Below are 224667 nucleotides of genomic sequence, written 5' to 3' on the forward strand. Positions count from 1 at the left end.
GTTCGGGAGTGGCGATGACCTGCGTGCCGGGCCAAACAGCGACGACGTGATTGGGCTTGTAGGACAAGGCGAGAATTTGAAATTCAGGAGCAACCCAGGACAAGCCGGTGTTGGGGTCAGCCAGCTCCAGGTCGGTGAAGATCGTGTCGAAACGGTTGGGAAATCCGCGAGTCGCGATATCCGCAGCCTCGGCGACCCAGCCATCGGCTTGTCGGTCTGCGACCCATGCCGCAAACGCGCGTTCGGTGGCACTTGACCCGACATACCAATACCCGCCCCACAGGCTTGCCAATACCAAGGCTATCACGATCAATCTGTGCATCACTCTTTCCTCTTGCCGCTTTGCGTGCATATTGGCGTATTTAAAGTGACACGTGGTTAAGAGCGAGTGAAATGAGCACACAGGATCTTTGGGTTTTCGGGTATGGCTCGTTGATGTGGAACCCGGGCTTCGATCACACCGAGGCGGTGGTCGCGACGCTTCCTGGCTATCATCGCAGTTTTTGTATGCGGTCGATCCATCATCGCGGGACCGAGGATGCGCCGGGACTTGTGCTGGCGCTGGACGAAATGGATGGCGCGTGCTGCCAGGGGTTGGCGTTTCGTGCCTGCCCGAAAAGCCACAACAAAACGTTGGCCGAGCTGCGCGAGCGAGAGCTTGTGTCGTCCGCTTATCTGGAAAAGCGGTTGAAAATCGTTCTTCAGGACGGGCGCGAGGTCGAGGCAGTCACATATGTGATCGACCCCGATCATGTTCAATACTGCCAGATCGCGCTTGATGAACAGGCACAGATCATTGCGCGGGCGGTTGGTGGACGGGGGCCGAATACCGAATATCTTTACAACACCGCTGCGCATCTGGCCGATTTGGGCATCGAGGATCAGGACCTGAACTGGCTGTCGCAAACCGTGCGCGCGATGGTGAACCCCTAGCCCGCAGACAAGGCTTGGCACCTGCACCGCTTGCGCCTATCCTGTGCGCAACAACAATGGCGACAAGGAATATCCCGCATGGATCAGCTGGATCGCGGGACGCTGACTGCGCCCAAAAAACGAGGGGCCGAGCCGTCTTTCACCCATCCGATCCGCCAGATCTTCGTGATGCTGGTGGTGCTTGGGCTGGTCGGGTTTGGCGTGTTCATCGCCCTTCCACGTGTGCTGCCCGTCTTTCAGGCGAACTTGTACCTGAACGGCTTTATCCTGTTTGTCTTCGTGATCGGGTTGTTGGCCTGTTTCTGGCAAGTCTGGCAGGTGTTTTCCTCTGTTGGTTGGATAGAAGGCTATGTGCAGGAACGGGATGGGCACGACCCGGATCGCGCGCCGCGTTTGCTGGCGTCCCTTGCAGCGCTTTTTCGGTCGAACCGTGGGACGCATTTGCAGATCGGTGCGGCCTCGGCCCGGTCGATCCTTGACAGTATCGCGACGCGGATTGACGAAGCACGCGACATTACGCGCTATATCGTCAACCTGCTGATTTTCCTTGGCCTTCTTGGCACCTTCTATGGTTTGGCAACCACTGTTCCGGCGGTGGTCGAAACCATCCGCTCGCTTGCGCCGGGCGAAGGGGAGGGCGGGGTTGAAGTGTTCAACCGCCTGATGACCGGGTTGGAAGCGCAGTTGGGCGGCATGGGCACTGCGTTCTCATCCTCGCTTTTGGGACTTGCCGGGTCTCTTGTGGTGGGCCTGCTGGAGCTGTTTGCGGGCCATGGCCAAAACAGGTTTTACCGAGAGCTTGAGGAATGGTTGTCCACCATCACCAAGATCAGCTTCGCCTCTGGTGACGGAGAGGCAGAGGGCGCGGATGCAGGGGTCTATCTTGGCGTTCTGGCTGAGCAGATCGAAGCGATGCAGTCCTTGTTCACACACAGCGATGTGCAACGCACAATGTTGGATGAACGGCTGGGGCAGTTGGCCGAAAAGCTCGAAACGCTTTCGACCCATCTGGGACAGGACAACGGGCAGGGCGAGGCGCTGACCCGACTGGCCGAGGGGCAGGAAAGGTTGATCGTGACCTTGCAGGCGCAGCATGAAGAAGCCGAGGCACAGACCGATGCCGAAAGCCGCATGCGACTTCGGTCCATCGACGTGCAACTTTTGCGCATTCTGGAAGAAATGCAGGCGGGGCGGCAGGAAAGCCTGTCGGATCTGCGAAGCGATATGGCGACGCTGATCCACACCATTCGGATCGCTTCTGGTCAGGACGAGGCCTAAGCCATGGCCCTGACGCGTCGATCGGTTCAAAGGATGAGCAGCTCGATCTGGCCCGGTTTTGTTGACGCGATGACCGCGCTGTTGCTGGTTCTGATGTTCGTCTTGACGATTTTCATGATCGTGCAATTTATTCTTCGCGAAACAATCTCGGGGCAGGCGGATGAGTTGGACGAGCTGTCCAGTCAGGTTGCGGGGTTGGCCGATGCGCTGGGGTTGGAGCGATCGCGCACGGCGGAACTGGAAGGAGAACTGGGCAGTCTGAACGCGACCTTGGCAGAGGCGCGCTCGGTGTCCGAGGCGCAGGCGGCCCTGATCGCGCAACTGACCGCCCAGACCGAAGCACAAGCTGGTGAACTGGCCACCCAATCCGCGAAGATCACCAGTTTCGAAGCGCAGGTGGCCACGTTGTTGGCAGAGCGGGATCAGGCGCTGGCAGAAGGGTCGGCCCTGAGCGCCACGGTCGAGGAGTTGGAAGCCGTGCAGGCCCGAATGATTTCCGAGCAAGAGGCGTTGACGCTGGCGTTGGCCAGGGCGCGGAACGAGGTGGACGCAAGCGCCGAGGCCGCCCGCCTGGCGGCGGCAAAACGCGAGGCGCTGGAAGCCTTGGTGGCCGATCTGGAAGCGAAGACGGATGAGCAAGCCGCCGCGTTGAACGAGGAAGAAGCAGGCCGGCTGGTCGAAGCTGCTGCCGCAGCGGCGTTGCGCGAACGTCTGCGATCCGCGGACGAGGAACTGACGGCCATGACCCTTGCGCTTGAGGCCGAGCGGAAGCAGGCGGAAGAAACTCTGACCCTGTTGGCGGCAGCAAAGGCAGCGGGCGCAGACCTTGAAACCCGTCTGGCGACGGCACTGACGCAACTGGATGAGAGCAAAGAGGACTTGGCCGATCTGCCGGAACTGCGCGCGCAATTGCAAGCGGCGTTGGCCGCGCGACTGGCTGCGGAAAGCGAAGTAGAGGAGACATTGAGCGCGGCGGAAGAACGAGCGCGCCTGCTGGCGGCGGCAAATCTGGAACTGGCTGAAAAAGAGGCCGAAAGCGCCGAAAGCCAGCGCAGGATCGCGCTTTTGAATGAACAGGTTGCAGCACTGCGCACGCAATTGGGCAGCCTTCAGGCAATTCTTGACGAAGGCAACGCCCGAGATGCGGAGGCGCAGGTGCAAATTCAGAAGCTCGGGTCGGAGTTGAACGCGGCCCTTGCCCGCGTCGCGTCAGAGGAGCGCAAACGCGCCGCCTTGGAAGAGGCCGAGCGCAAGCGTTTGGAGGAGGAAGCGAAGGAGCTTGCCGCATATCGGTCCGAATTTTTTGGCAAGCTGAGACAGGTTCTGGCGGATCGTGAAGGGGTTCAGATCGTTGGCGACCGGTTCGTGTTTTCTTCAGAAGTGTTGTTCAGCAGCGCCGAGGCCGCATTGCAACCTGAAGGCAGGGCGCAGGTTGCCAAGGTCGCGGCTCTGTTATCCGAGGTGGCGGGTGAGATCCCGGATGAGATTGATTGGATCATCCGCGTTGATGGGCACACCGACAATGTGCCGCTGTCCGGCACCGGCCGTTATCGCAACAACTGGGAGCTAAGCCAGGCGCGGGCGTTGTCTGTTGTTCAGTATTTGATCAACGATCTGGGCTTTCCCCCTGAGCGGCTGGCCGCAACCGGGTTTGGGGAATATCGTCCGGTCAACACCGCAGACACGCCTGAAGCCCGCGCGCAGAACCGGCGGATCGAATTGAAACTGACCGAGCGATAACCCCCGCGCAGCAATCATGGACATAAGAAAAGGCCGCAGCAATCTGCGGCCTCTTCCTGTTTTATATGGTCCGGCTGGTGTCAGTCAGCAGTCAGCAAGGGCGGGCGCTTGCGCGACCCAAGCTGACGGTTCTTCGGTTTCTCGAACCGAATATCCAGCTTGCCGTTTTTGACGCCGACTTGAACCAACCCGCCTTTGGCCAGCTTGCCAAACAGAAGTTCTTCGGCCAGCGGCTTTTTGATGTGTTCCTGAATGACACGACCCAACGGGCGGGCGCCCATCCGGTCGTCATAGCCCTTGTCGGCAATCCATTCGGCGGCGGCACGGGTCAGTTCAATACTGACACCGCGATCCAGAAGCTGGGCTTCCAGTTGCAGCACGAATTTCTCGACCACTTGCAGGATCACCTCTTTGCCCAATGGCGCGAAGCTGATCACCGCATCCAGACGGTTGCGGAATTCCGGCGTGAATGTGCGTTCGATGGCGGCGGTGTCTTCGCCTTCGCGACGGTCACGCCCGAAGCCGATGGCTGACTTGGCCTGTTCCGCGGCACCCGCGTTCGATGTCATGATCAACACCACATTGCGGAAGCTGACAGTGCGCCCGTTATGGTCGGTCAACTCGCCGTGGTCCATGACCTGCAACAGGATGTTATACACATCCGGGTGCGCTTTCTCGATCTCGTCCAGCAGCAACACGCAGTGGGGGTGCTGATCGACACCATCGGTCAAAAGACCACCTTGGTCGAACCCGACATAACCCGGAGGTGCACCGATCAGGCGTGAGACGGCGTGTTTCTCCATGTATTCCGACATGTCAAAGCGCAGCAGTTCGACACCCAGATTGTCGGCCAATTGCTTTGCCACCTCGGTCTTGCCCACTCCCGTGGGGCCGGCGAACAGGTAGTTGCCGATGGGTTTTTCGGGTTCGCGCAAGCCCGCGCGCGCCAGTTTGATGGCCGAGGCCAGCGATTCAATCGCGTTGTCCTGCCCGAACACAACCCGTTTCAGCGACTTCTCCAGATCGCGGAGTGTTTCCGCGTCATCTTTCGACACGCTTTTCGGCGGGATGCGGGCGATCTTGGCAACAACGGCCTCGATCTCCTTCACGCCAATCGTCTTGCGACGCTTGCTTTGTATCAGAAGATGCTGGGCTGCCCCGGCTTCGTCGATCACGTCGATGGCTTTATCCGGCAATTTGCGGTCGTTGACATAGCGATCTGACAACTCAACCGCGGATTTGATCGCATCCGCAGTGTATTTCACGCCGTGATGTTCTTCAAAATACGGCTTTAACCCTTTCAGGATTTTCACCGCATCATCGACGGTGGGTTCGTTCACGTCGATCTTCTGGAACCGACGGGAAAGTGCTCGGTCCTTCTCGAAATGCTGGCGGAATTCCTTATAGGTGGTCGACCCCATGCAGCGCAGCTTGCCGCCCTGTAGGGCGGGCTTCAGCAGGTTCGAGGCATCCATCGCCCCGCCCGAAGTGGCACCTGCACCGATCACGGTGTGAATCTCGTCGATAAACAAGACGGCGTCAGGGTGATCTTCCAGCTCTTTCATCACCGCTTTCAGACGCTCTTCAAAGTCACCGCGATAGCGGGTGCCTGCCAGCAATGCGCCCATATCGAGTGAATAGATCGTTGTTTTCGACAGGATCTCGGGCGTTTCGCCGCCCACGACCTTGGCGGCCAGACCCTCGGCAATCGCGGTTTTTCCGACGCCTGGATCACCCACCAGAAGCGGGTTATTCTTGCGGCGACGGCAGAGCACCTGAATGCAGCGCTCAACTTCGTGCTCGCGCCCGATCAGCGGGTCAATTTCACCCTCGCGTGCCTTGGCATTCAGATCGACGCAATACTTCGCCAGCGCACTGTCGTTTTCTTCGGCCGGTTGGGCGTCCTGCACGTCTTCTTCGAAGTCAGGCGTCCCGGAAACCGGTCGCGCTTCGCCAAAGTTCGAATCCTTGGCCACGCCGTGGGCAATGTAGTTTACAGCGTCGTAACGGGTCATGTCCTGCTCTTGCAGGAAGAAGGCGGCATTCGATTCGCGTTCGGCGAAAATGGCCACCAGCACGTTGGCGCCGGTGACTTCGGTGCGGCCCGAGCTTTGAACATGGATCGCTGCACGCTGAATCACACGTTGGAAGGCAGCGGTTGGCACGGCCTCGCTGCCTTCGACATCGGTGATCAGGGTTGTCAGTTCTTCATCGACAAACTCGACCAGCACCTTGCGCAGAATGTCCAGATCGACCGAACAGGCCTGCATTACGCGGGCGGCATCGGGTTCGTCCAGCAGCGCGAGAAGCAGGTGTTCCAGCGTTGCCAACTCGTGCTTGCGCTCATTCGCCAGCGCCAGCGCGTGGTGAATGGCTTCTTCGAGCGGTTTTGAAAAGGATGGCACGTTGAACACTCCTCGTAATTGGTGCGGGATCTGCCGCTTGACGGTTCGTCCGCCTTTACTGTCGCCTCATATCTTTAAGGTTCGGTTTTCCGACCGTCTCTTCAAGCCTTTTCTTGTCAATTTTCGCTCTCGGAGGCGTGATTGGCTGAATTTTGGGGTTAGAAACTGTCTTTGCGACGCCGGATTTCGGCGAACACCTCGGCGTCTGGGGCGGTTTCCATATGTAGGGCGGCTTTCACCTCTGACAAGTGGGCGCGTAAAAACGGGTTGGTTTCAAGCTCGTCAGACAGGCGGGACGGCACCGTGGGCTGACCGCTTGCCCGCAGGGCGGCGATGTCATCTGTGCGTCTTTTCAGAGCGCTGTTGTCCGGTTCGATCGTCGCCGCAAAAGCCGCGTTCGCGGTCGTGTATTCATGGCCCGAACAGACCAGCGTTTCAGGTGGCAGTGCCGCAAGGCGCGACAGGCTGTCCCACATCTGTTCAGCTGTACCTTCGAACAGACGGCCACATCCCATCGCCATCAGGCTGTCGCCGGTAAACACTGATCCGGCGTCGGGGACGTGAAAGGCGATATGGCCCGCTGTGTGTCCTGACACATCCATCACATGCACATCGTGCCCGGCGAAGTGAAACTGGTCGTCGTCGCCATAGGCCCGGTCCAGATCGGGCAGGCGGTGGGCGTCAGCTTTTGCGCCCACAACCTTGGCACCGGTCGCCTCGACAAGGTCAGCAACCCCCTGAACGTGGTCCCAATGGTGATGGGTCAGCCAGATTTCCGACAGTGTCCAGTCACGCGCTGCCAGCGCTGCGCTGATGGGGGCTGCTTCGGGTGCATCAATCAGCGCGGTTTGGCCAGATTTCTCGTCATGCAGCAGGAATGCGTAATTGTCGGAAAGGCAGGGTATCGTGACAAGCGTCAACATGTGATTCTCCTGTGTTCATCTCTACTCTTGCCGAAAGGTGTGGAAGGCTCAATACTACCACCATACTGGGGGTTCTGATGGCTGGTGAAAAGCCACATTCGATTGCGGAGACGCGCAACGACGGACGGTTGTCCGCGCCCTCTGCTGCGCGCAACATTTCCCCGATCCTGGACGTCATTGGACCCTATGTGCCATCCGGTGGTGTCGCGCTTGAGATTGCGTCGGGCACCGGTGAACATGCCGTCGCCTTCGCAGATGCGTTTCCCGAAACCATCTGGCAGCCCACGGATATTGATGCCGAGCGTCTGATCAGCATCGACGCGTGGCGCGCCAGGAAAGGGATCTTGAACATGCGAGTCGCGCAGGTTCTGGATGCGACCGCCCCCAGTTGGCGCACCGGCCCGTTCGAGATGGCAGTGACGGTAAACCTGATGCACCTGATCAACGCCAAGGCCGCGCAAGCTGTGGTCAATGGCGTGGCGCGCAATCTTTTGCCCGGTGGGCACTGGTTTCTTTACGGCCCTTTTCGCACGCAGGGTCTGTTCCGGTCCGATAGTGACCAGGCATTCCATGCCGCGCTGACCGAACAGAATCCCGACATCGGCTACAAGGATATCGAGGCGATTGAAGCGTGGGCGACCGAGGCTGGCCTGTCGCGCGCCGCGTTGATCGAGATGCCGGCAAACAATCTGGTGCTGGTTATGCGCCAAACACGAGAGTGAGCGATCTTTTTTCGTGATCCTGACTGGTGTCGCATTTCTTTTTGTGACTGATCCGTTAGTCTTGGCGCAGTGAAAACGGGCAGGTGACAAAAGGCCTCATGCATCTTGATGTGCAGGATCTTCGCAACTTCTATTATCGCAGCATGTTGGGACGTGCGGCGCAAAAGGCGATCCGTGACAAGGTGATAACGACGTGGCCTGCCGCCAAGGCCAAGGGGCAGACCGTGGCCGGGTTCGGCTTTGCGGTGCCTTTATTGCGACCGTATCTTTCATCTGCGCGCCGCGTGATGGGCCTGATGCCCGCCCCCCAAGGGGTTATGCCTTGGCCTGCGGGGATGCAGAATGTCTCGGTCCTGGTCGAAGATACGATGTGGCCGTTGGACACCGGTGTTGTCGACAAACTGGTGGTGATGCACGGGTTGGAAACTTCGGAGACGCCGAGCTTTCTTTTGGACGAAGCCTATCGCGTTCTCGGTCCTGGCGGTCGGGCGCTGTTCATCACGCCCAATCGTGCCGGGCTGTGGGCACGTTCAGATGCCACCCCGTTTGGCTATGGCCGCCCCTATTCGATGAGCCAGCTCGAAGCCCAGTTGGAAGAGCACGGGTTTCGTGTCGAACGCCACTTGTCGGCGCTGTATCAGCCGCCCTCTTCGAAACGTTTCTGGCTCAAGACGGGAAGTTTCTGGGAACGGGCGGGGCTGCAACTGCCGCTGGTGTTGGCGGGGGGGGTTCTGATGGTCGAGGTGTCCAAGCAAATTCCTGCCCCAAAACGGCCGGGACTGGCGCAGGCCGTGAAGCGACCTTTGAAGGTGCTTGAAGGGCTTGGCGTGCCCGAGCCAAGTGCCTCACGAGTGCAGGACGCGAGCCGCTCAGGCCCATTTCGCAGCGGCAGAATCATTCGTTTCGATCTCCGCTGATGTGGCCAGGGTCGCCCGTCCCGCAAAGACGCCACCGGAATCGGCTTTCACGGTATACAAATGTATCCAGAAAACATGTTGCCTAGTGCACACAGGCTACAACCCTTTTTTCCCTTAGGTGAAAGGGTCTGGATGAAATAAGTTCACCAGATCGGCCAAAGGGGGCGAATATGTTGGCGTTAAAACCCCGCAAGCCTGTTGCGAGGTGAGCATATCCCTGCTACATGCAGCGACGATTTAGATGACACGCTTGTACATGCGGCATCTGTAGGCCGCCCCGATTTGCTGACCGGCAGATCACAATGGGGCTAAAGACATCGGAAGGGTGGACGTGTCCGAACCAGTCGCGATCTCAACCGGCATTGCCCAGCGTTATGCCACTGCCGTCTTTGACCTGGCCAAGGAAGGCAAGAACCTGAAAGCAGTCGAGGCGGATGTTGCCGCCCTTGAAGCTGCTCTCGCCGACAGCGAAGACCTTCGCAACCTGATCAGTTCCCCTATCTATAGCCGGGACGAGCAGGGTGCCTCGATCACCGCTATCGCCAAGAAGATGAAACTTTCGTCGATGGTCGCGAACACGCTGGGGCTGATGGCCCAGAAACGGCGTTTGTTCGTGCTGCCTCAGTTCGTGGCCGCCATGCGCGCGCTGATCGCTGAGGACAAGGGCGAGGTGACCGCACAGGTGACCGCCGCCAAATCCATGACCAAGGCTCAACAAGACAAACTTGCCAACGCTTTGAAAGCCACCATTGGCAAGGATGTGAACATCAACCTGGCCGTCGATGAATCGCTCATCGGTGGTCTTGTCGTCCAAGTGGGCTCGCGCATGATCGACACGTCGATCCGAGCGAAGCTCAACGCACTTCAGAATTCCATGAAAGAGGTCGGATAATGGGTATCCAAGCAGCAGAGATTTCTGCGATCCTGAAGGACCAGATCAAGAACTTTGGCCAAGACGCCGAAGTGGCCGAAGTTGGCCGCGTGTTGTCAGTGGGTGATGGTATCGCTCGCGTATATGGTCTTGATAAGGTCCAGGCTGGTGAAATGGTCGAATTCCCCGGTGGCATCCGCGGAATGGCCCTGAACCTTGAAGCCGACAACGTTGGTGTTGTTATCTTCGGTTCGGACCGCGACATTAAAGAAGGCGACACCGTCAAGCGCACGAACTCGATCGTGGACGTGCCAATCGGTGACGAGCTTCTGGGGCGCGTTGTCGACGGTCTGGGCAACCCGATCGATGGCAAAGGTCCGATCAACGCCAAGAAACGCGGCGTGGCCGACGTGAAGGCGCCGGGCATCATCCCGCGTAAATCGGTTCACGAACCGATGGCAACCGGCCTGAAATCGGTTGATGCGATGATCCCGATCGGCCGCGGCCAGCGAGAGCTGATCATTGGCGACCGCCAAACCGGTAAAACCGCCGTGGCGCTGGACGCGATTCTGAACCAGAAATCGTATAACGACGCGGCTGGCGACGACGAAGGCAAGAAACTGTACTGCGTTTATGTTGCCATCGGTCAGAAGCGTTCGACCGTTGCACAACTGGTGAAGAAACTGGAAGAAAGCGGCGCGATCGAGTATTCGATCGTCGTGGCGGCAACCGCATCCGACCCGGCCCCCATGCAGTTCCTGGCACCTTACGCCGCGACCGCTATGGCCGAACATTTCCGCGACAACGGTCGTCACGCCCTGATCATCTATGATGACCTTTCGAAACAGGCCGTATCTTATCGCCAGATGTCACTGCTTCTGCGCCGCCCGCCGGGCCGCGAAGCCTATCCGGGTGACGTTTTCTATCTTCACTCGCGCCTTTTGGAGCGTTCGGCCAAGCTGAACGAAGACTACGGTGCCGGTTCCTTGACCGCGCTGCCGGTGATCGAAACCCAGGGTGGCGACGTGTCCGCATTTATTCCGACCAACGTGATCTCGATCACCGACGGTCAGATCTTCCTGGAAACCGAGCTGTTCTATCAGGGTATCCGTCCCGCTGTGAATACCGGTCTTTCGGTGTCGCGTGTTGGCTCCTCGGCGCAAACCAAGGCGATGTCCTCGGTTGCCGGTCCGGTGAAACTGTCGCTGGCTCAGTATCGCGAGATGGCGGCCTTTGCCCAGTTTGGCTCTGACCTTGATGCCGCAACCCAACAACTTCTGAACCGTGGTGCGCGTCTGACCGAACTGATGAAACAGCCGCAGTATTCGCCGCTGACCAACGCTGAAATCGTGTGCGTGATTTATGCAGGCACCAACGGCTATCTGGACAAGATCGCGGTCAGCGAAGTCGGTCGCTTTGAGGCAGGCCTGCTGAACCACCTGCGTCAGAACAACGCCGATCTGCTTGCCGATATCACCAACAATGACCGCAAGGTCAAAGGTGAGCTTGAGGATAAAGTCAAAGCTGCGCTGGACGCGTTCGCCGCTGACTTCGCTTAAGGGGGCGTTGAACGATGCCCAACCTTAAGGACCTCAAAAATCGGATCGAGAGTGTCAAGAACACTCGGAAGATCACGAAGGCCATGCAGATGGTGGCCGCCGCAAAACTGCGGCGGGCACAAGACGCCGCTGAGTCAGGTCGGCCCTATGCAGAACGGTTCAATGCCGTTTTGGGTGGGTTGGCTGCTGCATCGACCGGTGGGGACAGCGCGCCCAGACTGCTTGCAGGTTCGGGTTCCGATCAGGTCCACCTGCTGGTGGTCATGACGGCCGAACGCGGGCTGTGCGGTGGCTTCAACTCGTCGATCGTGAAATTGGCCCGTGCCAAGGCGGAAGATCTGCTGGCACATGGCAAGACGGTGAAGATTCTGACCGTCGGCAAGAAGGGCCGCGAACAACTGAAGCGTGAGTATGGCGATCACATGATCGGTCATGTGGATCTGTCGGGTGTGCGCAACGTCGGCTATGACAACGCGCAGGCTATTGCAAACGACCTGATCCATCGCTTCAACGAAGATGAGTTCGATGTGGCGACGATCTTCTACAACACGTTCGAAAGCGTGATCACGCAGGTTCCGACCGCGAAACAGGTTATCCCGGCCAGTTTCGACGCCCCGGAAGAGGGTGCAAGCGCGTCGACGGTTTACGACTATGAACCGTCGGAAGAAGGTATTCTGAAAACGCTGCTGCCTTCGGGCGTGGCCACTCAGGTCTTCTCGGCGCTTCTGGAGAATGCTGCGTCCGAGCAAGGTGCGCGGATGGCCGCGATGGACAACGCAACCCGCAACGCTGGCGACATGATCGAGAAGCTGACCATTCAGTATAACCGCTCGCGTCAGGCCGTGATCACCAACGAGCTTATCGAAATTATTTCGGGCGCCGAGGCGCTCTAAGAAACCGGAGAAACAACAATGGCTAACGCTAAAGGTAAGATCACCCAGGTGATTGGCGCCGTTGTGGACGTTCAATTCGGAGATGACCTTCCGGCCATTCTGAACGCCCTGACCACGGACAACAACGGCAACAAACTTGTTCTGGAGGTGGCGCAGCACCTTGGTGAAAACACCGTCCGCTGTATCGCTATGGACGCAACCGAAGGTCTGGTGCGCGGTCAGGATGTGACCGACACAGGAGCCCCGATTGCGGTGCCGGTCGGCAATGCGACCCTGGGCCGTATCCTGAACGTTATCGGCGAACCCGTTGATGAAAAGGGCCCGGTGAAGTCGAAAGACAGCCGCCCGATCCACGGTGATGCGCCCGCGTTTGACGAACAGTCGACGGAAACCGAAATTCTGACCACCGGCATCAAGGTCATCGACCTGCTGGCCCCTTATACCAAGGGTGGTAAAATTGGTCTGTTCGGCGGTGCCGGTGTTGGTAAAACCGTTCTGATCATGGAACTGATCAACAACATCGCAAAAGTGCACTCGGGTGTGTCCGTGTTTGCGGGTGTTGGCGAGCGGACCCGTGAAGGCAACGATCTGTATCACGAGATGATTGAATCGGGCGTTATCGTTCCCGACGATCTGGAAAAGTCGAAAATTGCGCTGGTTTATGGCCAGATGAACGAACCTCCCGGAGCACGTATGCGTGTGGCCCTGTCGGGTCTGACACTGGCAGAACAGTTCCGTGACGACACCGGTTCCGACGTTCTGTTCTTCGTCGATAACATCTTCCGCTTTACCCAAGCTGGTTCGGAAGTTTCGGCCCTTCTTGGCCGTATTCCTTCGGCGGTTGGTTATCAGCCGACGCTGGCCACCGACATGGGTGCCATGCAGGAACGTATTTCGTCGACCAAATCGGGGTCCATTACGTCCGTGCAGGCCGTGTATGTTCCCGCGGATGACTTGACCGACCCCGCACCCGCAACATCGTTTGCCCACCTTGACGCCACGACCGTTCTGGATCGTGCGATTTCGGAAAAAGGCATCTATCCGGCTGTGGACCCGCTGGGTTCGACCTCGCGCCTGCTTGACCCGCTGATCATCGGGGAAGAGCACTATAAGGTTGCAACCGATGTTCAGCAGGTGCTTCAGCGTTACAAGTCGCTGCAAGACATCATCGCCATCCTTGGCATGGACGAACTGTCGGAAGAAGACAAACTGACCGTAGCCCGTGCGCGCAAGATCGAACGCTTCCTGTCGCAGCCCTTCGACGTGGCGAAAGTGTTCACCGGCTCGGACGGTGTTCAGGTGCCGCTGGAAGAAACGATATCATCGTTCAAGGCCGTCGTGGCAGGCGAGTATGATCACCTGCCTGAAGGCGCCTTCTACATGGTTGGCGGTATCGACGAAGTGCTTGCCAAAGCCGAAAAAATGGCGGCTGACGCCGCTTAAGGAGGCCCACTAATGGCTGATACGATGCAATTCGACCTGGTGTCGCCCGAACGAAGCCTTGCTTCGCTTCAGGCGACGGCGGTCCAGCTGCCGGGCACCGATGGCGATATGACGGCGATGCCGAACCACGCACCGACGATCACGACGTTGCGCCCTGGTATCGTTCGCGTCGAAGCGCCGGAAGGCAATGCCGAGTTTGCCGTGACCGGGGGCTTTGCCGAAGTCACCGCAACCGGCACCTCGGTTCTGGCCGAACGCGCTGTTCCGGTGGCCGAGATGACACAAGAGCTGTTGGACGGGTTCGTTTCTGACGCCGCCGCCGCGTCGGAAAATGCGACCACCGAAAACCTGGATGAACTGGCAAAGCGTACGGTAGATATTGCCGCGATGGCCAACGAGTTGGGATTGACGGTGAAAGCCTGATCCCCGCCTTCCCCCAGGAATACGAAAGCCCCGCCCGAAATGGCGGGGCTTTTTACATTTGCACGTGCCAGGCAATAGCGTCACTGATAACCGCATGACTGCCAGCCGCACGACATCCAACCAAGCCGCCATTTGGTTCATTCTGGCCACCATCCTGCTGGATGCGGTTGGCATTGGAATTGTGTTCCCGATCATGCCGGACCTGATGCTGCGTGTCGGGGCCACCGGCACCGCTGACGGAGCGTTCTGGGGCGGGATCCTGATGGCCTCGTATGCGGCGATGCAGTTCCTGTTTGCCCCCGTGATTGGCGGAATCTCGGACAGTCTGGGGCGCCGCCCGGTTCTACTTCTGGCCTTGGTGGCATTGACGATTGACTATGTGGTGATGGCCCTTGCGACGACCTTCTGGTGGTTGCTGATCGGGCGGGTTCTGGCAGGGATCGCGGGGGCGACCTATATCACCGCTACGGCCTACTTGGCTGACATTTCAAAGCCTGATGAGCGGGCTGCGAATTTTGGGCTTATTGGCGCCACTTTCGGCATCGGCTTCGTAATGGGGCCTGCCATCGGTGGTTTCGTGGCCAGCTTGCATCTGACCGCGCCGTTCTGGCTGGCCGCCGCATTTGCCGGGTTGAACGTGCTCTTGGGTCTTTTTGTGCTGCCCGAAAGCCTTGTGCCTGAGAAACGCCGCGTCTTCCGGCGGCGCGACCTGAACCCCTTTGGCTCGATCCTTGATGCGTTCAAGCTGCCGGGGTTGGGATTGCCGCTTGTTCTGATCTTCCTGTTCGAGCTCGCCAATATGGTTTACCCGACCCTGTGGGCTTTCTGGACGCGCGAAATTTTTGGGTGGAGCGCGGCGCTGATCGGTTTAACGCTGGCGGCCTATGGTATCGCGGTCGCGGTTTCGCAGGGCGTCGTCATGCGGTTGTTGATCCCGCGTCTGGGCGAGTTTCGCACACTCATATTTTCGGTCATTTGTGCCATCGCGGCCTTTGCGATCTTCGGCATGACGGCGAGCGTATATGTAATGTTCGCCGCCATCCTGATTGCAGCGCTGGCCGATATGGCACCGCCGACCATGACCGCGATGATGGCCAATATGGTCGCCGAGGATCGCCAGGGGCTGTTGCAGGGGGTTATTGCCAGTCTCGGCTCCATCGCAGCGGTGATTGGACCAATGATGGTAACTTGGATATTCCAGATGTTTGCGGATGCTAAAGGGACGATTTACCTGCCCGGCGCACCCTTCCTGTTTTCCGGGGGCCTGGTCTTGATATTGTTTCCGTTTTTCCTGCGCCTTCGACGTTAGGCATGGCTTGCCAGTTGGGCGCGTTTGGGGTCTGCTGGCACGACGAATATTTAACGGGGCCGTCGTCGATGCGCAGGATCAAGACCCATATGGTCGGGGTGGACCAAGGCAGTATGATACTGTTTTCGGATTTCGAGCATGATGGCGAGATGTGGACCGGCAGCGGCGCACGAAAGCTTGTGACACCGGTCGGATTTTCGGAACACTTCCTAAGTCCACCATCGGTGCATGTCAGCGTGTCGATGTGGGATCTGGACAAACGCACCAACGCGCGGGCGGATATTGCAGCCGATGCGATTACGGAAACCGGCTTTCAGATCATTTTTCGCACATGGGGTGATACACGCGTCGCCCGGATGCGGGTGAATTGGACCGCCATCGGTGAGGTTCGCGGGGATGACGATTGGGACGTTTGACGGACCGTCAGCCACCAAGACCAAAGCCACCGAGGCCCTTTGTCGCGTGCAGCTATGAATACAGGTTCTCGTAAAGCGGTTCCAACGTGTCGTGGTCGAACAGCGATGACACAGATGTGCCACCCCAGATGTTCAAGGTCGCTTGCGCAAACATCGGTGCAGTTGGCACGATGCGAATGTTGGGTGTGTTTTTCACCGCATCGGTCGGCTGGATCGAATCCGTGATCACCAGCGACTTCATGACAGATTTAGATACCCGTTCGACCGCAGGGCCTGACATGACGCCGTGGGTGATATAGGCGTGCACCTCTTGTGCGCCGTTCTCGATCAGCACTTCGGCCGCTTTGCACAGAGTGCCGGCGGTGTCACAGATATCGTCGATGATGATGCAGCGTTTGCCTTCGACATTGCCGATCACCGTCATCTCGGCAATCTCACCGGCTTTTTCACGGCGCTTATCGACAATGGCCAGCGGTGCGTTGATCCGCTTGGCAAGCTCGCGGGCGCGTGCCACGCCGCCCACGTCCGGCGAGATCACCATGACTTCGTCCATGCAATCCTTGAAGTGATGTTTGACGTCCAAAGCGAAGATCGGGCTGGCGTAAAGGTTATCCACCGGGATGTCGAAGAAACCTTGAATCTGTGCTGCGTGCAGGTCCATGGTCAATACCCGTTCGATCCCCGAACCGGCGATCATGTTGGCGACCAGTTTGGCAGAAATCGGTGTGCGAGCTTTGGTGCGACGGTCCTGACGGGCATAGCCGAAATAAGGAATCACGGCGGTGACGCGCGACGCAGAAGATCGTCGCAACGTGTCCGAAATGATCAAAAGCTCCATCAGGTTGTCGTTGGCCGGATTCGAGGTCGACTGGATGATGAACATATCCTCGCCGCGCACGTTCTCAAAAACTTCGACAAAAATCTCGCCATCGTTGAATCGTTCTACGCGGGCATCGACCAAACCGACAGAGGATCCGCGATGCATCGACATGCGCTTGGCAACGGCTTCGGCAAGTGGCCGATTGGAGTTGCCCGAGATAAGTTTCGGTTCGGTGATGGATGGCATGGCAGCTGTTCCCGGCGTGGTCTGTGTGGCAGAATCGTGACGTTGACACCCCTTAACATCGGGATAGATTCCTTGGAACAGTAATGGGGCAACAAGGGCAGGAAAAATGACGCAGATCGACTATTATTTCACAGTGTTGTCGCCATGGGCCTATTTGGCCGGATCGCGGCTGGAAGATATTGCGTCGCGTCATGGGGCGCAAATCACCTATAAGCCGATTGATATCGGGCAGTTGTTCGGCCGCACGGGGGGCACCCCGCCAAAAGACCGCCACCCGTCACGGATGGAATACCGGATGCAAGAGCTGAAGCGCTGGTCCAAGGCGCTGGACATGTCGATGAACCACAGCCCGGCACACTGGCCCACAAATGGTGCGCCTGCGTCCTATGCGATCATCGCAGCGCAGTCAGCGGGTGGAGGGAACATAGGCGCACTGGTTCATGGGATCATGCGGGCCTGCTGGGCGGAAGAAAAGGATATGGCGCAGGATGATGTGATCAAGGCCTGTCTTGCCGATGCCGGGTTTGACCCAAGCCTTGCCGATAGCGGCCTTCTGGCAGGGGCAGAAGCCTATGGCCGCAACCTTGAAGACGCGGTGAGCGCGGGCGTGTTCGGCTCGCCCTTCTATGTTTGTGATGATGACGAGAGGTTCTGGGGCCAAGACAGACTGGATGCGCTGGACACGCATCTTGGTGCCAAACACGGATGACCCTTCAGACACTTGCAGGTCACAAGACCTATTGGCACCGATCTGGCAATGGGTCGCGAGCCGCATTGATGGTGCATTGCTCGCTGGCGCATTCCGGTGCGTGGCGTGGACTTGAAAGACGCCTTTCCAACGAGCTGACCATGGTGGCGCTTGATCTGCCCGGCCATGGGCGCAGCGCAGACTGGGACGGGACAGGGGATTATCAGGACAGGGCGGTCCAGATCGCAGAGGCTCTGCTTGATCAGGAAGTTCCGGGTACCGTTGATCTGATCGGACATAGTTTTGGCGGCACGATTGCCCTGCGATTGGCGCAGTGTCACCCGGACCGGGTGCGCAGCCTGGCCCTTTTTGAACCGGTTCTGTTTGCCGCTGCCAAGGATCATCCGGCCTTCGCCGAGAACCTAGCTTATATGGACGGTCCGTTCATGGCGGCCTTGCAAGCTGGCGATCGGCTAGAGGCCGCGCGCCTGTTTAACATCATGTGGGGCCGAGATGCCGCATGGCGGGCTTTGCCACTGTCGCTGCGCGAGGATATGGCGCAACGCATTCACCTGATCCCGGCTGGAAACCCCGTCACCTACCAAGACGTCCACGATCAGGCTGCCCCCGGCGCGTTGGAAAATCTCGCGATACCGGTCCTGCTGATGGAGGGCGCGCGTTCGCCTGCCCTGGTGGCGGCGGTGCATGATGTGCTGGCGGCACGCCTGCCCAATGTGAAGCGGCACATATTCGAAGGTGCAGGGCACATGGGTCCGATCACCCATCCCGAAGACGTGGGCGATGTTATATCAGGGTTTCTGTCGCAGTCAGCGCCGATCACGCTTTAGCCGCGCACAAGCTCCAAGAACCTGTCGATATTGTCTTCACGTGTTGACCAGTCGGCAACCATGCGCGCGGTCAGCACTTTGTCCGGGTCCGTGCCATCCAGCACCCCTTCCCAGATGTAGTAGGTCGCACCCGAGTCATGCAGGCGCTGGTGGCCGGCACGGGACCAGCCAGCGAAGCTCATGTTGGCGTCAGGTTCATGCAGAAAGGTCACGCCCTCGATCTGCTTCAACCCGCGCACCAGCCGTGCATTGGCCGCGTTGGCCCGCCGGGCGAGGTCCAGCCAAAGGTCATCGGTCAGATAGGCGAGCATCTGGGCGGACAGGTAACGGTGCTTTGAAAACAGATGCGCACCGCGTTTGCGTCGCAACTCAAACTCCCACGCGTGTTTCGGATCAAAGAAGACCACCGCTTCGACTCCCATGCAGCCGTTTTTGGTGCCGCCAAAACTGACCGCGTCAATCCCGGCTTTCCACGTCATTTCCGCCGGCGTGCAGCCAAGTGCGACCAGCGCGTTTGCAAACCGCGCGCCGTCCAGATGGGTGGGCAGGTTGAAAGATTTCGCGACTTTGCACAATTCGGTCAACTCGGCGACGGAATAAATCGTGCCGCGTTCGGTTACGTTTGTGATCGAGACAGGGCCGCGTTGCGGGCCATGCACGCCTCGGCCTTCTTCAGCTTCGATGGCGCGGTGCAAGGCGGGCGGGGTCATCTTGGCGTGCTCAGACGGAACCAGTGTCAGCTTTGCGCCACCCGTGTAAAATTCAGGCGCGTTGCACTCATCTTCCTGGATGTGCGCCTCGGTCGCGCAAAAGATGGTGTCCCAAGGTTGGGACAGGGTGGCCAGGCTGATCGAATTTGCCGCCGTTCCGGTGGCCACCAGATAAACCGCAGCCTCAGGGGCTTCGAATATCTCTCGAATGCGGACGCGAACCTCGTCCATCAGCGCATCGGCGCCATAGGGCATGGCATAGCCTTCATTTGCGTGGACCAGTGCAGCCATCACCAATGGATGGGCCGGACCGGAATTGTCAGAGGCGAAAAACATCAATGTGGCTCCTCGATCAGGTGGTCTTCCCATTCGTCTTCGGGCACTTCGAACTCCGGCACGGTCCAGCCCTGCACACTGCACCCGGCCTTGTGCACGCTGTCGGGGTCGTTCGAGATCAGCGGGTGCCAATCATGAAGCGGTTTCCCTTCGTGGCGCAGGCGATAGGCGCAGGAAGCGGGCATGAAATACGCGGTTTCGCCAATATTCTCGGGCGTCAGGACGATGCATTCCGGCACGAATTGCAGGCGAATATCATATTGTGAACAGCGGCAGGTGTCGCCATCCAGCAATCGGCAGGCCACGCGTGTGAACACAATTTCGCCAGTGTCTTCGTCTTCCAGCTTGTTCAGGCAGCATTTGCCGCATCCATCGCACAGCGCTTCCCATTCTGGCCCGGTCAGGCTGTCCAGTGGACGTTCCCAGAACTTCTTTCGCAATCCCTTGGTCATGCGCTTGCCTCGAAATCCGCTGCGACCCGCAACTCGCGCAAAGGGCGCACGCGCGCGATGGATTGCTGATACAACGGATGCGCCTTATAGGCAGCAAGCTGGTCTTCGTCCGCAAATTCGCCATAAACAACCACATCAGGCGATGGGCCGGGGATCGGGTCCGTCGCGAGATTCACGGCAACCTCAAGGCGCAGGCTGTGCGGGATGTCTTTCAAAAGCTCCAGCCCGGCGCGAATGGTCTCGCGATCTTCGGGGCGTTTGGCAGTAAAAAATACGATGTGGCGGATCATGTTGCGGCCTCATACCTTCGCCAGAATGTCGCGCGCGCGGGCGCAATCTGCATCCATCTGAGAGATCAGGGCATCCAGCCCATCAAACACCTGTTCGGGACGCAGATAGTCGATCAGGGCGACCGAAACCTGCTCGCCATAGATGTCGCCCTTGAAGTCGAAGAGGAAACTTTCAAGGTTGGGGCGGTTTTCGCCGAACATCGGGCGGGTGCCCATCGACGCAGCGCCGCCATAGCTTCCCTTATGCGGTCCGGTCAGAATATCGACCTCGACGACATAGACGCCGAATTTCGGCGGGTGCAGCCCGGCGATGGACATATTCGCGGTGGGATAGCCCAAATCACGCCCGCGTTGGTCGCCGCGAATTACCTCGCCTTCGATCCGGTGCCAGTGGCCCAGCATGCGCGCGGCGTCGCGTGGCCGGCCGTCGGTCAGCGCGTCGCGGATGGCGGTGGAACTCACTTCGCCAACTTCATCCGACATCAAGGGGGCGACGGTCACGCCAAATCCAAGCTGATCACCCAAGGCGACCATGTCGCTTGACTTGCCCGCGCGACCTTTGCCGAAATGGAAGTCCTCGCCTATGACCACGTGGCTCAGGGCCAGCCCATCGACGATCACGCGTTGGGCAAACTCTCCGGGGGCAAGGGCGGACAATGTATCGTTGAAACTGAGTTCATAGAGCCGCTCCACCTTCAGCTTTTCCAACCTGTGGGCGCGGGCATCCGCACTCATCAACCGGAAGGGGGGGCTTTTCGGCGCGAAATACTGGCGCGGATGTGGTTCGAATGTCATGACGCCCAGCGGGGTCTTGCTGGCCTTTGCCTGCGCACGCGCAATGTCGATCACGTATTGATGGCCAAGATGTACGCCGTCAAAATTTCCGATCGCGGCGGACGCCCCGCGATCTGTTTCTTCGACAAACTGGTAATCTCGAATGATCCGCATGTGGTGGCATTATCGCCCCGCGCGAACAGGTGCAAGCCCAGCGGCGCAGCGCGATCGGTTTTCCGGTTTGCGGAGGGGTCAGTCGAACTTGGCCGACGGCGCCAGAACCTTGGCTTCACCTTTCAGAACCGGTTTTCCATCGACAAGGCATTCGGTCTTCAGCGTCACGCGCCGCTTGGCGTGGTCAATGTCCAGCACCGTGACTTCTGCGCGCACGGTGTCGCCGGGGCGCACAGGGGCGAGAAAAGTCAGGCTTTGACCCATATAGATGGTGCCGTGGCCCGGAAGCTGTTCGCCGATCACCGCAGAAATCAGGCCTGCGGTCAGCATGCCATGAGCAATCCGCCCTTCAAAGATCGTGTCATTGGCATAGTCGTCGTCCAGATGCACCGGGTTCCGATCGGTCGAGATTTCGGCGAACATCTCGATATCCCGGTCGGTGACTTCCTTGGTGACATGTCGCGACATGCCGATTTCCAGCTCTTCAATGCAGATCGTGCCGCGCGGGAAATTGTCCAACATCAGGATCCTCCGGGTCATAAAAAGACGATTAATCGTCTGGATTGGCAATAATATTACTTTGCAGTTGCAGAAAATCAAGCGGAAATGTAATCCGGGATGATCGCATCTGTCGGGCTGGATAAATCCAACGCAAAAGAGATCAAGCCCCACCTATGTCGTGAAAGTCCTTTTTCATAAGGTCTTATTGGGTTGGATCCTAACGCAGAAACCCGATCGCATAGGTCGGCGTGACCATTTCTGCCGCGACAAACCGCCCAAGCGCATCCGCGTCCGGTTGCCGGTCTGTCTGTGTTTCGTCCCGTGCCAATCCGCCTGTGATGAACAGAGAATCAATATCTTCGCCCTGCGCGCCCTTGATATCGGTCAAGATGCCATCACCGATGGCAAGGATGCGGGAGTTATCCACCGAACGACCTTCAGCGATCATGCGGCGGCGCGCCAGATCATAGATCGGTGGGTGGGGCTTTCCGAAATAAAGGCTTTCGCCCCCCATCTCGGTGTAAAGCTGGGCGATGGCACCGGCGCACCATTCGCGGGTCTCGCCTCGATCCACCACGATATCCGGGTTGGCACAGAGCAGTTTCAGCCCGTTCTGCTTGGCCAGCAGAAGTTGCGGGCGCAGTGTGTCAGGGTGGGCAAGCGGGTCAAACGGGCCGCAGCAGACAATTCCCTCGGCGTCTTTCAATTCGACCTCTTCAATATCGACCGGGTCGTCGATGATGGCCATCGGGTCAAAAAAGGACCGGTCGTGCGCCTCGCCCATGAACCAGACCTTATTGCCCACCGCGCCCGTGAACATCGCCGCCCGCGCGCTATCGCCCGAGGTGGCAATCGTGTCCCAGCAGTCGCGCGGCACGCCGATCTGGTCCAACTGCCCCTCGACCGATGTCCGGTGCCGCGGTGCGTTGGTGACAAGAACGACAAATCCGCCGTTCGCGCGAACTTCGCGCAATGCCGCGACCGCGTCGTCAAAGGGATGCACCCCGTCGTGCACGCAGCCCCAGAGGTCCACGAAGAAGGCGTCGTAGTTGGCGGAAATCTCGCTGAGGTTTTCGATGATGCGGGTCATGGTGGGTCTCCTGCTTGAAAGGAAGATATGGCAGAGGGGGAGGGAGGTGGCTAGGGGGGAGCATACAAACGAAGTGAGGCTAAGCATGGCTTTTGTGGTCAAGCGCCATTCAGAACGCCGTTAGAAACTTGAAGTATCTACTTTTTTGGTTAGGTTCTACCCTAGATGGTTTCAAGGTTTGGTATGACGATGGAAGATGTGAAGAAAAGACTAACTAAAGCTATTGTGATTTCGATGACGCTGTTCAGCCCTACGTTGGCTTCCAGCCAGAACCTATCAGGTCCGCAAAAGAACGCGGTTCGATCCGCTGAAAGCTATCTGAGCTTTCAGGGGTTTTCGCGGCAAGGGCTAATCGAGCAATTGTCGTCAGATTATGGAGAAGGCTATGAGATCAATGACGCAACAGTCGCTGTCGATAGTCTTTCGGTCGATTGGGGCCAGCAGGCCGTAAGGGTCGCGAAAGACTATCTGAGTTTACAGGGTTTTTCGTGTAAAGGACTCATCGACCAACTTTCTTCAGACGCTGGAGAAAAGTTTACGGAAAGCCAAGCGCAGCGCGGTGCTCAGGAAGCCGGGGCGTGCTGACAACATTAGAGACTACTCATGGCACTATTGTGGACGAACTGACGCAGGCCCGCTAATGGCGCGGGCCTGTTTATAGTTTGACGCAGCCCCAGTTTACACAGCCAAGTGCGGAATTATCTGCTTCTTCCGGCTCATCACACCCGGCAGGACAACCACGTCACCGTCAACCTTCGCGCCGAAGCTCTTTTCAGCCACGGTTTTCACCAGATCGTTGGGGACCAGCAGGGTTGCTTCCTCTTTCAGGATGTCCACGACGAACAGAAGCACCTGATCGACGCCGTCCTCGGCCTCGACGGTTTTGAATGTCTCCATCAGGCTGGCCTTGCGGTTCAGCGGGATTTCCGGCGCGGTGGTTTCCAGAACGCTGACGCGGAATTTCTTGCCGGCGACTTCGTATTCTTTCGAGTCCATGCGGATCAACTCGGCGTCCGAGAACTCCGACACGTCCGACTTGGCGGCGAACATCTCGGCGGCATAGTCGGACACGTTAACGCCAAGATCAGCGGCCAGCGCGGCCACGACTTCGCGGTCGCGGTCGGTGGTGGTGGGCGAGCGGAATTCAAGCGTGTCAGACAGGATGCAGGTCAGGGCCGCCCCTTTGATGTTGTCGGGCATCTTGGCCGCGTCATCGCCCATCAGGTCATACATGATGGTCGCGGTGCAGGCGAGCGGACGGATGGTGATGTCAATCGGGCCTTTGGTTTCCAGGCCGCCGACCAGCTTGTGGTGGTCGATGATTGCCTGCACGTCTGCGCCATTGATGTTGGCAGGCAGTTCGGCCGGGTTGTTGGTGTCGACGATGACGCAGGGCTGGTCGTCAGCCACGTCCTCGATAATATCAAGCATGTCAAAGTCCCAGCGCTTCAACATGAAGGCGGCTTCGGTGTTGGGCTGGCCCAGCAATACTGGCTTGGCGTCCACGCCTCGTACCTCATTCAGATACCAGGCCCAGACCAGCGGCGAGCCGGTCGAGTCGGTGTCGGGCGATTTGTGGCCGAAAACAAGAGTGGTCATTTTGGTTTATCCGTCTTTGATTCAAAGCTGTTTGCGCGACTTATAAGAGCGAGGTAGCGGCTTGTCACGGGTTGTTCGCCCCGGCGTTTTGTCGCTAAGGTTTGCGTATGTCGAAACCTGCCGAAACCGATCTGTATGCGCCTGTGAAAGCTTGGCTGGAAGGGGTGGGTTATGAGGTGAAATCCGAGGTCGGGCCAGCGGATGTGATGGCGATCCGTGATGGCGAGCCGCCGGTGATTGTCGAACTGAAAGCCGGGTTTTCCCTGACTTTGCTGCAACAGGCTGTCGCACGGCAGGCTGTCACCGATCTGGTCTATGTGGCCGTTCCGCGCTGGTCGGGGAAACCTGGATGGCGGTCGTTCAAAGGCAATCTGGGGCTGTGTCGGCGGCTTGGGTTGGGGGTTCTGTCGGTGCGCCTGAAAGAAGGGCTGGTGCAGGTCCATGCTGATCCCGGCCCGTTTCAGCCACGAAAATCCAAGGTCAAGACGGCTCGCTTGCTGTCCGAGTTCGCCCGCCGCGATGGTGATCCCAACATGGGTGGCACAAACGGAAAGCTGGTGACGGCCTATCGGCAGGACGCCGAGAAACTGGCCGCCTGTCTTGCGAAAGAGGGGCCGATGAAAGGGGCTGCTCTTGCCAAGGCAACCGGCGTCACAACTGCGACGCGTATGATGGCAATCAATCACTATGGCTGGTTCGAGCGGGTCGAGCGCGGCATTTACGGTTTGACCGACGAAGGGCGCGCGGCGCTTCAAAATTAATCCGACTTTTTTGATCGGGATCAATTCCCATCCCTCTGATTCTCGATTAACAGCGGATCGGAATGATCAGGAGCTTTGTTCATGCGCGTGTTTCTAACCTTGGTTCTTATGGTCGGGCTGGTGTCACCTGCCGCCGCTTTCGACAGCCTTGAAGACTTGGGCGAAGCGTTGTTTTTCGATGTGAACCTGTCAAAGAACCGGACGCAATCCTGCGCGACGTGCCATGACCCGGAATACGGCTTTGTCGATCCGCGCGAGACAGATGCCGGGCGTGCGGTGTCGTTGGGGGATGACGGTGAAAGCCTTGGCGACCGTTCCGCTCCGACGGCGGCCTATGCAAAGTTCACGCCTGAGTTTGAGCAGTTGGACAAAAAGGCCTGGCGCGGCGGCATGTTCTGGGATGGGCGCGCCGCCGGGCTTGCAGGGCAGGCGGGTGGGCCGCCCCTTAACCCGATCGAGATGGGGATGCCGGACGAGGCATCGGTCGTCGCGCGGCTGTCTGAGAATGCGGATTATGTTACATCGTTCATATCGCTGTTCGGTGACGCGATCTGGGATGATGATAGCGCCGCGTATGACGCCATGACCCAAGCTATCGCGTCGTTTGAACGCACGGATCTCTTTTCGCCGTTCGACAGCAAGTATGATCGTTTTCTGCGCGGTGAGGCGGAATTGACGGATCAAGAGGAACTAGGACGCGTATTGTTCTTTTCCGAGCAGTTCACCAATTGCAACCTGTGTCACCAGTTGCGTCCCTCGCCCATCGCCGAGGATGAGACCTTCACCAACTATGAATACCATAACATCGGGACACCCGTGAACGCCGATGTGCGCGCTGCGAATGGTGTTGAGGGACCGGATCTTGGCTTGTTGGCGAACCCCGCTATCGACACCGCTGATGCGGGTGGGCGCTACAAGGTGCCGACGCTGCGCAATGTCGCAGTTACCGGACCATACATGCACAATGGCGTGTTCAAGGACCTACGCACCGTTGTTCTGTTCTACAACAAGTACAACACGCTGGACAAAGACCGGCAGATCAACCCCGAGACCGGTAAACCTTGGGTGATGCCGGAAATTCCGCAGAATCTGGCGGTGACAGAGTTGATCCATGGACCCGCGCTGGACGACAAACGCATTGATGCGCTGGTCGCGTTTATGAAGACGCTGACAGATGCCCGGTATGAACATTTGCTGGAAGAGTAAGCCAAGTGAAACCGGTCAATTGGTTGCTCATGTCGGCTGACTGTGTAATTGGCTGTGCAATGTCGATCCAAATTTCTGATCCGACTGCTTGACAGCCCGAGGATGACTCCCTAACTCTGCGCCGTTAGCACTCGCATCCGGTGAGTGCTAAGAGAACTGAAACTGAGCTTAGGGAGTCTCAGCAAATGGCATTTACACCACTGCATGACCGCGTGTTGGTCCGCCGCGTCGAAAGCGACGAGAAAACAGCAGGCGGCCTGATCATTCCGGAAAGCGCCAAAGAAAAACCGGCCGAAGGTCTGGTTATTGCCGTAGGCGCTGGCGCCAAAGACGACGACGGTGATCGTATCGCCATGGACGTCAAGGAAGGCGACAAAATCCTTTTCGGCAAATGGTCCGGCACCGAAGTCACCATCGACGGTGAAGAGCTGCTGATCATGAAAGAATCCGACATCATGGGCATCATTGCCTGATCGTCTGACCGATTTACACGTATTTCCAGGAGTAAGCTAAATGGCTGCTAAGGACGTAAAGTTCGACACCGATGCCCGCAACGCAATGCTGCGTGGCGTCAATATCCTCGCTGACGCTGTCAAAGTGACCCTTGGCCCGAAAGGCCGCAACGTGGTTCTTGACAAATCGTTCGGCGCCCCCCGCATCACCAAAGACGGTGTGACGGTCGCCAAAGAAATCGAGCTTGAGGACAAGTTCGAAAACATGGGCGCGCAAATGGTGAAAGAAGTCGCCAGCCGCACAAATGACGAAGCCGGTGACGGCACCACCACGGCCACCGTTCTGACCCAAGCGATTGTTCGCGAAGGTCTGAAGCAGGTTGCCGCTGGTCTGAACCCGATGGACCTGAAGCGCGGTATTGATACTGCTGTTGCCAAGGTTGTTTCGAGCCTGAAAGAGATGGCTCGCGAAGTTAAAGACTCCGACGAAGTGGCACAGGTTGGCACCATCTCGGCCAACGGCGAAGCTGAAATCGGCCGTCAGATCGCAGACGCGATGCAGAAAGTCGGCAACGAAGGCGTGATCACGGTCGAGGAAAACAAAGGCCTCGAAACCGAAACCACAGTTGTTGAAGGTATGCAGTTTGACCGTGGCTACCTGTCGCCCTATTTCGTCACCAACCCTGACAAGATGATCGCCGAGTTGGACGACTGCCTTGTTCTGCTGCACGAAAAGAAACTGTCTTCGCTTCAGCCTATGGTGCCGTTGCTTGAATCGGTCATTCAGTCGCAAAAACCGCTGCTGATCATCGCTGAAGATGTTGAAGGCGAAGCGCTGGCAACCCTGGTCGTCAACAAGCTGCGTGGTGGCCTGAAAATCGCTGCTGTCAAAGCGCCGGGCTTCGGTGATCGCCGCAAGGCCATGCTGCAAGACATCGCGATCCTGACCGGTGGTCAAGTGATCTCGGAAGATCTGGGCATGAAGCTTGAAAGCGTGACCATGGACATGCTGGGTTCGGCCAAGAAAATCCAGATCACCAAAGACGAAACGACCATCGTCGACGGTGCTGGCGAGAAGGCCGAGATCGCAGCGCGTGTCGCTCAGATCCGCACCCAAGCCGAAGAAACCACGTCGGACTACGACCGTGAGAAGCTGCAAGAGCGCGTTGCCAAGCTGGCAGGCGGTGTTGCCGTGATCCGCGTGGGTGGCATGACCGAAGTAGAAGTGAAAGAGCGCAAAGACCGCGTTGACGATGCCCTGAACGCGACCCGTGCGGCCGTGCAAGAAGGCGTGATCGTTGGGGGTGGTGTTGCTCTGGTGCAGGCTGGCAAGACGCTGAAAGGTCTGAAAGGCGAGAACGCCGATCAGGACGCAGGTATCAGCATTGTCCAGCGCGCTTTGGAAGCTCCGCTGCGCCAGATCGCTGAGAACGCGGGAGTTGACGGTGCCGTGGTTGCTGGCAAAGTCCGTGAAAGCGACGATGTGACCTTCGGTTTCAACGCCCAGACCGAGGAATATGGCGACATGTTCAAGTTCGGTGTCATTGACCCGGCCAAAGTCACACGCACCGCGTTGGAAGACGCCGGCTCGATCGCTGGTTTGCTGATCACCACCGAAGCCATGGTGGCCGACAAGCCGCAAAAAGAAGGCCAGGGTGGTGGCGGAATGCCCGACATGGGCGGCATGGGCGGCATGATGTAAATCGAATTCCGCTAGGAATTCGATTGCGACAGGCGATTGGCCGCAAGGCCAATCTGCCGAAAGCTACCCGGCGACAGGTGATTGGCCGCAAGGCCAATCTGTTGAATGCCAACCATGATATTTGAAGGGCGCTCGTTTCGGGCGCCCTTTTCTTTGTGGTGGAATTTTCATGCTGACCCCTTACAAAAGGTTGAAGCACCCTGTATGTTAATGGGTGTAACATAACCATTTGGCGGGGACTGCCATGCTTCGATCCTTCATCCTTCTTTTCGTGACCCTTCTGGCTGTGCCTGCCACCGCGCAAGAGGTTTATCGCTTCGGCAACGACGCCTATATGGCCGGGGACAACGTGACCCTGACAGGTGACGCGGTGGACGACGTGTTCATCGCAGGCAACACGGTTGTGGTGTCCGCACCGATTGAAGGCAGCGCCCATGCCGGTGGCCGCTCGGTGTCAATCTCGGGACCCGTGGGGAACAGTCTTTATGCCGCCGGGATGAACGTAAATGTTTCCGGCGGTGTCGGCGGTGACGCGCACCTGCTGGGCGATACGGTTCTGGTCAATGATGATGTCGCAGGCGACCTGCGCGCCGCCGCCCAACGGATTGAGATCAACGGAGCCGTTGGCGACAGCGCCTTGGTGGCGGCCGAAAACATCCTGTTGACAGGCGTGATTGCTGGTGACGCCAGCTTCTCGGTTGATAACATCAGCTTTGGAGATGATGCCCGGATAGAAGGCACGCTTTACCTGTATTCCGATGATCCGAACGGCATTGAAATCCCAGACAGCGTGGCCCCCGAAGACCGGATCGAGCGGCACAATGTCGACGAGTTTGACGCCAGCGCTGATCCCGAAGGCGGGGCTACGATTGAGAGATCCGGCTCTGGCTGGGGGGCATGGCTGGGTGGCAAGATCACGGCAATCCTGATTCTGACAGCGGTGGTTACTCTGATTGCGGCACTCGCACCGACATTCCTTCTTGCGTTGCGGTTGCGCACTTTGGAAACACCTGCCCGCGCGCTTTGGATGGGCTTTCTGACCATTTCGGCGCTGGCCGGATCCCTGTTCCTGCTTGCCATGACTGGGTTCGGTATCCTGTTGATTCCCGTCTCCATCGTCTTGGCAATCCTCTTGGGCATCGCAGGCTATGTGATTGGCACCTATATTCTTGGCGTTGGGATGTTGGGCGCAGCCAACCGCCCGCTTCCGGAAACACTGGGGGAACGCGCAGTCGCGGCACTTGTGGGCGCGGTGTCGATCACGATCCTGGCTATGATCCCGTTTATCGGTTGGATCGCCGCACTGGCTGTCTCCGTTACCGGGGCCGGGGCGTTAATTATCCGCTGGTTTGCGCCGGGCTTCTATACCGAAGTGCGCTGACCTGATCTGAAACTGACAACGCCCCTGACAGTGCAAGTTGCCGGGGGCGTTTCTTATCTGACAATGGCTTCCAAAGCGTCATAAGATGGAGCGACCTGTGCATCGCCCCAAGCCAGATCAGGCAAGGATAGCGGGCGGACGTGCAGCCCAGCGATCTGATCCCGGCTGACCCATTTTCGGTCCGTCACGATCGCCTCTGGGTCTTGCCATGCAGGATCGAGACGCCCGCATTTTAACTGACAGTGAAAGACAATCTCAACCTGGTGGAAACCGGTGCCGGGGTCATGAAACTCGTTCACCAGCGCGGGGGCGTCGACAGAAATGGTCAGACCGGTTTCCTCATGCACTTCGCGGATCAGGTTGTCTGGCAGGCTCGCACCCGGCTCGACCCCGCCTCCGGGCAGGCACAGCAGGTCTGACACGCCGCCGCCGTAGGCATTGACCATCAACAGGCGGTTCTCATGCAGGATCAGGCCGCGCACAGCCAATCGGGGCGTTTTGAACGAAATCGACATGCGCCAAGATTTGCTTATCCACCTCCCTGTGACAAGCCGCCTCTCGCATCCTGCCGGTGTGATGCGTATTTATCCGATATGATCAGAACATTGACCCTTGCCCTTGGATTTGCCACCGCGCTTGCCGCGCCCGCGCGGGCGGAGTGCGTTATCCTTTTGCACGGTCTCGCGCGAACGCCGTCATCCTTGTGGGTGATGGAAGAAAGCCTGCGCGTTGCGGGCTATGACGTGGTCAATTTGGGCTACCCGTCGACCAAGGCTGAAATTGGGGTGTTGGTCGAAGCCGCTATCCCGCCTGCGTTGGAGGCCTGTGGCGATCAGAAAGTGAATTTCGTGACCCATTCGATGGGTGGTATCCTTGCGCGCGTCTGGTTGCAGGATAATCGCCCTGCCAATATGGGACGTGTGGTGATGATGGCCCCGCCCAATCAGGGGTCGCAACTGGTCGATGCATTTGGAGATCTTGAGCCATTTGAATGGTTGAACGGGCCAGCGGGGTTGCAACTTGGCACCGGCGAGGATTCGGTGCCCAACCGCACCGGCTATGCAGCCTTCGAACTGGGTGTTATCGCAGGCAATCGGTCCCTGAACCCGATCTATTCAGCGGTGATCGACGGCGAAGATGATGGCAAAGTGTCGGTGGACAATACGCGGATCAGCGGCATGAACGACCATATCGTTCTGCCCGTGACACATACGTTCATGATGGTGAACCCTTTGGTGATCGCGCAGGTCACGGAATTCTTGAAGAACGGCAAGTTCGATCACGACCTGACCTTGGCGCAGGTGTTGGATGACATCGCCACCGAAGCGGGATACCGCAACCGCACCCTGCGCAAGGACCGTTAGTGCAGGGCGATCAAACCGCCTGGCTGTGGCCGCTTTCATTCATCTCGTAATCATCGAAATGCCGTGCGATCATGCGGGCGACAGGGCGTGCTTCGGGCCGAATGGAAAGCATGGTTCCGTCAAGGACGGTGGTGCCCGGCATCGCCTGTTCCAATCCATCGACCATGGACAGAAAGTCATCGACAGGGCGGGCAAATTCTTCCGCCAGTTTGGCGAAATTGACGCGGAAATAGCACAGTAGCTCTTCGATTACGCGACCACGGGCAAGGTCATCCTTGGTAAAGACGTGGCCTTTTGCGCCCGCCAAGCGACCGTCACGCACGGCGGCTTGATATTTCGACGTGGCAGGCTCGTTTTGTGCATAACCTTGCGGATAACGCGCGATCGAGCTGGCACCCACACCGATCATCACCTTTGACACATCTTCGGTATAGCCTTGGAAGTTCCGCTTCATGGTTCCGGCCTTATGGGCCTTGGCCAGACCGTCCGAGGGCAGGGCGAAGTGGTCGATGCCAATCTCGTCATAACCGGCGGCAATGAACAGATCGCGGGCGGTGTTGTAAAGCTCTAGCCGTTCTTCGGCGGATGGCAATGCCTCGGTCGGAATAAGGGTCTGACGACGTGCCACCCATGGGACGTGGGCATAGCCGAACAGTGCCACCCGGTCGGGGCCAAGGCTGATCAGCTTTTCGACCGAATCCGTGATACGCGCCGTGTTTTGGTGCGGCAAACCATACAGGATATCCATGTTCAGGCTGTTGATGCCACGCGCGCGCAGGCCGTCCACGGCCTGTTTGGTGATTTCATAGCTTTGTGGGCGGCCGATAACCTCTTGAATCATCGGGTCGAAATCCTGCACCCCGATCGAGGCCCGGTTCATCCCCGCCGCCGCCAGCGCATCCAACCTTGCGTCATCAATCTCGGACGGGTCGATCTCGACCGAGAATTGCGCACCGGGCGCCAGTGGCGCGGTGGTCAGAATCGCATTGGTCAGATCGCTGATCATCTCGGGCTGCAACAGGGTCGGTGTCCCGCCGCCCCAATGCAGATGCTCCAGTTTGATCCCGTCGGCGAGCAGATCTTTGATCGTCGCAAGCTCTTGTTTCAGACTGTTCACATAGGCCGCGACCGGCTCTGCTGTGGTTGTGCCTTGGGTGCGGCAAGCACAGAACCAGCACAGACGCCGGCAGAACGGAACATGCACGTATAGCGATACTGCCTCATTCGCGGGGATTGCGCTGATCCAGTCTGACAGGGTTTCAGCGCCGATTCCCGCCTTGAAATGCGGGGCGGTCGGGTAGCTGGTGTAGCGGGGCACGCGCGCGTCAAAAAGACCGAGGCGTTTGAGTTGCGTAGTGGTCTGCATTCGCATAGGTTTGGATGACAAACGCGCGCCCAACTTTGATCAGGATCAAACAAGACACATCTCTTGTTGAAATAATAATGAACGAACTCCGCTTTAACACCCGTGATTGTGGCAGTTGCCCAATTCGCCACCGCGCCGTGTGCGCGCGGTGCCAACCTGACGAATTGGAGCAGCTTGACGCGATCAAATATTATCGAACCTTCGAAGCGGGTCAGCCGGTGATCTGGTCCGGTGATCCGATGGAGTTCGTGTCCAGCGTTGTCAGTGGTATTGCGACGCTTAGCCAGACCATGGAGGACGGGCGCACGCAGATGGTCGGCCTGTTGCTTCCCTCGGATTTCATCGGGCGGCCGGGTCGTGATGCGGCCCCTTTCGATGTTGTGGCTGTCACGGATCTGACGCTGTGCTGTTTCCGCAAAAAACCGTTTGAAGATATGATGGAGAAGACACCGGCCATTGGCACGCGTCTGTTGCAGATGACGTTGGACGAGTTGGACAGCGCGCGTGAATGGATGCTGGTGCTGGGTCGCAAGACGGCGCGCGAAAAGATTGCCAGTTTGCTGGCCATTCTGGCGCGCAGGGATGCCTCTTTGTATAAGAAGCCGCCGCATGATGGGATGAGCTTTGAATTACCACTGACGCGCGAATCGATGGCGGATTACCTTGGTCTGACTCTGGAAACCGTGAGTCGTCAGGTGTCGGCGTTGAAAAAATCCGGAGTAATCGAGCTTCAGGGCAAGCGCAGGGTCATTATTCCCGATCTACAGGCGCTTATCGCCGAGACTGGCGACGATGTGGATGGTGCCCCGATCACCTGAGACTTGACGCGACGAACAGGTCGAAAACATCAAGGGCGCCGATGCCGGCACCCTTTTCTTTGTCGATGATGTTAGTGGGCGAGGACGATCGGCAGATCGGCCACTTCCAGCATGTGACGTGTCGCACCACCTAAGATCGACTCGCGGAACCGCGAATGCCCATAGGCCCCCATGACGATCATATCCGCATCGCGGTCACGCGCATGTCTGTTCAGGACATCCGAGATGCGTGGCATGGTCTTGGCCAGCACGCAGACCTCGGCCCGCACGCCATGCCGCGCAAGCAATTGGCTGAGTGCCCCGCCGGGATCAGACCGCTCTGGCCCGTGCTGCGGCGGGTCGATGATGGCGATGGAGACCGAGTCGGCCTGACGCAGGAACGGCAGCGCCTGGCGTACCGCCCGCAAGGCTTCCGGACTTTCGTTCCATGCGACTACGACATTGCCGACGGCTTGCGGAAATTCCGCGTTGTCGGGCATCACCAGCACCGGAACATTGCCATCAAACAACGCAGCTTCGACAATGGCTTCGGCGTCGTGACCCCGACCTTCGCCATAAGGCCGCGGCATGACGACGAGATCTGAAAACCGCGTCCGATGTGCGATGGCACCATTCAGTGCCACCATCTGTGCAGTCAGCGCATCACTTGACCAGGGCAAGGGATGAGCGGTCAGTGACCGGCGGGCAAACGTCTCAAGCTCCATGGCGTCTTCGCGGGCTTGCGCCAGATTGTCCTGCACAACCATGGCCGAGGCCCCCGCGTAATAGAAACCCTGTTGGGACCGGTCGATACCAAGACACAGCACCTCAAGATGGGCATCGTGCTGAATGGCGACCGCCTTGGCGGCTTCGAGTGATCCTTTGCAATGGGTGGTGTCAGTGACGATAGTGGTCACGGTTCGGTAATTCATCAGTTTGCCCTCCGATTTGGCCTGATGCGCAGCGTGCCCCTGTCGCGCCTGCGACGCTTTGACATGGGTCAATCAGGGTTTTTCTGCGGTGAGTGGGTTGTTTTGATATGGATCAAAGCAGGCTTGAAGGGATAGGTCCAAACCCACAAAAGTCGAACAGTGCCCCCATCCGGTCGTGGGAGGGGGGTAGGACATAAGACGAAGGGACGCAAAATGTGGGATTATCTCAAATTGGCGATCTACGGCCTCATCGCAGTGTTGGCCGCGATTGCTGCAAGTTATGCCCGCGACATCGCCTATCAGGTACACGCAATCCTGGTAGTGTTGATCGCGGCGGGCCTGTTTGTCTTTTCACTCCGCACGGTGGGTGAAAAGAAGGCGGTCGCAACCGGCTATATGGATGGCCCCGTGCGCGTGGGCGTCGCGTTGACCGCCTTCTGGGGCGCGGTTGGCTTTCTGGTTGGGACGTTTATCGCGTTTCAGTTGGCCTTTCCAAGCCTTAACTTCGGCTGGGCCGAAGGGTATCTGAACTTCGGACGCGTGCGGCCGCTGCATACGTCAGCGGTGATTTTCGCGTTTGGTGGGACAGCCTTGATCACATCGTCGTTTTATGTCGTTCAGCGAACGTCAGGTGCGCGCCTTTGGGGCGGCAATCTGGCGTGGTTTGTGTTCTGGGGATACCAGTTGTTCATCGTGCTGGCGGCCTCCGGATATCTTTTGGGGGCGACCCAATCAAAAGAATATGCGGAACCTGAATGGTATGTTGATATCTGGCTGACAATTGTCTGGGTGAGCTATTTGCTCGTGTTCTTGGGGACGCTGATGAAGCGCAAAGAACCGCATATTTATGTGGCCAACTGGTTCTACCTTGCGTTCATTGTCACCATTGCCCTGTTGCATGTCATGAATAACCTGTCGATCCCGGTGTCGATTTTCGGTGCAAAATCTGTTCAGTTGTTTTCAGGTGTTCAAGACGCCATGGTTCAGTGGTGGTATGGGCACAACGCTGTGGGCTTCCTCCTGACGGCGGGGTTCCTGGGGATGATGTATTATTTCGTGCCGAAACAGGCCGAGCGGCCGGTGTTCAGCTATAAACTGTCGATCATCCACTTCTGGGCGTTGATCTTCCTGTATATCTGGGCGGGTCCGCACCACTTGCACTATACCGCGTTGCCGGATTGGGCATCGACCCTTGGTATGGTGTTCTCGGTTATCCTGTGGATGCCCAGCTGGGGTGGCATGATCAACGGCCTGATGACCTTGTCGGGCGCTTGGGACAAGCTGCGCACCGACCCGGTCATCCGCATGATGGTTGTGTCGATCGGCTTTTACGGCATGTCGACCTTCGAAGGTCCGATGATGTCGATCCGCGCCGTGAACTCGCTGTCACACTACACAGACTGGACCATTGGTCACGTGCACTCTGGCGCGTTGGGCTGGAACGGGATGATCACCTTCGGGATGCTCTATTTCCTGGTCCCCAAACTGTGGAACCGCGCCGGTCTTTACAGCCTGAAATTGGTCAGCTGGCACTTCTGGCTCGCCACCATCGGTATCGTGCTCTACGCCGCGTCGATGTGGGTGACTGGTATCATGGAAGGTCTGATGTGGCGAGAAGTTGACGCACAAGGCTTCCTTGTGAACTCGTTCGCCGACACCGTTGCCGCCAAGTTCCCGATGTATGTGGTGCGCGCGATGGGAGGGGTTCTGTTCCTCTCGGGTTCCCTGATCATGTGCTACAACCTTTGGATGACCGTTAAGCGTTCGCCGGCAGCGGAAACTGCCAGTGACGCTCAAACGGCTCCGGCAGAATAAGGAGGGAAGGACCCATGGGAATTCTCGACAAACACGTCGTTCTGGAAAAGAACGCAACACTTCTTCTGGTCGGTAGCCTTCTGGTTGTCTCCGTGGGTGGTATCGTAGAGATCGCACCGCTTTTCTACCTCGAGAACACGATCGAGGACGTAGAGGGCATGCGCCCCTACTCGCCGCTCGAACTTGAGGGTCGGAACATCTATATCCGCGAAGGCTGCTATGTCTGCCACTCGCAGATGATCCGCCCGATGCGCGACGAAGTAGAGCGTTATGGTAACTACTCGCTGGCTGCTGAAAGTCAGTATGACCACCCGTTCCAGTGGGGATCAAAGCGGACCGGGCCTGATCTTGCGCGCGTCGGCGGCCGTTACTCGGACGAATGGCATGTGGATCACCTGAAAGATCCACAGTCGGTCGTGCCTGAATCGGTCATGCCGAAATATGCCTTCTTGGCCGATCGTTTGATCGAGCCGACATATATCGAGGACCTGATGAGAGCCAATCAGATCGTTGGTGTGCCTTACACCGACGAGCAGATGGAAAACGCCGCAGCCGATTGGCTGGCGCAGGCCGACCCTGACAGCGACTACGATGGCCTTCTGGCACGTTATCCGAAGGCGCAAGTGCGCAACTTCGATGGTGCGCCCGGTGTTTCGGAAATGGACGCCCTGATCGCCTATATGCAAATGTTGGGCACGTTGGTCGATTTCTCGACCTTCACGCCTGACCCGAGCCGGTAAGGAGCTGGGATGATGGACACCTATTCTGTGCTCCGCCAATTCGCTGACAGCTGGGTGCTTTTGGCCATGTTCATCTTTTTCCTTGGTGTTGTTGTCTGGGCGTTTCGTCCAGGCGGCCGCAAGGTTCATCATGATACGGCCAACATCCCCTTCCGCCACGAAGACAAACCTGCCGGTGACCGGGACACATCCGGGAGCTCAGCTCAAAGGGAGTTGCGGCAATGAGTAAAAAACCTGTTGAAAAGAAAGAGGTCGAGACGACCGGCCACGAATGGGACGGTATCCAGGAGTTCAACAACCCACTGCCACGTTGGTGGGTCTGGGTGTTCTATCTGACCATCATCTGGGGTGTTTGGTATACCATCGCCTATCCTGCCTGGCCGCTGATCAAAGGGGCCACCGCGGGTTATCTGGGTTATTCTACGCGTGCGGAAGTCGCAGCCGAAATCGACCGCTTCAAGGCCATGAACAGTGAGTTGGAAACCCAGTTGGCTTCGGTTGACCTGACTACGTTGGAACAAGGCACCGATCTGCACAACTATGCAATTCAGTCCGGTCGAGCGACATTCACAACCTTCTGTTCGCAATGTCACGGCTCGGGTGCTGCCGGCAACGTCGGCTATCCCAACCTGTTGGATAATGACTGGCTTTGGGGTGGCACGATCGAAGATATTCAACTGACCCTTCAGCACGGCATTCGCTCGGAAGATGACGAAGACACCCGGTATTCCGAGATGCCCGCCTTCGGTGACGATTATCTGAGCGATGAAGAAATCACGCAGGTGGTCAACTATGTGATGTCGCTGTCGCCCGTTACCAAGCCCGATGCCGATATGGCACTGGCGGCGGGTGGGGAAACCTTGTTCGCCGACAACTGTTCCGCTTGCCACAAGGACGACGGCACCGGCGATCGCACCCAAGGGGCACCCAACCTGACGGATGCCATCTGGCTGTATGGCGACAGCGAAGAAGCGATTACCGAGGTCGTGGCCACCGGCCCGTTCGGTGTGATGCCTGCCTGGAGCGGCAAGCTGAGTCAAAGTCAGATCAACGCGGTATCCGCGTATGTTCACCAGTTGGGCGGCGGCGAGTAAGCCATCGGCCAACTAAAAGTTCCGGGGCCTCACTCCCCGGTCAACGGCACCGACCCCTGATCCTGTTCGCGCGTTTCTCCGGGGTCGGTGCCACCTTATCGAAAGCCCGGTTGCCTGAAAGCGACCGGGCTTTTTCATGCGTGCGGGATCGTTTCAAAGGCAACGGGCCGCAGCAGGTTGCATTCTGGGTGCGGCCAATTGACCGGCTGCGACGGGATGGCGCTGTGACATTATGGAAACTTGATAATAATCAATGACTAATCACATAACCCATGAACGGCCCGGTCAAAATCTTTGATCCACATCAAGGCTGCAATGTAGAATAGTTCTTAGTTCCAAGATCAACCCGAAAATCAGGATTGGAATCCGTCCATGTCTGACGCCCCCGAACAGCTTTACGCCCCGCGCGAGCCAATTTTCCCAAAGCGGGTGAAGGGCGCGTTTCGCAGTTTGAAATGGTGGATCATGGGGATCACACTGGGTATCTATTACCTGACGCCATGGATACGTTGGGACCGTGGGCCGAACCTGCCTGATCAGGCGGTATTGGTGGATATGGCCAACCGCCGGTTCTATTTCTTCTGGATCGAGATTTGGCCGCACGAGTTCTATTTCATCGCGGGCCTTTTGATCATGGCAGGGCTTGGGTTGTTCCTGTTCACGTCAGCCGCCGGGCGTGTCTGGTGCGGCTACGCCTGTCCGCAAACGGTATGGACCGATCTGTTCATCCTTGTTGAACGCTGGGTCGAAGGCGATCGCAACGCACGCCTGCGCCTGCATCGTCAGAACTGGAACGCCGAGAAAATTCGCAAACGTCTGATCAAGTTCACCCTCTGGATCATGATCGCGGTCGCGACCGGCGGGGCATGGGTGTTCTATTTCGCGGACGCGCCGACGCTTTTGGTCGATCTGGTCTCTGGGAATGCACATCCGTTGGCCTATTCCACGGTGCTGGTGCTGACCCTGACCACGTTTGTTTTCGGCGGTATCGCACGCGAGCAGATTTGCATCTATGCTTGCCCCTGGCCGCGCATTCAGGCGGCGATGATGGACGAGGATACGATCACGATTGCCTATCGCGACTGGCGCGGTGAGCCGCGCGGGAAGGGCAAGGATCGCGAAGATCTGGGCGACTGTATTGATTGCTATGCCTGCGTGAACGTCTGCCCGATGGGCATCGACATCCGCGATGGGCAGCAGATGGAGTGCATCACTTGCGGCCTGTGCATCGATGCTTGTGACGAGATGATGGATAAAGTGGGCAAACCACGCGGCCTGATCGACTATCTGGCCCTGAAAGACGAGGCTTATGAACGTGCCGGGAACGAGAAAATCCCGGTTATCAAACACCTGCTGCGCCCGCGCACGATCCTTTACACCTCGCTTTGGGCACTGGTCGGCATCGCCCTGACCGTGGCGTTGTTCGTTCGCCCGAAAGTGGACGTGACGGTGCGCCCGGTCCGCAATCCGACGTATGTCACGCTGTCCGACGGGGCGATCCGCAACACCTATGACGTGGGTGTGCGCAACCGGCATGGCGAAGAATGGCCATACTACTTCTCGCTTGCCGATGGCAATGATATGGTGATCGAGTTGGAAGGTAGCGACAAACTGGTTCTGGTTGCACCTCCCGACACCGAAGCGAAACAACGGGTCTATGTGGTTGCACCTCCGGGGTCCGAAGCGGCACGCACGGCGCGCACCGAATTGCGCCTTTGGATTGTCGATGGCATCACCGGGGACCGCGTGTCTGTGGACACAGTATTCAACGGCAGGGGGCGCTAGGCGATGGCCAATCCAAAGGACAAGAAAGAGTTCGAACTGACCGGCAAGCATGTTCTGGCCATCGTGGTCTCGGCCTTTGCTGTGATCATTGGTGTGAACCTCTTCATGGCATACTCGGCCATTGCCACCTTTCCGGGGCTGGAGACCAAGAACTCTTACGTCGCCAGCCAGAAATTCGATGTCCAGAAAGCGGCCCAAGAGGCCTTGGGCTGGAACGTGTCAGCCGAAATGGACGGAGAGGTTCTTGTGTTGGATATCAAGGATCGGGCAGGTGACGCTGTCACCGTCAAGTCCGTCTATGGTCTTTTGGGGCGCGCGACGCACGTAAAAGAGGATCGGGAACCAACCTTCGATCAAGGGTCAAGCGGCGCCTATCTGGCGCAGGTTGGTAAGCTGGGCGAGGGCAACTGGAACCTGCGCCTGAACGTGATTGCCGAAGACGGCACCAGCTTTCAACGTCGCATTCCGATCTTTGTCTCGGCCAGATAGGCCCGACTGACTGCGGACAAGGAACTTCACCCATGGCCACCCCGATCTCTGCCTGCCCAGCCTGCGCTGCGGCCCCGCTTGCGGAAGAACAAGCAGGTGAAGGCTATCGCGGCAACGGGAACGAGGCGCAGCGCGTCATGTTGTCTTTGCCACAAATCTATTGTGCAGCCTGTATTGCCGGAGTCGAACGCGGCCTTGTCGCGCAGCCGGGTGTGCGCGCGGCCCGTGTGAACCTGACGCTGAAGCGCGCCACAGTCGATGTCGATTCGGGCGTTGAGGCGCAGTCGCTGGCGGATTATCTGACCGGGATCGGGTTCGAAGCCTATGAACTGGATCCGGGACAATTGACCTCGACCGCGACAGACAAGCAGGGCAAGGACTTGCTGATGCGGCTGGGTGTGGCGGGTTTTGCCATGATGAACGTCATGCTGCTGAGCGTTGCTGTCTGGTCTGGGGCCACCGACGCCACCCGTGACCTGTTCCACTGGATCAGCGCGGCCATTGCGATTCCGACCATCGGTTTTTCCAGCCAGGTCTTTTTTCGTTCGGCGTGGTCGGCGTTGCGGGTGGGGCGTCTGAACATGGACGTGCCGATCTCGCTGGCGATCCTGTTGGCGCTGGGCATGTCTCTGTATGAGACAATGCATTCGGGCGAGCACGCTTATTTCGACGCCGCCCTGTCGCTGACCTTCTTTCTGTTGGCGGGCCGGTATCTGGATTATCGCACCCGTGCGGTTGCACGATCAGCGGCGGAAGAACTGGCCGCCCTTGAAGTGCCACGTGCCGCCCGCGTGGCTAAAGGGCAGGCGGATGAGCAGGTGGCCGTGTCCGATCTGACACCCGGCGACATCGTGCGCGTGGTGCCCGGCGCCCGCGTGCCGGTGGATGGGATCGTCGTGACAGGAGAAAGCGAGCTGGACCGTTCTTTGTTGACCGGGGAAAGCCTGCCGGTTGCAGCCGCGCCTGAAACCATCGTCTCGGCGGGCGAGGTGAACCTGACCGGCCCCCTGACCGTGCGCGTGACAGCGGCCGGCCGTGACAGCTCTTTGCACCGGATGGCCGATCTGGTGGCCATCGCGGAAACCGCGCGCAACAAATATACGTCGCTCGCAGACAAGGCGGCGGCGGTCTATGCGCCCGTCGTGCACCTGCTGGCCTTTGCGGCGTTCCTGTTCTGGTTCTGGTATTCCGGTGACTGGCGCATGGCGATGAACATTGCAGTGGCGACCCTGATCATCACCTGCCCCTGCGCGTTGGGCCTTGCCGTGCCCGCCGTGACCACAGCGGCGTCGGGACGTCTGTTCAAGCAAGGCATGCTGCTGAAATCCGCCACTGCAATGGAACGACTGGCCGAAGTCGATCACGTGGTGTTCGACAAGACCGGCACATTGACCGAGGGCAAGCCTGCATTGGGCGATCTGTCCCGCCACAAGTCCTGCGATCTGGAAATCGCATTGGCGCTTGCCGAAGGGTCCAGCCACCCCTTGGCGCAATCTCTGGTGCAGGCGGTGCGTGCTGCGGGTGTGCAACCCGCCCAGGTGACAGCGATGCAAGAAGTGCCCGGTCGTGGTGTCGAAGGCAATTGGCAGGGTAAAATCGTGCGTCTGGGCCGTGCGGAATGGCTGGGTGCCAACGCGGTTGGGCAGACGGCAACCTACCTGTCCGTCTCGGGCGCGCATCCGGTCGCCTTCACCTTTACCGACGCGTTACGACCGGGGGTGGCTGACGCCATCACCGCCCTGAAAGCCAAGGGGATGGGTATCACACTGATTTCCGGTGACGTGCCTGCTGCCGTTGCCGATATCGCGGGCCGCGTCGGCATCGCAGACTGGAAAGCCGACACATTGCCTGAAGACAAGGCAGAATATGTCGCGCGTCTGGGTAAGGCGGGCAAGAAGGTCCTGATGGTTGGCGACGGGTTGAATGATACCGCTGCACTGGCAGCTGCCCATGTCTCGATCTCGCCAGCCTCGGCGTTGGAAGCGGCGCGCGTGGTGTCGGATATTGTTCTGTTGGGCAAATCGATGGAACCGCTGTCCAGCGCGATCGACATGTCAAAAGCCGCAACGCGCCGGATCAAGGAAAACTTTGCCATCGCGGCGGGTTACAACGCCATTGCGATCCCGATTGCCCTGATCGGGCTGGCAACCCCATTGGCGGCGGCGCTTGCCATGTCAACCTCGTCCGTGACAGTGTCATTGAACGCCCTGCGGCTGAAGAAAGGCTGATCGATGAACGTGCTGGTCTACCTTATCCCTGTCTCGCTTCTGTTGGGCGGCCTGGGGCTGGCTGCGTTTTTCTGGACGTTGAAAAGCGAGCAGTATGAAGACCCGGAGGGCGACAGCCACCGCATTCTAAGCGACCGTTGGGATGACGCACCGCCCGAGGATTAAGGGCGGTTCATACCATTCCGCGATCCCGCGCGATCATTGCTGCATGGGTGCGATTTCGAGCACCGAGTTTTCGGATTACCGACCGCATATGCATTTTCACCGTCACTTCCTGAATGCCGAATGTATGCGCGATTTCCTTGTTCTGCTGACCGTCACATAAAAGCGCCAATATTTGCTCTTCGCGCCGCGACAACAGGTTTTCTTTGTCGGGTTTCAACATGCTACCCTGTGGCAGGACGATCAGATCATTGTGTCCTTTGGCCAAACTCAGGGCCGCTTTCAGGTCTGCATTCGACAAAAAGGCCGGGATGCAGGCGGTCACACCAAGGCGCAATGCCTGCCGTGCAATGGTCAGGGATGGCGTGTGCATCAACAGGACCACCCTCGCATTTGCGCGGGCTTTGATCAGACGGGTAATTGCTTTCAACCCGCCAAGACCCGGCGTGCCAAAATCCACTGCCAGGACTTGCAGGTCAGTGATGCGAGGCAGCAGCGTTTCGGCCTCTTGTATCGTCGTGCAGACGCGCAACGGGACGTCACCGCCCAGTTTCAAAACAGATGTGAACCTGCGCTGGATGGCAAGGTCCTCTGTCACCAACAGGATTGTCACAGCGGCGCTCCGCTTCGCGATTTGTGGCCGTCATGGCCACGACCGGTTTTGGGGCGCAACATTCGCACAGCGAACGGGTGACGAACAGGTGTCACTAGGGATAGGTTTTCGGGCCAAAACCTGTCTGAAAGTGAGGTCTTGCAGACAGCACCGCGCAATGTGCAACAGATCGCGGCTGTGTTGACAGTTGGTCAGGACGCCATGAGACTAGGGCAGAATGTCCAAAACCACCGGTCCCAACGCGTCAACGATCAAGGAAACACCTTGGGCGGTTGGGTGTAACCCATCCTCTTGCAAATATTGAAGCGCGCCATTTGCGGACCCGGCGGCATCGGTCAGACCGGCCAGAAAACTGGGGTACAGCGGAATATCATATTTCTGCGCCAGCCGCTTGAACACCTGTTCGAACTCGGTTTTATACTCCGCGCCGAAATTGGCCGGACCGGGCATGCCGATCAGCAAGCAGGGCAGATCGCGCGCCGACAGCTCGGACAGGATGGCATCGAGATTGGCATAAGTCGTCTGTGGATCGGTCCCCCGCAGCATGTCATTGGCCCCCAACGCCACCAGAACCACGTCGATGTCGTCCGTCAAAACCCATCCCAGCCGCGCCGCGCCGCCTGCCGTGGTGTCGCCGGAAACGCCACCGTTTATGATGGTCGCGTCTGCGCCACGATCGTTCAGCCATGCCTCAAGCTGGGGCACGAACCCGTCTTGCTGGGGCAACCCATATCCGGCGGTCAGACTGTCACCAAACGCAAGGATCGTGACATCACTGGCGCGCGCCGTCCCCGACAGCAACACGATTGCGGCCAAGCACTTGAGAAACCGGGTCAAAACCCCATATCCACGTGATATCACCATGTTTTGCCCCTTACAGGATTTCCAATGCCAGAGCCGATCATTTCCCTGACCGACGCCCGCCTTACGCTTGGCCATAATGCCGGACGGACCGAGATCCTCAAGGGCATAGACATGTCTGTTACCGCGGGCGAGACATTGGGGCTGACGGGTCCGTCGGGGTCGGGCAAATCATCTCTCCTTATGGTGCTGGGCGGGTTGGAGCAGGCCAGCGGCGGCGGGGTAAACGTTCTGGGTCAGAATCTGAGTGCGATGGGCGAGGACGATCTTGCCCGGTTCCGCAGAGATCATATGGGGGTGGTGTTCCAATCTTTCCACCTGATCCCGACAATGACCGCGCTGGAAAACGTGGCGACCCCATTGGAACTGGCCGGTGCGCCGGACGCGTTTGAGCGCGCAACGGAAGAATTGAACGCGGTTGGATTGTCTCACCGGCTGGACCACTACCCAAGCCAGATGTCTGGTGGCGAACAGCAGCGTGTGGCACTGGCCCGCGCTGCCGCCCCGCGCCCCCAAATCCTGTTGGCGGACGAGCCAACAGGAAACCTGGACGGAAAAACCGGCGCGGCGATCATGGATCTGTTGTTTGGCCTGCGGGATCGCCATGGTGCGACGCTGATCCTGGTGACACATGCGCCAGAGCTTGCCGAACGCTGTGACCGCATCCTTCAGATACAAGACGGGGTGCTTGTATGATGCAGACGCTGACCATGGCCTTGCGTCTGGCCCGACGCGAGATGCGTGGCGGGATGCGTGGGTTCCGCATTTTCCTGGCCTGCCTCGTGCTGGGTGTCGCGGCGATTGCCGGTGTGGGCAGCGTGCGCGAAGGACTTCGGGCGGGACTGGCCTCGCAAGGGGCGGTTTTGCTGGGGGGCGATGCGTCGGTGTCGTTCACCTATCGATTTGCCGAGGACACGGAAGCTGCGTTGCTGGCATCAGAAAGCGCTGCAATGACCGTGATGGCCGACTTTCGATCCATGGCGGTTGTGGGGGACGAGCGGGCCCTGACCCAGATCAAAGCGGTCGATGACGCCTATCCGTTGGTTGGATCGGTCGAATTGGACCCTCCGATAGCCTTGTCCGCCGCGCTGGACGGGCAGCGGGGGTTGCCCGGAGCCGTGATGGACAATCTTTTGATCGAACGGCTGGGCTTGTCTTTGGGGGATGCTTTCCAACTTGGCGATGCCGAGTTTGTCTTGACAGCCGAACTGGTCACGGAGCCCGACAATGCCAGTGGCGGTTTTGGTCTTGGCCCGCGCACCATCGTGCGTCGCATCGCATTGGATGGATCGGGTCTGTTGACTGAAGGCACGTTGTTCAACAGCCATTACAAGATGCGCCTAAAGGCAGAGCAAAACCTTGATGGGCTTTACGCCGCCACGATGCCGACGCTGGAATCGAAAGGTGCACGCTGGCAGGATGCGCGCAACGGCGCGCCGGGAATGCGACGGTTGGTGGATCAACTTGGAGCGTTCCTAGTGCTGGTCGGACTTGCCGGGTTAGCGGTTGGCGGGGTCGGTATTTCGGCGGCAGTGCGCGCCTATCTGGACGGTAAAACCAGCACTATTGCGATCTTACGAGCGCTGGGGGCATCCAAATTAACGATCTTTCTGACATATTTCCTACAAATCGGCTTGTTAACCGTAATTGGGCTGTCTTTGGGGCTTCTGCTAGGGGCTGTCGTGCCGTTGGCCTTGGCTCCGGTGATCTCGGCAGTGCTGCCCATCACGGCCGAGATCACGATCTATGCCCGACCTTTGGCCGAGGCTGCATTATACGGTGTTTTGGCCGCATTGTTGTTCACACTGTGGCCACTGGCGCGAACCGAGGATGTGAAGGCGGCGGCGTTGTTTCGGGATGCCGCACTGGGCCGCGCCCGCCTGCCGCGCCCGTTGTTCATCGGGGTGTGTTTGACCATCCTTGCGCTGCTGATCTGGTCTGCCTCGGTCCTGTCCGGGATGCCCCGCCTTGCGATGTGGAGCTTTATTGGATTGGCGGGAGCATTTGCCGCGCTGGTTCTGACCGGGTTGGCGGTGCGCTGGGCGGCCCGATGGGTTGGGCATCGAAAGGCTATGCGTGGCTGGCCGACCCTGCGAATGGCGCTTGGCGCTGTGGGTGGGCCGGGGGGCGAAGCGGGTGCAGTCGTTCTGTCGCTAGGGTTGGGTTTGGCTGTTCTGGCTGCTGTGGGGCAGATCGACAACAACCTGCGCGGTGCGATTGCACGTGACCTGCCAGATGTGGCTCCCAGCTTTTTCGTAGTCGACATCCAACCCGACCAGATTGATGGCGTGAAAGCCCGATTGGAGGGCGACCCGCTGGTCACTCGGATCGATACCGCCCCAATGCTGCGGGGAGTGATTACCAAGATCAACGACCGTCCTGCGCGCGAAGTCGCGGGCGGACATTGGGTTGTGCACGGGGATCGCGGTCTGACCTATTCCGACACGCCCACCCGCTCCACGGTGGTGGACGGGGAATGGTGGCCCGAAGACTATCAAGGCACGCCCCAGATCAGCTTTGCTGCTGAAGAGGCCGAGGAGATGGGGATCGGTATCGGCGACAGCCTGACCGTCAACATTCTGGGTCGTGACATAACCGGCAAAATTACCAGCCTGCGCGAGGTCGATTTCAGCCAAGCCGGGATGGGCTTTGTAATGACCATGAACCCATCGGCGTTGGCGGGCGCACCGCACAGCTATATCGCGACAATCTATTCCCAAGCCGCCGGAGAGGCGGCAATCCTGCGCGACCTTGGCCGGGCGTATCCGAACATCACATTGATCTCGGTGCGCGATGCGATCACGCAGGTGACGGGGATCATGGGGCAGGTGGCTGCCGCGATCACTTATGGGGCGCTGGCCACGTTGCTGACTGGGTTTGTCGTGCTGATGGGTGCCGCCGCGGCGGGCGAACGCGCGCGGACATACGAGGCCGCGGTGATGAAAACCCTTGGGGCAACCCGGCCCGTTATCTTGGCAAACTTCGCGATCCGGTCTGCGGTGTTGGGTGCGGCGGCGGGGGCGGTCGCAGTGCTGGCGGGCGGATTGGCGGGGTGGGCCGTGACGTATTACATCATGGAAGAACGGTTCGTCTTCGATGCCGCCAATGCCATCGCAATTGTTTCGGGCGGCGTGGTTGCCACGGTGCTTGCTGGATTGTTCTATGCTTGGCGACCACTGTCTGCGCGTCCCGCGCGGGTGCTTCGCGCGCGAGAATGAACCTTAACCGTGCGTCGCACGATGCTTCTTGCGAATAACCAGTTTCAGGCCGGACCAGATGTCGTCCACCGCGCAGACTTTTACGTCCACCAGCGTTGTTTGCAGCGCGATTTCCCGGATTACATCCTCGGTCATGTCGGTGGGAACATTTGACGTTTTCTTGGGCCAAGAGACCCAGATCATTCCATCCTTGTCCAGTGTGACGAGCAATTTCGGCAACGCGGTCTCGAACGCTTTGCGGCTGTCTGTAAACATATGGATCACGTCATACGGGCCGCTTAAGGCCTCGGTTGAGACGGCTCGCGCACTCCTAAAGGCGCAGCTGGTGACAAGGTGGTCATGCGCGGCAGGGCGATCCAGCCATGCTACGCGTTGGCCATCCTTCAGGCCGAGCTTCTTCGCCAGAGGTGTATCGGAAGACCTTGTCATAGAGTCAGGATATGTCCGCCCAACCCGAATGCGAAACCCATAATTGCCCCCAGGGGCGGGGACCAATGTCGTTCCACTGGCACTTGCGGGGCGATGTCCTGAAACATCAAGTAAAGAATGCCACCCGCCGAGAACAGCATCAGAACGCCCAGCAGTGCGGGCCATCCGGCGAACATCGTGATGCCCAGAACCGCGGAAAGTGGCCCGGCTGGCACCAAGGCGAGAAACAATAACAGGCGCTTGCTGCGCGGTGTCTTGGACGAGGCTGCCAATTCGCGATCTGCATTGAACCCTTCCGGCAGGTTCTGCGCGCCGATCAGGATGGCCAGCAGCACCGCCAGTCCGGGATCGGCTGTCAGGATTGCGCCCATGGCGATGGCTTCCGGGATGAAATCCATCAGCATCGCCATGAACTGCGCCTTGGAACCTCCTCGATGCGCCATTGCAATATCCGATACCAGTGCCGCAATTGCCCCTGCAAGCAATGGCAGAAGGGCCAACAGGCCGGGCACGCGGTCGATCCCCTCGGGGATCAGAACAAGGGCGACCGCCGACAACAACGCGCCTGCGCCAAACGCCATGATCCAGTGGTTGGCTTCGTTGCGCAGAGGGCCGGGCAGAATGCGGTCGAACCTTGCCAGCCACGCCCCCAAAGGAATGGCCGCCCCGGCGAGGGCGGCCAATAGGGTCGCATAAACGATGGCGCCCATCAGAGCGTGCGTTCGACCATCATCTTCTTGATCGAAGCGATCGCCTTGGCCGGGTTCAGACCTTTCGGGCAGGTCTTGGCGCAATTCATGATGGTGTGGCAGCGATAAAGTTTGAACGGGTCTTCCAACTCGTCCAGACGCTCGCCTGTGGCTTCGTCGCGGCTGTCAATGATCCAGCGATAGGCGTGCAGAAGCGCGGCCGGGCCAAGATACCGATCACCGTTCCACCAATAGCTGGGGCAGGCGGTCGAGCAGCTTGCGCACATGACGCATTCATAGAGACCATCCAGTTTCTTGCGATCTTCGATGGACTGCTTCCACTCTTTCGCGGGGCGGTTGGTCTTGGTTTCCAGCCACGGCATGATCGAAGCATGCTGCGCATAGAAATGCGTCAGATCCGGGATCAGGTCGCGCACCACCGGCATGTGCGGCAAGGGATAGATTTTCACATCGCCCTTGATTTCGTCCATGCCATAGATGCAGGCCAGCGTATTGATCCCGTCGATATTCATCGCGCAGGACCCGCAGATGCCTTCGCGGCAGGACCGGCGGAAGGTCAGTGTCGGGTCAATCTCGTTCTTGATCTTGATCAGCGCGTCCAGAACCATCGGCCCGCATTTGTCCATGTCGACGAAATAGGTATCGACGCTCGGGTTCTGCCCGTCATCCGGTGTCCAGCGATAAATCTGGAACTTGCGGACATTGGTCGCGCCCTCGGGTTTGGGCCAGGTCTTGCCGGTGCGGATGGTCGAGTTCTTCGGAAGTCTGAATTGAACCATATCGTGTCCTCCTTAGAACGTCCGCGCTTTGGGCGCGATTTTCTTGAGACTGATGCCACCTTCGGTCTCGGTGGTCAGCGGATCGGTGATGACAGGACGATAGCTTAGATCGACCTTGTTGCCATCGACGCGGCTGACAGTGTGAACGCGCCACTTCTTGTCGTCGCGCTTGGGGAAGTCCTCGTGGGCGTGGGCGCCACGGCTTTCCTCGCGCGCTTCAGCCCCGTGGATGGTGGCCAGAGCGTTCGGCATCAGGTTGGTCAGTTCCAGCGTTTCCATCAGGTCCGAGTTCCAGACCAGCGAACGGTCGGTAACGGCCAGGTCATCCAGCTTGGCGGCGACATTGGTCATCTTCTTGACACCTTCCTTCAGCGTCTTGGCCGTGCGGAAGACGGCGGCGTCGGCCTGCATGGTCTTCTGCATCTCAAGCCGCAGCTCGGCGGTTGGAACGGAACCATTGGCGTTGCGCAATCCGTCGAAACGGTCAAACGCCTTGTCAACCGAGCCTTGGTTCAGAACCGGATTGGCGCTGTCAGCATCGACAATCTTACCGGCGCGGATCGCGGCGGCACGGCCAAAGACCACCAGGTCAATGAGCGAGTTCGACCCGAGGCGGTTCGCCCCATGCACCGAGGCGCAGCCCGCTTCGCCGACGGCCATCAGGCCTGGCACGACAGCGGTTGGGTCGTCTTTGGTGGGGTTTAGCACTTCGCCCCAATAGTTGGTCGGAATGCCGCCCATGTTATAATGGACCGTGGGCAGAACCGGGATCGGTTCTTTGGTCACATCGACGCCTGCGAAAATCTTTGCGCTTTCGGAAATGCCAGGCAGGCGTTCGGCCAAAGCCTCAGATGGCAGGTGATCGAGGTGCAGATAGATGTGGTCCTTTTCTTCGCCCACACCGCGCCCTTCGCGGATTTCCATGGTCATCGAGCGAGAGACATAATCACGCGGGGCAAGGTCCTTATACTGGGGCGCATAACGCTCCATAAACCGTTCGCCTTCGCTGTTCACCAGATAACCGCCTTCGCCCCGCGCACCTTCAGTGATCAGGCAGCCAGAGCCGTAGATGCCGGTTGGGTGGAACTGGACGAACTCCATGTCCTGCAAAGCCAGCCCCGCGCGCGCCACCATGCCGCCACCGTCGCCCGTACAAGTGTGGGCCGAGGTCGCCGAGAAAAAGGCGCGTCCGTAACCGCCGGTCGCCAGCACAACCATCTTCGCGTTGAAGACATGCATGGTGCCGTCATCGAGCTTCCAGCAGACAACGCCCTGACACTGACCGTCTTCGGACATGATCAGGTCGATGGCGAAATACTCGACATAGAACTCCGCATTGTTTTTCAGAGACTGACCATAGAGTGTGTGCAGGATGGCGTGGCCGGTCCGGTCCGCGGCGGCACAGGTCCGCTGCACGGGGGGGCCGTCACCAAACTCGGTGGTGTGGCCGCCGAAGGGGCGCTGGTAAATCTTGCCTTCCTCGGTGCGCGAGAAAGGAACGCCGTAATGCTCCAACTCATACACCGCTTTGGGCGCTTCACGGGCCAGATATTCCATCGCGTCGGTATCACCCAGCCAGTCCGAGCCTTTCACGGTGTCATACATGTGCCACTGCCAATTGTCCGGGCCCATGTTGGATAGGGACGCGGCGATGCCGCCCTGGGCTGCGACAGTGTGCGAGCGGGTCGGGAAAACTTTGGTTACACAGGCCGTGCGCAGACCTTGTTCGGCCATGCCAAGTGTGGCCCGCAGACCAGCGCCACCGGCACCGACCACGACCACGTCATATTCGTGCGTTTCGTATTCGTAAGCTGCCATTTGGGTTGCTCTCCGGTCTTAAAAGGCGATGCTGCCGAGGCCATAAAGCCCGATCGCGAGTGTTGTGTAGGCAAGTGCCGTGCAGAAGATCACCAGGACCTTCTTGGTCACGCCGCGCGAATAATCCTCGATCACCACCTGGATACCATGACGGAAGTGAACCATGGCGGTCACAAGTGTCATCGCGGCGATGATGGCGGGGAAGGGGCGTTGATAATATGCGATGGCTTCCTCGTAAGGCAGCCCAAGCGCACAGCCGAAAGTCAGCGCGAACAACGGCATCAGGATCAGCAGGCCAACAGCCGAAATAGCCTGACCCCAGAAGTTTTCGGTGCCAGAGCCTGACGCCCCTTTACCCACGGCGCGTTTGCGGTCGGTCAGATAGTGCATGTCCGTCCCCCTTACACGATGATGGCGACGATGATCGCCAGAATAACGGAACCGAAGATGACGCCCAGGCCCATCTTTTCTGCGGTAGGAACATCAAGGCCGATGCCAATGTCCCAGATCAGGTGCCGAAGACCGGACAGCGCGTGGTAGCACAAAGCCCAAAGCGCGAGGAACATGATCACGTCCCCGATGAACGAGGTCATCAGACCGTTTACAAAATCATAATATCCCGGACCCATCGCGGCAGCGATAAACCACCAGACGACCAGAATGGCGGCCCCGATCAGGGCCACGCCGGTGATCCGTGCGAAAATCGAGGTCATGGAGGTCAGCTGCGGGCGGTAAATCTGCAGATGCGGGGATAGTGGGCGATTGCCCCTATTCACGTCGGCCATGGCGGCCTCCTTCTGTCTGTTGCGACTGTTGGGACAGGAATAGCGTCATTTACCGTGCAGAGTCACGCGTTATGGAAGGGGAATTCGGCGGAAATTGCGCTAACAAGGACTAAAATTCGACCTTGTGATCACAGAATTATTTTTTGTGATCACATATATTTAGCCGTTATATCCGACTGAATATATAAGGCAAACTGGTTGATATGCTGCTTCGCGGCGTAATTGGCCCGTAGCGATATGGGGTGCCTCGATGGCTATTTTGGCATCAGCGCCCAATAGTCGAGGTCCAGCATGACATCGGGGTGATACTTGCCATCCGCGCCTTTCAGGGAAAACTCCGGCGCGCCATGTTTTACCGCAACCAGACGCAACCTTATCGCGCCAACACCCGGCGCATCTGTGTCGGCTTTGTCCAAAACCTCGGACCAGGCGCGGATCGTGTCGCCCGCAAAACAGGGGTTGGCATGCGCACCGCCGTTCAGGCCGACGATCATCTGCGCGTTGGCCAGCCCGTTGAACGACAAGGCCCGCGCCACCGAGATCACGTGGCCGCCATAGATCAACCGCTTCCCGTCCGGACGGAATGTGGCGTCGAAATGAACCTTGGCGGTGTTCTGCCACAGACGCGTCGCCAGCATGTGCTCGGCTTCTTCGACGGTCACGCCATCGACATGGTCGATCTTTTCCCCGATCTCATAGTCGCCCCAACGGTGCGGTTCACCGGCCAGATTGAAATCGTAGTCTTCGAGCGATAGTCCGGCAGGGATCACCAGATCCTCGGCGTCCAACGTGGCTTTCAGATCAGGGATAACCGTGTCGGGCGCGGGTGCATCCAGATCGCCTTTGCGCACCATCACCCAGCGCACATATTCCAGCACCGGCTCGTCCATCTGGTTCACACCGCGCGTGCGCACCCAGACCACGCCGGACTTGCCGCTGGAGTTCTGTTTCAGCCCGATCACCTCCGAGGATGAGCGCAGCGTATCGCCGGGATAAACGGGCTTCAGCCAACGCCCTTCGGCATAGCCAAGGTTGGCCACAGCGTTCAGGGAAATGTCGGGCACGGTCTTGCCGAACACGATGTGGAACGCGATCAGGTCATCCAGCGGCGACCCTTCCAGCCCGCAATTGCCCGCAAATTCATCCGAGGAGTAAAGCGCATGCCGGGCAGGATAGAGCGCGTGATAGAGCGCGCGTTCGCCTTCTGCCGCGGTGCGTGGCACCGCATGCCCTATCACTTCGCCCAGCTTGTAATCTTCGAAAAAGCGGCCGGGATTGGTTTTCGCCATCAGTGTTCTCCCAGTTTTGTGTCGGGCGTGTAATCGCCGGGAACCACCTTCACCACCGCTTGCGCACAGCGCATCTTACCGGTGGCGGCGTCATGGGCATAGGCCGGGTCGCCATGCAGTTCCCACCCTTTGTTCAGTGCTGCGGTGACTTTGTGGCAGAAGGCCGACGTGTCTTCTTCGGTCAGCAGGCGATAGAGCTTCATGGCTTACATTCCAAACGGTGAGGGGCCGATCAGCCCGTGGATAACGCCGATGATCACTGTCAGAACCACCGCCGCAGCAAGAAACATGCCGTCCTTGGCAATCGTGCCTTTCGGATGTGGGGTCCATGTCGGCTCGACCCGGTTGATCACGATGATCTCGGCCACAGCCCAGAGTGTCAGGGCACCGAACAGAATGATCGAGGCAATATCCGGGTTCACCACGATATGCGCCACGCTCCAGATGATGAAGCCGGTCAGCATCGGGTGACGCATCCGATAAAACAGCGCGCCTTTCGATGGGCCGGGGCTCATGAAGTAGATCGCGAAGACGATCGCCAGGTTGTTGATGTGTTTCAGGAAGGCCGGATAAGCGATCAGGTCATAGCTGTCCACACTACGATAGCCGATCACCATAAGGACGATGCCCACAAGAAGGATCAGCGCCGAGACAGCTTTCGCCTTGTCCCCTATCGCAGCGTGGCGCGCGGGCAAGGCGCGTTTCCAGAAATGCCCGGCATACCAAAGGGCGATGCCGATAATCAGGATGGTCATGTGTGTTCTCCGCGTTAGCCGGCCATTTTGGTGATAGCGTCCGCCTTGGCCAGAATTCCTTTTGCCGTCACAACATGCAGGTTTTCGACGATCTTACCATCCACAACCGCGACGCCCAGGCCGGAAGCTTTCGCTTTCTCGAACGCCGCGATCTGGCGTTGGGCAAGGTCGATTTCGTCCTTCGACGGGGCGAAAGCCGTGTTGGCGATGTCCAATTGAGCCGGATGGATCAGGGTTTTGCCGTCCATGCCCATGTCACGGCCCTGTTCGCATTCGGCCTTCAACCCCTCGTTATCCTTGAAGGCATTATAGACCCCATCAATGATCACCACACCGTGGGCCTTCGCTGCCAGCAGGCACATATGCAGACCGCCCATCATCGGCAGGCGATCGGCGCGAAAACGGGTGTTGAGCTCCTTGGCAAGGTCATTGGTTCCCATCACGAACCCCTTCAGGCGCGGGTGGGCGGCAATCTCGGCAGCGTTCAGCATGCCCAGCGGGGTTTCCATCATCGCCCAGAGGTCCACGTCCGGGATCAGGGCTGCCAGTTCGTCCAGTTGGGCCGCGCTGTCCACTTTCGGCATCAGGACCGCGTCGATATCCGCCCCAACAAACGCGGCCACATCGTCCTTGCCCCACGCGGTGTCAAAACCGTTGATCCGCACGATTTTCGCGCGATTGCCGTAACCGCCCTTGTCCAGTTCATCCTTCAGAGTTGCACGGGCTTCAATTTTTGCATCGGGGGCGACCGCATCTTCCAGATCGAAGATAATCGCGTCGGCAGAAAGGCTGCGCGCCTTTTCCAACGCGCGCTCTTTCGAGCCGGGGATATAAAGGACGGAACGATAAGGACGAGTCGACATGATTCTGGACCTCCGCAATATTGTTGCGCAAGGGACCACATCTGCGCACCATTTCGCAAGGGGGGATTTGCCGCGTCGCAGAAATTTCTTATTTCCTCAGTGCAGCGTTCGTCAGGTCAGACCTTCCCAAATCAGCTTCGTGCCGGTGATGATCAGGAACAGATAGGTGAAGGCAAAAAAGCCCCGCTCTGACAGGCGGTGGTGCATGTGGACGCCGATCCAGACACCGATCACCGCAAACGGGATCAGGAACAGGTCAGCCCGGGCGGTTTGCCACGTGAAAATTCCCAAAGCGAAGTAGGGGATGAATTTCAAAAGATTGATTGCCCAGAAACTGATCACAGTCGTCGCCTGAAACGTGGTCTTGTCCAACCGCCGCGACAACAGGAACACCGCGGCCGGAGGGCCGCCCGCATGGCTGATGAAGCTGGTAAACCCGGCAATCAGTCCCCAAAACCCGCCCAGACCGGCGGACATCGGGTGGGCCGCGGGCGTAATCAGTCCGCGTGCACGTGCGGCCTGAAACGCGACGAAGCCCACAGCGATCAGACCGATCAACAAGCGGAAGATGTCCGGGTCGGCGATGGAATATAACAATGCGCCAACCGCAACGCCCGGCACCGCGCCCAGAACCAGCGCCTTGGCCGATGGCGTATCCCACTTGCGCCAATAGGGTTTCAGCGCGGTTACATCCATCAGCATCAACAGCGGCAACATCAACCCGATGGCCGCGCCCGGCTCCAGAATCAGCGCCAGCAAAGGTGTTGCCGCAAAAGCCGCGCCAGACCCAAAACCGCCCTTGGAAATGCCTGCAAAGATCACGGCGGGGATCGCAAAGGCAAAGAATGTGAGGTCAAGAACCTCGGGCATGGTGTATCCCCCAAACCGCTGGAAAACGAGTGTTTTAGCGCTATCGCGAATGCTGCACAGGGGCAAGCATCGCTTTATGCCGCAGCGCGGCACCCTTGCACGAACGCCATAATCGGACTACGCATGCGCCCGAAAACAACTGATCGGAGATCAACCCCATGGCCAGACCAAAGATTGCGCTTATCGGTAGCGGCATGATCGGTGGCACCCTTGCCCACCTTGCTGCACTGAAAGAAATGGGCGACGTCGTTCTTTTTGATATTGCCGACGGCATCCCGCAAGGCAAGGCGCTGGATATCGCGGAAAGCGGTCCCGTCGAAGGGTTCGACGCGAGCCTGTCGGGCACCACATCCTATGAAGATATCGCAGGTGCTGACGTGTGCATTGTGACCGCCGGTGTGCCGCGTAAGCCGGGCATGAGCCGTGATGACCTGCTGGGCATCAACCTGAAAGTGATGAAATCGGTCGGTGAAGGCATCAAGGAACATGCCCCGAACGCGTTCGTGATCTGCATCACCAACCCGCTGGACGCCATGGTTTGGGCGCTGCGCGAATTTTCGGGCCTGCCCCACAACAAGGTGGTCGGCATGGCTGGCGTTCTGGACTCGGCTCGCTTCCGCCACTTCCTGTCGGTCGAATTTGACGTGTCGATGCGCGACGTGACGGCGTTTGTTCTGGGCGGCCACGGTGACACCATGGTGCCGCTGACCCGCTATTCGACCGTTGGTGGCATCCCGTTGCCCGATCTGGTCGAGATGGGTTGGACTAGCCAGGAAAAACTGGACGCGATCGTTCAGCGCACCCGCGATGGTGGGGCCGAGATCGTAGGGCTTTTGAAAACCGGGTCGGCTTACTATGCGCCTGCGGCTTCGGCGATTGAGATGGCGCAAGCCTATCTGAACGACCAAAAACGCGTCCTGCCCTGCGCGGCATATGTGGACGGCGCTTATGGCTTGGACGGCTTTTATGTTGGTGTGCCGACCGTCATCGGTGCCAACGGCATCGAGAAGGTGATCGACATCAAGCTCAGCAAAGACGAGCAGGCGATGTTCGACAAATCCGTCGATGCCGTGAAGGGTCTGGTTGAAGCCTGTAAAGGGATCGACAACTCTCTGGCCTGATATCATCAGTCAAACAGAATCGGGGCGTCCCATTCAGGGGCGCCTTTTTTCATGTGACCGAAGCGCCTTTAGAATCACGAGATTTCTGTGTTTCTGCGCAGGTGAAGACTTTTTGTGATCACAGCATTTTCGCGTGTGATCACAAAAAAGCAGGTTTAGCGCAAAAATCCACCAATTCAGCAGAAAGTGTTTTCGACACTTCCGCCAGTTGTGCATGGTGTCCCCGACCAAATGGACCAACTGGATAGGATGACTTCATGAACATTCATGAATACCAGGCGAAGGCCCTTCTGAAATCCTACGGTGCCCCCGTTTCTGACGGGCGCGCTGTTCTGAGAGCAGAAGAAGCCAAGACCGCCGCAGGTGAACTCGACGGCCCCCTTTGGGTGGTGAAAGCACAAATCCACGCAGGTGGCCGTGGCAAGGGTTCGTTCAAGGAAGCTGGCGCTGGCGAAAAGGGCGGTGTCCGCCTGACCAAATCGGTCGAAGAAGCCGCCGAGGAAGCCAAAAAGATGCTGGGCCGCACGTTGGTCACACACCAGACCGGCCCGGCGGGCAAGCAAGTCAACCGCATCTATATCGAGGCCGGTTCCGGTATCGAGCGTGAACTTTACCTCGCTCTGCTGGTTGATCGCCAAACCTCGCGCATTTCGTTCGTATGCTCGACCGAAGGCGGCATGGACATCGAAGAGGTTGCAGCCGCAACCCCCGAAAAGATCCTGAGCTTCTCGGTCGACCCCGCGACAGGCTACCAAGGCTTCCACGGCCGCCGCATCGCGTTTTCGCTGGGCCTTGAAGGCGCGCAGATCAAGCAGTGCGTCAAACTGATGGGCCAGCTTTACCAAGCCTTCGTCGAGAAGGACATGGAGATGCTGGAGATCAACCCGCTGATCGTGTCCGACAGCGGTGATCTGAAAGTGCTGGATGCGAAAGTCAGCTTCGACGGCAACGCGATTTACCGTCACCCGGATGTTGCCGAACTGCGCGACACCACCGAAGAAGACCCGAAAGAGCTGGAAGCGTCGAAATACGACCTGAACTATATCGCTCTGGACGGTGAAATCGGCTGCATGGTGAACGGTGCCGGTCTGGCAATGGCCACGATGGACATCATCAAGCTTTATGGCGCTGAACCGGCCAACTTCCTTGACGTCGGCGGCGGCGCCACCAAAGAGAAAGTGACCGAGGCCTTCAAGATCATCACCTCTGACCCGCAGGTCAAAGGCATCCTGGTCAACATCTTCGGCGGCATCATGCGCTGTGACGTCATCGCCGAAGGCGTAGTTGCAGCTGTGAAAGAGGTCGGTCTGCAAGTTCCGCTGGTCGTGCGTCTGGAAGGCACCAACGTGGATGAGGGCAAAGCCATCATCAACGGTTCCGGTTTGAATGTCATCGCGGCAGACAACCTATCCGACGGCGCAGAGAAAATCGTGAAAGCGGTGAAGGGGTAAGACAATGGCAGTTCTCATCGACGAAAACACCAAGGTCATCTGTCAGGGCTTCACCGGCTCGCAGGGGACCTTTCACTCGGAACAGGCCATTGCGTATGGCACCAAGATGGTCGGCGGTGTGACGCCGGGCAAAGGGGGGCAGACGCATCTGGACCTTCCGGTCTTCAACTCGGTGCACGAGGCTAAGCACGTCACCGAGGCTAACGCTTCTGTGATCTATGTGCCACCGCCCTTCGCAGCGGACTCGATCCTTGAAGCGATCGACGCCGGGATGGAACTGATCGTTTGCATCACCGAAGGCATTCCGGTGCTGGACATGATGCGGGTGCAGCGTGCGCTGGACGGTTCGAAAAGCCGTCTGATCGGGCCGAATTGCCCCGGTGTCATCACGCCCGACGCCTGCAAGATCGGCATCATGCCCGGCCACATCCACAAGCGCGGCTCGGTCGGTGTTGTGTCGCGGTCCGGCACCCTGACCTATGAGGCTGTGAAGCAGACCTCGGATATCGGTTTGGGCCAGTCGACTGCGGTTGGCATCGGTGGCGACCCCATCAAAGGCACCGAGCATATCGACGTTTTGGACATGTTCCTGGATGACGACGAAACGCAGTCGATCATCATGATCGGTGAAATCGGTGGTTCGGCAGAAGAAGAAGCCGCCGAGTTCCTGGCCGAACAGAAGAAGAAAGGCCGCTGGAAGCCGGTTGCGGGCTTCATCGCGGGCCGCACGGCACCTCCGGGTCGTCGGATGGGTCATGCGGGTGCCATCGTCGCTGGCGGCAAAGGTGGCGCCGAAGACAAGATCGAAGCCATGCGTGCCGCTGGCATCGTGGTTGCCGACAGCCCAGCCACGCTGGGCGAGGCCGTGCTGGAAGCGATCGGCAAATAAACATCAAGGCGCGCGCCCCTGGACGCAGGGGCGCGTGTTTTCCAATTTTCAGGTGAACCCATGACGGATCAGAGCCCCAACGACCTTTTTCATGCATCAAGTTTCATGCAAGGTCACAATGCCGAGTATCTTGAACAGCTTTACGCCCAATATGCGCGCGATCCCAACGCGGTGGATGCCGCGTGGCAGGCGTTTTTCACCGAGCTTGGGGATGACGGCGGTGATGTGACAGCCGAGGCGGCGGGACCGTCCTGGGCGCGGGCGGATTGGCCGCCGATGCCGACCGGCGACCGGGTTCACGGGCTGGACGGGCAGTGGCCCGAAGAACCGGTGGTCGAGGTCAAATCCGCAGGCAAGAAGATCGAAGCCAAGGCGGTTGAGAAAGGTGTTCAACTGTCCGACGATCAGGTCAAGCGCGCCGTGCTGGACAGCATTCGCGCCCTGATGATCATCCGCGCCTATCGGATCCGGGGCCACCTGGCCGCCAATCTTGATCCGCTCGGGATGCGCGAGGCGTCGGATCATCCCGAGCTTGATCCGGCCTCCTACGGGTTCACCGAAGCCGATATGGATCGTCCGATCTTCATCGACAATGTGCTTGGGCTGGAAGTCGCCTCGATGCGGCAAATTCTGGCGATTGTGAAAAGCACCTATTGCGGCACGTTCGCGCTGCAATACATGCATATCTCGGACCCGGTTCAATCGGCGTGGCTGAAGGAACGGATCGAAGGGTTTGATCGCGAGATCAAGTTCACCCGCGAGGGCCGCAAAGCCATCCTGAACAAGCTGGTCGAGGCCGAGGGTTTCGAGAAGTTCCTGCATGTCAAATACATGGGCACCAAACGGTTCGGTCTGGACGGTGGCGAAGCACTGATCCCCGCGATGGAGCAGATCATCAAGCGTGGTGGTCAGCTTGGCCTGAAAGACATCGTAGTCGGGATGCCGCACCGTGGTCGCCTATCGGTTTTGGCCAACGTGCTGCAAAAACCCTATCGCGCGATCTTCAACGAATTTCAGGGTGGCAGCTTCAAACCGGAAGAGGTCGATGGCTCGGGCGATGTGAAATACCACCTTGGCGCGAGTTCGGACCGCGAGTTTGATGGCAATATCGTGCACCTGTCGCTGACCGCGAACCCGTCCCACCTTGAGGCCGTGAACCCGGTGGTGCTGGGCAAGGTGCGCGCCAAGCAGGAACAGATGAACGACAAGGACCGCGATCAGGTTCTGCCGATCCTTCTGCACGGCGACGCGGCCTTTGCCGGTCAGGGTGTTGTGGCCGAAGGCTTTGGTCTGTCGGGTCTGGTCGGTCACAAGACCGGCGGCACGATGCATATCGTGGTGAACAACCAGATCGGGTTCACCACCGCGCCGCACTTCAGCCGTTCGTCACCCTATCCGACGGATATCGCGCTGATGGTGGAAGCCCCGATCTTCCACGTGAACGGGGATGACCCCGAAGCCGTGGTGCACGCGGCCCGCGTCGCGATTGAGTTCCGCCAGAAGTTCCACAAGGATGTGGTTCTGGACATTTTCTGCTATCGCCGCTTCGGTCACAACGAAGGCGACGAGCCGATGTTCACCAACCCGCTGATGTACAAGCGGATCAAGAAACACCAGACCACGCTTCAGATCTATACTGATCGTTTGGTGAAAGACGGGTTGATCCCGGCTGGCGAGATTGAAGATATGAAAGCTGCGTTCCAGGCCAAGATGAACGAGGAGTTCGAGGCCGGGAAGGACTACAAACCCAACAAGGCCGATTGGCTGGATGGGCGATGGTCGCATCTGGACAAGGAAAGCGACGAATATCAGCGTGGCAAGACCGAGATTTCGTCGGACACGCTGGCCGAGATCGGCAAGGCGCTGACCACGGTGCCGGAAGGTTTCCCTCTGCACAGAACCGTGGGCCGGTTGCTGGACGCCAAGAAAGAGATGTTCGACAGCGGCAAAGGGTTTGACTGGGCCACTGGCGAGGCGATTGCCTTCGGCTCGCTGGTGACGGAAGGGTTCCCGGTCCGCCTGTCGGGGCAGGACGCCACGCGTGGCACGTTCAGCCAGCGCCATTCCGGCCTGATCAATCAGGACACGGAAGAACGCTATTATCCGCTGAACCACGTGCGCGAAGGTCAGGCACGTTACGAGGTCATCGACTCGATGCTGTCGGAATACGCGGTTCTTGGGTTCGAATATGGTTATTCGCTGGCCGAACCCAACGCGCTGGTGATGTGGGAAGCGCAGTTCGGCGACTTTGCCAACGGCGCGCAGATCATGTTCGACCAGTTCATCTCGTCCGGCGAGTCGAAATGGCTTCGGATGTCCGGCCTGACGGTTCTTCTGCCGCATGGTTATGAAGGGCAGGGGCCGGAACACAGTTCGTCCCGGCTGGAACGCTTCCTGCAAATGTGTGGCGGTGACAACTGGATCGTCGCCAACTGCACCACGCCCGCCAACTATTGTCACATTCTGCGCCGTCAGTTGCATCGCGGCTATCGCAAGCCGCTGATCCTGATGACGCCGAAGTCGCTGCTGCGTCACAAGCTTGCGGTGTCGAACGCGAAAGACTTCACCGAAGGGTCCAGTTTCCACCGCGTGTTGTGGGATGATGGCGACCGTGACAACGGCACAGGTCGGTCCGAGGCCAAGCTTGTCACGGACAAGAAGATCAAGCGCGTCGTGATGTGTTCGGGCAAGGTCTATTACGACCTGCTGGAGGAACGTGACCGTCGCGGCATCGAAGACGTCTATCTGCTGCGCCTTGAGCAGTTCTATCCCTTCCCCGCCATGTCGCTGGTGAAGGAGTTGGAACGTTTCAAAGGGGCGGAAATCGTCTGGTGCCAGGAAGAGCCCAAGAACCAGGGTGCCTGGTTCTTCGTTGAACCGAATATCGAATGGGTGCTGACCCGGATCGGGGCCAAGCACACGCGGCCCGTCTATGCCGGTCGCCCGGCATCGGCATCGCCTGCCACCGGTCTGGCATCTCAGCACAAAGCACAACAAGAGGCGCTCGTGGACGCGGCGCTGAACCTGGAAGGGAAATAAGCCATGAGCATCGAAGTAAGGGTCCCAACATTGGGCGAAAGCGTCACCGAAGCCACGGTCGCCACATGGTTCAAGAAACCCGGTGATGCCGTGGCGGTGGACGAAATGCTCTGCGAGCTTGAAACCGACAAGGTGACGGTCGAAGTGCCGTCGCCCACCGCCGGTGTGATGGGTGAGATTGTCGCCGCCGAAGGTGAAACCGTGGGTGTCGACGCGCTTCTGGCAACCATCAGCGAAGGCGAAGGGGCGGCCCCGGCACCTGCACCCGAGAAGAAAGCCGACACCGCGCCCGCCGCCTCTGGCGATGATGCGCCTGCCGTCGATGTCATGGTGCCCAGCCTTGGCGAAAGCGTGACCGAGGCGACCGTGTCAAGCTGGTTCAAACAGGTTGGCGATACCGTGGCACAGGATGAAATGCTGTGCGAACTGGAAACCGACAAGGTGTCGGTCGAAGTCCCAGCCCCTGCCGGTGGTGTGCTGACCGAAATTCTTGCCGCCGAAGGCACCACCGTCGATGCCTCGGCCAAGCTGGCGGTGATCAGCGGCAGCGCAGATGGGGCTGTCGAACCCGCCCCCAAACCCGCCGCGGCACAGGCATCCACAACGACCGGCAAGGACGTGGAAGATGCCCCATCGGCCAAGAAAGCCATGGCCGAAGCCGGTCTGAAACCGGGCGACGTGCAAGGCACGGGGCGCGATGGTCGCGTGATGAAGCATGACGTCGCTGCCGCCGTGGCCGCTCCGAAAGCTGCCCCTGCGCCTGCTGCCGCGCCCGCCGCACCGCGTGCCGCTGGGGACCCCGCCCGCGAAGAACGCGTGAAAATGACGCGCCTGCGCCAGACCATCGCGCGCCGCCTGAAAGACAGCCAGAACACCGCCGCCATGCTGACCACCTATAACGAGGTCGACATGACCGAGGTGATGGCGCTGCGCAACGAATACAAAGCCGAGTTCGAAAAGAAACACGGCGTGCGCCTGGGCTTCATGTCCTTCTTCACCAAGGCCTGCTGTCACGCGCTGAAAGAGGTGCCCGAGGTGAACGCCGAGATTGACGGCACCGACATTGTTTACAAGAACTACGTGAACATGGGCGTCGCTGCGGGCACGCCCACGGGTCTGGTCGTGCCGGTGATCAATGACGCCGATGCGATGTCCTTCGCCGCGATCGAAAAAGCCATTGCCGAAAAGGGCCGCCGCGCCCGTGATGGCAAGCTGTCGATGGACGAAATGCAGGGCGGCACCTTCACCATCTCGAACGGCGGTGTCTATGGCTCGCTTATGTCTTCGCCCATCCTGAACCCGCCGCAATCGGGCATCCTTGGTATGCACAAAATTCAGGACCGCCCGATGGCGATCAACGGAGAGGTCGTGATCCGCCCGATGATGTATCTGGCACTGTCCTATGACCACCGCATCGTTGACGGCAAGGGTGCCGTGACCTTCCTTGTGCGCGTGAAAGAAGCACTGGAAGATCCGCGTCGGTTGTTGATGGATTTGTAATTATGACCACAACAGAGGGCGGTGCGCGGACCTCGGGGTGGGTGCGAAGCGCCCTCCCCATGGGGGAGGTCCGGGCGCTGCCCGTGCGAGCACGGGCTTAAGAAAATGAACGTTTGGCTGTCACTTTTTACTGCCGCGGGCTTGGGTTCAATTCTTACCAGTCTACTCCAGCATATTTTGAATCATCGAGCAGAAAGAAGGTCGGTCTTGAGAACCGATCGGAAACTAGCCTACGTCGGCCTTCTCAATGCGTGGAAAGAACAAGATCAACTGGGGATCACAAACGAGAATCGGTATGAAGTTGGACATTGGCTCTTTCAGTGCCAGATCGTCGGTTCTGATCAACTGTGTCAAAGCCTTGACCAACGGGAGGCCGCTGAACGAGGTTCACGTGCGAGACACGACGCGTGGAAAGCAGTCAAAGCTGCAATGCGCAGTGACTTAGGTATATAGGAACGCATACATGACCCCCGAACTCACCATCCTCGCCCTCGCAGGCCTGCTGCAAGTGGTCCAGTTCTGCATCTACTCCGTTCTGGCGCAGATGCAGGTGGGGTCGAAATACGCGGCCTCGCCCCGTGACAAGCCGCGGGAGCTGACGGGCATCGCAGGTCGGGCGCAGCGGGCGTTGAACAACCATTTCGAAGGGCTGATCCTGTTCACGGCGGCAGTCGTGGTCGTCACGCTCTCGGGCCGGTCCACCGCGACGACGGCGACATGCGGCTATGTCTATCTGGGCGCTCGGCTGTTGTATCTTCCCGCCTACCTGTTTGGCTGGGCGCCATGGCGCTCGCTGATCTGGTTCGTGGGCTTCCTTGCGACGACCGTGATGTTGATCTCGGCGCTCATATGAATATCACTAGGCAAGAATGCTCCGGGGTGAGCGGGACGATGGCGGACATACGCCACGCCCAGACCCCAAATGAAAGGAACAAGACACATGGCAGACTATGACGTAATCATCATCGGCGGCGGTCCGGGCGGCTATGTCTGCGCGATACGCTGTGCACAGCTTGGCCTGAAAACCGCGTGCGTCGAAGGGCGCGAGACCTTGGGCGGCACCTGCCTGAACGTCGGCTGCATTCCGTCCAAGGCGCTTTTGCACGCATCGCACAGCCTGCACGAGGCCGAACACAACTTCGCCAAGATGGGTCTGAAGGGCAAAAGCCCTTCGGTCGATTGGAAGCAGATGCTGGCCTATAAGGATGACGTCATCGGCCAGAACACAAAGGGCATCGAGTTTCTGTTCAAGAAAAACAAGGTCGACTGGATCAAGGGCTGGGCGTCGATCCCCGCCGCCGGTCAGGTCAAGGTCGGCGACGAAGTCCACAACGCCAAGAACATCGTAATTGCCTCCGGGTCCGAGCCGTCGACCCTGCCCGGGGTCGAGGTGGACGAGAAAATCGTCGTGACCTCGACCGGTGCGCTTGAATTGCCGAAGGTTCCCAAGAAGATGGTTGTGATCGGGGCCGGTGTGATCGGGCTTGAGATGGGGTCGGTTTATGCACGTCTGGGCACCGAGGTTACGGTCGTTGAATTCCTTGACGCCATCACACCAGGGATGGACAGCGATCTGGCCAAGACCTTCCAGCGTGCGCTGAAAAAGCAGGGGCTGAGCTTTGTCATGGGCGCGGCTGTTCAGAATGTGGACGCCAAGAAAACGAAGGCGACTGTGAACTACAAGCTGCGCAAGGATGACAGCGAGCACGCGATTGATGCCGATGTGGTGCTGGTTGCCACAGGCCGCCGTCCTTATGTCGAAGGGTTGGGTCTGGACGCGCTGGGTATGAAAATGACCGAACGCGGGCAGATCGCGACCGATCATTGGAAAACCTCCGTGTCGGGTGTCTGGGCCATTGGCGATGTCATCGAAGGCCCGATGCTGGCTCACAAAGCGGAAGACGAGGGCATTGCGGTGGCCGAGGCGATTGCCGGCCAGGCGGGCCATGTGAACTATGATGTCATTCCGGGCGTCGTCTATACAGCGCCTGAAGTGGCCTCTGTCGGCAAGACCGAGGAACAGTTGAAGGAAGAGGGCCGCGGCTACAAGGTCGGCAAGTTTAGCTTCATGGGCAATGCCCGCGCCAAGGCCGTGTTCCAGGGCGAGGGCTTTGTAAAAATTCTGGCTGACAAGGACACCGACCGCGTTCTGGGCGTCCACATCATGGGCCCAGCGGCGGGCGAATTGATCCACGAGGCTTGCGTGCTGATGGAATTCGGCGGATCAGCCGAAGACCTGGCCCGCACCTGTCACGCCCATCCGACTTTCTCGGAAGCTGTGCGCGAGGCCGCGCTGGCTTGTGGCGATGGCGCGATCCACGCGTAATCCCTCGTAGACACGCATGAAAAAAAGCCACCGGATCGCTCCGGTGGCTTTCGTCTTTTATGACACATCTCTGTGTCCGGTGTCATCTCATTCGAATTTCCGAATCTCGCCCGACTTGAGGCGCGACAGGTAGCTGTCCAACTCGCGCTTCACGACGGGCATCAGGAAATACAGCGCCAGGATGTTCACGACCGCCATGGCAAAGATCGCCGCGTCCGAGAAGTCGATCACCGGACCAAGGTTGGCCGAGGCACCGATCACCACGAAGATGCAGAAGATCACCTTGAAGGTCAGTTCTTTCCTTTGGCCTTCGCCGAACAGGAAAGTCCACGCCTTGAGGCCATAGTAGGACCAGCTGATCATGGTCGAGAAAGCGAACAGGATCACCGCGATGGCGAGGACATATTTGAACCAACCGAACGAGGCCGAGAATGCAGCCGACGTCAGCGCAACCCCCTTGTTGCCGTCAATGGTCTGAATCGTCGCCCCGCCTTCATCCAGCAGATACATACCGGTTGCAGGATCGCTGATCAATTGGCCCGTGATGATGATCACAAGCGCCGTCATGGTGCAGATCACGACGGTATCGATGAACGGCTCAAGCAGGGACACAAAGCCCTCGGTGATCGGTTCCTTGGTGCGCACGGCCGAGTGGGCAATCGCAGCCGACCCAACGCCGGCTTCGTTCGAGAACGCCGCCCGTTTGAAGCCTTGGATCAGTGCACCAACCATACCGCCAGCAACACCAAGACCGGTGAAAGCGCCTGCGAAGATCTGGCCGAACGCCCAGCCGATCATGTCTGCGTTTATCAGCAGGATGATCAAGGCGGTCAACACGTAGAGCACACCCATGAACGGCACAACTTTTTCAGTCACGCTGGCGATGGATTTCAGACCGCCGACGATCACCGCAAAAACGATGCCAGCGAAGATGATACCGGTGATCCAGCCCGGAAAATCTCCGACCACATTTGTGATTTGTGCATGTGCCTGATTGGCCTGGAACATATTCCCGCCGCCCAATGCGCCCAAGATACAGAAGATCGAGAACAAGACTGCCATGAATTTGCCAGCGGGCAGGCCGCGCTCTGCAAAGCCCTTGGTCATGTAATACATCGGGCCACCCGACACGGTGCCATCCTCGTATTCGTTACGGTATTTCACACCCAACGTACATTCGGTAAACTTCGACGCCATGCCCAACAGGCCCGCAAGGATCATCCAGAAGGTGGCACCCGGCCCTCCGATGCCGACCGCGACGGCCACACCTGCGATGTTGCCAAGCCCGACCGTGCCTGAAAGGGCGGTTGCCAAGGCTTGGAAGTGGCTGACCTCACCGGCGTCATTGGGGTCAGAGTAATCGCCTTTCACAAGCGCGATCGAATGCGGGAAGGCCCGGAATTGGATCAAGCCGAAATAGATTGTGAAGACCGTTGCCGCAACAACCAGCCAAGCAACGATCCACGGGAAGGACGTGCCGGGGAAAGGGCTGAAGATGAAGTTGACGAACCAGCCGGTTGAACTGGCAAATATGTCGTTGATTTTCTGGTCCATGGATTGGGCCATCGCGGGCGCTGTCGCCGCCAGCATGGCCGGTGCGGCCCATGCCGCTGCCTTGATTGTGTAATTCATAACTATCCCTGTTCGCATTGTTTTTTTAAGGAACGATGGTGACGGGCACCGGCGAGATCTGCGCCAATGTGCCCGCGACCGAGCCGAAGATGCGTGATGACAGGCCCGAATTGCCGGTGCGGCCAACGATCACTTGCGTGGCACCCTCGGCTTTCACGATGTCGCACAGCGTATCAGCGATGCCGCCGTATTTCAGGGCGGTCGAGACCTTGACCCCGCTGTCGGCCAGACCCTTGACGACGGGCGTCAGCACTGCCTTTTCCGCGCGCTCCAACTCCTCACCGCGCCGTTTGTGACGCTCTTCCAGCTCATTTGGTGTCAGGAATGAATACGGCGACCATTCCAGCACATGCGCAACCACGATGGCCGCGCCCTGCGATTTGGCCAGCCCGATCGCGAAATCCAGCGTCGCTTTCGAACTGTCGCTGCCATCGTATCCGACGACGATCTTATTGGACATTTTCTTCCTCCCTTGGGTGAACGTGTCACGTGTTAAGCAACTGTAGCCTAGCAGCGGTTGATCTGAAAAGGTTCCTTAATTTCTTGCAATGAAGGATTATTTACGTAAAAACTATCGAACATACCTAATTAATCGGAAAATTTACGATGGATAAGCTGGACACAAGAATTCTTTCCATCCTTCAAAAGGACGGCTCGATTTCAATGTCGAAGCTTTCAGACAAGGTGGGTCTGTCGATCTCGGCCTGCCATCGGCGGGTCAAATTGTTGGAGGCGGACGGGTTCATCACCAATTACGCGGCGCGTCTGAACCGCAAGGCCATCGGCTTGGAAATTCAGGTGTTTATCGAGGCGAAGCTGGTCAGTCAGCGGCGTGAGGACATTCAGGCCTTCGAGGCGGCAATTCTTGAAATGCCAGAGGTGCTGGAATGTCATCTGATCTCAGGCGAGTTTGATTACTTGCTGCGAGTCGCGGCCAGAAACACCGAGGATTACGAGAAACTATATCGCGAAAGGCTGACTTCCATTCCGTCGTTCGCGCAGATGAAAACACTGCTCAGCTTGTCGACGGTGAAAGAGTTTCGGGGGTTTCATCTGGGTTGACTGCGGTCCGTGATCAATCGGCCACCAGCATTTTCAAACCTTGCGTCACGTCCGTGCGCACCGCCAGTCGCAGGGCGGGTTCGTCACCGGCTGACAGAGCGGACAAGATCATCCGGTGGTGGCGTTGCAGATCGGTGCGTTGGCGACGCGCATAAAGGGCACGCATGGTCGGGCCGAGTTGCAGCCACACCGTTTCAGCCACAGCAAGGATCGCCGGCGCCTGTGCCCGAAGATAGAGCGTTCGGTGAAATTCCAGATTGGTACGCAGATAGCCGACCGCGTCTTGCTTGGTGACGCATTCCGACACCCGTACGTTGATGGCGCGCAGCCTGTCGATAAGCGCCATATGGGCGCGGGGCAGGGCGCGGGCCGCCAGCTCGGGTTCCAGCAGCGAGCGCAGCGCGGCCAACTCTTCGATCCGTTCGGCGGTTAGGTCGGGTGCTGACACTCGTCCGGAACTGGACAGTGTCAACGCGCCCTCGGCGGCCAGTCTGCGCACCGCTTCGCGGGCAGGGGTCATCGAGACGTCGTATTCCTTGCCGATCCCGCGGATTGTCAGGCTTTGGCCGGGGTCCAGCTCTCCGTGCATGATCCGCGCACGCAGGCTGCGATAGACGCGCTCATGGGCGCTGGACGTATCGGATGGTGAACGGGTTTGAGCCTGCATGTCGTAACTGTGATCACAAATTGGCGTGGCGTCAACACGCCCATGCGTTCAGTCGCGAAAGCGATAGCGATGCAGACCTGCGCCATGGTCGCGCAGCCACTGTCGGGGTGTTTGATAGGCCGGGCAAATGGCTTCAACCTGCGCCCAGAATGCAGCCGAGTGATCCATATGCACCAGATGCGCAACCTCATGCGCCGCGACATAGTCCAACACCGCTTCGGGCGCCATCACCAACCGCCAGGAATACATCAGGTTGCCCGTCGAACTGCAGGATCCCCAGCGCGAGCGCGTGTCGCGCAGCGTCAGGCGACCGAAATTGCGGCCAACCATGTCTGCATAGTGATCACTTGCCTTCGCCAGCCGGTCGCGCGCTTCGCGTTTCAAAAGCGCCTCAAGTCGGGCGGCGGTCTTGCGGGCGTCACCGGGTGGCAGAATGAATTTGCCATCGCGGACGCGTGCGGCCCGTATTGGTGCCTCGGTGATCTGATGAGACTGGCCAAGAAATGGTAGGGTAGAGCCAAGGGCCGGACGCTTTTCTGGCATCGCATCTGCCAGATGCTTGCGAATCCAATCGGCGCGTTCCGAGACAAATCGCACTGCCTCGTGGCGCGACGCCCCGTGTGGGACGGTCAAAGTCACGCGGCCATCCAGTTTGGAAACTCGCAAAGACAATCGCCGCGCCCGCACCGAAGGGCGCAACAAAACAGTAACGTCTGGTGTGCCTGCCAGATCAATGTGTTCAGCTTCGGTCAGCCTGCTTGCCTGTTTTGACCAGAACATATGGTCCCTTTTTTCCTTACAATTGCCACGGTATCCGCCCATAAGGGGAAAAGCCTTTGACACCTCTGCACACATGTGGCAGTTGGCGGCAAATCTCGCACGACTTAGACAGAACGGAAAGGGTTTTACATGCCCAAGGAAGAATGGGGCGTCAAACGCGTCTGCCCGACCACCGGTAAACGCTTTTATGACCTGAATGCCAATCCGGTGGTCAGCCCCTATACGGGTGAGGTTGTGAACCTCGAAACTGGCAAAGCATCGCGCACTATGGTTGCCGACAAAGAAGACAAAGCCGCAATGAAGGACGATCTGGTCGATGACGCAGATGCGGTTCTTGAAGACGATGAAGATGTCGATGTCGATCTGGGCGATGACGTTCTGGAAGACGACGATGAAGATGAAGTCTCGCTGGACGACATCGCCGACGTCGCCGCAGATGACGACGACTAAGCGGCACTGAATTTTTAGCAAAGGCGACTTTTAGGCTTGAACCCTAATGCGCCTTTGCATAAATACCGCGCATTGACGGCGGAAACGCCTTCGGATGGGGCCTTAGCTCAGTTGGTAGAGCGCTTGCATGGCATGCAAGAGGTCAGCGGTTCGACCCCGCTAGGCTCCACCAAATTCTCCATGTGAATGGCCACATAGTTTGACCCCTATGGACAGCACTTTGACCCCTATGGCCACATAGATTGTCTTTTTCTGGCAGCACCACTGACCCTATCTGGTGATAGCGGACCTTCAGTCAGAGCGCGGCGAAAGAGGAAAAAGAGCCCTTGGTGGCAAATGCTGCGCAACGATTGAATCACCGCTCGCGGGAAATACGCAATTCTCAGCTAGAACATGTCCCTCGTGGCGAGACCCACAGGACGGTTAAGTACTTAGAGCCAACGCCGCCTTTAATTCAGCATAGATTTCGACAGCAATTTCTTGGACCTGATCCGCCAAAGAACGTGCCTCGTCCTCTTTGAGCCCCGTCGTTGGAATCGGTGCGCCAAAACGAATAAGTATCTTTCCAGCGCGCGCGCGCATTGAACCAAGCGGCATTACTTGGTGGCCACCGCAGAATACAAGGGGAATTATGGGAACTTGCGCCCGTATTGCGATTAGACTTCCTCCGACCTTGAACCTTCCAACCGCGTCCTGGCCTTGCAGCCGACCCTCACCACCCCAAGCCAGCCGCTCTCCGCGTTTCAGGGCGGCCACTATTTTATGAAGCAAGCGTTCAGTGGCCTGACGATTCCCTCTTGGAACCAATTCGATCCCCGCCTTGCGAGCGGCCGAGCGTCCAAAAGGAAGATAACCGTAGAGTTCCGCTGCCGCCGCGCGATCAATATGGCCCCACAAAGATGAACCATAGGCCATCACGTCGGCGAACGATGTTTCATTGTAGTTCAGAACGCAACCTTTGCCCGGGCTGGGTGGCTCACCATGCATCTCAACGTTAACGCGGCAGGTTGCGAGGAACTTAGCGCATTGACTTGCCATGAGCATGCGCGCCTGTTCCTTGTTCATCGTGGAAAGTGCAATACGCGCGTTCACGATCGGAGCTTCAGACAACCAAACTAGTGAAGCGCGTGTGCCGCGCCAGGTCTCTGCAATCTTATCCATCCGTCTATACTCGGAGAAAGCGGACATTTAGTCTACCTCTGCGAACTAAGGCTTTGTCCGCACCTGAAACATTGAAGTGGTCCCACCTTTTAGGACAGGTTTGCAGCGTTTCTAAGGTGTATCAGGTTTAGATTTCATGCTGCTTTTTGCTCTTCTAAGCCCGCCCAATATGCGTCGTCCGGCGTCTGCCGATCAAGTGCGGAATGGGAGCGCTTGTGATTGTAGAACTCCAACCACTTTCTGATCCCTGCCTTTGCCTCTGATCCGGTTTCCCCGGCATGTAGGTAGACGCATTCATACTTCAGGGATCGCCAGAGCCTTTCGACGAAGATATTATCGGGAAACCGGCCTTTTCCGTCCATGGGGACGCTCACGCCGGATCGCCGCAAACGGTCTGTCCAAGCAAAGGACGTGAACTGGCTGGTTTCGATGATTTCGGCAGGGGCAGAGACAAGCTAGCAGGGGCAGAGACAAGCTAGTTATCAAAAACGGGTCAATCAGGAGCTTCATTCGGTTTTCGAGCGGGTCAAAGGGTGGTCAGCGATCTGCGCGCGCTGTCTCCATTGTGTATGCAGTCGGGTTTCCCCATCTTGTCACCCGAAATGTGATGCACAGATGTTGCGAGCGATGGTGTGCAAGGCTTGGACGCGATAAGAACCTTCTATGACAATACCTGAAGCAATTATTTTCGATCTGGACGGCACCTTGGTCCATTCGGCACCGGATTTGCAGGCCGCAACCAATGTGGTTTTGGCTGCACTAGACCGCGCGCCTCTCGATCTGCAGACCATTATCTCATTCATCGGTGATGGCGTCGAAAAATTGGTTGAACGGAGCTTGAAGGCAACGGGCGAGTTTAACGACAGTCTGCAAGCAGAAGCCTTGACGCTTTTTCTGGAAAACTATGAGCAGAATATGACGACATTGACCCGCCCGTACCCGGGCGTGGTTGAATGTCTTGAACAGTTGTGCGCGTCTGACGTGCCGTTGGGTGTTTGTACGAACAAGCCGACTGAGCCTGCTCGAAGAATTTGCGCAGAACTTGGTCTTACACGGTATTTCAACGTGATCGTGGGTGCCGAACCCAATGTGGCGAAGAAGCCTGACCCAGCGCCATTGCATGGCTGTATCTCTGGTCTTGGGACAACCCCGGATAGATCGGTTTATGTCGGTGACAGTGCTATTGATTTTCAAACTGCGCGAAATGCAGCGGTTCCGTTCCGGCTGTTTTCGGGCGGCTATCTGAATGGAAAGATACTGGATGTTCCGACGGAAAACTGTTTCAGAGATTGGACCGAAGCAGACTTTCTCAACCGTTGATAGCAGTCGAATTATTTCTTGCTTGTTAGCGCTATTCCGCTCTAGCCTCACCGTCTAGGGAGGATATTTTCATGAAAGTAATGACCACACTTCTGTCCGGAGCCGCTTTGGTATTTAGCCTTTCGCTGGCCGGGCCTGCCGCTGCACAAGACTGCCCGCGGGGCACTTTGGACGAAAGGTTTTGTGACGTTGACGGGGATCTGCTGGCAGACACACCCACAGACCCAGCCGAGCAAATTGACCCTGACACCCTGATTTTTGCCTATACGCCCGTTGAAGACCCGGCGGTTTACAAAGAGGCTTGGTCTGATTTCCTGACGCATCTGGAAAATGAAACTGGCAAGCCGGTCATGTTTTTCCCTGTGCAAAGCAACGCCGCACAGATTGAAGCAATGCGGTCAGGACGGCTGCATATTGCAGGGTTCAACACCGGGTCGAACCCCTTGGCTGTGAATTGTGCAGGTTTCAATCCGTTCACTATCATGGCGTCATTGGACGGCAATTTTGGATATGAGATGGAGATCATCACCTATCCTGGCTCTGGTATTGAAAAGGTTGAGGACATCAAGGGCAAGCAATTGGCCTTCACGTCGCCAACTTCGAACTCGGGTTTCAAAGCGCCTTCTGCTATCCTGAAGGGCGATTTCGATATGTTGCCTGATCGCGATTTCGAACCTGTCTTTTCGGGCAAGCACGACAACTCGATCCTTGGTGTGGCCAACAAAGACTATGTGGCGGCCTCCATCGCCAACTCGGTCAAGTCGCGCATGATCAGCCGGGATGTCATCAAAGAAGACGACGTCAAAGTGATCTATAAATCGCAGACGTTTCCAACCACCGGGTTTGGCACGGTCTACAACCTTAAACCTGAGCTGAAGGAAAAGATACGTAACGCGTTCTTTAGCTTCGAATGGGAGGGCACGTCGCTACAGGCTGAGTTTGAGAAATCAAATGAGGGTCAATTCCTGGAAATGACCTACAAGGAATTTTGGGATGTGATCCGCAAGATCGATACAGCCAATGGCGTAAGCTACGCTTGCGAATAAATATCGTTGGGGCGGACCAGAAGGTTCGCCCCATCCAACAACAAGAACTGGGGCGGGGAGGCTTTCATGCTGCGGCTTGAGAAGCTTGTAAAGACGTACAAGACCGGGGATCAGGCGCTGAAAGCGGTCGACCTGGATATCCCAGAAGGTCAGGTTCTGGCGTTGATCGGCCCATCTGGCGCGGGGAAGTCGACGCTAATCCGATGTATCAACAGGTTGGTTGAGCCAACGTCGGGCAAAGTTTACCTGGCTGATACGGAATTGACTGGGTTGTCGGCTGGCGCTCTGCGAAAAGAACGTCGGCGCATGGGAATGATTTTTCAGGAATATGCGCTCGTCGAAAGACTGACGGTGATGGAAAATGTGCTGTCTGGTCGATTGGGTTATGTCGGGTTCTGGCGCAGCTTTATGCGCAAGTTCCCTCAGTCCGACGTGGACGAAGCGTTCCGCCTGCTTGACCGTGTCGGGCTTGCACATATGGCTGACAAACGTGCGGATGAACTGTCGGGCGGGCAACGCCAAAGGGTGGGTATTTGCAGGGCCCTGATCCAAGATCCTGCGCTTCTGCTGGTCGATGAACCGACTGCATCGCTTGATCCAAAAACATCCCGTCAAATCATGCGATTGATCTGCGAGCTTTGCAAAGAACGCGGATTGGCGGCGATTATCAACATCCATGACGTGGCACTGGCGCAGATGTTTGTGCAGCGCGTCATCGGATTGCGCGTCGGCGCTGTCGAATTTGATGGCCCGCCCGAAGGTTTGACGCCCGACGTGCTGACGACGATTTATGGCGAAGAGGACTGGGAAGCCACGATTGAAGCGGTCGATGACGACGAAGAGGCCGTCGGATGAATACGGAACTCGAAACGATCTTGGGCAAGCCGTGGAAGAAAAAGCCGTTCGTTCAACGCGCTTGGTTGCGTTGGCTTTTGCTTATCGGATTTGTGGCATACCTGATTGCCGCCTACATGACGATCGAGATCAACTGGTCTCGGGTATACGAGGGGCTGGAACGTGGCAAGCAGTTCGTGTTGGCCTTCACGAGCCCTGATTTCACGTCGCGATCGGCCGATATTTGGGGCGGGATGATCGAAAGCATCATTATGACGGTCGCATCATCCGTGGTCGGCATCTTGATTTCCATTCCCATTGCGCTTGGTGCGGCCCGCAATGTGGCGCCTTTGCCGATCTATTTCATTTGCCGCGGTATCATCGCAGTGTCGCGCGCCTTGCAAGAAATCATCGTCGCGATCCTGTTGGTCGCGATCTTTGGATTTGGACCGCTTGCCGGATTTCTGACACTTAGCTTCGCGACCATCGGATTCTTGTCAAAACTGCTGGCAGAAGACATCGAAAGCATGGACCGCGTGCAAGCCGAAGCCATCAAGGCGTCTGGTGCGAAATGGATGCAGTGGATCAACTACGGTGTGCAGCCTCAGGTCATGCCCCGCCTTATTGGGCTTTCGATGTATCGCCTCGACATCAATTTTCGTGAAAGTGCCATTCTGGGGTTGGTTGGTGCGGGCGGCATTGGCGCGACTCTTAACACTGCGTTCGATCGGTATGAATACGACACCGCAGCGGCCATTTTAATGATGATCATCATCATTGTCATGGCACTGGAATACCTGTCCGGTTTGATCCGGGCGAGGGTGCAATAATGCCGGTGCGCGAATACAATGAACTGAAGCTTTGGCAACGTCGCACCGGGCGTGAAAGCTTGTTTCATTGGTTGCTTTGGCTGACCGGTGTGGCGATCTTTGCCTATTCGTGGCAGCAGATTTCCGCCGCGACCACATGGTTTTTCGTTTGGGATGCACCCCGGATTGCCAGTGATATCTGGACCCGTGCAACGCCGCCAAGGTGGTCATATATTTCACAACTGGGCAAACCCATCTGGGATACACTTAACATCGCGACACTTGGCACGATTATTGCGCTGATCCTTGCGGTGCCTGTGGCGTTCGCAGCTGCCCGAAACACCACGCCGTCAAAATTGTTTATCAGACCAGTTGCATTGTTGATCATCGTCTCAACGCGTTCGATCAATTCGTTGATCTGGGCATTGTTGCTGATTGCGATTATCGGCCCCGGCGTCTTCGCGGGCGTTGTTGCCATCGCAATTCGCTCAATCGGGTTCTGTGCGAAACTTCTTTACGAAGCGATTGAAGAGATTGACGAAACCCAAGTCGAGGCTATTTCCGCAACGGGCGCCAGCCGCTGGCAAATCATGGCATATGGTATCGTGCCGCAGATCCTGCCTGCTTTTGCCGGCATTGCAGTCTTCCGTTGGGACATCAATATTCGTGAAAGCACCGTGCTGGGGCTGGTGGGCGCGGGTGGAATCGGGCTGCAATTGTCGTCTTCGCTTAATGTGCTGGCGTGGCCGCAAGTCTCGCTGATCCTTTTGGTTATTTTGCTTGCAGTTGTGATTTCCGAATGGGTGTCAGCCAAAGTCAGAGGCGCGATCATTTGAACTTGCCCGAGGCTTTTGCTGCTTACGAAGCGGTTCGACATCGCTTGCCGGCGGTGCGACGCAAAGGGGCAAGCCAACGGTTGCCTGACCTTGATGCGTTAAGCGACACCATCGACACCTTCCTTTTGGACGCATTTGGGGTGCTGAACATCGGCGAGACTGCGATTGAAGGGGTGCCCGAACGCGTGGCGGGCCTGCAAAAGACAGGAAAACGCGTGGTCGTGGTTTCGAATGCAGCTGGATATCCTCACTCAACGCTGATGAAGAAATACAAGCGGCTGGGCTATGACTTCGCGCCAGAGGACGTGATCACAAGCCGAAAGACTGTGCTTCACGCCTTGTCATCCGAACCCGAAAGGCGCTGGGGTGTGATTGCACAGGAGAGCTTTGGGTGCGAAGGCCTGGAGCACCTTGATACGACCTTTCTGGCCGATGACGCATCGGACTATGACGCGGTTGACGGGTTCTTGATGCTCGGCAGTTCTAACTGGACTGAGGAAAGACAAGTGCTTTTGGAAGCCTCACTTGCCCATACTGCGCGCCCGGTATTAGTGGGAAACCCTGATATTGTTGCACCGCGCGAGCATGGTTTTTCCACGGAACCAGGCCATTTTGCCCATCGACTTGCGAACCGGACGGGAACTGAACCTCAGTTCTTCGGCAAACCATTTATGAATATTTTTGAACTGGCGTTTGCGCAGCTTGGTGGATGTGACGCGATCCGCACCGTCATGGTGGGCGACAGTCTGCACACAGACATACTGGGTGCACAGACAGCAGGAATAAAATCGGCTTTGATTTCAGGTTTCGGGTTCTTTGACGGCCACGACCCGCATCGGCTGATCGAGTTGTCGGGCATTGTTCCGGATTTCATTCTGGTACGGCCCTAGGCTTAAGCAAGAGGGTAGCGGTTCGACCTGGCTAGGCTCTCCACCATTTCCCACCCCTGTCAGTGTTACAGAACGCGGCGGGGCGCTTTAGGGGCGTCAGCACTGCGTGGTGTCACTGAAACACCGACAGATCAACAAAGGACCCAATCGCGCTGGCCAGGATCGGCGAGGCGATGGCAAGGATGGATTTGAATGCCTCCATACTTGCGATACGCCTTATGTCGAAGCCTTCAAGCGTGCTGCCCAGCTTGGTTTCTCCGACCGCTTCGCTTGCCTGTTTGAACCGCTCGATCCGCACCTTCAGGATCAGGCTGACCGGCATATAGAATGACAGAATCAGCACCGTATAGGTCACGCCGCGAAACATGGACAAAGAACTGACAACACTGTCATGTGCGTTGCGCAGAATCGGGTCTGCGATCAAGGCACCGGGCCATTTCATCCAGGACAGCACAAGCACCATCCCGGTCGTCAGCAAGACACCGGCACAATAGAGATAACGCTGGGTGCTTTCCTGCGCGTTTTGCAGTGCCGTGGCCTCGGAAATCAGTGCGTTCTTGTTGCTGCGATCAATGCCAACAGGGTCGGCCAGTGACAGAACCATTCCCGCTATGATCGCCGCTGCCGCCAGTGAGGTCAGGATGTTGACGCGATCCAGCAGGTATTTCATCGCAAAGTATGCCCCCATATTCTCGCAAGGCCCTGTTAGTGCGCCGCCGGGGTCGCAGCCGGGCAGATTGCCGATGCCAAGCGCTGTGCGAAACAGGTTTTCGCCCAGCAAGGCTTGCGATTCAAAACTCGCGGGCATCCAGTCCGGCTCAAAAGTTGAAAAGCTGAGCGTCACCATGATGACCCCGACAATGCCGACCAGCGTATAGCAGATCGACTTTTTCGTGTGGCGGGCATAAAGCTCGAATGAAAACATGGCGATAAGGGTGATGGTCACGGCCACGAATAAAAACAGGGCGGCAAGAAACTTGTAACGGCCGTCCAGCTCGATCAGCGGCGCCATCGGCGCAAGTTCGATCCCCTGCACCTGTAACGACGTATCACCGAACGTGCCCAGCAAATATTCTGAAGCAGTCAGCACCGCGACCGGCAAGAGAAGGATCAACAGATAGCGCGGTGCGATCTGTAGCTTTCCCGCAGTGACCGGTCGTGGCAACGGCACGGCGTCACTGTCGAGTGGTGGAGGCGCGTTTTCCTGTGTCATCCGACGTCGATATCCGCAATCAGGGTTTTGCGCGTGTCCGCCAGCTTATCGCGAATGATCTCGCGTATATCGGCGTAGATCGTCGGGCTAAGGACGACTTTCTGCGCGGACAGCCAGTAGTCAAGTTCGTTCTTGCCCCATGACACAAACAGGATGTTCTGCTTTTTGTCTTTGAAATTGAAGTTGAACGCGCCCAAAGCCATCGAGATTACGTCACCCGATGCCTCGGCGCTTCCGATCTGGAAATTGCCACCGGTCGAAGTGGAGGTTTCGAAATCAAACAGCTTGATTTTGCCGTCATCCGCTGCCAGCCCGCGCAGCGCCTCCATCGCGCTTTCGACGATCTTGAACTGGTTGCCGGTCGCGACCTGGGCAAGTGTGGCCAGGACGACCTTATCGAAGCTGCCATTGCCTTTCATCTTCTGGCTGGCCTCGAAAGGCGCGGCCTCGCGGGTCCATCCCATAAGGCTGAGCATATCCATATAGGTTGTGTGCCACAGCTCACGTTCCTTCACCGGGTCGGCCTTTGCGTCCGCCGCCCGCTGGGCAAACAGCGTTGACAAAAGCACGTCCTCTTTCTGGCTGGGGGTCAGGTTCTCGACGAACGAGATCACGCTGGATGCGCTGACCGCTGCTTGTAGCGATTGCTGGTGTGCTGCATTTTCAGACGTTGGGTCGAAATCGTCGCTCGACCGGCTGACCGGGTCCGCGAAGGCCGAACTGCGGGATTTCGCACCCGGTGCCGATCTGGGCTTGGCCAACATAGTTGCAATCAGAATTGCGATCCGTTCCGCAAGATCGCGCGGCTCGCGTTTTTTCAGGGGCGACGAGCCGGACAGCTTCATGTCTCGGAATGCCGGTGGCCATGTGGCGTTGACGCCGCGCGTGTCGATATGGGTGAAGCTGCTATAGCGGCCGATCCCGCCGGTGAAGAACCCCTCTTTGTCACGCAGCCAGCGCAGGGCTTTTGCCGCCTCGGGGGCAGACATTCCAGAGACCTTGAAATCCAAGGCGCAGAACTTCATGTGCTGGCTTTGTTTGGCCCCACCAATACAAGCGTTATACGCCGGGCCACGATACGCGTTGGTGATGGCGATGGGTTTACCGATCCGGTCGCGGAAATGGTCCAGCGCCTGCGCGGTCTTGGCGATATTGGTCCACAAGCCGCGCGGTGGATAGGTGTTCTTGCCCTGACATTTCCCGCCGGGGGTCGAGTGCCCTCCACCCAGGATCAGGAACTCATCCGTGCCGAAATTTTTCAGCCCAAGTGACCGGATAAATCCGTCGAAGTCCGCATAGTCTGGCCACTCAAGCGCCGCCGTGGCGCTGCGGAAGCCCGCCCCACGTGTCTTGGCTGACAGGATCGCATCAAGCTCGGCATCAGGCAGAAGGTCATTTTCGTCTCCTTCATCCTCGGTCATCGGATCGACTGATGCAGAGAATGATTTGGCCGCCACTGTGCCCGTTCCGGATGAAATACCGGCAGGTTGCAAGGTGAAGGGCCGATCAAGAACGAAATTCGGCTGTTTCAGCAACCGTTCAAACAGTTGCGGAGTTTGGCTGTCGCTGCCGATCTCGGCGTCGATTGCGGCACGGAAGGCGCGGTAGTCGCCGGTGAAGCGTCCGCCGTTCCAGACGTTCAGAAGGGCACCGGTGAAGGCCCCGTTTTGCGGCCCGTCCATCGCATATTGCGTATCCTTGCACGCCCCAAGGTTCAGGACAGACGCCTGAATGGGGCTGCTGAGCGGCGCGGTCATGACGCTTTCTTTCATCGCGCTGTAAGACTTCGACGCAGTGCGATAGGCGGCTTCGTTGGCCCGCCAGACTCGATCTTCAACATAAAGCGGCATGGCCCGGATGCGCGGGTCTTGCGGGATGACGCGCCCAAACAACTCGGCCGGGGCGGTGGGACCAAACCGCGCCATCGACCCGGAATGGCAAGTGTCCGGCATGATCAGCACGCGAACCCCATCGCGGAACAGGGTCCAGAGCATATAAAGCTCGTCATCCGCGATCTGGAAATCATACAGGCATAAGGTTTCGTCCATCCGCTGGCTGTCGTCGTCATGGTCTTCGTCCTGATTGAAATCGGGCACCCGCCCGCCATGGCTGGACACGGTAAAAAGGAACATGTCACCCGGGGAAAGGTCTTTTGCAGCGCGCTTTATTTCGTCCACCACGTTCTGGCGGGTGGCGTCACTGGTCAACACAAGCTGCGGTTTGAACCCCTCGCTTTCAGCGATACCCTGCATCGCAAGAGCGTCGGCTTCGCAGGCGGCCAGTTGACCATCCCAGCCGTCATAATGTGTCGGATCCACGGAGTTGATACCGACATGCAAGGACATGCCTTTTGCCGGGCCTCCAGCGATGACCGGGGGCGCTTGCAAGGCGCGTGACAACTCGACGGCCGAGCCAAACGGGCCGCTCACAACAACAGGCGGTCCGCTGCGGGCGTTGGCGATGCGATTGATCTCGAGCTGGAATTTGCGCGCGACATCGCCATAGCCTTCGCCTGTCGGGTGCAGCCCGTCGAACCAACGATTATTGCCCACCACACCCCGGCAATCAATATAGGTGACATTGGGCATCGACCGGGACAGGCGGCGCAGGCGTCGGTTGAACTGGTCCATCATCTCGGCGGCGATGGCCATTTGCAGCGCGCGGTCGCGAATGCCCCGCGATTCCATCGGTTGGCCAAGCCACTTATCCTTGTTGGGCACGGGATAGTCATAGCCGTGGCACAGGATGTTGACATGGGGGAACCTTTGCTGCACCTGCCGGAACATCCGCCCATAATGCCCGAGCGCGTCATCGAGCAGCGCCTGGAAGGATGGCAGCAGGTAATCAGCAGGGGCGAGTTCGGGGTCGAAAGCCTCTAGATGGGAGGCCAGAGCGCCGCCAGCGACCAGATCGTTGCCGCCTCCTGACAGAAGCAATATCTCGGCGCCTGTTTCTTCCAGCGCGCGGATATATTCCTGTTTGTCCGCCATACGTTTCAGCAGATCGCCTGCGGCGCCCAGCGAATAGATCGCATAGCTGGCCATCAAGTGGTCGATCGTGTCGCGCAGGCGGATGGGATACTGAAACCAACTGTCCCCTTCGGACACGATGATCGGGCCGTCATAGCCCTGTGCCAGTTTCTTCTGAAACGCGCTTTTGCGGTTCATCCGTGCAAACCAGTTGGCCGAGTTCATCAACGCCGCCGTGCGTTGGGCGGCGTTGGCGCCGCGAGGGATCTGAACGGTCGCAGGGTTCAGCTTGAACTTGGGGGAGAATGGACCTGATCGTTCCTCATCAAGTATGAAATACTCTGAGAGTTCGGATTCATCGGCGTTCAGATCCGACATTTTCGACATCAGTTGTTCAACAGTGATCTTGGTCAATGGTCTTCTCCTTGATGGCGTTCAGTGTCCCTTTTCCTGAAATCCTCTTATGCATTCGAAAATGCTGTTGGTGATGGTGGGGTCGTCGTTCAGGGCAGACTGCGGGATGCGGTCCAGATTGTGTTTCTGCGCGGCAATACAGTTCAGCCGGAACACCGCATTTTGCACCGGGATTGTGGGATCATCCACGACACCCGACATGCCAAGAAACGGTCGAGGGCGCAGAAGATAGGGGGCCGAGGTGTCGTCGGCGTCTTGTGGCAAGGGGTATCGATCTTCGAATGCGCGCGAGACGAGATGGAGGATGGATTTGCCATAGGCACCGAACTTCACGCGCTCCTCAAGTTCGGGCGTTGGGACGTAAATCCGCGCACGCGGAGGTGTCGTGTATTCCAGGTATTCCTGCACCACCGGCTTGCGCGATGACGACTTGCGTTTCTTTTTGCCCGCAACAGGACCGTTCATTACGTTGATCAGCGGGATCAGGCGTTTCTTGGCGCGTGGCATCCCAATAGCCGGATGGACCAGATGCAGCGTGTCAAACCGGTCCATCCCCCGCGGTTTCAAGGAAGCCGGATCGAACCAGCGTGTCTTGTGCTCCAGCAGCGACAGCATTTCGTGCACCACCAGAGCACCGGCCCCTTCGGCGACGATGTGAAGTTCACAACCCGTTTCTTTTCTTAACTCCAACAGGTCAAACAACAGATCGCCGACAAAGCCGGTCTTGATCTTGTCAAGTTCGTCACTTTCGAAATCTTCATATGGCAGTTCTTCGGTGCCCCGCAGCGCGCGTCGGGCACTCAGTTCGATATCCCGCCAGAAAGCGCGACCCACGCCACGCACGCGGTTTTCGATCAGTTCGTCAAGATGGGCGGCATTTTCCCCAGCTTGTTCTTCGCAACTGTCAAACAGGCTTTGCAGCACCTCAAGTGATTTTTCGACGAAGCCGTTGCACCAGAAAATCGTATAGGGATACAGGCCCAGATCCTTGATCAGGGTCTTACGCCCGACCGCGTCGGCAAAGGCGGGCTTTATTCCCTCAAGACTGCCGGGGATCCAGATCAGGACGCCGCGATACTGGTTGTCCTTATTGGCGGGATCGGCCTTGGGGTCCAGCCGTTCTGAAAGGTATTTGCGGGTTCGTGTCCAGCCATCCTTGAAAGACGGATAAGACCCGGTGGCCACGTGATATCCATCATCCAGGTTCATGTAATGGCCGACAAGTTCAAAACTGGGGGTGGAGCCGGACTGGATGGGGCCGGCGTCGCCCTTGGTGCCTTTTTCGCCAACAGACGCGCCGAAGGCAGAGGGGGCGAACACGCCCAGTCGCAGGACCCAGCTGTCCACCACGTTCTGCGCCCAATCGGTGTAAGACCACAAGCCCACCCCTGCTTGCCCGTTATATCCGCCCCATTTCGGCCCCCAAGAGTTCAGGATGTGAAATCCCATTTCATCATAGCCGATGACAACGAAAGCATGCGTGCCGGTCTTTCCAAGCGCGGGCGGCCAGGTGATCAGACCTCCTTTGTCGGGCAAAGCCTCAAGCCAGCCGTCATGAATATTCGCCGTGGTCAGGATCGCCTCGGCATCGTTCAGCGCCGCGTGAAAATGGTTCAGGATCGAGGCCAGGCGGAAATAGGCGCCAAGCCCGATCTCGCGCGCTTTCTTGGCCTGACCGACCGTGGTGAACTTACGCGCTTTGTCTGGCCCGTCCGCCAAATAGCATTCGCTTTGCCAGCGCCCCTCATCGGTGGTCGGTTCGCCAAAGGGCCAATCGCGACAGACGCCATGATGATAGAAGCCCTTGATCGCAGATCGTAATGTCAGGATCCCTTCTTCTGCCAGCACTTCACCGTTTTCAAGCTCGGGATAGCGGTCATGGAAGGACGCCATGCGATACAGCATGTCTGCACTGACGATATCTTCCTGCACCTTTGACAGATCGGGTTCGGGATGATCGCTAGTGCTGGGCGTACGGCGCAGGGTTTGCAGAAGTCGTTGGATGTCGATCAGATTGGCCAGCGCAAAGCCGACACACCGACCGCTGCTGCCTTGATTGCGCGCACCAAAGACTGGCACCTGCAACCCGGTGGCGGGATCAGGGGTCAAGAGTTTCGGGTTCAGGGAAACCGTGTCACGCAGCACCGCCAGATTGGGGATATAATCCTGATCGCGCAGGTCCACCCAATCGGCGCGCACGCCGGTATCCTTGATCAAGGATCGCGCAAAGCTGGCCATCGAAATAACCGTCCCTTACAAAACAATAGGTATTCAAAATCAACTAATCTGAGAAATAATAGTATTTTACTCTATCAGAAAACTGTCCCGAATACAAAAACACTCTGTTTCTGAGTCAGAGTCCACCCGGTTGAACCTTGGTGAAGACCACCCGGTCGATGCCGGGAGCCGCATTTTTGAATGTTATCCTGGCCGAGATGGCGATAGGTTTTCCTTCGATTGAAACCGCTTGCCGGGGCACATGTGACACAGCGTGATCCAAAACGATGCCCGCCCGATGGCCCGGTCATTTGCTCTGCCGGGGTGGATGGCATCCTTGTCCGTTTCGCCGAAACGCTAAGCGAGGCCGCCAACCGCGCTGCCTTGGCCTTTCGCGCCGCAATAGAAGCCGCCGGGTGGGCGGCAGTCGAGGAGACATCCTCTTCGTTGGTGTCCGTCTATCTGCGCTTCGATCCGCTCCATCTGGATCACGTGACGCTGCGCGGCCAGATCCGGGGGCTGCTCGACAGTCGTGACTGGTATGCGGCAAACCTACCGGATGGGCGGCGTCTTTGGCGTATTCCTGCCGTGTTCGGCACCGATCTTGCCCCACAGCTTGCGCAGGCCGCCACGCAAGCCGGGCTGTCTGAGGACACGGCGATCGCATCCCTGACCTCGACTCGCTTGCGGGTTCAGACCATCGGGTTCGCACCCGGACAGCCCTATCTCGGCACGCTGCCCAAGGCATGGGACATTCCGCGCCAAAGCCAGCTGACCGCGCGGGTGCCGGAAGGGGCCATCGCGGTGGCGATCCGACAACTTGTGCTGTTTTCGGTGCCCACACCGACCGGTTGGCAGCATGTCGGACAGACCGCGATGCGTCTGTTTCAACCCGATGCCGACGAGCCGTTCCTGTTGCGGGCTGGTGACGAGGTGCAGTTTGTGACCACAGAGCCCGACACGCTGGATCGTCTGCGCCGTGACCCGATGGGCGGCGCGACCGTCGCGGTGATCAGATGAGCGGGAATATGAAAGTTCTGCGGGCTGGACCGGGTGTAACCTTGCAAGACAAGGGACGTCCCGGATGGTTGGATTCGGGACTTTCCCGTGGCGGGGCTGTCGATCTTTTGGCGCTGACCGAAGGGGCCGTGTTGCTGGGCCAGTCCGATCATCTGCCCGCGGTTGAGATGGCGGGAATGGGCGGAGAGTTCGAAGCGGAGTCCGATCTGCGCATCGCCCTGACCGGCGCGCCAATGCGGGCAATGCTGGATGGGATGAAACTGGCGTGGAATGCCAGTCACAGATGGCCTGCGGGCACGCGGCTGTCCATCGGTGGTCCGGTGGCGGGCAGCTATGGCTATCTGCATGTGGGCGGCGGCTTCGAAGGCAGCTCGCGGCTGGGCGCATGCTCGGCGCATTTGGCGGCAGGGATTGGCAGTGCGGTGAAGGTGGGCGATCACCTAGGGGTCTCTGATGATCCGGGTGGGCAGGCAGGCATGACGTTGGACGTTGATGACCGCTTCAGCGGCGGCACCGTGCGGATCGTCGAAAGCCTCCAGACCAATCTTTTTCCTCAGGCCGAACGTGACAGGTTCACAACCACAACCTTTCATCGGGACGTGCGGGGCAACCGGATGGGCGCGCGGCTGGTGCCACCGGAGGAAGGGTTCCACACCGAGGGCGGCCGCACGGTCTTGTCCGAGGTGGTCGTGCCGGGCGACATCCAGATCACCGGCGATGGCACGCCCTTCGTGCTGCTGTGCGAGTGTCAGACCACCGGCGGCTATCCTCGTATCGGCACTGTGCTGCCCTGCGATCTGCCGATCATCGCGCAAGCCCCGGCGGGCGCGCCGCTGCGGTTCCAATTCATCGAACTGGACCACGCGGTTGAAGTCGAACGGAAGGCCGCGATCGCACGCAAAGCGCTTGCGCAGAGCATCATCCCGCTGATCCGTGATCCCCATTCCATCCCTGACCTGCTATCCTATCAGTTGATCAGCGGGGTCACGGCAGGTGGTGACAGGACAGATGAGGACCAGAGGTAGAAGATGCCACAGACAATCGATCTGAACGCGGATATGGGTGAGGGGTTTGGCCCTTGGCAGATGGGGGATGATGCGGCGCTGCTTGATATCGTGACATCGGCCAATATTGCCTGCGGGCTGCACGCAGGCGATTGGGACGTCATGGCCGCAACGATGAAAAATGCGGTTGCCAAGGGGGTTGGCATCGGCGCGCATCCGGGGTTTGCCGACCTGCACGGCTTCGGGCGGCGACGGATGGAGCTTCCCCGCGGAACGCTGCAAAACCTGGTGCGCTATCAACTGGGCGCGGCGCAGGCGATGGCGGCGGCGGAAGGAGGACAGGTGCGGCATCTGAAACTGCACGGCGCAATGGCGAACATGGCCGCAGAGGATGCAGATTTGGCGCGCGCCTGCTATGACGCGGCGCTTTCGATCGCGCCCGAATTGATCATCATGGTGCTGGCAGGCACCGCCCAGCAAGATGCAGCCCGTGCTCTGGGATGCGCCACAGCCTGCGAGATTTTTGCCGACCGCGCCTATAATGATGACGCAACACTGGTGGATCGCCGCCTGCCGGGTGCGGTGATCCACGACCCGGACGCGGCAGGCGCACGGATGGCTCAGATGGTCCGCGAGGGTGCGATCATCACCGAAAGCGGTCAGCGCATCCCGACACGGATCGACACGATCTGCCTGCATGGCGACACACCCAGCGCCGTGGTGATTGCCACCAAGGTGCGGCAGGCGCTTGAAGACAGCGGGATAGAACTCGCTCCATTCACGGGTGCCCGCGTCTAGCCGGTGCGGGTCATCATGCCGGTTGCGCCGCCCCCCTGGCCACCGCCCGTGCCGCACGTTTTTCGCCCAGAACCAGCATCGAAGGCGTGACGATCAGGGTTAGCACCGTCGCGAAGACCAAGCCGCCTGCAATGGCGCTGGACAATTCGGTCCACCACTGGGTCGATGGCGCGCCATAGACGATTTCACGCGTGAAAAAGTTGATGTTCAACCCGATCACCATCGGCATCAGACCCAGCGCGGTCGTGACCGAGGTCAGCACAACCGGGCGCAGACGCTGCGCGCCGGTGCGCAACGCCGCCTCGTAGGGCGACGCACCCGCTGCTTTCAGCTCGTTATAGGTGTCGATCAACACGATGTTGTTGTTCACCACGATACCCGCCAGCGCGATCACACCGATCCCACCCATGACGACACCAAAAGGCCGCCCGGTGATCATCAGGCCCAGCAGCACACCCGCGATGGAAAAGACGATGGCAGACATCACTACGAAGGCCTGCCAGAAGCTGTTGAACTGGGTCAGCAGGATCAGGAACATCAAACCGATGGCGGACAGGAACGCGCCGATCAGGAAGGTCATGGCCTCTGCCTGTTCCTCGGCCTCGCCGCCGAATTTCACCTCGACGCTTTCGGGCAGATCCATCTTGTCCAACTCGCTTTGCAAGGCCAGGATCTGGTCGTTCACAAGCACCCCCGGTGCCACATCCGCCGAGATCGAGATGACGCGTTCCTGATCAATCCGCGTGATGACTCCACTGCGCGGGGCGGGATCGAATGACACGAAATTCGAGATCGGCACCAGCCCGGCGCTGGTCGGCACGCGAAGGTTCTGCAATTCGGCCAAGGTGCGGTCAACGGCCGGGAAGCGGACGACAATGTCCACCTCGCCATCCGTGTCTCCGGGGCGGTAGTTTGCCACCGTTATGCCCTGGGTCAGCAGTTGCACGGCTTGCCCCAGAATGGCCACGTCTGCGCCGGCGCGCGCGGCCTCGGACCGGTCGATAGTGATCTGCCATTCCACGCCGGGCGAGGCGCTGGTCTCCACGATATCGGTGAAGCCCCCCAGACGCTCCATCGCCTCAATCAAAAGCGCGACACCGGCCTGCTGATCTTCAAGCGTGTTGGATGCGACCTCAAGATTAACCGGCTTGCCGCCACCGGGGCCAGCAACGGCGGTCTGCACTTGCACGTCAATACCCGGAATGGTGGCGACGTCCTTTCGGATATCCTCGGCGATGTCGACAACGGGTCTTCGCGTGTCCCATTCCGCCAGTTCCAACTGCAACGAGCCAATGGCGTCGCTGCCATCGCGGCCACCGCCCGAACGGGCATAGATGCTGGCGATCTCGTCATAACCCGACAGTTTGGCTTCGACCTGCCGAACCAATGCGTCCTGTTCATAGACCGAGAAATTGTCTTTCGCGCGCACCTCGACCTGCGCGTAATCCGGCTCGACCTCTGGAAAGAAGGTCAGGCCGTTGCCAAGGGATCCGTAGGCAATGAACGAGGCGACCAATGCGATCACCGCAAAGCTCAGCGTCACGCTTGGTCGCTTGATCGACCATTTCAACAGGCTGACATATGCGCCCATGACGCCGGTCATCATCCGTGGATCACCGCGTTCGGCAGCATAGTGCTGTGCCTTCGACTTTGCGGATTGCTTTTGTTGTTTGCCAATCAGCCCGCCAACGACAGGGATGAAAACCAGCGCCATGAACAGCGAGGCCGCCAGTGTGATGATCACCGTGATCGGCAGGAATTTCATGAACTCACCCACCGTTCCCGACCAGAATAGCAGTGGGAAGAACACACATAGTGTTGTGGCGGTCGAGGCGATGATGGGCCAGGCCATCCGCATCGCGGCCTCGGCATATGCCTGTTTCGAGGATTTCCCTTCGTGCAGGTACCGGTCGGCGAGTTCGACGGTCACGATGGCACCATCGACAAGCATCCCGACCACAAGGATCAGCGAGAACAGGACCACGATATTCATTGTGTAGCCCATGAAATAAAGCCCTGCGACGCCGGTCAGAAACGCCCCCGGAATGGCCAGACCGACCAGCAGGGACGAGCGCAAGCCAAGCGCATAAACCACGACAATCATCACCAGAATGATCGCAGCGATCACGTTTGCCTCAAGGTCCGACAGCATGGATTTAACCTGCTCGCTTTCATCAAGCGTATAGCTGATATGGACGCTGTCAGGCCAATTGGCCCGCGCGGTGCTGATCACATCGCGCACCTCGGCCACGGTTTCGATTATGTTGGCACCCACACGTTTCTTGATCTCAAGCGCCAAGGCGGGTTGGCCGTCGATCCGGGCAAAACCATCAGGGTCCTTGAAGGTCCGGCGGATGGTGGCGACATCAGCAAAGGTTACAACGGTTTGACCTCGCACCAGCACCGGAAGCTCCATCACGTCGGACATGTCCTCGATCAAGCCCGGCACTTTCAGGACGAGGCGCCCGGCTTCGCTTTCGATGGCACCGGCGGCAATCAATTGGTTGTTGCGGTTGATCGAGCTGATCAACTCTTCAAACGTAATATTGTATGTCTCGAACACCGTGGGGTCGATCAAGACCTCAAGCAATTGTTCGCGTTTGCCGCCAATGTCGACCTCCAGCACACCGCCCAAAGCCTCGATATCGTCCTTCAGATCGTCCGCCAGATCGTTCAGCGTGCGTTCGGGCACCGGGCCGGACAGGATCACGGTCAGGATTGGAAACAGCGCGGTGTTAATCTCGGTCACGGTCAGGCGCGCGTCTTGGGGCAAGTCGTTTTCCGCCTTGTCGGCCGCTTCGCGCACCTTTTGCAGCGCCTCGTCCGCGTCAAACCCCGGTTCGAATTCCAACTGGACGCTGGCATGACCTTCGCTGGCTGTCGCTGTCATGGATTTCAGCCCGGTGAGCGAGGCAAACTCCGTCTCCATCGGGCCGATCAGCACGTCCTCGGCATCTTCGGGCGAAATGCCATCCAACCCGGTTGAGACATAGACAATCGGGATCGGGATTTCGGGATTGCTTTCCTTTGGGATCGCGTAATAGGCAAACGCGCCGATGATCAGAAGAAACACCAACAAAAGCTGAACGACCTTGCTGCGATTGAACGCGGCTGTGATCAGGGTTTTCATTGGGCGACCTCGGTTGCGGCGGGGGCGTCAGACGGGCGCGGATCGACCGTATCGCCAGCATTAACGAACCCTTGGCCCACCGTGATGATGTCTGCACTTTCCGGCAAACCAGTGACCCATATGCCATCGGTTTGGGCGCGCACGATGGACACCGGGGCGAACTCGACAATATTGTCGTCGGTGACTGTTTTGATCCCCAGTTCGCCATCGGTTCCCAGCGACAGGATCGCCGGAGATATAAAATGGCCCCGTGCCTTGCCGGTTGGAATGGCGATACGAGCGCTTAGCCCGGCGGGCATTTCGCTGTCGGGGTTGTCAACTGTGACCTCAACCCGGAAGGTGCGGGTTTGACTGTCGGCGTTGGCCCCGATGAACGCGACGGTGCCATCGCGCACTTCGCCGGTGATAAACGACACCTTGGCCGTTTGGCCCTTCTTCAGCCGTGACAAAGCCTGTTGGGGCACTTGTACGACAATCGACAGCGGGTTGTTGTCCAGAACCTCGGCCACCACATCGCCGCTGTTCACAAATTCGCCTTCGTCCAGCGTCATATCGTTCAGCCGTCCGGCAAAGGGCGCGCGGATCACGGTGTTTTCCAATTGCTCTTGCGCAGCCGCCACCGCCGCCTCTGCCGAGGCTTTGGCAGCGCGGGCTTGCAGCACGCGGTCTTCCGTGGTGATCCCGCTTTTCTGGAGCGAAGTGGATTTTTCAAGATCGCTAGTCGCCTGATCCAACTGCGTTTGCGCCTGCACCAGCTGTGCTTCGATGGTGGCAGCGTCAAGGCGTCCGATTTCTTGACCGGCGGCAACAAGATCGCCGCGGTCGGCCGACACAGACAGGACCTCACCCCCGACCTTGGCGGTGACATTGGTCGCGCGGTCCGGGATCGATTGCCCTTCCGAGATCAGGACAAGATCAATGTCCTGTGCGGACGAGGTCATGACCGCGACCGCCACCGCACGCGCCACCGGCTCGTCAGTGGGTTCGACGTCTGGCTGCGATGGCAGGATGTAGCCACTGCCCATCCATCCGACCAGCACAATGGCGAACAATGCGGCCAACCACTTGGAGCGTCCGGCGCCCTTGTCGTCTTCGAATTTCAGGTGCCCGTTCAGATCGGGCAGCTCGTCTTTCGGCATTCCACTGTCCTTCGTCAGAAATGTGCACAGGCAGCTGTGTAGGATGATGTAAACATGTTAACTAGGTTCACTTTGATACATTTACCAGCCACATGTGATAGAAAGTGATCAATACTATCGGGCTGTGCAGTCAATATGAACGGCTGCCGTGACGGTAAGTTAACGAGTGAATGCCCATTGCGCGGCTAGACCTGACTGGGCAGCCAAAGGACGATCATTGGAAAGGCCACCAGCAAAGCGATGGTGAACGCATCGGCAATGAAGAAGGGGGTGACGCCTTTGAATACATCCTGCACGCTCAGATCATCGCGCACGCCCGCAACGACAAAGCAATTCAGACCGATGGGTGGTGTGATCAGGCAAAACTCGGCCATTTTAACCACGAGGATGCCGAACCAGATCGCGCACATCGGCCCGGACATTCCAAACGCGCTGTCGGCGGCGGACACGGCCTCGCCTCCGTTCAGGGCCATGACGGCGGGATAAACCACCGGCAGGGTCAAAAGCAGCATCCCGATGGCATCCATGAACATGCCCAGCACCGCATAGGCCAGCAGGATGCAGATCAGGATCAACATCGGCGACAGGGTCAGCGAGGTGATCCAATCCGAGAACGCCGAGGGAAGACCCGCGAAGCCCAGAAAGCGGACATAGATCAGCACGCCCCAGATGATCGTGAAGATCATCACCGACAGTTTCGCCGTTTCCAGCAGTGCGTCTTTCAACTCGGCCCATCGCATCCCGCGATAGAGCGCCATCAAAAACACCACGAACGCCCCGATTGCCCCGCCTTCAGTCGGGGTGCCCCATGCGTCGCCTCCGAATGGGTTATAGACAAAGAAGATGATCGTGACGACGACGAATACGATGGGCAGGGCCGGGGGCAGCGAGGCGAAGCGCTGCTTCCACGTAAAGCCGGTGACGGGCGGGCCGAAGCCCTTGATGGTCATCGCCATGCCAATGATCAGAAGGCCATAGATCACGGCTGAAAACGCACCGGGGATGAAGCCTGCGAGCAAAAGCTTGCCCACATCCTGTTCAACAATGATGGCATAAATGACAAGGATCGCAGACGGCGGGATCAGGGATGCCAGCGTGCCGCCCGCCGCCACAACACCTGCGGCGAATCGTTTGTCATAGCCAATGGCCAGCATTTCCGGGATGGCGATGCGAGCAAAGACCGCGGATGTGGCGACCGACGCGCCAGACACCGCGGCGAACCCTGCCGTTGCAAACACCGTCGATACCGCCAACCCGCCGGGCACCCAGGCCAGCCAGCGTTTTGCGGCCTCGAACAAGGCTCTGGTTAGCCCTGCGTAATAGGCAAGGTATCCGATCAGGATAAATGTGGGGATCAGGCTCAGCGCCTGGGACGACACTTTCGAATGCGGCACCTGTCCTGCGGTTTTTACGGCAACGGTCAGCGCTTTGCCGAAACGCGCAGGGTCATAGCCGAACTTGGCCCAGAAGATCCAGATAAGCCCGACCAGCCCGGCCAGCCCGGCAGCAAACGCAACCCGCATGCCGAACACTACCAGAACGAGCATGCCACCAGATACGATCAGACCAATCTCAATCGGGTCCATGATTACACCGTCCCGTCGTCACGGCCCGAGACATGCTGGGCTTCGAGGGCCGCCTGGGTGGCGGCATCAGCCACCAGCGGCACGGCGACCGGAGAAGGGTCGTTGCGCACGAAGGCCCGACCATAGGCATAGATTTGCACCATCAGCCGTATGCACAAGACGCTGAATGCCACCGGTGCCAGAAGTTTGGCAGGCCATAGCGGCAAGGCAATGTCCATCGAGCTGTCGCGGCTCCACATCGGGGCTGCGAAATCGAAGCTGCGGGCGAAATGCGCCCAACTGCCCCAGACGATCAGTATCATGAAGATCAGGATCGCCAAGGTGGTGATGATCTCGACCAGATACAGCGCACGACCGCGCAGTTTGCCGACCAGCATATCCATTCGGATATGTCCGCCATCGCGCTGCGCATAAGCGACCCCCATGAACGCGATCAGGGGCATGGCCTGTTCGATCCAGTCCACATAGCCCGGCAATGGTTGTTGGAAAAAGTTACGGCCGCTGACTGATGCGACCGCCAGGATCATCAGCGAAAACACCGCAAGCCCGCTGACCAGCGCCAGTGCAGATTCCAACCGATACAGCCGTTGGTCAATTTTGCTGAGTGAGCTGTCGTCTGACAGCACAAGCGATGAACCTGCCATGAAAACCTCTTTGTGACTGGGATGAAATGACCGGTCGTTGCCCTGCACCCATCAAGACGGATGCAGGGCGCGTTGATTTAGCTTTCGCCAGCAATCATGCCGGTGACAAGGTCATACAGCTCTTGCGCGGGTAAGCCGCGAGCGGTGTTTTCCTCGATCCACGCTGCGGCAGCAGGCGCTGCGGCAGCCTCTTTGAAGGCAGCAATCTCTTCGTCCGAGAAGGTCACTTGCTCAATCCCACGCTCTTCCAGTGCCGGACCCCAGGCCGCCATTGTCTGGTTGTTGTAATAGTCGACATAATAGGCGAGTGCCTCGTCCACCGAACCAAGCAGTGCCTCGCGATGGGCTTCGGGCAGACTTTCCAATGCGGGCGTGTTCACCACGACCGGGCAGTTGACGGTGCCGGGGTTCAGGTTGGTGGTCCACCACTTGCCATTCTCGATCGTGCCGAACGACATGTGGGCATGGGGCGCAAAGGACACGGCCTTCACGATGCCGCTGTCCATGGCTTGCCGCACTTCGGTCGCGGACATCGAGGTCGGCACCGCGCCGATAGTTTCCATCGCGGCACCAATTCCGCCCGTGGCACGCACGCTCAAGCCTTCAAAGTCAGCCAGAGTGGTCGGGGCATCGCCGACACCGACAAGGTTGTATTGCGGCAAGGGCGACGGCATCAGAAGCGTCGCATCCCACCGCGCCAGGTCTTCTTGCGTGGCTGGGTGCTGATACACCGCCTTGGACAGCGCGATTTCCTGTTCCAGCGACGTGACACCAAGGAACGGCAATTCCAGCACCGTAATCGACGGGTTCTTGTCGCGGTGATAACCCGCGCAGAACTGCGCCATTTCGAACGCGCCGATTGCAATGCCATCAAGGTTTTCGGTGTTTTTCGATAAGCCGCCATAGCTGATGTTCAGGGTAAACTCACCATTGGTCTTCTCGCTGACCAGCTCGGCCAGCTTTTCGACATGTTCGGTGAAAGCGCGACGTTTGCCCCATAGGGACACGTTCCATTCGGTCGCCATGGCTTCGGTGGCAAAGGCCAGCGAGACGGCGGCAAACGCGGTTCTGCCAAGTAGTTTGCGCATGATTTCCTCCCAGTTGCATGCAGTCTTGTTGCGACACAATGCGATAAAATCCGGGCTTTGGCTATCCGGGAATGTGACCGCAAACACCTTCGCGTGTTGCGGCAAGGTTAGGCGCGCTGGATCGCCTCGCGAACGGCTCTTACACGTTCAGCATTGTCATTTGCCACACGCCCATCTGCATGAACGCGCGCATTCTCAAACCCGACGCGGCACTTCCCGCCGCGCTGGGCGGCATAAACCAGAGACGCCGTTTCATTTTGGCCAAAGGCACAGACCGCCCAGTCGGCTGACAGGTCATGCGTGCCCATCCAGTCAAGAAAATCGTCCAGATCGTGGGGGTCCGAGTTCTGATCCGCCGCATAGCGGCCCAGAACGAACAGCAGTTGCAGATCGGGCGCGTTCAGCACGGGATCGGGCAGGGTGCGTATCAAAAGCTCCCCGTCCGCGCGGTCGTAGAGGATATGTTGGATCGCAATGTCTTGCTCCGCACAGTCGGTGTAAAACGCACGGGTGACACCCTCCGGGTCGCGGCACAGTTCGCGGATCGACGCGGATACCATGGATGCGCTCGATTGCAGGGCGATCTCACGCTGGTGGGGCGGGTCATATTTTCCGACCGCCTCTGTGGTGATCTGGATCGCCATATCGGGCACCTGAGTGGTCAATTCCTGAACCGCCTCGCGATACGCCCCTGCGTCAAGCAGGTGCCCGCCTTCTGCGTCGCGCAGATGCAGGTGCAGACCATCGGCCCCGGCCGCATGACAGTCGCGTGCGGTGGTGACGATTTCGGACAGGGTTATCGGCAGGGCGGGATGATCGGCCTTGGTCAGGCGCGCGCCGTTTGGGGCCACCATCAGTTTCGGAAGGCGGGTCATATAACCTCGGCAATGGATTTGGACAGCTTGGCCACAAGTTCGTCAATCTGGTCATCGGTGATGATAAAGGGCGGGGCCAACATTACATGATCGCCTTGACGACCGTCGATCGTGCCGCCCATCGGGTAACAGATCAGCCCATTGGCAAAAGCGTGCTTCTTGAGTTTTGCGGCGATGCCTTTCTCGGGGGCGAAGGGGGCTTTGGTCTCGCGGTCCTCGACGATCTCAAGCCCGCGAAACATCCCGCGTCCGCGAATGTCGCCGATCTGGGGATGCTGGCCGAACGCATCGGTCAGTGCGGTCATCAGCTTCTCACCCATCTGCGCAGATCGGGCTGCCAAGCCGCCATCCGTCAGCTTTTTCACCACCGCATCGGCGGCGGCGCAGGCCGTCGGGTGGCCGACATAGGTGTGGCCGTGCTGGAAAAACCCGCTTCCATTCTCGATCGCTTTGTAAATTTTACCTGAACACAGCATCGCTCCGATGGGCTGATAGCCTGCGCCCAATCCCTTGGCGATGGTGATCATGTCCGGCGAAATGCCGTCCTGTTCGCAGGCGAACAGAGTGCCTGTGCGCCCCATGCCGCACATGACTTCGTCAAGGATCAGCAGAATACCGTATTGATCGCAAATTTCGCGAATGCGTTTGAAATAGCCCGGCACGGCGGGCACCGCGCCGGCGGTCGCGCCCACAACGGGTTCAGCGATGAACCCGATGACGTTTTCCGGCCCTTGTCGCAGCAATTCCGCCTCAAGTTCATTGGCGGCGCGCAGGCCGTAGTCTTCCTGCGTCTCGTCGTCCCGGCGCAGTCGGTATTCGTAACAGGGCGAGATATGCGAGGCGGAAACCATCACCGGCGCAAAGGGTTCACGCCGCCATTCATTGCCCCCGGTGCCAAGCGCGCCCAGCGTGTTGCCGTGATAGCTTTGCCTGCGCGAGATGAACCTGGTGCGCTGCGGCTGCCCGGTTTCGATCATGTATTGGCGCGCCAGTTTCAGGGCGCTTTCCACCGCTTCCGACCCGCCGGACACAAAATAAACCCGTTCGATCCCCTCCGGAGCATGGGCGATGAGCCGGTCAGCGAGTGATTCTGCGGGCTCGGATGACAGGAAGCCGGTATGCGCAAAGGCCAGCTGATCGACCTGTTTCTTGATCGCCGCGATCACGTCAGGGTCCGAGTGGCCAAGGCAGGACACGGCTGCCCCGCCCGATCCATCAAGGTATTTATTTCCATTGGAATCAAATATATAGATACCTTCCCCCTTCATAGCGACGGGTGGGATGATCTTGGTGTGACGGGGAAATACGTGTGACATGGCATCCTCTGAAATTCGATGCTATTGAAACAAAAAAGACGCCATTTGACAATGTGTGAAACAAAGAGAACACTATATTTGTCCAATCAGGGGGGCAATTTGGAGAAGCGCTTCGAAAAGAGGCTCGCGTTGGCGTATGCCGATCTCAGTGATGCGTTGCGCAACGCTGCGGATTTTCTTGTGGCCAACCCACTGGATGCCGTGACGCGGCCCTTGCGCACCGTGTCGCGTAACAGTGGTGTGTCGCCTGCTGCGTTCTCACGTTTGGCCAAAGCGTTGGATTACGAAGATTTCGAAGAGCTTCGCGAAGAAATGCGCGACAAGATCGACCGCCGCGTCAACAATTTCGCGCAACGGGCCGAGCAGCTTCAAAAGCAGCATGATGATGGCCAGAACCGATTCATCGACATCCATTTCGCCGCCTGCCAATCCAATCTCAGCAACGCGCTGGCATCGCTGGATGACAAAGACCTTGAAACCTGCGTCGAGGTGTTGGTCAATGCACGCAAGGTGTTGTTGCTTGGTGCGTTGGGATCGACGGGGATCGTGGAATATATGTCCTATATGGCGAATTTCTGCACAGATAACTGGCGCCTGGCGAATCGCATGGGGACGTCATTGGGCGGGGCCTTGTCCGGGTTGGACGAGCGTGACGCGCTGTTGATTGTCACAAAACCGCCCTTTGCCTCGAACGTCATCAAGTCTGCAAAACTGGCTCATCAACTGGGCGTTTTCGTGATAGTCATCACAGATACCCATGCTTGTCCGGCGCTGGAATACGCGTCGATCAGCTTTGTGGTGGCGGCGGATAGCGCAAATTTTTATTCATCCTACGTGACGACCTTGTTCCTGATCGAAACGATCATCGGAATGGTTGTCGGACGCTCGGGTGCCGCGGCACAAGAGCGTATTGCAGAAGTCGAACTGCGCAGTCGGCAATTGGCCGAAGTGTGGTCCGAGTAACAACAGAACATCAACACAAGGGAGTATAGTGATGTTGAACAACTTCAAAATGGCATTCGTGGGGTTCGCGGCAAGCGCGATGATGGCCCCGGCCGCGATGGCCGAGGAGTTCATTACGATCGGCACCGGTGGTGTGACGGGCGTGTATTACCCGACAGGTGGCGCGATTTGCCGCTTGGTGAACAAGGGACGCAAGGAACACGGCGTGCGCTGCTCGGTCGAGTCGACGGGCGGTTCTGTCTACAACATCAACACCATCCGCGAAGGCGAACTGGAATTTGGTGTTGCCCAGTCCGACTGGCAGTACCATGCCTATAACGGCACATCGCAATTTGAAGAAGCTGGCCCGTTCGAAGGGCTGCGCGCTGTATTCTCGGTTCACCCGGAACCCTTTACCGTCGTTGCGCGCGCGGATTCAGGTATCAAGACCTTTGAGGATCTGAAGGGCAAACGCGTCAATATCGGCAACCCAGGTTCCGGCCAGCGTGGCACGATGGAAGTGTTGCTGGAAGCCATGGGCTGGACCACCGGCGACTTCGCCCTGGCGACCGAATTGAAAGCGTCCGAGCAATCGGCGGCGCTGTGCGACAACCAGATTGACGCCATGGTCTACACCGTCGGCCACCCTTCGGGATCAATCCAGGAAGCCACCACCGCCTGTGATTCCGTGTTGGTCGAGGTGGCGGGTGATGTTGTGGACAAGCTGGTTGAAGACAACTCGTTCTATCGGACCGCCACCATTCCGGGCGGTATGTATCGCGGCAATGATGAGGACACCAAGACCTTCGGCGTCGGCGCGACTTTCGTCAGTTCGGACCAAGTGTCGGAAGATGCGGTCTATGCTGTGGTGTCGTCGGTCTTTGAAAACTTCGAGGATTTCAAAGGGCTGCACCCCGCCTTCGCCAATCTTGACCCGAAAGAGATGGCAACTGCTGGTCTGTCGGCCCCTCTGCATCCGGGCGCTGCGAAGTATTACAAGGAAAAAGGTCTGATCGAGTAACCTGATCTGGACAAATCTTTTGGGGGTGGTGCGCTGCCTCCAAAATCCTGACCCGGCGCAAAGATCGGGCATGTGACGAAGAACGGAACCAGTGTGGGCTGCCGCCAGAAACCCCGTGCAGCCAAGGGAGGGACAGATGTCCACGAAGGAAGAACGCGCACTCAGCGAAGAAGAGTTACAGGAGCTGGTTGCGGCCAGCGATACCGGCGCCCGCAGCCCGCATGGACCGGTTGGCTTGATGATTGCCGTGGTGGCGCTGATCTGGTCGATTTTTCAGGTGCTTCTGGCCTCGCCCGTGGCGCCCTATGTGTTGCCCGGAGATCTGATCAACAACGCGCGTCAGATACACTTGGCCTTCGCGATCTTTCTGGCTGCCATGGCTTACCCTTTGTTCAAGTCCAGTCCACGCGATTACATCCCTTGGTACGACTGGATTCTTGGCGTCGGCGGCGCGATCCTCGCCATGTATGGATATTTTTTCTATGAGAAGATCGTCGGCAATGGCGGTCTGGCGGACGATACCGATGCGATGATTTCATTGATCGCGCTGGGTTTCCTGTTCCTTGCCGCCTATCGGACCCTCGGCCCTGTCATGGTCGCGTTGGCTGTCGTTTTCCTTTTCTATGTCTTCTTTGGCTCGTCCGAGGTTGTGCCCGACCAGATCCGCTGGGCAGGCGCGAGCTTGCGTAAAGCGATGAGCCATATGTGGATCACATCCGAAGGTGTCTTTGGCATCGCGCTGGGCGTGTCCACCAAGTTCGTGTTCCTGTTTGTCCTGTTTGGTGCGTTGCTCGACCGGGCAGGGGCGGGGAACTACTTCATCAAGATGGCGTTCGGCGCACTGGGCCACCTGCGCGGCGGGCCTGCAAAAGCCGCTGTTGTCGGTTCGGCCGCGACCGGTCTTATTTCCGGCTCGTCGATTGCCAACGTCGTGACCACCGGCACGTTCACCATCCCGCTGATGAAGCGTGTGGGCTTCTCGGCTGAGAAGGCAGGCGCGGTCGAGGTTGCCTCGTCCGTCAACGGACAAATCATGCCGCCCGTCATGGGGGCTGCGGCCTTCCTGATGGTGGAATATGTCGGCATTTCATATGTCGAGGTGATCACACACGCCTTCCTGCCTGCTGTCATTTCCTACATCGCACTGGTTTACATCGTCCATCTTGAGGCGGTGAAAACCAAGATGCCGACCATTGGCGACCGGGTGGTGTCGATGGGCAAAACCATCGGCGGCATGTTCGCCTTCTTCGCGGGCTTTGCCATCCTTTGCTATGCAACCCAATATCCGGTGGGTTGGATCACATCGCTGTTCCCGTCGGGGTCAGGTTGGGTTTTGTCGATCCTGCTTTTCGCGATCTATATTGCGCTGATCTATCTTGCCTCAAAGGTCCCGGATCTTGAGCTGGATGACCCAAATGCAGCGGTTGTCGAACTGCCGGACGTGGCAAAGATCTACAAGTCGGGCCTTTACTACATGCTGCCGATCATCGTTCTGGTCTATTTCCTGATGATCGAGCGGAAATCGCCCGGCCTGTCGGCCTTCTGGGCCACCTTCCTGCTGTTCGGCATTCTGCTGACACAGAAATCGCTGAAAGCCATGTTCCGAGGCGAAAGCGATGTGGTGGCGCGTTTGCGCGAAGGGGTGAAAGACCTGATCGAAGGCATGATCGACGGTGCGCGCAACATGATCGGCATTGGTCTGGCCACGGCCACGGCGGGTATCATTGTGGGCACCGTGTCACTGACCGGGATTGGTCAGGTGATGGCAGATTTTGTCGAGTTCCTGTCGGGCGGCAACCTGATCCTGATGCTGGTCTTCGTGGCGATCCTGTCGCTGATCCTTGGGATGGGCTTGCCGACGACGGCGAATTATATCGTCGTGTCCTCGTTGATGGTGTCGGTCGTGGTCGAATTGGGCGCGCAGTCCGGGCTGGTCGTGCCACTGATCGCAGTGCACCTCTTCGTGTTCTACTTCGGGATCATGGCGGATGTGACGCCACCTGTGGGGCTGGCGAGTTTCGCGGCAGCGGCGGTGTCGGGAGGTGACGCGATCCGCACCGGCTTCACCGCGTTTTTCTATAGCCTTCGGACGGTGGCCCTGCCGTTTGTGTTCATCTTCAACACCGACCTTCTGCTGATCGACGTGACGATAACGCAGGGCATTATCGTCTTCATTGTCTCGACCATCGGTATCCTCGTCTTTACGGCAGGCACGATGGGCTGGTTCCTGACCAAGTCGCGCATCTGGGAGACCGTGGCGCTATTGGTGGTGGCCTTCGCGCTGTTCCGGCCAGGTTTCTTCATGAACCAGATCCAGCCGCCTTTTGAGGAAATTCCGCCCGCACAGTTCGCAACAGCACTGGAAGATGCGTCGCCGGGTGATCAACTGCGTGCGGTGATCCGTGGCCCGGACTTCGACACGTTGGACAGCAAAGACCTGACCGTCGTGTTTGATGTGCCGGACGAGGCTGACGCTCAGGCGCGGTTGGACGGGCTTGGCTTAGTGCTGGTCCCGGAGGGCGATACGATCAAGCTGGACGAGCCGATGTTCGGCACCTTCCTGTCCGAAAAGCTCGCATCGTTTGACTTCTATGGCGATGAACCTGTGCAAATCGCGGCGGTTCAAGCGCCGTCCAACCAACTTCCGAAAGAGCTGATCTTCATTCCGGCGCTGCTGCTGCTGGCCCTTGTGGCCTTCCTGCAATCACGTCGGGCCGAAGATGAAACACCGCAAGGAGAACTGGCATGATCAAGACAATTCTTTGTGCCGTGGACATCAACCGACCTGATGAAGAAAAAGAGGTGCTGACCACTGCATCCAAACTGGCCGAGGTGGAAGGGGCGCAACTGGACGTCATCACCGTGGTGCCCGATTTTGGTATGTCGGTCGTGGGGGCTTACTTTCAGGACCATCAGGTTGAGCCTGCAAAAGAAAGGGCCATTGAGCTTCTGAAAGAGCTGACCAAAGCGACGCTGGGTGCGGAACAGGATGCCAGAGTGCGCCATGTCGTGGCGGTTGGAACGGTATATGAAGAAGTTCTGCGCGCCGCCGAATTGGGCGCTGCCGACCTGATCGTGATCGGTGCCCACCGTCCCGATCTGAAGGACTACCTTCTTGGCCCGAACGCGGCCCGCGTGGTGCGCCACTCGGATTGCTCCGTCTATGTGGTGCGCCACTGATACGTGATTGGGTTGTCCGGCTCCACTGGTGTCGGGCGACCCCTACACCTCGATCAGGTTCGTTGGATGGAAAAAAGCGCCCGCAGCCCTTTTGCCCCGGTTTCGAACCTCAGCGTGCCACCGTGTTGGTTGGCGACCGTTGCGACAATCGTCAGCCCCAATCCGAAACCTCCGACGTTAACCGCGTTTTCGCCGCGCTCGAACGGAGCCATCATGCGTTCAATATCCGCGACCGAGTAATCTGATCCTTCGTCTTCAACGATGATGGTTGCCGTCTCGGCATCTGTTTGCAGCTCGACCAGGGCACGCCGTCCGTATTTCAACGCATTGTCGATAAGGTTTGCAATCGCCCGCTGAAGCGAGATTGGGCGCGCCGTCACCAACACACGACGTTCGTCGGGCATCTGGCTGTGACCACGACGCGACATAAATACCGATGCGCCACCTTCGATGACCACCGGATCCTGATGGCGTATCGAGACGGGGCTGCCCGTGTCTTGATAATCCGCCACCAACGCCTCGATTAGCGATGTGAGAGACAACTGGCGTGGTTCCTCGGCGTTGATTTCTGACCTTGTATAAGTCAGGACGCTTTCGATCATCCCCGTCATCTGGTCGATATCCGCTTCCAGCTTGCCGCGCAGGGCAGCGTCAGGGATGAGCGCCGCGCGCAGCCGCAACCGCGTGGCAGGCGTGCCCAGATCGTGGCTGACGCCCGACAAGACCATGGCGCGCTGGGCAAGCTGCGCGCGCTCGGCCTCCAGATAGGAGTTCACAGCGGCCACTATACTGCGCAGTTCGGTCGGCCCCTCGATGTCATAGCTTTCGGGGCCACCGACACGACGGCGAACACGAAGGGCTTGCGCAAAGTTTTCGAAGCTGGACGTGGTGTTGCCAACATGGGTCAGAAGTGCTGCCAAGGCGATGATTGCAGCAATCGCGGCGGGCACGCGCAGATCGGCCGGCGCCGTGTTGCAGCCCCAGATGTCAGTGCCATCAATACGCTGCCAAGGTTTGTCGGCGAAGCGGGCAAAGATAACCGGCTCGCTGCAATAGGTGGCCAGAAGGCGTGTCAGTTGACCAAAACGTCCGGCCGGAATGGGGTCGCTGCTCGCCACGATATCCGAAATCGGATAGACCAGTTCATCGGACACAATCCCAAGGGTCAGAACCGCCCGATCCGTCGGTGACGCGGGTCTGGTCAGGATCGACATATTGGTGACGTAGCCGGGCTTTGGCGTGTCGGGCAGCCGTGTGAAATCGCCCATCGTGGCTGTCGCAGTGTCCTCACGTGACAACGGCGCGATAGAGATCTGATCACCCGGTGGCACGCCAAGCCGCAACGCTTCATAAACTGTGAACCCTGCCGCATAGGCTTGCGACAGGTGCCGATCCCAGGCGCGCACCGATCCCAGCCAAAGAGTGGCAGAAGCAATACCGGCCACAAACGCCAACGCAACCCACACTCCGCCGACACGCCGCAAGGAAAGACCGCGCGACATCAATTGCCCTTCACAGACACATCGACCGTGAACACATAGCCCGTGCCTCGTTCGGTGCGCAGCATCAGTGGGTCCTTTGGGTTTTTTTCGATCTTCGACCGAAGCCGCCCGACCAGAACGTCAATGGCGCGCCCGGTGGCTTCGGGTTGGTTGCCGTCGCCGGTTACGTCCAGGGCCGCGGCGATTTCCTCGCGCGTCAAGGGTATATGGGGATTTGCGAGCAGCACCTGCAACAGCGCGGTTTCGCGTTGGGACAAGGCGACCTGAAACCCTTCCGGCGACAGCACTTCGTCGCGCTTGCCATCGTAGATCCACCCCCCGAAATGAAAGACCGACACGCGACGGCGATAGGCCAGCGACGGCGTGCGATGGGCGCGAAGCAGCACGGCGCGCACCCGCGCCAACAGAAGTTGCGGATTGAACGGTTTGGCGATGTAATCATCCGCCCCAACCTCGTAGCCGGCCATGCGCTGATGATCGGCGGACAGGGCCGAGACCAGAATGATCGGAACATCCTGTTCGCTGCGCAAGCGGCCACAAATCTCGACCCCGTTTTCATCACCCAGCATGACGTCCAGAAGGATCAGATCAATCCGTCCGGCTTCAAGATGACCCCGGATTTCCTTTTCGGATGCGGCTGGCAGGGCGATGAAACCTTGCTGCCGCAGGAACTGAGTCATCATGGATCGCATGTCTGCATCGTCGTCGACAACAAGAAGACGTGGAATGGTCACTGGTCAATCTCTCCCTCCGGTCGGGACCGGCCCCTTGGTGCAGCCATTGTAACAACCGGCAACAGAATCAAGAATTAGGTAACAAGCTGTAACAGATCGGCGGAAAAACTGCATTGCGGCGCGGATGTGGCTGCGGTTGACCGTTGCCGCGACTCGGCTCTGGGGCGCATGCTGTCGTTATCGCCGCCGAGGAGGGTGGCAGATAATGGGAGGATTTTAAGATGAAAAGAACCGCTTTCGCGGCCGTATCCGCATTTGCCTTCATGACAAGTAATTTGGCTCAAGCCGAACCACAAGCCGAAGTGCTGCACTGGTGGACTTCGGGTGGCGAAGCCAAGGCCGTTGCTGTCCTGCAGGAAGAATTCGCTTCCAAAGGCGGCACCTGGACGGACATGCCGGTGGCTGGTGGTGGTGGAGATGCTGCCATGACAGCCCTTCGTGCCCGCGTATTGTCAGGCAATGCACCCACCGCCGTTCAGTTGAAAGGCCCTGCCATCCAGGAATGGTATGAAGAAGGCGTGCTGGCCGATATTTCGTCGGTGGCTGATGCGAATGGCTGGGCAGATGTGCTGCCTGAATCAATCGCGAACCACATGAAGTGCGAAGGCACATGGTGTGCAGCCCCGGTCAACGTGCACCGGATCGACTGGATTTGGGCCAATGCGGATGTGTTGGATGCCAACGGCATCGCCATGCCGACCACGTGGGACGAATTCAACGCCGCCGCCGACAAGCTGTTGGCCGCCGGTGTCATCCCCCTGGCCCATGGCGGGCAGGCTTGGCAGGACGCAACGGTCTTTGAAGCCGTGGCGCTTGGCATTCTTGGCCCGGACGGGTTCAAGAAAGCTTTTGTCGATCTGGACACCGACACCCTGACGTCGGATGGCATGATTGCCGTGTTTGACCAGATGCGCAAAATGCGCGGCTATGTGGACGAGAACTTCTCGGGTCGTGACTGGAACCTTGCCACTGCGATGGTCATGAATGGCGAAGCTGCCTTCCAGATCATGGGGGACTGGGCCAAGGGCGAATTCCTTGCCGCTGGCAAAGTGCCGGGCGAGGACTTCCTGTGTCAATCCACGCCAGGGGATGGTTTTCTCTACAACGTGGACAGCTTTGCCATGTTCAAGGTGGATGGCGACGACAAGAAGGCCGGGCAAGACCTGCTGGCTGAGTTGATCGTCGGGAAGAACTTCCAGAAGGTGTTCAACCTGAACAAAGGGTCGATCCCCGCCCGTGTTGACGTCGCGCTTGATGAATTCGACAGTTGTGCGCTGACCTCGTCTGCGGACATGAACGCCAGCGCCGCCAATGGCTCGCTTCTGCCCAGCTATGCTCACGGAATGGCGCTGCGCGGTGCGCAGGCCGGTGCGATCACCGACGTTGTGACCGCGCATTTCAACTCGGACATGTCGTCTGCTGACGCTGTTCAGATGCTGGCCGACGCTGTCGCCAACAGCATGTAAAACCGACCACTTCGTCCCCTCCCACTTCCGGGCAGGGGGCGAAGCCATCCGGGGATAGATCTGATGACAAAATGGCTGGAAACGCACCTGCCCAAGATGGTGCTGGCACCTTCCTTCATCGCCGTTCTCGTTTTTGTATATGGATTTATTGCCTGGACGGCGTGGGTCTCGTTGACCCGTTCGCGTCTGCTGCCCAAATACGAAATCGACGGCTTCATACAATACGAACGCCTGTTTGCCTCGCCGCGCTGGGATACGGCGATGAACAACCTGTTCATTTTCGGTGCCCTGTTCATCATCATCGCCATGGTTCTCGGGCTGCTTCTTGCCATTCTTCTGGATCAGAAAATCCGCACCGAGGGCATGATCCGCACCATCTACCTTTACCCCATGGCGCTTTCGATGATCGTGACCGGCACCGCATGGAAATGGATTCTAAACCCCGGTTTGGGTATTCAGGCGACCGTGCGAAGTTGGGGGTTTGAGACCTTCTCGTTCGACTGGTTGGTCAATCCCGACTACGCGATTTACACAATTGTGCTGGCTGCCGTCTGGCAAAGCTCTGGCTTCGTTATGGCCCTGTTTCTGGCAGGTCTCCGGTCCGTGGATGAAGAGATTATCAAGGCTGCGCAGGTGGATGGCATCCCCACATGGCGCATCTATTCGGCGATCATCATCCCGTCGATGGGGCCGATCTTCATGTCCGCTTTCATCGTGCTTGCCCACCTTGCGATCAAGAGCTTCGACCTTGTGATCGCGTTGACGGGTGGCGGTCCGGGCTATGCGACGGATCTGCCCGCAACCTACATGTATGCGATGGCGTTTTCGCGCGGTGACATCGGTCAGGCGGCAAGTTCGGCCATGATCATGATGTTGGTCGTGTTCACCATTGTCGTGCCTTACCTCTATTCGGAACTGCGAGCCAAAAATGACTGATCTTGCCTATCCTTCCGCAAAGAAAAGCGGCGCGCTCGGAAAGATCGTTTTGCGCTGGTTGCTCTACACTCTGCTGGGTCTTTTCGCGCTTTACTATCTGATGCCGCTTTTCGTGATGGTCACAACCTCGCTGAAAAGCCTCGAAGAAATCCGCACCGGAAGCCTTGTGGCTCTGCCGCGTGAAGTCACGTTCGACGCGTGGAAAACCGCGTGGTCCGGTGCCTGCACCGGTATCCAGTGCGAGGGGCTGCGCCCGTATTTCTGGAACTCGGTGATGCTGGCTGTGCCAGCCGTCGCGATCTCGACCTTCATCGGCGCGATCAATGGCTATGTGGTGGCACAGTGGCGGTTTCCCGGCGCGAACATCATCTTCGCGCTGATGTTGTTTGGCTGCTTCATCCCGTTTCAGGTGGTCTTGCTGCCGATGGCGCGTCTGTTGGGGCTGATGGGGATCGCGGGCACCATTCCGGGGCTGATATTTGTCCACGTGATCTATGGAATCGGCTTCACGACGCTGTTTTTCCGCAACTACTATGTCTCGATCCCGTCGGAACTGACAAAGGCGGCCAAGGTGGACGGAGCAGGGTTCTTCCGCATCTTCTGGTCGATCTTCCTGCCACTTAGCCTGCCGATCATCGTTGTAACCGTCATCTGGCAGTTCACACAGATCTGGAACGACTTCCTGTTCGGGGTGTCCTTCAGTCAGGCCGGCACGCAACCCGTGACCGTGGCCCTGAACAACATCGTGAATTCGACCACCGGCGTTAAGGAATACAATGTCGACATGGCCGCCGCGATCATCGCCGCTGCGCCGACGCTGCTTGTCTATATCGTCGCTGGCAAATACTTCATCCGCGGACTGACCGCGGGCTCTGTAAAGGGATAAGACCCATGGCACCCATTCTTGAAATCAAGAACCTCTATAAGAACTATGGTCCGGTTGAGATCCTGAAGGACATCAACATCGCGATCGAATCCGGCGACTTCCTTGTGCTGGTCGGCCCCTCGGGCTGCGGAAAATCCACGCTTTTGAACTGCATCGCGGGGCTTGAGCCGATCACCGGCGGCGATCTGATGATAGGCGGTAAAAACATGACTGATGTCAGTCCCAAGGACCGCGACATCGCGATGGTGTTCCAATCCTATGCGCTTTACCCGACCATGAGCGTCGCCAAGAACATCACCTTTGGGATGAAGGTGCGCGGTGTCGATCAGGCAACCCAGACGCGCAAGCTGAACGAAGTGGCCAGTCAGTTGCAAATCGAACAGCTTCTGAACCGCCGTCCCGGTCAGCTGTCCGGTGGTCAGCGGCAGCGTGTCGCGATGGGCCGGGCGCTGGTGCGTGATCCCAAGCTGTTCCTGTTTGATGAACCCCTGTCGAACCTCGACGCCAAGTTGCGGGTCGAAATGCGGTCCGAGATCAAAAAACTTCATCAGACCCTTGGCGCGACGATGGTTTACGTGACCCATGACCAGATCGAGGCGATGACGCTGGCCACCAAGATCGTGGTCCTGAAAGGCGGGGTGATCCAGCAAATCGGATCGCCCGCCGAGATCTACAACAAGCCTGCGAACCTGTTTGTGGCCGATTTCATGGGCTCGCCTGCGATGAACCTGATCCCGGCCAAGGCGCGGGCAGGCGGCGCGGGTGCGCAGATCGAGATTGCGCGCGGCATCGGCGAACCCCTCGTGCTTGTGGACAAGCACGCGCCTGCTTTGCCTGAAGATGTGATCCTGGGCCTGCGCCCCGAAGACATCGCCGAGGCAGGGTTTCGTGCCGGTGCGGATGTGCAGGACGCCACGTGCCTCGTGGACATGGTCGAACCCGCCGGGGCGGACACTTACGTCGTGTCGGAACTGGGCGGCAAACAGGTTACGGCACGTCTGCACGCCGAAACCGTCGCGACACCGGGCGAGATGCTGAACCTGTCCATCGACATGAGCAAAGTGTCCTATTTCGCACCGGACAGCGGGCAGCGACTGAACTGATGTTTCAACGCATCGTGAAGCCGAAAACCGATTGCGCCCGATAGGTTTTGCCCGGGCGTAAACCGGTTTGTCTGTGCCACGGCTGGTTCGGCGCGTCGATCCAACGATGCGGTTCAAGCGCGATGCCAGCCCGCCTGCCATAGCTGCGCCCCTCCAGCCCACCTTGTGTCACGCTCAAGCCCGATCCGTCATAGACCTGCACCCCTGGCTCGGTGGTGTCGACGGACATCGACAGGGTGTCGGTGGACAGCTCGGCCACCCTGCGCAACGGTTGCGCGGCGTCGCCGAGACAGAAGTGGTGATCGAGACCTTCGGGGATCGTCGCAGCGCGGGTGAGGTCCAGCCCCAGTGTTTGCGCGTGAACGGGGCCTGCAATCGGCAACCCCTTCTTTACTGGTAGCACATGTTTGGTGGCGACCGACAGGCGGTGCTGGCCGATGTCAGGCGATCCGTCGAGGTTGAAATAGATATGCGGCGCCAGGCTGCACACGGTCGGGGCATCCGTGGTTGCGGTCAGGGTCAGCGCCAGACTTGTGCCGCTCAGCCGATAGGCCGCAGTGGCGGTCAACTGCCCCGGAAACCCCATATGCAAATGGGGCGAGGTATGGCTGAGTGTGACGTGGCCTTGCGAATGATCCATAATCTGCCAGTTCTGGTGACTGAACCCGTCGCGCCCTCCGTGCAGGCAGGTCGTGTCGCCCTCGTTGCGGTCCAGCACGAAGCGACGCCCGTCAATTGTGATCGCGCCCGCTGACAAGCGGTTGGCCACCCGCCCCACCACCGCGCCCAGATAGGCCGGGTTGGCGAGGTAATCGGCAGGATTGTCATAGCCCAAGATCAACGGATGCTGGACACCATCCAACCGCAGGTCTTGCAGGCTGGCACCAAGGGTCAGTATGCGCGTGCGCAACCCGTCCGATTGCAAGGTGACGGCGTGAACAGGCGCGCCGTGTCGATCTATCGTGTTCAGGGCCTCGATCACAACGCGTGTCGCAGCACGTCGGCCGGGCCCAGAGGCCCGTGCGGAGTGTTGATGGTTTTGGTCGTATGGTTGAACCAAAACTCCTCGGTCGCGGTTTTGCGACAACGCAACCCTTCGGGCAGAGATAGAATGTCCAGCCCAGTGCGTTCGGCCAGCAGGGCGATCAGACGGTCCAGCCCCGTATCGTCCAGCCATCCGCCGCAATAGATCTGCCTCCCTCGAGCCAGCACCACGGCCCCCCCCGTGTCGGTGATCAAAAGCCGCTCGGCATCGCCTTCGATTTCTTCGAAATAGTGCTGGACGCTACCCCGACCGCTCAGCCCGATGGGCATATCGGGCCGCAGGCTTTCAATGCGTGAAACAGTAAAGCTCAAGCCCGAAATCGCCGGAGGCAAAGGGGTTGGAATGTTGAAAAACTGATCGCGTGCCGCCGTGCGCGGACCATAGACGACCTGTGCGTCGGTTGTTGACAAGGCGGATGCGAGGTCTGGATCCAGATGGATCAGGCCGGGGGCCAATACCAGGGCATAGCCATCAAAGTTGCGCGTATCGGGGGACAGAATATCCACCGACAGGCCCGCCCGTCTGAGCGCGCGGTAGTGATCGAACACCAGCCCGAAATAGCTTAGCCCCACCCCATGCGGCTGCGTGGCCCACGCCCAATCCGCCTGATAATCGAAGATCAGCGCAACGGGCGCTTGCGAAGGCTGCACGGTTGAAGCGTCATCAAGCTCTTCTGCGACCTGCCGGGCTTCGGCTAGGCCGGGGGCCTCCTGACTGTCGGGACGCAACAGGCCCGCGTGCAACTGTTCCTGCCCAAACGGGGCCTGCCGCCAGCGGAAATAACATACGGCTTCGGCTCCGTGGGCGAAGGCCTCCCACGTCCACAGGCGCACCATGCCAGGCAGGGGGGCAGGGTTGTAAGGTGCCCAGTTCACCGGGCCCGGCTGTTGCTCCATCACCCACCAGCGTCCACGCCCCACCGCGCGGTAAAGGTCATGGTGGAACGCCTGAAAATCGGGGTCGCCTTGCCGGGCAAAGGCGCGTTGATGGGTGGCGGAGGCCCCCACGCGATCTTCCAGAAAGCCAAGGGGATAGCTGTCCCAGGTGGCGATCTCAAGATCCGCGCCGACCACGAAATGGTCGAAATCGGTGATCCGCCCCATGTAGTTATGCGAAATCGGCGCGTCCGAGCGGGGCCTGATTTCATCCACTTGCGCCCGATTGAACGCAACCACCATGTCAGAGCTATAGCGCCGGAAATCCATCACATGGGCGGGGTTGGGTTCGGTCACGGTCAGGTTGGGCAGGTCGATCTGGTCGAAGCTGGCATATTCCATGGACCAGAACACATTGCCCCATGCGCGGTTCAGCGCGTCAACCGACTGATATCGCTGCGCCAGCCAATCGCGAAACCCGGCACGAGCCGCGTCGGAATAGGAAATCGTGGTGTCGTGACAGCCATATTCATTGTCGATTTGCCACGCAGCGACATGCGGATTGCGTCCATAGCGGTCGGCCATCAGGCGGGCAATCCTGCGGCTTTCATCGCGATAGCCGAGATGACTGAAACAGTAATGCCGCCGTGACCCGAACCTGCGTGGGCGGCCATCGGCGTCGACGGCCAGCATGTCGGGGTGGCGGTCGACCATCCAGCGCGGCGGCGTGGCGGTGGGGGTGCCCAGCACGATGCGCAGTCCGGCCGCGCCCAACACATCAAGCGCGCGGTCCAGCCAATCCCAATGCAGATCCCCGGGTGTGGGTTCCAGCCGCGACCACGAAAACTCGCCGATGCGCACCCATGTCAGGCCCGCACCGGCCATGCGCCGGGCGTCGTCCTCCCACATTTCCGCGGGCCAGTGTTCGGGATAGTAGCAGGTGCCAAGCGTGCGTTTCATGAGGTTCTCACAGAATGACCTGATGCTCAGATTGGCCCTTGGTCGTGGTCGTGATCGCGAAGGTCTTGCCCGCCATGGCATCTTCGGTCAGCCCATCGGCGGCGGTGGTGACGAATAGCGTGCTCAGGTCTGGGCCACCAAAGGCCGGGCAGGACGCTTGGGGGGTGGGCAGCGCATAGGTGTCAACCAGGCAGCCATCCGGGTCATAGCAGGCGACCCGGGACGCGCCCCATTGCGCGTTCCAGAACCGTCCCTGTTGATCGACCACCGCGCCGTCGGGGCCGAAGGGTTCGTCAGACAGGTCCAGAAACACATCCGCTGCACCTTTGGGCCAGCCATCGCCATCCAGCGGCTGACGTAGGATCCGTCCGTCCATTGTGTCGGTGTAGTATGCGTGTCGCCCGTCTGGCGAGAAGCAAATGGCGTTGGTGATCGTGATATTCTCCACCAGCGTATGCAGCGCCCCACGATAATACCGATAGATCGCCCCAGTCCCGGGTTCCGCATTTCGGCCCATCGTGCCGATCCAGAACCCGCCAAAGGGGTCGGCGCGCCCGTCATTGGAGCGGGTATGCGGCATATCTTCTTCCAGCCCGACCAGCCGCTCGCGCGAACCGCTTTCGATGTCGAACCGCCACAGCGCCGAGCCATCCGCCAGAACCAGCGTGTCGCGATCCACCCAGCCAGCGGCTGAAACGCAATCGTCGAAATTCCAGTGTCGCTCGCCCTCACTATCGCGGGTCAAAAGTCGTTTTCCCAGAATGTCGAACCAGAAAAACTGTTCGCGTTCGGGGTGCCAGAACGCGCCCTCGCCCAGTTGGCAAATGGTGCTGGAAAAGACGTTAATGGTCATTTGGTAGCCGTGTCATAGGCCGCGACGATCTGGTCGGCGGCTTTGGCAACCTCGTCCGCAGTATGGCCCGGCTGGTAGATATTCGAGCCAAGGCCAAATCCGGTGATCCCGGCACTGATCCAGTTGACAAAATCCGCAGGGCCAACACCACCCACCGCATATGTGCGCGTGGCCTGGGGTAACACGGCGGACAGCGCCTTGAACCCGTCCAACCCAAGTTTGAAGGCGGGAAAGAACTTCAGCCCGTCAGCGCCTGCGCGCAGTGCGGCAAACGCCTCGGTCGGGGTCAGGACACCGGGATAGGACAACATGCCATGCCGTTTCGTGGCGCTGATCACGTCGGGGTTGGCATCGGGTGAAACAACCATGCCTGCACCGAGCCTGGCCAGTTGGTCCACCGCCTCCACGGTCAGAACAGTGCCCGCCCCGATCAGCGCGCGATCCCCGGCATGAGCGATCATACGGGTGATACTGTCGAAAGGGTTGGGAGAGTTCAATGGCACCTCGATCTTGGTGATGCCTGCATGGATCAGTGCGTCGGTGATGGCCACGGCCTCGTCCGGTTGGATGCCGCGCAAAATGGCGATGAGCTCACGGCTCATTTTGGCCCTCCTGTCAGGTGGTGAAAGGCCGCCGTCAGCCCTTCCAGAGTCAGGTCTCCGACATCGGCAGATCGCACCGCGACGCCCTGTTGTGCAAGCGCCCCGTGATAGGCATTGGCCAATTGCGTGGCGCCGATGACGACCACCTGTTGCCCAAGCCAATAGGGCTTTGCCGATGCCAGTTCCGCGCCGATCAACAGCGCAGACAGCCGCGCGCGGGCAGCCGGGGCGGACAGGTCGTGCAGCAATGCCTCGGCCCGCAGTGAAAACAGCTTCGCGGCAAGGTCGGCGGGCCGGGACAACGTATCGGAAAGGCCGGCGTCGAAGGCGGTTTGGTCCCATTCCGTGGTGTCGACCGAGTGGCGCAGCACGGATTGCTTGCCCAACAGCGCAAACATTTCACCCGTCATATAGGTGCGGAAACTGACGATCTCGCCGGCGCTGATATGCACCCATTTGGTATGCGATCCCGGCAGGCACAGGATGCCGTCAAAGGTCGGCTCGCGGGCCAGAAACCCGGCGATCTGCGTTTCTTCGCCGCGCATCACGTCGGCGGGGGTGTCTTGCTTGATGCCGGGCAGGATGTGCACCGCCAGCCCGTCCACCTGAAACCGGGTCGCCTGCGCAACACCGGGTGGCGGGCAGGGCACACTGGCATAGGGTGCCTCGGCCCAGCCTTGGCGCGACCCGGCCATGCCGCAGATGATCACCGGCAAGGCCTTTGCGCCCGGCACATCCGACAGCATGGCGCGCAGAGTCGGTTCGAATGTGCCACGCGCCAGCACGCCCATGCCCTGGTCGCTGCACCGGTGGTCCAGAACCTCACCCCTGTTGTCCATCAACCAGACGCGCAGGTGTGTGGTGCCCCAATCGACAGCGATCCAGTCGGGTTTGCTGATGGTGTCGTTCATCCCGACACCACCACGCCGCCATCAACGGCCAGTGATTGCCCAGTGATCATACGGCTTGCGTCAGAGGCCAGAAACAGGGTCGGGGTGACGATATCATCCGGGTCCAGATGCTTTTTCAGGCACTGCCGTTCCAAGTGGGCGGCAAGCGCTTCCGGGTCGGCCCAAAGCTCCAGTTGCTTTTGCGTCAGCACCCAGCCGGGAGCGAGTGCGTTGACGCGGATCTCGTCAGGACCGAATTCCCGCGCAAGGCTGCGGGTCATCCCGTTGATGCCGGAATTGGCGGTCGTATAGGCTGGATAGCCGGTGTTGCCCATCATGTAGCTGATGGATGTAAAATTTATGATCGCCCCGCCGCCCGCCTGCTTCATGCCGGGAATGACCGCCTGACAGGCAAAGAAATAGGCCTTCAGGTTGATTGACTGCGACCAATCCCAAAATGCTTCGTCCACGTCCAGTGTGGCATGGCGTTGATCATTGGCGGCGTTGTTGACCAGCACGGTGATCGGGCCATGCGCCTTGGTGCTGTCGGCGATCGCGGCTTTCAGAGCGGCAATGTCGGTGATGTCACATTGGATGAACAAGGGCCGATTGCCGGTATCGGCTTCCATCTGTGTCACAAAATCAGAGGCGTCCGTTCGGCCCACAAAGGCCACTTTCGCGCCTTGCCGCAGGAAGCCTTCGGTCAGTGCCGCCCCGATGCCGGAGCCGCCCCCAGTGATGAAGACGGATGCGCCGCCAAGGTCGGTAAACGTCGGGTGTGTCATCAGTGGCTCTCTCGCGTTACAAGGCGGGTGTCTTTCCCCACCAGAAAATCAAGGTCGGCGCCGTGTTCGGCTTGCAGCACCGTGTCGATATAGAGCTTGGCATAGCCGCGTGTGTAATGCGGTTTATCCGGGGTCCAGCCCGCGCAACGTGCTTCAAGTTCCGCTTCGTCCACCAACAGATCAAGTTTGCCGTTTGAGGCGCTGACACGGATACGGTCGCCGGTCTTGACCAGGGCCAGGGGACCACCGGCCTGACTTTCGGGCGAGACATGCAAGATTACCGTGCCATAGGCCGTGCCCGACATGCGCCCGTCCGAGATGCGGATCATGTCGCGCACCCCTTCGCGCACCAGCTTGGCCGGGATTGGCATGTTGCCGACCTCGGGCATGCCGGGATAACCTTTCGGACCCACACCTTTCAGCACAAGGATCGTGTCAGGCGTAACCGGCAGGTCATCGCGGTCAATATTTGCTTTCATGTCTTCGATATTTTCAAACACGAACGCCTCGCCTTCGTGTTCCAGCAGGCGATCGGTTGCCGCTGAGGGCTTTACGATGGCCCCATTGGGCGCGAGATTGCCGCGCAACACGCGCAGCCCCGCCGCCGACTTTACCGGATCGGCAAATGGCTTGATCACGTCGTCATTGTAGCATTCGGCCCCGTCCGCATAGGCGTTGATGTCACCGCCCAGAACGGTTCTGGCCGCGCGCAGATGTCGGGCCTTGGCCAGTTCCTGCATCACCACCGGCATGCCGCCCGCATAGCAGAAATCTTCCATCAGGTATTTGCCGGAAGGCATACAGTTGACCAACAGGGGAATGTCACTGCCCAGCTCGAAATCCGACAGGGACAGATCAACACCTACGCGCCCAGCCAGCGCCAGAAGGTGAACCACCGCGTTGGTCGACCCCCCCACTGCGGCGTTTGCCAGGATGGCGTTTTCAAACGCCTCTTTCGTCAGGATATCCGAGGGTTTCAGGTCCTCGTCGACCATTTCAACGATGCGTTTTCCGGTCAGATGCGCCAGCGCGGCGCGGCGGGCATCGACGGCGGGAAGGGCGGCGTTGGTGGGCAGGGACATGCCCATCGCCTCGACCAACGACGCCATGGTGGAGGCCGTGCCCATTGTCATGCACACGCCCTTGGACCGGCTCATGCCGGATTCCGCCGCCATGAAATCCTGCAACGTCATGTCGCCTGCGCGCACGGCTTCGGAGAATTTCCAGACATCTGTGCCGGACCCGATATCCTTGCCCTTCCACTTGCCGTTCAGCATGGGACCGGAGCTGACCACGATCGAGGGCAAATCGACCGATGCCGCGCCCATCAACTGCCCCGGCGTGGTCTTGTCGCAGCCACCCAAAAGAACAACACCGTCAATGCCATAGGCGCGGATCGATTCCTCGACATCCATCGCCAACAGATTGCGAAACAGCATCGCTGTGGGTTTCATCTGGGTTTCGCCCAGCGACATGACGGGGAATTCAACCGGGAAGCCACCCGCCTCCCACACGCCGCGTTTCACGGCCTCGGCCAGGTCGCGCAGGCCCGAATTGCAGGGGGTCAGTTCTGACCACGTATTGCAGATGCCGATGATCGGGCGCCCGTCAAAGGCGTGATCGGGAAAGCCCTGGTTCTTCATCCACGAGCGATGAATGAACCCGTCCTTGTCGAGCTTTCCATACCAGTTCTGACTGCGGCGTTTCTTGGTCATGCGGCTTTCCTTTTGCGCGCCCATTCGGGGATCCAGTCGCCATGTGCGGCCAGCAGATCATTGACCAGTGACCGGATCTGGCGCAGGTCCAGTTCGGCGGCGGTGTGGGGGTCCATCATGGCGGCATGGTGCAGATGTTCGGGGTTTTCGTCCAGCAGCGCGCGCACCGTCAATTCCTGCACATTGATCTGGCTGCGCATCAGCGCGACCAGCTGCGGCGGGATGTCGGTCACGACGCCGGGCTGCACCCCTTTCATGTCAACAAGACAGGGGGTTTCGACAGCCGCCCCCATCGGAAGTTGCGGGATCTGCCCGGTGTTGGGCAGGTTGCCATAGGCCGTATAGGGCTGGCCGGTGACGATGGCATTCATCATCTCGGCGGCAAACTCGTGGCTTTTCGGCACGTTGATCCCCGCCGCGGTTTTCAGGGCGACAGCCTGCTCTTTCCACTCTGCCTGCTGTTCGACACAGCGTTTGGGATATTCATCCAGCGGGATGCCAAATTCTGAAATCAGATCATCGCGCCCGTCCTTGATGAACCACGGCACGTATTCGGCCAGATGTTCAGAGCTTTCGGTGCAGAAATAGCCCAGATGCTCCATCACCTCATAGCGCACCTTGTTGCCACAGCGTGGCATCAGAAGCGGGGGTTTGGGCAGGGTGCCGGACCGATAGCCATTGCGCAGGGCGGGATAGAGGTTGCTGCCGGCAGCATCCTCAAGCCGCAGGAAGAACGCCACGTGGTTGACGCCTGCGACCTTGAAGCGGATGTCGCCCTCGGTCATGTCCAGATCATGGGCCAATTCCTGAACCGTGTTCTGCACGGAATGGCACAGACCCACCTGTTTGATATGCGGGAACCGTTCGGCAATGGCCCAGGTGTTGATCGCCATCGGGTTCACATATTGCATCAGAAGTGCATCCGGGCAGACCGCTTCCATATCCGCGCAGACAGACCAAAGATGCGGCACGGTGCGCAAACCGCGCATGATGCCGCCGATGCCCAGCGTGTCGGCAATGGTCTGACGAAGCCCGTATTGCTTGGGCAGGTCGAAATCGGTGATCGTGCAGGGATCGTAGCCGCCGATCTGGAACGCGGTGACGACGAAATCGGCGCCCTCCAATGCGCGGCGCTGATCGGTATAGGTTTCGACCGTGGCGCCGGTGCCCATCGTGGCGACCATCTTTTTCGCCACCAGTTCGCTTTCCGCCAAACGCGTGGCGTCAATATCCATCAAAGCAATCGTGGCGTTTTTCAACGCCTCGAAATGCAGCATGTCGCCGACAATGTTCTTCATGAAGATTGTCGAACCCGCACCTATGAAGGTGAGTTTGGTCATTTAACGGCTCCGAGTGTTAGACCTGCGATAAAGTGGCGTTGCATCAGGAAGAACATCGCCACGGGGGGAAGGGCGGCCACGATGCTGCCCGCGCTCATCAAGTGGTACTGCGCCACGAATTGCGAGTTGAAGGATGTGATGCCCGCCGTCACGGGTTGTGCATCTGGCCCCTGCGTCAGCACGATGGCCCAGAAATAGTCGTTCCAAATGAAGGTAAAGATCAACACGGCCAGCGCGGCGATGGCGGGCTTCATCAGGGGCAGAACGACATACCAGAAGATGCGCCATTCGGCGACGCCTTCGACGCGGGCGGCCTCGATCAACTCATAGGGCAGGGCGCGAATGAAGTTGCGCATGAACAACGTGCAGAACCCGGTCTGGAACGCGATGTGAAACAGCACCAGGCCCAGTTTGGTGTCGTATAGCCCGGCGGACACCGTCAGGTCGCGCACCGGCACCATCAGGATCTGGAATGGCACGAAGTTGCCTGCGATGAACATGAAGAAGATCAGCAGATTACCCCGGAAACGATAGATGCCAAGCGCAAAGCCGGTCATGCAGGACAGGGCCACCGCGCCGATCACGGTCGGCACCGTGATCAGGATCGAGTTCCACATGTAACGCGGCATGTCCGATTCCAGAAAGACCTTGCCGTAATTGGTGAAAAACTCGAAGGACGAAGGCATGCCCCAGTAGTTTCCGTTGGAAAAATCCGCAAGCGGCCGGATCGAGAGCATGGCCACCGCGATCAGCGGCAGAAGCCACATGATCAGGGCCAGCGGCACCAGTGTCTGATAGGTGATCTGCACGCCGCGCGACCGTTTATCTATGGGGGTTGGAAACATCTGTCTTACCTCCGTGCCGCTTTCTCGTCGCGATACATCGACCACAGGAAGTAGCCGATGAAGACGAGCATGATCAGGAACAGCACAACGGCGATGGCCGAGCCATACCCCATGCGGAAACCGTATTCCGACAAGGCTTTTTCAAACATGTAGAAGCTGAGGACGCGGGTTGACCCGAAGGGCCCGCCATTGGTCATGACCGAGATCAGGTCGAAGGACCGCAAGGCGCCGATGATGGTGACGACGAACGCGATGAAGGTGGCCGGTTTCAGCTGCGGCAGGATTATATGCCACAACATGCGCCAGCCCTTCGCGCCGTCCAGCCGCCCGGCCTCGATCTGTTCGGGGTCAACGGCATTCAGCCCGGTCAGATACAGGATCATGCAATAGGCCGTTTGCGGCCAAAGACCGGCGGCGATGATGCCATAGGTCGCCAGCGTCGGGTCGCCCAGCACGTTGATCGTGTCCAGCCCCACGAAGCTGAGCAGCGCATTCAACAACCCTTCCCGCGGAAGGTAAAACCATGAGAAAACGAGACCGACAACGACCTGGCTCAGCACAAAGGGGAAGAAGAACAGGGACTTATAAAGCCGCATACCGCGAATAGTCTGGTTCAGGAACAATGCGATAAACAGACCTGCCGGGATTGCCAGAAGGTAGAGTGCCAGCCATTTCACGTTATTCCACAGCGATGTTTCGAACGCGCGGTCGGTCATCAATTCCTGATAGTTGCCCAGCCCGATATAGGTTGCTTCTCCCAGCCCGTCCCATTGGTAAAGCGAGATGTTGAAGCTTTGAAGGATCGGGCTGATGACATAGATCAGAAAGAACAACACGCCGGGCAAAAGGAACAGCAAGGGTGTCAACGTCATGCGGTTGCGCCTGACCCAGCTCATATCATGTGCGGTGGACATCGCGTTCCTCCCTTAAACACGTCACGGGAAAACCCTGATGGGGCTTTCCGGTATCGTGCAGGCTGCATGCGGTGGGGTGTGTGCGCCCCGCGAGTGTTAAACACGGGGCGCACCAACGTGAGTGGTTACTTGTAGATACGTTTGCGTGCAGCTTCCAAGCGATTCAGGATGTCCTCAAGATTGTCGGGGAACACCATGAATTCCTGAAGACCTTCCATGCCAACCGATGCCATTTCGGCGGGGAAGTCACGGTCAAAGAACTGCGCGATACCACCGGTTGCGTTCTTCGACAGCATTTCAAAACCCTGCTGAAGGAACTCGTCATCGCCGACCGATGCGTTTGCATTGACTGGCAGTTGGCCAAGGCCATCAGCGGCGTTGATCTTGGTCTGAACATCAGCCGAGGTCACATATTGCAGGAACGCGCGGGCCGCTTCCTTATTCGTGGCGTTCGAAGCGATGTGGAACGTGTCGGTCGGCGCGTCCTCGCCCATCGGCACATCGGCGATCTTCGGGAACTGATAGAAGTCGATCTGATCGTCTGTCAGTCCCGCTTCGCGCAGGTGCGGCACGGCAAAGTTACCGATCAGGTAAGCTGTTGCTTCTCCTTTGACCACGAAGGGAAGGGCCTCTTGCCAACTATAGGTCTGGTGGTCTTCGATATAGGCGCCCATGTCGATCAGCTTGCGCCAGTTGGCAAAGGTTGCGCGCACTTCGTCCGACGTCCAGCTTGCTTCACCGGTGGCCAGTTTCATATGGAAGTCGAAACCGTTGGTGCGCATGTTCAGATAGTCAAACCAGCCACCGGCGGTCCACAGGAACTTCGATCCGATCGAGTAACACTTGCGACCCGAATCAAGGATTTTCTGGCAGTTCGCGATTTCTTCGTCGAAGGTTGTCGGCTCGCTCAGACCCAGCTCGTTGAAGATGTCTTCGCGGTAATAGATGCCCCATTGATAGTAGGTATAGGGCACGCCCCACTGCTTGCCATCCAACGTCATCGCGCCTTTGACGCTGTCCAGACCCGGCAGGTCGCCATTTTCATACATGTCCGAGATGTCTTCGAACAACCCGGCGTTTACATAGGGGGCCATGCGGTTTGCCGCATACCAGTTGATCACGTCAGGTGGATTTGCAGTCAGAGCGTTGCGAATCTGGCTTTTCCACGCCTCGCGGTCCACGACTTCCAATTCGACGGTCAGGTCAGGATGCAGTGCATCGAAGTCAGCGGCCAGCCCTTCCATGATCGCCCGCGGTGCGGGATTCGACATGTCAGATATAATGCGCAGCGTGCCAGACAGGTCTTGAGCCATGGCTGTCGTAGCCAGGCCGACTGTCACCGCAAAACTTGCTGCGGACAATTTCAGAGATTTCAGCATGAGGTTCCTCCCAAGGTATTCAGCTGTCATTTATGGTTCCATATGGTGGAACTTAATTTCAACAGTTGAAACTATGCGCGGAGTCCGTTACAGATGTCAACAGTTTCATCGCAGAGACAAATCAAGGGAGGAGGCGAAGATGGGTGCAATGGACAAGTCCACGCAAGCTGCGGACGGAACTGTCGGCAAGGCGCTTCAGGTGCTTGATATGGTCGCCGAAAAGGCGCGCCCTGTGCGGTTCAATGACGTTCTCGCCGAAAGCCCGTTTCCGAAGGCCACGCTATATCGCCTGCTGCAAACGCTGACCAGCCAGGGGATGTTGTCTTATGATGAAGAACGGCAGACCTATGCGCCCGGGATTCGGCTGGTTCGTCTGGCGCACGCGGCCTGGAGCCAAAGTTCGCTTGCCCCTGTTGCCCGCCCGTTTCTGGATGATCTGTCGGCCGAGATCGGTCAGACCATTCACTTGGCCCAACTTGATGGCGGCCAGGTTCTCTATGTTGACAAACGCAACGCGGCGACGCCCATTGATATGTTTTCACAGGCCGGGAAGATCGGGCCGGGATATTGCACCGGGGTTGGCAAGGCCATGATCGCCTTTCTGAAACCCGAGGCGCGCGAAGATGCGATAAAGCGACAATCATTCTTTCGGCATACCGACAACACGCTGACCACCGCCGAGGCATTGCGGACCGAACTGGATACGATCCGTGAAGACGGGGTGGCCTTTGACCGCGAAGAACACGAGGTGGGCATCAACTGTATCGCGGCCCCTATTCTGTCCAGCAACGGACGGGTCATTGGGGCGCTGTCCATCACCACGTCCAGACAAGATTACAACATGGACGACCTCACGCAGTTGCGCCCGCAGCTTCTGAGCACCGCCGCAAAAATCGCCGAGGCTGCCGAAGCATGGCAGTTTCCGGGCTAACAAAGAAGGAATGTCCGCATGTCAGGTGTGACGCTCTCTAACGCCGTCAAGAAATACGGGGATGTTCAGGTCATCCACGATATCGACCTGCAAATCGACAATGGCGAGTTCTGTGTGTTCGTTGGGCCTTCTGGATGCGGCAAGTCCACGCTGCTCAGGATGATTGCAGGGCTTGAAGAAACCACATCTGGCCAGATCAGGATTGGGGAACGGGATGTGACGCGGGTCGATGCGTCGGAACGTGGGGTGGCGATGGTGTTCCAGACCTATGCTCTCTATCCGCATATGAGTGTTTCGGAGAACATGGGGTTCGGCTTACGGATGAACGGTCATCCGAAACAGGTGATTGCAGAAAAAGTCGCGGAAGCCAGCCGCATCCTGCAACTGGACGACTATCTGGACCGCAAGCCCAAGGCCCTGTCTGGCGGTCAACGCCAGCGGGTCGCCATCGGGCGCGCCATCGTGCGCGGACCCGAGGTGTTCTTGTTTGACGAACCGCTGTCCAACCTCGATGCCGAGCTGCGGGTCGACATGCGGGTCGAAATCGCCCGGCTTCACAAGGAAATCGGCGCGACGATGATTTATGTCACCCACGACCAGGTGGAAGCGATGACGCTGGCCGACAAGATTGTCGTTTTGCGCGCCGGTGTGATCGAACAGGTCGGCAGTCCCATGGACCTGTACAAAGACCCCGACAACAAGTTCGTAGCGGGCTTCATCGGGTCGCCTGCCATGAATTTCCTGAATGGCACGGTGCGCGGTGGGAAGGTTGTTCTGTCTTCACTGAACAACCGCGAAGTGACCACGGAAGTGATGCTGCCTGCCGAAGGCTCACGCGTCATCGTGGGCGTCCGCCCGCAGCATCTGAGCATCAGCGCAGGCAATGGCGGTGCTGTGTTGGACCTGCGCGAACGGTTGGGCGGGGTGTCATATGATTACCTGATCGCCAAGACCGGCGAGAAGATCATTGTGGAAAACCGGACCGAAGACACGCTGCCAGAATCCAGCGAGGTGATTGTCGGGTTCGGTGACGGGGATGCCATGTTCTTTGACGCGACCACTGAAAAACGTCTGCGCTAAGGGCGTGACCCGCCCGAAAGGGTTGGCGAACATCAAAGCTCCATCGCATAGTGCTGTGCAAATCGCGTGGCAAGGAAACCGATGTGACCGGCACTCTTTTTCGGAAAGATATCTCAAGCACCGTGTTGGTGCCTGGCGAGGGGCAGTCTGCCATCGGCACTGAAACAGCGCGGGCGGTGGCAATGGTGGTGGGTCTGCTGCGCCGTGGCGAAAGCCTGATGATGACGCAAACCGGTGCGGTCACCACGGCCCAAGGCGACGGCCAATGGTTGATGGTGCAAAGTGCAGGGTCCACAGGTGCGCCAAAGACCATTCGGCGCAGCCCCGCCTCGTGGGTCGCCAGCTTTGACGTAACGCGTCGCCAGTTCGGTATCGGCCCGAACGCGCCCTATGCGGTGCTGGGCGCGATCACCCATTCCCTGACCCTCTATGCCGTGCTGGAGGCGTTGCATATCGGCTGCGACCTCTCTGTGCTGACCGGTCTAAAGCCCCGCTCGCAGGCGCGTGCGCTCATACAGGCCGGGGCGCGGGTGCTCTATGCCACGCCGACCCAGTTGCGCCTGTTGACCGCTGCAACGACCGAGCCCGTTCCCGGAGTGCGCTGGATCTTTTGCGGGGGCGGCACGCTCGACCCGCAGACGCGGGCGCAGGTCAGTCAGATGTTTCCCACTGCCACCCTGCACGAGTTTTTTGGCGCGTCCGAGACGAGTTTCATGACGATCAGCGATGCGGAAACGCCGTCGGGGTCGGTCGGGCGCGCTTATCCCGGTGTTGATCTGCAGGTTCGCGATGCACAGGACCGCGACACGCGCGACATTGGCGAGATTTGGGTGAAAAGCCCGTATCTGTTTGACGGCTATGTTGATGGTGACAGCCCGGACACGAGGTGGAAAAACGGGTATTTGTCGATCGGTGAAATGGGTCGGTTGGACGATGCGGGAAACCTGACCATTCTGGGGCGAAAAAGCCGGATGGTGACGGTGTCGGACCAGAATGTCTTTCCCGAAGCGATTGAGGCACAGATGCGCGCGGTGCCCGGCGTCGGACATTGTGCAGCCATCGCGGTGCGTGATGCGCGGCGCGGCCATGTCATCATCGGCGTTCTTGAAGGTCAGCAAGATGACGCGCTGGCCGCGCGTGTTCGGACCCACTGCCGCGCCACACTGGGCGCGCAGAAGACGCCCCGGCGCATTCTGTTCGTCGATCGGATGCCCCTGCTGACCGCCGGAAAACCCGACCTGATCGCCCTGGGCCACCAATTGGAACAGCTTGCATGAGCACTGCCTGCATCATCGCCGCCCGACGCAGCGCAACCGTCCCGCAGGGCGGGGCGTTTGCCGCCGTTGACATCCATGATCTGGCCGCCCCGGTCGTTCAGGCAGTGCTTGCTGATGCCGGGCTTGGGGAAGACGAGGTTGGCGAGTTGATCCTGTCCAACGCGCTGGGTGCAGGTGGCAATCCGGCGCGACGCGCCGGGTTGGCCGCTGGGTTGCCAGAGCGGGTCTCGGGGCTGACAATAGATCGTCAATGTTGCGGCGGTCTGGATGCAATCCTGCTCGCGCGTGCACTGGTCGTGTCAGGGCAGCATGACATCGTGCTTGCGGGCGGGGCCGAAAACTATTCACGCCGCCCACTCAGGTCGCGGACTTTCGCGGATCGACGTCCACCCGAGCCCTATGATCAGGCGCCGTTCACCCCCTGGCCGGATCGTGACCCGGATATGGCTGACGCGGCGGACGCGTTGGGCCGAAAGCTGGGGGTGTCACGGCGCGAACAGGATGATTGGGCGATGGACAGCCACGCGAAGGCGATGCGCTGGCAGGATCAAAGTGCAGCGGCAGAGATCGTTCCGCTACTTGGCACCACCCGCGATGCCTTCACCCGAAAGTTGACCCCACGCCTGTGCGCCCGTGCGCCTGTGGTGTCTGGCGACATCACGGCGGCAAACATGGCGGTAGCGGCAGACGGGGCGGCGTTTTGCCTTGTGGTGTCGGAGCGAGTGGCCAAACGGTTGGCGCGTCCTGCGGTGCAAATCCTGTCCGGCGCAACCGTCGGCGGCGACCCGGTCTTGCCCGGTCTGGCTCCGGTCGCCGCCATTGCCGCATCGCTTGAGGAGGCGCGATTGACAGCAGCCGACCTGACACGTGCCGAGATCATGGAAGCCTTCGCGGTTCAGGCCATCGTCTGTCAACAAGGCGCGGGTCTTGCGCGTGAGATCGTCAACACTGACGGCGGCGCATTGGCGCGCGGTCATCCGGTGGGGGCGTCTGGTGCTATCCTTGCGGTGCGTCTTTATCATCAGTTGACCACGCAAGGGGGGGCGGGATTGGCCGCGATTGCGGCTGCGGGTGGATTGGGCACGGCGGTGGTTTTGCGCTCGGTTTAGGGCAGGATCAGTCGAAGCCGCGAAAACTCGTGAATTCCTCAAGCGTGGCGCGCGCGGTGCGAAACTGGTTTTCGGGCGCGGTTTCATCGGCGACGCCCACCGCAATACCGCACACCACCATTTCGTCGTCCGGAAGGTGCAAATGATTGTGCGCAACCGGGCCATAATTGGCCAGGGCACCGATTCCGGTAGCGCCAAATCCCTGATCCTCGGCAGACAGCAGAAACGACATCAGAGACATGCCAAGGTCCATAAAACAGCCTTTGCCCATATCGCGCCGGATCGTCACCACGATGCCGACGGGGGCATCGAAAAAGGCATAGTTGCGGGAAAACTGCGCGCGCCGCGCCTCGATGTCGCGTCGTTCGATGCCAAGGGCTGTATAGAGCGCATAGCCTGCGGCCCGCTGGCGGGCTTTCAACTCGGCAGGCAAAGGGGTCGGGAAATAGGTGTATTCGGACGCGTGTGGCGTGTTTTTCTTCTGCGCGTCTTGCAATGCTGCGACGAGCTTCCGCAGCGCCGATCCGGTCAGCACATGAAACCGACCCGGTTGCAGGTTGGCCCCGCTGGGCGCGCGTCGGGCCGCACGGCACATGCGTTCAATGGCACCGCGTGGCACCGGGTCGGGGGTGAAAGCGCGGGTTGATCTGCGGCTATCCAGCAGGTTTTCAAATGCACGGGACATGGGGCACCACGAGTTGTTGTCCGGCATTGGTAAATGATCCCGCATGCGGCGTCCATGTGGGTGGCTCTTCGATCCAAAATCCGCGCCCGTGCCGACGTGAAAACCTCGCAGAATCTTATAGAAGATTCCCTTGCGGCTGGACTGAGGCGCAGGGAGATTCTTTACAGGTTGAGCTGGTTCTGCCCGTTTTGCGGTCATTAATGACTGCGTGCGAAACATTGTTAGCGAAAACCGGCGGTCAGCTTTACAGATCGTGCGGCGACCTCTTCACAGGCAAACACCAGCGTTTCTATAGAAAATTCACCATTCAAGTAAATTATTTACACTTGTCGGGTCGCGTAGTTAAACAAGTTTACAAAAAAATTGTTGTTTGCTGAAGGGTTGTCCCACTATTTTCAGCATCAACGGAAATCGGGCTGTTAACACTTGGGTTTTCGTGGATCGCACGATCAGCGCGATCCGGAGGAATAATTGGGAGGACCTTGCATGTCGTCGGAAAACACGGCCGATAAAACTTATGCTCCGTCAGCTGAGTTTGTCGCGAACGCTCATATTGATGCTGCGAAATACAAAGAGATGTATGCCGCTTCGGTGAACGACCCGGAAGCGTTCTGGTCCGATCAGATGACACGACTGACATGGTCCAAGACCCCCACCAAGATCAAGAACACCACCTTCAAACATCCGGATGTGTCGATCAAGTGGTTCGAGGACGGCGAGTTGAATGTCTCGGAAAACTGTATTGACCGCCACCTGGACACACGCGGGGATCAGGTCGCGATCATCTGGGAATCCGATGACCTCACCCTGGACAAGAAAATCACCTATCGCGAACTCCACGAAAATGTGTCGAAGCTGGCCAATGTGATGAAGGGGATGGGCGTCAAGAAGGGCGACCGCGTTGTGCTCTATCTTCCCATGATCCCCGAGGCTGCTTATTCAATGCTGGCCTGCGCGCGGATTGGTGCGATCCACTCGATTGTTTTTGCGGGTTTCTCGCCTGAAGCACTGGCGGCGCGTGTCGCGGGCTGCGAGGCGTCGTTGGTTATCACAGCCGACGAAGCCCCGCGTGGCGGGCGCAATACGCCCCTGAAAACCAACGTGGATGCGGCACTGGATCATGGCGACCTTGGCAATACCCCGGTTCTGGTGGTTGAGCGCACGGGCGGCGATGTGCCGATGGTTGCCGGGCGCGACCATTCCTATGCCGCGCTGATGGCAGACGCGTCTGCCGATTGCCCTGCCGAGCCGATGAATTCAGAAGACCCGCTGTTCATCCTTTACACGTCTGGCTCGACCGGTCAGCCGAAGGGCGTTCAGCATTGTTCCGGCGGCTATCTGCTGTGGGCCGCGATGACCCATGAGTATGTGTTCGATTATCACGAGGGCGACATCTATTGGTGCACCGCTGATGTGGGCTGGGTCACTGGCCATAGCTATATCGTCTATGGCCCGCTGGCCAATGGCGCGACCACGCTGATGTTCGAAGGTGTGCCGACCTATCCTGATGCGGGCCGGTTCTGGGCCGTGTGTGAAAAGCACAAGGTGAACCAGTTCTATACCGCACCGACAGCCATCCGCGCCTTGATGGCCCGTGGCGAGGATTTCGTCACCAAATACGACCTGTCCGACCTCAAGGTATTGGGCACTGTGGGCGAACCGATCAACCCCGAAGCATGGAATTGGTACAATGACGTTGTCGGCAAGGGCAAATGTCCCATCGTTGACACGTGGTGGCAGACAGAAACCGGCGGTCATTTGTTGACCCCTCTGCCCGGTGCGACTCCGACCAAACCCGGATCGGCCACGACGCCGTTCTTCGGCGTGCAGCCGGTGATCCTTGAGCCCACCACGGGCGAAGAGATCACCAGCACCGAGGCCGAGGGCGTGTTGTGCATGAAAGACAGCTGGCCCGGCCAGATGCGCACGATTTTTGGCGATCACGAGCGTTTCGTGGCGACCTATTTCGCCGACTACAAAGGCTATTACTTCACCGGTGACGGTTGCCGCCGCGATGCGGATGGATATTACTGGATCACCGGTCGCGTGGACGATGTGATCAACGTCTCCGGCCACCGCATGGGCACCGCCGAGGTCGAAAGCGCGCTGGTGGCGCATCCCAAAGTGTCCGAAGCGGCCGTGGTCGGCTTCCCGCACGACATCAAGGGGCAGGGTATCTATTGCTACGTCACCCTGATGGACGGCGAGGAATACACCGACGATCTGAAGACCGAGTTGCGCAACTGGGTGCGTCAGGAGATCGGCCCAATTGCCAGCCCGGATTACATCCAGTGGGCACCGGGCCTGCCGAAAACCCGTTCAGGCAAGATCATGCGCCGCATTCTGCGCAAGATCGCCGAGGATGATTTTGGCGCGCTGGGCGACACATCGACACTGGCCGATCCGTCGGTGGTGGATGATCTGATCGACAACCGCATGGCCAAGGACAAAGCATGATGGACGCGGCAACGAAAACCGCGGCACCCGTCCTGATCCTGCTTGGACCGCCTGGGGCTGGGAAGGGCACCCAGGCGCGGATGTTGGAGGAGACATTCGGGCTTGTGCAACTGTCCACGGGTGACTTGCTACGCGCGGCGGTTGCGGCCGGGACCGAGGCCGGGAAAGCCGCGAAAGCCGTGATGGAAGCGGGCGAACTGGTATCGGACGAGATCGTCATCGCCATTCTGCGCGACCGTTTGACCGATGCGGATTGCACCAAGGGCGTGATTCTTGACGGCTTCCCCCGCACCACCATTCAGGCCGAGGCACTGGACGCGCTGTTGGCCGAAGGTGGTCAGAAGATCAATGCCGCCGTCAGCCTTGAGGTTGACGACGCTGCGATGGTGAACCGTATTTCGGGTCGCTACACCTGTGGCACTTGTGGCGAAGGATATCACGACGAATTCAAGCAACCTCTGCAAACCGGAGTTTGTGACAAATGCGGCGGCACGGACATGAAACGCCGGGCCGACGATAACGCCGAAACCGTGGGCAGCCGTCTTGTGGCTTATCACGAACAAACGGCACCGCTCATTGCCTATTACAAGGGCAAGGGCAGCCTGAAAACGGTCGACGCGATGCTGGGCATCGACGAGATCTCGGGCAATCTGAATGCGATCGTTGAGGAGGCGATTGCATAAGAAAGGGACAGGCCGGTTCGCATAAGCGCCCGGTCAGTGGAACGTTAGGGAGGTGGCTTCATGGCCGAAAACTCATCCAACTCAGCATATTGGTCTGCCAATGTGCGCATCATTTTGATCAGCCTCGTGATATGGGCGCTGGTTTCCTTCGGGTTCGGCATCCTGCTGCGCCCAATGCTGTCCGGGATCGCCGTCGGCGGAACCGATTTGGGCTTCTGGTTTGCTCAGCAGGGGTCGATCATCGTCTTCCTCATTCTGATCTTCAACTATGCCTGGCGCATGAACAAGCTCGACCGTGAACACGGCGTCGACGAAGAGTAAGGGAGACTGGAATACATGGATCAGTTTACACTTAACTGGCTGTTTATCGGCGCGAGCTTCGCACTGTATATCGGCATCGCAATCTGGGCCCGTGCGGGCTCGACATCAGAATTCTATGCCGCAGGGCGTGGCGTTCACCCCGTCACCAACGGGATGGCAACGGCGGCTGACTGGATGTCGGCGGCCTCGTTCATTTCAATGGCTGGCCTTATCGCCTTCACCGGCTATGACAACTCGACCTATCTGATGGGTTGGACCGGCGGCTATGTGCTTCTGGCCCTGCTGCTTGCGCCTTACTTGCGCAAGTTCGGCAAATACACCGTGTCGGAATTTATCGGCGATCGCTTCTACAGCCAGACGGCGCGTATCGTGGCCGTTATCTGTCTTATCGTTGCCTCGACCACATACGTTATCGGTCAGATGACTGGTGTTGGCGTGGCCTTCGGTCGCTTCCTTGAGGTCGACAACACGACAGGTCTGCTGATCGGCGCAGCGGTTGTGTTCGCATATGCCGTGTTTGGCGGCATGAAGGGCGTGACCTATACGCAGGTGGCCCAATATGTCGTGTTGATTATGGCCTATACCATTCCGGCCATCTTCATCTCTCTGCAACTGACCGGCAACCCGATCCCGGCCCTCGGTCTGTTCGGTGATCACGCAGCATCTGGCGAGCCTCTGTTGGCGAAGCTGGACGCGATTGTGACAGAACTGGGCTTCAATGAATATACCGCCCACTACGGCGATACGTTCAATATGCTGCTGTTCACACTGTCGCTGATGATCGGTACGGCTGGTCTGCCGCACGTTATCATGCGCTTCTTCACTGTTCCCAAAGTGTCCGACGCGCGTTGGTCCGCGGGCTGGGCGCTGGTGTTCATCGCGCTGCTTTACCTGACAGCCCCTGCCGTTGGTGCCATGGCACGTCTGAACATCTCGGAAATGATGTGGCCCAATGGCGGCATCGAAGGTGGCGCTGTGACCGTTCAGCAGATCGAAGAAGATCAGCGCTATGATTGGATGGAAACCTGGCAGAAAACCGGCCTTCTGGGCTGGGAAGACAAGAACGGCGATGGTGCGATCCAGTACTATAACGACTCCAACGCTGAACTTCAGGCCATCGCTGCCGAAAAAGGCTGGGCCGGTAACGAACTGACCAACTTCAACCGTGATATCCTGGTTCTGGCTAACCCCGAGATTGCCAACCTACCCGGTTGGGTGATCGGTCTGGTTGCAGCTGGTGGTCTTGCAGCCGCGCTGTCGACCGCTGCCGGTTTGCTACTTGCGATCTCGTCGGCTGTATCGCACGATCTGATCAAAGGTTCGTTCAATCCGGGCATCTCGGAAAAAGGTGAGCTATTGTCAGCACGTATTGCCATGGCCGTTGCGATTGTTGTTGCAACCTATCTGGGTCTTAATCCTCCGGGCTTCGCGGCACAAACCGTGGCACTTGCCTTTGGTCTGGCAGCTGCGTCGATTTTCCCGGCGCTGATGATGGGTATCTTCTCGACCAAGGTGAACAACTCCGGCGCGGTTGCCGGTATGTTGGCGGGTCTGACTGTTACCTTGATCTACATCTTCATGCACAAAGGTTGGTTCTTCATCCCGGATACGAACAGCTTCACCGATGCTGATCCGCTTCTGGGTACGGTCAAGTCGACTTCGTTCGGCGCGATCGGTGCTGCGATCAACTTTGCGGTGGCCTATGTTGTGTCGGGTATGACCAAAGAAACGCCTGCACATATTCAGGAACTGGTTGAATCGGTTCGCGTTCCGCGCGGCGCCGGTGCGGCACAGAACAAGTAAAAGGCCAGGGCGAGGGGTCGATGCGACGCCCCGCCCCCTTTCATTCCTGTCCCGTCCGGTGCACACCGGGCGGGACATTTTAGTTCAGAAAAGGCCCGTTCGAATGCCGTTGACCCAGGACCAGATCCTTCGTTTCTTGCAATCCGTGCACCCCTATGACGTCCTGCCACAGGACACGTTGGCTACGCTTGCTGCGCAGATCGAGCCACGTGCCGTTGCATCCGGCGATCCCATTTACGAGCTGGGCGACAAGCTGCCGGGCATCTTCATCATTCATGCGGGCGAAGTCGAGGTTACAGACGAAAACGGCGAGACCGTCAGCCAGTTGGGTGTGCGCAATTCATTCGGCGAACGTGGCCTGTTGCGGGACGGTCGCGCGGTGACCAAGACGCAGGCGGTGACGGAGGCAATCTTGCTGATCCTGCCCGTTGACGCATTCCGGGACCTGATCAAAACCCATGACCCCGTGCGCCGGTTCTTTGACCGTTCGCGCGCAGACAGGCAGGGCAAACAAAGTCAGCAAAGCCTTGCCACCACGCAGGTTGATACGTTCATGGCCCGCAATCCGATCACCTGCGCGCCGGATGCAACGGTGCGTGATGCCGCCATCCTGATGCGTGACCATCGGGTGTCGTCACTGTGCATGACCGACGGGGACACGCTGACCGGCATCCTGACCACCCGTGATATGTCGGGCAAAGTGGTCGCCGAGGCCTTGCCCAGCGACACCCTTGTTTCCGCTGTTATGACGTCCAATCCCATCACGCTGGCCCCTTCTGCGATCGGGTCGGACGTGTTGCATGTGATGATGGAAAAACGCATCGGACATCTGCCCATCGTCGAAGGTGACAAGCTGGTTGGCATCGTCAGCCAAACGGATCTGACGCGGTTTCAGGCTGTCAGCTCAGCCGAGTTGGTGCGCGAGTTGGCGCAAGCCGTCGATGCGCTGGAAATGCGCGCCGTGACGAAACGCATTCCGCAACTTCTGGTGCAGCTTGTCGCGGGTGGAAGCCCCCATCAGGTCGTGACCCGCCTGATCACCGATATTGCCGACACCGCCACCCGCCGTCTGGTCGCACTGGCCGAAGAAAAACTCGGCCCTGCCCCCGTGCCTTACCTGTGGCTGGCCTGTGGCAGCCAGGGGCGGCAGGAACAAACCGGCGTGTCAGATCAGGACAATTGCCTGATCCTGTCCGATGACGTGAGTGACGCGGATCGCGATGGCTATTTCTCCGAACTGGCGAAGTTCGTCTGTGACGGGCTGGACACTTGCGGCTATGTCTATTGCCCCGGTGACATGATGGCCAGCAACCCGCGCTGGCGCCAGCCGCTATCGGTTTGGCGTGGTTATTTTGAAGGGTGGGTCGCCAAGCCCAGCCCGGAAGCGCAAATGCTGGCCTCGGTCATGTTTGATCTGCGTCCGATTGCGGGTGACGCGCGGCTGTTTGGCTCTTTGCAGACGGACACGTTGGCGATGGCCGCAAAGAATTCGATCTTCGTGGCGCATATGGTGTCAAATGGTCTGAAGCACACGCCTCCGCTGGGGCTGTTGCGCGGGTTTGCAACCATTCGGACGGGCGAACACAAGAACCGCCTGGACATGAAACACAACGGCGTCGTGCCCATCGTTGATCTGGGCCGTATTTATGCGCTGCAAGGGCAATTGACCGAGGCTAACACGCGGGCGCGGCTGGTCGCGGCCATGAATGCCGGCGGTCTGAGTCAATCCGGCGGGCAGGACCTGTTGGATGCCTATGACCTGATTGCCGAAACTCGGCTGGAACATCAGGCCGAGCAGGTGAAAGAAGGGCAGGCGCCTGACAATTATCTGGCACCGTCCGCGCTGTCAGAATTTGATCGCAGCCATCTTCGTGATGCGTTTGTTGTCGTGAAATCAATGCAAAGTGCCATTGGGCATGGGCGCGGAATGCTAAGCTGACGCTTGGCGCGTGCAATGGAAGGAATGTGAATGTTTTACGAGATTGTCGCCACGCTGGTCTCTGCCTTTGTTGGTGCGGGTTTGGTTCTCGCCCTGAACAAGCTGACCGGGGGCAGGTTGCCGAAATGGGCGATGCCGGTTGGGGCAGGGCTTGCCATGATTGTGACGACAGTTGCCACCGAATACGCGTGGTACGACCGCACGAAGGAGATTCTGCCCGAAGGGATGACCGTGGTGATGGAGGTCGAGAACAAATCGCTCTATCGTCCCTGGACTTACGTGGTGCCCTTTGTCGAGCGTTTCGTTGCGCTGGACGAGCAATCATTGCGCACGCACCAAGCCCAACCGGCTTTGCGGATGGTCGATCTGCTGTTCATGGGACGATGGTCTGCACCCGAGAGAATGGTGGTCCTGGGAAACTGCGACACCGGTCAACGGGCGCCACTGATTGACGCGGTCGAATTTGATGCATCGGGACAGGTCAAGGGAGTCGACTGGGTCAAGGTGCCGGAAGACGACGCCATCCTGGCAGCCATATGCAAACTTGAGGTGACATCATGAAAATTCTAACCACCCTGTCTTTGCGCCTGCGGATATTTCTGTTTTTCGCACTGTTGGCTGTCTGTGGGGTGGGTCTGGTACTGGTGTCGCTGGCAATCGGTTATGCGCGTGCGCAAGCAACCGGGCTGGCATCGGGGTTCGTTTTTGCCGGGGTGTTGTCCGGATTTGGCCTGCTGGCACTGTCTGTGGGCGTCTGGTTTTTGTTCGATGAGAACGTTGCGCGCCCGATTGAGCGGTTGGCAACAGGCCTGCGATCGCGTGCTCATGCGGGGGCCGGGGGTGTGGACAAACATGCTGCGCGCTATCTGGGTGATCTGGCCCCGGCGGCGGAAGCGGTGTCCGAGCAGTTGATGAAATCCACCATGGATCAGGCCAGCATCGTCGCATCGGAAACCGCGCGGCTGTCCGCGGACAAGGCGCGGCTGACCGCGCTTCTGTCTGAAATCCCGGTGGCGATGATCCTGGTGAACCCGGCGCACCAGATCGTGCTTTACGACAAACAGGCGGCTGGCGTGCTGTCACAGGTCTGCCCGCCGCGCTTGAATGCCTCGATCTTCGATTACTTCAAGAAGGGACCTTTTCTTGCGGCACACAAGAAGATGATGGCGACGGGGCTTGAGCAGAGCTTCACAGATCTTGCCGCCGCCAATGGGTTGGAGTTTGACGCTCGGCTGAAGCCTCTTGGCCCCGGCGACGGGTATCTGGTCATCATTGACGACGCCCATACCAATATCGCCCCCGATCAAAGCCGCCCCGTGGTGTTCGACTTTGATCTGATGGAGGGACAGGCCACTGACAACCTGATGGATATGCAGCTAAACGACCTGAGTTACGTCGTGTTCGACACGGAAACCACCGGGCTGTTGCCGCACAAGGATGAGGTGGTTCAGATCGGCGCTGTGCGGGTCGTGAAAGGCAAGATCGTGCCGGGTGAGATCGTCAATCAACTTGTCGATCCGGGCATGAAGATCCCGCCTGCCTCGACCAAGGTGCATGGCGTGACAAACGCGATGGTGGCAGGGCAGCCGGGTATTGATGTGGCGGGCAAGCACCTGCATGACTTTGCACGCGGGGCGGTTCTTGTGGCGCATAACGCCCCGTTCGATATGGCCTTCCTGCGGCGACATGCGGAAACCTGCGGGGTGGAATGGACCCATCCGATCCTTGATACGGTGCTGTTGTCGGCGGTGCTTTACGGCACGACCGAGGTGCACACACTGGACGCCCTGTGCGAACGGCTGGGCGTGACCATCCCGCCCGAGCTACGCCACACGGCGCTGGGCGATGCCCATGCCACTGCCGAAGTTCTGTGCAAGATGCTGGCCATGCTGCATTCGCGTGGGATCGAAACCTTGGCAGGCGCCATTGCCGAAGCCAAGAAGCACAAGCGATTGTTGGACGATCTGAATTGACGCGGGCGTCGCTTGTCAGCGACTTTCATCCGCATTCATCTTGCGCTCCAACCACCGCACACCCGCCGAGATAATCAGGACCAATACCAGATACTCAAGGATCAGCAGCGTATAGATTTCCAGCGGCCGGTATTCGGTGACGACCAGCTCATTGGCCCGGCGGGTCAGTTCTGCCATTCCGATCACGGACGCGAAGGCGGACATTTTTACGATATAGATGAACTGGTTGGCCAACGGCGGCAGGATGCGCCGCACCGCTTGCGGCAGGATGACATAGCGCATTGCCTGCGCCCGACTCAGCCCGATGGTCTGCGCGGCCTCGGCCTGTCCGCGCGGGACAGCCTGAATGCCGGACCGGAAGATCTCGGCAGTAAACGCACTGTCCGAGAGGGCCAGCGTGATCACCGCGCCCCAGAACGGGTCAATGTTGAGGTTGACGCCCATGGAGCGCAACACGACCGGCAAGCCGTAATATACCCAAAACAGCATCGGCAGCAGGGGGATTGCCCGAATAATCTCGACATAGATGCGGTTGGGCAGGCGCAACCAACGGCTTTGGGCGAAAGCGGGCAGGGCAACAAGCAGGCCGACGATGATCGACGCGACCGCCGCCAAAACCGAGATCTGGATGGTCGCCGAAAACCCTCGCAGCAGAAACTTGATATTGGTCCAACCCGCCGTGGTAGACGGGTCAATCACATACCAGCCCCACGTCCCCGGCGGGGCCGAGCAGGCGACCAAGGTGAAGAGCGAAAGAAGCGCAAGCGACAGGCGGATTTTGGTCATCGTCATCCCCTAATGCTTCAAAATCTTGTCCAGAAACTGCGCGAACCGGGCAGATTTCGGCGAAGAAAAGGCGATTTCGGGCGAGTCAACCTCGACCACCTCTCCGGCATCCATGAAGGCGATGCGGTCGGCCACCCGGCGCGCGAACCCCATTTCGTGGGTCACGCAGATCATCGTCATACCGTCGCGGGCCAGATCTTCCATTACTTCCAATACTTCGGCGATCATCTCGGGGTCGAGCGCAGATGTGGGTTCGTCAAACAACATCAGTTTCGGATCCATGCACAGAGAACGGGCAATCGCCACCCGTTGCTGCTGGCCGCCAGACAGTTGGCCGGGAAGTTTCATTGCCTGTTCAGGGATGCGGACACGTTCCAGATAGGCCATGGCACGGTCGCGGGCTTCCAGCTTGGGCATCCCCAAAGCGCGCATCGGGCCAAGGATCAAATTGTCCAGAACGGTCAGGTGGGGAAACAGGTTAAACTGTTGAAACACCATGCCAATATCGCCGCGTCCTTGTGCATCTACGGGCTGTCCGTAAAGTGTGATGGTGCCTTCCTGATGTTTTTCCAATCCGGCCAGAAGCCGCACGACGGTGGACTTCCCCGACCCAGACGGGCCGCAGATCACCAGCTTTTCACCATGGTCCACCTCCAGCGTGATGTCGCGCAACACCTGAAAATCGTCGTACCACTTGCTGACATGCGCCATGGTGATCGCGTGCTTGCCTTGGTTAATGTTCGCCACTTGTTCTATTGCCCGCGATCTGTTCAACTGATCGTGAGCGGCTCATCCAAGTGCTGCCTCGATCCGTAATCTGTTTGTTAAGGTATACGGACAAGCAACGAACTTGATAACCACCAAAAGGACACCGCGCGATGAAGTTACTGCGAACACTTGGGGCCGGGCTGCTGGCAATGACGATGCTGGCAGGCGGGGCGCAAGCCCAGTCCGCCCTGAATGACATTCTTTCCGGCGGCGTCCTGAAGGTGGGCACGACCGGAGACTGGAACCCGATGACGATGAAAGACCCAGCCACGGACAGCTACCGCGGCTATGACATCGACATCATGACCGAACTGGCCAAGGACCTCGAGGTCAATCTGGAATTTGTTCCCACCGATTGGAAAACACTGGTGAACGGGATCGTGGCGGGCAAGTATCACATGACTGGCTCTGCCTCGATTTCGCCGTCGAGGATGAAGGTGGCGGGGTATTCCGAACCCTATATTTCGGTGCAAATTCTGCCGTTTACCACGTCTGACAAGGTGGGGAACTATGACGGCTGGGATGCAATCAACAAGCCTGACGTGAAGGTGGCAACAACGCTTGGCACTTCGTTCGAAGGGATGGTGCGCAGCTGGTTCCCGGAAGCCGACATCAAGGTGGTCGAAGCGCCCGCCCGTGGCTATCAAGAGGTTCTGGCCGGTCGCGCCGATGTCTTCATCACCTCGAACATCGAAGGTGCCACCCTGACCGAGAAGTTTCCGCAAGTGGCCGCCATCCCTGTCGACGCGCCGCGCGCGCCGACACCGATTGCGATGCTGTTGCCGCAAGGCGATCAGGTGTGGATCAACTATGTGAACAGTTGGGTGAAGCTGAAGAAGGAACAGGGCTTCTTTATGGAAACCGCCGCGAAATGGGGTCTGTGACACGGGCCGCATGATAGCTGAAAGGCCGGGTGATGTGTCCGGTCTTTTTCTTTTCTGTCATGACAGCTTGGCCGTTTGATAGAGTTTCACCTTGGTGCCGCCGTGATCGACTGGCGGGCCGGGGGGCAAGAAGGGCAGGCCAGTTGCCTTGGCCAAGCCGCCGTCGCTGGTGATGATCGCCACACGCCAGCCCGCAAACCGCTCCAGCAAGACCTTGCCCAAGGTGCCATAAAGCGCGAACAGAAGCTTCTTGTTGCCGATCCGCCCGCCGTAGGGCGGGTTCACGATGACAAGGCCGGGTGTGATGTCGGGGCGTTGCAGATCACTGATTGACCCTTCGGTGAATCGGGTCAGCAGGGTGATCCCGGCGGCATCCGCATTCTGCCGGCTGTTGGCAATCGCGCCAGCGTTCCTGTCTGATCCAAAAAACCGGGGTGGTCCCTCGGGCGTTGTGCCTTCTGCCGCCGCTTTCATCTTCGCGAAGGTTTCGGCATCAAAACTGGCCAGATGCTCGAATGCAAAATGGCGCGCGCGACCGGGCAAAAGGCCCACTGACATCTCGGCCGCTTCGATCAGGAAAGTGCCCGATCCGCACATCGGGTCCAGCACGGGTTCGTGCCCGTCGTATCCTGCTGCTTTCAGGAACAAGGCCGCCAGCGTTTCACGCATCGGGGCCTTGCCGGTGGCGGTCTTGTAACCTCGCTTATGCAGGCTTTCGCCGGACGTATCCAGGCTGATCGTCACCAGATTGTCGTCGATCCGCACCTTCAGGATCAGGGCGGCGTTTTTCGAGATCGTGGCACCCAGTTCCTCGGCAATCGCTTTCTCGACCCGTTGGGCGGCGGCCCTGTGGTGATAGATCTTCGACCGCTTGCACACCGCCTCGACACGCACCGGCATATCTGACCGCAAAACCTCCCCCCACGGAAATTTTCGTGCACGTTTGTCCAGTTGGGCCAGATGAAATGCCCGGAAACTGCCCAGCCGCACCAGAACGCGGGTTGCGCCGCGCAGCGTCAGGTTGGCACGCCAGATCTCGGACCAGTCGCCATGGATGGTGACGCCGCCGGGGCAGGCTGTTGGGGTGGCAAAGCCTGCCGCGCGCGCCTCGTCCGCAAGCACGGGTTCGAGTCCCGGCGGCGCAACAAGGAAGATTTCAAAGGCGTTGGTGTCAGTCATGGCCTCCCATAGCCCAAAGGCGCATATGGGGCGAGATGTATTAATAGACCTTCAATTCTTTGGACGGAATGATGGGGAAGAAGACACCGCCGGACCACAGACCGAACCATTGGTCGCCCTCGTGCTCCTTATGCGTGCCCAGATCCACCAGACGATAGAAACTCTTGCGATCAATCAGCGCCTCAAGATTGGTGCGCACCAGCACATAGGGCGACGGCTCGCCGGTTTCGGGGTCGCGTTCGACACGGATGGGCGCATCTGGCCCGGCCACGGTTTCGTCGCCCACATTGGTGGTGAAGGTCAGAACCTGATCGCGCCCTGTACCTGACGCTTCGAAGTCGATGGCGACAAATGGTGCGTCATCCACCGTGATCCCTACTTTTTCGACCGGGGTGACAAGGAAATACTCGTCGCCATCCTTGCGAATGATGGATGAAAACAACTTCACCAACTCGTGCCGTCCGATGGGCGTGCCAAGGTAAAACCACGTCCCGTCGCGTGCGATCCGCATGTCAAGATCACCGCAAAAATCAGGATTCCAAAGATGCACCGGCGGTGGCCCCTTTTTGCCGGCTTTTCGGGCGGCAGTGGCCAGCGTTTCGGTCATGTTTCCGCCGACAGCCGCTTTTTCCGGCGATTTCCCGTCATTTGGCGCTTTTGTCATTTGTTCCCCCGACGCGTTTGGCCTTTAATGAAATGTAATAGTCGAGCGGAGGAATTTCCATGACCAACGATGCCATTCTGGACGAGATCGAAGCCCTTGGTGACACGCTGGCGCGGGCGAAATCGGTGATTGCGCGCCGGATTATTGGTCAGGATCAGGTTGTTGAGCTGACACTCTCGGCGCTTTTGGCTGGCGGCCATGCGCTTTTGATCGGGTTGCCGGGGTTGGGCAAGACACGTCTGGTGGAAACAATGTCCACCGTGATGGGCCTGCGTGAAGGGCGCATTCAGTTTACGCCAGACCTGATGCCTTCGGACATCCTCGGAGCCGAGGTTCTGGAAGAAAGCGCCGAGGGCTCACGGTCGTTCCGGTTCCTGAAAGGGCCGATCTTCTGCCAGCTTCTGCTGGCGGACGAGATCAACCGCGCCAGCCCGCGCACCCAATCGGCATTGTTGCAGGCGATGCAGGAACATCAGGTTTCGATTGCAGGTCAGACCCACCAACTGGCCGCGCCCTTCCATGTGCTCGCCACGCAAAACCCGTTGGAGCAGGAAGGCACGTATCCTTTGCCCGAGGCGCAGTTGGACCGTTTCCTTTTGCAGATTGATGTCGAATACCCTGACCGCGATGCTGAACGCGATATTCTGCTGGCGACCACCGGCACCGAGGATGCGCAGGCCGAAGCGATTTTCTCGGCGGTGGAGCTGATTGCCGCTCAGAAACTGTTGCGCCGGATGCCGGTTGGCGAAAACGTGGTCGATGCAATCCTTGACCTTGTGCGCGCCTGTCGTCCTGATGATGAAGCTGCTTCACAGATCGTGCGCGACACGGTCAGTTGGGGACCGGGGCCGCGCGCGGCGCAGGCCTTGATGCTGCTGACGCGGGCGCGTGCTTTGATCGACGGGCGATTGGCACCGGGGATCGATGACGTGCAGGCGCTCGCGCGTCCGGTTCTGAGCCACCGTATGGCGCTGAGCTATGGCGCACGGGCAGCCGGTCACGATCTGGCTGGCGTGATTGAAACGGTGGTCGACCAGACCACGCGTGCCGTGGCGGCGGCGTGACCTCCAACCCCACATTGCGCAGCCGGGCCGAGGCCCTTGCTGAACGGCTGCCCCCGCTTCTGGCCCATGCACGCCATTTGGCGGCAAGTGTGGAGTTGGGCGAGCATGGTCGGCGCAAACCGGGGCAGGGGGATGCGTTCTGGCAATTTCGCCCCGCCCAGCCCGGTGATCCGGCACACCGGATCGACTGGCGCCGCTCCGCCCGGTCTGACCACCACTATGTGCAGGAGAAGGAATGGCAGGCGGCGCAAAGCGTGTTGTTCTGGGTGAATCCGTCGCGTTCAATGGATTTCGCCTCCACGTCCGATCTGGCAAAGAAAGGTGAAGTGGCACGGCTGATCGCCATGGCGCTGGCGGTGCTTCTGGTGCGCGGCGGCGAACGGGTAGGGCTGGCCACAAGTGCCGCCCCGACTGGCCGCGGAGAGCTTGCCTTGTCGCGTATGGCGACCGCCCTTCTGACCCCGCAAGAGGCAGAGTTCACAGACCTTCCCGCGCGGTCCCGCGCGGTGTTCCTGTCCGACTTTCTTGGTGATACGGCCTCTGTGACCCGGGCCGTCACCCGCGCCGCTGATCGCGGCGTGACAGGGGTGCTGTTTCAGATCCTCGACCCTGTGGAAGAAGGGTTCCCCTTTCACGGGCGTATGATTTTCGAAGACATGTCTGGCCGACTGGAACATGATACGACCGAAGCTCATGATCTGCGCGATCGCTATCTGCACCGACTTGCGGCCCGGAAATCAGAGCTTGCCGATCTGGCACGCCGCACCGGCTGGCAGTTTCACACCCATCACAGCGGAGAGGCGGACAGCGCCGCCTTGTTGTGGCTCTTTCACGCGATTGAGGGGCACAGATGATCTTGGGCCTGCCCATCGCCTTCACGACCCCATGGCTGCTGGCCGGGTTGGTGGCCTTGCCGGTCCTGTGGTGGCTGTTGCGGGCTATTCCGCCCGCGCCGCTTCGCCAACGGTTTCCGGCTGTCACCCTGCTTTTGGACCTGGAAGATCGCGATGCGGAAAGCGACCGCACGCCTTGGTGGCTTTTATTGCTGCGACTGCTGGCAGTTGCTGCGCTGATCCTTGGGTTTGCGGGGCCGGTGTTGAACCCTGAACAACGCCAGACAGGACGCGGACCGCTTTTGATTTTTGTCGACGCACAATGGACCGCTGCCTCGGATTGGCCGCAACGGATGGGTGCGATTGAAGATCAGCTTGATGCTGCCGCGCAGGCCGGGCGCACCGTCGCCATCGCCTTGTCGCACGAAGTTACGGAAGCCGGGGCTGACGCACCGCAATGGCAAAGCGCGGGTGATTGGCGCGCGCGGCTTTCGGGCCTATCCCCCGTGGCGTGGGATGCACCCTATGGGGCGGCGTCCGCCTGGGTTGCTGCGCTTCAGGATGCCGACACGATCTGGATCTCGGATGGGGTGGCGCGCACCGGACGGCTTGATCTGCTGGCGGAGTTTGAGGCGAAAGGCCGCGTCGATGTGCTGCAACCCACCACGCCGCGCTTTGGCCTGTTGCCTGCACGGGCAGAAGATGGCGCACTTGTTTTGGAAGCGCTGCGCAGTGGCGAGACAACCGGGGCTGATCTTGTGGTGCAGGGTATTGGCCCCGATCCGTCAGGCGTTGAACGGGTGCTTGCCTCATCGGTGCTGTCGTTCGCCGCAGGTGCCGCCCGCGCCGAGGTGCAGATGCCCCTGCCACCGGAACTGCGCAACCGGATCACCCGGTTTCAACTGGAAGATCAACGCGCCGCAGGGGCGGTGACGCTGGCCGATGACAGCTTGCGCCGTCGTCGTGTGGCGCTTCTGACCGGTACCCAGTCGCGGGAGGGGTTGGAGTTGTTGTCACCGCTACACTACCTGCGCGAAGCCCTGGTCCCGTCCGCCGAGGTGATTGAGGATGCAGCCATCGACACACTGATCGAAGCCGGGCCAGAGGTGTTGATCCTGCCCGATGTCCCCAGCCTTGTCGAACCCGACCAAAGGGCGTTGGCCGAGTGGGTGGCGCAAGGCGGGTTGCTTCTGCGCTTTGCCGGACCACGTCTGGCTGCGGCGGATACCGGGCGCGGGGTCGAGGATATTTTATTGCCCGTGCGGCTTCGTTCGGGCGGGCGCGTCGTGGGCGGCGCGATGAGCTGGGGTGCCCCGCGTGCTTTGGCGCCGTTCCCCGAAACCTCGCCCTTCTTTGGGTTGCGCGTGCCGGATGATGTGCTGGTCCGGGCGCAAATTCTGGCGGAACCCAGCCCAAATCTCGCCGACCGCACATTGGCGTCGCTGGCAGATGGCACACCGCTTGTGACCCGCAAGGCATTGGGGCAGGGACAGGTTGTGTTGTTCCACGTTTCGGCCAATGCCGAATGGTCATCGCTGGCACTGTCCGGCCTGTTTGTGCAGATGCTCGAGCGGCTCGCGATATCGACCCGCCCCGGTCAGGTCGAGGCACAAACGCTGGAAGGCACACAATGGGTTGCCGAGCGTGTGCTGGACCCGTTTGGCCAGCTTGGGCCTGCCGGGGCGCAGGCCGGGGTGGACGGGCCGCGGCTTCTGGACGGTGCGCGCGCCGAGGTGCCTCCGGGGCTTTATGCTGACGGCGATCGCCGGTTGGCGGTGAACACATTGGGGCCGGACGCGCAAATGACCCCCGCAAACTGGCCCGCACGTATCGCCCCAAGATGGGAGGACCGCAGTGCTGCCCGCAGTTTTGCGCCCTATTTGCTGGCCGCGGCCCTGATCCTTGGAATGCTGGACATTCTGGCCAGCCTTTGGATTTCCGGGCGGCTTCGCAGGCCGGCGCTTGCGACCGGGCTGCGGGTGAGTGCACTTGTTGTGACGGCGCTGCTCGCCTTGCCGAACCAAGGTGTCTCGCAGGACGCCGATACACATGAGGCAGTGATCGGCGCGGCCAGTACCGTGACGCTGGCGCATGTTCTGTCTGGCGATCCGGCCACGGATGAAATTGCCAAAGCCGGGCTTATGGGCTTGTCGGATCAGTTGTTTTCCCGCACCTCGGTCGAACCTGCGCCACCTGTCGGTCTGGATATCGAACGCGACGAGTTGTCGGTTTATCCGTTTCTCTATTGGCCCATTGGTGACACGACCCGCCAACCCAGCCCTGCCGCCTATGCCCGGCTGAAAACCTATCTTGCGGCGGGCGGGTTCATCCTGTTTGACACCCGCGACGCCGGGTTTGGCGGGGAAAGCGCCGCCGCCCGTCGACTGCGGACCATAGCTCTGCCGCTTGGCCTGCCACCGTTGGAGCAGGTGCCGCATGACCATGTTCTGACCCGCGCGTTCTATCTGCTGGAAGAATTTCCCGGCCGAGCGCGTGGTCCTGCCTGGGTCGAAGCCGCCCCACCCAACGCCGAACGCGCTGAAGGGATGCCGTTTCGCAACCTGAACGACGGTGTCAGCCCGGTGATCATTGGCGGCAATGACTGGGCAGGCGCTTGGGCAATTCGGGCAGACGGCGCACCTATGTTTCCGGTGGGTCGTGGTCAGGCAGGTGAGCGTCAGCGCGAAATGGCGGTGCGCTTTGGGGTGAACCTCGTGATGCATGTGCTGACCGGGAACTACAAATCCGATCAGGTTCACGTGCCTGCGCTGCTGGAAAGGTTGGGGGAATGAATGCCTCGGGGCTGATATTCTCGCCGGGTTTGCCCTGGCCGGTGATTGGCGTCCTCGCGGCGCTGGCGCTTGTGGCGCTGATGGTGGCGCTGTGGCGCGGCCTGTCAGGCTGGGCGCTTCGGACAGTGGCCGCATTGGCTGTTTTGACTGCTCTGATGGGGCCATCCTTGCAGCAGGAAGATCGCGATCCGTTGGCCGACATTCTTCTGGCCATCGTGGATGACAGCGCGTCGCAAACCCTGTCTGACCGACCTGACCAGAACGCCGCTGCCTTGGCGTCACTGGAGGCTCAGGTCGCCGCCCGTCAGGGGCTTGAGCTGACCACGCGCCGCCTGTCCGAATTTACCGACCCGGCAATCACTGACGGCACCCATATGATGCGCGCGATCACCGCCGCGATGGCCGATCTGCCAAGGGATCGCGTGGCTGGCGTCGTCGCGATCACCGACGGTGTGGTCCATGATGCCGAGCTTGCGCCAAACCTGCCGGCCCCATTTCAAGCCCTTCTGACCGGACGCGCGGCGGACTGGGATCTGCGCCTGTCTGTCACGGAGGCGCCCGCCTTTGCCATTCTGGGTGAGCAAACTGAAATCCGTCTACGTGTGGACGCGTTGGGCGCACCGCAGGAAACCAGCCGTCTGGTCGAGCTTTCGGTGTCGCGCGATGGTGCTGACCCAGAACCTGTGTTGGCGCAGATTGGGGCTGAAATCGTGTTGCCGCTGACCCTGACCCATGCGGGTCGCAATCTGATCCACGTGACCTTGCCCGCGGCCCCGGGCGAACTGACCGACCGCAACAATGCCGTGGTGATCGAGATCAACGGCGTGCGCGACCGGTTGCGGGTGCTGCTGGTCTCCGGCACTCCCCATCCCGGCACACGCACATGGCGTAACCTGCTGAAATCTGACAGTGCGGTCGATCTAGTGCATTTCACCATCCTGCGCCCACCAGAAAAACAGGACGGCGTACCGGTCAACGAACTCAGCTTGATTGCTTTTCCGACGCAGGAACTTTTCGTCGACAAGATCGACGAATTTGACCTGATCATCTTCGATCGCTACCGGCTACGCGGCATTCTGCCCGGCGGCTATCTGGACAGTGTGCGGTCTTATGTGGATCGGGGTGGGGCGGTTCTGATCGCAGCTGGTCCCGCGCTGGCCGGGGCCGAAAGCATCGCGCGGTCGGCTCTGGCGGGCATGTTGCCGGCTTTCCCGACAGGGCGTCTGATCGAAGACGCGTTTCGACCCGAAATCAGCGACGCGGGCGGGCGCCATCCAATTACGCGCGATTTGGAAAGTTTTGCACCGGAAGGCGGCTGGGGCCCATGGCTGCGCCGGGTCGAGCTTGAGCCGACCAGTGGCTACACGATTCTGAGCGGGCCGGATGACGCGGCGCTTTTGACTGTCGATCGCGTAGGCGATGGACGTGTGGCGCTGTTGGGGTCTGACCAAGCCTGGCTGTGGGCGCGTGGGTATGAAGGCGGTGGGCCACAATTGGAACTTTTGCGGCGACTGGCCCATTGGTTGATGCGTGAGCCCGAGCTTGAAGAAGAGGCGCTTTCGGCAACCGCCACTGAAACTGGACTGCGGATCGAGCGGCGCACAATGGACGACACTGCCCCGGATGCGACCGTGATGTTCCCGGATGGAACCGAGGCAGGGGTTGCCTTGTCTGAACGTGCGCCCGGACTGTTTGAAGGTGTGATCGTGGCAGCCGATCAAGGGCTGTATCGCATCGCGCAAGACGATCTGACAACGGTTGTGGTGCGCGGGCTTGCAGCGTTGCGCGAGTTTGAGCAACCCATCGCGAATGCAGCACTTCTGGCACCTTTGGGCCATGCCACCAACGGCACCGTGACCCGGATCGAAGATGGTCTGCCCGGCCTGCGCCCTGTGCGCATGGGGCAATTGGCGCATGGTCGGGGATGGATCGGGTACACGCCCCGCAACGCCTATGTGACACAAGCAATCCGGCTCATCCCGCTTGCCCCGGCTTGGTTGATGCTGGCGGTTGCCGCGCTGTCGCTGATCGGTGCTTGGCTGATTGAAGGGCGCGGCGGTGCGCGGCGAACAGGCCAGCCATCTGTGCCTTGATGCTTAGCTGTCGGGCTGCATAAGCACAGACCGTGAATGTGACGCAAATTCGCGCCGATACAGGACGAACACGGTCAGCAGGGTTGCGACGATCAAGCTGATGGGGCCAAGCAACCAGGCCAGCGCCCCCAAGGCGAAATAGACCGACCGTAGCCCACGATTAAAACTGCGCGCCGCCGATATGTTGATGTCTCCGGCCTTGCGGGCGCGGGGCAGGGCGGTAGGATCGTTTGGGTCATTGGGCACCGAGGCCATGACAACCGCGCAATAGCCGAACAATCGGTGCGACCAGACGAACTTTAGAAAGGCATTGGCGAGAAACAGCACCACCAGCAGGATCTTGACCTCCCACACCAGTTCAGGGGCGCTGCTTTGGGTCAGGTCTTGGGCGACGCCGCGCAGCCGCTCGGTATTGCCCAACAGGGCCATGCCGCCACCGATGGCAATCATTGACGCCGAAGCGAAGAAACTTGCCCCTTGGCGCAGGGTGGCCAGGATGGCGCTGTCGAAGATGCGCGGGTCGCGGGCGACGAACTGGACCATCCAGTCACGCCGGTATTGGGCGACAAGCCCTGACACCGAGGGTCTGGCGGGCGACGCGAATTCTATCCGCCAGCCAATTACGGCCCAGGCAAGAATGATCAGGCAGACGGCGACACCGTCCAGGGGTGAAAACAGGGAAAGGCGTTCGGTCAGGGACATGGGCGCACGCTATGCGCATTCCTTTCGGTTGCCAAACCGGAAAATTGGTAATATATTTTTACCAATTGCAGAATCTGGAGGGCTACCGATGCAGATGCCGACCCCCGACGCCACCATTCTTGCGCGCAAAGATCAGATCGTGAAGCGTCTGCAAGCCGTGCTGCCCGATGGCGCCGTGGTGCATGACCCGTTCGAGACCCGCGCCTATGAATGCGACGCGCTGACCGCCTACAAATGCCCACCGCTCTGTGCCGTTCTGCCCGCATCAACCGCCGAGGTGTCGGCGGTCATGCGTGTCTGTCACGAAGAAGGCGTGCCGGTGGTGCCACGTGGGGCGGGCACGTCGCTGGCGGGCGGGGCGCTGCCCACGGCCGACAGTGTGATCCTTGGCGTGGCCCGGTTGAATGATGTGCTTGAAACCGATTTTGCCAACCGGATCATCCGGGTGCAATCGGGCCGCACGAACCTGTCGGTCACTGGCGCGGTCGAGGAGGAAGGCTTTTTTTATGCGCCTGATCCGTCATCTCAGTTGGCCTGTGCGATTGCTGGCAATATCGCGATGAATTCCGGCGGGGCGCATTGCCTGAAATACGGTGTGACCACCAACAACCTGATGGGTGTGACCATGGTCATGGCCGATGGAGAAGTCGTGGAAATTGGCGGGGCGCACCTGGACGCAGGCGGGTTGGACCTGTTGGGGCTGATCTGTGGGTCCGAGGGCCAATTGGGCATCGTGACCGAGGCGACCCTGCGCATCCTTGCCAAACCCGAAGGCGCGCGTCCCGTGTTGGTCGGCTTTGACAGCAACGAGGTTGCGGGGGCCTGTGTGTCCGACATCATCAAATCCGGCATCCTGCCCGTCGCGATCGAATTCATGGACCGCCCTTGCATTCGTGCCACCGAGGCGTTTGCAGGCGCGGGCTATCCCGATTGCGAGGCGTTGTTGATCATCGAGGTCGAAGGCTCGGATGCTGAGATTGACGATCAATTGTCGCGCATTACCAAGATTGCCCGCGCCCACAACCCGGTCGAGCTGCGCGAGAGCACCTCGGCCGAGGAAAGCGCGAAGATCTGGTTGGGGCGCAAATCGGCGTTCGGCGCGATGGGGCAGATCAACGATTACATGTGCTTGGATGGCACGATCCCGGTGTCGGAATTGCCCTTGGTGCTGCGGCGCATTGGCGAGATGTCGAAGGACTATGGGTTGGACGTGGGCAACGTGTTTCACGCGGGCGATGGCAACATGCACCCGCTGATCCTGTTTGACGCCAACAAACCCGGTGATCTTGAGAAATGCGAGGCATTTGGGGCGGACATACTGAAGCTCTGTGTCGAGGTGGGCGGCTGTTTGACTGGCGAACACGGCGTTGGAGTAGAAAAAAGAGACTTGATGGTTTCACAATACAACCAAAGTGATCTGGAGATTCAATTGGCGGTAAAGGATGTGTTCGATCCAAACTGGCTTTTGAACCCGGCAAAGGTGTTCCCCTTGTCGTCCACGGAAACAAGGCGCGCGTCATGACCCCTACAACAGAAGCAGAACTGGCCGAAGCGATTGCGGCGGCCAACGGTCCCTTGCGGATAGCCGGTGGCGGGACGCGTGACATCGGTGTGCCGGTCGAAGGAGCGTCGTTGTCAACCTTGGGCTTGACTGGTGTCACGCTTTATGAACCCGGCGCACTGACCTTGGTGGTGCGCGCTGGCACCCCGCTTGCCGATATCGAGGCGCTACTGGCCAGGGAAGGCCAGCGTCTGGCCTTTGAACCCGGCGACATGCGTGCGCTTCTGGGCACCAAAGGCGGGTCGACCATCGGCGGAGTTATCGCCACCAACGCTTCTGGTCCCCGGCGCATTCAGGTTGGGGCAGCCCGTGATTTCTGTCTTGGGGTCCGTTTTGTTGACGGGCAGGGGCAGGTCCTGAAAAACGGCGGGCGCGTGATGAAGAACGTGACCGGCTATGACCTTGTAAAGCTGATGGCGGGCAGTTGGGGCACGTTGGGCGTCATGACCGAGGTCAGCCTGAAAGTGCTGGCCATTCCCGAAACCGAGGCGACGCTGGTCTGCAACGATGAATCTGCTGAAACCGCCGTGGCGTCCATGGCCGCCGCCTTGGGGTCGCCCTTCGATGTGACAGGTGCGGCTATGATAAACGGGCAGACGATGATCCGGGTCGAAGGCTTGGCAAAATCCGTCGCCTATCGCGCGAAGGCCTTGCAGGACGGTGTCTTGCAGGGGTTCGATATTGTCGAAGGCGCGGCCTCGGCCAAGCTGTGGGCCGACCTGCGCGACCTGACACCCTTTGCGGGCAGGGATGGCGCAGTCTGGCGCATCTCGGTCAAGCCGTCTGACGGACCGGCTCTGGTGCGTGAACTGAGCGCGCTGTCGCCCGAGGCAATTTTTGACTGGGGCGGCGGGCTGGTCTGGCTGCGTGTGGCCGATGAAGTCGATGCGGGTGCCCAGATGATCCGCGAGGATCTTGCTTCAATCGGCGGCCATGCCACTTTGGTTCGGGCAACCACCGAAACCCGTGCCTCTGTGCCGGTCTTCCATCCGGAGCCCGCGCCCATTGCGGCCCTCAGCCGTGGCCTGCGCGCGAAATTTGACCCGCGCGGTATCCTGAACCCCGGCCTGATGGGAGCCTGACATGCAAACGCATTTTACTGACGAGCAGTTGAAAGACCCTGCGATCAAGCGCGCCAATGAAATCCTGCGTTCTTGCGTGCATTGCGGGTTTTGCACGGCGACCTGCCCCAGCTATCAGGTGCTGGGGGATGAGCTCGACAGCCCGCGCGGACGCATCTATCTGATCAAGGACATGTTGGAGGCCGGGCGGCCTGCCGACAAGAAAACAGTCGAGCATGTGGATAAATGCCTGTCCTGCCTTGCCTGCATGACCACCTGTCCGTCCGGCGTGCATTACATGCATCTGATCGACCACGCCCGCGCGCATATCGAAAAAACCTATAAGCGCCCGCTGTTTGACCGGCTGCTGCGCTGGACACTGGCGCAGATCATCCCCTATCCGGGCCGGTTCCGGCTGGCGATGCAAGCGGCCCGATTGGGTCGCCCGCTGCGCAAATTCATGCCAGACCCGCGACTGGAGGCGATGCTGGAAATGGCACCGCCCAAGTTGCCAAAACCCAGCCCGAACGATAAGCCGCAAACCTTTCCGGCCAAGGGTGCGCGCAAGAAACGCGTGGCGCTGTTGACCGGTTGCGCGCAGAAGGCACTGGACACGGACATCAATGACGCAACGATCCGCCTGCTGACGCGACTGGGCTGCGAAGTGGTGGTGGCCAAGGGCATGGGGTGTTGCGGGGCGCTGACCCATCACATGGGCAAAGAGCGTGAGAGCCACGCCCAGGCTGGTGCAAATATCACCGCCTGGATCGCCGAGAAGAACGGCGCGGGGCTGGACGCCATCGTCATCAACACTTCAGGGTGCGGCACGACCGTCAAGGATTACGGGCACATGTTCCGCAATGACGCGTTGGCCGAAGATGCTGCGACGGTGTCGGCATTGGCCATGGATGTCAGCGAACTTCTGATGAAACTCGATCTGCCCGAAGCGCAGATGAACAAGCGGGTGGCCTATCATTCGGCCTGTAGTTTGCAACACGGCCAGCAGGTCAAGACCCACCCCAAAACGCTTTTGAAACGCGCAGGATTCGAGGTCGTCGAACCCGTCGATGCCCATCTATGCTGCGGGTCCGCCGGGACATATAACCTGATGCAGCCCGCGATCTCGCAAGAGTTGAAACGCCGCAAGGTCGCTAATCTGGAAGCCAAAACGCCCGAGATCATCGCAGCCGGTAATATTGGCTGCATGATGCAGATCGGATCGGGCACAGGTGTCCCGGTGGTTCACACGGTCGAGTTGCTGGATTGGGCAACCGGGGGGCCACAGCCACGCAAATTGACCTGACCATGGCAGTTTTTTCTTTTTCCTGTCCCCATTTTCGCCCTAAACATATGGTGAGAGGGTGGAAGAACCGCCCCACCAGAGGCAGAGACATGAAGAAACTAATCGCTATGATGGCGGTGGGCCTATGGCTTGCCAGCCCTTTGGTCGCATCCGATCCGTCACCGCTGCGAACCTTGATGACAGGGGATGAAAGCCGGGGATGGGAAGGCGTAGGGCGGTTGAACATCGGCGCAGGTGGCTTATGCACTGGCGCGATGATTGGCGAAAACCTGGTGCTGACTGCTGCGCATTGCATGTTTGACAAAACCACGGGCGAACGTGTTCAACCCAAAGACATTCAGTTTCTGGCGGGCTGGCGCAACGGTCGGGCGTCGGCCTATCGCGGGGTGCGCCGGGCGGTTGTGCATCCTGATTTCACCTTTTCAGGCGATGACAAGGCCGCCCGCGTTGTGAACGATCTGGCGGTGCTGGAGTTGGATCAGCCGATCCGCAAAAGCTCGGTCAAGCCGTTCGCCATTCATTCCCGCCCGCGCAAGGGGGCCGAGGTCGGCGTCGTGTCCTATGCGCATGATCGCGCAGAAAGTCCGGCATTGCAGGAAATGTGTAAGGTGCTGGCGCGTCAAAGCGGGGCGCTGGTGCTGAGTTGCTCAGTCGATTTCGGCTCGTCCGGTGCGCCGGTTTTTGTGGTGCAGGATGGAAAGCCCGCGATTGTGTCGGTAATTTCGGCAAAAGCAATGGTGCGGAACATTCCTGTGTCGCTGGGCACCAGCCTTGAAAAACCGCTGGCGGACCTCATGGATATGCTTGCCAATGGCGATGGTGTCTTTACGCGCGTGCAGCCCGTGTCGCGCCCACCGGTAAGCAACTTCGGAACCGGTGCCGCCGGCCCGGGCGGCGCAAAATTCCTGCGCCCGTAATGCTAAGGTTGCGCTGCTTTTTCCTTTGTTTCACGGCACTTCTTCTAACGCTTCCCGCCGCGATGGCGGAAGAGTCCACGAGCCTGCGCCGCTTGACCAAGCGTGAAGACTTGTTTGGATACGAGGCTGTTGGGCGTCTGGATTTCGGGCAAACGGGTTATTGCACCGGTGTCTTGATTACAACAGACCTTGTTCTGACAGCCGCCCATTGTCTGCGCAGTGTTGCGCGTGCGGGCCATGTCCAGGGGCTTCGCTTTCGGGCAGGTTTGCGCGACGGGCGCGCCGTGGCAACTCGCAACGCGAAACTGGCGATCATGCATCCGGACTATGACCCCAATCAGTGGATGAACGCTGTGAATATTCGCAACGATGTTGGATTGGTGCAACTCGACGCCCCAATTGCGGCGGCGGTCGCAGCCCCGTTTGCGGTTGCGCAGCTTCCACCCACCAAACGGAAAGTGTCGGTGGTCAGCTTCGGGGAAGGGCGCGATGCTGCCCTGTCGCGGCAAGCGGTCTGTGACGTATTGGGGCGAAATGCAGGTTTGCTGGCCTTTGATTGCGATGTCACGTTCGGATCGTCCGGGGCCCCGGTGTTTGACGACAGCGCACGCCGCGTGCGCATCGTGTCGCTCGTGTCCGCGGGAACGCGGGGCGGGCGCAACAAGATCGCCTATGGCACAGAATTGTTCGAGCGTGTGGCCGAAATAAAGCGTGCCCTGCGGGCCGGAACAGGCATCATTGGTAAAACCGGTTTTGAGCCTCGCCGATTAGGCGTCGGGCAGTCGAATGATGGTGGCGCGAAATTTCTGCGTCCCTGACCCCTTGAAGGGTGAAAAAACTTCCATAAATCTGTGGCACGGGCGCCGAAGGATCGGGCCCGGAACTCTGCCTGTCCCAGTGAAGGGAAGGCGCAACACTGTCGCTTTCAGGAGGACACCATGCGTAACTTTGACCTTTCGCCCCTATACCGCGCCACCGTCGGTTTCGATCAGATCGCCGACCTGATGGACCGGGTGCTGACCAATGACGTGAGCCGCGAAAGCTATCCGCCCTATAACATTGAAAAGATCGCTGACGACGGTTGGCGCATTTCGGTTGCTGTGGCGGGCTTCACCGAAGACGAACTGTCGGTGGAAGTTCGCGAAAACGCCTTGGTCATCTCGGCCAAGAAGGCGGACGAGGAAGAGCGGACCTATCTGCACCGTGGCATTGCCACGCGTGCGTTCGAGCGCCGCTTTCATCTGGCCGACCATGTGCGCGTGACGGGCGCATCCCATGAACATGGTATGTTGCATATCGACCTTGTGCGCGAAGTGCCCGAGGCTTTGAAGCCACGCCGGATCGAGATTGCAAAATCCAAGGACGTGGAACGCAAAGCGATCGAAGCCTAAACATGGCTTGATCATCCGATAAGATGGGCGCGGAGGGCAACCTCCGCGCTTTTGTTTTACACGGTCTGACGCCGTTCCTGTTCCAGCAGGTAAAAGCTGGCCGCCAGAATGATCGCGGTGCCCAGCCACATGGACCCGGTTGGCAGAAAACCGAAAACGGCAAATCCCAGCACCACGTTGAACACCAGCTTCAGATGGTCAAACGGTTGCAGGAAGGCCGCATCGGCCAGCGAGTAGGCACGCACCAGCACATGCTGTGCAAAGGCGGTCAATAGCCCGGCACCGACCACCAGCCAGATTGCGTCCATCGGCAGGGTGAACCCTGACCCAAGCGCCAAAGCGGCATTGATCGGGCTGAGGAGGACCAGAAGATAGATCGTGACTGTCTCCGGCCCATCTGCGCGGGTCAGAAACTTCGTGATCACCGAACTGGCCGCCCAAAGGGCGGCGGCGCCGACGGGCAGAAGGGCCACAAGCTCGAACCGGTCGGACCAGGGTTCAAGGATGACTGCACCGCCGATGATCCCAAGAAGGACCGCACCCCAGCGATGCATGGACACCGTTTCACGCAGGAACAGCCCCGCACCGAGTGTCACAAAAAACGGGGATAGTAAGATAAGTGCGATGGCCTGCCAGATCGGAACATACGCCAAGCCCAGCGTCCAAAGCTGGACACCTCCGGCGGCCAAGGCGACGCGCAGAATATGCAACCAGACCTGCCCGGTTTTTATCGCCGCCGCACGGTGGCGAACCACCCATGGCAGGTAAAACCCCAAAGCGATCAGATATTGCCAGAACGTAACCGAGGGCGCGGACGCCCCCATTTTCATTGTCGCCCCTTGCAGAGCTGTGTTCACGACGGCGAAGCTTGCGCCTGCCAGAACCATGAGACCAGCGGCCTTCACAGGCGTGGTCAGTGTCAGTTGATGAGCCATTGCGCAATGTCCTTTCTTCCTTACGCGTTGACCCAAGGCAGAAGGACAAGGCGCGCGGGAAAACCCGTCGCGCCTTTGACCATCCTCTTCCATCCGGACTTTAACCGTCGGCCCCGGAATTTCACCGGATCTGCTGACCCAGGCGTTTCATTAGAAACGCGAGGCGCTCGCGGGCTGTAACCGCCGGTGGGGAATTTCGCCCCGCCCTGAGAATGTCGCCACCCCGGCAGGGGCAGCGACAGGGAAGATAGGTTCGGGATGGCGCGCGGTCAAGCGGCCTTAGTTCGACAGGCTCTCGGCCAGACGCATCAGCGTGACCGCCTCGGCCCGGTAGCCATAAGGGTCGTCGCCCTTGGACCCGTTGGCCAGCGCGATGGCGTCGGAGTACGTCCAGTCGCCAAGATATTTGTCCTCGCGCAGCAACTGGCCGAAGCCAGCGATGGCGGCGGCAAACTGCTGTTCGCTGCCCGCTTTGTCCGCATCGGACATGATCGGCGTCTCGATCAACGTGCTGACATCCTCGCCGGGGCGTTTGTAGCGCAGTTTGAGAAAGCCAATCTCGTCCGACCCATCCGCGTCAGGGCTCGGGGCATAGCGTAGCGCGTCTGTCAAAACGGCATCCGAGCCGACAGGCGTGACCTCGTAGATCGCCGTCACCTGATGGCCCGCCCCAATCTCGCCCGCGTCCACCTTGTCATTGTTGAAGTCCTCGCGCGCCAAGGTGCGGGTTTCATAGCCGATCAGACGGTATTCCGCGACTTGGGCGGGGTTGAACTCGACTTGTATTTTTACGTCATCAGCAAGGGGGTAAAGCACGCCGGAAAGCTGATCGACGAGCACTTTTCGCGCCTCGCCCAGCGTATCGATATACGCGGCCTGCCCATTTCCGTTCTGCGCCAGTGCCTGCATGGTCGCGTCATCCAGATTGCCGCGCCCGAAGCCCAGGATCGACAGATAGGTGCCGGTGTCGCGCTTGTCCGCAATGAAATCCTTCAGCGCGTCGGGGTCGTGAATGCCCACATTGAAATCACCATCCGTGGCCAGCAGCACTCGACCAACTTCGCCGTCAGCGGCCATGCGGTCCGCAATCTGATAGGCCAGTTCGATCCCTTGCGCACCAGCGGTCGATCCACCAGCATCCAACCGGTCCAGAGCGCCCAGAATGGTGGCACGATCTGCGGCTTTGGTGGGTTCCAGAACCTCGCCTGCGCTGCCAGCATAAGCGACGATGGCGACCTCATCCTCCGGCCGCAATTCGGATAACATCAGGCGCAGGCTTTGCTTCAGAAGCGGCAGTTTATCGGGGTCTGACATCGACCCGGACGTGTCGATCAGGAACACCAGGTTCAGCGGTGGGCGGTCCGTGATCATCTCGCCCTGAATGCCGATTTGCACCAGTTGCGTGCCGGAATTCCACGGCGTTTGCATCGTCGTAACCGTGGGTGCGAACGGATGCGGCCCCTCGGGCGCGGGGTAGGTGTAGGGGAAGTAGTTCACCATTTCCTCGATCCGCACCGCGTCCGGGTTGGGCAGATAGCCCGATTTCAAATCGCGCCGCACCACCGCATAGCTGGCCGTGTCCACGTCGATCGAGAAGGTGGAAACCGGGTCCTCGGTTGTAATTTTCAGGGGCGAAGGGACCTCGTTGGCGTATTCTTCGCCGCGTGCATCCCGCGGCACGGGTAGGATGCCGGGCATGTCGTCATACGTGATGTAACCGTCGCTGTCCGCAAAGGGCGATCCGTCCGCCTCCATCAACGGTTCGGCGACAACGGAAGGGGTGGCTTGCCCGGTCTGTGCACGCAACTCAGTCGTGCTGTCAGACCGAGTCCGTGCGGGCGGCTGTGCAACTTTTCCCAAAGGTTTGGGGGCGGACGGCGCGATTGCCTCTTCGCGTTCAATCAGCGTGTCATCGACTGTGGGTGTCGGGGTCATCGTCACCCCCGGCATTTCCACCTGATCAACATTCGGCATCACCACCAGCACGGCAAAGCCCACCGCCACCAGCGCGGTCGTCGCAGCCAATCCGCCGCGTGTGTTCAACGCATTCAACATTTCAAGAACTCCTTTTCCAAGCGCCCCGAATTTCGGAGCGTCAGAAGTAGGACGCGCGCCGTCACGCGATCCTTGGAGGTCATCGAAATTTTTCATCGCAAGCGCCAGATCGGCCTCTTTCTTTGAGGCGTCCGGGGCAGGTGGGGCCGCGTGCAGGGCGGCCTTCAGATCGTCCAGATCGTCGGTCATATCGCGTCCTCCTCAGCCCGCATCGCACGCAGGCGTTTCTTCACTTCGGACATCCGCCAGGCGATGGTGCCTTCGGACAGACCCAGAACGTCGCCGGCTTGCGCCTGTGTCAATTCTTCACCAAGAACCAATGCGACGGTGTCACGTAACTCGTCGGGCAGGGCGGTCATGGCCTGGGTCAGCCAATCCTGCGCCTCGGTCTCTTCCCGGATGGCTGCGCGCCGGTTCACTTCCCAATCACCCCAGCCATCGGCAGCCCGCGCGTGGGTTGCAGCACGGCGGCGACGGTCATGGGCGGCATTCACGGCAATGCGGTAGAGCCAGGTTGTGAACCGTGCCTCGGCCCGGAAACCTTTTAGCTTGGCGGGCAGGGCCGCGCAGATATCTTGCGTCAGGTCTTCGGCATCCGCCCGATTTCCCATCATCCGGAACGTAAACGCGAACAGCCGGTCATAGTGGCGTGACAGCAGGGCCGCGAAGGCAGCCCTGTCCCCTGTCACCGCCGCTGCGGCCAGTTCCTCGTCCTGATCGGTCATCATCTTCACATAGAGTAAGACGCGGGCGAAACGTCAATCCTTGGCGGAAAACCGAAAAAAGGCGGCAGGTTGCCCCACCGCCTTGAGCCTATTGCTTTTTCACTCAGATCAGACCGACATGCAGATATATTTCATCTCAAGGAAATCCTCGATCCCGTGGCGTGAACCTTCGCGGCCAAGGCCCGATTGTTTCACGCCACCAAACGGTGCGGTTTCGGTCGAGATGATGCCGGTGTTCACCCCGACGATCCCGTATTCCAGCGCCTCGGCCACTTTGTAGACACGGCTCAGGTTGTTGGCATAGAAATACGACGCCAGCCCGAAAATCGTGTCGTTGGCCTGTGCGATCACGTCATCTTCATCCTTGAACTTGAACAAGGGCGCCATGGGTCCGAAGGTCTCGTCCGTGGCGACCTCCATATCACGCGTGGCGTTCTTGATAATTGTGGGTTCGAAGAACAGCCCGCCTTTTTCGTGCTCCTTGCCGCCCAAAATGATCTCGCCGCCCTTGGAGGTTGCGTCGGCGATGTGCTCGCGCACTTTTTCAACCGCGCTTTGCGAGATCAATGGACCCAGGGCAATGCCTTCGTTCAACCCGTCACCGACGGGCAGGGCGGACACGGCCTTGGTGAAGCGCTTGGCGAATTCGTCATAGACGCCTTCCTGCACATAGATCCGGTTGGCGCAGACGCAGGTCTGGCCATTGTTGCGGAATTTGCAGGCGATGGCGCCTTCGACGGCGGCATCCAGATCGGCGTCGTCAAACACGATGAAGGGCGCGTTGCCGCCCAGCTCCATCGAGCATTTCAGCACCTGATCGGCGGCCTGACGCAGCAGGATGCGGCCAACATTGGTCGATCCTGTGAAAGTCAGCTTGCGCACCAAGGGGTTCTCGCAGAACTCCTTGCCGATGTCTGAACTGCGCGAGCTGGGCACGATGTTGAACACACCGGCCGGGATGCCCGCACGGTCAGCCAGGACGGCCAGAGCGGTGGCAGACAGCGGTGTCTCCGCCGCCGGACGCCCCACAAAGCCACATCCTGCCGCGACAGCCGGGCCGCATTTGCGTGTGATCATCGCGTTGGGGAAGTTCCACGGCGTGATCGAGGCGACGACCCCGATCGGCTGACGGATCACCATCAGCCGCTTGTCGGGTTGGTGGCCGGGGATGGTTTCGCCATAGATGCGTTTTGCCTCTTCGCCGAACCATTCGATGAAGCTGGCACCATAGGCGATCTCGCCGGTCGCCTCGGCCAGGGGTTTGCCCATTTCAGCGGTCAGGATGGTGGCCAGGTCGCCCTGGTTTTCCATCATAAGGTTGAACCATTTGCGCATGATGCCCGCGCGTTCTTTCGCGGTGCGCTTGGCCCATTCGCGGCCCGCCTTATCGGCGCAGTCGATCGCGTGCGCGACTTCGGCACGGGACAGATCTGCCACTTTGGCAATCACATCGCCGCGTGCGGGGTTCTTGACATCGAAGGTTGCGCCGTCTTTGGCATCGATCCATTCGCCGTTCACATAGGCGCGGGTTTCGACCAAGGACGGGTCTTTCAGCAAGCTCTTCAGCTCGGTTGCATTGGCGGCCATTTTCCTCTCCCATAGCTCTGGTGTCGTTCGGGGTGGTCCCGACGCAATCACAGGACATCTGTCATGAATTTCGACATAGCCTATGCGAACGCGGATTTCATCCCGAATGGATACGATTTCCCGGCAAAATGGCAGAAATTGGCGAGCGACTTTCGCGCATCGCACAAGAATCTTCGGCTTGACCTGCCGTATGGCGAAGATGCTTCGAACGCGTTTGACCTGGTGTTGCCTGACACGCCACCCAAGGGCTTGATAGTGTTCGTTCATGGCGGGTATTGGAAGGCGTTCGGACGCCGCGACTGGACCCATCTTGCGGCGGGTTCGGTTGCGCAGGGTTACGCCGTAGCCCTGCCATCCTATCCGCTTGCGCCAGACGCGCGCATATCCCAGATCACGCGCTTTGTCGCGAAGGCCATCGACACCGCGGCCGCGCATGTAACCGGCCCCATTCGGCTGGTCGGTCATTCCGCCGGTGGGCATCTGGTGGCGCGGATGAACTGTCATGATGTGCCGTTGGTCTGTCGTGACCGAATTGTGCGAATCATGCCGATTTCGCCGCTGGGGGATTTGCACCCCCTGATGCAAACCGCCATGAATGACACGCTTCGTATTGACGAGGCCGAGGCGCAGTCGGAAAGCCCCGCCCTGATAGACCGGCGCGCCGGTATTCCAACCACGGTCTGTGTGGGGGCGGACGAGCGTCCTGCCTTTCTGGATCAGGCCCGTGACCTCGCGCTATTCTGGTCCGAGGCCGATCTGGTCATCATTCCCGACCGACACCATTTTGATGTGATCGAGCCACTGATGGACCCGGACAGCGATATGGTAGCCGATCTGTTGCGTTAGGCTCTAGCGGCCGAAATCTTCCAGCGCACGGTGGTCGATGGTTTCAAGCACGGGGATCATCACCTCAAGGTCCGCGCCTTCGGCCTGAATCAAGATCCTGCCATCGACGATGCCTGACAATTCTCCATCCTGATTAAGATATTTCATCCTCCCGACACGTTCAAGCTTTGCCCCCATCAGCCCGGCATTGGACAGCATCCCAGACAGCGCGCCCACCATCGGGTTATTCGCCATGATGGTGATCGAAAACTCTTCCGACCCATTGGAATAGGTCGCCTCGGCCCCCGCGCCGCCGCCCAGCATGGCAAGGCCCGCATTCATCTCGGTCGACACCTCACGCGTCCAACCCTCGGGGGCGTCCGGCAGAAACTTGGCCAGGTCCGCTGTTTTCATCGCCTGAAGCAATTGTTTGGCGTATTCCAGTTCTTCCAGCGTGTAGGTGATGTCGCCTTCCTCATAGGCTTTCAGGGCGCTTTGAAGCGTATCGGTCACTTCGTCTGCTCCGGCAAGGGTTGGTGCCAGCAGGGTGGCCAGAGCAACGGCTTTGAACAAGTGTTTCATAAGATCCTCCTCAAGAAAATTTCTCGGCCCATGCGGGCAATGTGTCATGTTTAGCGGGCTTTGCCGCGTAAACCCCGCGCGCGATGGCACGGGCCAGACAGGTGGCGGCGGCATGACCCAGACGCAGCGCATCAAAGTCTGCGTCAGGCATGGCGTGTGCCCCTGTGGCGGCGGCAAATACCAGGTCGCCATCAAAGGGTGTGTGGCTGGGATGGATCGCGCGCGCCATCCCGTCATGGGCGGCGGTGGCCAGTCGGGTGGCCTGCGCTTGGGTCAGGTCCGCATCGGTGGCGATGATCGCGATGGTGGTATTTTCGCCCAGCCGCGCCTCGGGCCGAGGTTCAGTGCTCGGGTCGTTGGTGCCCATGCCACGTGCGCCAAACTCGCTGTTCATCTCCCAGGGTGCGGCCCAGAATGTGGGACCGTCGCCCATTGTTACCGCGCCCAAAGCATTCACCGCCACCAATGCGCCCACGGTGACGCCGTTGTCCATCACCCATGAGGCCGAGCCTAACCCGCCCTTCAACCCGTCAACCGTAGCACCGGTGCCCGCGCCGGTCGTGCCAAGTGTGAAATCTTCGCTTGCCACTTCCAGTGCCGCGCGACCGAGCGCCTTATAAGGGTTCTCGGCCCAGCCCTTGTCGCCGCCGTTCAGAAGATCAAACAGGATCGCGCCCGGCACAATCGGCACGCGCTGGTCGCCCACCCGAAACCCGCGATCCTGCGCGCGCAACCCGTCCGCCACGCCGGATGCTGCATCCAGACCAAAGGCTGATCCACCCGACAGAACCAATGCATCCACTTGCTGCACCAGCTTGTCAGGGGCAAGCAGCGCGGTTTCGCGGGTCCCCGGCGCACCGCCCATGATGTGAACGCCTGCCGTGAATGGGGCATCACCCACCAGCACGGTGCTGCCGGTCTTGATCACTTCGTCCTGGGCATTGCCGACCCGCAGGCCAGCGACATCAGTGATCAGATTGCGGGGTCCGGGTTTCATCTCGTTCTCTTTTTCTTGTCACAAATATCCCACGGGGGTCCGGGGGTGTGAAACCCCCGGAGCATCAGATGCACCGCCCGCCGTCGACTTCCATCGCAACGCCCGTGACCATTGACGCTTCGTCCGAGCACAGGAAACACGCCGCGTTGCCCATATCCTCGGGGGTTGAAAACCGGCCCAGCGGGATGGTGGACAGGAACTTGGCGCGCATCTCGGGCGTGTCCTCGCCCATGAAGCTGGACAGAAGCGGCGTCTCGCCCGCAACCGGGCAGATCGCGTTGACGCGAACGCCATGTGGGGCCAGTTCAACCGCCATCGCTTTGGTCGCGGTGATCATCCAACCCTTGGAGGCGTTGTACCAGTTCAGGTTCGGGCGCGGGCTAAGCCCGGCGGTCGAGGCCACGTTCAGGATCGCGCCCGCGCCTGCTGCCTTCATCGACGGCACGAAATAACGCGCCATCAGGTAAACCGATTTGGCGTTGACGGCAAAGACGCGGTCGAACTCGCCCTCGTCAACCTCCTCCATCGGTTTGGGCAAATGGGTGATGCCCGCATTGTTCACGATAATGTCCACATGGCCCCAAAGCTCATGCGCCGCGCGGGCCATTTGGGCGACGCTGTCACCGCTGGAGACATCGACGTGATGGGCCACGCCGCCCACCTCGGCAGCCACCGCGCGGGCCAGATCGTCATTCAGGTCGGCGACCATCACGCTTGCGCCCACGGCTGCGAATTTGCGAACAATACCAGCGCCGAAGCCTGACGCACCGCCGGTCACGATCGCCGTTTTACCCTGAAGCCGCATCCGATCCCCCCCTTGGTTGTTGGGCCGAGCTTGCGCCGATTTGCGCAGCGGTGCAAGTCAACCGCGCGGGGTCAGCCAATGCACCTGATCCAGCCCGGCGAACCGCGCAAATCGCGCAAGTTCACCGTCCAGCTTGGCATGGCGCGCGGCAACCCAGCGCACGCCGGGCTCAGGCCAGAAGCCAATCACGCTCAGAGTCTTGGCCTTGCGATCCGCTTTCAGCTCGATCCGCCCGACGAAGCGGTCGCCTTGCAGCAGAGGATAGACGTAATAGCCCCAGCGTCGTTTGGGCTTGGGGACGAACATTTCGTTGCGGTAGTCGAAGCCGAACAGACGCTCCAACCGGGCGCGGTCGCGGATGGCCGGGTCAAACGGGTTCAGGATGCGCAACCGCGTGGTGGGCGCGGGCAGGGTGGCGAGCCGCGTTTCGATGTCGGGATGGGCAAGGGAAGTGACCGACCCCTTGTCAGCCGTCTCGATTTCGACCGGCACCAGTTCGGCGGCGTCACACCAGCTTTTCGCCTCACGCGCGCTCATCGCCTCCCAGAAACGACCCACCTCGCCACTGGTGCCGAAGCTCAGCCGGTCCATCGCGGCAGAGCACAGCCAGTCGACGGCGTGGGCATCCTCGGCGGGGTCATGCGTGGGGAAAACCCGCGCGCCCAGATCATAGAACTTCACGAAGTTTTCGCGGTGGCAGGTTGCCAGTTCGCCCGCATACCACATCTGATCCAGCGCCTTCTTGTGCGGCGGGCGCGCCCACATCTCGCGGGTTTCGGCCTTGGTGTCGAAGGCGTGGGTGGACAGTGCGCCCTCGTCCTTGATGCGTTGCCGAATCTCGGCGATTTGGGCTTGTCCCAACCCCGATTGATACCAGTCATGCCGCGCCACCCGCGCGCCCAGACGGTCAAACTGGCGCCGCCAGAATGGCAGAACACGCATGTCGATCAGGCTGGCGTCATGGGTGAAATGTTCGAACACATCACGCTGGGCCAGCCGATCCCAGATCATCCCTTCACGGACATTCTGATTACGGCTCCATAGGATGTGGTTGTGCGCGCGGGTCACGTTGCGGATCGTGTCGATCTGAACGAACCCCAACCGCCTGATGATCGAGTCGAGGTCCAGCGGGCCGGTCGGCGTGTCCGACAGGGCGTTGGTCCACAGCCACAAGTGTCGCGCCTGCTTGTTTGAAAGTTTCAGGTGCGCGCCCATGCCTTACCCGTGTTTCGCGGCGATGGTTTTGAGTTGCGAGAAGCCGTAAAGCGCTTCGAACCCTTTTTCGCGTCCGTGACCCGATTTCCCGACACCGCCGAAGGGCAGTTCAACCCCGCCACCCGCGCCGTAATTGTTGATAAACACCTGCCCCGCACGCAGCCGTTTCGCCAGCCGCATCTGGCGCGCACCGTCGGCGGTCCAGATGCTGGCCACCAGACCGTAATCGGTAGAGTTTGCGATCTGAACGGCTTCTTCTTCGGTCTTGAAAGGGATGATGACCTGGACTGGGCCGAACACTTCGTCGCGCGCCAGCGGGTGGTCTGGCGGCACATCGGCAAAGAGGGTCGGGGCCACGTAATGCCCACCTTCGGGGACGTCAGTGATCTGCCCCTGCCCGGCGATGCGCAGATCATTGCCTTTTCTCAAGAATGTTTCGACGATTTCTTTCTGGCGGGCCGAGATCAGGGGGCCAACATTCAGATCGGCAGTCGCAGGCCCGACTTTCAAGGCGTCATAGGCCGCACCCATCCGCGCCACCACGTCATCATAGACGGCGCGCTGCACCAGCACCCGTGAACTGGCCGAGCAGGTCTGGCCCGCGTTCTGGATGCAAGCGCCCACCAGAAAGGGCAGGGCGGCGTCCAGATCGGCATCGTCGAACACGAGCTGAGGCGACTTGCCCCCAAGCTCCAACGTCACCGGCACCACGTTTTTCGCGGCGGCGGCTTGCACCAAACCGCCCACGGACACCGAGCCCGTGAAGCTGATATGCTGAACGCCGGGATGGGCGGACAGGGCAGCGCCCGCTTCCTCGCCCAGCCCGGTGACGACGTTCAAGGCACCCTTGGGCAACCCTGCTTCTTCGGCCAGTCGCGCGAAGGCGAGCGCGGTCAGGCAGGCTTCCTCGGCTGGTTTCAACACGCAGGCATTGCCCATCGCAAGTGCCGCCCCGACGGACCGGCCGATGATCTGCATCGGATAATTCCACGGCACGATATGACCCGTGACACCGTGCGGTTCACGCAGGGTATAGACCGTGTAGCCATCAAGATATGGGATCGTCTGACCCATCACCTTGTCGGCAGCCCCCCCGTAAAACTCCATATAGCGGGCCAGTGCCACGGCGTCGTTGCGCGCTTGGGTGAGGGGCTTGCCCACATCGCGCGCCTCAAGCGCGGCTAGATCATCCACGCGCGTTTCAACCAACTGCCCGATTCGGGTCAGAATGCGCCCGCGCTCGGTGGCGGTCATGCGACCCCAATCGCCTTCCAGTGCGGATTGCGCGGCGGTCACGGCGGCGTCGATTTCATCAGCAGTGCCGCGCCCGATTTGCGTGAAAACCTTGCCGGTCGAGGGGTCTTCGACGGGCAGCGTGCGCTCGGTCTTGCGCCACAGACCGCCAATCAGGATCTCGGTCGGATCGAACCAAAGGTCTTCCATCTTAAGCCTCCTTCCACGCGGGCGGGATGACCGGCGCGGCGTTGATCAGGGTTTGTGTATAGGCGTGTTGGGGCGCGGCAAAGACCGCATCCGTCGCGCCGTCCTCGACGATCTTTCCCGCCTTCATCACCAGCACCCGGTCAGTGATCGAGCGCACCACGCCAAGGTCATGGCTGATGAACAGATAGCCCATCCCGTGACGCGCCTGAAGGTCTGCCAGCAGGTCAAGGATACCGGCGCGGATCGAGACATCAAGCGCTGACACGGCTTCGTCCAGAATGATCAGTTCCGGCCGCAGGATCAGCGCGCGGGCGATGGCGATGCGTTGGCGTTGGCCACCAGAGAACTCGTGCGGATACCGGGTCATGGCGTCTGCGTCCAAGCCGACCTCGGCCAGCGCATCGTGCACTCGGTTGCGCCAGCCTTCGGGGCGGCTGCCCAGCAGGTGAAAGGGCTCGGCGACCAGCCGTTCGACAGTCCAGCGGGGGTTGAAGCTGCCATAGGGATCTTGAAACACCACTTGCAGCCCGGCGCGGCGGGCGTGCGGCATGTCGGGCGCGATGGGCGTGCCATTCAGAAGGATCTCTCCGCTTTGCAGCGGTTCCAGACCCAGAATGGCGCGGCTGAGCGTCGATTTCCCGCAGCCGCTTTCGCCGACCAATCCAAGGCTCTCGCCCTTGTTCAACGTGAAGCTGACCCCATCCACGGCGCGAAATTGCGGGGTCGAACCAAACAGGTGCGTGCGGGGCAGGGGGTAGTCACGCACCGCACTGCGCACCTCAAGCAGCGGCGCGTCTTTCGGAATGGCCTGAGCGTCCGGCACGTGGCCGGAGGCATCCAGCAACTTCCGCGTATAGGGGTGCGACATGGTGCGAAACAGCGGCTCGGTTTCACCCTGCTCAACGATCTCGCCCTTGCGCATGACGGCGACATGATCGGCCATGCCCGCCACCACGGCCAGGTCGTGGGTGATCAGCAGAAGCCCCATACCCTCTTCGGCGACCAGCTCTTTCAGCAGCCCAAGAATCTGCGCCTGCGTGGTCACATCCAGCGCCGTGGTTGGTTCATCCGCGATCAACAGATCGGGATGCAGGGCGATGGCCATGGCGATGCAAACCCGCTGCCGTTGTCCACCGGACAGCTCATGCGGATAGCGATCCAGCGGGAAGCGATCTTGCGGCAGGCCCACGCGGGCGAGCTTCTCGGCTGCGATGCGCTTGGCGTTGTCACGACTGGCACGGCCATGGACCAACAGCGTCTCGGCCACCTGATCGCCGATGGTCTTGACCGGGTTCAGCGCGGTCATCGGTTCCTGAAAGATCATCGAGATGCGGCGCCCGCGGATGCTGCACATCGCGTCTTCGTCCAGCGTCGTAAGGTCGGTGTCCTCCAACCTCATCTGCCCGGATTGGATCATGCCGCGTGGCAAAAGCCCCATCAGGGCAAGCGCCGTCATCGACTTGCCCGACCCGCTTTCGCCCACCAGTCCGACCACCTGTCCGGGCGCAATGGCCAGATCCACATCGCGCAGGATCGGAATGTTGTGGATCGACAGGCTCAGGTTTTCGATCCGGATCATCCGCGCGCCCTTCTGATCCGGGGATCAAGCAGATCGCGCAGCCCGTCACCCATCAGGTTCAGGCCCAGCACCATCACGACGATGGCCAGCCCCGGCGCGATGGCCAGGCGCGGGTGGGAATAGATCATGGTCTGCGCATCCGCCAGCATTCGCCCCCAACTGGCTGTCGGGGGCTGCGCGCCAAGGCCCACGTAGCTCAGCCCAGCTTCTGCCAGAATGCCCAGCGAGAACTGTATGGTGCCCTGCACGATCAGCAGGTTTGCGATGTTGGGCAGGACGTGTTCGACACTGATCCTGGCTTTGCCCTTGCCAGCGACGCGCGCGGCCAAGATGAATTCTTGTGTCCAGATCGTCAGCGCGCCACCGCGTGCCACACGCGCGAACACGGGGATGTTGAAAATGCCGATGGCGATGATGGCATTGGTCGCGGACGGGCCGAAGGTTGCGGTGATCAGGATGGCGATGACGAGTGACGGGAACGCGAAGATCAGGTCATTACCGCGCATGATGACCTCGTCCAGCCTCCCGCCCCGATGGGCTGCGGCCAAAAGACCAAGCGGCACACCAAGCGCCATGCCGATGCCCACTGCAAGCACTGCCACGGCGATGGAAATACGCCCGCCCTCCATCAGCATCGACAGAAGATCGCGCCCGAAATGGTCGGTGCCCAAAAGGAACTCTGCTGACGGGGCGCGTAGCTTCGCGGCAATGTTCAGCGCGGTGACGTCATAGGGCGTCCAGAGGAATGACAGAAGGGCGGCCGCCAGCAAGACGGTGCTGAACGCCGCACCAATCCAAAGCTGGGCGGGCAGACGGATCATCTGCGCCTCCGCAATCGGGGATCAACCAGCGCGTAGGCCACATCAACCAAAAATGTCACAAGGATCACTGCAAAAACCAGCAACATCACCACACTTTCCACGACGACAAGGTCACGCTGCGTGATGGCCTGAAAGATCAGTCGCCCAAGACCGGGCAGGAAAAAGACGTTTTCGATGATGATCGCGCCGGCCAGCAGGAAACTGAATTGTAATCCGATGATGGTTAGCACCGGGATCAGTGCGTTGCGCAGTGCGTGGCGGCGCGTAGCCTGAGCGATGCTCAGCCCCTTGGCGCGGGCGGTGCGCATATAGTCCTGATGCAGAACATCCAACAGTGATGATCGCATGACACGGGCCAGAATTGACGCTTGCGGCAAGGCAAGGGCCACTGCGGGCAGGGTCAACGCCTTGATTGCGGGCCAGAACCCTTCATCCCAACCCGGGAACCCTCCGGCAGAAAACCAGCGAAGCTGCACGGCAAAGACCATCACCAACAGCATCGCAAACCAAAAATTCGGCACGGCGATGCCCAGTTGCGTGACCCCCATGATGGCATAGTCGGCGGGATTGCCGCGCCTGGCGGCGGCAAACAGGCCGACAGGGATGGCGATCAGAGTGGAGAGACATAGAGCGAGCAGTGCGAGCGGCAATGAGACCTGAAGCCGCTCCAGCACCAGTTCGGACACCGGCACGCGATAGGTATAGGACAGGCCGAAATCCCCGGTTATTAGCCCGCCCACCCAACCCAGATACCGGGCAGGTAGCGAGCCATCCAACCCCAGTTCCGCGCGTAGGGCGGCAATCGTTTCCGGCTGAGCATTCAGCCCCAGCATGAAGGACGCCGGATCGCCGGGGATTACCTCGATCATCGCGAAGATCACCAACGAGGCGACCACAAGGCTGAGGCCAAGCGACAAGGCGCGGGTCAGGACAAAACTCAACATGATCGCGAGGGTAGTCGGAGCCACGCCCTTCCGAAAGGGGGAAAAAGTGTGGCGCGCGTGGTTAGATTTTCACCTCGACACCGGGCAGGTTCAGGGCCTTCATCAACTCGCGCAATTCCTGACGAGCCGCGACGTTCGAGATGTTCATCTGCCCCACCACTCCGATATCGCGCAGGTCAAGCAGGGTCAGGCCACGCGGGAACAATTCACGGAAGATGACCCTTTCGTTAAAGCCGGGGGCCACACGAAAGCCGATGCGCTTGGACAGATCATCGACCGCATCGCCCATCTTTTTCTTGTTGTGCATCATCTGTGCGCCCAGTCGGTTGCGCACCACGATCCAGTCAATCGGTTTCAGTCCGGCCTTGGCGCGAAGCTGACGTGCGTTCCAAACCATCTCGGAATAGACCGAGGGGCCTTTGACCTTGTTGGTGTCCGGGTCGATATGGGCCAGCAAGTCGAAATCAACAAAACTGTCATTCAGGGGCGTGATCAGCGTGTCCGCCAGTGAATGCGCGACCTGGCTCAGCCGCGTGTGCGATCCGGGGCAGTCGATGATGATGAAATCCCGATCCGCCTCCAGTTTCGCCACCGCCATGGACAGGCGGCGATCATAAGGGTTTTCGCCGGGTTTCAGCGTGGCGGGATCGACTTCGGGCAAGTCGTGATATTCGGGGGTGGCGAGATCGACCCCGGCGCGCGCCATGGTGGCTTTGCGGTTTTCGACAAAGCGGCCAAAGGTCTTCTGGCGCAGATCCAGATCAAGAACCCCGACCTTATGCCCCAGCCGCGCAAGCGCAGTTGCCACATGCATGGACACGGTGGATTTACCGGCCCCGCCCTTTTCGTTTCCGACCACGATAATATGCGCCACGCCTGTATCCCCGACTGTTGTGCAGCTTCTTATGTGCGGGGACTATAAATACGAAGCCCAGCGGGGGGAAGATGTTCTGCGCATTGAAATCCGGGTTGAGTCTTCAGTGCCATAGGGGCTGAATTTGGGTATAGCCAGACGCAACGAAAAACGCCGCCCCACTTGGGACGGCGTTTCTGCCTCGAAAGAGGTTGGGCTTAGAAGCCAAAACCTTCGTATTTCGATTTGAATTTCGACACGCGACCACCGGTGTCCAGCAGGCGCGAGCTGCCGCCATTCCATGCCGGGTGCGCCGTTGGGTCGATGTCCAGCGACATGGTATCGCCTTCCTTGCCCCAGGTCGATTTCATCTGCACGATCGTGCCGTCGGTCATCTTGACGTCGATCATGTGGTAGTCGGGATGGATATCCTTTTTCATAACGACGCTCCTTATGCTTTCTTGGTTTTGTAGTTTGCATCTTCTGCGATACGTGCCGATTTACCGCGGCGGGTCCGCAGGTAATACATTTTCGCACGACGCACGCGACCACGGCGAACCACGGTGATGCTGTCGATGTTGGTCGAATGCAGCGGGAACACACGTTCCACGCCTTCGCCAAAGGAAATCTTGCGAACAGTGAACGAACCGGCAATGCCTGCGCCGTTCTTACGGCTGATGCAAACGCCTTCATAGTTCTGCACACGGGTGCGCGACCCTTCGGTCACTTTGAAGCCGACACGGATGGTGTCACCGGCTTTGAAATCGGGAATGTCTTTTCCCAGGGCGGCAACTTGTTCCGCCTCAAGCTCTGCGATCAGGTTCATCTGACCATCTCCTATCTATGCTTGCGGTTGGTCCGCAAAGTTAGCTGCCGTCCAAGAGCTCCGTGTCTTCACCGGGTCCGCATGAGCGCCCGCAGGAGGTCGTCCGTCGTTTCTTTTTCCGTTCTTCAGCCGGGTTTTGGGATGCAGAAGAAAGCACCACCCCAAATGAAAAACGCCCGCGCGACTCGGAAGAGTGGCAGACGGGCGGTGTATAGGCCCAATTTACCAGCGGATCAAGCGGTTTGGAGGCGGTTGAAGCGGGACAGAAAAGGCGGAAGCCGCACCCGGGAAAAAAGATGCGGCTTCCTTCGCTTCGGCATTCGTGAGTGGTGTCCGTCAGACGAGGACGAGGGGTGCCGAAAATTCGTTCCGTGCTGAGCGGAACATGGGGATGCGACGCTTGAGGGTCGCCGAGGGGCGCTGAGTGCAAGACGCGCGTTTCTTTTGCGCAAGGGCGTTCAGTGCGTTGATGCGGTTTTGTTTCGCTGTGATCAAAAGTTCCATGTCGTTCACCTTTCCTTGCCGTGTGTCGGTCGTTCAGAGTTCGAAGTTCACAAACTGTTTTCAATCGAAAAGAGACTAAGAAAGATGGTCGCGTGTCGGTCTGCGAAATCTTTTGAAATGGGTGGTTCGGTCTATCGTTGATTAAACGTCGCACGCCCAATAAATGACACAAATTCACCTTTCTCGGTTCCCCATAAATGGCGAGTACGAAAGGTTATAAGTCGCGAGTTTTTAGATGTTTTAGAAACAGTTAAGGGTTATTTTTGTGAACAGTTACACTTTTCGAAACAACGCCACAAAAAAGCCTTGATTGAATTTGGACGAAACCGGTCATTCAGCCCCGTCTTTGTCCCGTTTCCGCCGCAATGATTCCCACAAATCTGGCCTGCGCTCGCGTGTAAGTTGTTCACTTGCTTCGCGCCGCCAGGCCGCGATCTTGCCGTGATGACCCGATGTCAGAACCTCGGGAATGGTGCGGCCGCGCCATTCGGCGGGGCGGGTGTATTGGGGATGTTCCAGCAGCCCAGCGGAAAAACTTTCCTCTTCGGTCGAGGCTTCGTTGCCCAAAACGCCCGGCAGAAGCCGCACGGTGGCATCCAGCACAGCTTGGGCGGCGATTTCACCGCCGGTCAGGACGAAGTCGCCCAGACTGACCTCTTCAACCTCGTATTCCTCCAGCACCCGTTCATCGACGCCTTCAAACCGCCCGCACAGGATGGTCAGGCCGTCGCAGGCGGCAAAGCGGTGCGCCATGGCCTGATCCAAAGGCTTGCCGCGCGGCGACATGTAGAGGATCGGCCATTTGGCGCGGTCGCTGGATACGCCGGATTGCGCGGTGTCGATGGCATTCCCCAAGACATCGGCGCGCAGCACCATACCCGCGCCACCACCCGCCGGGGTGTCGTCGACATTGCGGTGCTTTCCTTCGCCAAACGGTCGCAGGTCGATCGGTTCCAACGCCCATAGCCCTTCGTTCAAAGCCCGCCCGGTCAGGCTTTCGCCCAGCACGCCGGGAAAGGCGCCGGGAAACAGGGTGATGACCTTTGCGGTCCAGACCCCGGCATAGCGCGGCGTGTCGGTCATCAACTCGCGCGGTTTAAGCGATGCCGAGACCGCAATTTTGCCGTGCGATTTCATAGCGCGAGACTTGGGGCTTGCGCTTGCATCGGTTGAAGGGGCTCTTGGTTTGTTCGTCATGGCGCCCCCCATACCGGGTTTCGGAGGGGGTGGGAAGTCAGGGTGTTCGCCGATGGGGCGACAGAAGGCGTTCTTTTTGCGCCTTCAACTCCGACTTTGAAAGCCCCTGACGGTTGAGCGCCAGAAATGCCTTGCGCAGCCCCGCGCCCTGACCCCGGTTGGTATGCGGGGCGGGCGTCAGGCCAACGCGCGCCGCACGGGGCACCTGCGCCAGATCAAGCACCGCCGTGGCCAGTCCGTTCGGGTCGTCGGTGTGATCTTCCAATGCAGCGGTCACGACCGGGATAGGGGACAACGTCTTCGCCATGCGCCGCGCTTCGTCAACCGGGCCGATGCCCGCCGAAAATCGCCCGCGAAAGGTGTCGAAATCATCGGTCAGGCGGATCGAGCGCAACAGGTGCCCGTGCACCGACCGAAGCCAGTCTTCGCGGTCGCGGGTGGTATAGAGGAACGTGATCGCAACATCAGGCCCGAAGCGCAGACGCAGTTCTTTCACAATGGTTCGGGCAAGTTTCTGGGCGGCGGGAAGATAGCTTGTAATCATCCGCCCGCCCAGCATCCGGTGTCCCGGCATCCCGCCGGAAAAACTTTCGCGCGATAGGATAATGACCTCGTGGTCTGGGATCGATGCCAGAAATGTCCGAAAGGCCTTGCGAAACAGATACAGGCGATGTGGAAAAGGGCGCTGGGCATAAAGACGCGCGGCGGCACCGGCGTTCATGAAATCCCGTTGGCCGTAATAGTCAAAAAACGGCGACAGGGGGGCACGGTTCTGGCTGAGGAAGTCCTGAAGGCTTGTCGTGCCGGTTTTGTGGAACCCGGCATGAACGATGACATGAGGTCTTCCGGAGATCATTCCGGAAAGACGCCTTTGGGTGGATCGGCGATGATCCGGCCCGCGGCCAGATCAACGGTCGGCACGGCCTCGAGTGTGAAGGGCAGAAGCGCGCCCGTCTTCAGGCCGGGGCCTTGCACCTCCAGCACGTCGCTGGCGCCATGGTTGTGCACCGCAGAAACGCGGCCAAGCTCGCGGCCACCCGTGTCCAAAACGGTCAATCCGATCAGGTCTGCATGATAGTATTCGTCATCGGGCAGCGTCGGCAGCGCATTGCGATCGGTGAAAAGCCGGGTGCCCCGTAACGCATCGGCATCTTCCTTGGTGCGCACACCGTCGATCCGGGCGGCGAACCCGTTCTTGATGGGGCGGTCCAACGCCAGTTCAAACTGGCGGGTGCCGTCCTCGGACCAGAGCGGGCTATAGTCGCCGATGGCCTTTGGCTCGGCGCAGAAACTTTTCAAGCGCACCTCGCCTTTGACGCCGTAGGCTCCGACAATTGCACCCACGCAAATTCGATGTTCGCTCATTCCACACCTACGCAAATGCCACGATCCACGGCACCGCCCCGATCAAGGCAACGGTCCGTCATGGAGTTTCGTTCAAACAGCAACCCGGCCAGAAACCCGGCACCGACGATCAGGATCAACCGAAAGGGACGAAATAGCAAACCCATGGCACAGCTTCCTTGGATGTCAGCGCGTTTCGATGGGAAGCGCGCCGCGTCGCTCCTCCCAGCCCGCATGTTCAAGTTCCGGGCTGTCGTCAACCGTTTCGGGCCAGCCCAGACAGAAATAACCCACCAGTTGCCAGTCAGTTGGGATGTCAAGATCACGGCTCAACCGGTCTGGGTCAAGGATCGACACCCAGCCTAGCCCCAGACCACGCGCACGCACGGCCAACCAGAACAGCATGATGGCAGACACCACCGAGTAGCGGCGCATCTCGGGCATCGTTCCCGCACCAAGGCCTGCGCCTTTCGCGGTGGCTTCGTCGCTGAACACCGCCAGTTGGACGGGGGCATCCTGCATTCCCGACAGTTTCAGCCCAGCATAGAGCTTGGCCTTTTCACCGGAATAGCCGCGCAAGGCGTCGTCATTTGCTTTCGTGAAATTCTCAAGCGCCGCGGCGCGGGCCATATCGCTTTCCACGCGGATCACCCGCCATGGTTCCGACAGTCCGACAGACGGGGCCAGCAGAAACGCGTCGAGGCACTCTTGCAAGAGTGCCTCGTCCACTGGATCGCTGCGAAAGCGGCGCACGTCGCGCCGCCAACGCATCAGATCTTCAAGATCCGACTGAAACGCCCGTGAAAAGGTGTGCATGTCAGATCCGCCCCTATTATTGGCAGCTTATTCTTCCGAGGCTTCTTCTACAGGCTCTTGCGCAGGAGCGGCAGCGGCTTCGGCAGCGGCGGCCGCTTTGTCGGCTTTTTCCTGCACACGCTCTTGTGCTTTCTTGCCCGGCGCACCTTTTTTCAGGTTCGCACGTTCTTTCTTCTCAAGGATGCCGGCGGCTTCCAGGAAACGCGACACGCGGTCTGATGGCTGCGCGCCCTGGCCCAGCCAGTATTGAACGCGTTCCATGTCCAATTTCACACGCTCTTCCGAATCTTTCGGCAGCAGCGGGTTATAGGTGCCCAGCTTTTCGATGAAACGGCCATCGCGCGGCATGCGGGAATCGGTTGCAACAACGCGATAGAACGGACGTTTTTTCGAGCCGCCACGGGCGAGACGAATTTTCATAGCCATGAGAGTTTTCCTTTTTTCTAGCTACTTGCGGGGAAGGCCCCGGCATTTGGTTATTCGTGGTGTTTCTTGTGATGCCTGATGACCTCATCAATGATGAAGTTCAGGAATTTCTTGGCGAATTCGGGGTCCAGATCGGCGCGACGTGACAGGTCTTCCAGGCGCTCGATCTGTTTGGCTTCGCGGGCGGGGTCCGAGGGCGGAAGTTCGTGTTCGGCCTTCAGCTTGCCGACAGCTTGCGTATGCTTGAAACGTTCGCCCAGCGTGTAGACAAGGATTGCATCCAGCCGGTCGATCGACCTGCGATGGTCTTTCAACAATTCAGCGGCGCGGGCGGCATCGTCGGTCATCGCGACGTCCTTTCCGTGAGAGGTATCGGTCATGCATACGCCTCCGGCCCGCCATCGCTGTCCAGCGGATAGCTAAAAACAAGTGCCCCGTCCAATGTGCCTGTCTGCTCGCCGCCCAATTTGGCGACCAACGCTTGGCTGGCGGTGTTTTCCGGCGCGACGTAGCTGACGATTTGGTCAGGTCCCAGACTGCGCAGATGGGCAAGCGTGGCTGTTGCGGCCTCAGAAGCGATGCCCTGACCTTGCGCCTCGGGGGCGATGAAAAAGCCAAGCTCGATGGCTTGGTCGCCGATTTCGACCCCAGCGAAGATAAACCCCACAGGCGTATTGTTCTGGCAGACGGTGAACATCCCATCGCCGCGCAGTGTCCAGCCAGCGGTGTAGTTCGTGAACTGCGCCCAGATCGCCTCGTTATCCGGTGGCTGCCCAATGAACTTGGCAGTGGGCAGCGAAAACAGTTGCTTGAACAGCGCGAAGTCACCCAGTTCGGGCGCACGCAAAACCAGACGTTGCGTGCGCAGCACGGGCAACGCGGCGCGGGCGGCTTCGGCAATCGGGGCGCCGGGGCAGGGAATGGTGACGGGCGAGATCATGTCACTTCTTCTTTCCAAAGCCAGACAAACCGGGAGGCAGGCCACCGCCGCCCAGACCGGGCAGCCCCCCCTTGGCGCCCAGTTGCTTTGCGGCTGCTTCCAGTGCCTTCGGGTCCATCGACGACGGGTCCATTCCCGGCGGCATGTCGGGGATGCCACCTTTGCCGAACATGCCTTTCATGGCTTGTTTTAACATCTTGCCTTTGCCCATCTTGCCCATCTTCTTCATCATGTCGCCCATCTGGCGTTGCATTTTCAGAAGCTTGTTCAACTCCGACACTTCCAGCCCGGCCCCTTTGGCGATCCGCTTTTTGCGGCTGGCTTGAAGAATCTGCGGGTTGGCGCGCTCGCGTTTTGTCATGGACTGGATAAGCGCAATCTGCTGCTTCAGCACCTTGTCGTCCATCCCGGCGGCCTCGGCCTGTTTGGCCATCTTGCCCATGCCTGGCATCATCCCCATGACGCCCTGCATTCCGCCCATCTTGATCATCTGCTCAAGCTGCATCTTCAGGTCGTTCATGTTGAACTGACCTTTCTGGAAGCGCTTCATCATGCGCTCGGCCTGTTCGGCCTCGATGGTTTCCTGCGCCTTTTCGACCAACGAGACGATATCGCCCATGCCAAGGATACGGCCTGCGATCCGCTCTGGCTCGAAAGTTTCCAGCGCATCCATCTTTTCGCCAAGACCGACATATCGGATCGGCTTGCCAGTGACGGCGCGCATCGACAGGGCGGCACCGCCGCGTCCGTCGCCATCCATCCGGGTCAGAACGACGCCAGAAATGCCAACTTTGTCGTCAAATTCCTGCGCAACCTCGACGGCGACCTGACCGGTCAGGCCATCGACGACCAGAAGTGTTTCGCGCGGGGTGACGACTTTCGAGACTTGCTCGACCTCGTCCATCAGGACTTCGTCGATATGCAAACGACCCGCCGTGTCCAGCATATAGACGTCATAGCCGCCCATCGTCGCCTGCTGCTTAGCGCGTTTGGCGATGTCGACAGGTTTCTGGCCGGGCACGATGGGCAGCGTGTCAACGCCCACCTGCGTGCCGAGGATCGCCAACTGATCCATTGCGGCGGGGCGATACACGTCAAGCGACGCCATCAGCACGCGCTTGCCGTCTTTTTCCTTCAAACGCTTCGCCAGCTTGGCGGTCGTCGTCGTCTTACCACCACCTTGCAGACCGACCATAAGGATCGGGGCAGGGGGGTTGTCGATCTTCAAGACACCCGGCTCGCCCTCGCCGGTCAGAACCTCGATCAGCGCATCGTGCACGATCTTCACGACCTGCTGGCCCGGGGTCACGGATTTGGTGACAGACTGGCCGGTGGCCTGTTCCTGCACTTTCTTGATGAAATCGCGGGCGACAGGTAGTGAGACATCGGCCTCAAGCAGTGCCACGCGGACCTCACGAAGCGCAGTTTTTACATCGTCCTCGGACAGCGCACCCTGTTTCGTCAGGCGGTCAAAGACACCGGATAGGCGGTCTGACAGGCTCTCGAACATATCTCGGCTCCTTTGCCGTTTCATTTACCCCTAAATAGGGGCTGGGCTGCACTAATCCAAACTTCAAACCAGTGACGCCCCTGTGGGCGCAACGCGCTGACAGAGGGCGATCCCGGCATAAGCCACGGGACCGGAAGCATAACGACTCCCGGAGTTGGGGCGGAGATAGCCCGCTTGCCCCTTGCTGTCAAGGAAAGCCACACAGCTGGCGGCAGGCTGGCACCAATTGACCTGTATCATGGTTGTGTGCTGCGGTGTAACGTATCCGGAAAGGGAAACGGAACACTCAAACACAGGAGCACCGAGATGTATAACAATGTCCTCGTGCCGATCGCTCTGGATCATGAGCGGGATACCAAAGAAGCCCTGAGCATTGCGAAAGCCATTGCCGAGAAAGGTGCCAAGATCACCGCCCTTCATGTGATGGAGGAAGTGCCCGCCTATGTTGCCCAATACCTGCCTGAAGGGCAGCTGGAAGAAAACGTGCATGAGCTTGAAGCGCGGATGAAAGAAGAACTGGCCGGAGAGGACAGCATCGCCATCAAGGTGGTCTCGGGCCACGCGGGCCATGCGATTGTGGATTACGCCAAGCACCATGGGGTCGACTGCATCGTCGTGGCCTCGCACCGGCCCGGCCTGACCGACTTCTTCCTTGGTTCAACGGCGGCGCGCGTGGTGCGTCATGCGCCTTGTGCAGTGCATGTGTCGCGATAATTCGCGCATTTCAAAATGTTGGGAAAGCGGGCTCTTGCGGCCCGCTTTTTCATTCCTACATCATTTATCAGCAAGGCAGGAGGAGCCAGCACATGAAATGCCCGATTGATGGAACTGATCTTTTGATGACGGAACGTCACGGGGTCGAAATCGACTATTGCCCCGAATGCCGGGGTGTCTGGCTTGACCGGGGCGAACTGGACAAGATCATAGAAAAGGCGACCCCTGCCGTGGTGCTTCCCAATCCTGATCCCGCCCCGACCGATCCGCCCGACCTGCCGGGACCGATCACCACCGACACGCCCGGTGCGGCCCGCCGCGAAGGTCGGGATGATCGGCGGTATAAAAAGCCATCGCGCAAGTATCGGTATGACGATGACGACGACGATGATGATTACCGCCATGCGAAGCGTTACAAACGCAGGCGCGGAAAGTCGATCCTGTCCGAAATATTCGACTTCGATTGATCCGTGATTGATCGGGGTGGGGGTGAGCCATTTCCGCCCACCCTCAAATCTCGTATTCATCTGGCGCACGAAAGGGATTAGGCTTTCCTTATCAACAGGAGGAAGCCATGCCCAAGATCAGCAAAGCCCCCGATTATCAAACTGTTATCACCACGTTCGAAATGACGCCCGGCACCTGTCAGGATTTGCTGGACGCGCTGACCGATGCCTATCATCAGTTCATTTCAAAGCAGCCCGGTTTCGTCGGGGCCGGTCTTCATGTCAACGACGCTCAGACCAGGATCGCCAACTATTCGCAATGGAAGCGGCGCGAGGATTTTCAGGCCATGCTGCGCACTGATGAAATGCGCGAGCGTAATCGCGTAATTGCGACCCTGTGCAAAAGTTTCGAGCCGGTCATGTATGACGTGTTTGAAACCTTCGACTAAACTTGGTGGAGAGGGACCGAGATGAAACATACAATTGCTTTTCTGACGGCAGTGATGTTGGCAACTCCTGCATTGGCGGATGGGGTCAATATCCGTCCGGACATGCCGTCGGTGACGGTCGAAACCGTCTCTGGCCCAGTGGAAATTTCGCGCAATCCCGATCAGGACAACCAGATAACAGGGGAATGGGCACGGACCTCTCGCGCCTGCCCGAATTTTTGTGTGCAACCGATGGTGCCCGCGCCCGGAGTGACACCAATCGGTGAGCTTGAGTTGCTTGAGATGTTGCAAGATCCCGAGGTGATCGTGGTGGACAGCCGCGTGCCGGCCGATCACGCAGGTGGCACCATCCCCGGCGCGATCTCGATCCCCTATAACGAAGCGGCAGATCGTCTGGATGAATTAGGGTGCGAGATTGATTTTGATGGGTTCGATTGTGAGGGCGCAAAACCCGTTGCACTGTTCTGTAACGGCAATTGGTGCGGTCAGTCGCCAACCGCCGCGCGTCGGATGATCGAAGCGGGCTTTCCCGCCGACAAGATCAATTATTATCGTGGTGGGATGCAGGCGTGGCGGTTGCTGGGTCTTACCGTGTCAGATCCCCAGTGACCTTTACCGGTTGGCGCGACCTTCACCTGTCGCGCCAGTTCCATCGCGTTGCAAAATTGGGGCAGTGTTGATGGCAACTGAACCCAACCATTGACCCGATGAACCGACATCCCCAAGTTGAGCGTAAGGATAAGGGTGATGCAATGTCGCGAAAGACCCAAAAACGACGATTTGGTCTGCCGTCTGCCGCGTTTGCGGTGGGGTTGGTTCTGGCGTCTCTGGGCGGGACCGCTGCCCGGGCGCAAGAGCTGATCGGCTCCTACGTCGCCTATATCGGCCAGCCCGATCTGTTCAGTTCCAAGGGCGCGCGGCTGAACCAGCCCTGGCAGATCCTGCGTCAGGATCGCGCCAATTTTCACCGGTACGGGATCAGCCAGCCAGGCGATGAGTTCGACCCGTTCTTCGGGTCGATCGACAATCGTGGGGAAATGGAACGTATGGTGATGAACGGGTCCATTGATCCCCAGGCTGCAAAGCGTCTGGTGCAAGGCGGGGCGACCGTGTTTGTGCGCATCTATGGCAGCGGCAATACTGGAACGTCCCTTACAGTGACTGTCGCGAAATAAACCGCTGTGCGCGGCGCATGGCATAGAGCAAGACGGCGGCGGCTTCTCTGAGATAGCCCCGGATGATCCGGTCAATCCTGTTCGGGCGCAGTGCTGGTGAAAAGCACTCCGGGGTCAATCCAAACTCGCGGGCTGTCAATCGTGCCCGAAACGCGTGATAGCGATCCGTGACCAGGACCACCTGCGCGTCGGGCGGCAGTAATGCTTTGGAGTATTTGATGTTTTCCAGCGTGTTGCTCGACGCTTCCTCGATCATGATGGCCGATGTCGGAACCCCGGCTTGTTTGCAAACCTCACCAATCACGCTGGCTTCGCTGCGGCCCGCGCGGGGCACGCCGCCGGACGCGATGATCTTACTAACCTTCCCGTCCCCATAGAGGCCAGCCGCAGCTCTTGCGCGCCGCAGAAGTGCGGGCGACGGCGATCCATCCGGTCGCACCGCCGCACCCAGCACAATGGCAACGCGGGTCATTCAGGATAGGTCTGGCGACAGACCTTGGTGCCCGCAACCGCTTTGCGCTGCGCCGTTGCAAGTTTCGCCTTCAGGCCGGCCAGCTTGGCCTTTTCGTTGTCAATGTCGATGGATACCGGCGTTTCGATTTGGCGAAATGCCGTCCGTTGGCAGGTATACGGGTTCTTATTGCCATCGTAGCACACACGCGTGTTGGTGATGGGAATGGATTGCCGGTGCAACGCATAGCCGCGCGCGATGTTGGATTCGGCTGTCTTGATCTGGGTCTGTAGCGTGCGATAATCGGCGGTCGCCCCGGCGATGCAGCGTTGTTGCGGCGTCGCACAGGCGGACAGACCCAAAAGAAGCGCAAGACCAACCATTGTCGGGATACGGTGGAAAAGTAACATGAAACGTGTTCCTTCATCGTGCCTCTGGGCCAGCAGATCATAGCATTCTGCGGCAGATATGTGAAAGGACAGAACTTCGCAAAGTTTGTCGATCAGGAAACGCCCCCGGCGGTCTGCGACAATCCCGAATGGCAGTTCGGCTTGTGCGTCGTGCCGTGCGCGGCTATCTCTGCCCGAAAGGAGCAGGTCAAATGGCAAGACAGGCAGGTGCGTCCAGCGTTGAAATGGACGAACGCGAGAAATCCAAACGTATTGGCGCGCTGGCTGGGCTGTGGCCGTTCATGCAGCCTTATCGGTTCTGGATATTGGCTGCGTTCTGCGCGCTGGTGTTTACGGCAGGTATTTCGTTGACCCTGCCAATCGCGGTGCGCCGGGTCGTGGATGGGTTTGGCGACGCGACGACCCAACTGCTCGACAGGTACTTTCTGGCAGCACTCGCCGTTGCCAGCTTGCTCGCCCTTGGGACGGGGTTGCGCTACTATCTCGTGACCCGGTTGGGTGAACGCGTGGTTGCGGATATCCGCAAGGCTGTCTTTGGTCGCGTCGTCGGAATGAGCCCGGCCTTTTATGAAAACATCATGACCGGCGAAGTGCTGAGCCGGATCACGACTGACACCACGTTGATCCTGTCGGTGATCGGATCGTCGGTGTCGGTCGCGCTGCGCAACGTGTTCATCTTCCTGGGCGGTATGGTTTTGATGCTGCTGACTTCGGCAAAGTTGACGGGGCTTGTGCTTTTGATCGTGCCAATAGTGATCGTGCCAATCATCGTTCTGGGGCGGCGTTTGCGTGTGCTGGGCCGCGAAAACCAGGAATGGATCGCCAAAAGCTCGGGCAATGCGTCCGAGGCGCTGCTGTCGGTCCAGACCGTTCAAGCCTTCACCCACGAGGACCTGAGCCGAGGCGAGTTTTCCGGGCTGACCGAGGAAAGCTTTATATCGGCCAAGCGCCGGATTGGCACACGTGCCGTGATGACGGTGATCGTGATTTCGCTGATCTTCTCGGGCGTTGTTGGGGTCTTGTGGATTGGGATGCGCGATGTGACGGCGGGCAATATCTCGATCGGGGCACTGGTGCAGTTCGTGATCTATTCGGTCATGGTGGCCGGGGCCGTTGGTGCCCTGTCGGAAATCTGGAGCGAGCTGCAACGCGCTGCTGGGGCGACTGAACGTCTGGTCGAGCTTTTGAACGCCGAAGATGCGGTCAAGGATCCGGTCAACCCGATTGCCATCACCAAACGGCCCAAAGGCGCGATCGAGTTCGATGACGTCACCTTCCACTATCCCGCACGCCCAAATCAGGCGGCTTTGGAGGGGATATCGCTGAACGTAGCTCCCGGCGAAACGGTCGCACTGGTCGGCCCGTCCGGCGCGGGCAAGTCGACGATCATCCAACTGATCCAACGGTTCTATGACCCCGAGGACGGGGCGGTGATGCTGGACGGCGTCGACCTGCGCCAGATGCGCAGGGACGAGTTCCGCAAATACGTGGCGCTGGTGCCGCAGGACGCGGTGATCTTCGCAGCCTCTGCGCGCGAGAACATCCGCTTCGGCCGTCCCGATGCGACAGACGCCGAGGTCGAAGCCGCCGCCCGCGCCGCCGCCGCGCACGAGTTCCTGGAACGGCTGCCCGAAGGTTATGACACCTATGTGGGTGAACGCGGCGTGATGCTGTCGGGGGGGCAGAAACAGCGCATCGCCATCGCCCGCGCCATCCTGCGCGACGCGCCGATCCTGCTGCTGGACGAGGCGACATCGGCGCTGGACGCCGAAAGCGAGCGTCTGGTGCAACAGGCCGTGGACGAGCTGGCGCAAGGCCGCACCACGCTGATCGTGGCGCACCGGCTGGCCACGGTAAAAAAGGCGGATCGGATCGTCGTCTTTGACGAAGGGCGTATCGTGGCGCAAGGCACACATGACGAACTGGTTGCGCAAGACGGTCTCTATGCCCGGCTGGCACGTTTGCAATTTACCGAAGGTATGGCCTGAGGCCCGTCTCGCCTGCTAACCTCCCCTAGCGTCACCCAAATTCGCCACGTCACGTCACACTTGCGGGGGGCCGGTTTTGACCGCATTCTTGTGATCAAACGACCGCCCGGTTCTCTGGGCGCAGGGGAGGAACAAGAATGTATGATTTTGGCTCGATGAAAGACCGCAACGCGGTCGAAGCCGAGATGAGTTGGGATGCGCGCGACAAGCCCGTCACGCTGTATCAAATGTTGGAACAGACCGCAAAGAAATTCCCGGAACGGCCCGCGGCGTCGTATCAGCTGACATCCGGGCCAACCGACGCCAAGGAAACCGTGACATGGCGGCAAATGCTGGAACGGTCCTGCCAGGCGGCGAACCTGTTTCGGTCGCTGGGGATCGGCGAAAAAGATGTTGTCGCCTTCCTGTTGCCCAATTGTAACGAGACGATTTACACCCTCATGGGTGGCGGCATTGCGGGGATCGTAAACCCGATCAACCCGCTTCTGGACGCCGAGCAGGTCTCGGGCATCCTGCGTGAAACCGGAGCCAAGGTGCTGGTGACGCTGAAATCTTTCCCGAAGGCCGATGTTGCACAACTGGCGGCCAAGTCCGTGGCGATGGCGCCGAACGTGCATACCGTGCTAGAGATCGACCTGAACCGTTACCTTAGCCCGCCGAAAAGCTGGCTGGTGCCGCTTCTGCGACCGAAGAACCCGGTCGCCCACAAGGCGCGTGTTCTGGATTTCGTGGCCGAGATGTCGCGCCAGAATACCACCCTCGATTTCACCGATACGCCGGAAGATCGCGTCGCCGCCTATTTCCACACCGGCGGCACGACCGGCACGCCGAAAGTGGCGCAGCACAAATACTCTGGCATGGTCTATAACGGTTGGCTTGGATCGAGCCTGCTGTTTGACGAAAATGACGTGATAATCTGCCCCTTGCCGCTGTTTCACGTCTTTGCAGTGCATGTGATCTGGATGTCGGTTCTGATGGCAGGCAGCCATTTCGTGCATCCGACCCCTGCGGGCTATCGCGGCGAAGGGGTGTTCGACAATTTCTGGAAACTCGTCGAGCGCTACAAGGTTAGCTTCATGATCACCGTCCCGACTGCCATTTCGGCGCTGATGCAGCGGCCGGTGGACGCGGATGTTTCGTCGCTCAAAACCGCGTTTTCTGGTTCCGCCCCGCTGCCGATCGAGCTTTACAACCGCTTTGTTGCGGCAACCGGTGTTACGATTGTTGAAGGCTATGGGCTGACCGAAGCCACCTGTCTTGTGTCCTGCAACCCGCCAGCGGGCGACAAGAAGGTCGGGTCGGTCGGTGTGCCATTTCCCTATACGGACGTGAAGATCCTGACCTGTGACGATGACGGGAATGTCCTGAAAGAACATGACGTGGACGAGGTGGGCGAGATATGCCTGTCCAACCCCGGCGTCTTTGCGGGCAACACCTATACGGAAGAGGCCAAGAACCAAGGTCTGTTCGCCTATGGCAGCCATCTGCGCACGGGCGATCTGGGCCGTCTGGACGAAGACGGCTATCTGTGGATCACCGGTCGCGCCAAGGATCTGATCATCCGGGGCGGACACAACATAGACCCGGCCGAGATCGAAGAGGTTCTGGCCGGTCACGACGCGGTGGCCTTCGTGGGGGCCATCGGACAGCCCGACAGTTATTCCGGGGAACTGCCATGCGCCTATGTCGAACTGGTCGGTGGCGCGCAAGTTACGACCGACGAGTTGATGGATTTCGCCAAGAAGCATATCCACGAAAAAGCCGCACTGCCCAAGCATATCGAGATTTTGGACGAACTGCCCAAGACCGCTGTTGGAAAAGTGTTCAAGCCCGAGCTGCGCAAATCCGCGATCACGCGGGTTTATGACAAGGCGTTGGAAGATGCCGGACATGCCGCCCATGTGGTTGAGGTCATTGACGACAAGAAACGCGGGCTTGTGGCAAGATTGCGCGCGACGGGGGATGTGGATCACGAGGCCGTGGCGCAGTGCCTGGGCGAGTTTACCCGTCCGTTCGAGTGGATGGATTAAGCTGGGTTATCGCAAGACCCCAGCCAGGGCAAATGTGCAGGATGGAAATACGAATGGCGCGCCTGGCTGGCGCGCCATTGTTTTGTCTAAGGTGCACTGACCATCAGAAGCGGTAGGTGCCGCGCAACTGAATCGTGGTCGCGTCAACGTCGATACCGCTGCCATTGAAGTCAGCAAATTCGTGATACAGAACTTCTGCACCGATATTGAACGAGCTTGTGACACGCTGTTCATATCCAGCGCCGACGAAATAGCCGTCGCTGTCTCCAAGTGTATCCGTATAGGCATTGGCGTAACCGGCGGTTGCGTAAAGCAGCCCGTCGCCCATCTTGTAACCGCCACGCGCTTTGACGCGCAGGACGTTCTCGAGGTTGGCGGCGCCAGCAAGATCCACATCGGCCCAGTCATAGTCGATGCCCACACCGGCAACCCAGTTGCCCATGTCAAAATCGTAACCGGCAGTAAGACCGCCGATCACGCCATCGCCTTCGACGCCAGCGGCTGTGGTGCCAACATCGGCATAGCCGATCTGTGCACCGACATAGCCACCTGTCCAATCAGGTGTGGCGGCCGGTGCAGGAGCGTATGCGATCGTCGGCTCAGGCGTAGGTTCCGCCAAACTGCCAGCAAATGCGGTAGTCGCCGTCAACGCCACGGCGGCGGCTGTATAAGAAAACGTCTTCAACATGTGTTCCATCCTCTCGTTGTATGTGGCCCTAATACGAGGCTTAGGCACCTCTGGATCATATGTAGGGTTGATATGTGCTGATTTAAGGGGTGGGGCCGCGTGTCGCGTCACATTGGCGGGGAATTGCCCAAGGGCATGAGGGATCGGTTGATACCTGCCGACTTGTTGAAAAGGGCGCAGAAACCGCGCCCTGATCACAGGTGTTCGTTGGGTTTGCAGCGGGGTGGCTGCCCTTGTCAGTGCAGCTTGCCTGACAGGTCGATGGACACGACTTGATTGTTGATCCCATCAATTTCCATCACCCGTCCTGCGGCGCTGGTGTCCAAACCCAAACGCTTGGACCAACGGGGCCAACTGGCCGGGATCAAGCCCAGAACACGCGTGGCCCCCAAATCGCGGGCCGACTTCGTCATCTCGGAAATCAAGTGTCCATGGACAAGGCGGCGCACCCGCTGCGGCGTATCATGCGCCACGAAGACCCGACTGCTTTCCCAGATGTTCTCGGCGACCGGGGCGTCGTCATACAGAAGGTCCGACGGGATCGAGTCCAGCAGCCCCAGCTGCGCATCGCGGATCATGTAGGTATAAATCCCGCAACGCGCCGTGGTCGGCGTCAACCGAATGCCAGCCAGAACCCGGCCGAATTCATGGACCGCCACCCAACGGCTGGCGGGCGTGTCGTATTGGTCGAACTCCATTCCCAGTGCTTCGGGAAGATCCCAACGGTTCTGAATGATAAAACTTTGCCGTCTAGCGCGAAGTAGATTCGCAAATAACTCGCCATGGTTGTGTAAATTGGCGAAAGAAAGTGTGGTCGTCTGCATGACATCCTCCAGTTTGGTTGAAAAAAACGGGAAGCACGCCCAGGCGACAGCCGGGTCTAGATCAGTCGGTAGTCCTTAGCTCTCTGAATGGCCTCGGCCGAGGTGCGTGCAAATAACTTCTTGCGGGCAGAGGACAGACGCGCCTTCAGCGCGCTTTCCGAAATGCCCAGCACAACCGCACCTGCCGCATAGCGTTCACCCGATGCCAGCACGTGAAGCGCTTCGATCTCGGCCTTGGTCAGCGTGTCAGGGGGTTGTGAAACATGGTGAAGCCGAAGCACGACACCGCTGATCGCGGCGATCTCTTCATCGGTAAATTCCCGGTCAGCCCGGGCTAAACCTGCAACCGTCCGCGATGAGATTTCACCACAGGACACGCAGACGCCATAGACCAGCCCGTGCCGAGCGGCATCCTTCAGGATGCCAAACGGGTCGGGCAGGTCAATATCGCTCCAGCGCGTGGCACCGGTGCGCGATATGCCCCAGGCGATCATCGGGTCACGCAACGCATAGGCGTTGCGCGTGTAGTGATCGGACCAGGCTTGCGGGTATGTTTGGAAGGTCAGGAGAGGTGCGGCAAAACGAATATGCAGCCCGACGAAATATCCCGCCGAGGCCATTGGTTCCAATTCATCTAGCAGCGAGTCTATCGCTTGATTCCGGCTCATGGTTAAATTTTGGTTACACCGAAGAGAAACACAACCCTAAATTGCATTCAGCGCCACGAAACACTCAAAAAATGCGCCGCGAAGCCTTGGCGCGCCAAGCTCCCATCGGATAAAATCAGATGCAAGCCAAAACACACACTGCCCGAAAAATATCAACCTTAAGATGATATTTGTCCTCGTAAATGAGACAATCCATGTATCCGGTGAGAATAGCGTTCAAATCGACAGAAATCAGAATAGCGTGAACCGCCGTCACTGCCTGATCAAAGCCCAGTCTGATATTGCCGATGATATGGTGCTGCTAGGGAGGATCGAACTCCCGACCTCGTCATTACCAATGACGCGCTCTACCACTGAGCTACAGCAGCACACTGTGGGCGGCTGATTAGCCCTAATTGCGTAAGGACGCAAGCGCATTCTGGACCCTTTTTTGAAGCTGGGTTACAGAAGGGGTTATGGAGCGTAAGAAGATACCCCAGAAACCCTCAAAAAAAGGGGCGGATCGTGAAGAGCGGCTGAAAGCTGCGCTGAAGGCCAACATGGCGCGGCGCAAATCCCAGGCGCGCGCGCGGGCGGGAAACGGGGCCACTCGGTCGCAGACGCAAAAAGACCAATAGAAAAGGCGGGCAGATGGATTCGATAGTTGTGACCGGTGGTGGTGAACTGCACGGCGAAATACCTATTGCGGGGGCAAAGAACGCGTGTTTGACGCTGATGCCGGCGACTCTGTTGTCGGAAGAGCCCTTGACGCTGACCAACGCGCCGCGCCTGTCAGATATCAAGACGATGACTGAATTGCTCGCCTCGTTAGGGGCTGAGGCGACGTCGATGCAGGACGGGCAGGTGCTGGCGATGTCGTCGCATGACATCAACAACCACGTGGCCGATTATGATATCGTACGAAAGATGCGCGCCTCGAACCTTGTGTTGGGGCCGATGCTGGCGCGGCTGGGGCATGCAGTTGTGTCGCTGCCCGGCGGCTGCGCGATTGGAGCGCGACCCATGGACCTGCACATTTTTGGGCTGGAAAAGTTGGGCGCAGAGATCGAGCTGAAAGACGGGTATCTGCATGCCAAGGCACCGCGTGGCCTTAAGGGGACCGAGATTGAACTGGCCTTTGCGTCTGTCGGGGCGACCGAGAATATCCTGATGGCGGCCACGCTGGCCAAAGGCACGACCATCATTCGCAACGCCGCGCGCGAGCCGGAAATCGTCGATCTGGCGGATTGCCTGCGCAAGATGGGCGCGCAAATTGACGGGGATGGCACGACCGAGATTGTCATTCAGGGCGTGGACCGCTTGCACGGCGCAACCCACCCGGTTGTCACTGATCGGATCGAACTTGGCACCTATATGCTGGCCCCCGCCATCGCGGGTGGTGAGGTCGAATGCCTGGGTGGTCGCATTGATCTGGTTAATAGCTTTGTCGAGAAACTGGATGCTGCGGGCATTCAGGTGGAAGAAACCGCGCGCGGTTTGAAAGTCAGGCGAAAGAACGGGCGCGTCTCGGCGGTCGATGTCACCACCGAACCCTTCCCCGGTTTCCCGACCGACCTTCAAGCGCAGATGATGGCGATGCTATGCACCGCAGAGGGCACATCGGTTCTGCACGAAACCATCTTCGAGAACCGCTTCATGCACGCACCTGAACTGACGCGTATGGGTGCGAATATAGAGGTGCATGGCGGCACGGCCACGGTGCACGGGGTCAAGAAGTTGAAAGGCGCGCCGGTCATGGCAACTGATCTCAGGGCGTCCGTGTCGCTGATCCTGGCGGGCATGGCGGCGGAGGGTGAAACCGTGGTCAGCCGCGTCTATCACCTTGATCGCGGGTATGAGAAGGTTGTGCGCAAACTGTCCTCAATCGGGGCCAAAATCGAACGGATCAAAGAATGAGCGATACAGACCAGGATGCCCGGTTTGAAGATGCGGCAGAGGCTCCGCTTCGCCTGATTGCGATGGACGATGAGGATCTGCAAGTGATCAGCACGCTGGTGCAGGACGCCGTATTCCCGGCATCAGAAATCGCGTGGGATGCGCGCCACAGACGCTTTGCCCTGTTGCTGAACCGCTTCCGATGGGAGGATACAGCCGCCGCGAAACGCCGGTCGCGCCCGGTCGAGCGGGTTCAGTCGGTGCTTTCCGTCTCGGATGTTCTAAAAGTGCAAAGTCAAGGAATTGAGCGCGGCAATAAAGATCTGATTTTATCGCTTCTGTCTTTGTCGTTCGTGGCGGCTAAAGATGGGATGGGGCGACTTGAACTGATCTTGGCAGGCGACGGAGCCATCGCGCTGGACGTCGAAACGCTGGATGTCACGCTTCAGGACGTCACCCGCCCTTATGTCGCGCCGTCGCGTCACACGCCTGAGCACCCGGAATAACCAATGCCCCAGTTTCTGAACTCCAAAGACGCTGATTTCGAAGCACGTTTTGTCGACCTGCTGTCCATGAAACGCGAAGATAGCCCCGAGGTCGACGGCATCGTGGCCGACATTATCGCCGACGTGCGCGCCCGCGGGGATGCGGCGGTGATCGAACTGACGTCAAAATTTGATCGGCTGGACCTGACGCCCGACACCCTTCGGTATACGACGGATGAGATTGATGCGGAGTGTGCCAAGGTTTCGGACGCGGACCGCGCCGCGCTTGAACTGGCCGCCGACCGCATCCGCGCATATCATGCCCGCCAAATACCGGACGATCAGCGCTGGACGGATGAGACCGGGGCCGAGCTTGGCTGGCGTTGGTCGGCGGTATCTGCCGCAGGGCTTTATGTGCCCGGTGGCTTGGCCAGCTATCCGTCCTCGGTCCTGATGAACGCGATACCGGCCAAGGTGGCGGGGGTGGAGCGGCTTGCGATTACGGTGCCGACACCTGACGGGATCGCCAACCCGCTGGTGCTTCTGGCCGCGCGCATTGCCGGCGTGGACGAGATCTATCGCATCGGTGGCGCACAAGCCGTGGCGGCACTGGCCTATGGGACCGAGACGATCGCACCGGTCGACAAGATCACCGGGCCAGGTAACGCGTTTGTTGCCGCGGCCAAGCGCCGCGTGTTCGGCAAGGTGGGCATCGACATGATTGCCGGGCCCTCCGAGATATTGGTGATTGCTGATGGCGACAATGACCCCGACTGGCTGGCGTTGGACCTGATGAGCCAGGCCGAACACGACGAAAGCGCACAATCTTTGTTGATTACCACGGATGAGGTCTTTGGTCGCAAGGTTGCCCAGGCGGTTGATGAAAGGCTGGAGACATTGGAGCGGCGCGAGATCGCGGGCGCAAGCTGGCGCGATTTCGGGGCGGTGATCGCGGTCGCTGATCTGGACGAGGCCGCCGCCCTGTCCAATCGGATCGCGCCTGAACATCTTGAACTGTGCGTTGCCGACCCCGAGGCATTGTCAAGCAAGTGCATTCATGCTGGTGCGATCTTCCTTGGCCAATGGACGCCCGAAGCCATCGGCGATTACGTCGGTGGGCCGAACCACGTTCTTCCCACCGCAAGGTCGGCCCGGTTCAGCTCTGGTCTTTCGGTGATGGATTTTCTGAAACGCACCACGCTGGCCCGAATGACGCCGGCCGCATTGTCCGAAATCGGACCCGCAGCAGAAACGCTTGCCATTTCAGAAAGCCTTGAGGCACACGGGTTGTCCGTTCGCGCACGGCTTGACGCCCTTAACGATTGATCCTCAGAGTGTTCCAATGACCACAAACCGCATCAACGACATCCAAATTGACGACAGTGGCCTTGCCGCCCCCACACCTGCGATCGAACAGGAGCGTAAAGTCGCGATCTTCGACTTGCTGGAAGATAACAGTTTTGAACTGGCCGGTCGTGATGATCTGGTGCCGCCCGAAGGACCGTATCATCTGGGTCTGTCCATTCGCGAAAAACGGTTGGTGGTAGACGCAAAAACGGAAAACGGCAAACCTGCGGCTGAATTTCACCTGTCTCTTGGTCCGTTTCGTCAGGTGGTGAAGGACTATTTTGCGATCTGCGAAAGCTATTTCGACGCGGTGAAAAAACTGCCACCCAGCCAAATTGAAGCCATCGACATGGCCCGGCGCGGCATCCACAACGAAGGTGCGCGCGTGTTGCAGGAACGACTTGAAGGCAAGGCCAATGTCGACATCGACACCGCGCGCCGCCTGTTCACCCTGATCTGTGTCCTGCACTGGGGCTGAGCATGGCCGCTGATCTTCCTCAGTCTGTGCTGTTCTGTTGCGACCACAATGCGGTGCGCTCGCCGATGGCCGAGGGGATGATGAAAGCCTATTACGGGCACGACATTTATGTGCAATCCGCCGGTGTTCACAGCGATATGGATATTGATGGCTTTTCAATATCGGTCTGTGACGAGCTGGGGATCACCCTGTCCAACCACCGGGTGCGCAGCTTTGACCAGATGGAGGAGTGGGGGGATGATCTGTCCAGCTTCGATCTGGTCGTGGCGCTGTCGCCGGCCAGTCAGCGGCGCGCATTGGAATTGACGCGGCTGTTTCATCTGGATGTCGAGTATTGGCCGATTCTCGACCCCACCGGGCTGGGCACACGGCGGGACGAGAAGCTGGCCGCCTATCGCCAAACCCGCGACCAGATTCGCGGCCATATCCTTGACCGTTTTGGCCCGCCGCGGCCGCAAGGTGATGAAACCACGGTCTAATCTGCCAGCAGGCCGGATTTCCCTTGAAAAACTGAAAGTTTGGCCCCATTTAGAGGGCGCTCACAAAGGGTGGGTGAAAATACAGGAGTGAACATGGCCAAGGAAGAACTGCTCGAATTCCCCGGTGTCGTGAAGGAACTCCTGCCGAATGCGACATTCCTGGTCGAGCTGGAAAACGGCCATACGATTATCGCTCATACGGCAGGAAAGATGCGCAAAAACCGCATCCGCGTTCTGGCTGGCGACAAGGTGCAGGTCGAAATGACCCCCTATGATCTGACCAAGGGTCGGATCAACTACCGCTTCAAGTAAGCGGTCTGCCGGGCATGACACGCCCCAAGTTGATTCTGGGCTCTGGCAGCCCAAGACGGGCCGAGTTGCTGGGGCAGCTCGGCCTTGTTGCAGATGATGTGCGGCCACCGGAAGTGGATGAAACGCCGTTGAAGGCAGAGTTGCCGCTGGACTATTGCCGCCGGATTGCCGGGGCAAAGGCCGCGGCGATGGATGTGGCTGTGGATGAGGTCGTTCTGTGTGCCGACACCACCGTCGCATCGGGCCGCCGCATCATGGGAAAGCCCGAGGATGCGGGGCAGGCAGCCGAGTTCCTGCTGGCCCTGTCAGGTCGTCGCCACCGCGTCATCACCTCGGTCGTTGTGCGCAATGCGGGCCAGACATGGGCGCGAGATGTCGTGACCACCGTGAAATTCAAACGTCTGTCGGATGTTGAACTGAACGCGTATCTTGCGTCTGACGACTGGCGCGGCAAGGCGGGTGGCTATGCCATTCAAGGACCAGCCGGGGCTTTCGTCACCTGGCTTCAGGGCAGCTATACCGCCGTCGTCGGTCTGCCGGTGGCGGAAACCGCCAACCTGTTGGTGGCAGCGGGCTACCCGATTTATGGAGAGAGAACATGAAGGGCAGCGTGATCGCGCTTGACCGTTACAAGGGGCGCTTGGCAGCGGCCCATATCGTCGATGGTCGGCTTGAAGATCTTCTGGTCGAGCCGCCCGAAGATGTGACATTGCCCGGCGCGATTTTCCGCGCAGTTTGTGATCGCCCGCTGAAAGGGCAGGGGGGCATGATGTTGCGCCTGGCGGATGGGGAAACGGGGTTTCTGCGCCAGGGCAAGGGGTTGAGTCCCGGCCAGCCCCTTCTTGTGCAGGTCACAGGGTTTGCCGAGGACGGAAAAGCCGTTCCCGTCACCCGGAAGTTATTGTTCAAAAGTCGGTATGCGATTGTCACACCGGACGCGCCCGGCATCAATGTCAGCCGCGCGATACGGGATGACGACGAACGCGTGCGCCTGCTGGACATCGCCCACGGCGTGATGGACGGGGTGGATGAAGGTTTGATATTACGCTCGGCGGCGGCAACCGGATCGGATGACGAGATTGCCGACGATATTGCACAGATGCTGTCGCTGTCTCGGGCTGTGCGCGCGGATGCAACCGGGCAGACACCAGAACTGTTGCTTGACGGGGCCGACCCTCATCATCACGCGTGGCGCGAATGGGCCAAACCCGATCAAATGGATGATGGCGATGGCGCGTTTGAGCGCCATGGGGTGTCCGACCTGATTGCAGATCATACCCGCGCTCACGTGCCCTTGTCAGGTGGCGCATGCGCCTTTGTCGAACCCACGCGCGCACTGGTGGCCGTGGATGTAAACACCGGCGGCGACACCAGCCCGGCGGCCGGTCTGAAAGCCAATATCGCCACCGCTCAGGCCTTGCCGCGCGCCTTGCGGTGCCGGGGTTTGGGTGGGCAAATTGTCATTGATTTCGCACCCAGCCCCAAGAAAGATCGCCGCCAGATCGAGCAAGCCCTGCGCAACGCCTTTCGCGCCGACGGGATCGAAACATCCCTGGTTGGCTGGACGACGCTGGGCAATTTCGAGCTTCAGCGCAAACGCGAACGTATGAGCCTGCGCGCCTGTCTGGAGGGCCTGAAATGAGCTGCCCCGTTTGCGAGAAGAAGACCGACCCGACCTATCGTCCGTTTTGCTCACGCCGCTGTGCGGATGTGGATCTAGGGCGCTGGCTGAACGGCTCCTATGCGGTCCCGTCAGACGACCCGGAAGACATTGAAGAAGCGGCGGAAGCCGCGCCTCATGCGCACCCCGAGGAAAGTCACGGCCCGCACTGAAAATCCTGCATTTTCCCTCTGGACACCACATTCCCCCCCGTCTACAACCCGCCCACCCGAACGATTAACGTTCACCCATGCCCGGGTAGCTCAGGGGTAGAGCAGTGGATTGAAAATCCTCGTGTCGGTGGTTCGATTCCGCCCCCGGGCACCATAGCACACTCTTAGTGTAAATGATATCAATGGGTTATGTGGCGAAATCGTCCCGCCGTTTTCGCCCCGGGGCAAAAGTGGGACATTTTTGTTCGCGGTTCGGTCTCGAAGCTATACCGACCTGCCACCTGCTTGGCTGACTAATTCGCCAACCTGCCGTAACTTCGTGACAATCTCTTCCGGCTTGTGTCGCTTGATTCCCATCTTTGATCCTCCGTTTCCTAACTTTAGGGGCGGACCGCTTCAGTGGGAGAGGATCAGTTCCGACTTGTCTCAATTGTTGTGCCAGAATGATAGTTTTTCGCATATTTGTGCATCAGTCGATTTTTGATGCCCTGTTGGTTTGCGCATTTTTTAAGGTCTTTGGGCATCTCATCAGTCTCATTGGTCAGTCCCAAAGGTTCTACCACCCACACTTTCACTCGCAGCCAATCCAGTGTGGATCGGCTGGTAGAGCGCAGATGTTTGCCCGTGGCTGGTGCTGGGTGCGCGCGGGCTGGGGTAGGTGTCAGATAACCTATTGATCTGCGTTGAAAACGAACAGGGTCTCATTGTTGATTTGATAGGTGTTGATCAACGTTTTCGCTGTGTCCGAGACCAGCCATGTTTCCAGTTCTGCTGCCAGCCCCGCTTTCACATGTGGATGCTTTTGTGGGTTCACAGGAAGATAGGCATATTGATTGAACAAGATGGGATCGCCAGCATAGACAAGCGCAAGGTCGCCCTTGTTACCGAAGTTCAGCCAGCTTGCGCGGTCCGACATGATATAGGCGTTCATACCCGATGCGGTGTTCAGCGCCGCCCCCATTCCAGCCCCGACCGCTTTGTACCAAGACCCAGCCGGGTCGATCTCGGCAGCCGCCCACAGGCTAAGTTCTTTCTTATGTGTGCCGCTGTCATCCCCGCGGCTGACGAAGGGGGCTCCGGCGGTCTGAATGCGCGTCAGGGCGTCTGTGGCGCTGGTGGCGGCTGCCAGATTTGCCTCGTCCGTTTTGGGCCCGATAAAGACGAAGTCGTTATACATGATCTCGCGGCGGTGGGTGCCGAAGCCACCGGCCAGGAACGCGTCTTCCGCTTTGCGAGAATGCACGAGAATGGCGTCGACGTCGCCCGCTTCGCCCAGTTTGATCGCTTGACCGGTGCCGACCACAAGCAGTTGAACCTCGATGCCGGTATCCTGCTTGATCTGTGGCAGCAGAATATCCGCCAGTCCAGAATTGTGGAACGAGGTCGTCACCGCGAGTTTCAGTTCATCGGCAACCGCCATGCCGGTCAGGGTGATCGATGCAATAGCCGCAAGAAGTAACCGTTTCATTCGACAATGTCTCCTTTCAGAAAAGCGCGTGCCTGCGCTGTTGTGGGCTGGGTGAAAAAACATTCGGCTGTGCCGCGTTCGTGGATCTGCCCGTTCAGCAGGAACAGAACATCCGTGGCCAAACGGCGCGCCTGCCCCATGTCATGCGTCGACATGATCAGCCCGGTGCCTGCGGCGGCTGCGCGGGTCAGGATGGTCTCGATCTCGCGCGTGGCGCGTCCGTCAAGCGAGGCGCAAGGCTCATCAAGAAACAGCAGATCGGGCGCGGTGATCAGAGCACGGGCCAAAGCCAGCTTCTGGCGTTCGCCACCCGACAGAAACGGCGCGGGACGGTCCAGCATTTTCTGCAACCCGACCTCTAGCGCGGCCTGCGTCGCTTTCGCATACGCCTCGGCGCGGGACAGTCCGGTCAGACGAAGCGGGTAAGCTAGATTGCCCAGGACCGATCGGCGCATAATGATGGGTGACTGGAACACAAAGGCCTGCCGTCGCCGAGCCTCGGTATCATCGCAGGCCCAGCGGATCGAACCACTGCCAAGTCGGGCAATACCATGCAACATGCGCAACAGCGATGTCTTTCCGGCACCGTTCGGGCCGATCACCATCGTGATCCCCGGTGCATCCAGCACAAGATCTAGGGGACCAACCAGTAGCTTGCGGCCCCGGCGCACCGATGCGCCTTTGACGTGAAGGGGAAACAGCTTGCTCACCACCTGCCGCCTTGTTCTGTTCGACTTATGATGTGTATGGCCAGATTGACCGTGATCGCCAGCAGGATCAGCACAAAGCCAAGGGCAAGTGCCAATGCAAAGTCGCCCTTTCCAGTCTCAAGCGCGATTGCAGTGGTCAGGACACGGGTGTGGTGATCAATGTTGCCCCCCACGACCATGATCGCGCCGACCTCGCCGATAGCGCGTCCAAACCCGGCCAATGCGGCGGTCAGGAGTGCACGGCGACCATCCCAAAGCAGTGCCCGAATACGTTGCTTTTGCGTCGTGTTCATCGAGATCAGAAGATCATGATAGTCCGACCAAAGCTCACGCAGGGCTTGGTGCGAGATTGACGCGATGAGCGGTGTGATGATGATCACCTGAGCGATGATCATGGCAGTGGGGGTGAACAACAGCCCCAGCACACCGAAGGGACCAGAGCGGCTGAAGAACACATAGACGATCAAGCCAACCACAACAGGTGGCAGGCCCATAAGAGCGTTCAGCACCGCGATTGTGACCTGGCGGGCACGAAAGCGGCGGACCGCCAGATAGGCGCCCAGTGGCATACCGATGGCACAGGCAATCAGCAGCGCCGTCAGGGTGACACGCAATGATCTGAGCGAGATTTCGACAAGGTCCGCATCCAGCGTTGCCAAAAGCCAGAACGCCTGGGTGATGCCAGACCATAAATCAACCATGCCTTCCCCTTCGGCTTTGACCAGACAAGTCGGTTGCAGCGCCACCGCTGCCGTAGTCGAAACACACATCAACTGACAAGAAAACCGATTTTTGGTTTGCGGGTGAAAAATGATGTGATCTGTCGGGCTGTGCGCAGACCACAGTCTATTGACGGGTGATAAGACCGGGTTGACAAGCACGAGTCCAGATAGTTAACATGTGAAGCAATTGGAGGGCGCGGTTCTTGGACAGCGCAGAGCTGCCGGGGGCGTTATGACTGCGTTAACTGAAAATCTTGATAAGCTGGACGGGTATCTGGCGCGCTTTCGCGGCGCAGGGATCAAGAACCGGATTGGCGGTAAAGACAGCGATGGGACTGGTTCGGCGTTCACCACACATTCGCCGGTCGATAAAAGCCTGATCTGTGCCGTTGCACGCGGGACCGAAGCCGATATTGACGCCGCCGCACATGCCGCCCATGACGCGTTCGCGGATTGGCGCGACATGCCGGCAACTGAACGCAAAAAGATTCTGATCAACGTGGCCGACGCGATCCAGGCGCGGGCTGAAGAAATCGCCCTTTGCGAATGCTGGGACACCGGGCAAACGATCCGGTTCATGTCCAAAGCCGCCCTGCGCGGGGCCGAGAACTTTCGTTACTTCGCCGATCAGGTCGTGCGGGCGCGCGATGGTCAGCAACTCAGATCGCCGACTTTGTTGAATGTCACAACGCGTGTTCCCATTGGCCCGGTTGGGGTGATCACGCCCTGGAACACGCCGTTCATGCTGTCGACCTGGAAAATCGCGCCTGCGCTGGCCGCCGGCTGCACCGTCGTTCACAAGCCGGCCGAGGCGTCTCCGCTGACCGCCCGCCTGTTGGTCGAGATCGCCGAAGAGGCAGGCCTGCCACCCGGCGTTCTCAACACCGTCAATGGGTTTGGCGAGGACGCGGGCAAGGCGCTGTGCGAACACCCACTGATCCGCGCCATCGCCTTTGTGGGGGAAAGCCGCACGGGGTCATTGATCACCAAGCAGGGCGCAGACACGTTGAAACGCAACCATCTGGAGTTGGGAGGTAAAAATCCGGTGATCGTCTTTGACGATGCCGACCTTGACCGGGCGCTGGACGCGGTGATCTTCATGATCTTTTCGATCAATGGGGAACGCTGCACCTCGTCCTCGCGCCTGTTCGTGCAAGACACCATCAAGGATGAATTCGAAGCACAACTGATCGAGCGCGTGAACAACATCAAGGTGGGTCATCCGTTGGACCCCGGCTCCGAAATCGGGCCGCTTGTGACCGAAGAGCATTTTAATAAAGTGACCTCGTATTTCGACATTGCGAATGAAGACGGCGCCACGGTGGCCGCTGGCGGCGTGGTGATCGGGGACATGGGATATTTCGTGCGGCCCACTGTGTTCACCAACGCCACCAATGACATGCGCGTCGCGCGGGAAGAGATTTTTGGCCCGGTCCTGACGTCTATCCCGTTCTCGACCGAGGATGAAGCGCTCGCCATGGCCAATGACACGCAATATGGCCTGACCGCCTATCTGTGGACCAACGATCTGACCCGCGCGCTGCGCTTCACGGACAGGTTGGAAGCCGGTATGATCTGGGTGAACTCGGAAAACGTGCGCCACTTGCCAACGCCGTTTGGTGGGGTGAAGGCATCGGGCATTGGTCGCGATGGCGGCGATTGGTCTTTCGAATTCTATATGGAACAAAAGCATATAGGCTTTGCCACCGGGGATCACAAAATCATGCGACTGGGTGCTTAACTGCTCTTTTTCTTGTTATAAATATCCTGGGGAGCACGAGGGGCTGGCCCCTCGTTCCCACAGACCCCAGAGGAGATTCAATGGGACAGATCGTTCAAGCTGCGAAAATCACTCATGTGCCCAGCATCTGGATGTCGCATACGATGGAGAAATACAAAGGCATCCGTCAACCGGCCATTGATGGCTATGCCAAGCTTCGGCAAGACGCGATTGATCGCGGGGTCGAGACTTTCATCGTCTTTGATACCCACTGGATCACCAACCAGGGGTTTCATCTGAACGCCAAGCCACATCACAAAGGGCGTTTCATCAGCCATGAGTTGCCGCATATGCTGGCGGATATGGAGTTCGACTATCTCGGCGACAGTGAGTTGGCGGCCTCGATCCTGTCTGTGCTCGAAGAACGGGGCGAGCGCGCGATGGGTCACGCACAACCCGATCTGGGTATGGAATACGGCACGCTTCTGCCGATGCATTTCATCAACGAGGGCGTGAATGCCCGGGTGTTGCCGGTGGCGGTGAACCAGTTTTCGTCCATCGAGGAAAACCGTCGGTGGGGCGCTGCGATTGCCGAGGGCATCCGCCGGTCGGATCGGAAGGTGTCAATCTTCGCGTCCGGCTCTCTCAGCCATGATTTCACGCCCAATGAGCGTTCGGTCGATGGGTTGAATTCTGTGAATGGCGAGTTCAATCGCCAGATGGACATGCGCGTCTTGGAGCTTTGGGAAAGCGGCAGGTGGGAAGAATTTCTCGACCTGCTCCCTGATTATGCTGTCAAATGCACTGGCGAATGCGCGATGAACGACACCGCGCTTTTGTTCGGTGCGCTGGGCTGGAAGGATTATGAGGGCGAGATCGACATTTACACCCCGTATTTCGGCAGTTCCGGTACCGGGCAGGCCAATATCAGTTTCTCAGTGTGACAGGATCACCCAATGCGTATCGCCAGTTTTACCGCCGGGGGCACAGCCTTTTATGGTGTCATCGCCGACGCGGGCGCAATAGCCCTTTCCCCCGATTTTACGCACTGGCCCACGCTTTGTGATGTGATGGCGGCGGGCGGGCTGAATGACCTGACGCAGGTTGCGAAAGGCAGACCCGTCACCCATACCGACTTCACCTATGACATGGTGATGCCAGATGCCTCCCGCATCCTCTGCGTCGGGGTGAACTTCCCCGACCGCAATGCAGAGTATAAAGACGGTAGTGCACAGCCGAAATACATGTCGCTGTTTCCCCGCTTTGCGAGCGGTTTCACCGGTCACAACCAACCGCTGATCCGCCCGCCGGAAAATCACACGCTGGACTATGAAGGCGAGGTCGCAATTGTCATTGGCAAAGCGGGTCGGCGTATCCCGGCGGCAGATGCCTATGACCACATCGCGGCACTGACACTGTGCAACGAAGGTACGATCCGCGATTGGGTGCGGCACGCGAAGTTCAACGTCACGCAGGGCAAGAACTGGGATCGGTCGGGCGCGATGGGGCCGTGGCTCGTGCCGTTCACAGACCCTGCGCAATTGGACGAGGCCCGCATTCAGACCCATGTGAACGGCGAGCTTCGGCAAGACGATCACGTGCGCAACATGATGTTCCCGATCCGTGAGGAAATCGCCTATATCTCGACCTTCATGACCCTCCAGCCCGGCGATATCATCGTGACCGGCACGCCGACCGGTGCAGGCGCGCGGTTTGATCCCCCTCGCTATCTGGCGCCCGGCGATGTGGTTGAGGTTTCGGTGGACGGCATTGGCACACTCCGCAATACGGTTGAGGACGAAGTGATATGACGCCGGACGACCACGCCTCGGCTGCCGCCGACCTGCTGAACGCCGAACGGACGGGTCGACAGATCGGCCTTCTGTCCCAGCGCCACCCCGAGATGGGGATGGATGACGCCTATGCGGTGCAAAACGCAATCCATAATCAGAAACTGGCCGAGGGTCGTCGCGTGATCGGGTGGAAGATCGGCTTGACCTCGAAAGCCATGCAATACGCGCTGAACATCGACATCCCCGACAGCGGCATTCTGTTCGATGACATGCTGTTTGAAACCGGCGCGACCGTGCCCGCCCGGCGCTTCATCCAGCCCCGCATTGAGGCCGAGATCGCCTTCGTGATGAAAGCCCCACTGGACGGTGCGGATGTCTCGCGGGATGACGTGATTGCCGCCACTGACCATGTCGCGCCCTCACTCGAAATCCTTGACACCCGTATCCAGCGGGTGGACCCCGACACGGGCATAACCCGCACGGTTTTTGACACGATCAGCGACAACGCGGCCAATGCGGGGCTAGTTCTGGGCACGGCCCGCCATGCCATCGACGCCTTCGATCTGCGCTGGGTCGGTGCGCTGACCTTCCGCAATGGTGAAATTGAAGAAACCGGGCTGGGTGCGGGCGTGCTGAATGACCCTATCGAGAGCGTGGTCTGGCTGGCCCGCCGCATGGCGCAATATGGCCAAAGCATCGAGCCAGGGCAGGTTATTTTGTCGGGCAGTTTCATCCGCCCTGTGGAATGCCCGCCCGGCACCGATATTCACGCCGATTTCGGCCCGTTCGGGTCCGTTGACATCCGATTTGGCTGATCAGGCGGTGCGGATGCACGCCGCAATCGCGCACCGCATCGGCGCAAATGGTTGCACCCCCTCGCGATCTGAATGATAGAACCGGGGTCCACCCAGACGGAGACCCCGCGTGAAACTGCGCTTTGACCACGGCCCGCATCATATGCCCTGCCAGTTCGATACGCCTCGGCGGCTGATCGTGGCGCATGGGCTGACGGATGTAGCGCCCGCGCTGGCCGAGTTGGATCTTGTCCGTGCACAAGGCGCTTGGGTGGCCGGGTTTGCCAGCTATGAACTGGGCTATGCGCTGGAGCCGCGTCTTGCGCCCTTGATGCCAGCGAACCGCCGCTTGCCGCTGTTGCAGTTCGGGGTATACGACGACCCGTGCCTGCCCGTGGCCGTTGCGGGCGGCCCGGCCCATTTGATGGGTCTGACGCCGGGCTGGAGCCGTGATAGATATGATGCCGCGTTTCAGCGAGTTCACGATTATATCTGCGCGGGCGACACGTATCAGGTCAATCTGACCTTTCCGATCCACGGGAGGGCATCGGGATCGCACCAGGCCATCTATGCCGCACTGACGCGCGCGCAGCCGGTGCGGTTTGGCGTGCTTCTGGAAGCGGATGGGCTGCCCGCGATCCTGTCGCGATCACCGGAACTTTTCTTTCGAACCACCGCAACCGGTCAGATTGAAACGCGCCCCATGAAGGGCACGCAACCGCGCAGCGCCGACCCGATTGAAGACGCCCATCGCGTCGATTTTCTGCGCAATGATGAAAAGAACCAGGCGGAAAACCTGATGATCGTCGATCTTCTGCGCAACGACATCTCGCGGATATGCGACGCAGGCAGCGTATGCGTGCCGGAACTTTTCACCGTCGAAAGCTACGAGACCGTGCACCAGATGGTGTCGCTCGTGCGGGGGCAAATGCGCGCGGGCACCGGGTTGGGCGACATCTTTCAGGCGCTGTTTCCCTGTGGCTCGATCACCGGCGCACCAAAGCTACGCGCGATGGAGATCATTGCCGAGTTGGAGCGCAGCCCGCGCGAGATTTACTGCGGCACCATCGGGTGGGCCGCACCGGACGGACGGTCCGAGTTTAACGTCGCCATTCGGACTTTGATGGTCGACGATGGTGCGGTCACGCTGAATGTCGGGGGCGGCGTGGTCTATGACAGCACCGCACACTCGGAATACGAGGAAGCCTTATGGAAAGCCCGTTTCGCGACGCAATTGATGACGATACAAGGCTGATAGAGACCATGCTTTGGACGCCAGAAGGTGGCATCCGCATGCGGGATCGGCATTTGGCACGGCTGGCGCGTTCGGCAGCGCGCTTGGGCTTTCCAGTGTCCGATCCGACGTTCCTGTTGAATGCTTTCGGGGCCGAAGGGCGACGCCGTTTGCGGTTGACGATGGATCGCCACGGTGCGCTTGATCTGGTCTCTGGGCCCTACCAACCGCTGCCCACTGGCACGGTCTGGACCTTGCAGATCTCTGCCGTGAAGCTCAACTCGGCAGACCCATGGCTTTCGGTGAAATCCACCCGACGGGCACTTTATGACATGACACGAGCAGCGCTTCCTGACGGTGTGAACGAGGTAATTTTCCTGAATGAGTGCAACGAGTTTTGCGAGGGAGCGATCACCAATCTTTTCGCTGACTTCGGGCAGGGGTTGGTCACGCCGCCGCTGTGCTGCGGCCTGTTGCCCGGTATCCTGCGCGAAGAGATGTTGGAAATCGGGCACGCGCGTGAACAGATGATTTCAATCGACGAACTACGGCAGGCAAAGGCGCTTTATGTCGGAAATTCCCTGCGCGGACTGATCGCGGCGCGCTTGACCTGACACAGGTTCGATCTGGTCGCTTTCCAAGGGTGGGAAGTGGTGGGCGACCTTGGAATCGAACCAAGCGTGCGTCTCCGCGAGGGAGTTACAGTCCCCTGCCACACCTTGCGGCCTGTCGCCCACTGTCCCGGCACGCGATGCGCCGAATGTGGGGCTGATTATCCCGCCCACGCCGAAGGGTCAATACGAAAATTCGACCATCTGCTCTTGTCTCGCTCTGACAATGGCCGCATTGTCCGGACCTTGCGAAAAGAAGGGCAAACGGCATGACGAAAAAGCCGAAATGGGTGGTTCAGAAAGAAAAAGCGCGGCGCGATGCCGAGGCTGAAACCGTGTGGCTGTTCGGGCTTCATGCGGTGCGCGATGCGTTGATGAACCCGGACCGAGAGCGGTTGCGTCTGATCGTGACAAAGAACGCGGCAGACAAGCTGGCGGAGGCCATCGCCGCGTCAGGCATGCAACCCGAGATCGCCGATGCCCGAAAATTTCCCGCGCCCTTGGACCCGAATTCGGTGCATCAGGGCGCGGCTCTTGAAGTAAAACCATTGGCTTGGGGCAGTTTTGCCGAGCGTGTGATGGGCGGTGCGGGCGGCTTGCCGATCGTCGTGTTGCTGGACCGCGTGACCGACCCGCACAACGTGGGGGCGATCCTGCGGTCCGCCGAAGTGTTCGGGGCCAGCGCGGTGATCGGCACGGCGCGCGGATCGGCACCGGAAACCGGCGCATTGGCCAAGACGGCTTCGGGCGCGTTGGAGCGCCAGCCCTATCTGCGTATCCGCAACCTGGCCGACACGATGATCGAATTGCGCGAGATGGGGTTTGTCATTCTGGGTCTGGATGGGGAAGCCGACGTGACGCTGGACGAGGCACTTGATGCCCAACGGGACAGGCCGGTCGCCCTGGTGCTCGGGGCCGAGGGGCCGGGGCTGCGAGACAAGACGAAGGCGACCTGCGATCAACTGGTCAAAATTCCCTTCGCGCGTGACTTCGGATCGCTCAACGTGTCGAATGCGGCGGCAGTGGCGCTTTCCCGCACACGAGCGACCCGTTGATCACTTCCCCTTGAGGGGGGTGATTTTTTCTGAAGATAGTGATCTGATAGGGATGTGGAGGGGTGCCACATGAAAAAGACGAGATTTACACGCCGACATGTTGTGTCGGGCCTGCTTGCTGCACCGATTGTCGCAACTGTCGGTGTGCCACGCGCGTGGGCTGCGGCGTCTGCTGTCTATATCGAGGATGGTGTGGCGTGGGACGGGCATGATCCGGTTGCCTATTTTACCACCGGGGCGCCGATGCCCGGTTTGCCGGAATTTGCCTTTGATCACAACGGTGTCACCGTGTTGTTCGCCAATGACGAACACCGCGCGATGTTTGCCGATGACCCGATGCGGTATGCACCGCAATATGGTGGCTATTGTGCCTACGCGATGAGTAAGGGGCAGATTGCACCCACCGTGCCCGAGGCGTGGACGATCTATGAAGGCCGACTTTATCTGAATTTCAGCCTTGGCGTGCGCGAATTGTGGTTGGCGGATGTCCCCGGCCACATCGCCAAAGCCGACACGTTCTGGCCCGGGGTTCTGAGCGGATAGGGTTCCGCCGCTGCTGCCCTGAGTTCACAAGTTCTTGACAATCCCTTCCCATAGATGGGTTTGCACATATTTGTATGACGAGAGCGGGCTGTGGAACGCCCGATATCTCATTTCACTGTCCCTCGTTCCACCAACTTGCGCCCGACCTTTATTGGTTTCGGGCGCATTTTTCTGTGGGGATGTGGGCGGGGGATTGGAAAGTGCTGCGTGCTGGCCTATCTGTCGCACATGACCCATAATGATACAGATGCCCGCCTGAAATCCATCCTGACCACGACCCGCACCATCGGGTTGGTCGGGTTATCCCATAAACCTGAACGCGCAAGTCACGGTGTGGCGGCGTTTTTGGTTCGCAAAGGGTATCGCGTGATTGGCGTCAATCCGGGTCTGGCCGGGCAGGAGATGTTTGGCGAAAAGATCGTCGCCTCTGTCACTGAATTGCCAGCGGAGACAGATATGCTTGATCTGTTCCGCCGCTCGGATGCCGTGGCCCCAATTGTGGACGAGGCTTTGGCAGCACTGCCTGGATTGAAAACAGTCTGGATGCAGCTGGGGGTCGAGAACGCCGAAGCCCGCGCGCATGCCGAGGCTATGGGCGTCACGGTGATCGAGAACCGGTGTCCGAAGATCGAATATCCGCGCTTGTTCGGGGATGCGGCGCTGGTTGAATTGGTGGGATAAGGCTCACGTCGTGAGCCTGAGGGGCGCTGCCCCTCGCGGCAAGGCCGCTCACCCCGGGATATTTCAAGCCAGAAGAAACAGGATCAGTCTGTGCGAGCAGCTTTTTCGGCGATGCCGGAAGTTCCTTCGCGGCGTTCGAGTTCGGCCAGCACGTCGGCCAGAGGGATGTCGCGGGCGGCGAGCATGACAAGCAGGTGGTAGACGACATCGGCAGCTTCGGCGGTCAGGTTTACGCGGTCGTTCTTGACCGCGGCGATGATAGCCTCAACAGCTTCTTCGCCGAACTTTTCAGCACATTTCTCCGGCCCTTTGGACAGGAGTTTTGCGGTCCAAGAGGTGTCGGGGTCGGCGCCTTTGCGCGCCTCGATCGTGGCGGCGAGGTGGTCGAGAATGCTCATGTCAGCCTCATCGGAATGCCCGCGGCGGCCATGTGTTCCTTGGCCTCGCGGATGGTGTAGTCGCCGAAATGGAAGATCGAGGCGGCGAGTACGGCGGATGCCCCGCCGTCTGTAACACCTTCGACCAGGTGGTCGAGTGTGCCCACGCCGCCGCTTGCGATGAGGGGCACATGGACAGCGTCGGAGATAGCGCGGGTCAGGGGCAGGTTGAAACCTGCGCGAGTGCCGTCGCGGTCCATCGAGGTCAGAAGAATTTCCCCCGCGCCCTTGGCTTCCATTAGCTTGGCAAACGCGACGGCGTCGATCGGGTCGCCGTTCTTGTCCAGCGCGGGTTTGCGGCCGCCATGGGTGAAGATGCCCCATTTTCCGGGGGCAATTGTCTTTGCGTCAATGGCGACCACGATGCACTGGCTGCCGAACCGGTCCGCCGAGCGGGCAATCACGTCGGGGTCGGCCACGGCGGCGGAGTTGAAGCTGACCTTGTCGGCACCTGCCAACAGCAGGTCGCGCACATCGTCTGGGCTGCGCACGCCACCGCCGATCGTCAGCGGCATGAAACACTGCTCTGCCGTGCGGGTTGCCAGATCATACATCGTCCCGCGGTTTTCATGCGTGGCCTTGATATCGAGGAAGCAGAGTTCATCGGCCCCTGCGGCATCATAGGCGCGCGCCTGTTCCACCGGATCGCCCGCGTCGATCAGATCGACAAAGTTGACGCCCTTCACCGTGCGGCCTTCGGCCACGTCGAGGCAAGGTATGATGCGGGTCTTCAGCATGTTCTGCGCGGTCCTTGGCTGATCACGGTTTGTTTTATTTGCTCTATTCCCAACTGGCCAGAGCATTGTCGCATTCGAACCAGAATTAAAGGAATTGCCCCATGATGAAACTCACCCTTGCAACACTTGTGTCGATGGTCGCCCTGCCGGCGATGGCAGAGATTGTGAAAGTGCCCGCATCCGGTTCTGTTGCTGATACGATGGACGCTTTGGAGGCGGCCGTCGGAAACGCAGGTGCTACCGTGTTCGCACGTGTTGATCATGCAGGTGGTGCTGCGTCGGTCGATATGGAGCTTGCGGCGTCGCAGCTACTGGTTTTCGGCAATCCCAAGCTTGGCACGCCGGCGATGCAGGACGATCCGTTGGCGGGATTGATGCTGCCATTGCGTGTGCTGGTTTATGAGGACGGTGAGGGCGCGGTCTGGCTTGCCTATGAAGCGCCTGCCGACATGCTGGGGGAGTTTGGCATTGCAGCTGACACACCCTATGTCGGAATGATGACGGGCGCGCTGGACAAGCTGACCACCGCTGCTGCGGGGGGTTAGAGCGCGGCGAGGGCTTCCTTCAGGTCAATCGCGCCGTCATAAAGTGCCCTGCCAGATATCACCCCGTTCAGCGCTGCCCCACAGTCACGCAAAGCGATGAGGTCAGCCAGAGAGCTGACGCCGCCACTTGCGATCACCGGGATTGAAACCGCGCGGGCGAGGGCGGCGGTGGCTTCCACGTTCGGGCCTTGCATCGCGCCGTCGCGGTTGATGTCGGTATAGATGATGGCGGCGACGCCTGCATCCTCGAAGGATTTCGCAAGGTCAGCGACCATCACATCGGTTTCCTCGGCCCAGCCTTTGGTGGCGACGCGGCCATTGCGCGCGTCGATCCCCACGGCAATCTGGCCGGGGAAGGCGCGCGCGGCTTCGCGGACAAGATCCGGGTTTTCGACGGCCACGGTGCCAAGGATCACACGGGCAAGGCCCTTTTCGATCCAGCCTTTGATGGTTTCCATGTCGCGGATGCCGCCGCCCAACTGGACAGGGACGTCGATGGCGGCGAGGATCGCCTCGACCGCCGCGCCGTTCATCGGTTCGCCTGCGAATGCGCCGTTCAGGTCAACCAAATGGATCCATTCACACCCTGCATCCTGAAACGCGTGCGCCTGAGCCGCCGGGTCGTCGTTGAAGACCGTGGCTTCCTCCATCTCGCCGCGCAGCAAGCGCACGCATTGGCCGTCTTTCAGGTCGATGGCGGGATAGAGGATCATGGCAGGCTCCGATGTTTGGTGCTTTTGGTGCTTTTTGCATGGAAGTCGCGGCTTGCCAAGCCGTCCCTCCCGTCACGTCACACTTGCCTTAAACGGTTTCTCGGGGTCAGGATAATTCCAAATTCAGGGAGGATTGAATGAAACGTATGGTTCTGGCGCTTGCGCTGAGTTTTGGTATGGCCGCCCCGGCTTTGGCGGACGCTGTGGAAGGCGTGTGGAAAACGCAGGTGGATGATGGGGCCTATGCGCATGTGACAATCTCGCAATGTGGAAGCGCATTGTGTGGCGTCATATCGCGCACCTTCAAGGACAGCGGTGAATATAAATCCGAGAACATTGGCAAGAAGCTGGTCTGGGACATGCAGCCCAATGGTGGCGGCAGGTATTCGGGCGGCAAGATATGGCAGCCGTCAACGGGCAAGGTCTTCAAATCCAAGATGACGCTCTCCGGCAGCAGCCTGAAAGTCGAAGGCTGTGTCGCAGTGTTCTGCAAGAAACAAACGTGGTCACGCGTGAAGTAAGCGCATTTGGCGTTGTAGAAAAAAGGGCGCCGGGGTTGGCGCCCTTTTTATGGCGCCCAGCTTAGGAAGTTGGCGATCATCCGAAGCCCGGCAGCCTGACTTTTCTCTGGGTGGAACTGCATCCCGATCAAGTTGTCACGCCCGACGATTGCGGTGATGTCACCGGCATAGTCGCAGTGCGCAAGCCGGTGGGCAGCGTCATCGACCACAAAGTGATAGGAATGCACGAAATAGGCGTGATCGCCTGTCGCAACACCGTCGAGCACTGGATGTTCCTGTTCGACCACCAGATCGTTCCAACCCATATGTGGCACTTTCAGTGCCGGGTCTGAAGGGGTGATCTTGCGCACATGGCCCTTGATCCAGTCAAACCCGTCCGTGTCCTGATATTCGTGGCTCATCGTGGCCAGCATCTGCATCCCGACGCAAATGCCCATGAAGGGGCGAGCTTGCCGGATCACCGCCTCTTCAAGTGCCTCATAGATGCCGCGATGGTCTGACAATTGCTGTCGGCAGGCGGGGAAGGCCCCGTCGCCGGGCAACACGATCCGGTCGGCGCGGGCCACCTCTTCTGGTTTGGTGGTGACGATCACTTTGCCTGCGTCGGTTTCGGCCGCCATGCGTTGAAACGCCTTTTCGGCCGAGTGCAGGTTGCCGCTGTCATAGTCGATGATCACGGTCAGCATGGAATGCTCCGGGGATGTAGCGGCTTAAAGCGCGCCTTTGGTCGATGGGATGGCGTCCGCTTTGCGCGGATCAGTTTCGACGGCCAAGCGCAATGCGCGCGCAACGGCCTTGAAGCCCGCTTCCGCCACGTGGTGGGCGTTGAAGCCGTGCAACTGGTCCACATGCAAAGTGATCCCGCCATGGGTCGCCAGCGCCTGAAAGAATTCGCGCACCAACTCGGTGTCGAACGTGCCGATCTTGGGGGCCGCGAACTCAATGTTCCACACCAGAAAGGGGCGCCCGGACAGATCGAGCGCGGCCCGCACCTGCGCGTCATCCATCGGCAAGTGACACTCGCCATAGCGACGGATGCCTTTCTTGTCGCCAAGCGCCTCGGTCAGGGCTTGCCCCAGCGCGATGCCGGTGTCTTCAACCGTGTGGTGGTCGTCGATGTGCAAATCCCCCGTGGCCCGCACCGTCATGTCGATCAGCGAGTGGCGCGACAACTGGTCCAGCATGTGGTCGAAGAACCCCACGCCGGTCTGGTTGTCGTAAGTGCCGGTTCCGTCGAGGTTGATCTCGACCGAAATCTCGGTTTCCGCAGTCTTGCGGGTGATCTTTGCGCGCCGCATCGGGTCGTCCTTCTTCTGTCTGCGCCCCTTATAGGCGCGCAGGACGGCGCGGGGAAGGCGACAAATGCCGCCCTTGCCGGGGGTGTGGCAATCACGCGGCTTGCGACATCATGAAGTCGCGCGGGCAAAGCGAGATCAGATGGCTTAGATCATCGCGGCTCATATATGTCATGAATCCTTTCAAAGGGGCGTTGCCGCCTTTTGGATACCAGGCCAGCGCGCTGGGATCGGTGTGCATATAGCCTTCACGCTCGGCCAATCCACGGAACGCATAGCGTTCGGGCATGAAGCCGAAGATATGATCGGGCGACCAGCGCAGCACACAAGTGGCCAGCGCGAACCGAGCCAGCAATCCCGGCAATCCGGTGCCGCGATAGCGGTCGTCCCCCTTGACCCACAATTCGCCATGATAGCAGGTCTTGCCGCTGATACGTCGGGCACCGGGACCGGGCTGATAGCAACTACGCTCCATGTCCAGATCCAGTCCCACGGGGGGGAAATCCCTGAAATTCTGCCCAAGATAGTCTGACAGCGCCAAGCCACCCAGATCGAACCGACGCATGGCCTGCGTGTGCACCAGCGTGCCCTGTTCGTTCCAACCCACGATCCAGAAGCCGTTATGTTCGTTCATCTCGTGACGGTTGGGGTCGAACGGCGCGCCAATGGGCTGATGCGCGCGATGTGTGTTGATGTGGCTTTCATACAGGTCGAAATCCGACCCCATCTCGATCACCAAGCCGTGTTCACTGGCCATATCGAGAATCGCGGTCACATATTGTGCCCCCGCAAAAGTGTCGTGAATGGTCATTTGGATCTCCCATGTGCTCGTGGTCCACGGGAATCTTAACCTATGCGGGAAACATTTCGAATCGATTTGCGGAAATTCGCGAATTACGGGAAATCAGGCAGAAATATGAGCATAATCTGACACATTTCGAACTATTCTGTGGTCCTGCTGCGAACCAGAGACGATCGTTGCGTCAGTAATCGTCCGGCGGCACGACGTTCATGGTAAACTCGGCGTCCATCGCATCGCGATCTGCGTCACACAGATTGGCAATCTGAACGTTTCTTGTCCGGTCGATGAGAGTGGCAAGAGCGAACTCGCCATCTGCAAACCGACAAGCCATGGCCAGCCGCTGATAACTGATCGCCTTAAGGTCATTATTGTCGCCATGCCCGATGCGTGTGTGGATATGATCCAGCCGGATACCGCGCGTGGTGGCGATGTCGTGAAATGGTTTTGCCAGCAGGTTGGCAAACCCCGGACCGCCGGGCAGATTTGCTATGCCCTTGCCGACTGAAGATCGGTATTTTTCCCACCCGAACCATGTGGCGTAAGATGATTTTTCGCCCACTTCGGTGCAGATCCAGTCGCCATTATCCGCGTTGAAGCGAAACACCATCAAATACGGCCGCAGCGGGGCGAAGGCCGGACTTTCAAGCGCGCCTTCCGACCGCGCCCAGGCGTGAAAGCCGAACCGGATCAAGGGCGAGCCCATATCCCAGATGGCGGTCAGCGGGTGCTGTTGCAGGAAATACGGCACATCCCCGATTTGCATCGCAAGATAGAACAGCTCGTTCACATGCTTGCTTTCGTCGTAGAGCCATGCCTCGCCACGTGCGATCAACTCCTCGGCCTCTCGCAATGCGTTCTTACCATCCTCGGTCAGCCGGTATTGTCGGTTTTCAAAGCTGAAAAGTTCGCAACCTTTATAGCTTTCCAATGATGCGATGTGGCGACGGACGGTTTGACGGGTGCTGTCAAGCTCGCGCACGGATTCGGATAGGTTCAATGTGCGCGCCAAAGATGCAAACGAGCGCAACATCTCAAACAAAAGGGCGGGGCTGGTTCGATTGGTCATTTCTGCACCCGGACTGTCTTCACCAAACTGTTTCCGCAATGGAATTCAACATAATCCAAACAGCCTACAGCAGAAATTATCGTTCTTAAATTGATATTTAGACAGTAGGGTAAATAAATCATCCATACCGGGTAAATTTTTGCAACCAAACCGTTCAAGACTCATCACTTGGGTCTTTCGATGAAACCTGACATTCTCGTTTAACGGGAAGCAATTAAATGGTGAGAAAATGGTCCATCCAGTCGATGTCCATGTGGGTAAGAAAATCAGAGAAGTCCGTCTGCTGCGCGGCCTGACTCAGGTAAAAGTTGCCGAGCAACTGGGACTGTCGTTCCAGCAGCTCCAAAAGTACGAAACGGGATACAATCGTGTCTCGGCCAGCAAAATGTTCGAGATTGCACAACTCTTGAACGTTCAACCAGGGTATTTCTTCGAAGGGCTGGCAGATGCCGGCACGTCAGAGGACGAAGCCATGGATGAACGTACGGCGAAAGCCGCACAGGCGTTGTCGTCAATCCAGGACGTGAAGGTGCGCAACCAGATCCAGTCCATGATCCACGAACTGGCCAACCGCCAGTCGCTGAGCGCCTAGACAAACGACACTGCCTTTTCTGAGGGGGAAGGGACGTGGTGGAAGGGGGACGTGCCAAGCGCGTCCCTTTTTCTTTGGAGCACGTGAAAAAGACGTGTGGGCGCCCGTCATCTCTAGTGCAGTCAATTCTGTCCAAGAGATCCCATTGGAGCGGGCGAGGCCTTTCGAACACCCGACCCTAGCCTTGGCAATCAAATATAGACAACCTAGCGCGCGCGTCCCACTTTGGGTCATACCCGCCGTTCAGCCGCCAGTCCTATGAAGATCTTGAATCTGAGAAGATCTTGGCGGCCTATCCCGAAGACAGGATCCGAGACCGGCGGACCAGTCTGCGCCTGATTGCAGCGGCTGTGAAAGCCGGAGTGAAGCCCGATGACTTGCAGCAGGCGGTCAAAGCCTATGCGAAGGAAAGCGAGGTCTACACGCGCAGCAAGGTCTGTTTCTCGGACAATTGGTTCAGGATGCGCCGATGGGAGAAGGGGCTTGCCCAGATACAGGCGGATCGCGAGAAGGCGCGAGAGGCTGAAGCCAAAGGCCGCGCGAGCCTCGCCGAGTGGATCAGTGAACGCCACCCCCTTTGCCGCCACATTACAAACCGGCAGATTGAGGGCTTGATCGCGTCAAAGCTGGTGACGCCCGAGCAGGTGTGCGCTGCGGGGCTGCAGGCATAAGTGCGGCTCGATTGTTACGCCATGGCGTAAAAAGTAGATATTTACGTTGTAGCGTAATTTGTTTTAATTTACGCTGTGCCGTAAAAGGAGCCGCATCATGGACCTCACAGCACGAACGGCCGAGCAGATCGGCGAGGCACTTCGCCGGACGCGCAAAGCGCGCGGCTGGACCCAAAGCGACATCAGCGCGCGTACGAATTTGCGCGTCGCGACGATTTCGTCGCTCGAGAATGGCGACGCGGGAGCCAAGCTCGCCACAGTGCTTGCTGTTATGGCGGCACTTGGGCTTGAGTTCCGATTGGTGGAACGCGGTGGCTCGCTTGAGATCGAGGATATCTTCTGATGGCGAAACGCGGGCGTAGCGGCACAATGCAGGTGCTTCTGAATGGAAGGCTGGTTGGGGCTTTGCGTCTTGCAGGCTCAGGCGCAATCAGCTTCACCTATGATCCGGAATGGTTGGCATGGGAACATGCCATGCCCATTTCGTTGTCACTGCCTTTGCGCGAAGAGGCACACCAGGGCGGCCCTGTCATCGCCTACCTCGAAAACCTGCTGCCGGACAATCAGGCGATACGAGAACGCGTTGCTGCACGGGTGCGTGCGGGCGGCACGGACGCGTGGCACATGCTGGAGAAGATCGGTCGCGATTGTGTGGGGGCCTTGCAGTTCGTTTCGGGTGAGATCCCCGAGGTTGGCGCACTCGAGGGAGAGCCCGTTTCCGAGGCGCAGATTGCGGATATGTTACGCAACCTCGCAAGCGCCCCCCTTGGCTTAGACGAGGAAGACGACTTCCGCATTTCTATCGCCGGGGCGCAGGAGAAAACGGCGCTGCTACGCCACGAGGGCGCGTGGATCCGTCCATCGGGGCTCACCCCAACAACCCATATCCTCAAGACGCAGCTTGGCGTTCTGCCCGCAGGGATCGATTTGTCCGACAGCGTCGAGAACGAGTTTTTCTGCATGAGCTTTTGCCGCGCCATGGGCATGGATGTGGCCGAGGTTGAGATTGCCGACTTTGAAGACGTGAGGAGCCTTGTCGTGACCCGGTTTGACCGGCGCTGGACCAAGGATGGCCGATTGATCCGCCTGCCGCAGGAAGATTTTTGCCAAGCGCTGACTGTCCCACCCAGCCAGAAGTATCAAATGGACAGCGGGCCGGGGATCACCGAAGGGATCGGGTTGCTGACTGGCAGTGACGACCCCGAGGCGGATCAGCGCGTGTTCTTCCGCGCGCAGGTGCTGTTTTGGCTTTTAGGGGCGACGGACGGGCACGCCAAGAACTTCAGCATCGCATTACGCCCTGGCGGCTTCCGCATGACCCCACTCTACGATGTGCTGAGTGCACAGAAAGCGGTGGATGATGGCCAAATCCGTCAGAACCGCATGCGCCTCGCGATGGCGGTGGACGGGCACTATCGGGTAAACGAGGTGGTGCCTCGCCATTTCCCGCAGGCTGCAAAGGCGGCTGGTTTTGGTGTGGCGCTGGCGGAAGAGATCTTGTCGGACATTGCGACAGAGCTTGAACCCGCCTTGGACAAGACACTAGCAGACCTGCCAGATGGGTTTACACAGCCTTTGGCGGAAGCCATTGCCGCTGGCATACGACGCCGGGCAATTGCCTTTCATGCCGTATGATCCGCAGATCATATTTCTGCTTTATGATCCGTGGGTCATATTGAGTGGCAGGTCGCGTTCATGCAGCAACACGTATTTAGGGCCAGAGTACACCGTGATTGTGAGGTCGCAGGGGCGTCACTCTATTCGATGCATCGGATTTTCCATGTGGATGGACGCCAAAGCGGACATTAAGTTGAATTGCAGCGAATAACTGCCAAGATGAAGGTTTTTCGACGCGGGCCATTGCGCGCGGTCTCTGTTGGGCTTGAGTGTGGCCCGCGTTGACAAACCTCTCAGGGAAGAAGCCGCGGGTGGTGGGCGCCACCTATGGGGAAAGAGCGTTGCCGGCTGGTTCTGTGGCAGCGACCGACGTGATGGTGTTGGGGGTGAAGGCGGCCGAGTACAGAATTTGCCCGAGGCTTTGGTCTGGCTTCAACCCGGGGAAGAGCGGTTTTGCGCAGTCATTGCGATTTTCCGGACCGCTGCAGACAGGCGGGCTCAACCGGCGTTGCCGAAGCAACCGGTGAGCGGTGGATGGGATCGGCGGGCATTCGGTCATGCGGCCTGTTTCCTTGGCGGAGCGCGGGATCGTGGAATCTCGCCGCGCCGGAATGTCTCGATGATGCGCATGGGGCCGCCGCAGCAGGGACAGGGTTCGCGCAGGGCGAGCGGGACGATCTCGGCAGCGGGTGCGTCGTCCTGCCTCTTCTCTTTTTCACCGAGCAATGCGCGGATCTTCGAGATGCTGGCCTTGCGGGCGGCGCTGGCCAGCAGGCCGTAGTGCCGGATGCGATGGAAGCCGTCGGGCAGGACATGGATCAGGAACCGGCGGATGAACTCGTGCGTGTCGAGCCGCATGACCTTCATGCGCTCCCCGGATTTGACCCGGTAATCCTTCCAGCGGAAGGTCACGCTGTCGGTATCGGCACTGATCAGGCGGTGGTTGGAGGTGGCGACGCGGTGCGTGTAGCGGCTGAGATAGGCAAGCACCGCCTCGGGTCCGCCGAAGGGCGGTTTGGCATAGACCGCCCATTCGGTCTTACGAAGCGGGTCGAGATACCCGGCAAAGGCTGCCACATCTGCCAAGCCGGTCAGGTCACCGAAGAAGGCAAGCTGCCCGGTGCGATGCAGCGCCATCAATCCTTCGAGGAGTAGCCGCCGGAACAGCCTGGACAGGACGCGAACGGGCAGAAAGAACCCCGGCTTGCAAGCGACCCAACTGGAACCACCCGGCGACAAGCCACCGCCGGGGACGATCATGTGGATGTGGGGATGGTGGGTCATCGCCGATCCCCAGGTGTGCAACACGCTGGTCATGCCGATACGGGCACCCAGGCGTTTGGGATCGGCGGCGATGGTCATCATCGTTTCAGCCGATGCCTTGAACAGCAGACCGTACACCGCCCGCTTGTTCCAATACGCGATCCGTGCGATCTCGGCCGTCAGGGTGAAGACAAGGTGGAAGTATTCCACGGGCAGCAGATCCTCGGCCCGCGCGGCCATCCAGTCCCGGGCCGCCGGTCCCTGGCATTTGGGGCAATGCCGGTTCTTGCAGCTGTTGTAGGCGATGTGCTGGTGCTGACACTTGGTGCAAGCCGCCACATGCCCGCCGAGCGCCTCTGTCCGGCAGGTCTCGATCGCCGACATGACCTTCAACTGGCTCAGGCTGACATGGCCGGAATTGGCCCGCCGGTAGGCGGGGCCATGCGACCTGAAGATGTCCGCAACCTCCAACGCGTGCCGTGGCACGCCAATCGCTCCGTCAGGTCACGTCTCGCATGTGTTCAAACGGGCTGGCGACATTGCGCAGCGTCTTGGTGGCGACATGGGTGTATCGCGCCGTCGTCGTCAGCTTGGCATGGCCGAGCAGCACCTGGATCACGCGGACATCCGCGTCGGCCTCCAGAAGATGCGTGGCAAAGCTGTGCCGAAGCGAGTGCAGCGTCGCGGGCTTCTTGATCCCGGCCATCGCTTTGGCTGAGTTGAAGGCGCGGTTCAGGGAGCGCGGTGACAGGGGCTCAACCCTGCTCTGCCCCGGAAACAGCCAGCCCTGCGGCCGCGCCTCGCGCCAATAGGCCCGCAGCAGCTCCAGCAGCGACGGTGACAACATCACGTCCCTGTCCTTGCCGCCTTTGCCGCGCTCGACATGGATCAGCATCCGGTCGCTGTCGATATCCCGGACCTTCAGATTGGTGACCTCGGATGCCCGCAACCCCGCGCCATAGCCGATGCCCAATGCCGCCCGGTACTTGAGACCGGGTCCCGGCGCCGCGGCCAAAATCGCCGAGACCTCTTCAAAGCTCAGCACAATCGGCAGTTTGCGCGGTTCGGTCCGGAACTGGATATACTTCTTCATGTCCTCCCGATCGCAGGTCATGCCGAAGAAGAACCGCAGCCCGGCGACCCGGGCGTTGTAGACCGAAGGCGTGACCCCGGTATCCGTCATGTAAAGCTGATAGGCGCGAAGCTCTTCCGGCGTCGCCGTATCGGGCGACCGACCCAGAAACACGGTGAAATCTTTGAGCGCCCGGATATGGGCTTTCTGCGTCGTCTCCGCCAACCCGCGAATACGCATATCCTCGATCATCCGCGCACGCAGCGGGCTCATCTTCTCATGTGCCATGGGAACCTCCTGTCCGATTGAGAAGCCTCAATCGTCAGGCAGGTCCGCCACATCACAAAATCGGTGCGCCGCAAGAATGCTTCGCCACGCCAGCCACAAGCGCCAGTGCCGCGAGAGCGGCTTAGTCCATGAGCCCTTTGCAGAAGTGTCAGATTTTCGCTGCGGGCGCTCGCACCACCATATTTGCTGCGCCTGCATCAAAATCTGATCTGCAGTGCGGAAGAGATTGCTGCCATTCATGCAAGGTGCAGTAAATCCGAAACGAGGAACTTACGCAGCGCGCAACGGAACTGACTTTCGATGCATTCGAACTTCTGGCCGCATTTTTTTCTACGTACCGACCACCGTCATATTCGGGCGGTAATCATTGATCGGGACACAAATATGGAATGATCCGATCTCCAATCTGCCATTCCCGGCAGCCTCAACGACTTTCTTGTTTGGCTAGGATTTTTGAGCTCTGACGATGAGGGACGGCATGTCGAACTCAACCATTCCGCCTTCGATCACAAATGGCTGGAGCGCGGTGTCGGCCTCCCTCAGAAGTCGCTCGAACTGCTCGTCAGTCAACACACCGCCCAACGTCCACACGCAGGCGCGCTCTGTCGACACCAGCGCGTCGATCGAATTGAATCGAACCTTCCCGTTGCGTCGGAAGATTTCGGTGTCCGCGAGGTGAGCTTTGCTGCAAATATCCTGCAATCGATCGGCATTGCCGAGCCTGAAAGGAGCTCGAAACGCGTCGCCGACCTCTTTCCCGAACAACCGGTCGAGCAATGACGCGAATGTATCATAACCGGGCGAGTTCTCGACGGCGTCACACACGGCCACCGCCAGTTGGCCGCCGGGCTTCAAAACCCGCTTCATCTCGGACAGGGCTTTCCGCTTGTCCTCGAAGAACATCAGGGCGAACTGGCTGACGACGGCGTCAAAGCTCTTGTCCGGGAATGGCAGATCCTCTGCCGTACCTTCCAGCCATTCAATCTCAACCGGTTTGCGGCGCGCGACCTCCAGCATCTCCGGGTTGGCATCCAGCCCGACGACCGTTCCCGACGGGCCGGCGACCTCGGCGGTGGCAAGCGTCAATGCCCCTGTTCCGCAAGCAACGTCTAGAACACGGTCGCCGGATTGCACGCCGGCTTCTGCGGTGACGACTGGTCCCCACTGCGCGAAAAGGGCCGGCACGAAATGGGTGTCATATACTTCCGCCGGGCGGCGCACTTCCTCCCGAATGGTCATCGAAATACTCCCTGTAACGGTTTCAAGCGGCACAGCGGCTGGCTGTACCGTCGCACTCAGGTTATCCTGAAGCATGGAACAGACCCATGACCGAAAGTCCTCGTCGATTGCCAGATCGTCCATCATGCAGGTGCAGCCAGGACCGGCAAAGCGGCCGGGAATGTCCGAATTGCCGGTCCTCTGCCAGGATTCGGCAACCGATCCGCTGTCGGACGTTCTGAGGATGGTCAAGCTCACCGGCGCGATCTTTCATCTGGTTGAAGCGTCCTTTCCCTGGGGCGTCGAACTGCCGCCGGCGCGCGAGTATTCCGGCATCATCCTGCCGCGCGCGCAGCACCTGATTTCGTACCACATCATCTTGAAGGGCACGGGTTGGGTGGAAATCCCGGATATCGCGCCAATGGAGTTCGAAGCTGGTGACATTCTGGTTCTTTCGCATGGAGATCCGTATTCGCTGCTAAGCACGCCGGGACAGCCCCCTGAATATGACCGGGACGCAACGCTCGCCTTCTTTCGCGAGTGGATGGCTGGCAAACTTCCATTCGTGACCGTCGAAGGCGGCGGAGGAACGGGGGGCGCCAAATACATTTGTGGCTTTCTGGGCTGCGACATGCGTCCGTTCAATCCGCTGCTCGCAACCCTTCCGCGCCTGTTGCGCATCAGCCGGTCAGAAACGGACGGCAACGATCTGTTGGGCCGCCTGATTGATCTGGCTCTTACCGATGCGGGGATGCCGCAGCCGGGCGGCGAATCCATCCGTCTGAGGCTCAGCGAGCTTATCTTCGTGGAAGTGATCCGACTGTTCCTGGAATCCTCTCCTGCGCATGAAACAGGCTGGCTTTCAGGATTACGGGATCCGGCGATCGGCAAGGTTCTGACTTTGCTGCATGAATCGCCCGCACGCGCCTGGACGCTCAACCTGCTGGCCAGCGAGGCGGGCCTGTCGCGCTCGGCACTGGCAGCGCGCTTCAGTCACCTGATCGGACACTCTCCGATGCAATACCTGACGCTTTGGCGTATGCAGATTGCCTCACGCCTGCTGACTGACAGTTCGTTAAAGGTCGCGGCTGTGGCAAAGGATGTCGGCTATGAATCGGAAGCGGCCTTCAGCCGGGCATTCAAGAAGACCGTCGGCGCATCTCCTACCGTATGGCGCAATAATACTGGCGATATGAGGAATCCAACGTGATTGTTTTCTCAGGTCTGGCATCGGCCAGATCGCATCCGTCCCTCGCCTTTGCGCGATGACGCCTCGCCCCACTTTGTGGTCATTCCCGACATGTCCCAGCATCAGGGCAAAGGACTTTCAACCGCCATGCGGTTGCGCAGCAGGCTGGTGAGCGAGGTCAGACCGACACCGGCGACTGAGGTCAATCGAGCAAGATGAGCGTACATTGCCTGGATCGTTCATGTTATAAGCACCAACCCCGGTGCTGGCCGACATTGCCCCGCCGGATGCAGACGTTGGCGCTGAACGCGGCAAACTCAACCACCGAGCCCAACTCGGACACCTTGATCCTATGCTGCGCGCGCACGCGGCGCAAAAATACTGCACGCGCGTGGTTAGCGGCACGGCAGCATGCAAAGAAAATCGTCGTTCAATTTTTGCGCAGCATGGTTGACTTGCCCAATCTACAGGTCGCGGGACAAAAACGGATTACCGCTGCATTTGGGCCGAGGTTTGCCTGAAGGTGAATCCATGCTCGAGCAGTATTGAATGAATCTGGGTAAGTCAGATCAGTTCGCCCATGGCGGCACAGCCAAGACCAAATGCGTGACAGCGGCATCGACCGCGTAGAACGACCAATGCAAACCGTAGGCCCACCGAAATCCGCAGTGCGTGCGCAGGTAGAGCCAAGGGATAGCAAGGCCAAAGATGGTTGCGGCAATCGTGAAACGGGTGACATAAAAACGGGTGAATCCATCGAAAATCAGCAGCAGATGAAAACCGCCGAACAGAACCGCCATGCCGACGGATATGGTCGGCAGACTGATCTTCGCGCGGGCTGCGCCCAGAACCATAGCCGCCACGAGGATTTGCTGGAAAAGGATGTCAGCTGACTTCGGCAGGTAATACCAGGCCGAAGCAAACATGAACTCGGGCGGGTTCGTTGGTGCTTTCTCGACCGAGACATCCGGAAGCAGGGGCAGGATAACCACGACGTAGAAGCCGTAAATGGCAAGGATCGGTGCAACGGCGATGACATGCCCGACGATCCGCCGGGGCGTGACATGCTCCCGTATGACCGGCCGGAACAGGACCAACGCGACGCCAGTCCAGATCAGATAGAACCCCGCAAAGAGGATCGGCGCATCGTCATAGCCGCTATCCAGAGCCAGTGCCTCGACCAGAACGTAGTAGCACCAGCTGGATGCCATCCAGAGGGCCGCGACCGTCAGCAGCATCGTGACCGGCGCTGATAGGCTGGCGAACCGGGCCGGGCCGATTCTCGTGACACCGGCCGACGTTTTTTCAAGGGTTGCCACTTTCTGTCCCTTTCTCAGAACCCGATGTTACCAGTTCGCATGAACGTCGGCGCGCATGGGCGATGAGGCGGACTCCATTGCCCGATTGCGTCACGCCATACGCTTCAGCACGCCATCACGCTTGATGATTTGATGCCAGATCAAGGCGGCACCAATATGCCCGATCACCAGTGCTGCGAGGATCCAGCCCAAAGTGCCGTGCCAATCCGAGATTGTCTCCGTCCAAGCAATAGCGGCATCGCGGGCAGGAAATATCTGAAAGCCAAGGTAGCTGAAGCCGCGCGTTCCGCCCGCAGCCCCGATGATCTTGATGGCTGGAACGATTACCATGAGCGCATATAGCCCGCCATGTCCGGTCTTTGCCGCGGTGCCCATCAGATCAGATTCTGTTGGCCGATTAGTAAGATTCCAGATCCCCCATGCACCGCGCAACAGCACCAGAAGAAGCAAGGTCACGCCCAAATCTACATGATAGGCCCAAAGCGTTTCGCGCAGGGCGTTTTCACGCGGCAACGCCCAATGCGCGGCAGCAGAAACGAATTGGATGGCAAACAGGGCGGCCATGCCCCAGTGAAAAAAGCGGCTTACAAAACCGTAGCGGTCCGGGCTGTCGGCTAAGCTGGTCATTCGAACTCTCCGTCTTCTTGAGGTTTCTTTTTATACGTGGCCCCACGCCAATTCCGTTGCGGCAACTCGACTGATCGAAACGCGAGGTTTTGGTGTGGGGGCACCCTCGAAACAATGGGTCATTCCTGAATGACCCATTGCTTGAAGCTTGGCTCCAATTCGTCACAGGCGGCCAGGATCAGATCACGCGATTGGTATGGGCCTGCATCGTCGATAGTCGCAGCAACCGTCACACATTGCGTCGTATCCACACCCAGACGGATTTCCAAGCTGGCTTCGTCGTAGGTAAAATGCTGAGTGTCATCCGCTTCGTCACATGCGATCAGTCCGAAGGGGTTCTCGGTGTCTTCCGGCGCGTCATAGGCCATGCAGAGGTCTGCATAGGTCGCGGACTCGATCAATCCGCTCTCTGGCGCGTAGGTGAACAGCACGTCATCCCCTTCAGGTTTGCAGGAATGCGCGTGTAACTGATCACTCAGCTCCCGGCCTTCGGTGTCGATACACCAGCCGAGCATGGCTTCTTCGCCAAGGTTGTCGGCGAGGTGGATGATCGGCCCGACGGTTTGGATGTTTGGGGCTTCCGCGAGTGATGGTTGCGCGATCGACAGCGCCAAGGTGGTGGCAATCAGGAAGGCGGAGGTTGAAGCGATAGTTCTCATGGCTCAATCCTTTCTTGAGAGGTTAGTTTTGGAATTGTTCTTGAAAGGCGCGAATGCGGGCCGCGTTGACGCCTTGGTCGCTGCGTCCCACACGGGACACGCTGCGCATATCGACGCGGCTCCCGCTCTCCTGTTCGGCAACAACAACCACGACATCATCCGCGAAGTAGAAGACGGATGTGCGCGCGATTGCCTCGAACCGCAGGGTCTCTGCGTCTTGCGCGATGATTTGCCAGCCCATGTCCTCGGCAACGTCCAAAGCACGCGCGTAAGCGGCATTTGCGTCGAGATCGGTGATCAACGGTGAGATATCCGGGTAGGCCCGTGCCTGTGTCTCGGCGGTTTCTGCGCCAGCATAGGGTTGTGTGCTATCCAAAGTTAGAAATGCAGGCGGGTTCGCCGTATCGGTCGAGATGTCGTTGATCGGTGCCGCGCGTGGTGTTGGGTTAAGTGTGCTGGAGATCATGGGGATCAAAAGTGCCACGCCGATAACAGCCGCCACACCGCCGAGCATCGCGTGATCTTTTTCCTTACGAACAAGATGGATCACCAATGCTAGCAGCCCCACGCCAGCGACAGTCGCAGCGAGCGGATTGAAATAGGTGCGATAGAGACCGAAGCCCGTGATCGGCTCCCACAGCCCCAGTCGCGCCCCGAACAGCATCAATCCGGCAACCACCGCGCCGATGAAGGCGACGAGCAACGCAATCTTTCCGCACTGTTTCATTGTTCATCCATTCTTTGGCTTGCGAGTCGCTTGGATGCTTGATATGCAAACTTTGCAGACTACGCAAGGTTTAGATAAATGACACTTCCATTACGGGAAAGACGGCGGCAGGAAACTGCCCTCCAAATCCACAAAGCGACTTTGGAATTGGCCATGAAGAGTGGCCTTGAGGACGTGACAACTGATGAGATTGCTGCGGCATCGGGCGTCAGCACGAGAACTTTTTTCAACTATTATCCCAACAAGGAAGCCGCAGCGATCGGGCACCCACCGCCATTTACCGAGGCGCAAATGGACGCCTTGCGCGATGGAACGGGGCCTTTGGCGGCAGACCTCAAACAGTTTCTGAACAGCCACATGGAGGCTTTGTCGCAGAGAGCGGACATCCTTCGGATGGTCGGAAAAATCCTGCGATCGAATGAGAAAGCACGCGGGATCCTCGATGGCCTTCTGGGCGCCGAGCGTCGGAGGCTCACGGAGGCGCTGAGTGGTCGCGTGGACAATCGACAAACGGCAGCCGCCCTCGCGAGCAACGTCACCAGCGCAATCGGGGGTGCGATTTTCCTGTGGGAAAATGAGGAAAACATGACCCTCGGCGCGGCCCTGGATGAAGTCTGGGAAGGGCTGATCGACGCATCGCGGCTTCTTTCTTCTGCGCAAAACGAAGAGGCCTCAATATGAAAACGATACTCTATGTCATGGCGTCAGTCGCCATTGTTGCGGCAGCCTATGTCTGGTCCTTCGGCGTTCCGGGTGCAATGTCGCCCGGCGCGGACAGTGAAGTCCCCATGGCGCAAGTTCAGGGCGGCCCCCCCGGATCAGGTGGTCCAGGCGGAACTCCGGGCGGAGGTGCGACAACTGTCGTGTTGACGCCGTTGGACGTGCAGCCGTTTGAGGACACATTCCGCGCAATCGGCAGTTCCGAAGCGGTGCAAAGCGCAACCGTGACTGCCGATGTGTCGGGCAGGATCGTCGAAATCAACCTGACCCCGAATGCACAGGTTACACAAGGGGATGTTTTGGTGCAGCTTGACGCCCGCGCCGCCACGCTGTCCCTTGAGACCGCTCAGAGCGAGTTGGAGCAGGCCGCAGCAACGGTCGCCCGCTACGAGCGCTTGCAGCAAGCCGGAAACCTGACGGTCGCGGATGTCACACTGTCCGAGGCACGGCTGGCGCAAAGCCTTGCAGAAGCCACCGTCGCACAGACCGAACTCACCCTGGAAGATCTTACGATCCGTGCGCCGATCACTGGCAGGATCGGGCTCAGCGACGTGAATGTCGGGGACTACCTCACCGCCAACACGCCTATTGCTAGCATCGACAATTCCAGCGCGTTACTGGTGGAATTCGAACTTTCCGAACGGTCCGTCAGCTTCTTGTCCCTTGGGCGCGACGTCATTCTTGGAACTCCCTCTTTGACGGGGCGGTTTTTCGAAGGCGAAATTACATCTTTTGACAGCCGGATCGACGATGTCACACGCAGCGTAACGGTGCGGGCGCGCGTCGAAAATCCTGATGGAATGCTTTGGCCGGGCATGACCTTCACCGTGCGGCTCAGCAATCTCAGCGACCCGTTTTTGGTCGTGCCCGCAACCGCCATCACATGGTCCCGCGACGGGGCCAGCATCTGGTTCGATGATGAAGGAAAGGCGCAGAGCATTCCTGTGACGATCCTGCATCGGCGCGACGAGAGTGTCTGGCTCGACGCTGATCTGCCTGCAGGCACGATGATTATCTCCGAGGGGGCGCACAAGCTGCGTCCGGGCTCAGCGATCACAGATGCGAATGCCATACCGCAGCAACCGGATCAGGAACCGACATGAGCACGCCCACCATCCAACGCGCGGCCTCCGGCTTTGCCGACCTGTTCGTCGCACGGCCGATCTTCGGATTTGTAGTCAACCTTTTGATCCTGATTGCAGGCTTGGCAGCACTAATGTCCGTAGACGTGCGGGAAATGCCGGACGTCGATCAGCCGGTGCTTTCGATCCGAACCCAATATGAAGGCGCAACACCGGCAACGGTCGATCAGGAAATCACGCAGGTGCTGGAAGATGCGCTGAGCGCGCTCGAAGGTCTGTCCTACATCGAAGCCACTTCATCCAGTGGTTCGAGCACTATCACCATAGACCTGTCAGATGGCACCGACATTGACGTGGCCGCAAACGAGGCCCGCGAAATCGTGTCGGCCACCGCACGCCAGCTTCCCGACGATCTGGACGATGACCCATCCGTTTCCAAATCAGACAGCAACGCAAGCGCAATCATTCGGCTGGCGGTGCTGGGCGATGCCACTCTGGATGAGTTGACCGCCCTTGCGGAAGGGCCGATCTATGACCGGCTGTCCCTCATTGATGGCATTGCCGAACTCACTACGCGCGGTGACCGGTCGAACGAGTTTCGCGTCACACTTGACGACCGCCTCCTGCTAAGCCGGGGTTTGACCGTTTTTGACGTGACAGAAGCGCTCGCCGATCTGCGCGACGATACACCCTTGGGCGAGCTTGAGACCGATGCACAGACGATTGCCTTGCAAGTTGGGAATGCCGACGTCACCGTCGATAGCATCGGCCAGATCCTGATCGATACGACCACTCGGGTCGCAGATGTGGCGTTGGTTCAACTGTTGCCTGAAGACACCGATGCGGCAACCCGCGTCAATGGCCAAACCGCCATCGGGCTGGACATCACCCGGCAATCCGAGGGCAACACGCTTGAGATTTCGACAGACGTGCGCGCCGCAGTTGAAGAATTGCGCGCAGACCTCCCGGATGGTGTAGAGCTTATCATCTCGACAGATGATGGCGTCTTTATCGAAAGCGCTTTGACCGAAGTGATCAAATCCATCGGTTTGGCGACGGGGATCGTGATCCTTGTCATCTTTGCTTTCCTGCGCTCGCCGCGCGCGACGCTCATTCCAGCAGTCACGATCCCCGTCGCATTGATCGGCACCGTTGCGGCGATCTGGCTGACGGGCTTCTCGATTAACACAATCAGCCTTCTGGCGCTGGTTCTGGCGACCGGGATGGTGGTCGATGATGCGATCGTCGTGGTCGAGAACATCGTGCGCAAACGCAAAGAGGACATGGGGGCCTTCGCCGCGGCCGCCGCTGGCACCAACGAGGTCTTCTTCGCCGTCGTTTCGACCACTGCGACGCTGGCTGCCGTGTTTATCCCCATCTCGTTCCTGCCCGGTCAAGCCGGTGGCGTGTTCAGTGAATTCGGTTTTGTGCTGGCCTTTGCCGTGACGCTGTCGTCCATCGCGGCACTGACCTTGGCTCCGGTCTTGGCTGCGCTTTTAGACCCCGGCAAACCGGC

The 224667-nt window shown here is 59.2% G+C and carries 223 protein-coding genes, 4 tRNA genes, 1 pseudogene and 1 riboswitch (2 of these 229 running past the window's edge); of the genes and pseudogenes, 118 read left to right on the top strand and 110 right to left on the bottom strand.

Annotated elements, in window-relative coordinates:
* Positions 1-322, bottom strand: partial view of a DUF2125 domain-containing protein gene (locus tag AC13C8_RS08450; protein WP_177179285.1) — the beginning only. It extends 680 nt beyond the left edge of the window; 322 of the gene's 1002 nt are visible here — the first part of the coding sequence; its start codon is at positions 320-322; its stop codon lies off the left edge, out of view.
* A 71-nt stretch (positions 323-393) separates the two neighbouring features.
* Here AC13C8_RS08450 and AC13C8_RS08455 point away from each other — a divergent pair, with 71 nt between their 5' ends.
* From AC13C8_RS08455 to AC13C8_RS08465, 3 genes are all read left to right on the top strand, one after another.
* On the top strand, positions 394-933 hold the full coding sequence (locus AC13C8_RS08455; protein ID WP_091428576.1) for a gamma-glutamylcyclotransferase: 540 nt from the start codon (positions 394-396) through the stop codon (positions 931-933).
* A 78-nt stretch (positions 934-1011) separates the two neighbouring features.
* Positions 1012-2211: a biopolymer transporter ExbB gene (locus AC13C8_RS08460; protein WP_091428578.1), complete on the top strand. Its 1200-nt coding sequence runs from the start codon at positions 1012-1014 to the stop codon at positions 2209-2211.
* Between the two features lie 3 nt (positions 2212-2214).
* Entirely contained in the window at positions 2215-3951 is a 1737-nt protein-coding gene (locus tag AC13C8_RS08465; protein WP_482847032.1) for a peptidoglycan -binding protein, read from the top strand.
* A gap of 80 nt (positions 3952-4031) precedes the next feature.
* On the opposite strand, the gene clpA is transcribed toward AC13C8_RS08465, so the two are convergent.
* Positions 4032-6356 (bottom strand): ATP-dependent Clp protease ATP-binding subunit ClpA, encoded by a 2325-nt coding sequence (clpA, locus tag AC13C8_RS08470; protein WP_091432011.1) that lies wholly within the window; start codon positions 6354-6356, stop codon positions 4032-4034.
* A 158-nt stretch (positions 6357-6514) separates the two neighbouring features.
* Positions 6515-7279, bottom strand: coding sequence for a hydroxyacylglutathione hydrolase (gene gloB / locus AC13C8_RS08475; RefSeq protein ID WP_482847033.1), 765 nt, complete (start codon positions 7277-7279; stop codon positions 6515-6517).
* A gap of 77 nt (positions 7280-7356) precedes the next feature.
* Between gloB and AC13C8_RS08480 the strand changes: the two genes are divergently transcribed.
* The 9 genes from AC13C8_RS08480 (at position 7357) to AC13C8_RS08520 (ending at position 15832) form a co-directional block, all read left to right on the top strand.
* Complete coding sequence (locus tag AC13C8_RS08480; protein ID WP_482847034.1) at positions 7357-8001, top strand: DUF938 domain-containing protein; 645 nt, start codon at positions 7357-7359, stop codon at positions 7999-8001.
* 98 nt (positions 8002-8099) lie between these two features.
* A complete protein-coding gene (locus AC13C8_RS08485) occupies positions 8100-8918 on the top strand; it encodes a class I SAM-dependent methyltransferase (RefSeq protein ID WP_091428588.1) in 819 nt (272 codons plus the stop codon).
* A gap of 325 nt (positions 8919-9243) precedes the next feature.
* Positions 9244-9810 (top strand): F0F1 ATP synthase subunit delta, encoded by a 567-nt coding sequence (locus tag AC13C8_RS08490; RefSeq protein ID WP_482847035.1) that lies wholly within the window; start codon positions 9244-9246, stop codon positions 9808-9810.
* Positions 9810-11348, top strand: coding sequence for a F0F1 ATP synthase subunit alpha (atpA, locus tag AC13C8_RS08495; RefSeq protein WP_091428591.1), 1539 nt, complete (start codon positions 9810-9812; stop codon positions 11346-11348). The genes AC13C8_RS08490 and atpA overlap by 1 nt, the downstream gene beginning before the upstream one ends.
* A 14-nt stretch (positions 11349-11362) precedes the next feature.
* The gene (locus AC13C8_RS08500) at positions 11363-12241 is read left to right on the top strand and encodes a F0F1 ATP synthase subunit gamma (protein ID WP_482847036.1); all 879 of its coding nucleotides are present in this window, start codon (positions 11363-11365) and stop codon (positions 12239-12241) included.
* A gap of 18 nt (positions 12242-12259) precedes the next feature.
* On the top strand, positions 12260-13684 hold the full coding sequence (atpD, locus tag AC13C8_RS08505) for a F0F1 ATP synthase subunit beta (protein WP_091428594.1): 1425 nt from the start codon (positions 12260-12262) through the stop codon (positions 13682-13684).
* 12 nt (positions 13685-13696) lie between these two features.
* Positions 13697-14107 (top strand): F0F1 ATP synthase subunit epsilon, encoded by a 411-nt coding sequence (locus AC13C8_RS08510; RefSeq protein WP_482847037.1) that lies wholly within the window; start codon positions 13697-13699, stop codon positions 14105-14107.
* A gap of 94 nt (positions 14108-14201) precedes the next feature.
* Positions 14202-15416: an MFS transporter gene (locus AC13C8_RS08515; protein ID WP_482847038.1), complete on the top strand. Its 1215-nt coding sequence runs from the start codon at positions 14202-14204 to the stop codon at positions 15414-15416.
* 2 nt (positions 15417-15418) lie between these two features.
* On the top strand, positions 15419-15832 hold the full coding sequence (locus AC13C8_RS08520; protein WP_482847039.1) for an H-type lectin domain-containing protein: 414 nt from the start codon (positions 15419-15421) through the stop codon (positions 15830-15832).
* Positions 15833-15884: 52 nt separating this feature from the next.
* Here AC13C8_RS08520 and AC13C8_RS08525 read toward each other — a convergent pair whose 3' ends face one another.
* Complete coding sequence (locus tag AC13C8_RS08525; protein WP_091428599.1) at positions 15885-16898, bottom strand: ribose-phosphate pyrophosphokinase; 1014 nt, start codon at positions 16896-16898, stop codon at positions 15885-15887.
* A 106-nt stretch (positions 16899-17004) separates the two neighbouring features.
* On the opposite strand from AC13C8_RS08525, the gene AC13C8_RS08530 reads away from it, so the two are divergent.
* Together AC13C8_RS08530 and AC13C8_RS08535 are read left to right on the top strand one after the other, a co-directional pair.
* Complete coding sequence (locus AC13C8_RS08530) at positions 17005-17607, top strand: DsbA family protein (RefSeq protein ID WP_482847040.1); 603 nt, start codon at positions 17005-17007, stop codon at positions 17605-17607.
* Positions 17604-18434 (top strand): alpha/beta fold hydrolase, encoded by an 831-nt coding sequence (locus AC13C8_RS08535; protein ID WP_091428602.1) that lies wholly within the window; start codon positions 17604-17606, stop codon positions 18432-18434. Before AC13C8_RS08530 ends, AC13C8_RS08535 begins: the two co-directional genes overlap by 4 nt.
* Here AC13C8_RS08535 and AC13C8_RS08540 read toward each other — a convergent pair.
* The 6 genes from AC13C8_RS08540 to AC13C8_RS08565 form a co-directional block, all read right to left on the bottom strand.
* Entirely contained in the window at positions 18431-19480 is a 1050-nt protein-coding gene (locus AC13C8_RS08540; RefSeq protein ID WP_482847041.1) for a threonine aldolase family protein, read from the bottom strand. The genes AC13C8_RS08535 and AC13C8_RS08540 overlap by 4 nt on opposite strands.
* Complete coding sequence (locus tag AC13C8_RS08545; RefSeq protein WP_091428606.1) at positions 19480-19932, bottom strand: YcgN family cysteine cluster protein; 453 nt, start codon at positions 19930-19932, stop codon at positions 19480-19482. Before AC13C8_RS08545 ends, AC13C8_RS08540 begins: the two co-directional genes overlap by 1 nt.
* Positions 19929-20222 carry a Dabb family protein gene (locus tag AC13C8_RS08550; protein ID WP_091428608.1) on the bottom strand — a complete coding sequence of 98 codons (294 nt, stop codon included), beginning with the start codon at positions 20220-20222 and terminating at the stop codon, positions 19929-19931. The genes AC13C8_RS08545 and AC13C8_RS08550 overlap by 4 nt, the downstream gene beginning before the upstream one ends.
* A 9-nt stretch (positions 20223-20231) precedes the next feature.
* Positions 20232-21170, bottom strand: coding sequence for a bifunctional riboflavin kinase/FAD synthetase (locus AC13C8_RS08555; RefSeq protein ID WP_482847042.1), 939 nt, complete (start codon positions 21168-21170; stop codon positions 20232-20234).
* A gap of 78 nt (positions 21171-21248) precedes the next feature.
* Complete coding sequence (locus AC13C8_RS08560) at positions 21249-21692, bottom strand: MaoC family dehydratase (protein WP_091432015.1); 444 nt, start codon at positions 21690-21692, stop codon at positions 21249-21251.
* 196 nt (positions 21693-21888) lie between these two features.
* A complete protein-coding gene (locus AC13C8_RS08565) occupies positions 21889-22761 on the bottom strand; it encodes a TIGR01459 family HAD-type hydrolase (RefSeq protein ID WP_091428611.1) in 873 nt (290 codons plus the stop codon).
* A 183-nt stretch (positions 22762-22944) separates the two neighbouring features.
* Here AC13C8_RS08565 and AC13C8_RS08570 point away from each other — a divergent pair, with 183 nt between their 5' ends.
* The gene (locus tag AC13C8_RS08570) at positions 22945-23346 is read left to right on the top strand and encodes an Ltp family lipoprotein (RefSeq protein ID WP_482847043.1); all 402 of its coding nucleotides are present in this window, start codon (positions 22945-22947) and stop codon (positions 23344-23346) included.
* A gap of 93 nt (positions 23347-23439) precedes the next feature.
* Here AC13C8_RS08570 and AC13C8_RS08575 read toward each other — a convergent pair whose 3' ends face one another.
* A complete protein-coding gene (locus tag AC13C8_RS08575; protein WP_091428614.1) occupies positions 23440-24360 on the bottom strand; it encodes a manganese-dependent inorganic pyrophosphatase in 921 nt (306 codons plus the stop codon).
* 107 nt (positions 24361-24467) lie between these two features.
* Between AC13C8_RS08575 and AC13C8_RS08580 the strand changes: the two genes are divergently transcribed.
* The 5 genes from AC13C8_RS08580 to AC13C8_RS08600 all read left to right on the top strand — a co-directional run bounded on the left by AC13C8_RS08580 (position 24468) and on the right by AC13C8_RS08600 (position 29862).
* Positions 24468-25121 (top strand): DUF2161 domain-containing phosphodiesterase, encoded by a 654-nt coding sequence (locus tag AC13C8_RS08580; RefSeq protein ID WP_482847044.1) that lies wholly within the window; start codon positions 24468-24470, stop codon positions 25119-25121.
* Positions 25122-25202: 81 nt separating this feature from the next.
* Entirely contained in the window at positions 25203-26327 is a 1125-nt protein-coding gene (locus AC13C8_RS08585) for a cytochrome-c peroxidase (protein ID WP_482847045.1), read from the top strand.
* A gap of 185 nt (positions 26328-26512) precedes the next feature.
* A complete protein-coding gene (locus AC13C8_RS08590) occupies positions 26513-26800 on the top strand; it encodes a co-chaperone GroES (RefSeq protein WP_091428620.1) in 288 nt (95 codons plus the stop codon).
* A 40-nt stretch (positions 26801-26840) separates the two neighbouring features.
* Entirely contained in the window at positions 26841-28481 is a 1641-nt protein-coding gene (gene groL, locus AC13C8_RS08595) for a chaperonin GroEL (RefSeq protein WP_091428622.1), read from the top strand.
* 244 nt (positions 28482-28725) lie between these two features.
* Positions 28726-29862: a DUF8173 domain-containing protein gene (locus AC13C8_RS08600; RefSeq protein WP_091428623.1), complete on the top strand. Its 1137-nt coding sequence runs from the start codon at positions 28726-28728 to the stop codon at positions 29860-29862.
* A gap of 53 nt (positions 29863-29915) precedes the next feature.
* Here the strand turns inward: AC13C8_RS08600 and AC13C8_RS08605 are convergent, their stop codons facing one another.
* Positions 29916-30377, bottom strand: coding sequence for an NUDIX domain-containing protein (locus AC13C8_RS08605; RefSeq protein WP_482847046.1), 462 nt, complete (start codon positions 30375-30377; stop codon positions 29916-29918).
* 78 nt (positions 30378-30455) lie between these two features.
* On the opposite strand from AC13C8_RS08605, the gene AC13C8_RS08610 reads away from it, so the two are divergent.
* Entirely contained in the window at positions 30456-31226 is a 771-nt protein-coding gene (locus AC13C8_RS08610) for an alpha/beta fold hydrolase (protein WP_091428626.1), read from the top strand.
* A gap of 10 nt (positions 31227-31236) precedes the next feature.
* On the opposite strand, the gene hemN is transcribed toward AC13C8_RS08610, so the two are convergent.
* Entirely contained in the window at positions 31237-32592 is a 1356-nt protein-coding gene (gene hemN, locus AC13C8_RS08615; RefSeq protein WP_091428628.1) for an oxygen-independent coproporphyrinogen III oxidase, read from the bottom strand.
* Between the two features lie 77 nt (positions 32593-32669).
* Here hemN and fnrL point away from each other — a divergent pair, with 77 nt between their 5' ends.
* A complete protein-coding gene (gene fnrL, locus AC13C8_RS08620) occupies positions 32670-33410 on the top strand; it encodes a transcriptional regulator FnrL (protein WP_482847047.1) in 741 nt (246 codons plus the stop codon).
* A gap of 71 nt (positions 33411-33481) precedes the next feature.
* Here fnrL and AC13C8_RS08625 read toward each other — a convergent pair whose 3' ends face one another.
* Positions 33482-34321, bottom strand: coding sequence for a universal stress protein (locus AC13C8_RS08625; RefSeq protein ID WP_482847048.1), 840 nt, complete (start codon positions 34319-34321; stop codon positions 33482-33484).
* Between the two features lie 213 nt (positions 34322-34534).
* Between AC13C8_RS08625 and ccoN the strand changes: the two genes are divergently transcribed.
* From ccoN to ccoS, 8 genes are all read left to right on the top strand, one after another.
* The gene (gene ccoN, locus AC13C8_RS08630) at positions 34535-36136 is read left to right on the top strand and encodes a cytochrome-c oxidase, cbb3-type subunit I (protein ID WP_482847049.1); all 1602 of its coding nucleotides are present in this window, start codon (positions 34535-34537) and stop codon (positions 36134-36136) included.
* A gap of 14 nt (positions 36137-36150) precedes the next feature.
* Entirely contained in the window at positions 36151-36876 is a 726-nt protein-coding gene (gene ccoO / locus AC13C8_RS08635; protein ID WP_482847050.1) for a cytochrome-c oxidase, cbb3-type subunit II, read from the top strand.
* 12 nt (positions 36877-36888) lie between these two features.
* Positions 36889-37101 carry a cbb3-type cytochrome c oxidase subunit 3 gene (locus AC13C8_RS08640; protein WP_091432020.1) on the top strand — a complete coding sequence of 71 codons (213 nt, stop codon included), beginning with the start codon at positions 36889-36891 and terminating at the stop codon, positions 37099-37101.
* Positions 37098-37970 carry a cytochrome-c oxidase, cbb3-type subunit III gene (gene ccoP / locus AC13C8_RS08645; protein WP_091428633.1) on the top strand — a complete coding sequence of 291 codons (873 nt, stop codon included), beginning with the start codon at positions 37098-37100 and terminating at the stop codon, positions 37968-37970. The genes AC13C8_RS08640 and ccoP overlap by 4 nt, the downstream gene beginning before the upstream one ends.
* Before the next feature lie 372 nt (positions 37971-38342).
* Positions 38343-39755: a cytochrome c oxidase accessory protein CcoG gene (ccoG, locus tag AC13C8_RS08650; protein ID WP_091428636.1), complete on the top strand. Its 1413-nt coding sequence runs from the start codon at positions 38343-38345 to the stop codon at positions 39753-39755.
* Positions 39756-39758: 3 nt separating this feature from the next.
* Entirely contained in the window at positions 39759-40244 is a 486-nt protein-coding gene (locus tag AC13C8_RS08655; protein ID WP_482847051.1) for a FixH family protein, read from the top strand.
* Between the two features lie 32 nt (positions 40245-40276).
* A complete protein-coding gene (locus AC13C8_RS08660; RefSeq protein ID WP_482847052.1) occupies positions 40277-42472 on the top strand; it encodes a heavy metal translocating P-type ATPase in 2196 nt (731 codons plus the stop codon).
* A gap of 3 nt (positions 42473-42475) precedes the next feature.
* A complete protein-coding gene (ccoS, locus tag AC13C8_RS08665; protein ID WP_482847053.1) occupies positions 42476-42637 on the top strand; it encodes a cbb3-type cytochrome oxidase assembly protein CcoS in 162 nt (53 codons plus the stop codon).
* 7 nt (positions 42638-42644) lie between these two features.
* On the opposite strand, the gene AC13C8_RS08670 is transcribed toward ccoS, so the two are convergent.
* Both AC13C8_RS08670 and AC13C8_RS08675 read right to left on the bottom strand, forming a co-directional pair.
* Entirely contained in the window at positions 42645-43247 is a 603-nt protein-coding gene (locus AC13C8_RS08670; protein ID WP_091428647.1) for a response regulator transcription factor, read from the bottom strand.
* Positions 43248-43454: 207 nt separating this feature from the next.
* The gene (locus AC13C8_RS08675; protein WP_482847054.1) at positions 43455-44111 is read right to left on the bottom strand and encodes an arylesterase; all 657 of its coding nucleotides are present in this window, start codon (positions 44109-44111) and stop codon (positions 43455-43457) included.
* A 24-nt stretch (positions 44112-44135) separates the two neighbouring features.
* Here AC13C8_RS08675 and AC13C8_RS08680 point away from each other — a divergent pair, with 24 nt between their 5' ends.
* The gene (locus AC13C8_RS08680) at positions 44136-44804 is read left to right on the top strand and encodes an ABC transporter ATP-binding protein (RefSeq protein ID WP_091428651.1); all 669 of its coding nucleotides are present in this window, start codon (positions 44136-44138) and stop codon (positions 44802-44804) included.
* Positions 44801-47326, top strand: a complete 2526-nt coding sequence (locus AC13C8_RS08685; protein ID WP_482847055.1) for an ABC transporter permease — start codon at positions 44801-44803, stop codon at positions 47324-47326. The genes AC13C8_RS08680 and AC13C8_RS08685 overlap by 4 nt, the downstream gene beginning before the upstream one ends.
* Before the next feature lie 3 nt (positions 47327-47329).
* On the opposite strand, the gene AC13C8_RS08690 is transcribed toward AC13C8_RS08685, so the two are convergent.
* From AC13C8_RS08690 to AC13C8_RS08740, 11 genes are all read right to left on the bottom strand, one after another.
* On the bottom strand, positions 47330-47755 hold the full coding sequence (locus AC13C8_RS08690) for a hypothetical protein (RefSeq protein ID WP_482847056.1): 426 nt from the start codon (positions 47753-47755) through the stop codon (positions 47330-47332).
* Positions 47752-48465 carry a ZIP family metal transporter gene (locus tag AC13C8_RS08695; protein WP_482847057.1) on the bottom strand — a complete coding sequence of 238 codons (714 nt, stop codon included), beginning with the start codon at positions 48463-48465 and terminating at the stop codon, positions 47752-47754. The genes AC13C8_RS08690 and AC13C8_RS08695 overlap by 4 nt, the downstream gene beginning before the upstream one ends.
* Entirely contained in the window at positions 48465-49244 is a 780-nt protein-coding gene (locus tag AC13C8_RS08700) for a succinate dehydrogenase iron-sulfur subunit (RefSeq protein ID WP_091428660.1), read from the bottom strand. The genes AC13C8_RS08695 and AC13C8_RS08700 overlap by 1 nt, the downstream gene beginning before the upstream one ends.
* Before the next feature lie 12 nt (positions 49245-49256).
* On the bottom strand, positions 49257-51062 hold the full coding sequence (sdhA, locus tag AC13C8_RS08705; RefSeq protein ID WP_091428663.1) for a succinate dehydrogenase flavoprotein subunit: 1806 nt from the start codon (positions 51060-51062) through the stop codon (positions 49257-49259).
* Positions 51063-51080: 18 nt separating this feature from the next.
* Positions 51081-51452 carry a succinate dehydrogenase, hydrophobic membrane anchor protein gene (sdhD, locus tag AC13C8_RS08710; protein ID WP_091428665.1) on the bottom strand — a complete coding sequence of 124 codons (372 nt, stop codon included), beginning with the start codon at positions 51450-51452 and terminating at the stop codon, positions 51081-51083.
* 11 nt (positions 51453-51463) lie between these two features.
* Complete coding sequence (sdhC, locus tag AC13C8_RS08715; RefSeq protein WP_091428668.1) at positions 51464-51847, bottom strand: succinate dehydrogenase, cytochrome b556 subunit; 384 nt, start codon at positions 51845-51847, stop codon at positions 51464-51466.
* Positions 51848-52101: 254 nt separating this feature from the next.
* A complete protein-coding gene (locus tag AC13C8_RS08720) occupies positions 52102-53136 on the bottom strand; it encodes a MaoC family dehydratase (protein ID WP_482847058.1) in 1035 nt (344 codons plus the stop codon).
* The gene (locus AC13C8_RS08725) at positions 53136-53339 is read right to left on the bottom strand and encodes a DUF1737 domain-containing protein (RefSeq protein ID WP_091428671.1); all 204 of its coding nucleotides are present in this window, start codon (positions 53337-53339) and stop codon (positions 53136-53138) included. Before AC13C8_RS08725 ends, AC13C8_RS08720 begins: the two co-directional genes overlap by 1 nt.
* Positions 53340-53342: 3 nt before the next feature.
* Positions 53343-53891 (bottom strand): NnrU family protein, encoded by a 549-nt coding sequence (locus AC13C8_RS08730; RefSeq protein WP_482847059.1) that lies wholly within the window; start codon positions 53889-53891, stop codon positions 53343-53345.
* A gap of 14 nt (positions 53892-53905) precedes the next feature.
* The gene (locus AC13C8_RS08735) at positions 53906-54754 is read right to left on the bottom strand and encodes an HpcH/HpaI aldolase/citrate lyase family protein (RefSeq protein ID WP_091428674.1); all 849 of its coding nucleotides are present in this window, start codon (positions 54752-54754) and stop codon (positions 53906-53908) included.
* Between the two features lie 111 nt (positions 54755-54865).
* Complete coding sequence (locus tag AC13C8_RS08740; protein WP_091428676.1) at positions 54866-55624, bottom strand: sulfite exporter TauE/SafE family protein; 759 nt, start codon at positions 55622-55624, stop codon at positions 54866-54868.
* Positions 55625-55782: 158 nt separating this feature from the next.
* Here AC13C8_RS08740 and mdh point away from each other — a divergent pair, with 158 nt between their 5' ends.
* The 7 genes from mdh to lpdA all read left to right on the top strand — a co-directional run bounded on the left by mdh (position 55783) and on the right by lpdA (position 65950).
* Positions 55783-56745, top strand: a complete 963-nt coding sequence (gene mdh, locus AC13C8_RS08745; RefSeq protein ID WP_482847060.1) for a malate dehydrogenase — start codon at positions 55783-55785, stop codon at positions 56743-56745.
* Between the two features lie 257 nt (positions 56746-57002).
* A complete protein-coding gene (sucC, locus tag AC13C8_RS08750; RefSeq protein ID WP_091428680.1) occupies positions 57003-58196 on the top strand; it encodes an ADP-forming succinate--CoA ligase subunit beta in 1194 nt (397 codons plus the stop codon).
* Positions 58197-58200: 4 nt separating this feature from the next.
* Positions 58201-59085: a succinate--CoA ligase subunit alpha gene (gene sucD / locus AC13C8_RS08755; protein WP_091428681.1), complete on the top strand. Its 885-nt coding sequence runs from the start codon at positions 58201-58203 to the stop codon at positions 59083-59085.
* Positions 59086-59145: 60 nt separating this feature from the next.
* Positions 59146-62124 carry a 2-oxoglutarate dehydrogenase E1 component gene (locus AC13C8_RS08760; RefSeq protein WP_091428683.1) on the top strand — a complete coding sequence of 993 codons (2979 nt, stop codon included), beginning with the start codon at positions 59146-59148 and terminating at the stop codon, positions 62122-62124.
* Positions 62125-62127: 3 nt separating this feature from the next.
* The gene (gene odhB, locus AC13C8_RS08765) at positions 62128-63624 is read left to right on the top strand and encodes a 2-oxoglutarate dehydrogenase complex dihydrolipoyllysine-residue succinyltransferase (protein ID WP_482847061.1); all 1497 of its coding nucleotides are present in this window, start codon (positions 62128-62130) and stop codon (positions 63622-63624) included.
* Positions 63625-64087: 463 nt separating this feature from the next.
* Positions 64088-64477, top strand: coding sequence for an MAPEG family protein (locus AC13C8_RS08770; RefSeq protein ID WP_091428687.1), 390 nt, complete (start codon positions 64088-64090; stop codon positions 64475-64477).
* An 87-nt stretch (positions 64478-64564) separates the two neighbouring features.
* Positions 64565-65950 carry a dihydrolipoyl dehydrogenase gene (gene lpdA, locus AC13C8_RS08775; RefSeq protein WP_482847062.1) on the top strand — a complete coding sequence of 462 codons (1386 nt, stop codon included), beginning with the start codon at positions 64565-64567 and terminating at the stop codon, positions 65948-65950.
* 87 nt (positions 65951-66037) lie between these two features.
* Here lpdA and AC13C8_RS08780 read toward each other — a convergent pair whose 3' ends face one another.
* Together AC13C8_RS08780 and AC13C8_RS08785 are read right to left on the bottom strand one after the other, a co-directional pair.
* Entirely contained in the window at positions 66038-67582 is a 1545-nt protein-coding gene (locus tag AC13C8_RS08780; RefSeq protein ID WP_482847063.1) for an alanine/glycine:cation symporter family protein, read from the bottom strand.
* Between the two features lie 25 nt (positions 67583-67607).
* Complete coding sequence (locus AC13C8_RS08785) at positions 67608-68042, bottom strand: universal stress protein (protein ID WP_482847064.1); 435 nt, start codon at positions 68040-68042, stop codon at positions 67608-67610.
* 146 nt (positions 68043-68188) lie between these two features.
* Here AC13C8_RS08785 and AC13C8_RS08790 point away from each other — a divergent pair, with 146 nt between their 5' ends.
* Positions 68189-68644 (top strand): Lrp/AsnC family transcriptional regulator, encoded by a 456-nt coding sequence (locus tag AC13C8_RS08790; RefSeq protein WP_091428693.1) that lies wholly within the window; start codon positions 68189-68191, stop codon positions 68642-68644.
* Between the two features lie 13 nt (positions 68645-68657).
* Here the strand turns inward: AC13C8_RS08790 and AC13C8_RS08795 are convergent, their stop codons facing one another.
* Both AC13C8_RS08795 and AC13C8_RS08800 read right to left on the bottom strand, forming a co-directional pair.
* A complete protein-coding gene (locus AC13C8_RS08795) occupies positions 68658-69311 on the bottom strand; it encodes a GntR family transcriptional regulator (protein WP_091428695.1) in 654 nt (217 codons plus the stop codon).
* Between the two features lie 48 nt (positions 69312-69359).
* Positions 69360-70091 carry a M48 family metallopeptidase gene (locus AC13C8_RS08800; RefSeq protein ID WP_482847065.1) on the bottom strand — a complete coding sequence of 244 codons (732 nt, stop codon included), beginning with the start codon at positions 70089-70091 and terminating at the stop codon, positions 69360-69362.
* A 129-nt stretch (positions 70092-70220) separates the two neighbouring features.
* On the opposite strand from AC13C8_RS08800, the gene AC13C8_RS08805 reads away from it, so the two are divergent.
* Both AC13C8_RS08805 and AC13C8_RS08810 read left to right on the top strand, forming a co-directional pair.
* Entirely contained in the window at positions 70221-70541 is a 321-nt protein-coding gene (locus AC13C8_RS08805; protein WP_482847066.1) for a TIGR02300 family protein, read from the top strand.
* 96 nt (positions 70542-70637) lie between these two features.
* A tRNA-Ala gene (locus tag AC13C8_RS08810) sits at positions 70638-70713 on the top strand.
* Between the two features lie 251 nt (positions 70714-70964).
* Here AC13C8_RS08810 and AC13C8_RS08815 read toward each other — a convergent pair.
* Together AC13C8_RS08815 and AC13C8_RS08820 are read right to left on the bottom strand one after the other, a co-directional pair.
* Complete coding sequence (locus AC13C8_RS08815) at positions 70965-71702, bottom strand: lysophospholipid acyltransferase family protein (RefSeq protein WP_482847067.1); 738 nt, start codon at positions 71700-71702, stop codon at positions 70965-70967.
* A gap of 167 nt (positions 71703-71869) precedes the next feature.
* A pseudogene (locus tag AC13C8_RS08820) lies at positions 71870-72124 on the bottom strand (integrase core domain-containing protein); the annotation flags it as partial.
* Between the two features lie 241 nt (positions 72125-72365).
* On the opposite strand from AC13C8_RS08820, the gene gph reads away from it, so the two are divergent.
* The 6 genes from gph to AC13C8_RS08850 all read left to right on the top strand — a co-directional run bounded on the left by gph (position 72366) and on the right by AC13C8_RS08850 (position 77437).
* Positions 72366-73022, top strand: coding sequence for a phosphoglycolate phosphatase (gene gph, locus AC13C8_RS08825; protein WP_482847068.1), 657 nt, complete (start codon positions 72366-72368; stop codon positions 73020-73022).
* A 71-nt stretch (positions 73023-73093) separates the two neighbouring features.
* Complete coding sequence (gene phnD / locus AC13C8_RS08830; protein ID WP_091428706.1) at positions 73094-74068, top strand: phosphate/phosphite/phosphonate ABC transporter substrate-binding protein; 975 nt, start codon at positions 73094-73096, stop codon at positions 74066-74068.
* A 66-nt stretch (positions 74069-74134) separates the two neighbouring features.
* A complete protein-coding gene (gene phnC, locus AC13C8_RS08835; protein ID WP_091428708.1) occupies positions 74135-74923 on the top strand; it encodes a phosphonate ABC transporter ATP-binding protein in 789 nt (262 codons plus the stop codon).
* Complete coding sequence (gene phnE / locus AC13C8_RS08840; protein WP_091428710.1) at positions 74920-75732, top strand: phosphonate ABC transporter, permease protein PhnE; 813 nt, start codon at positions 74920-74922, stop codon at positions 75730-75732. The genes phnC and phnE (AC13C8_RS08840) overlap by 4 nt, the downstream gene beginning before the upstream one ends.
* Positions 75732-76547, top strand: a complete 816-nt coding sequence (phnE, locus tag AC13C8_RS08845) for a phosphonate ABC transporter, permease protein PhnE (protein WP_091428711.1) — start codon at positions 75732-75734, stop codon at positions 76545-76547. Before phnE (AC13C8_RS08840) ends, phnE (AC13C8_RS08845) begins: the two co-directional genes overlap by 1 nt.
* Positions 76548-76627: 80 nt before the next feature.
* On the top strand, positions 76628-77437 hold the full coding sequence (locus AC13C8_RS08850; protein WP_482847069.1) for an HAD-IIA family hydrolase: 810 nt from the start codon (positions 76628-76630) through the stop codon (positions 77435-77437).
* Between the two features lie 112 nt (positions 77438-77549).
* On the opposite strand, the gene AC13C8_RS08855 is transcribed toward AC13C8_RS08850, so the two are convergent.
* Genes AC13C8_RS08855 through AC13C8_RS08865 form a run of 3 tightly spaced genes read right to left on the bottom strand, consistent with a single transcriptional unit; the run spans position 77550 to position 84271 of the window.
* On the bottom strand, positions 77550-78650 hold the full coding sequence (locus AC13C8_RS08855) for a hypothetical protein (RefSeq protein WP_091428715.1): 1101 nt from the start codon (positions 78648-78650) through the stop codon (positions 77550-77552).
* Positions 78647-82033 (bottom strand): D-Ala-D-Ala carboxypeptidase family metallohydrolase, encoded by a 3387-nt coding sequence (locus AC13C8_RS08860; RefSeq protein WP_482847070.1) that lies wholly within the window; start codon positions 82031-82033, stop codon positions 78647-78649. The genes AC13C8_RS08855 and AC13C8_RS08860 overlap by 4 nt, the downstream gene beginning before the upstream one ends.
* 21 nt (positions 82034-82054) lie before the next feature.
* Positions 82055-84271, bottom strand: coding sequence for a hypothetical protein (locus AC13C8_RS08865; RefSeq protein ID WP_482847071.1), 2217 nt, complete (start codon positions 84269-84271; stop codon positions 82055-82057).
* Positions 84272-84514: 243 nt separating this feature from the next.
* On the opposite strand from AC13C8_RS08865, the gene AC13C8_RS08870 reads away from it, so the two are divergent.
* Genes AC13C8_RS08870 through AC13C8_RS08880 form a run of 3 tightly spaced genes read left to right on the top strand, consistent with a single transcriptional unit; the run spans position 84515 to position 87072 of the window.
* Positions 84515-85270: a 5-oxoprolinase subunit B family protein gene (locus AC13C8_RS08870; RefSeq protein WP_091432027.1), complete on the top strand. Its 756-nt coding sequence runs from the start codon at positions 84515-84517 to the stop codon at positions 85268-85270.
* Complete coding sequence (locus AC13C8_RS08875; RefSeq protein WP_482847072.1) at positions 85267-86295, top strand: 5-oxoprolinase subunit C family protein; 1029 nt, start codon at positions 85267-85269, stop codon at positions 86293-86295. Before AC13C8_RS08870 ends, AC13C8_RS08875 begins: the two co-directional genes overlap by 4 nt.
* Positions 86296-86298: 3 nt before the next feature.
* Entirely contained in the window at positions 86299-87072 is a 774-nt protein-coding gene (locus AC13C8_RS08880) for a LamB/YcsF family protein (RefSeq protein ID WP_482847073.1), read from the top strand.
* 13 nt (positions 87073-87085) lie between these two features.
* On the opposite strand, the gene AC13C8_RS08885 is transcribed toward AC13C8_RS08880, so the two are convergent.
* The 7 genes from AC13C8_RS08885 to AC13C8_RS08915 all read right to left on the bottom strand — a co-directional run bounded on the left by AC13C8_RS08885 (position 87086) and on the right by AC13C8_RS08915 (position 96850).
* A complete protein-coding gene (locus AC13C8_RS08885; protein ID WP_482847074.1) occupies positions 87086-90202 on the bottom strand; it encodes an efflux RND transporter permease subunit in 3117 nt (1038 codons plus the stop codon).
* A complete protein-coding gene (locus AC13C8_RS08890) occupies positions 90199-91341 on the bottom strand; it encodes an efflux RND transporter periplasmic adaptor subunit (RefSeq protein ID WP_091428726.1) in 1143 nt (380 codons plus the stop codon). Before AC13C8_RS08890 ends, AC13C8_RS08885 begins: the two co-directional genes overlap by 4 nt.
* Before the next feature lie 185 nt (positions 91342-91526).
* Positions 91527-92927, bottom strand: coding sequence for a TRAP transporter large permease (locus tag AC13C8_RS08895; RefSeq protein ID WP_091428727.1), 1401 nt, complete (start codon positions 92925-92927; stop codon positions 91527-91529).
* 2 nt (positions 92928-92929) lie between these two features.
* Positions 92930-93571: a TRAP transporter small permease subunit gene (locus tag AC13C8_RS08900; RefSeq protein WP_091428729.1), complete on the bottom strand. Its 642-nt coding sequence runs from the start codon at positions 93569-93571 to the stop codon at positions 92930-92932.
* A 77-nt stretch (positions 93572-93648) separates the two neighbouring features.
* Positions 93649-94659 (bottom strand): TRAP transporter substrate-binding protein DctP, encoded by a 1011-nt coding sequence (gene dctP / locus AC13C8_RS08905; protein ID WP_091432028.1) that lies wholly within the window; start codon positions 94657-94659, stop codon positions 93649-93651.
* 107 nt (positions 94660-94766) lie between these two features.
* On the bottom strand, positions 94767-95534 hold the full coding sequence (locus AC13C8_RS08910) for a 3-keto-5-aminohexanoate cleavage protein (RefSeq protein WP_091428731.1): 768 nt from the start codon (positions 95532-95534) through the stop codon (positions 94767-94769).
* Positions 95531-96850, bottom strand: coding sequence for an aspartate aminotransferase family protein (locus AC13C8_RS08915; protein WP_482847075.1), 1320 nt, complete (start codon positions 96848-96850; stop codon positions 95531-95533). Before AC13C8_RS08915 ends, AC13C8_RS08910 begins: the two co-directional genes overlap by 4 nt.
* Positions 96851-96949: 99 nt before the next feature.
* On the opposite strand from AC13C8_RS08915, the gene AC13C8_RS08920 reads away from it, so the two are divergent.
* The 4 genes from AC13C8_RS08920 (at position 96950) to AC13C8_RS08935 (ending at position 101993) form a co-directional block, all read left to right on the top strand.
* Positions 96950-97813 (top strand): MurR/RpiR family transcriptional regulator, encoded by an 864-nt coding sequence (locus AC13C8_RS08920; protein ID WP_482847076.1) that lies wholly within the window; start codon positions 96950-96952, stop codon positions 97811-97813.
* Positions 97814-97844: 31 nt separating this feature from the next.
* Complete coding sequence (locus AC13C8_RS08925) at positions 97845-98813, top strand: TAXI family TRAP transporter solute-binding subunit (protein WP_482847077.1); 969 nt, start codon at positions 97845-97847, stop codon at positions 98811-98813.
* A 136-nt stretch (positions 98814-98949) separates the two neighbouring features.
* A complete protein-coding gene (locus AC13C8_RS08930) occupies positions 98950-101562 on the top strand; it encodes a TRAP transporter permease (protein ID WP_482847078.1) in 2613 nt (870 codons plus the stop codon).
* A complete protein-coding gene (locus AC13C8_RS08935; RefSeq protein ID WP_091428738.1) occupies positions 101559-101993 on the top strand; it encodes a universal stress protein in 435 nt (144 codons plus the stop codon). The genes AC13C8_RS08930 and AC13C8_RS08935 overlap by 4 nt, the downstream gene beginning before the upstream one ends.
* Before the next feature lie 53 nt (positions 101994-102046).
* Here the strand turns inward: AC13C8_RS08935 and AC13C8_RS08940 are convergent, their stop codons facing one another.
* Together AC13C8_RS08940 and AC13C8_RS08945 are read right to left on the bottom strand one after the other, a co-directional pair.
* Entirely contained in the window at positions 102047-103495 is a 1449-nt protein-coding gene (locus AC13C8_RS08940) for a sensor histidine kinase (RefSeq protein ID WP_482847079.1), read from the bottom strand.
* Positions 103495-104229: a response regulator transcription factor gene (locus AC13C8_RS08945; protein WP_091428742.1), complete on the bottom strand. Its 735-nt coding sequence runs from the start codon at positions 104227-104229 to the stop codon at positions 103495-103497. Before AC13C8_RS08945 ends, AC13C8_RS08940 begins: the two co-directional genes overlap by 1 nt.
* 221 nt (positions 104230-104450) lie before the next feature.
* Here AC13C8_RS08945 and AC13C8_RS08950 point away from each other — a divergent pair, with 221 nt between their 5' ends.
* The 4 genes from AC13C8_RS08950 to AC13C8_RS08965 all read left to right on the top strand — a co-directional run bounded on the left by AC13C8_RS08950 (position 104451) and on the right by AC13C8_RS08965 (position 108620).
* Entirely contained in the window at positions 104451-105695 is a 1245-nt protein-coding gene (locus AC13C8_RS08950; RefSeq protein WP_482847080.1) for an ABC transporter substrate-binding protein, read from the top strand.
* 63 nt (positions 105696-105758) lie between these two features.
* Positions 105759-106631, top strand: coding sequence for a carbohydrate ABC transporter permease (locus AC13C8_RS08955; protein WP_091428745.1), 873 nt, complete (start codon positions 105759-105761; stop codon positions 106629-106631).
* Entirely contained in the window at positions 106624-107517 is an 894-nt protein-coding gene (locus tag AC13C8_RS08960) for a carbohydrate ABC transporter permease (protein ID WP_091428747.1), read from the top strand. Before AC13C8_RS08955 ends, AC13C8_RS08960 begins: the two co-directional genes overlap by 8 nt.
* Before the next feature lie 5 nt (positions 107518-107522).
* Complete coding sequence (locus AC13C8_RS08965) at positions 107523-108620, top strand: ABC transporter ATP-binding protein (protein ID WP_482847081.1); 1098 nt, start codon at positions 107523-107525, stop codon at positions 108618-108620.
* A 4-nt stretch (positions 108621-108624) separates the two neighbouring features.
* Here AC13C8_RS08965 and AC13C8_RS08970 read toward each other — a convergent pair whose 3' ends face one another.
* The 11 genes from AC13C8_RS08970 to AC13C8_RS09020 form a co-directional block, all read right to left on the bottom strand.
* Positions 108625-109602: an aldose epimerase family protein gene (locus AC13C8_RS08970; RefSeq protein ID WP_482847082.1), complete on the bottom strand. Its 978-nt coding sequence runs from the start codon at positions 109600-109602 to the stop codon at positions 108625-108627.
* Positions 109599-111500: a beta-galactosidase gene (locus tag AC13C8_RS08975; protein ID WP_482847083.1), complete on the bottom strand. Its 1902-nt coding sequence runs from the start codon at positions 111498-111500 to the stop codon at positions 109599-109601. Before AC13C8_RS08975 ends, AC13C8_RS08970 begins: the two co-directional genes overlap by 4 nt.
* Positions 111501-111507: 7 nt before the next feature.
* Positions 111508-112353 (bottom strand): SMP-30/gluconolactonase/LRE family protein, encoded by an 846-nt coding sequence (locus tag AC13C8_RS08980; RefSeq protein ID WP_482847084.1) that lies wholly within the window; start codon positions 112351-112353, stop codon positions 111508-111510.
* The gene (locus tag AC13C8_RS08985) at positions 112350-112955 is read right to left on the bottom strand and encodes a 2-dehydro-3-deoxy-6-phosphogalactonate aldolase (protein ID WP_482847085.1); all 606 of its coding nucleotides are present in this window, start codon (positions 112953-112955) and stop codon (positions 112350-112352) included. The genes AC13C8_RS08980 and AC13C8_RS08985 overlap by 4 nt, the downstream gene beginning before the upstream one ends.
* Entirely contained in the window at positions 112952-113866 is a 915-nt protein-coding gene (locus AC13C8_RS08990; protein WP_482847086.1) for a 2-dehydro-3-deoxygalactonokinase, read from the bottom strand. The genes AC13C8_RS08985 and AC13C8_RS08990 overlap by 4 nt, the downstream gene beginning before the upstream one ends.
* Positions 113863-114630 (bottom strand): SDR family NAD(P)-dependent oxidoreductase, encoded by a 768-nt coding sequence (locus tag AC13C8_RS08995; RefSeq protein WP_091428763.1) that lies wholly within the window; start codon positions 114628-114630, stop codon positions 113863-113865. The genes AC13C8_RS08990 and AC13C8_RS08995 overlap by 4 nt, the downstream gene beginning before the upstream one ends.
* Entirely contained in the window at positions 114630-116345 is a 1716-nt protein-coding gene (locus AC13C8_RS09000; protein ID WP_482847087.1) for an IlvD/Edd family dehydratase, read from the bottom strand. Before AC13C8_RS09000 ends, AC13C8_RS08995 begins: the two co-directional genes overlap by 1 nt.
* Positions 116342-117685 carry an alpha-galactosidase gene (gene melA / locus AC13C8_RS09005; protein WP_482847088.1) on the bottom strand — a complete coding sequence of 448 codons (1344 nt, stop codon included), beginning with the start codon at positions 117683-117685 and terminating at the stop codon, positions 116342-116344. Before melA ends, AC13C8_RS09000 begins: the two co-directional genes overlap by 4 nt.
* Positions 117682-118530 carry a carbohydrate ABC transporter permease gene (locus tag AC13C8_RS09010; RefSeq protein WP_482847089.1) on the bottom strand — a complete coding sequence of 283 codons (849 nt, stop codon included), beginning with the start codon at positions 118528-118530 and terminating at the stop codon, positions 117682-117684. Before AC13C8_RS09010 ends, melA begins: the two co-directional genes overlap by 4 nt.
* Positions 118531-118535: 5 nt before the next feature.
* A complete protein-coding gene (locus AC13C8_RS09015) occupies positions 118536-119444 on the bottom strand; it encodes a carbohydrate ABC transporter permease (RefSeq protein WP_091428772.1) in 909 nt (302 codons plus the stop codon).
* Positions 119445-119569: 125 nt separating this feature from the next.
* Positions 119570-120823: an ABC transporter substrate-binding protein gene (locus AC13C8_RS09020; protein ID WP_177179288.1), complete on the bottom strand. Its 1254-nt coding sequence runs from the start codon at positions 120821-120823 to the stop codon at positions 119570-119572.
* Positions 120824-120962: 139 nt separating this feature from the next.
* Between AC13C8_RS09020 and AC13C8_RS09025 the strand changes: the two genes are divergently transcribed.
* The 4 genes from AC13C8_RS09025 to AC13C8_RS09040 all read left to right on the top strand — a co-directional run bounded on the left by AC13C8_RS09025 (position 120963) and on the right by AC13C8_RS09040 (position 125220).
* The gene (locus AC13C8_RS09025; RefSeq protein WP_177179289.1) at positions 120963-121754 is read left to right on the top strand and encodes an IclR family transcriptional regulator; all 792 of its coding nucleotides are present in this window, start codon (positions 120963-120965) and stop codon (positions 121752-121754) included.
* Positions 121755-121772: 18 nt separating this feature from the next.
* Positions 121773-122834 carry an ABC transporter ATP-binding protein gene (locus AC13C8_RS09030; RefSeq protein WP_091428773.1) on the top strand — a complete coding sequence of 354 codons (1062 nt, stop codon included), beginning with the start codon at positions 121773-121775 and terminating at the stop codon, positions 122832-122834.
* 83 nt (positions 122835-122917) lie between these two features.
* On the top strand, positions 122918-124111 hold the full coding sequence (locus AC13C8_RS09035; protein ID WP_482847090.1) for an AMP-binding protein: 1194 nt from the start codon (positions 122918-122920) through the stop codon (positions 124109-124111).
* On the top strand, positions 124108-125220 hold the full coding sequence (locus AC13C8_RS09040; protein ID WP_482847091.1) for a thiolase family protein: 1113 nt from the start codon (positions 124108-124110) through the stop codon (positions 125218-125220). Before AC13C8_RS09035 ends, AC13C8_RS09040 begins: the two co-directional genes overlap by 4 nt.
* Before the next feature lie 7 nt (positions 125221-125227).
* Here the strand turns inward: AC13C8_RS09040 and AC13C8_RS09045 are convergent, their stop codons facing one another.
* Positions 125228-125905 carry a nitroreductase family protein gene (locus tag AC13C8_RS09045; protein WP_091428779.1) on the bottom strand — a complete coding sequence of 226 codons (678 nt, stop codon included), beginning with the start codon at positions 125903-125905 and terminating at the stop codon, positions 125228-125230.
* A gap of 486 nt (positions 125906-126391) precedes the next feature.
* Between AC13C8_RS09045 and acs the strand changes: the two genes are divergently transcribed.
* The 7 genes from acs (at position 126392) to AC13C8_RS09080 (ending at position 135081) form a co-directional block, all read left to right on the top strand.
* On the top strand, positions 126392-128362 hold the full coding sequence (gene acs, locus AC13C8_RS09050) for an acetate--CoA ligase (RefSeq protein WP_482847092.1): 1971 nt from the start codon (positions 126392-126394) through the stop codon (positions 128360-128362).
* Entirely contained in the window at positions 128362-129045 is a 684-nt protein-coding gene (locus AC13C8_RS09055; RefSeq protein ID WP_482847147.1) for an adenylate kinase, read from the top strand. Before acs ends, AC13C8_RS09055 begins: the two co-directional genes overlap by 1 nt.
* 60 nt (positions 129046-129105) lie before the next feature.
* Positions 129106-129366, top strand: a complete 261-nt coding sequence (locus AC13C8_RS09060; protein ID WP_091428788.1) for a DUF4212 domain-containing protein — start codon at positions 129106-129108, stop codon at positions 129364-129366.
* Positions 129367-129381: 15 nt separating this feature from the next.
* On the top strand, positions 129382-131169 hold the full coding sequence (locus AC13C8_RS09065) for a sodium:solute symporter family protein (RefSeq protein ID WP_091428789.1): 1788 nt from the start codon (positions 129382-129384) through the stop codon (positions 131167-131169).
* Between the two features lie 103 nt (positions 131170-131272).
* Complete coding sequence (locus tag AC13C8_RS09070) at positions 131273-133108, top strand: DUF294 nucleotidyltransferase-like domain-containing protein (RefSeq protein ID WP_482847093.1); 1836 nt, start codon at positions 131273-131275, stop codon at positions 133106-133108.
* Between the two features lie 30 nt (positions 133109-133138).
* Positions 133139-133669: a hypothetical protein gene (locus AC13C8_RS09075; RefSeq protein ID WP_091428793.1), complete on the top strand. Its 531-nt coding sequence runs from the start codon at positions 133139-133141 to the stop codon at positions 133667-133669.
* Positions 133666-135081, top strand: coding sequence for a 3'-5' exonuclease (locus AC13C8_RS09080; RefSeq protein WP_322787715.1), 1416 nt, complete (start codon positions 133666-133668; stop codon positions 135079-135081). The genes AC13C8_RS09075 and AC13C8_RS09080 overlap by 4 nt, the downstream gene beginning before the upstream one ends.
* A gap of 15 nt (positions 135082-135096) precedes the next feature.
* Here AC13C8_RS09080 and AC13C8_RS09085 read toward each other — a convergent pair whose 3' ends face one another.
* Together AC13C8_RS09085 and AC13C8_RS09090 are read right to left on the bottom strand one after the other, a co-directional pair.
* Positions 135097-135867, bottom strand: coding sequence for an amino acid ABC transporter permease (locus AC13C8_RS09085; protein WP_091432041.1), 771 nt, complete (start codon positions 135865-135867; stop codon positions 135097-135099).
* A gap of 9 nt (positions 135868-135876) precedes the next feature.
* Complete coding sequence (locus tag AC13C8_RS09090; RefSeq protein WP_482847148.1) at positions 135877-136578, bottom strand: amino acid ABC transporter ATP-binding protein; 702 nt, start codon at positions 136576-136578, stop codon at positions 135877-135879.
* Between the two features lie 167 nt (positions 136579-136745).
* On the opposite strand from AC13C8_RS09090, the gene AC13C8_RS09095 reads away from it, so the two are divergent.
* A complete protein-coding gene (locus AC13C8_RS09095; protein ID WP_091428798.1) occupies positions 136746-137519 on the top strand; it encodes a transporter substrate-binding domain-containing protein in 774 nt (257 codons plus the stop codon).
* Positions 137520-137576: 57 nt separating this feature from the next.
* Here AC13C8_RS09095 and AC13C8_RS09100 read toward each other — a convergent pair whose 3' ends face one another.
* Together AC13C8_RS09100 and AC13C8_RS09105 are read right to left on the bottom strand one after the other, a co-directional pair.
* Positions 137577-138698, bottom strand: a complete 1122-nt coding sequence (locus AC13C8_RS09100; RefSeq protein ID WP_482847094.1) for a THUMP domain-containing class I SAM-dependent RNA methyltransferase — start codon at positions 138696-138698, stop codon at positions 137577-137579.
* A 40-nt stretch (positions 138699-138738) separates the two neighbouring features.
* A complete protein-coding gene (locus tag AC13C8_RS09105) occupies positions 138739-139305 on the bottom strand; it encodes a DUF1285 domain-containing protein (protein ID WP_482847149.1) in 567 nt (188 codons plus the stop codon).
* A gap of 116 nt (positions 139306-139421) precedes the next feature.
* Between AC13C8_RS09105 and AC13C8_RS09110 the strand changes: the two genes are divergently transcribed.
* Genes AC13C8_RS09110 through AC13C8_RS09125 form a run of 4 tightly spaced genes read left to right on the top strand, consistent with a single transcriptional unit; the run spans position 139422 to position 146144 of the window.
* Entirely contained in the window at positions 139422-140426 is a 1005-nt protein-coding gene (locus tag AC13C8_RS09110) for an AAA family ATPase (RefSeq protein WP_482847095.1), read from the top strand.
* Complete coding sequence (locus tag AC13C8_RS09115) at positions 140423-141280, top strand: DUF58 domain-containing protein (protein WP_091428803.1); 858 nt, start codon at positions 140423-140425, stop codon at positions 141278-141280. The genes AC13C8_RS09110 and AC13C8_RS09115 overlap by 4 nt, the downstream gene beginning before the upstream one ends.
* The gene (locus AC13C8_RS09120) at positions 141277-144051 is read left to right on the top strand and encodes a DUF4159 domain-containing protein (RefSeq protein WP_482847096.1); all 2775 of its coding nucleotides are present in this window, start codon (positions 141277-141279) and stop codon (positions 144049-144051) included. The genes AC13C8_RS09115 and AC13C8_RS09120 overlap by 4 nt, the downstream gene beginning before the upstream one ends.
* Positions 144048-146144, top strand: a complete 2097-nt coding sequence (locus AC13C8_RS09125) for a hypothetical protein (RefSeq protein ID WP_482847097.1) — start codon at positions 144048-144050, stop codon at positions 146142-146144. Before AC13C8_RS09120 ends, AC13C8_RS09125 begins: the two co-directional genes overlap by 4 nt.
* Before the next feature lie 3 nt (positions 146145-146147).
* On the opposite strand, the gene AC13C8_RS09130 is transcribed toward AC13C8_RS09125, so the two are convergent.
* Complete coding sequence (locus AC13C8_RS09130; protein WP_091428809.1) at positions 146148-146846, bottom strand: DUF599 domain-containing protein; 699 nt, start codon at positions 146844-146846, stop codon at positions 146148-146150.
* 88 nt (positions 146847-146934) lie between these two features.
* On the opposite strand from AC13C8_RS09130, the gene AC13C8_RS09135 reads away from it, so the two are divergent.
* The 6 genes from AC13C8_RS09135 to AC13C8_RS09160 all read left to right on the top strand — a co-directional run bounded on the left by AC13C8_RS09135 (position 146935) and on the right by AC13C8_RS09160 (position 153079).
* A complete protein-coding gene (locus AC13C8_RS09135) occupies positions 146935-148368 on the top strand; it encodes an FAD-linked oxidase C-terminal domain-containing protein (protein WP_091428812.1) in 1434 nt (477 codons plus the stop codon).
* Positions 148365-149489 (top strand): glycolate oxidase subunit GlcE, encoded by a 1125-nt coding sequence (glcE, locus tag AC13C8_RS09140; protein ID WP_482847098.1) that lies wholly within the window; start codon positions 148365-148367, stop codon positions 149487-149489. Before AC13C8_RS09135 ends, glcE begins: the two co-directional genes overlap by 4 nt.
* Position 149490: 1 nt before the next feature.
* Entirely contained in the window at positions 149491-150771 is a 1281-nt protein-coding gene (glcF, locus tag AC13C8_RS09145; protein ID WP_482847099.1) for a glycolate oxidase subunit GlcF, read from the top strand.
* An 89-nt stretch (positions 150772-150860) separates the two neighbouring features.
* Complete coding sequence (locus tag AC13C8_RS09150) at positions 150861-151688, top strand: trypsin-like serine peptidase (RefSeq protein WP_482847100.1); 828 nt, start codon at positions 150861-150863, stop codon at positions 151686-151688.
* A 62-nt stretch (positions 151689-151750) separates the two neighbouring features.
* Complete coding sequence (locus AC13C8_RS09155) at positions 151751-152506, top strand: trypsin-like serine peptidase (protein ID WP_482847101.1); 756 nt, start codon at positions 151751-151753, stop codon at positions 152504-152506.
* A 120-nt stretch (positions 152507-152626) separates the two neighbouring features.
* On the top strand, positions 152627-153079 hold the full coding sequence (locus AC13C8_RS09160) for an Hsp20 family protein (RefSeq protein ID WP_091428822.1): 453 nt from the start codon (positions 152627-152629) through the stop codon (positions 153077-153079).
* Between the two features lie 56 nt (positions 153080-153135).
* Here AC13C8_RS09160 and AC13C8_RS09165 read toward each other — a convergent pair whose 3' ends face one another.
* The 4 genes from AC13C8_RS09165 to AC13C8_RS09180 all read right to left on the bottom strand — a co-directional run bounded on the left by AC13C8_RS09165 (position 153136) and on the right by AC13C8_RS09180 (position 158381).
* Positions 153136-154014, bottom strand: a complete 879-nt coding sequence (locus AC13C8_RS09165; protein ID WP_091428824.1) for a DMT family transporter — start codon at positions 154012-154014, stop codon at positions 153136-153138.
* 77 nt (positions 154015-154091) lie between these two features.
* A riboswitch (FMN riboswitch) is annotated at positions 154092-154232 on the bottom strand.
* A gap of 61 nt (positions 154233-154293) precedes the next feature.
* Positions 154294-156258, bottom strand: a complete 1965-nt coding sequence (locus tag AC13C8_RS09170; RefSeq protein ID WP_482847102.1) for a vWA domain-containing protein — start codon at positions 156256-156258, stop codon at positions 154294-154296.
* Positions 156255-156794: an RNA polymerase sigma factor gene (locus AC13C8_RS09175; RefSeq protein WP_091432043.1), complete on the bottom strand. Its 540-nt coding sequence runs from the start codon at positions 156792-156794 to the stop codon at positions 156255-156257. Before AC13C8_RS09175 ends, AC13C8_RS09170 begins: the two co-directional genes overlap by 4 nt.
* 108 nt (positions 156795-156902) lie before the next feature.
* Complete coding sequence (locus AC13C8_RS09180; protein WP_091428826.1) at positions 156903-158381, bottom strand: NAD-dependent succinate-semialdehyde dehydrogenase; 1479 nt, start codon at positions 158379-158381, stop codon at positions 156903-156905.
* Positions 158382-158444: 63 nt separating this feature from the next.
* Here AC13C8_RS09180 and AC13C8_RS09185 point away from each other — a divergent pair, with 63 nt between their 5' ends.
* Positions 158445-159227 carry an alpha/beta hydrolase gene (locus AC13C8_RS09185; protein ID WP_482847103.1) on the top strand — a complete coding sequence of 261 codons (783 nt, stop codon included), beginning with the start codon at positions 158445-158447 and terminating at the stop codon, positions 159225-159227.
* A gap of 3 nt (positions 159228-159230) precedes the next feature.
* Here AC13C8_RS09185 and AC13C8_RS09190 read toward each other — a convergent pair whose 3' ends face one another.
* The 20 genes from AC13C8_RS09190 to ffh all read right to left on the bottom strand — a co-directional run bounded on the left by AC13C8_RS09190 (position 159231) and on the right by ffh (position 176008).
* Entirely contained in the window at positions 159231-159788 is a 558-nt protein-coding gene (locus AC13C8_RS09190) for a hypothetical protein (protein WP_091428828.1), read from the bottom strand.
* Positions 159789-159798: 10 nt separating this feature from the next.
* Positions 159799-160785 (bottom strand): P1 family peptidase, encoded by a 987-nt coding sequence (locus AC13C8_RS09195; RefSeq protein WP_482847104.1) that lies wholly within the window; start codon positions 160783-160785, stop codon positions 159799-159801.
* A 64-nt stretch (positions 160786-160849) separates the two neighbouring features.
* Positions 160850-161590 (bottom strand): SDR family oxidoreductase, encoded by a 741-nt coding sequence (locus tag AC13C8_RS09200; RefSeq protein WP_482847105.1) that lies wholly within the window; start codon positions 161588-161590, stop codon positions 160850-160852.
* A gap of 57 nt (positions 161591-161647) precedes the next feature.
* The gene (locus AC13C8_RS09205) at positions 161648-162805 is read right to left on the bottom strand and encodes a winged helix-turn-helix domain-containing protein (protein ID WP_482847106.1); all 1158 of its coding nucleotides are present in this window, start codon (positions 162803-162805) and stop codon (positions 161648-161650) included.
* A 3-nt stretch (positions 162806-162808) separates the two neighbouring features.
* Positions 162809-164248: an aldehyde dehydrogenase family protein gene (locus tag AC13C8_RS09210; protein WP_091428832.1), complete on the bottom strand. Its 1440-nt coding sequence runs from the start codon at positions 164246-164248 to the stop codon at positions 162809-162811.
* A 1-nt stretch (position 164249) separates the two neighbouring features.
* On the bottom strand, positions 164250-165827 hold the full coding sequence (locus tag AC13C8_RS09215; RefSeq protein ID WP_482847107.1) for an ABC transporter ATP-binding protein: 1578 nt from the start codon (positions 165825-165827) through the stop codon (positions 164250-164252).
* Positions 165824-166648 (bottom strand): ABC transporter permease, encoded by an 825-nt coding sequence (locus AC13C8_RS09220; RefSeq protein ID WP_407639004.1) that lies wholly within the window; start codon positions 166646-166648, stop codon positions 165824-165826. Before AC13C8_RS09220 ends, AC13C8_RS09215 begins: the two co-directional genes overlap by 4 nt.
* Positions 166645-167592, bottom strand: coding sequence for an ABC transporter permease (locus AC13C8_RS09225; protein ID WP_482847108.1), 948 nt, complete (start codon positions 167590-167592; stop codon positions 166645-166647). The genes AC13C8_RS09220 and AC13C8_RS09225 overlap by 4 nt, the downstream gene beginning before the upstream one ends.
* A 61-nt stretch (positions 167593-167653) precedes the next feature.
* Positions 167654-168466: a division plane positioning ATPase MipZ gene (locus tag AC13C8_RS09230; protein ID WP_091428842.1), complete on the bottom strand. Its 813-nt coding sequence runs from the start codon at positions 168464-168466 to the stop codon at positions 167654-167656.
* 197 nt (positions 168467-168663) lie between these two features.
* A complete protein-coding gene (gene rpmE / locus AC13C8_RS09235) occupies positions 168664-168885 on the bottom strand; it encodes a 50S ribosomal protein L31 (protein WP_091428845.1) in 222 nt (73 codons plus the stop codon).
* 11 nt (positions 168886-168896) lie between these two features.
* On the bottom strand, positions 168897-169271 hold the full coding sequence (gene rplS, locus AC13C8_RS09240) for a 50S ribosomal protein L19 (protein ID WP_091428846.1): 375 nt from the start codon (positions 169269-169271) through the stop codon (positions 168897-168899).
* Positions 169272-170105: 834 nt separating this feature from the next.
* Positions 170106-170912, bottom strand: coding sequence for a tRNA (guanosine(37)-N1)-methyltransferase TrmD (trmD, locus tag AC13C8_RS09245; protein WP_091428849.1), 807 nt, complete (start codon positions 170910-170912; stop codon positions 170106-170108).
* 97 nt (positions 170913-171009) lie between these two features.
* Positions 171010-171828, bottom strand: coding sequence for a hypothetical protein (locus AC13C8_RS09250; protein ID WP_091428852.1), 819 nt, complete (start codon positions 171826-171828; stop codon positions 171010-171012).
* Positions 171825-172337, bottom strand: a complete 513-nt coding sequence (gene rimM, locus AC13C8_RS09255) for a ribosome maturation factor RimM (RefSeq protein ID WP_482847109.1) — start codon at positions 172335-172337, stop codon at positions 171825-171827. The genes AC13C8_RS09250 and rimM overlap by 4 nt, the downstream gene beginning before the upstream one ends.
* Complete coding sequence (locus tag AC13C8_RS09260; protein ID WP_177179290.1) at positions 172334-172483, bottom strand: hypothetical protein; 150 nt, start codon at positions 172481-172483, stop codon at positions 172334-172336. Before AC13C8_RS09260 ends, rimM begins: the two co-directional genes overlap by 4 nt.
* Positions 172484-172502: 19 nt before the next feature.
* Entirely contained in the window at positions 172503-173132 is a 630-nt protein-coding gene (bluB, locus tag AC13C8_RS09265; RefSeq protein ID WP_091428854.1) for a 5,6-dimethylbenzimidazole synthase, read from the bottom strand.
* Between the two features lie 27 nt (positions 173133-173159).
* Entirely contained in the window at positions 173160-173558 is a 399-nt protein-coding gene (gene rpsP, locus AC13C8_RS09270; protein ID WP_091428855.1) for a 30S ribosomal protein S16, read from the bottom strand.
* A 50-nt stretch (positions 173559-173608) separates the two neighbouring features.
* Positions 173609-173905, bottom strand: a complete 297-nt coding sequence (locus AC13C8_RS09275; protein ID WP_091432048.1) for a chorismate mutase — start codon at positions 173903-173905, stop codon at positions 173609-173611.
* Positions 173906-173934: 29 nt separating this feature from the next.
* Complete coding sequence (locus AC13C8_RS09280) at positions 173935-174498, bottom strand: GNAT family N-acetyltransferase (RefSeq protein WP_482847110.1); 564 nt, start codon at positions 174496-174498, stop codon at positions 173935-173937.
* Position 174499: 1 nt separating this feature from the next.
* Entirely contained in the window at positions 174500-176008 is a 1509-nt protein-coding gene (gene ffh, locus AC13C8_RS09285) for a signal recognition particle protein (RefSeq protein ID WP_482847111.1), read from the bottom strand.
* Positions 176009-176314: 306 nt separating this feature from the next.
* Between ffh and AC13C8_RS09290 the strand changes: the two genes are divergently transcribed.
* The 5 genes from AC13C8_RS09290 to AC13C8_RS09310 all read left to right on the top strand — a co-directional run bounded on the left by AC13C8_RS09290 (position 176315) and on the right by AC13C8_RS09310 (position 178792).
* The gene (locus tag AC13C8_RS09290; protein ID WP_091428866.1) at positions 176315-176722 is read left to right on the top strand and encodes a universal stress protein; all 408 of its coding nucleotides are present in this window, start codon (positions 176315-176317) and stop codon (positions 176720-176722) included.
* 92 nt (positions 176723-176814) lie between these two features.
* Positions 176815-177189, top strand: coding sequence for a TFIIB-type zinc ribbon-containing protein (locus AC13C8_RS09295; protein ID WP_482847112.1), 375 nt, complete (start codon positions 176815-176817; stop codon positions 177187-177189).
* 107 nt (positions 177190-177296) lie between these two features.
* Positions 177297-177617: an antibiotic biosynthesis monooxygenase family protein gene (locus tag AC13C8_RS09300; RefSeq protein WP_091428871.1), complete on the top strand. Its 321-nt coding sequence runs from the start codon at positions 177297-177299 to the stop codon at positions 177615-177617.
* A gap of 21 nt (positions 177618-177638) precedes the next feature.
* A complete protein-coding gene (locus AC13C8_RS09305; protein ID WP_091428872.1) occupies positions 177639-178226 on the top strand; it encodes a rhodanese-like domain-containing protein in 588 nt (195 codons plus the stop codon).
* Positions 178227-178369: 143 nt separating this feature from the next.
* On the top strand, positions 178370-178792 hold the full coding sequence (locus AC13C8_RS09310) for a hypothetical protein (protein WP_245744649.1): 423 nt from the start codon (positions 178370-178372) through the stop codon (positions 178790-178792).
* Here the strand turns inward: AC13C8_RS09310 and AC13C8_RS09315 are convergent.
* Both AC13C8_RS09315 and AC13C8_RS09320 read right to left on the bottom strand, forming a co-directional pair.
* A complete protein-coding gene (locus AC13C8_RS09315; RefSeq protein ID WP_091428873.1) occupies positions 178770-179264 on the bottom strand; it encodes a YdcF family protein in 495 nt (164 codons plus the stop codon). The genes AC13C8_RS09310 and AC13C8_RS09315 overlap by 23 nt on opposite strands.
* Positions 179261-179653, bottom strand: a complete 393-nt coding sequence (locus AC13C8_RS09320; protein WP_091428874.1) for a hypothetical protein — start codon at positions 179651-179653, stop codon at positions 179261-179263. The genes AC13C8_RS09315 and AC13C8_RS09320 overlap by 4 nt, the downstream gene beginning before the upstream one ends.
* A 191-nt stretch (positions 179654-179844) precedes the next feature.
* Here AC13C8_RS09320 and AC13C8_RS09325 point away from each other — a divergent pair, with 191 nt between their 5' ends.
* A complete protein-coding gene (locus AC13C8_RS09325; protein ID WP_482847113.1) occupies positions 179845-181641 on the top strand; it encodes an ABC transporter transmembrane domain-containing protein in 1797 nt (598 codons plus the stop codon).
* A 137-nt stretch (positions 181642-181778) separates the two neighbouring features.
* Positions 181779-183671 (top strand): acyl-CoA synthetase, encoded by a 1893-nt coding sequence (locus tag AC13C8_RS09330; RefSeq protein ID WP_482847114.1) that lies wholly within the window; start codon positions 181779-181781, stop codon positions 183669-183671.
* 103 nt (positions 183672-183774) lie between these two features.
* Here the strand turns inward: AC13C8_RS09330 and AC13C8_RS09335 are convergent, their stop codons facing one another.
* The 4 genes from AC13C8_RS09335 to AC13C8_RS09350 all read right to left on the bottom strand — a co-directional run bounded on the left by AC13C8_RS09335 (position 183775) and on the right by AC13C8_RS09350 (position 186219).
* Positions 183775-184359, bottom strand: a complete 585-nt coding sequence (locus AC13C8_RS09335) for an outer membrane protein (protein ID WP_482847115.1) — start codon at positions 184357-184359, stop codon at positions 183775-183777.
* A gap of 236 nt (positions 184360-184595) precedes the next feature.
* Complete coding sequence (locus AC13C8_RS09340) at positions 184596-185183, bottom strand: acyl-homoserine-lactone synthase (RefSeq protein ID WP_091428879.1); 588 nt, start codon at positions 185181-185183, stop codon at positions 184596-184598.
* Positions 185184-185239: 56 nt separating this feature from the next.
* Entirely contained in the window at positions 185240-185851 is a 612-nt protein-coding gene (locus tag AC13C8_RS09345; protein WP_482847116.1) for an autoinducer binding domain-containing protein, read from the bottom strand.
* A gap of 293 nt (positions 185852-186144) precedes the next feature.
* Positions 186145-186219 (bottom strand) — tRNA-Thr (locus tag AC13C8_RS09350).
* Between the two features lie 262 nt (positions 186220-186481).
* Between AC13C8_RS09350 and murA the strand changes: the two genes are divergently transcribed.
* The 10 genes from murA to AC13C8_RS09400 all read left to right on the top strand — a co-directional run bounded on the left by murA (position 186482) and on the right by AC13C8_RS09400 (position 192814).
* On the top strand, positions 186482-187747 hold the full coding sequence (gene murA, locus AC13C8_RS09355) for a UDP-N-acetylglucosamine 1-carboxyvinyltransferase (protein WP_482847117.1): 1266 nt from the start codon (positions 186482-186484) through the stop codon (positions 187745-187747).
* A complete protein-coding gene (locus AC13C8_RS09360) occupies positions 187744-188232 on the top strand; it encodes a DUF2948 family protein (protein WP_482847118.1) in 489 nt (162 codons plus the stop codon). Before murA ends, AC13C8_RS09360 begins: the two co-directional genes overlap by 4 nt.
* A gap of 3 nt (positions 188233-188235) precedes the next feature.
* Positions 188236-189537, top strand: coding sequence for a histidinol dehydrogenase (gene hisD, locus AC13C8_RS09365; protein WP_091428884.1), 1302 nt, complete (start codon positions 188236-188238; stop codon positions 189535-189537).
* Positions 189538-189553: 16 nt separating this feature from the next.
* Complete coding sequence (locus tag AC13C8_RS09370; protein ID WP_482847119.1) at positions 189554-190036, top strand: UPF0262 family protein; 483 nt, start codon at positions 189554-189556, stop codon at positions 190034-190036.
* Between the two features lie 2 nt (positions 190037-190038).
* Positions 190039-190515, top strand: a complete 477-nt coding sequence (locus tag AC13C8_RS09375) for an arsenate-mycothiol transferase ArsC (protein WP_091428886.1) — start codon at positions 190039-190041, stop codon at positions 190513-190515.
* 93 nt (positions 190516-190608) lie between these two features.
* Positions 190609-190827: a translation initiation factor IF-1 gene (infA, locus tag AC13C8_RS09380; RefSeq protein ID WP_008186030.1), complete on the top strand. Its 219-nt coding sequence runs from the start codon at positions 190609-190611 to the stop codon at positions 190825-190827.
* A gap of 14 nt (positions 190828-190841) precedes the next feature.
* Complete coding sequence (locus AC13C8_RS09385) at positions 190842-191429, top strand: Maf family protein (protein ID WP_482847120.1); 588 nt, start codon at positions 190842-190844, stop codon at positions 191427-191429.
* On the top strand, positions 191426-192469 hold the full coding sequence (locus AC13C8_RS09390) for a ribonuclease E/G (protein ID WP_482847121.1): 1044 nt from the start codon (positions 191426-191428) through the stop codon (positions 192467-192469). The genes AC13C8_RS09385 and AC13C8_RS09390 overlap by 4 nt, the downstream gene beginning before the upstream one ends.
* Positions 192466-192660: a DNA gyrase inhibitor YacG gene (locus tag AC13C8_RS09395; RefSeq protein WP_091428896.1), complete on the top strand. Its 195-nt coding sequence runs from the start codon at positions 192466-192468 to the stop codon at positions 192658-192660. Before AC13C8_RS09390 ends, AC13C8_RS09395 begins: the two co-directional genes overlap by 4 nt.
* Before the next feature lie 79 nt (positions 192661-192739).
* A tRNA-Phe gene (locus AC13C8_RS09400) sits at positions 192740-192814 on the top strand.
* A gap of 516 nt (positions 192815-193330) precedes the next feature.
* Here the strand turns inward: AC13C8_RS09400 and AC13C8_RS09405 are convergent.
* The 3 genes from AC13C8_RS09405 to AC13C8_RS09415 are packed head-to-tail and all read right to left on the bottom strand — an operon-like array spanning position 193331 to position 195539.
* Complete coding sequence (locus AC13C8_RS09405) at positions 193331-194128, bottom strand: ABC transporter substrate-binding protein (RefSeq protein ID WP_091428897.1); 798 nt, start codon at positions 194126-194128, stop codon at positions 193331-193333.
* The gene (locus AC13C8_RS09410) at positions 194125-194838 is read right to left on the bottom strand and encodes an energy-coupling factor ABC transporter ATP-binding protein (RefSeq protein WP_091428898.1); all 714 of its coding nucleotides are present in this window, start codon (positions 194836-194838) and stop codon (positions 194125-194127) included. Before AC13C8_RS09410 ends, AC13C8_RS09405 begins: the two co-directional genes overlap by 4 nt.
* A complete protein-coding gene (locus AC13C8_RS09415; protein WP_091432053.1) occupies positions 194835-195539 on the bottom strand; it encodes an ABC transporter permease in 705 nt (234 codons plus the stop codon). The genes AC13C8_RS09410 and AC13C8_RS09415 overlap by 4 nt, the downstream gene beginning before the upstream one ends.
* A 253-nt stretch (positions 195540-195792) precedes the next feature.
* On the opposite strand from AC13C8_RS09415, the gene hpaE reads away from it, so the two are divergent.
* The 6 genes from hpaE to AC13C8_RS09445 all read left to right on the top strand — a co-directional run bounded on the left by hpaE (position 195793) and on the right by AC13C8_RS09445 (position 201715).
* The gene (hpaE, locus tag AC13C8_RS09420) at positions 195793-197301 is read left to right on the top strand and encodes a 5-carboxymethyl-2-hydroxymuconate semialdehyde dehydrogenase (protein WP_482847122.1); all 1509 of its coding nucleotides are present in this window, start codon (positions 195793-195795) and stop codon (positions 197299-197301) included.
* Between the two features lie 80 nt (positions 197302-197381).
* Positions 197382-198224, top strand: a complete 843-nt coding sequence (gene hpaD / locus AC13C8_RS09425) for a 3,4-dihydroxyphenylacetate 2,3-dioxygenase (RefSeq protein WP_482847123.1) — start codon at positions 197382-197384, stop codon at positions 198222-198224.
* Positions 198225-198236: 12 nt separating this feature from the next.
* Positions 198237-199091: a fumarylacetoacetate hydrolase family protein gene (locus tag AC13C8_RS09430; RefSeq protein WP_091428903.1), complete on the top strand. Its 855-nt coding sequence runs from the start codon at positions 198237-198239 to the stop codon at positions 199089-199091.
* Entirely contained in the window at positions 199088-199888 is an 801-nt protein-coding gene (gene hpaH, locus AC13C8_RS09435; RefSeq protein WP_482847124.1) for a 2-oxo-hept-4-ene-1,7-dioate hydratase, read from the top strand. The genes AC13C8_RS09430 and hpaH overlap by 4 nt, the downstream gene beginning before the upstream one ends.
* A gap of 109 nt (positions 199889-199997) precedes the next feature.
* Positions 199998-201122 carry an aminodeoxychorismate synthase component I gene (locus tag AC13C8_RS09440; RefSeq protein ID WP_482847125.1) on the top strand — a complete coding sequence of 375 codons (1125 nt, stop codon included), beginning with the start codon at positions 199998-200000 and terminating at the stop codon, positions 201120-201122.
* 8 nt (positions 201123-201130) lie between these two features.
* On the top strand, positions 201131-201715 hold the full coding sequence (locus tag AC13C8_RS09445; RefSeq protein ID WP_482847126.1) for an aminotransferase class IV family protein: 585 nt from the start codon (positions 201131-201133) through the stop codon (positions 201713-201715).
* Between the two features lie 37 nt (positions 201716-201752).
* On the opposite strand, the gene AC13C8_RS09450 is transcribed toward AC13C8_RS09445, so the two are convergent.
* Positions 201753-201836, bottom strand: a tRNA-Tyr gene (locus AC13C8_RS09450).
* A 145-nt stretch (positions 201837-201981) separates the two neighbouring features.
* On the opposite strand from AC13C8_RS09450, the gene rlmB reads away from it, so the two are divergent.
* The 3 genes from rlmB to AC13C8_RS09465 all read left to right on the top strand — a co-directional run bounded on the left by rlmB (position 201982) and on the right by AC13C8_RS09465 (position 203991).
* On the top strand, positions 201982-202767 hold the full coding sequence (gene rlmB, locus AC13C8_RS09455; RefSeq protein ID WP_091428906.1) for a 23S rRNA (guanosine(2251)-2'-O)-methyltransferase RlmB: 786 nt from the start codon (positions 201982-201984) through the stop codon (positions 202765-202767).
* Between the two features lie 69 nt (positions 202768-202836).
* Positions 202837-203310, top strand: coding sequence for a YHS domain-containing (seleno)protein (locus AC13C8_RS09460; RefSeq protein ID WP_091428907.1), 474 nt, complete (start codon positions 202837-202839; stop codon positions 203308-203310).
* Positions 203311-203538: 228 nt separating this feature from the next.
* Positions 203539-203991, top strand: a complete 453-nt coding sequence (locus AC13C8_RS09465; RefSeq protein ID WP_482847127.1) for a CoA-binding protein — start codon at positions 203539-203541, stop codon at positions 203989-203991.
* 83 nt (positions 203992-204074) lie between these two features.
* Here AC13C8_RS09465 and AC13C8_RS09470 read toward each other — a convergent pair whose 3' ends face one another.
* Both AC13C8_RS09470 and hisF read right to left on the bottom strand, forming a co-directional pair.
* Positions 204075-204389: a phosphoribosyl-ATP diphosphatase gene (locus AC13C8_RS09470; protein WP_091428908.1), complete on the bottom strand. Its 315-nt coding sequence runs from the start codon at positions 204387-204389 to the stop codon at positions 204075-204077.
* Positions 204386-205165 (bottom strand): imidazole glycerol phosphate synthase subunit HisF, encoded by a 780-nt coding sequence (gene hisF, locus AC13C8_RS09475; RefSeq protein WP_091428909.1) that lies wholly within the window; start codon positions 205163-205165, stop codon positions 204386-204388. Before hisF ends, AC13C8_RS09470 begins: the two co-directional genes overlap by 4 nt.
* 101 nt (positions 205166-205266) lie before the next feature.
* Between hisF and AC13C8_RS09480 the strand changes: the two genes are divergently transcribed.
* Positions 205267-205710 (top strand): DUF302 domain-containing protein, encoded by a 444-nt coding sequence (locus AC13C8_RS09480; protein WP_482847128.1) that lies wholly within the window; start codon positions 205267-205269, stop codon positions 205708-205710.
* On the opposite strand, the gene hisA is transcribed toward AC13C8_RS09480, so the two are convergent.
* A complete protein-coding gene (gene hisA / locus AC13C8_RS09485; protein WP_482847129.1) occupies positions 205707-206423 on the bottom strand; it encodes a 1-(5-phosphoribosyl)-5-[(5-phosphoribosylamino)methylideneamino]imidazole-4-carboxamide isomerase in 717 nt (238 codons plus the stop codon). The genes AC13C8_RS09480 and hisA overlap by 4 nt on opposite strands.
* A gap of 137 nt (positions 206424-206560) precedes the next feature.
* Between hisA and AC13C8_RS09490 the strand changes: the two genes are divergently transcribed.
* Positions 206561-206944, top strand: a complete 384-nt coding sequence (locus AC13C8_RS09490) for a DUF2147 domain-containing protein (RefSeq protein WP_091428915.1) — start codon at positions 206561-206563, stop codon at positions 206942-206944.
* Positions 206945-206991: 47 nt separating this feature from the next.
* Here AC13C8_RS09490 and hisH read toward each other — a convergent pair whose 3' ends face one another.
* The 4 genes from hisH to AC13C8_RS09510 form a co-directional block, all read right to left on the bottom strand.
* Positions 206992-207630, bottom strand: a complete 639-nt coding sequence (hisH, locus tag AC13C8_RS09495) for an imidazole glycerol phosphate synthase subunit HisH (RefSeq protein WP_091428917.1) — start codon at positions 207628-207630, stop codon at positions 206992-206994.
* Between the two features lie 24 nt (positions 207631-207654).
* Positions 207655-208242, bottom strand: a complete 588-nt coding sequence (hisB, locus tag AC13C8_RS09500; RefSeq protein WP_482847130.1) for an imidazoleglycerol-phosphate dehydratase HisB — start codon at positions 208240-208242, stop codon at positions 207655-207657.
* A 91-nt stretch (positions 208243-208333) separates the two neighbouring features.
* Complete coding sequence (locus AC13C8_RS09505) at positions 208334-209050, bottom strand: hypothetical protein (protein ID WP_482847131.1); 717 nt, start codon at positions 209048-209050, stop codon at positions 208334-208336.
* Between the two features lie 172 nt (positions 209051-209222).
* Positions 209223-210107 carry a LysR family transcriptional regulator gene (locus AC13C8_RS09510; protein WP_482847132.1) on the bottom strand — a complete coding sequence of 295 codons (885 nt, stop codon included), beginning with the start codon at positions 210105-210107 and terminating at the stop codon, positions 209223-209225.
* Between the two features lie 229 nt (positions 210108-210336).
* On the opposite strand from AC13C8_RS09510, the gene AC13C8_RS09515 reads away from it, so the two are divergent.
* The 4 genes from AC13C8_RS09515 (at position 210337) to AC13C8_RS09530 (ending at position 213005) form a co-directional block, all read left to right on the top strand.
* The gene (locus tag AC13C8_RS09515; protein ID WP_091428926.1) at positions 210337-210699 is read left to right on the top strand and encodes a helix-turn-helix domain-containing protein; all 363 of its coding nucleotides are present in this window, start codon (positions 210337-210339) and stop codon (positions 210697-210699) included.
* Between the two features lie 284 nt (positions 210700-210983).
* Positions 210984-211370: a hypothetical protein gene (locus AC13C8_RS09520; RefSeq protein WP_482847133.1), complete on the top strand. Its 387-nt coding sequence runs from the start codon at positions 210984-210986 to the stop codon at positions 211368-211370.
* A 97-nt stretch (positions 211371-211467) separates the two neighbouring features.
* Positions 211468-211713: a helix-turn-helix domain-containing protein gene (locus AC13C8_RS09525; RefSeq protein ID WP_025059995.1), complete on the top strand. Its 246-nt coding sequence runs from the start codon at positions 211468-211470 to the stop codon at positions 211711-211713.
* On the top strand, positions 211713-213005 hold the full coding sequence (locus AC13C8_RS09530) for a type II toxin-antitoxin system HipA family toxin (RefSeq protein WP_482847134.1): 1293 nt from the start codon (positions 211713-211715) through the stop codon (positions 213003-213005). The genes AC13C8_RS09525 and AC13C8_RS09530 overlap by 1 nt, the downstream gene beginning before the upstream one ends.
* A 537-nt stretch (positions 213006-213542) precedes the next feature.
* Here the strand turns inward: AC13C8_RS09530 and AC13C8_RS09535 are convergent.
* From AC13C8_RS09535 to AC13C8_RS09545, 3 genes are all read right to left on the bottom strand, one after another.
* Positions 213543-214736 carry an IS91 family transposase gene (locus AC13C8_RS09535; RefSeq protein WP_482847135.1) on the bottom strand — a complete coding sequence of 398 codons (1194 nt, stop codon included), beginning with the start codon at positions 214734-214736 and terminating at the stop codon, positions 213543-213545.
* 13 nt (positions 214737-214749) lie between these two features.
* Positions 214750-215610 carry a tyrosine-type recombinase/integrase gene (locus AC13C8_RS09540; protein ID WP_482847136.1) on the bottom strand — a complete coding sequence of 287 codons (861 nt, stop codon included), beginning with the start codon at positions 215608-215610 and terminating at the stop codon, positions 214750-214752.
* Positions 215611-216054: 444 nt separating this feature from the next.
* Positions 216055-216975 carry a methyltransferase domain-containing protein gene (locus AC13C8_RS09545; protein WP_482847137.1) on the bottom strand — a complete coding sequence of 307 codons (921 nt, stop codon included), beginning with the start codon at positions 216973-216975 and terminating at the stop codon, positions 216055-216057.
* A 34-nt stretch (positions 216976-217009) separates the two neighbouring features.
* On the opposite strand from AC13C8_RS09545, the gene AC13C8_RS09550 reads away from it, so the two are divergent.
* Positions 217010-218038, top strand: coding sequence for an AraC family transcriptional regulator (locus AC13C8_RS09550; protein WP_482847138.1), 1029 nt, complete (start codon positions 217010-217012; stop codon positions 218036-218038).
* Between the two features lie 548 nt (positions 218039-218586).
* Here AC13C8_RS09550 and AC13C8_RS09555 read toward each other — a convergent pair.
* The 4 genes from AC13C8_RS09555 to AC13C8_RS09570 all read right to left on the bottom strand — a co-directional run bounded on the left by AC13C8_RS09555 (position 218587) and on the right by AC13C8_RS09570 (position 221349).
* Positions 218587-219336 carry a hypothetical protein gene (locus tag AC13C8_RS09555; RefSeq protein ID WP_482847139.1) on the bottom strand — a complete coding sequence of 250 codons (750 nt, stop codon included), beginning with the start codon at positions 219334-219336 and terminating at the stop codon, positions 218587-218589.
* A gap of 90 nt (positions 219337-219426) precedes the next feature.
* Entirely contained in the window at positions 219427-219963 is a 537-nt protein-coding gene (locus AC13C8_RS09560) for a cytochrome b (protein ID WP_482847140.1), read from the bottom strand.
* A gap of 119 nt (positions 219964-220082) precedes the next feature.
* A complete protein-coding gene (locus tag AC13C8_RS09565; protein WP_482847141.1) occupies positions 220083-220622 on the bottom strand; it encodes a ricin-type beta-trefoil lectin domain protein in 540 nt (179 codons plus the stop codon).
* 22 nt (positions 220623-220644) lie between these two features.
* The gene (locus tag AC13C8_RS09570; RefSeq protein WP_482847142.1) at positions 220645-221349 is read right to left on the bottom strand and encodes a DUF1499 domain-containing protein; all 705 of its coding nucleotides are present in this window, start codon (positions 221347-221349) and stop codon (positions 220645-220647) included.
* Positions 221350-221490: 141 nt separating this feature from the next.
* Here AC13C8_RS09570 and AC13C8_RS09575 point away from each other — a divergent pair, with 141 nt between their 5' ends.
* The 3 genes in view from AC13C8_RS09575 to AC13C8_RS09585 are tightly spaced (each overlapping or abutting the next) and all read left to right on the top strand, a layout consistent with a single transcriptional unit that may run on beyond the window.
* The gene (locus AC13C8_RS09575; RefSeq protein ID WP_482847143.1) at positions 221491-222030 is read left to right on the top strand and encodes a TetR/AcrR family transcriptional regulator; all 540 of its coding nucleotides are present in this window, start codon (positions 221491-221493) and stop codon (positions 222028-222030) included.
* Complete coding sequence (locus AC13C8_RS09580; RefSeq protein WP_482847144.1) at positions 222027-223172, top strand: efflux RND transporter periplasmic adaptor subunit; 1146 nt, start codon at positions 222027-222029, stop codon at positions 223170-223172. The genes AC13C8_RS09575 and AC13C8_RS09580 overlap by 4 nt, the downstream gene beginning before the upstream one ends.
* A protein-coding gene (locus AC13C8_RS09585; RefSeq protein WP_482847145.1) for an efflux RND transporter permease subunit crosses the window boundary here: on the top strand, positions 223169-224667 show its beginning. 1606 nt of this gene lie beyond the right edge of the window; only the first 1499 of its 3105 coding nucleotides appear in the window; it begins with the start codon at positions 223169-223171; its stop codon lies off the right edge, out of view. Before AC13C8_RS09580 ends, AC13C8_RS09585 begins: the two co-directional genes overlap by 4 nt.

It is taken from the genome of Aliiroseovarius sp. B-4, from assembly GCF_056857795.1.

Excerpts from the sequence above, each read along its gene's own strand:
- AC13C8_RS08455 (WP_091428576.1), top strand. The coding sequence starts at position 394 with ATGAGCACACAGGATCTTTGGGTTTTCGGGTATGGCTCGTTGATGTGG.
- AC13C8_RS08460 (WP_091428578.1), top strand. The coding sequence starts at position 1,012 with ATGGATCAGCTGGATCGCGGGACGCTGACTGCGCCCAAAAAACGAGGG.
- AC13C8_RS08465 (WP_482847032.1), top strand. The coding sequence starts at position 2,215 with ATGGCCCTGACGCGTCGATCGGTTCAAAGGATGAGCAGCTCGATCTGG.
- gloB (WP_482847033.1), bottom strand. The coding sequence starts at position 7,279 with ATGTTGACGCTTGTCACGATACCCTGCCTTTCCGACAATTACGCATTC.
- AC13C8_RS08480 (WP_482847034.1), top strand. The coding sequence starts at position 7,357 with ATGGCTGGTGAAAAGCCACATTCGATTGCGGAGACGCGCAACGACGGA.
- AC13C8_RS08485 (WP_091428588.1), top strand. The coding sequence starts at position 8,100 with ATGCATCTTGATGTGCAGGATCTTCGCAACTTCTATTATCGCAGCATG.
- atpA (WP_091428591.1), top strand. The coding sequence starts at position 9,810 with ATGGGTATCCAAGCAGCAGAGATTTCTGCGATCCTGAAGGACCAGATC.
- AC13C8_RS08500 (WP_482847036.1), top strand. The coding sequence starts at position 11,363 with ATGCCCAACCTTAAGGACCTCAAAAATCGGATCGAGAGTGTCAAGAAC.
- atpD (WP_091428594.1), top strand. The coding sequence starts at position 12,260 with ATGGCTAACGCTAAAGGTAAGATCACCCAGGTGATTGGCGCCGTTGTG.
- AC13C8_RS08510 (WP_482847037.1), top strand. The coding sequence starts at position 13,697 with ATGGCTGATACGATGCAATTCGACCTGGTGTCGCCCGAACGAAGCCTT.
- AC13C8_RS08515 (WP_482847038.1), top strand. The coding sequence starts at position 14,202 with ATGACTGCCAGCCGCACGACATCCAACCAAGCCGCCATTTGGTTCATT.
- AC13C8_RS08520 (WP_482847039.1), top strand. The coding sequence starts at position 15,419 with ATGGCTTGCCAGTTGGGCGCGTTTGGGGTCTGCTGGCACGACGAATAT.
- AC13C8_RS08525 (WP_091428599.1), bottom strand. The coding sequence starts at position 16,898 with ATGCCATCCATCACCGAACCGAAACTTATCTCGGGCAACTCCAATCGG.
- AC13C8_RS08530 (WP_482847040.1), top strand. The coding sequence starts at position 17,005 with ATGACGCAGATCGACTATTATTTCACAGTGTTGTCGCCATGGGCCTAT.
- AC13C8_RS08535 (WP_091428602.1), top strand. The coding sequence starts at position 17,604 with ATGACCCTTCAGACACTTGCAGGTCACAAGACCTATTGGCACCGATCT.
- AC13C8_RS08540 (WP_482847041.1), bottom strand. The coding sequence starts at position 19,480 with ATGTTTTTCGCCTCTGACAATTCCGGTCCGGCCCATCCATTGGTGATG.
- AC13C8_RS08545 (WP_091428606.1), bottom strand. The coding sequence starts at position 19,932 with ATGACCAAGGGATTGCGAAAGAAGTTCTGGGAACGTCCACTGGACAGC.
- AC13C8_RS08550 (WP_091428608.1), bottom strand. The coding sequence starts at position 20,222 with ATGATCCGCCACATCGTATTTTTTACTGCCAAACGCCCCGAAGATCGC.
- AC13C8_RS08555 (WP_482847042.1), bottom strand. The coding sequence starts at position 21,170 with ATGCGGATCATTCGAGATTACCAGTTTGTCGAAGAAACAGATCGCGGG.
- AC13C8_RS08560 (WP_091432015.1), bottom strand. The coding sequence starts at position 21,692 with ATGTTGGACAATTTCCCGCGCGGCACGATCTGCATTGAAGAGCTGGAA.
- AC13C8_RS08565 (WP_091428611.1), bottom strand. The coding sequence starts at position 22,761 with ATGACCCGCATCATCGAAAACCTCAGCGAGATTTCCGCCAACTACGAC.
- AC13C8_RS08570 (WP_482847043.1), top strand. The coding sequence starts at position 22,945 with ATGACGATGGAAGATGTGAAGAAAAGACTAACTAAAGCTATTGTGATT.
- AC13C8_RS08575 (WP_091428614.1), bottom strand. The coding sequence starts at position 24,360 with ATGACCACTCTTGTTTTCGGCCACAAATCGCCCGACACCGACTCGACC.
- AC13C8_RS08580 (WP_482847044.1), top strand. The coding sequence starts at position 24,468 with ATGTCGAAACCTGCCGAAACCGATCTGTATGCGCCTGTGAAAGCTTGG.
- AC13C8_RS08585 (WP_482847045.1), top strand. The coding sequence starts at position 25,203 with ATGCGCGTGTTTCTAACCTTGGTTCTTATGGTCGGGCTGGTGTCACCT.
- AC13C8_RS08590 (WP_091428620.1), top strand. The coding sequence starts at position 26,513 with ATGGCATTTACACCACTGCATGACCGCGTGTTGGTCCGCCGCGTCGAA.
- groL (WP_091428622.1), top strand. The coding sequence starts at position 26,841 with ATGGCTGCTAAGGACGTAAAGTTCGACACCGATGCCCGCAACGCAATG.
- AC13C8_RS08600 (WP_091428623.1), top strand. The coding sequence starts at position 28,726 with ATGCTTCGATCCTTCATCCTTCTTTTCGTGACCCTTCTGGCTGTGCCT.
- AC13C8_RS08605 (WP_482847046.1), bottom strand. The coding sequence starts at position 30,377 with ATGTCGATTTCGTTCAAAACGCCCCGATTGGCTGTGCGCGGCCTGATC.
- AC13C8_RS08610 (WP_091428626.1), top strand. The coding sequence starts at position 30,456 with ATGATCAGAACATTGACCCTTGCCCTTGGATTTGCCACCGCGCTTGCC.
- hemN (WP_091428628.1), bottom strand. The coding sequence starts at position 32,592 with ATGCAGACCACTACGCAACTCAAACGCCTCGGTCTTTTTGACGCGCGC.
- fnrL (WP_482847047.1), top strand. The coding sequence starts at position 32,670 with ATGAACGAACTCCGCTTTAACACCCGTGATTGTGGCAGTTGCCCAATT.
- AC13C8_RS08625 (WP_482847048.1), bottom strand. The coding sequence starts at position 34,321 with ATGAATTACCGAACCGTGACCACTATCGTCACTGACACCACCCATTGC.
- ccoN (WP_482847049.1), top strand. The coding sequence starts at position 34,535 with ATGTGGGATTATCTCAAATTGGCGATCTACGGCCTCATCGCAGTGTTG.
- ccoO (WP_482847050.1), top strand. The coding sequence starts at position 36,151 with ATGGGAATTCTCGACAAACACGTCGTTCTGGAAAAGAACGCAACACTT.
- AC13C8_RS08640 (WP_091432020.1), top strand. The coding sequence starts at position 36,889 with ATGGACACCTATTCTGTGCTCCGCCAATTCGCTGACAGCTGGGTGCTT.
- ccoP (WP_091428633.1), top strand. The coding sequence starts at position 37,098 with ATGAGTAAAAAACCTGTTGAAAAGAAAGAGGTCGAGACGACCGGCCAC.
- ccoG (WP_091428636.1), top strand. The coding sequence starts at position 38,343 with ATGTCTGACGCCCCCGAACAGCTTTACGCCCCGCGCGAGCCAATTTTC.
- AC13C8_RS08655 (WP_482847051.1), top strand. The coding sequence starts at position 39,759 with ATGGCCAATCCAAAGGACAAGAAAGAGTTCGAACTGACCGGCAAGCAT.
- AC13C8_RS08660 (WP_482847052.1), top strand. The coding sequence starts at position 40,277 with ATGGCCACCCCGATCTCTGCCTGCCCAGCCTGCGCTGCGGCCCCGCTT.
- ccoS (WP_482847053.1), top strand. The coding sequence starts at position 42,476 with ATGAACGTGCTGGTCTACCTTATCCCTGTCTCGCTTCTGTTGGGCGGC.
- AC13C8_RS08675 (WP_482847054.1), bottom strand. The coding sequence starts at position 44,111 with ATGGTGATATCACGTGGATATGGGGTTTTGACCCGGTTTCTCAAGTGC.
- AC13C8_RS08680 (WP_091428651.1), top strand. The coding sequence starts at position 44,136 with ATGCCAGAGCCGATCATTTCCCTGACCGACGCCCGCCTTACGCTTGGC.
- AC13C8_RS08685 (WP_482847055.1), top strand. The coding sequence starts at position 44,801 with ATGATGCAGACGCTGACCATGGCCTTGCGTCTGGCCCGACGCGAGATG.
- AC13C8_RS08690 (WP_482847056.1), bottom strand. The coding sequence starts at position 47,755 with ATGACAAGGTCTTCCGATACACCTCTGGCGAAGAAGCTCGGCCTGAAG.
- AC13C8_RS08695 (WP_482847057.1), bottom strand. The coding sequence starts at position 48,465 with ATGGGCGCCATCGTTTATGCGACCCTATTGGCCGCCCTCGCCGGGGCG.
- AC13C8_RS08700 (WP_091428660.1), bottom strand. The coding sequence starts at position 49,244 with ATGGTTCAATTCAGACTTCCGAAGAACTCGACCATCCGCACCGGCAAG.
- sdhA (WP_091428663.1), bottom strand. The coding sequence starts at position 51,062 with ATGGCAGCTTACGAATACGAAACGCACGAATATGACGTGGTCGTGGTC.
- sdhD (WP_091428665.1), bottom strand. The coding sequence starts at position 51,452 with ATGCACTATCTGACCGACCGCAAACGCGCCGTGGGTAAAGGGGCGTCA.
- sdhC (WP_091428668.1), bottom strand. The coding sequence starts at position 51,847 with ATGGCCGACGTGAATAGGGGCAATCGCCCACTATCCCCGCATCTGCAG.
- AC13C8_RS08720 (WP_482847058.1), bottom strand. The coding sequence starts at position 53,136 with ATGGCGAAAACCAATCCCGGCCGCTTTTTCGAAGATTACAAGCTGGGC.
- AC13C8_RS08725 (WP_091428671.1), bottom strand. The coding sequence starts at position 53,339 with ATGAAGCTCTATCGCCTGCTGACCGAAGAAGACACGTCGGCCTTCTGC.
- AC13C8_RS08730 (WP_482847059.1), bottom strand. The coding sequence starts at position 53,891 with ATGACCATCCTGATTATCGGCATCGCCCTTTGGTATGCCGGGCATTTC.
- AC13C8_RS08735 (WP_091428674.1), bottom strand. The coding sequence starts at position 54,754 with ATGTCGACTCGTCCTTATCGTTCCGTCCTTTATATCCCCGGCTCGAAA.
- AC13C8_RS08740 (WP_091428676.1), bottom strand. The coding sequence starts at position 55,624 with ATGCCCGAGGTTCTTGACCTCACATTCTTTGCCTTTGCGATCCCCGCC.
- mdh (WP_482847060.1), top strand. The coding sequence starts at position 55,783 with ATGGCCAGACCAAAGATTGCGCTTATCGGTAGCGGCATGATCGGTGGC.
- sucC (WP_091428680.1), top strand. The coding sequence starts at position 57,003 with ATGAACATTCATGAATACCAGGCGAAGGCCCTTCTGAAATCCTACGGT.
- sucD (WP_091428681.1), top strand. The coding sequence starts at position 58,201 with ATGGCAGTTCTCATCGACGAAAACACCAAGGTCATCTGTCAGGGCTTC.
- AC13C8_RS08760 (WP_091428683.1), top strand. The coding sequence starts at position 59,146 with ATGACGGATCAGAGCCCCAACGACCTTTTTCATGCATCAAGTTTCATG.
- odhB (WP_482847061.1), top strand. The coding sequence starts at position 62,128 with ATGAGCATCGAAGTAAGGGTCCCAACATTGGGCGAAAGCGTCACCGAA.
- AC13C8_RS08770 (WP_091428687.1), top strand. The coding sequence starts at position 64,088 with ATGACCCCCGAACTCACCATCCTCGCCCTCGCAGGCCTGCTGCAAGTG.
- lpdA (WP_482847062.1), top strand. The coding sequence starts at position 64,565 with ATGGCAGACTATGACGTAATCATCATCGGCGGCGGTCCGGGCGGCTAT.
- AC13C8_RS08780 (WP_482847063.1), bottom strand. The coding sequence starts at position 67,582 with ATGAATTACACAATCAAGGCAGCGGCATGGGCCGCACCGGCCATGCTG.
- AC13C8_RS08785 (WP_482847064.1), bottom strand. The coding sequence starts at position 68,042 with ATGTCCAATAAGATCGTCGTCGGATACGATGGCAGCGACAGTTCGAAA.
- AC13C8_RS08790 (WP_091428693.1), top strand. The coding sequence starts at position 68,189 with ATGGATAAGCTGGACACAAGAATTCTTTCCATCCTTCAAAAGGACGGC.
- AC13C8_RS08795 (WP_091428695.1), bottom strand. The coding sequence starts at position 69,311 with ATGCAGGCTCAAACCCGTTCACCATCCGATACGTCCAGCGCCCATGAG.
- AC13C8_RS08800 (WP_482847065.1), bottom strand. The coding sequence starts at position 70,091 with ATGTTCTGGTCAAAACAGGCAAGCAGGCTGACCGAAGCTGAACACATT.
- AC13C8_RS08805 (WP_482847066.1), top strand. The coding sequence starts at position 70,221 with ATGCCCAAGGAAGAATGGGGCGTCAAACGCGTCTGCCCGACCACCGGT.
- AC13C8_RS08815 (WP_482847067.1), bottom strand. The coding sequence starts at position 71,702 with ATGGATAAGATTGCAGAGACCTGGCGCGGCACACGCGCTTCACTAGTT.
- gph (WP_482847068.1), top strand. The coding sequence starts at position 72,366 with ATGACAATACCTGAAGCAATTATTTTCGATCTGGACGGCACCTTGGTC.
- phnD (WP_091428706.1), top strand. The coding sequence starts at position 73,094 with ATGAAAGTAATGACCACACTTCTGTCCGGAGCCGCTTTGGTATTTAGC.
- phnC (WP_091428708.1), top strand. The coding sequence starts at position 74,135 with ATGCTGCGGCTTGAGAAGCTTGTAAAGACGTACAAGACCGGGGATCAG.
- phnE (WP_091428710.1), top strand. The coding sequence starts at position 74,920 with ATGAATACGGAACTCGAAACGATCTTGGGCAAGCCGTGGAAGAAAAAG.
- phnE (WP_091428711.1), top strand. The coding sequence starts at position 75,732 with ATGCCGGTGCGCGAATACAATGAACTGAAGCTTTGGCAACGTCGCACC.
- AC13C8_RS08855 (WP_091428715.1), bottom strand. The coding sequence starts at position 78,650 with ATGACACAGGAAAACGCGCCTCCACCACTCGACAGTGACGCCGTGCCG.
- AC13C8_RS08865 (WP_482847071.1), bottom strand. The coding sequence starts at position 84,271 with ATGGCCAGCTTTGCGCGATCCTTGATCAAGGATACCGGCGTGCGCGCC.
- AC13C8_RS08875 (WP_482847072.1), top strand. The coding sequence starts at position 85,267 with ATGAGCGGGAATATGAAAGTTCTGCGGGCTGGACCGGGTGTAACCTTG.
- AC13C8_RS08880 (WP_482847073.1), top strand. The coding sequence starts at position 86,299 with ATGCCACAGACAATCGATCTGAACGCGGATATGGGTGAGGGGTTTGGC.
- AC13C8_RS08885 (WP_482847074.1), bottom strand. The coding sequence starts at position 90,202 with ATGAAAACCCTGATCACAGCCGCGTTCAATCGCAGCAAGGTCGTTCAG.
- AC13C8_RS08890 (WP_091428726.1), bottom strand. The coding sequence starts at position 91,341 with ATGCCGAAAGACGAGCTGCCCGATCTGAACGGGCACCTGAAATTCGAA.
- AC13C8_RS08895 (WP_091428727.1), bottom strand. The coding sequence starts at position 92,927 with ATGGACCCGATTGAGATTGGTCTGATCGTATCTGGTGGCATGCTCGTT.
- AC13C8_RS08900 (WP_091428729.1), bottom strand. The coding sequence starts at position 93,571 with ATGGCAGGTTCATCGCTTGTGCTGTCAGACGACAGCTCACTCAGCAAA.
- dctP (WP_091432028.1), bottom strand. The coding sequence starts at position 94,659 with ATGCGCAAACTACTTGGCAGAACCGCGTTTGCCGCCGTCTCGCTGGCC.
- AC13C8_RS08910 (WP_091428731.1), bottom strand. The coding sequence starts at position 95,534 with ATGACCCGCCTTCCGAAACTGATGGTGGCCCCAAACGGCGCGCGCCTG.
- AC13C8_RS08915 (WP_482847075.1), bottom strand. The coding sequence starts at position 96,850 with ATGTCACACGTATTTCCCCGTCACACCAAGATCATCCCACCCGTCGCT.
- AC13C8_RS08925 (WP_482847077.1), top strand. The coding sequence starts at position 97,845 with ATGTTGAACAACTTCAAAATGGCATTCGTGGGGTTCGCGGCAAGCGCG.
- AC13C8_RS08930 (WP_482847078.1), top strand. The coding sequence starts at position 98,950 with ATGTCCACGAAGGAAGAACGCGCACTCAGCGAAGAAGAGTTACAGGAG.
- AC13C8_RS08935 (WP_091428738.1), top strand. The coding sequence starts at position 101,559 with ATGATCAAGACAATTCTTTGTGCCGTGGACATCAACCGACCTGATGAA.
- AC13C8_RS08940 (WP_482847079.1), bottom strand. The coding sequence starts at position 103,495 with ATGTCGCGCGGTCTTTCCTTGCGGCGTGTCGGCGGAGTGTGGGTTGCG.
- AC13C8_RS08950 (WP_482847080.1), top strand. The coding sequence starts at position 104,451 with ATGAAAAGAACCGCTTTCGCGGCCGTATCCGCATTTGCCTTCATGACA.
- AC13C8_RS08955 (WP_091428745.1), top strand. The coding sequence starts at position 105,759 with ATGACAAAATGGCTGGAAACGCACCTGCCCAAGATGGTGCTGGCACCT.
- AC13C8_RS08960 (WP_091428747.1), top strand. The coding sequence starts at position 106,624 with ATGACTGATCTTGCCTATCCTTCCGCAAAGAAAAGCGGCGCGCTCGGA.
- AC13C8_RS08965 (WP_482847081.1), top strand. The coding sequence starts at position 107,523 with ATGGCACCCATTCTTGAAATCAAGAACCTCTATAAGAACTATGGTCCG.
- AC13C8_RS08975 (WP_482847083.1), bottom strand. The coding sequence starts at position 111,500 with ATGAAACGCACGCTTGGCACCTGCTACTATCCCGAACACTGGCCCGCG.
- AC13C8_RS08980 (WP_482847084.1), bottom strand. The coding sequence starts at position 112,353 with ATGACCATTAACGTCTTTTCCAGCACCATTTGCCAACTGGGCGAGGGC.
- AC13C8_RS08985 (WP_482847085.1), bottom strand. The coding sequence starts at position 112,955 with ATGAGCCGTGAGCTCATCGCCATTTTGCGCGGCATCCAACCGGACGAG.
- AC13C8_RS08990 (WP_482847086.1), bottom strand. The coding sequence starts at position 113,866 with ATGAACGACACCATCAGCAAACCCGACTGGATCGCTGTCGATTGGGGC.
- AC13C8_RS08995 (WP_091428763.1), bottom strand. The coding sequence starts at position 114,630 with ATGACACACCCGACGTTTACCGACCTTGGCGGCGCATCCGTCTTCATC.
- AC13C8_RS09000 (WP_482847087.1), bottom strand. The coding sequence starts at position 116,345 with ATGACCAAGAAACGCCGCAGTCAGAACTGGTATGGAAAGCTCGACAAG.
- melA (WP_482847088.1), bottom strand. The coding sequence starts at position 117,685 with ATGACCAAACTCACCTTCATAGGTGCGGGTTCGACAATCTTCATGAAG.
- AC13C8_RS09010 (WP_482847089.1), bottom strand. The coding sequence starts at position 118,530 with ATGTTTCCAACCCCCATAGATAAACGGTCGCGCGGCGTGCAGATCACC.
- AC13C8_RS09015 (WP_091428772.1), bottom strand. The coding sequence starts at position 119,444 with ATGTCCACCGCACATGATATGAGCTGGGTCAGGCGCAACCGCATGACG.
- AC13C8_RS09020 (WP_177179288.1), bottom strand. The coding sequence starts at position 120,823 with ATGCTGAAATCTCTGAAATTGTCCGCAGCAAGTTTTGCGGTGACAGTC.
- AC13C8_RS09025 (WP_177179289.1), top strand. The coding sequence starts at position 120,963 with ATGGGTGCAATGGACAAGTCCACGCAAGCTGCGGACGGAACTGTCGGC.
- AC13C8_RS09030 (WP_091428773.1), top strand. The coding sequence starts at position 121,773 with ATGTCAGGTGTGACGCTCTCTAACGCCGTCAAGAAATACGGGGATGTT.
- AC13C8_RS09040 (WP_482847091.1), top strand. The coding sequence starts at position 124,108 with ATGAGCACTGCCTGCATCATCGCCGCCCGACGCAGCGCAACCGTCCCG.
- AC13C8_RS09045 (WP_091428779.1), bottom strand. The coding sequence starts at position 125,905 with ATGTCCCGTGCATTTGAAAACCTGCTGGATAGCCGCAGATCAACCCGC.
- acs (WP_482847092.1), top strand. The coding sequence starts at position 126,392 with ATGTCGTCGGAAAACACGGCCGATAAAACTTATGCTCCGTCAGCTGAG.
- AC13C8_RS09055 (WP_482847147.1), top strand. The coding sequence starts at position 128,362 with ATGGACGCGGCAACGAAAACCGCGGCACCCGTCCTGATCCTGCTTGGA.
- AC13C8_RS09060 (WP_091428788.1), top strand. The coding sequence starts at position 129,106 with ATGGCCGAAAACTCATCCAACTCAGCATATTGGTCTGCCAATGTGCGC.
- AC13C8_RS09065 (WP_091428789.1), top strand. The coding sequence starts at position 129,382 with ATGGATCAGTTTACACTTAACTGGCTGTTTATCGGCGCGAGCTTCGCA.
- AC13C8_RS09070 (WP_482847093.1), top strand. The coding sequence starts at position 131,273 with ATGCCGTTGACCCAGGACCAGATCCTTCGTTTCTTGCAATCCGTGCAC.
- AC13C8_RS09075 (WP_091428793.1), top strand. The coding sequence starts at position 133,139 with ATGTTTTACGAGATTGTCGCCACGCTGGTCTCTGCCTTTGTTGGTGCG.
- AC13C8_RS09080 (WP_322787715.1), top strand. The coding sequence starts at position 133,666 with ATGAAAATTCTAACCACCCTGTCTTTGCGCCTGCGGATATTTCTGTTT.
- AC13C8_RS09085 (WP_091432041.1), bottom strand. The coding sequence starts at position 135,867 with ATGACCAAAATCCGCCTGTCGCTTGCGCTTCTTTCGCTCTTCACCTTG.
- AC13C8_RS09090 (WP_482847148.1), bottom strand. The coding sequence starts at position 136,578 with ATGGCGCATGTCAGCAAGTGGTACGACGATTTTCAGGTGTTGCGCGAC.
- AC13C8_RS09095 (WP_091428798.1), top strand. The coding sequence starts at position 136,746 with ATGAAGTTACTGCGAACACTTGGGGCCGGGCTGCTGGCAATGACGATG.
- AC13C8_RS09100 (WP_482847094.1), bottom strand. The coding sequence starts at position 138,698 with ATGACTGACACCAACGCCTTTGAAATCTTCCTTGTTGCGCCGCCGGGA.
- AC13C8_RS09105 (WP_482847149.1), bottom strand. The coding sequence starts at position 139,305 with ATGACCGAAACGCTGGCCACTGCCGCCCGAAAAGCCGGCAAAAAGGGG.
- AC13C8_RS09110 (WP_482847095.1), top strand. The coding sequence starts at position 139,422 with ATGACCAACGATGCCATTCTGGACGAGATCGAAGCCCTTGGTGACACG.
- AC13C8_RS09120 (WP_482847096.1), top strand. The coding sequence starts at position 141,277 with ATGATCTTGGGCCTGCCCATCGCCTTCACGACCCCATGGCTGCTGGCC.
- AC13C8_RS09125 (WP_482847097.1), top strand. The coding sequence starts at position 144,048 with ATGAATGCCTCGGGGCTGATATTCTCGCCGGGTTTGCCCTGGCCGGTG.
- AC13C8_RS09130 (WP_091428809.1), bottom strand. The coding sequence starts at position 146,846 with ATGTCCCTGACCGAACGCCTTTCCCTGTTTTCACCCCTGGACGGTGTC.
- AC13C8_RS09135 (WP_091428812.1), top strand. The coding sequence starts at position 146,935 with ATGCAGATGCCGACCCCCGACGCCACCATTCTTGCGCGCAAAGATCAG.
- glcE (WP_482847098.1), top strand. The coding sequence starts at position 148,365 with ATGACCCCTACAACAGAAGCAGAACTGGCCGAAGCGATTGCGGCGGCC.
- glcF (WP_482847099.1), top strand. The coding sequence starts at position 149,491 with ATGCAAACGCATTTTACTGACGAGCAGTTGAAAGACCCTGCGATCAAG.
- AC13C8_RS09150 (WP_482847100.1), top strand. The coding sequence starts at position 150,861 with ATGAAGAAACTAATCGCTATGATGGCGGTGGGCCTATGGCTTGCCAGC.
- AC13C8_RS09155 (WP_482847101.1), top strand. The coding sequence starts at position 151,751 with ATGGCGGAAGAGTCCACGAGCCTGCGCCGCTTGACCAAGCGTGAAGAC.
- AC13C8_RS09160 (WP_091428822.1), top strand. The coding sequence starts at position 152,627 with ATGCGTAACTTTGACCTTTCGCCCCTATACCGCGCCACCGTCGGTTTC.
- AC13C8_RS09165 (WP_091428824.1), bottom strand. The coding sequence starts at position 154,014 with ATGGCTCATCAACTGACACTGACCACGCCTGTGAAGGCCGCTGGTCTC.
- AC13C8_RS09170 (WP_482847102.1), bottom strand. The coding sequence starts at position 156,258 with ATGACCGACGATCTGGACGATCTGAAGGCCGCCCTGCACGCGGCCCCA.
- AC13C8_RS09175 (WP_091432043.1), bottom strand. The coding sequence starts at position 156,794 with ATGACCGATCAGGACGAGGAACTGGCCGCAGCGGCGGTGACAGGGGAC.
- AC13C8_RS09180 (WP_091428826.1), bottom strand. The coding sequence starts at position 158,381 with ATGGCCGCCAATGCAACCGAGCTGAAGAGCTTGCTGAAAGACCCGTCC.
- AC13C8_RS09185 (WP_482847103.1), top strand. The coding sequence starts at position 158,445 with ATGAATTTCGACATAGCCTATGCGAACGCGGATTTCATCCCGAATGGA.
- AC13C8_RS09190 (WP_091428828.1), bottom strand. The coding sequence starts at position 159,788 with ATGAAACACTTGTTCAAAGCCGTTGCTCTGGCCACCCTGCTGGCACCA.
- AC13C8_RS09195 (WP_482847104.1), bottom strand. The coding sequence starts at position 160,785 with ATGAAACCCGGACCCCGCAATCTGATCACTGATGTCGCTGGCCTGCGG.
- AC13C8_RS09200 (WP_482847105.1), bottom strand. The coding sequence starts at position 161,590 with ATGCGGCTTCAGGGTAAAACGGCGATCGTGACCGGCGGTGCGTCAGGC.
- AC13C8_RS09205 (WP_482847106.1), bottom strand. The coding sequence starts at position 162,805 with ATGGGCGCGCACCTGAAACTTTCAAACAAGCAGGCGCGACACTTGTGG.
- AC13C8_RS09210 (WP_091428832.1), bottom strand. The coding sequence starts at position 164,248 with ATGGAAGACCTTTGGTTCGATCCGACCGAGATCCTGATTGGCGGTCTG.
- AC13C8_RS09215 (WP_482847107.1), bottom strand. The coding sequence starts at position 165,827 with ATGATCCGGATCGAAAACCTGAGCCTGTCGATCCACAACATTCCGATC.
- AC13C8_RS09220 (WP_407639004.1), bottom strand. The coding sequence starts at position 166,648 with ATGATCCGTCTGCCCGCCCAGCTTTGGATTGGTGCGGCGTTCAGCACC.
- AC13C8_RS09225 (WP_482847108.1), bottom strand. The coding sequence starts at position 167,592 with ATGTTGAGTTTTGTCCTGACCCGCGCCTTGTCGCTTGGCCTCAGCCTT.
- rpmE (WP_091428845.1), bottom strand. The coding sequence starts at position 168,885 with ATGAAAAAGGATATCCATCCCGACTACCACATGATCGACGTCAAGATG.
- rplS (WP_091428846.1), bottom strand. The coding sequence starts at position 169,271 with ATGAACCTGATCGCAGAGCTTGAGGCGGAACAAGTTGCCGCCCTGGGA.
- trmD (WP_091428849.1), bottom strand. The coding sequence starts at position 170,912 with ATGAAATCGCACGGCAAAATTGCGGTCTCGGCATCGCTTAAACCGCGC.
- AC13C8_RS09250 (WP_091428852.1), bottom strand. The coding sequence starts at position 171,828 with ATGATCTCCGGAAGACCTCATGTCATCGTTCATGCCGGGTTCCACAAA.
- rimM (WP_482847109.1), bottom strand. The coding sequence starts at position 172,337 with ATGAGCGAACATCGAATTTGCGTGGGTGCAATTGTCGGAGCCTACGGC.
- AC13C8_RS09260 (WP_177179290.1), bottom strand. The coding sequence starts at position 172,483 with ATGGGTTTGCTATTTCGTCCCTTTCGGTTGATCCTGATCGTCGGTGCC.
- bluB (WP_091428854.1), bottom strand. The coding sequence starts at position 173,132 with ATGCACACCTTTTCACGGGCGTTTCAGTCGGATCTTGAAGATCTGATG.
- rpsP (WP_091428855.1), bottom strand. The coding sequence starts at position 173,558 with ATGGCTATGAAAATTCGTCTCGCCCGTGGCGGCTCGAAAAAACGTCCG.
- AC13C8_RS09275 (WP_091432048.1), bottom strand. The coding sequence starts at position 173,905 with ATGACCGACGATGCCGCCCGCGCCGCTGAATTGTTGAAAGACCATCGC.
- AC13C8_RS09280 (WP_482847110.1), bottom strand. The coding sequence starts at position 174,498 with ATGATCTCGCCCGTCACCATTCCCTGCCCCGGCGCCCCGATTGCCGAA.
- ffh (WP_482847111.1), bottom strand. The coding sequence starts at position 176,008 with ATGTTCGAGAGCCTGTCAGACCGCCTATCCGGTGTCTTTGACCGCCTG.
- AC13C8_RS09290 (WP_091428866.1), top strand. The coding sequence starts at position 176,315 with ATGTATAACAATGTCCTCGTGCCGATCGCTCTGGATCATGAGCGGGAT.
- AC13C8_RS09295 (WP_482847112.1), top strand. The coding sequence starts at position 176,815 with ATGAAATGCCCGATTGATGGAACTGATCTTTTGATGACGGAACGTCAC.
- AC13C8_RS09300 (WP_091428871.1), top strand. The coding sequence starts at position 177,297 with ATGCCCAAGATCAGCAAAGCCCCCGATTATCAAACTGTTATCACCACG.
- AC13C8_RS09305 (WP_091428872.1), top strand. The coding sequence starts at position 177,639 with ATGAAACATACAATTGCTTTTCTGACGGCAGTGATGTTGGCAACTCCT.
- AC13C8_RS09310 (WP_245744649.1), top strand. The coding sequence starts at position 178,370 with ATGTCGCGAAAGACCCAAAAACGACGATTTGGTCTGCCGTCTGCCGCG.
- AC13C8_RS09315 (WP_091428873.1), bottom strand. The coding sequence starts at position 179,264 with ATGACCCGCGTTGCCATTGTGCTGGGTGCGGCGGTGCGACCGGATGGA.
- AC13C8_RS09320 (WP_091428874.1), bottom strand. The coding sequence starts at position 179,653 with ATGTTACTTTTCCACCGTATCCCGACAATGGTTGGTCTTGCGCTTCTT.
- AC13C8_RS09325 (WP_482847113.1), top strand. The coding sequence starts at position 179,845 with ATGGCAAGACAGGCAGGTGCGTCCAGCGTTGAAATGGACGAACGCGAG.
- AC13C8_RS09330 (WP_482847114.1), top strand. The coding sequence starts at position 181,779 with ATGTATGATTTTGGCTCGATGAAAGACCGCAACGCGGTCGAAGCCGAG.
- AC13C8_RS09335 (WP_482847115.1), bottom strand. The coding sequence starts at position 184,359 with ATGTTGAAGACGTTTTCTTATACAGCCGCCGCCGTGGCGTTGACGGCG.
- AC13C8_RS09340 (WP_091428879.1), bottom strand. The coding sequence starts at position 185,183 with ATGCAGACGACCACACTTTCTTTCGCCAATTTACACAACCATGGCGAG.
- AC13C8_RS09345 (WP_482847116.1), bottom strand. The coding sequence starts at position 185,851 with ATGAGCCGGAATCAAGCGATAGACTCGCTGCTAGATGAATTGGAACCA.
- murA (WP_482847117.1), top strand. The coding sequence starts at position 186,482 with ATGGATTCGATAGTTGTGACCGGTGGTGGTGAACTGCACGGCGAAATA.
- AC13C8_RS09360 (WP_482847118.1), top strand. The coding sequence starts at position 187,744 with ATGAGCGATACAGACCAGGATGCCCGGTTTGAAGATGCGGCAGAGGCT.
- hisD (WP_091428884.1), top strand. The coding sequence starts at position 188,236 with ATGCCCCAGTTTCTGAACTCCAAAGACGCTGATTTCGAAGCACGTTTT.
- AC13C8_RS09370 (WP_482847119.1), top strand. The coding sequence starts at position 189,554 with ATGACCACAAACCGCATCAACGACATCCAAATTGACGACAGTGGCCTT.
- AC13C8_RS09375 (WP_091428886.1), top strand. The coding sequence starts at position 190,039 with ATGGCCGCTGATCTTCCTCAGTCTGTGCTGTTCTGTTGCGACCACAAT.
- infA (WP_008186030.1), top strand. The coding sequence starts at position 190,609 with ATGGCCAAGGAAGAACTGCTCGAATTCCCCGGTGTCGTGAAGGAACTC.
- AC13C8_RS09385 (WP_482847120.1), top strand. The coding sequence starts at position 190,842 with ATGACACGCCCCAAGTTGATTCTGGGCTCTGGCAGCCCAAGACGGGCC.
- AC13C8_RS09390 (WP_482847121.1), top strand. The coding sequence starts at position 191,426 with ATGAAGGGCAGCGTGATCGCGCTTGACCGTTACAAGGGGCGCTTGGCA.
- AC13C8_RS09395 (WP_091428896.1), top strand. The coding sequence starts at position 192,466 with ATGAGCTGCCCCGTTTGCGAGAAGAAGACCGACCCGACCTATCGTCCG.
- AC13C8_RS09405 (WP_091428897.1), bottom strand. The coding sequence starts at position 194,128 with ATGAAACGGTTACTTCTTGCGGCTATTGCATCGATCACCCTGACCGGC.
- AC13C8_RS09415 (WP_091432053.1), bottom strand. The coding sequence starts at position 195,539 with ATGGTTGATTTATGGTCTGGCATCACCCAGGCGTTCTGGCTTTTGGCA.
- hpaE (WP_482847122.1), top strand. The coding sequence starts at position 195,793 with ATGACTGCGTTAACTGAAAATCTTGATAAGCTGGACGGGTATCTGGCG.
- hpaD (WP_482847123.1), top strand. The coding sequence starts at position 197,382 with ATGGGACAGATCGTTCAAGCTGCGAAAATCACTCATGTGCCCAGCATC.
- AC13C8_RS09430 (WP_091428903.1), top strand. The coding sequence starts at position 198,237 with ATGCGTATCGCCAGTTTTACCGCCGGGGGCACAGCCTTTTATGGTGTC.
- hpaH (WP_482847124.1), top strand. The coding sequence starts at position 199,088 with ATGACGCCGGACGACCACGCCTCGGCTGCCGCCGACCTGCTGAACGCC.
- AC13C8_RS09445 (WP_482847126.1), top strand. The coding sequence starts at position 201,131 with ATGCTTTGGACGCCAGAAGGTGGCATCCGCATGCGGGATCGGCATTTG.
- rlmB (WP_091428906.1), top strand. The coding sequence starts at position 201,982 with ATGACGAAAAAGCCGAAATGGGTGGTTCAGAAAGAAAAAGCGCGGCGC.
- AC13C8_RS09460 (WP_091428907.1), top strand. The coding sequence starts at position 202,837 with ATGAAAAAGACGAGATTTACACGCCGACATGTTGTGTCGGGCCTGCTT.
- AC13C8_RS09465 (WP_482847127.1), top strand. The coding sequence starts at position 203,539 with ATGACCCATAATGATACAGATGCCCGCCTGAAATCCATCCTGACCACG.
- AC13C8_RS09470 (WP_091428908.1), bottom strand. The coding sequence starts at position 204,389 with ATGAGCATTCTCGACCACCTCGCCGCCACGATCGAGGCGCGCAAAGGC.
- hisF (WP_091428909.1), bottom strand. The coding sequence starts at position 205,165 with ATGCTGAAGACCCGCATCATACCTTGCCTCGACGTGGCCGAAGGCCGC.
- AC13C8_RS09480 (WP_482847128.1), top strand. The coding sequence starts at position 205,267 with ATGATGAAACTCACCCTTGCAACACTTGTGTCGATGGTCGCCCTGCCG.
- hisA (WP_482847129.1), bottom strand. The coding sequence starts at position 206,423 with ATGATCCTCTATCCCGCCATCGACCTGAAAGACGGCCAATGCGTGCGC.
- AC13C8_RS09490 (WP_091428915.1), top strand. The coding sequence starts at position 206,561 with ATGAAACGTATGGTTCTGGCGCTTGCGCTGAGTTTTGGTATGGCCGCC.
- hisH (WP_091428917.1), bottom strand. The coding sequence starts at position 207,630 with ATGCTGACCGTGATCATCGACTATGACAGCGGCAACCTGCACTCGGCC.
- hisB (WP_482847130.1), bottom strand. The coding sequence starts at position 208,242 with ATGCGGCGCGCAAAGATCACCCGCAAGACTGCGGAAACCGAGATTTCG.
- AC13C8_RS09505 (WP_482847131.1), bottom strand. The coding sequence starts at position 209,050 with ATGACCATTCACGACACTTTTGCGGGGGCACAATATGTGACCGCGATT.
- AC13C8_RS09510 (WP_482847132.1), bottom strand. The coding sequence starts at position 210,107 with ATGACCAATCGAACCAGCCCCGCCCTTTTGTTTGAGATGTTGCGCTCG.
- AC13C8_RS09515 (WP_091428926.1), top strand. The coding sequence starts at position 210,337 with ATGGTCCATCCAGTCGATGTCCATGTGGGTAAGAAAATCAGAGAAGTC.
- AC13C8_RS09525 (WP_025059995.1), top strand. The coding sequence starts at position 211,468 with ATGGACCTCACAGCACGAACGGCCGAGCAGATCGGCGAGGCACTTCGC.
- AC13C8_RS09530 (WP_482847134.1), top strand. The coding sequence starts at position 211,713 with ATGGCGAAACGCGGGCGTAGCGGCACAATGCAGGTGCTTCTGAATGGA.
- AC13C8_RS09540 (WP_482847136.1), bottom strand. The coding sequence starts at position 215,610 with ATGGCACATGAGAAGATGAGCCCGCTGCGTGCGCGGATGATCGAGGAT.
- AC13C8_RS09545 (WP_482847137.1), bottom strand. The coding sequence starts at position 216,975 with ATGATGGACGATCTGGCAATCGACGAGGACTTTCGGTCATGGGTCTGT.
- AC13C8_RS09550 (WP_482847138.1), top strand. The coding sequence starts at position 217,010 with ATGTCCGAATTGCCGGTCCTCTGCCAGGATTCGGCAACCGATCCGCTG.
- AC13C8_RS09560 (WP_482847140.1), bottom strand. The coding sequence starts at position 219,963 with ATGACCAGCTTAGCCGACAGCCCGGACCGCTACGGTTTTGTAAGCCGC.
- AC13C8_RS09565 (WP_482847141.1), bottom strand. The coding sequence starts at position 220,622 with ATGAGAACTATCGCTTCAACCTCCGCCTTCCTGATTGCCACCACCTTG.
- AC13C8_RS09570 (WP_482847142.1), bottom strand. The coding sequence starts at position 221,349 with ATGAAACAGTGCGGAAAGATTGCGTTGCTCGTCGCCTTCATCGGCGCG.
- AC13C8_RS09580 (WP_482847144.1), top strand. The coding sequence starts at position 222,027 with ATGAAAACGATACTCTATGTCATGGCGTCAGTCGCCATTGTTGCGGCA.